The sequence below is a fragment of the Pseudomonas sp. IPO3774 genome, assembly GCF_013386835.1.
Taxonomy (GTDB): Bacteria; Pseudomonadota; Gammaproteobacteria; order Pseudomonadales; family Pseudomonadaceae; genus Aquipseudomonas.
Genome location: NZ_JACAQY010000017.1, coordinates 56,531 through 286,420, shown reverse-complemented (window position 1 = coordinate 286,420; position 229,890 = coordinate 56,531). Strand labels below are relative to the sequence as shown.

Here is a 229,890-nt window from a genome sequence, read left to right as displayed (position 1 = left end):
CGAAGCGCGCGATTTCGCTGCTGATCTGGGGGAACAGGGCGGCCTTGCGCAACTGTTCATCCAGGTAGCGCTCGTGAAATGCGCGGCTGGGGCCAGCCCAGCCTATATAGAAGGAGTTGTCGCTGACTTCGAATTTGGCGGCTTGTTCGCGCAGGTCGTCCATGTTTTCCACCAGGTAGCAGAAGGAGGCGTCCTGTTCGCAGCTTTGTTGGGCGAAGGTGTAGTTTTCCAGTAGCCGTTGCCAGAGTTGACGGCGCAGGTCGTCGATCGAGGCCTGATTGATGATCTTCAGGCCCAGGCGCTGCTTGAGGGCGGGCTCGTCGAGGGATTCGCTGGCGAGCAGGGTGTGGGCGAACATCAGGATTTCTGCGCGTGAGGCGACGTCGAACAGGGCGGGGCTGCTGAGGCGTTCGGGCCAGGTGCCGCGGTCCAGGGTTGCGACATCCACGGGGGCGGCTTGGGCGCCCAGGCAGATGAGCCAGGCTGACAGTAAAAGCGCAATTCGCACGAAGGGTCTCCCTTTCCAGAGTCGTCGGGCACTATAGCCGATCGTGTGGGGGCGCTATTGGGTTGGTGTGTATATGCGTTATTTGAGTGATGGCTTGTATTGGTTCCGCTCTTACAGCGGCTCACNNAGCGAAACCATAAGCCGCCGTAACCGCAGAAACGGATATGCCCCCCAACGACCGCACAGCTATCTATCACCATCATAGGTGGAGTCAAACCGCCCTACCCCCTAGAATCCCCCCACGATTAAAGGAGACGACTTCATGCTGACGGTGATTTCCCCCGCCAAAACCCTCGATTTCGAGTCAAAGCCGGTCACCCCGCGCTTCACCCAGCCGCAATACCTCGACCACTCCCAGGAGCTGATCGAACAACTGCGCGAACTCAGCCCGGCGCAAATCAGCGAACTGATGCACGTCTCCGACAAAATCGGCGGCCTCAACGCCGCACGCTTCGGCAGCTGGACCCCCGCCTTCACCCCCGCCAACGCCAAACAAGCCCTGCTGGCATTCAAGGGCGACGTCTACACCGGCCTCAACGCCGAAACCCTCAAGGACGCCGACTTCACCTACGCCCAGGACCACCTGCGCATGCTCTCCGGCCTGTACGGCCTGCTGCGGCCGCTGGACCTGATGATGCCGTACCGCCTCGAAATGGGCACCAAACTGCCCAACGCCCGTGGCAAGGACCTGTACGCTTTCTGGGGCACCCGCATCAGCGAGTGGCTCAACGAAGCCCTGGCCGAACAAGGCGATGACGTGCTGCTCAACCTCGCGTCCAACGAGTACTTCTCGGCAGTCAAACGCCCGGCATTGAAAGCGCGGATCATCAACACCGAGTTCAAGGATCTGAAAAACGGCCAGTACAAGATCATCAGCTTCTACGCCAAGAAGGCCCGGGGCATGATGAGCCGCTTTGTGATTGAAGAACGCATCAACGACCCGGCCCGACTCAAGGAGTTTGACGTGCAGGGTTATCGCTTCAATGCGGAGCAGTCGAAGCCGGATAACCTGGTGTTCCTGCGGGATCACGCCCCGGAATAACCTGACAACGAAGATCCAAATGTGGGAGCGGGCTTGCTCGCGAAAGCGGTGGTTCAGTCGATGCCTTTATTGCCTGACACGCCGCTTTCGCGAGCAAGCCCGCTCCCACATTTTGTTTGCATTCCAATTCCGAATTCGTCATTTATTTGGCGTCAAAAATAATTCTTCAGATTCCCTAACATTTATTTCACTCGACATTCGTCAATTTTTTTCGTAGTGGCACCACTTTTTTAAAACAGTAGTGGCACAAAACTATTTACCCCTCGAAACTCCCCGCAACTACTGGCCTAAATAGCAAGTGCTATCAGAATAGTACTAGTGCCATCTTTCCTAATATTTCAAGAAATTTCCGGAAACAGGATGAGTGGACAGGAACTATGTCCTAAAGCACCGCTCATACCACCGGTAACGATTATCTCTGAAGATGTAAGAGATGACTTACGTGGCGACCAAGGGAAGTAGCAAAGTTGTCATATGACTTTGACTCAATGGTCAAATCATCAACTGATTAGTTGAAGGCGGACGCAAAGGTTTCACTACTTTCTCCGAAAAGGCCAAGGCTGAGCTCACCTGTATGGGTCAGTGAGACAACCCAAGCCGTTGATATATAAGGGCTCAAAGCCCCTGTCAACGCCTTGCGGCACTGGCGCCAGGCCCTTCCCCAGGAAGGCTGGCTGCATTTCAGGGCAAGCCCCAACAATAAGGCCAAGTTGCGCACAACTTGAGTGCATTAGTTAGTCACTCGACTTTTAGTATGCCTGCACTGGATATACCGACGTTTATTCGTCGCACTTCCCAGTGCCTGGGTGACGCTTCAAAACATGAACTCCGGCCATCTAGTGGCACGATTAACAATGAGGTAAATGCGATGCGCATCAGCATATTTGGTTTGGGTTACGTCGGCGCGGTATGTGCCGGTTGCCTGTCTGCACGGGGCCATGAGGTCGTTGGCGTAGACATCTCCAAGGAAAAGATCGACCTGATCAACGCGGGTAAATCCCCCATCGTTGAACCGGGTCTGGGCGAGCTGTTAAGCCAGGGCGTTCAAACCGGCCGACTGCGCGGCACCACCAATTTCGCCGAGGCAATCCGTGATACCGACCTGTCGATGATTTGCGTCGGCACGCCGAGCAAGAAGAACGGCGACCTGGAACTCAACTACATCGAATCGGTGTGCCGCGAGATCGGTTTTGTCCTGCGTGACAAGACCTCCCGTCACACCATCGTGGTCCGCAGCACCGTGCTGCCAGGTACCGTGGCCAATGTGGTGATTCCGATTCTCGAAGACTGCTCGGGCAAGAAAGCCGGCGTCGACTTCGGCGTCGCCGTAAACCCTGAGTTCCTGCGTGAAAGCACCGCCATCGCCGACTACGACCTGCCGCCGATGACCGTCATCGGTGAATTCGACACCGCTTCCGGCGATGTCCTGCAGTCGCTGTACGAAGAACTCGACGCGCCGATCATCCGCAAGGACATCGCCGTCGCCGAGATGATCAAGTACACCTGCAACGTCTGGCATGCGACCAAAGTGACCTTCGCCAACGAGATCGGCAACATCGCCAAGGCGGTAGGTGTCGACGGTCGCGAAGTGATGGAAGTGGTCTGCCAGGACAAGACCCTCAACCTGTCCCAGTACTACATGCGCCCGGGCTTTGCCTTCGGCGGTTCCTGCCTGCCCAAGGACGTGCGCGCCCTGACGTACCGCGCCGGCTCCCTCGACGTGGATGCGCCGCTGCTCAACTCGCTGATGCGCAGCAACGAGTCCCAGGTGCAAAACGCTTTCGACATCGTTTCCAGCCACGACAAACGCAAAGTCGCCCTGCTGGGCCTGAGCTTCAAGGCCGGCACCGATGACCTGCGCGAAAGCCCGCTGGTGGAACTGGCAGAGATGCTGATCGGCAAGGGTTTCGACCTGAGCATCTACGACAGCAACGTCGAATACGCTCGCGTGCACGGCGCCAACAAGGACTACATCGAAGGCAAGATCCCTCACGTGTCGTCCCTGCTCAACTCGGACTTCGACGAAGTGATCAACAACTCCGACGTGATCATCCTGGGCAACCGCGATGAGAAGTTCCGTGCCCTGGCGCACAACGCACCCCACGGCAAGCAAGTGGTCGACCTGGTGGGCTTCATGTCCAAGGCCACCAGCGTGAGCGGCCGTACCGAAGGCATTTGCTGGTAACAGCAACGGCAAGTTTCAAGCGGCAAGCGTCCTGATCCCCGGCGCTTGCTGCTTGAAGCCTCCTTCACCTGCGGAATGACGCCTATGTCCAAGTTAAAACACGTACTCCTCCAATCTGCCGGCTGGCTGTTTTTCCTGAGCCTGCTGATGGGACTCGCCCTGCTGTTGCCGGCGAGTACGTTCGACTCAGAGTCGAAGAATTTTATTTTCCTGATTGGCGCCGTCGGTATCTGGCGCTACTCGATGGGTGCTACGCATTTCTTTCGCGGCATGCTGTTCCTGTACGTGGTCTACCCGCACCTGCGGCGCAAAGTGCGCAAGCTGGGCAAGGCAGCAGACCCGTCCCACGTATTCCTGATGGTTACCAGCTTTCGGATCGACGCGCTGACCACGGCCCAGGTCTACAGCTCGGTGATCCGCGAGGCCATCGAATGTGGCTTCCCTACCACCGTGGTCTGCTCCCTGGTGGAAATGTCCGATGAGCTGCTGGTCAAGAGCCTGTGGGCCAGGATGAACCCGCCCGACCACGTCAAGCTGGACTTCGTGCGCATCGCCGGTACCGGCAAGCGTGACGGCCTGGCCTTCGGTTTTCGCGCCATCTCCCGCCACCTGCCGGACAACCGCGCCGTAGTGGCCGTGATCGATGGCGACACCGTGCTCGCCGAGGGCGTAGTGCGCAAGACCGTGCCGTGGTTCCAGCTGTTCGGCAATGTCGGCGGCCTGACCACCAACGAGTTCTGCGAAGTGCGCGGCGGCTACATCATGAGCGAGTGGCACAAGCTGCGCTTCGCCCAGCGCCACATCAACATGTGCTCCATGGCCCTGTCCAAACGCGTGCTGACCATGACCGGCCGCATGTCGGTATTCCGCGCCAACGTGGTCACCGACCCGGGCTTCATTGCCGATGTGGAAAGCGACTCGCTGCAACACTGGCGCCTGGGCCGCTTCAAGTTTTTGACCGGTGACGACAAGTCCAGCTGGTTCAGCCTGATGCGCCTGGGCTACGACACTTTCTACGTACCGGACGCCGCGATCCACACCGTGGAACACCCGCCGGAAAAGAGCTTTATCAAGGCCAGCCGCAAACTGATGTTCCGCTGGTACGGCAACAACCTGCGCCAGAACTCACGTGCCCTGGGCCTGGGTATGCGTCGCCTGGGCCTGTTCACCAGCATCGTGCTGTTTGATCAACGCGTGTCGATGTGGACCTCCCTGCTGGGGCTGACCGTGGCGATCATCGCCACCTTCAAATACGGCGGCGCGTTCATCCTCGCCTACCTGCTGTGGATCGGCATCACCCGCCTGATTCTGACCCTGCTGCTGTCGTGCTCCGGCCACAAGATCGGCCCGGCTTACCCGGTGATTCTCTATTACAACCAGATCATGGGCGCGCTGGTGAAGATCTACGTGTTCTTCCGCCTTGATCAACAGTCCTGGACCCGCCAGGACACCAAACTGACCCGCGATTTGGCCAGCTTTCAACGTTGGTTCAACACCTGGTCGTCTCGGACCATGACCTTCTCCGCCGGCAGCATTTTCGTCGCCGTGTTGCTGATGATGGTTTGACCCTGCCAAGCCTGAATTAACTAGGAACTAAACACCATGAATAGCCCAGTAAACGCCAACGTTGTCCACGAATCCGAAGCCCAGCGCCAACACGCCCGGGTCAAAATCCCGGCCAAGCTGCGCTTCTTCGGCGCCGATCAAACACCGATGGAAGTGCGGGTGATCGACCTGTCAGCCGGCGGCCTGGCCTTCAACGCCCCGCAGCAGCCGCTGAAAGTCGGCGATGTGCACAAGGGTCGCTTGCAGTTCGTGATCGACAACCTGGGCCTGGCGATGGACGTCGAGCTGCAGATTCGCTCCTACGACCGCCAGACCGGCCGCACCGGTTGCCAGTTCCAGAACCTCGATGCACAAGACATCTCCACCCTGCGCCACCTGATCACCTCGCACCTGGCCGGTGACATCGTGACCATGGGTGACGTGCTGGCAACCCTGCAACGCGACAACTTCACCAAGGCGCGCAAGGTCAAGGACGGCGGCAGCAACATGAGCGTCGGTGGCCGCCTGCGGGCGGTGACTTTCAGCCTCGGGATCTTCGTGGTGGGCCTGGCGGCATTCGGCTTCGTGGTCAAATCGGTGTACGGCATGTACTTCGTCAGCCACGCCACCTCCGGCCTGGTGAGCGTGCCCGGGATGAACGTGACCATGCCCCGCGATGGCACCGTGCAAAGCCTGATCAAAGGCGATGCGGTCGCCGCCAAAGGCGCGCCATTGGCAACCTTCAGCACAAGCATGCTCGACGTACTCAAGGGCCATCTGGACGAAGACCAGCTGCAACCGGCCAAGGTCGAAGAGCTGTTCGGCAAGCAAATGACCGGCACCCTCACCTCCCCGTGCGACTGCGTCGTGGCCCAGCAACTGGTCGCCGACGGTCAGTACGCCAGCAAGGGCGACGTGATCTTCCAACTGGTGCCACGCGGCAGCCAGGCCAACGTTGATGCACGTTTCTCCTATCGCCAGTTTGCCGACGTTCGCCCGGGCACCCGCGTGAACTTCCAGGTAGCGGATGAAGAGCAGGTACGCACCGGCACCATCGTCAGCAGCACCAGCCTGAACAGCAGCGAAATGTCCTCCGACATCCGCGTGCAGATCAAACCCGACGCCCCGCTGGACAGCACCTACGCCGGTCGCCCGGTTGAAGTGACCAGCGATCGCGGCCCGTCCCTGAACTGGCTGATCGACAAAGCCATGGCCAACGGTCTGTAAGCAGAGGACATGCCTGTGATGACTCTCTCAAAAACACCGCAATCCCTGTGGGAGCGGGCTTGCTCGCGAAAGCAGTGTGTCAGCCAACACATGCATCAACTGACAGGGCCCCTTCGCGAGCAAGCCCGCTCCCACATGGGAACTGCGGCGTTGCTGGCTGTTGCGGTCAGCCTCGCCGGTTGCGCCGGCCTGCCCGACCAACGCCTGGCCAATGAAGCGCTGAAACGTGGCGACACCGTCACTGCCCAGCAGAACTACCAGCAGCTCGCGGATTTGGGCTACAGCGAGGCCCAAGTGGGCCTGGCGGATATCCAGGTCGGCACCCGCGACCCCGAGCAAATCAAGCAGGCCGAAGCGACGTACCGCGCGGCTGCCGATACCTCGCCCCGTGCCCAGGCACGCCTGGGCCGCCTGCTGGTGGCCAAGCCCGGCGCGACCGAAGCCGAACACCATGAAGCCGAAGGCCTGCTGAAAAAAGCCTTTGCCAATGGCGAAGGCAACACCCTGATCCCGCTGGCAATGCTCTACCTGCAATACCCGCACAGTTTCCCGAACATCAACGCCCAGCAGCAGATCAGCAAATGGCGCGCCTCGGGTTACCCGGAAGCCGGTCTCGCCCAGGTGCTGCTGTATCGCACCCAGGACACCTACGACCAGCACCTGGATGAAGTGGAAAGCATCTGCAAGGCGGCGCTGAACACCACCGATATCTGCTACGTCGAGCTGGCCACGGTCTACCAGAAAAAAGCCGAGCCGGAAAAACAGGCCGAACTGCTCAAGCAGATGGAAGCCGGCTACAGCCGCGGCACCGTCACCGCCCAACGGGTCGACAGCGTGGCTCGTGTACTGGGTGATGCAAGCCTGGGCAAGACCGACGAAAAAACCGCCCAGGCCCTGCTGGAAAAAATCGCCCCCGGCTACCCGGCCTCCTGGGTCAGCCTGGCGCAACTGCTCTACGACTTCCCGGAACTGGGCGACGTCGACCAGATGATGAAGTACCTCGACAACGGCCGCGCCGCCGACCAGCCCCGCGCCGAACTGTTGCTGGGCAAGCTCTACTACGAAGGCAAGTGGGTCCCGGCTGACGCCAAGGCCGCCGAAGAACACTTCCAGAAAGCCGTCGGCCGCGAAGTCGCCGCCGACTACTACCTCGGCCAGATCTACCGCCGTGGCTACCTGGGCAAGGTCTATTCGCAAAAGGCCCTGGACCATCTGTTGACCGCTGCGCGCAACGGCCAGAACAGCGCCGACTTCGCGATTGCCCAGCTGTTTTCCCAAGGCAAGGGCACCAAGCCCGACCCGCTTAACGCCTATGTCTTCAGCCAGTTGGCCAAGGCCCAGGACACGCCGGAAGCCAACGACCTGGCGACCCAGCTCGAAGCGCCGCTGACCCCGGAACAACGCGCCGAAGGCCAACGCCTGGTGCAACAGGAGCTGGCCGTGCGCGGCACCCTGGCCCAAAGCACGCTGCAATTGCACGCCCTGCAAGAAGAAGACGGCGAGGAATCCCTATGAAGCTCAACCCATTCGTCAAGGCCGGTATCGGCCTGACCTTCGCCCTACTGTGGTCGTGCCCGACCCTGGCGGCGCTGACCGAAGCCAAGAACTTCGGCCTGGAAGTCAAAGTCACCGGCCAGTCCGAAGATGACCGCGACCTGGGCACCCAGAAAGGCGGCGACGTCAACGGCATCGGCCTTGACCTGCGCCCGTGGATCTACGGAGAAAGCGGCAACTGGAGCGCCTACGCCATGGGCCAGGCCGTGACCTCCAGCGACATCATCGAGACCGACACCCTGCAACAGTCCTCGGATGACGCCACTCAACAGACCAGCAATGACGACCGCAAGAGCAAGAAGAACTACCTGGCGATGCGCGAGTTCTGGGTCGCCTATGGCGGCTTCACGCCCTACCCCGGCGAGATCCTCAAGCTCGGTCGCCAACGCCTGCGCAATGACGACGGCCAATGGCGCGACACCAATATCGAAGCGCTGAACTGGACCTTCGACACCACCTTGCTCAAGGCCAATGTCGGCGTCGCCGAGCGCTTCAGCGAATACCGCACCGACCTCAAGGAACTGTCGCCCAAGGACAAGGACCGTCAGCACCTGTACGCCGACGCCGCCTACCAGTGGACGCCAGGCCAGTGGATCGGCCTGCGCGCTCACCACACCCATGATGACGGCAAGCTCGACTACCCGGAACCGGGCGTGGCCACCGACTCGCTGGACAAGCGCGAGAACGGCGACCTGACCTGGCTCGGCATCGAAGCCAACAGCGACGCCTACAACTGGCGCAACACCAACACCGTCAACTACTGGGCGAGCGTCACCGGCATGCAGGGCGACCGCGACACGGTCAACGCCTTGAACGCCGACGGCACCCGCCCGGCCAACGCCAAGCGCAGCGATGACGTGAATGGCTGGGCCACCGATTTGGGTGTACGCCTGCGCCTCGACCCGCAGTGGCAAGTGGGCGCCGCCTACTCCCGCGCCAGTGCCGAATACGAGCAGAACGGCCTGCAAAGCAACCGTTCGAACTGGACCGGTACCCAATCCCGCGTCCACCGCTTCGGTGAAGCGTTTCGCGGCGAGATGAACAACATGCAGTCCATGAGCCTGTTCGGGTCCTGGCAGCTGCGCGAGGACTATGACGCAAGCCTTGTGTACCACAAGTTCTGGCGCGTAGACGGCAACAAGCCGGTGGGCAGCAACGGCATCGATGCCGTGCAGAACAACACCGATGACGTGACCGGCGCGATCCTGTCCAGCACGTCCCTGCCGCTTGAAGACGGCAAGAAAGATCTCGGCCAGGAGATGGACCTGGTGGTCACCAAGTACTTCAAGAAAGGCCTGCTGCCGGCCGGGCTCAGCCAGTCGATCGACGAGCCGTCGGCCCTGGTGCGCTTCCGTGCAGGCGTGTTCAAGCCGGGCGACGCCTATGGCAGCCAGGTCGACTCGTACATGCATCGCGCCTTTGTCGACGTGATCTGGAAGTTCTGATGGGAGCCTGCGCAATGAAGTCTCAAAGACTGCTCGTCGCGGCCATGCTGCTGGCCAGCGCCTCGGCCTTCGCCGACAAAGCGCCGACCATCGCCAAAGAGCTGCAACAGGCCAAGACCTACACCATCTCCAGCCCGCCGACCGAGCCGCTGGAGATGGCCAAGCCTGCGCTGCCGGACGTGTCCGGCTACACCGCGGCCAATATCGCGAAAAAGATTGTGCGTACCAAGCCAGGCAAAATCAGCATCCGCCGGATGATGCAGGAAGACGCCCTGAAGGACTTCATCGGCGGCGACAACAAGATGGCCGAATGGGTAGTGCGCCAGCACGGCATTCCCCAGGCGATCTTTGTCGACGACGGCTACATGAACCTCAAGGACCTGCTGAAGAAAGTGCCCAAGCAGTACTTCAGCGAAACCTCGCCGGGGGTGTTCCTGGCCAAGTTGCCGATCGTGGTGGGCCGTAAAGGCATCCTCGAAATCGACAAGCAGACTCAAGAGCTGCGCCTGTCCCAGGAAGCCGGTTCGTTCCTGATCAACGACGGCCAGTTGTTCGTACGTGACACCAGAATCACCGGCTGGCGCGAGAAGACCAACGGCCCGGCGACCTTCCAGTCGCCCAAGGAATTCCGCCCGTTCCTGCTGGCCTGGGGCGGCACCGAGACCTACATAGCCAACAGCAAGATGGCCAGTTTCGGCTACGCCAACAGTAAGTCGTATGGCGTGAGTATTTCCCAATACACGCCGAACATGGCCAAGGTGCTCAAGCGCCCCGAGCCGACGGGCTGGATCGTCGACTCCGAGTTCTCGGACATGTGGTACGGCTTCTACTGCTACGAAACCACCGGCTTTGTGCTCAAGGGCAATACCTACAAAGACAACATCGTCTACGGCATTGACCCCCACGACCGTTCACACGGCCTGATCATCACCGACAACACCGTCTACGGCACGAAGAAGAAGCACGGCATCATCATTTCCCGGGAAGTGAACGACAGCTTCATCTTCAACAACCGCAGCTTCGACAACAAGCTCTCGGGCCTGGTGATCGACCGTAACAGCGTCAACAACCTGATCGCCGACAACGAGATCTACCGCAACCACACCGACGGCATCACCCTCTATGAGAGCGGCGATAACCTGCTGTGGGGCAACAAGGTGATCAGCAACCGTCGCCACGGCATCCGCGTGCGTAACAGCGTGAACATTCGCCTGTACGAGAACATTGCCATGGCCAACGGGCTGACCGGCGTGTACGGCCACATCAAGGATTTGACCGACACCGACCGCGACATCGCCCTCGACCCGTTCGACACCAAGGTCTCGCTGATCGTGGTCGGCGGTGAACTGGCCGCCAACGGCAGCGGGCCGCTGTCCATCGACTCGCCGCTGAGCGTCGAGCTGTACCGCGTATCGATGCTTGCGCCGACCAAATCCAGTGGCATCAGCTTCTCGGGCGTTCTTGGCGATCGCCAGGAAGAGATCCTCGACTTGCTGGTACGCCAGAAGAAAGCCGTGCTGATCGACCCTGTCGAACGCCAGACCGAAATGCAGGACTGAGGATGACCTTTATGCACCCACACATGATCAAACTGCTCAGCCTTTCGGGTTTGACCCTCGGCCTGCTCGCGGCCAGCCAGGGCGTGCGCGCCGACGAAATCAAGGCGCCAACCTTCACCGCCGAACCGTGCTGCAGCCTGTGCCCAGCCGCCCACGACGCGAAGAACTACACCACGCGCTACCAGCAGAACTTCACCACCCTGGTGCAAGCCCAGGGCGATTGGCTGTTCCGGACCCAGGAAGACCTGCGCACCGAATTCGACACCAGCCCCGCCGGCTACAAACGCATGCAGCAGCTGCACGATGCGTTCAAGAGCAAGGGCGTGGAACTGGTGGTGGTCTACCAGCCGACCCGTGGTTTGGTGAACCGCAACAAGCTCAACCCTGAAGAGAAAGCCAGGTTCGATTTCGACAAGGCCCTGGGCAATTACAAGACCATGCTCGGGCGCTTCGCCAAGATGGGCTACGTCGTGCCGGACCTGTCGCCGCTGACCAACGAGCAACTGCCGGACGAGTTGCCGGCCCACGATTTCTACTTCCGCGGCGACCAACACTGGACGCCATACGGCGCCCAGCGCACCGCCAAAATCGTCGGCGCGAAAGTGCGGGCGATGCCTGAATTTGCCGGCATCCCGCAGCGCGAATTCGAGACCAAACGGTCCGGGCGCATGGGCAAGACGGGCACCCTGCACAACATGGCCGGGCAACTGTGCGGCACCAGCTACGCGATCCAGTACATGGACCAGTTCACCACCGAGCCCAAGGGCGAAGCGGCAGACGGCGACCTGTTCGGTGATTCCGGCAACCCGCAGATCACCCTCGTGGGTACCAGCCACAGTGGCAAGAACTACAATTTCGCCGGCTTCCTGGAACAGGAAATCGGTGCCGACATCCTTAACGTCGCCTTCCCCGGTGGTGGCCTGGAAGGCTCGATGATCCAGTACCTGGGCAGCGAAGAATTCCAGAAGACCCCGCCGAAGATCCTGATCTGGGAATTCTCGCCGCTGTATCGCCTGGACCAGGAGACCATCTACCGCCAGATGATGTCGCTGCTGGACAACGGCTGTGAAGGCAAGACCGCCCAGATGAGCGCCAGCACCACGCTGAAACCCGGCAAGAACGAATTGCTGGTGAACAGTTCGAACAAAGACCTGCGCAACAGCAGTCACCAGGTCGACATCCGCTTCGCCGACCCATCGGTGAAAACCCTGCAAGCCACCCTCTGGTACATGAACGGGCGCCACGAGGACATCAAGATCGAGAAACCCGAAACATCCGATACAGACGGGCGTTTCGCCTTTGAACTGCGCACCGATGAAGACTGGGCCACGCAAAACCTGCTGGCCGTGGAAGTGCAGGGCCCTGAAGCGGGCCAGGCCGCGCAGAAAGTCGAAGCGAAAATTTGCACACGCAACGTATTCCCCGCCGGTGGTCAACAGACTGCTTCAACGGGGCAATGAGGTTACTTATGCAGAAGTTATTGATTCCAACGCTGCTGGGCCTGGCGATGTTTGCCGGCCAAGTCAACGCCGCCGCACCACTGCGTCCGCCCCAGGGTTATTTCGCCCCGGTGGAAGCATTCAAGACCGGCGACTTCAAGAATGACTGCGACGCCATGCCCGCGCCGTACACCGGCTCGCTGCAGTTTCGCAGCAAGTACGAAGGTTCGGACAAGGCTCGTTCCACCCTGAATGTGCAGTCCGAAAAAGCCTTTCGCGACAGCACCGCCGACATCACCAAGCTGGAAAAAGACACCAGCAAGCGTGTGATGCAATTCATGCGCGACGGCCGTCCGGAGCAGTTGGAATGCACGCTGAACTGGCTCACGAGCTGGGCCAAGGCCGATGCATTGATGTCCAAGGACTTCAACCACACCGGCAAGTCCATGCGCAAATGGGCACTGGGCAGCATGGCGTCGGCCTATGTGCGCCTGAAGTTCTCCGACTCTCATCCGCTGGCCAACCACCAGCAGGAGTCGCAGTTGATCGAAGCCTGGTTCAGCAAAATGGCCGACCAGGTGGTGAGCGACTGGGACAACCTGCCGCTGGATAAAACCAACAACCACTCCTACTGGGCTGCCTGGTCGGTGATGGCGACCTCCGTCGCCGTGAACCGCCGCGACCTGTTTGACTGGGCCGTGAAGGAATACAAGGTCGGCGCCAACCAGGTGGATGCCCAAGGCTTCCTGCCCAACGAATTGAAGCGTCAGCAACGGGCCCTGTCGTACCACAACTACGCCCTGCCGCCGCTGGCGATGATCGCCAGTTTTGCCCTGGTGAACGGTGTGGACCTGCGCCAGGAGAACAACGGCGCGTTGAAACGCCTGGGTGACAAGGTGCTGGCCGGGGTGAAAGACCCGGAGATCTTCGAGCAGAAGAACGGCAAGGAACAGGACATGAAGGACCTCAAGGAAGACATGAAATTTGCCTGGCTTGAGCCCTTCTGCACCCTCTACACCTGCGCCCCGGATGTGATCGAGCGCAAGCACGGGATGCAGCCGTTCAAGACGTTCCGCCTGGGGGGTGACCTGACCAAGGTCTACGACCCGGCGCACGAGAAAGGCAACAAAGGCAGCTGACGAAACGCACTTCAAATGTGGGAGCGGGCTTGCTCGCGAAGGCGGTGTATCAGTCGCCCTCTGTGTTGAATGACACACCGCATTCGCGAGCAAGCCCGCTCCCACATTTTGAGCCGGTTTCGTCAGTGGGAATGTAATACCGCCCCTCTCCGTTTTCGGTGGGGGGTTTGGGGGGGCCGTTGGCCCTTGACTGTTGGTTAAACATGGAGAGATCGGGATGGTTTTCTCGTCCAATGTGTTCCTGTTCCTGTTCTTGCCGATCTTCCTCGGCTTGTACTACCTGAGCGGGCAACGCTATCGCAATCTGCTGCTGCTGGTTGCCAGTTATGTGTTCTACGCCTGGTGGCGAGTGGACTTCCTGGCGCTGTTCGCCGCCGTGACGCTGTGGAACTACTGGATCGGCCTCAAGGTCGGCGCGGCAGGCGTGCGCACCAAGCCGGCCCAGCGCTGGCTGCTGTTGGGCGTGGCGGTCGACCTGTGCATCCTCGGCTACTTCAAGTACGCCAACTTCGGCGTCGACAGCATCAACCTGATGATGAAGTCGGCCGGCCTTGAGCCTTTCATCCTGACTCACGTGCTGTTGCCGATCGGGATCTCGTTCTACATCTTCGAGTCCATCAGCTACATCATCGACGTGTACCGCGGCGACACCCCGGCCACCCGCAACCTGATCGACTTTGCGGCGTTCGTGGCGATCTTCCCGCACCTGATTGCCGGCCCGGTGTTGCGCTTTCGCGACCTGGCCGACCAGTTCAACAACCGCACCCACACCCTCGATAAATTCTCCGAGGGCTGCACGCGGTTCATGCAGGGTTTCATCAAGAAGGTGTTTATCGCCGACACCCTGGCGGTGGTCGCCGATCATTGCTTCGCCCTGCAAAACCCTACGACGGGTGACGCCTGGCTCGGCGCACTGGCGTACACCGCGCAGCTGTACTTCGACTTCTCCGGCTACAGCGACATGGCCATCGGCCTGGGCTTGATGATGGGTTTTCGCTTCATGGAAAACTTCAAGCAGCCGTACATCAGCCAGTCGATCACCGAGTTCTGGCGGCGCTGGCACATCAGCCTGTCCACCTGGCTGCGTGACTACCTGTACATCACCCTGGGCGGCAACCGTAAAGGCACGCTGACCACCTACCGCAACCTGTTCCTGACCATGCTCCTCGGTGGCCTGTGGCACGGTGCGAACATCACCTACATCGTGTGGGGCGCCTGGCACGGCATGTGGCTGGCGATTGAAAAAGCCATCGGCCTCAACACCGCACCGCGCAGTTTCAACGTTGTGCGCTGGGCCTTCACCTTCCTGCTGGTGGTGATGGGCTGGGTGATCTTCCGCTCGGAAAACCTGCACGTCGCCGGCCGTATGTACGGCGCGATGTTCAGCTTCGGCGAGTGGTCGCTGTCGGAACTCAACCGCGCCAGCCTCACCGGCCTGCAAGTGGCAACCCTGGTGGTGGCGTACGCAACCCTGGCGTTCTTCGGCCTGCGGGACTTCTACAGCAACCGCCCACCGGAAAAAACCAAGCCTGCGGTGAACACCCAGGCCGATGGCCCGGCGACTGCGCAACCGGGCTTGATCAAGGCCGTACCGGGCGACAACCCGGGCAGCATCCATGAGCCCGGCTACACCGTGGGCACCGAGGCCACCGTGCAACCGGCCTACTGGAGCGCCACCTGGCCACGCTACGCCATGCGCGCCGCAGTACTGCTGCTGTTCGTGGCGTCGATTCTCAAACTTTCGGCGCAGAGCTTCTCGCCGTTCCTTTACTTCCAGTTCTGAGGGAGCCGACCATGACCCGTTCATTACGCGTCCTCTACATCGCCTTGTTCCTCGCCGTGCTGCTGGCGTTGGGCGCCTGGTCGATGCGCAGTTTCCTGGGCTTCAGCACCAACGCCGACGCCACCGTGCTCAACGGCCGCTGGACCAAGGCTGTCGAGACCCACTACGACGACCAGTTCCCGATCAAGCGCCTGGGCACCAACCTCTGGGCAGCGCTGGACTACAAGCTGTTCAACGAAGGCCGCCCTGGCGTGGTGATTGGCCGCGACCACTGGTTGTACAGCGACGAGGAATTCAACCCGATCGTCAACGAAGACCAGAACCTGCAAGGCAACTACGCCTTGGTGGAAGGCGTGCGCCAGAAGCTCAAGGCCCAGGGTATCCAACTGGTGATGGCGATCGTGCCAGCCAAGGTGCGGCTGTACCCGGAACACCTGGGTGAAGTGCAGCCGGCGAGCATCCGCGCCGGTCTGTACCAGGACTTCCATGCCCGCATGGCCGCCGACAAGATCGTCGCCCCTGACCTGATGGGCCCGCTGCAACAGGCCAAGCTGCACGGCCAGCAAGTGTTCCTGCGCACCGACACCCACTGGACCCCGGACGGCGCTGAAGTGGCGGCCAAAGAATTGGCCAAGACAATTGCCAACAAAACGCCCCTGAGCGGCGAGCCTCAACGCTTTGTCACCGAAGCCGAGAAGACCGAGCCACACAAGGGCGACCTGCGCCTGTTCCTGCCGCTGGACCCGCTGTTCGAAAACCTGATGCCGCCCAAGGAGCCACTGCAAAAACGCGTGACGCACCTGGCTGAAACCAAAGGCGACGATGCGCTGTTCACCGACAGTGAAACCCCGGTGGCCCTGGTGGGCACCAGCTACAGCGCCAACCCGAACTGGAACTTTGTCGGCGCGCTGAAGCAAGCCCTGGGCAGCGACGTCATCAACTACTCCGAAGACGGCCACGGCCCGATCCTGCCGATGCTCAGCTACCTGAAAAGCGACGACTTCAAGAACAGCCCGCCACAGGTGCTGATCTGGGAGTTTCCCGAGCGTTATCTGCCTGTGAACAACGAAATCGGTGATGCCGACCCGCAGTGGGTTGCGCAGCTCAAACAAGCCGGTATGCGCCAACAGAACATGGCTATCAACACCCCCACCGTTAAAAACATGAACTCCGAGACGCCCGACCGGGCGCAAAACTGAAAGAGAGGTAACTCACATGACTTTCACTACTAACCTCGCAAAGACTTTTGCCCTCGTCGCCGGCATGAGCGTTGTTTCGATGTCCGCCTTCGCCGGTGGCGACGCCGCCCTCTACGGTCCCGTCGCGCCAAAAGGCTCGAGCTTTGTGCGGGTGTACAACGCCAGCAACCAGGAAGTCAGCGCCACCGTCGGCAGCACCAACCTCAACGAGGTTGCACCGCTGGCCAGCAGTGACTTCAGCTTCATGCCGGGCGGTGACTACAGCGCCAAGGTCGGCAGCCAGACCCTGCCGGTCAAGCTCGCCGCCGACCACTACTACACCCTGGTCAGCAGCGGCAGCGGCCAACCGCAACTGATCGAAGAACCGCCGTTCAAGAACAAGCAGAAATCCCTGGTGCGCGTGCAGAACCTCAGTGACAAGTCGCTGACCCTGAAAACCGCCGATGGCAAGACCGACGTGGTCCAGGCCGTGGCCGCCAAGGGCCGTGGCGAGCGCGAGATCAACCCGGTGAAGGTCAGCCTGGCGCTGTATGAAGGCGATAAAAAAGTCGGCGACGTGAAGCCGGTAGCTCTGGAACGCGGTGAGGCCGCAGTGCTGTACGTCACCGGCACCGGCGCCAACCTGTCGCCAGTGTGGGTGAAACGCCCTGTGTCGACCCGCTGATTAGATTTTCAGATTGACGCTGCCCCTTGTGGGAGCTGGCTTGCCTGCGATGCGGACAACTCGGTGTATCAGGTACACCGAGGTGATGCCATCGCGGGCAAGCCCGGCTCCCACAGGCTCTAACCAAATTTGATTCAAGGAGAAACACCATGATCCCAGTAATCCTTTCCGGTGGTAGCGGCTCACGTCTTTGGCCGCTTTCGCGTAAACAGTTTCCCAAGCAGTTCCTGGCCCTGACCGGCGAGCACACCTTGTTCCAGCAAACCCTGGAGCGCCTGGTGTTCGACGGCATGGACGCGCCCATCGTGGTGTGCAACAAGGACCACCGCTTTATCGTCAACGAGCAACTGGCTGCCCGCAAACTGGAAACCCAGCGCATCCTGATGGAGCCGTTCGGCCGCAATACCGCGCCGGCCGTGGCCCTGACGGCGATGATGCTGGTCAACGAAGGCCGCGACGAACTGATGCTGGTGCTGCCCGCCGACCACGTGCTGGATGACCAGAAAGCCCTGCAACGCGCCCTGGCCCTGGCCACTGTGGCGGCTGAGCGTGGCGAAATGGTGCTGTTCGGTGTGCCGGCCACCCGTCCGGAGACCGGCTACGGCTATATCAAGTCGACCAACGATTCGCTGCTGCCCGAAGGCGTCAGCCGCGTGCAACAGTTCGTGGAAAAACCCGATGAAAAACGCGCCGCCGAATTCGTCAAGAGCGGTGGTTATTTCTGGAACAGCGGCATGTTCCTGTTCCGTGCCAGCCGCTTCCTCGAAGAGCTGAAAAAACACGACCCGGACATCTACGACACCTGCCTGCTGACCCTGGAACGCAGCAACCAAACCGCCGACACCATCGACATCGACGAATCCACCTTCGCCTGCTGCCCGGACAATTCCATCGACTACGCCGTGATGGAAAAAACCCAACTGGCCTGCGTGGTGCCGTTGACTGCCGGCTGGAGCGACGTGGGTTGCTGGGCATCGCTGTGGGACGTGAATGAAAAAGACGCCAACGGTAACGTCAGCAAGGGCGACGTGGTGATCCAGGACAGCAAGAACTGCATGATCCACGGCAACGGCAAGCTGGTGTCGGTGATTGGCCTGGAAAACATCGTGGTGGTGGAAACCAAGGACGCGATGATGATTGCCCACAAGGACAAGGTCCAGGGCGTCAAGCAGATGGTCAACACCCTCAACGAGCAGGGCCGCAGCGAAACCCAGAACCACTGCGAGGTCTACCGTCCATGGGGCTCGTACGACTCGGTGGATATGGGCGGGCGCTTCCAGGTCAAGCACATCTCGGTGAAACCGGGCGCGTGCCTGTCGTTGCAGATGCACCACCACCGCGCCGAACACTGGATCGTGGTCAGCGGCACCGCCGAAGTCACCTGTGACGAGAACGTGTTCCTGCTCACCGAAAACCAGTCCACCTACATCCCGATTGCCTCGGTGCACCGTTTGCGTAACCCGGGCAAGATTCCATTGGAGATTATCGAGGTGCAGTCCGGCAGCTACCTGGGTGAAGACGATATCGAACGCTTTGAAGATATCTACGGTCGATCCACGCCAATCGAGCGTGGCGTGTCGGTAAAAACCATCGCGCAGTAAACAGAGCAGCACAACAAGCCCCCGCCCCACCGACTGCGTCCCCTATCCGCAGCCGGTGGGCCGGGGGCTTTTTCTTTGGGGCCGGGGAACCCGAAGATGGTCAACTCCACCTACGCTTGGTTAGGATGCCCGTTCCGTTTTCGAGGTTGTTGCCATGTTCTTTGGTGTCTTGCTGATTATCACCTGGCTGATCCTCTTGCTGCGCTACCCCGCCAGGGCGTTGCCGGTTTCCCTCGCGGCCGCCGTCGGCCTGGGCCTGGTGGCGGTATGGGTGGTGTGGCTGGACAACCGCGAGGCCCAGCAATTGGCACGCCTGGAACTGCGTACCGTCTACGCGCCGAAAGAATGCCCGGCAGACCGCCCGCTCAAGCTCACCTTGAACAACGGCAACAACGTACCGCTGACCGAACTGCGTTGGCGCATCGCCGCGTATGCGCCGGGCGATACGGTCAACCTGGCAGACAACGTGTACGCTGCCCCGCGCTATCGCGGCCCCGGCGAACTGCAGGCCGGCGCCACCTGGGAAGACTGCCTGCCAGTGCCGCCGCTGCGCCCCGGCTACCGCCCGCAAACCCTGGAATTTCGTGCCGAGCATTTGCAAGGCAGCTTCTCTGACTGATAACGACAAAGGACTGATCCATGCCCAACGTACTGATCACCGGGTGCTCCAGTGGCATTGGCCGTGCCCTGGCGGACGCCTTCAAGCAAGCCGGCTTTGACGTGTGGGCCAGCGCCCGGCGCAGCGAGGATGTGGCGGCACTTGCCAGCGCCGGCTTTAACGCGGTGCAACTGGACGTCAACGACAGCGCTGCACTGGCGCAGTTGGCCGGGCAGGTCGGCGAGCTGGATGTGCTGATCAACAACGCCGGCTATGGCGCCATGGGCCCGTTGCTCGACGGCGGCACCCAGGCGATGCAGCAGCAATTCGAGACCAACGTATTCTCAGTGGTCGGCGTGACTCAGGCGCTGTTCCCGGCCCTGCGTCGCCGTAAAGGGTTGGTGGTGAATATCGGCAGCGTGTCCGGCGTGTTGGTCACACCGTTCGCCGGTGCGTACTGTGCCTCGAAAGCCGCAGTGCATGCCTTGAGTGATGCGTTGCGCATGGAGCTCGCACCGTTTGACGTGCGGGTGATGGAAGTGCAGCCAGGCGCCATCGATACAAGTTTTGCAAAAAACGCCGGCACCCAGGCCGAACTGTTGATCAATGAAAAGTCGCCCTGGTGGCCACTGCGCGAAAGCATCCGCGCCCGGGCCAAGGCCTCCCAGGATCGGCCTACGCCCGCCAGCCAGTTTGCGGCAGACGTGCTCAAGGCCGTGCAACAGGGCACGCCGCCGCGCCTGTTGCGCTCGGGTAATGGTTGCCGGGCACTGCCGTGGATGGCGGCGCTGTTGCCCAAGGGCTTGCTGGAGACTGTCTTGAAAAAACGCTTTGGCCTGAGCGGCCAGCTCTAAGAGCCCCCGCCTCCCCGTGGCGAGGGAGCTTGCTCCCGCTGGGCTGCGCAGCAGCCCCAAAACCATCCGCCCAAGTTTCCTGAAAGAATGCGCTGACCTTTTCAGGGGTGCTTCGCCCCCCAGCGGGAGCAAGCTCCCTCGCCACACGGTTTCTCGGCTGATCAGCCTTTCATGAAATCAATGAAGGCCCGCACTTTCAGGGGCAAATGCCGGGTATCCGGGTACAACGCGTACACCCCCTGCGGCGCAAATCGATACCCCGGCAGCAACCGCACCAAACGCCCCGCATCCAGGTCTTCCTGCACCAGCCACTGGGGCAGGATCGCCACGCCATGCCCGCGCACGGCAAACGCCTGGAGAATGGCGGCACTGTCGGCAACCAGTGAAGCCTTGCCGGGGCCTGGACGGTACAGGTGCTCATGGCCGGCCGGGTCGAGCACCGTCAACTCCGTCAGCCGCCCGTGCCCCAGCTTGGGCAGTTGCTCCAGTTCTTCCAGCGTGGCGACCCCGGCAAACCCCGGTGCAGCCACAGCGAGGATTTCGTAGCTCGACAGCTGCACCGCCCGATGATTGGAGTCGAGCATCCGCCCCAATCGAATAGCCACATCGAAGCGCTCGGAGATCAGGTCGGCGTGGCTGGAGGAGGTGGATAACTGGATGTTCAATTCCGGGTGCAGGCCGCGAAAGGTTTCCACTGCCGGCACCACCACCGCCAATCCGTATTCGACGGTGGTGGTGATCCGCAATGTGCCTTTGAGCTGGCTGTGTTCCGAACGGGCTTCCTCGACCGCCAGCCGTGCCTCTTCCAGCATGCGCGTGCAGCGCAGGTAAAAGCGTTCGCCCGCATCGGTCATTGCCAGTTGCCGAGTACTGCGGGTCAGCAGGGTCACGCCCAGCTCGGCTTCCAGGCGCTTGAGGTTGAAGCTCACCACCGCTCGCGTCTGCCCGAGGACATCAGCGGCTGCCGTCAACGAACCGGCCTCGACCACGGCCTTGAAGGTGTCGAAACGATCCAGACTGACCATTGGTCACGCACTCCTTTGTCAAAATATTTTTGACAAACTAACAGTCAAACCGCTGTTTCCCAAGTGCCCGCACCCGCCTACCCTGCCGCCATCCACAGCAGGAACTGCGCAATGACCTACCGCTCGAAAGTCACCTGGATCTTTCTACTGGGCTTCGCCCTCGACCTGGTGAACATGTTTGTCGCCACCATCGCTTACCCGGACATCGCCCGCGAGTTGCACGCCTCGGTCACGCAACTGGCATGGATCGGCAACGCCTACATGCTCGGCCTGACCGTCGTCATTCCCCTGAGTGTTTGGCTGGCGGCGCTGTTGGGTGAGCGCCGGTTGATTGCCGTCAGCCTGTTGCTGTTCGGCGTAGCCTCGGTGCTGGTGGGCCAGGCCGCCTCGATTGAAGCGCTGATCGGCTGGCGCCTGTTGCAGGGCTTGGGTGGCGGCTTGTTGATTCCGGTGGGGCAAGCCTTGGCCTATCGGCATTTTCCGCCGGCAGAACGCAGCCAACTGACAGCCAGGGTCATGCTGGTGGCGCTGCTGATTCCGGCGTTGTCGCCAGCATTGGGCGGCCTGGTGGTGGACAGCGTGTCGTGGCGCTGGATCTTTTTCGCCAACCTGCCGCTGGCGCTGATCACCGTGATGCTGACCTTGCGCTGGCTGGTGGCAGACACGCCCGCGTCCACACGCCCGGCGCTGGAGCTCGGTCACGTATTGGGCCAGGCTCGCCGCCCGATGCTGCGGGTCGCGATGCTGGTTTACCTGTTCATCCCGGGGGTGTTTATCGGCACCAGCCTGGTGGCGATTCTTTATCTGCACGGCCTCGGCTTTACCGCCAGCCACATCGGCGCGCTGATGCTGCCGTGGGCGCTGGCCTCGGGGCTGGCGATTGCCTTGAGCAAAAAACTGTTCAATTGCTGCGGGCCGAGGCCGCTGCTGCTGGCGGGCATGCTGCTGCAAGCCCTCGGCATCCTGTTGCTGATCGAGCCGCACCCGGTTGTCGTGGTGCTCGCCTACCTCCTGATGGGCCTGGGTGGCAGCCTGTGCAGCAGCACCGCGCAAACCCTGGCCTTTCTCGACATTCCGGCCGAGCGCATGGGGCATGCCAGCGCCTTGTGGAACATCAATCGGCAATTGAGTTTTTGCCTCGGTGCCGCCGTGCTCAGTGGGGTGCTGGCTGCGCTGGACTCGTTCACCGTCACCTTCGCGATTGCCGCGGCGTTGACCCTGTTTCCATTATTTGCCGTACTGTGCCTGGATGCGTCCAAGGTACGGACACTGCTTCACCCTGCCAGCGAGCCCACACGATGATTGACTACCGCGATTTTTTTGATGAAGTGATCCAGGCCCATGTCGAGATCGAGCAATGGTTTGCCGGCACAGCCCCCGAGGGAACACTGGAGATTTTGCTGAGGCGTTTTTCGCCGGACTTTTCCATGATCACCCCGGCGGGCAAACAACTGGATTTTGCACTGCTCAACCAGCTGTTCAGCCAGGCTGGCGGCAAGCGGCCCGGGTTCAGGATCAGCCTCAGCGAGTTTGCCGGGATTGACCGACATGCCCGTGGCGCGACGGTGAGTTATCGCGAGCAGCAGGTGGATGGCAGCGGTGCCCAAACCGATCGGCGATCGACCGTGGTGTTTGAAAAGCAGGCCAGTGGCGCCCTGCTGTGGCGCCATTTGCACGAGACGTTTCTACAGGCCTGACACGGTAAAAATGTAGGAGCGGGCTTGCTCGCGAATGCGGTGGATCAGTCGATATTTTCGTTGACTGACACACTGCCTTCGCGAGCAAGCCCGCTCCCACATTCAGTTCTGTGTTTGGTTGACGATCACGGTGCAGGTGATCCCCGCCGCCAACAGCACACCTTCCGGCACTTCATCGATATGAATCCGCACCGGCACCCGCTGGGCCAGGCGCACCCAGTTGAACGTCGGGTTCACATCGGCGATCAACTCGCGGCTCTCCGGGTTGTCCCGGTCGTAGATGCCGCGCGAAATGCTTTCCACGTGGCCCTTGAGGGTTTCGCCGCTCATCAACTGCATGTCGGCCTTGTCCCCGACTTTGACGTGGGGCAGCTTGGTTTCTTCGAAGAAGCCGTACACCCAGAACGAGTTCATATCCACCACCGCCATCTTCGCCTCGCCAATACGCGCGTAGTCGCCACGGTGCACGTTGAGGTTGGTGACGTAGCCGTCGACCGCCGCCACCACCTGGGTGCGCTTGAGGTTCAGTTGCGCCGCTTCAAGCTGGGCCAGGGCATGTTGGTAGTCGGCCAGGGCCGAGTCGGCGATGTTACTGGCGTCGTCGCGGTTTTCCTTGGAGATCACCAGGGCGTCGAGGTCGGCGCGGCGGTGGGCGTTGACCTTGCGCATCTCCCAGGTGGCCTTGCGGGAAGCCACCAGGGATTGCGCCTGCTTGACCGCAATCTGGTAATGCTCGGGGTCGATCTGCATCAGCAGGTCGCCCTTTTTCACCAACTGGTTGTCACGCACCGGAACGTTGACCACTTCGCCGGTGACGTCGGCGGCGACGTTGATGATGTCGGCGCGCACCCGGCCATCGCGGGTCCAGGGAGTTTCCATGTAGTGCACCCACAACGTGCGGCCAATCCAGATCGCCAGGGCCAGTACCAGCAAGGTCGCGAGCAGGCTGAAAAACTTTTTCATCGGGGCATTCTCAACGGTAGACGGTCAGCGCCAGGGCGCCGAACAAGCAAGCGAACAGGCTCAGGCGCAGCAGCGCCGGGTGCCAGAAAAAACGGTACAGGTCAAAGCCGGCCAGGAACCGGTCAAGGGCCCAGGCCAGGCCCGCCGCGATCAGAAACATCAGGGTCATGGTGGGCATGTAGACGCCGTGGAAGGCGATTTCACGAGGCATGGGCGGGTCCTTCGGGCTTGAGGGCAGCCAGGGGTGATTGCGGGTCCAGCAATGAGGTGCGGATAAAGTGCAGGTAGCTTTTCACCCGGCGCAGGGCCGAGGTGTCGAAGTGCGGGGCGAAGGGTTCGTCGGTGGCCTGCACCCGGCTGATGGCGTGGTCCACGGCGACCAGGCTGCGCTCCAGGTTGCTGGCGCTGGGTTGCAGGAACAGCCGCACCAACGAGCGGCCCATCACCCGGATCGCCTGGCGCCACGGCTGGGATTCGGCATACGCCGGGTGCACCGGCAGGATCGCCTGTTCCTTGCGCAATTCGATGATTGCGTGGCCGACTTCCAGCACCACGAACATCCAGCGCAGCAGGTTGCGTTGCACCTGGGGTTGCCCGGCGGCAAAGCCGTAGGCCTGGTGCAGCAGGTCGCGGGTGCGGCTTTCGAAACCCGACGCCAGGCCCTTGAGTTTGCCGCTGATGGCGAACACCACTTGCTCGCGCAAGTCCTGCTCCAGCCGACGCCACAACCAGCGGCTGTTGGGCGGCAGGATGATCGCGCCCGCCGCCGCACACACCAGCATGCCGATGACCATGGCGATGTAGTCGTTGATGAAGGTATAGGGGTTGTAGATCGTGAGGTTGTCCGGCACCGAGCCGGTGCTGAAGAAGATCAGCAACCCGACGCCGACTCCCGCGTACTGCGGGCGCGAAGCCAGGAACGAACCGAAGATGATCACCGGCGCGAGCATCACGCACAGCAGCGGGAAACCGTCGATCCAGGGGAACACGAAGAACATTTCGACAAAGCCCACCAGCGCCCCGATCAAGGTGCCGCAAGCCATTTGAAAGGCCATGCGCTTGGGGTTGGGGGTGGCGGCCGACAAACCCACCGTCGCCGCGGCGATCAGGGTCATGGTCGCGCCACTGGGCCAGGCCGTGGCCACCCAGTAACTGCCGAGCACGATCAGGATAAACGAGGCGCGAATCCCCGAGGCGGCGCAGGCCAGCCAGTTGGTTTTTGGGGTGTAGGGTTCGTCCCAGTGTTCGCGCTCGTGGCTGTGATCCGCCAGGGAGGCGTGGGTCTGGGCGTAGTTGTGCAAGTCGTCGACGAAGCGGTACAGCAGCTCATAGGCGGTGTGAAAGTCCAACAGTTCGGCGTCGCTGGGGGCGCTTTCCTGGAAGCGGGTGCGCAGACTGCGCACCTTGGCGGGCAGGCCTTCCTTGTAGGCGTTCAACTGATTGGCCAGGCGCGCCGCATCGGGGCTGGTGAGCGCACGGCCGGAAAAACCGTCGAGCAGTTCCGCCAGGTCTTGCAGGCCCGGCTTGATCGCAGCCACCACGTGATCGGCCTCCTGGCTGCGCAGGCGCTCGAGCAATTGGTGCAAGGCGTTGAAGCGCGTGGTGATGCCCATGAACTCGCTGTTCAAGCGCGTCAGCCGGCCATTGCGCCGACGCATGTGCGGGTCTTCGAACACGGTGATGCTGCGCAGCCCTTCCAGGCCCACGGCTTCGGCGATAAAGCGCACGTTGCTGCGTTCAAAGCCTTCGCGCTCGCTGCGACCGCGCAGGCCGTCGGTGACGAACAGCGCGAACACACCGAAGCGCTGGTACAGGGCGTTGCGCATCGCAGCGCTGGAGGTTTGCGGCAGGATCGCGGCGCTGACCAGCGTGGAGCAGACAATCCCCAACGAGATTTCCAGGACTCGCCACACCGCCGCCATAAACGCGCCGTCGGGATGGGCCAGGGCCGGCAAGCCAACCATCGCCGCGGTGTAGCCGGCCAGCACAAAACCGTAGGCGCGAAAGTTGCGATTGCGGGTCGCGCCAGCAGTGCAGATGCCGACCCAGATCGCCAGCGAACCGAGGAACAGTTCAGTGTTCTGCGCAAACAACGCGATCAGGAACACCATCACCGCCGAGCCCGCCAGGGTGCCCAGGAAGCGGTAGAAACTCTTGGCGAACACCTGGCCGCTTTGCGGCTGCATCACGATAAACACCGTGATCATCGCGGTACGCGGTTGCGGCAATTCCAGGCGCATGGCCAGCCACAACGTCAGGAAGGCCGCGATCAGCACCTTGAAGATATAGACCCAGGTCACGCCATCACTGCGTGCCCAATCGAAGAAACCGCGGCGCCACTCAAGCGAGTGCAACCAGCGCAGCGGTGCAGGCAAGGGAGTCATCGCATCCTACTCAGTGATCAAACACGGCGAGGGCCGCCGGGGTCTTGCTCGGTAAGGTCTGGCTGTCCTGAGGCACGTCGCTGCCGGCACCGAGGCCACCGCCCAACGCGGTCACCAGTTCGGCGTGGGCACTCAGACGTGCAGCCTGGACCTGCTGCTGCACCTGCTGCTGGCGGAACAACAGGCTCTGGGCATTCAGCACGTTGAGGTAGTCGGTGAGGCCGCGCTGGTAGGCGATCATCGCGATGTCATAGGTTTTCTGCGCCGAGGCCACCGATTCGGCGGCGAAGGCTTGCTGCTTGTCCATCGACTCGCGGCGGATCAACTGGTCGCTGATGCCCTTGAGCGCGTTGACCAGGGTCTGGTTGTAGTGCGCGACGGCGATGTCGTAGCCGGCGCTGGCTTCACCCAGTTGCGAGCGCAGGCGGCCACCGTCGAAGATCGGCAGGCTGATGGCAGGGCCGGCGGTGTAGTTGAGTTTCTTGCCGGTCAGGAAACTCAGCATTCCGCCGCCGGTGGCGACGTAGCCGAGGCTGCCCACCAGGTCGACGTTGGGGTAGAAACCGGCGTGGGCCACATCAATGCCACGGGCCTGGGCCGCCACTTGCCAGCGGCTGGCGACCACGTCCGGGCGCTGGCCGAGCAGTTCGGCCGGCAAGCTCGACGGCAGTTTCAGCGGCGCGGCCAGGGACAAGGTGGGCCGCTGCAACTGCGCGCCCGCCCCCGGCCCTTTGCCCGCCAGCGCGGCCAACTGGTTGCGACTCAGGGCGATCTGTTCATCCAGGGCGTCCAGCTGGCGATGGGTTTCCGGAAGCGGCGTCTCAGCCTGGCTGACTTCGAAGTGGGTGCCGATCCCACCATTCAAACGCTTTTGCGCAAGGTCGAGAATCTGTTGTTGCTGGGCCAGGGTGGCGGCCACGATATCGCGCTGGGCGAAGTGCAACGACAGCTGGATATAGGCGCGCACCACGTTGTTCTGCAATTCGAGCTGCGCCTGGCGCGCTTCGGCGGCGCTCATGTGGGCCATGTCCACGGCGCGCTCGGTGGCGTTTCTTTCACGGCCCCAGAGGTCGAGGGCATAGCTCAAGCCCAGGGACGCGTTGTTGTCCCAGGTGGTGGAATTGTCCAGCGCGCCCGGGCCGTAGAATTGGTCGCTGGGCCAGTTATGGCGCTTGAGCGTGGCATCACCATTGATCTGCAACGACTCGGCCGACTCGGCGATCCCGGCCATGGCCCGGGCTTCACGCACACGTGCAGCGGCCATGGCCATGCTCGGGCTGCCTTGCACGGCGAGGTCGATCCAGTGGTTGAGTTGCGGGTCGCCGTAGGCTTGCCACCATTGCGCGGTGGGCCAGTGGGCGTCCTGAGCGGCGCTTTTGATCGCCTCGTCGGTGGCCAATGAATTGGCGACGAGTGACTGGCCTTGAGGGGCAATTCCTCCGGTTCCGATGCAGCCGCTGATTGCTAACGATAAGGCCCAAACACTGAGAGTCTTCAGCTCTCTGCTGATGCGACGCGGCACTGCTGCGAATTCCTGAGAGGGTGTTGCGGGGAAGGTGGCGCAATTCTAAGGGGCGGGCCGGATGGCGATAAGGTGGGATTCTTGTGAATCTTTGTTACCGTTCAGGCGATAATCCGTTCGTAGGGATCACTGGATCCTGCAACTTCGTGTCACAATTTGCCATCTCCCCTGAGAGCACCTTAATGGACACCTTGCAAAACATGCGCGCCTTCAGTTGTGTGGCCGAAGCCGGCAGCTTCACCGCCGCCGCCGTGCAGCTGGATACCACCACGGCCAACGTCTCGCGCGCGGTCTCCAACCTTGAGGCCCATCTGCAAACCCGTTTGCTCAACCGCACCACCCGCCGCATCGCCCTGACCGAGGCCGGCAAGCGCTATTTGCTGCGTTGCGAGCAGATCCTGGCGTACGTCGAGGAAGCCGAGGCCGAAGCCAGCGACGCCCACGCCCGCCCCGCCGGGCAGCTGAAAGTGCACACCATGACCGGCATCGGCCAGCACTTCGTGATCGATGCGATTGCCCGCTACCGCCGCACCCACCCGGACGTGACCTTTGACCTGACCATGGCCAACCGCGTGCCGGACCTGCTGGATGAGGGTTACGACGTGTCCATCGTGCTCGCCAGCGAGCTGCCGGATTCGGGGTTTGTCTCGCAGCGCCTGGGGATAACTTACAGCATCGCCTGTGCCTCGCCGGCCTACGTCAAGGCCAACGGCTGCGCGCAACGGCCCAGCGACCTGCTCAACCACGCGTGCCTGCGCCTGGTCAGCCCGGTGATTCAGCTGGATAAATGGTCGTTCAATGGCCCGGAAGGCCAGGAAAGTGTGGCGATCAACAGCTCACCGTTCCTGGTGAACTCGGCCGATGCGATGAAGACCGCGATCACCAGCGGCATGGGCGTTGGCCTGTTGCCGGTGTATGCGGCGATTGAAGGGCTGCGCAACGGCACCCTGGTGCGGGTGATGCCCAACTACCGCTCCCAGGAGCTCAACCTGTACGCCATCTACCCGTCGCGCCAATACCTGGATGCGAAGATCAAGACGTGGGTGGAATACCTGCGCAGTTCCCTGCCGGAAATCATGGCCGCGCATCAGGCGGAACTGGCGGCCTATGAGCTAAGTGGCAGTTTGGGCGGGGTACGACTGAGTAACTGAGGGGGGGCGGCCGCTACACCGGCAGCGTAATGCCAAAGGTGTTGCCGCCGCCCTCGCTGCGCACAAACACATCTCCGCCGTGCATCAACGCGATCGCCTTGACGATCGCCAGTCCCAACCCGTGATTCGCCCCACTATTGCTGCGGGACGCGTCCACCCGATAGAACCGCTCGAACAACCGGGGCAGATGCTCGCTGGCAATCTCATCGCCCGGGTTGGTCACCCCGATCGCCACGTGGTCCTCCAGCACTTCGATCTTCACCTCGATCACCTGGCCAGGCGCCGTATGCTGCACCGCATTGCTCAACAGGTTGATCAACGCCCGGCGCAAGTGCGCCTTCTCGATCTGCACCTGGGCATCGCCGGTCACACGCACCTGCACCTGGGCGTCCTCGAGGATAAAGTCCAGGTAATCCAGGGTGGTCGCCACTTCATCCGCCAGCGAACTGGTGATCAGCTTGGTGGCCTTGCTGCCCTGGTCTGCACTGGCCAGGAACAGCATGTCATTGATGATCGAGCGCAGCCGTTCCAGCTCTTCGAGGTTCGATTGCAGCACCTCGAAATAATGCTCGGCCGAACGCCCACGGGTCAGCGCCACCTGGGTCTGGCCGATCAGGTTGGTCAGCGGCGAGCGCAGCTCATGGGCCACATCGGCGTTGAATGACTCCAGGCGCGAATAGGCCTGTTCCACCCGGTCGAGGGTCGAGTTGAAGGAGTTGACGAACTGCTTCAGCTCCGGCGGCAATGGCGACAATTGCAGGCGCCCGGAGAGTTTCGGCGGTGCAAGTTTCTGCGCCTCGTCCGACAGTTTGATCAGCGGCTTGAGACCGATGCGCGCCACCCAGAACCCCAGCAGCGAGGCCAGCAGCACGCCGACAAACGCCAGGCCGATCAGCGCCACCAGCAGTTGATGCTGGGTGGCGCGGAAGTTCTCGGTGTCGACCGCGATCAGGAAACGCAGCGGCGGGCGCTGCTCCTTGGCTGGAAACTGGCTGACCAATACTTTGAACGGATAGGCATGGCCCGGCAGGCGCAAGTCGCGCTTGCCGGTCGGGCCGGCGGCAAAGGCGCGAATCTGCGCGTCCGGGTTGCCGTATTCGTAGGTCGGGTCGCTGCTCACCACCCAGAAGCGAATGCGCTTGTCTTCCTCTCCCAACAACTTGAGCTTGGCGGTGATCTTCGCCCAATGGTCCGGCGTACCGAAGCGATTGACCGAAGACTCCAGCACGCTGTAGCGCGCATCCAGCTCGGCCCCCGGCAGCAGGCCCAGGCCTTTGTCCACCTGCTGGTACAGCGCGCCGCCGATCAACAGGAAGATCAGCAGCGCCACCAGGGTGAACATGCCGCTCAGGCGCAGGGCGATGGAGTTAGCCGACACTGCGGTTCTCCAGCACGTAACCCATGCCACGGATGGTGTGCAGCAGTTTCTGTTCGAACGGCCCGTCGAGCTTGGCCCGCAGGCGTTTGATCGCTACTTCCACCACATTGGCGTCACTGTCGAAATTGATGTCCCAGACCATTTCCGCAATCGAGGTCTTGGACAGGATTTCACCCTGGCGCCGGGCCAATACGCTGAGCAGCGAGAACTCCTTGGCGGTCAGGTCCAGGCGAACGCCATTGCGACTGGCCTTGCGGCTGATCAGGTCGATCCACAGGTCGGCGATGGTCACCTGCACCGGCTCATGCCCGCCACTGCGACGGGTCAGGGCTTGCAGGCGCGCCACCAGTTCGAGGAACGAGAACGGCTTGCCGAGGTAATCATCCGCGCCTTCGCGCAGGCCGCGAATACGGTCTTCCACGCGCTCGCGGGCGGTGAGCATGATCACCGGCGTCTGCTTGCGCGCCCGCAGCGCGCGCAAAACACCAAAGCCATCCAGGCCGGGCAGCATCACGTCGAGCACGATGACCGCGTAATCGTTCTCCAGGGCCAGGTGCAACCCTTCGACGCCTTCACGGGCGACGTCGACGGTATAGCCTTGCTCCGTCAGGCCGCGGTGCAGGTAGTCGGCGGTTTTTTCTTCGTCTTCAATAATCAGTACACGCATGAGCCTTTTGTTCCAGGACGGGGCCTCAGCCTCAGTGTGTGATTGCCAGCTGGGGAGCTGGTTTGGGTCTGTGGAAAAACTTCTCGAGGTACAAGTATATGACCGGTGTGGTGAACAGCGTCAGCGCCTGGCTCACCAGTAACCCGCCCACCACCGCGATACCCAGCGGCTGGCGCATTTCCGCGCCGGGGCCGGAGCCCAGCATCAGCGGCACCGCACCCAGCAGGGCGGCCAGGGTGGTCATGATGATCGGCCGGAACCGCGTGACACACGCCTCATAAATCGCTTCCTCGGGCGGCAGGCCGCGTACGCGCTGGGCGTCCAGGGCGAAGTCGATCATCAGGATACCGTTCTTCTTCACGATCCCGATCAGCAGCACCAGGCCGATCAACGCCATGATCGAAAAGTCCTGGCCCATCAGTGACAGCATGATCAGCGCCCCCAACCCCGCCGATGGCAAGGTGGAGATGATCGTCAGCGGGTGCACGAAGCTCTCGTACAGCACACCCAGGATAATGTAGACCGCCACCAGTGCCGCGAGGATCAGCCAGGGCTGGCTGGCCAATGAACTCTGGAACGCCTGGGCCGCGCCCTGGAAGTTGCCGATGATGGTGGTCGGCATGCCGATTTCATTCTTCGCCTGGTTGAGCAGGATCACCGCATCGCCCAACGCGACGCCCGGTGCCAGGTTGAACGACAGGTTGGCCGCCGGGAACATGCCGTCATGGCTGATGGACAAGGGCCCGACGGTGGGCGGGTCGACCTTGGCCACCGCCGACAGCGGCACCATCTCGTTGGTCAGCGGCGAGCGCAGGTAGAAGTAGTTCAGGCTTTCGGCCTTGCCGCGTTGCTGGGTGTCCAGTTCCAGCACCACCTGGTACTGGTTGATCTCGGTCTGGAATTCGTTGATCTGGCGCTGGCCGAAGGCGTCGTACAGTGCCTGGTCCACATCGGTGGCGGTGAGGCCAAACCGCGCGGCGGCCTGACGGTCGATGCTGATGTGGGTGATGCTGCCGCCCAGCTGCAAGTCGTTGGACAGGTCGCGGAACGCCGGGTTGGCCCGCAGTTTTTCGGTGAGGCGCTGGGTCCAGGTATTCAGGGTCGGGCCGTCATTGCTCTTGAGCACGTACTGGTACTGGGCGCGGCTGGGGCCGGAGCTCAAGTTGATGTCCTGGCCGGCCCGCAGGTACAGGACGATGCCCGGCACTTTCGCCAGTTTCGGGCGGATCCGGTCGATAAACTGGCTGGCCGACACGTCGCGATCCCCGCGATCTTTCAAGGCAATCCAGAACCGGCCGTTGGCGATGGTCTGGTTGCTGCCGGTAACACCCACCGAATGGGAGAACGCTTCCACCGCCGGGTCATCCTTGACGATCTCGGCGATTGCCTTGTGCTTGGCGACCATGTCCGGGAACGACACGTCGGCCGCCGCTTCGCTGGTGCCGAGGACGAAGCCGGTGTCTTGTACCGGAAAGAAACCCTTGGGGATAAACACGTAGCCGACCACGGCCAGGGCCAGGGTCACCATGAAGATCGCGGCCATGGTGCGTTGATGGGCCAGGGCGCGGCGCAGATTGCGCGCATAGCCGGCCAGCAGGCGTTCGCTGAAACCGGGTTTGTCGTGGGCATGATGGGTTGGTGCGCGCATGAACAACGCGGCCAGGGTCGGCGCCAGGGTCAGCGAGACCACCACCGAAATCAGGATGGTGGAGGTGGCTGTCAGTGCAAACTCCTTGAACAACCGCCCCACGACACCGCCCATGAACAGCAGCGGGATAAACGCCGCCACCAGCGAGAAGCTGATGGAGACCACGGTAAAACCGATTTCACCCGCGCCCTTGATCGCGGCTTCGCGCTTGTCGAGGCCCGCTTCCAGGTGGCGGTGAATGTTCTCCACCACCACGATCGCATCGTCCACCACAAACCCCACGGCGATCACGATCGCCACCAGGGTCAGGTTGTTCAGGCTGAAGCCCATCAGGTACATCAGGGCAAAACTGGCTACCAGCGACACGCCGAGCACGCTGGACACGATCAACGTGGCAGACAGCTGGCGCAGGAACAGCGCCATCACCGCCACCACCAGCAGGATGGCGATCAGCAGGGTCACTTCCACTTCATGCAGGGACGCGCGGATGGTCTTGGTGCGGTCGGTCAACACGCTGACCTGCACCGAGGCCGGCAGCATGGCTTGCAGGCGCGGCAGTTCGGCTTGAATGCGGTCCACGGTCTCGACGATATTCGCGCCGGGCTGGCGGGAGATCACCAGGTTGACCCCTGGGGTGTCGCCGGACCAGGCCTGCACGTAGGCGTTTTCCGAGCCGTTGATGACTTTGGCGATATCCCGCAGCTGTACAGGTGCCCCGTCCTTGTAGGACACGATCAGTTGGGCGTAATCCTCGGGGTGGAACAACTGGTCGTTGGTCGAGAGGGTCGACACGCTGTTTTCGCCGTAGATCGCGCCCTTGGCCAGGTTCAGGCTCGATTGCTGGATCGCCAGGCGCACGTCCGCCAGGGTCAGGCCGATGGCCGCGAGTTTATCGGCCGACGCCTGCACCCGGATGGCCGGGCGTTGCTGGCCGGTAATGTTGATCTGGCCGACCCCGTCGATCTGGCTGATCTGCCGGGCCAGCAGGGTTTCCACGTAGTCGCTCAGCTCGGTGCTGGGCATGCTGTCGGAGCTGACGCTGAGGATCAGCACCGGGCTGTCCGCCGGGTTGACCTTCTTCCAGGTCGGCAGGCTCGGCATGTCGCTGGGCAGTTTGCCGGACGCGGTGTTGATCGCCGCCTGCACTTCCTGGGCGGCGGTGTCGATGCTCTTGGTGAGGGTGAATTGCAGGGTCAGCAGGCTGGAGCCCAAGGCACTGCTGGAAGTCATCTGGGTCATGCCGGGGATGGCGCTGAATTGCACCTCCAGCGGCGTTGCCACGGATGAGGCCATGGTGTCCGGGCTGGCGCCGGGCAGCGTGGCGCTGACCTGGATCGTCGGAAATTCCGCTTCCGGCAGTGGGGCGATGGCCAGGCGTGGAAAGGCAATCATCCCGAGCAATACCAGCGCGAAGGTCAGCAGCAAGGTGGCGACCGGGTGGTCGACGCACCAGGCCGACGGCGAACGACTGCCACTCATGGCTGCACCTTGGCATCAACGGTCTGGATCACCTGCGGCGGCTCCTTGAGCACATCGACCTGGGCGCCCGCCTTGAGCCGGGACTGGCCGTCGCTGACCAGCACATCGCCGGCCTGCACACCCTGGAGGATGTTCATGTCGCTGTTCTGGTACAGCACCTGCACCGGCACCACCTCAACCTTGTCACCCTTGAGCCGGTACACGAAGTGCGAATCCAGGCCGCGTTGCACCACGGTAGGCGGCACCACCAGGGCATTTTTGTGCAGGGCGGTCTGGATGCGGATCGTCACCAACTGCCCCGGCCAGAGTTTCTGTGCGCCGTTGCTGAACTCGGCCTTGGCGCGGATGGTGCCGGTGGTGCCGCTGATCTGGTTGTCGATCAGGCTCAGGCGGCCCTCACCCAGCAGGTCGCCGGTCTGGCCGTCGGTGTCGGCGCCCATGTAGGCGTTGACGTCGGCGGGCAGTTGCGCGGCAATCAGGCCTTGCAGGGTCGGCAGCATCTGTTGCGGCAGGGAGAACTCGACGGCAATCGGGTCGATCTGGGTCACGGAGAACAGGCCCTGGGTGTCGCTCATGCGCAGGAAGTTGCCTTCATCCACTGTGCGAATCCCGACGCGACCGGTAACCGGCGAGCGAATCTGGGTGTACGAAAGCTGCACCTGGGCCGAATCAATCGCGGCCTGGTTGCCTTGGGCCGTGGCCTTGAGCTGGTTGACCAGGGCTTGTTGCTGGTCATAGGTCTGCTTGGACACGCCGTCGTCGATGCTCAGTTCCTTGTAGCGCTTGAGGTTGACCAGCGCGACTTGCAGTTGCGCCTGGCTTTCCCCGAGTTGCGCCTTGGCCTGGTCCAGGCTGGCGCGGATCGAGCGGTCATCAATGGTCGCCAGCAGGTCGCCGGCCTTCACCAGTTGACCTTCCTTGACCAGCAATTTGGTAAGGATGCCGTCGATCTGCGGGCGAATCACCACACTGTGCAACGACAGCACCGAGCCGATGCCGCTGACAAACCGCGGGATGTCCTGCTGTTTGACGCTGATCACCCGCACCGGGATCGCCGACGATGCGGTCAGTTTGGTCTTGGCCGGGCGGGTCACTACCCAGGCAACCACGGCCAGTACCACAAGGACGCCCACGATCAAGGCAGGTTTTCGTTGAATGTGCATGGGGTGAGGCGCCAGGGCAAAGGATCGGAAGAATGAAGGCTCTTTATAGCCCGCCAACCGGGTCAGCAAAGTGACTGCTAACTGACAGCGCCGTCAGTAAAGTCCGACCATTCGTACGAGCAGTGGTTAAAGATCCGAGGCGCGCAGGTATACTGCGCGGCGGTGTGGCCTGCAAGTCGGGCCCGCGTCATTTTCAGTACTCCCCGGAGCTTCCATGAATTCCCCGACACAACCCGCTGTTGAAGCGGTCGACATCGACCAACAGGCCAACCCTGACAGCGTCGAAGGCGAAACCAAGGCCGAGATCCCGGCGTTCAAGTTTCCGTTCAAGCCGGGCGAACTGGCCGGGGCGAAAAACGCCAGCCAGCCGTGGTACAAAAACGGCGCCAAGAACGGCCACACCAAGAGCCCGGGCATGGCGCCTCCCGGCACCCGTCGCTCGATGGGCAAGCGCTGACCGGTAATAAATCCTCCGTAATGGAGATTTATGCCTACAACAGTTACTGACGTTTCGCCTTGTAGGCCTGCGGCCAATTCTTGAAAGCTTGCATGACACCCGCTTGCCCCGACTCTTTCGCTCGGGGCTGGACGTGGTAAAGCTGGTTTTCTGGAAAAGGACGTCCCCTGTGGTTCTGATACGCACCTGTGTCGTGCTGTTGTTGTCGCTGATGGCCAGCGTTTTCTCCACCACCGCGGCCAGCGGTCAACCACGGCATGAAATTCGTTTCGCCGTTGCTGCGCAATTTCCACCCTTCCAAAGCCGCAATCAACATGGCCAGCTTGCAGGGCTGAACATCGAGCTGGGCAATGCCCTGTGCATACAGCTCAATGTGCGGTGTACCTGGGTCGACCAGGTCCTTGTGGAAAACTTCCCCGCCCTTGAAGCCAGGCAATTCGACGCGATCATGGGCATGGCCCCTACACTGAAACGGCGCCAGCGGGTGAATTTCACCGATAACCTTTATCCGATCACCACGCGCCTGGTGGCCCGCAAGACATCGGGGTTGAAGCCGACCCCACGGTCACTGAAGGGCAAGCGCGTGGGCGTTCTGGTGGGCAGCAACCGCGAAGCCTTCGCCCTGTCGAAGTGGGCGCCCAAGGGGGTCATCGTCAAGGCATTCTGGCGTAATGACGAGTTGATCCGCAGCCTGCTGGCAGGCGACATCGATGCAACATTGCAAGGCACCGTGGAAATCCGTGAGGCGCTGCTCGACACCGCTGATGGTCAGGTTTTCGACTTCCTCGGCCCTCACGTCTCCACCGAACTGCTGGGTAACGGCGTGGCGATCGCACTGCGCAAGCCCGACACCGCTTTGCGCAGCGCCCTCAATCACGCCCTCGAGCAACTGAAGCAGAGCGGCGAATACCAACGCATCATCGAGCCCTACCGGCTGGACGCGCCGCTCTCCAGACCGTAATGGCCAATTAATTGCGCGGAACATGAGCTGGATCAGTATTTGCCCAACCGGTGCGCTTAGAGTCGACGCCCTGCCGACTCCTCCAACAATCACGAGCGCGCTTTTCCATGAAGATCAATCTGCCGGTCACCGGTCGAAATGTGGATTTTGCCCCCGACGCCAATATCCTCTCGACCACCGACCTGACCAGCGCAATTACCTACGCCAACCAGGACTTCATCGATATCAGCGGCTACACCCGCGAGGAGCTGCTGGGCACGCCGCACAACCTGCTGCGTCACCCGGACATGCCGGCCGCGGCGTTTGCGCACATGTGGCAGGTATTGAAAAGCGGTCGCTCGTGGATGGGTATGGTGAAAAATCGCTGCAAGAACGGCGATCACTATTGGGTCAGTGCCTATGCCACGCCGGTCACCCGGGACGGCGTGACGGTGGAGTATCAATCGGTGCGCACCAAGCCCGATGCACGGCGGGTGCATCGGGCCGAACGGGCCTATGCCCGCCTGCGTGCCGGCACTCGGCGAGCACGGCCCGTGGTGGGCATGACCTTCAAGCTGTCGGCATGGGTCCTGGGGGCTTGCGCCGCAACCTGGGCATTGGGCCTTGGGCTGGCGCCTTATCCGCTGACCTGGCAACTGCTGGCGGGAACGGCGGCCTGCGCCGTGGGGGTAGCGGGTGTGCATGGCTTGTTACGGCCCCTGGCACAGTTGAACCAGCGGGCACGGCTGATTGCCGATAACCCGCTGAGCCAGGCGATCTACACCGGGCGCAAGGACGAGTTCGGGCGTATCGAGTTTGCCATGCAGATGCTGGAGGCCCAGGTGGGCGCAGTGGTCGGCCGGATTGGCGATGCGTCGCAACGTCTGTCCGGCCATGCCGCGGCGTTGGTGCAACAACTGGACAGCAGCCACACCAGCAGCCTCGGCCAACAGACCCAGACGGATCAGGTCGCCGCCGCGATCAATCAAATGGCCGCCAGCGTGGCGCAAGTCGCCGAGCACGCGCTGCAGGCGTCCAGGGCCGCTGACCAGGCCGGCAGCGAAACCCGCGAGGGCCATCAACGGGTGGATGAAAGCCGCGACGCGGTGCTGCGTTTGTCCGAGGAACTGGCGCGGGCCACCGCAGTGATCCATCAACTGGAAAGCCACAGCGGCGATATTTCCGGGGTACTGGAAGTGATCCGGGCGATTGCCGAACAGACCAACCTGCTGGCGCTGAATGCCGCCATCGAAGCGGCGCGGGCCGGGGAGCAAGGACGCGGGTTTGCCGTGGTGGCCGATGAGGTACGAGGCCTGGCCCAGCGTACGCAGGATTCGACCAATGAGATCCAGCGCATGATCAGCACCCTGCAAGGCGGCGCCCGGGATGCGGTGCAGGCGATGGCGCAAAGCAGCCAGCATGTCGAGGCCAGCGTCGATCAGGCCCAGCGCGCCGCTGCCGCACTGGATGGGATCAGCCAGCGAGTGACCCGAATTACCGCCATGAGCCAGCAGATCGCGGCGGCGGTGGAAGAACAGAGTGCGGTGAGCGAGGACATCAATCGCAACATCATCGGCATTCGCAATGCCGGGGAAGTGACGGTCAGCGCTGGCCAGCAGAGCCAGCTCAGCTCAGGGGACGTGGCGGGGCTGGCGGATGACTTGCGGCGGTTGGCGGAGGAATTCTGGGGCAAGCGGCGCTAGCGCTTAAGCCGCCCGCAATGAAATGAAGGCGTAGTTCGCCGGCACCTCGGTGGCAATCCGGGCGCCGGCATCCAGCAGTTGCTCGGCAATGTCCATCCCGGACACATGAAACACCCACTCATTGGCCTGCACGACTTCTTGCGTCGCCAACTCGATCGCCTGGGCAAACAGGCCCATGTCGGGCAAGTACGCGGTAAACCCATCGCCCTTGAGCGCCGTGGTATGGATGCCCAGCAACCCGCACACGGCTTCCTTGGCCTGGATATCATCGCGGTCAGCCTGGCGTGAGCGGCGGATCAACTCGGCCAGCTCCTTGTCCATCAACTCGCCCCCCACGATCAGCGCCGGCCCCTGCTCCCAGGATTCCGGCGGGCAGTCCTTGGCTGCCGGGTTCAACGGGATGTGCGGATTGATCTCCATGGGGTAGATGCGGCACACCAACGGCCGCCGCTCGTAAATGCGGCAACGGTCGTCTTCGTCAAGATTCCGGCAGCGCCCGGCGTTATAGGCGGCAAAGGTGATTGCCACATACGCCTCGGTATTGCCGCTGGGCACGATGGCGGAACGGCGTTGTGCGTGGTCACGTTGCAACTCGGGCAGCCCCAGGCCACTGCCCAGGAAACCTTCCACCAGCACGATGACATTACCGCCGTCAGCCGCCCAACTGCGGGCTTCTTCGAGGGTCAAGGGCACATGGTGGTCGGTGCAGCATTTACCGCAACCGACGCAGGAAAAATGGGTATTCATGGAGGATCTGTCACCAGGCAAGGTCAGAAGGCACTCATGAACGGTGGCGGGTTTTTGCCTCTGTTCACCGTTCTGCCTCTGTGCAAAGCAAGTTATGCGCCAGCGCCGTCAGTCCTCGGGGACAAGGTCGCGAAGCACAAACACCATGCCCGCACGTTCATACAGCTGCCGTGCCCGCAAGTTGGACTCCAGCACCTTGAGGTCGACAAACGCTTCGCCGCGTTGCTTGAACACCTGGAAGGTGTGCAGCAATAACGCACGGCCCAACCCCATACCCTGGGCACAGGGGTGAATGGCCAGGTTCTTGATGTAGGCGCTGGTCCAGCATTGGGACACACCCAGGATGCCGCTGGCGTTACTTGCCACCAGGCACAGTTTTGGGTCGAACTCGGCATCGGTAACGAACTGCTGGCGCCAGTGCTCAAGGGAGCCGACCCGTCCGCCGCCTTGTTCCTGGGCCAGGCTCAATACCGCGTGGATCGCCGGGGCCATGGCTTCGCGGTAATGATCCAGCTGGATATCCGCCGGCCATTGCGGGGCGGGCAGGCTGCCGGTGAGGTCGCGGCGCAGCAGCTGGAAATATTCACCCATCGGTCACAGGCCCTGTTGCGCCACGGTCTGGGCGGCTACCACCAGGCACTTGGTCAGTTCCGGCGAAGAAAACTTGGTGAGTACCGCATTGGCACCGGCCAGGCGGGCTTTTTCGCTGTTCATCGCACTGTCCAGGGAGGTGTGCAGCAGCACATAGAGGTCCTGGAAGTCCGGGGTTTCCCGCAGGGTGCGGGTAAAGGCGTAGCCGTCCATTTCGGACATTTCGATGTCCGAGACCACCACGTTGATTTGCTCGACGGTGCCTTGCAGCTCCAGCAAACGGTCAATGGCTTCCTTGGCGCTGCGGGCGGTGTGGCACGTGAGGCCGAGGTTGCGCAGGGTGTGCACCGATTGCTGCAGGGCCACCTGGCTGTCGTCCACCACCAGGATTCGGGCGTTGCCCAGCACTTCGGCCTCTTCCATGGTCAGGTCGGTGGGCGCCGCTTCGATCTGCGCCGGGGCGATGCCGTGGATGACTTTCTCGATGTCCAGCACTTGCACCAGGGCGCCTTCGACCTGGGTCACGCCGGTGATAAACGAACGCGTACCGCCGGAACCAAACGGCGGCGGGCGAATGTCGGTGGTCAGGCAGTGCACGATCTTGCTCACCGCCTGCACATGCAGGCCCTGCTTGGAACGGCTCACGTCGGTGACGATCAGGCAGCCGCCGTCCGGGTCTTGCAGGGGCATCTCCCCCAGGGCGCGGCTCAGGTCGATCACCGACAACGCTGTGCCGCGCAAGGTGGCGATGCCTTTGACGTGGGGGTGCGACTCCGGCAGCTTGGTCAGCGGCGGGCAGGGAATGATTTCACTGACTTTCAGCAGGTTGATCGCCATCAGCTTGCCGCTGCGCAAGGTAAAGAGCAGAAGCGAGAGTGAATCTGCGCGGGCTTTGGTGGTGGACATAAAAACCTTCTGTGGATCAGGGATGACGATCTATAGACCGTTATCGACTTGCACGCGAAAAACTGTAGGAGCGAGCTTGCTCGCGAAGAACCTGAGGGCGCTGTGTTTATCCAGGCTGCCCGCGTTATCGTTGACGCTTTTCGCGAGCAAGCTCGCTCCTACCTACAACAAGCAGTCGTCAGCCCTTCCACACCTGCGGGTTTACCAGATCCTGCGGACGCTCGCCCAGCAAGGCGCTGCGCAGGTTTTCCAGGGCGCGGTTGGCCATGGCTTCGCGGGTCTCGTTGGTGGCCGAGCCGATGTGCGGCAGGGTCACGGCATTGCTCAGCTGGAACAGCGGCGACTCGGACAGCGGCTCCTGCTCGTACACATCCAGGCCGGCACCACGGATGGTCTGGTTTTGCAGAGCTTCGATCAGCGCCGGCTCATCCACCACCGGGCCACGGGAGATGTTCACCAGGATCGCACTGGACTTCATCAGGCCTAGTTCACGATGGCTGATCAGGTGGCGGGTTTTCTCGCTCAACGGCACCACCAGGCAGACGAAATCGGCTTCGGCCAGCAACTGGTCGAGGCTGCGAAACTGCGCGCCGAGTTCCTGTTCCAGTTCGGTCTTGCGGCTGTTGCCGCTGTACAGAATCGGCATATTGAAACCCAGGCGACCCCGACGGGCGACGGCCGCGCCGATGTTGCCCATGCCGACGATACCCAGGGTCTTGCCGTGTACATCACAGCCAAACAACGGCGCGCCGACGCTGGCTTTCCACTGGCCGGCCTTGGTCCAGGCGTCCAGCTCGGCGACGCGGCGGGCGCTGCTCATCAGCAGGGCGAAGGCCAGGTCGGCGGTGCTTTCGGTGAGCACATCCGGGGTGTTGGTGAGCATGATCCCGCGCTCATTGAAGTACGCCAAGTCGTAGTTGTCGTAGCCCACCGACACGCTGGAAACCACTTCCAGTTTGCTCGCACCTTCCAGTTGCGCGCGGCCCAGTTTGCGGCCTACGCCGATCAGGCCGTGGGCATGGGGCAAGGCTTCGTTGAACTGGGCGTTGATGTCGCCCTGCTTGGGGTTGGGGGCGATGACATCGAAATCCTGTTGCAGGCGTTCGATCATTTCCGGGGTGACGCGGCTGAAGGCGAGGACGGTCTTTTTCATGGAAGGCGGGCTCATCGACTACGTGGGAATGGCAAGCACGCTAACATTCTTGGGTAGGGCTTGTCAGGCCGCCCCTCACACCCCACTGCCAGACTGTTGCGATTTGGGCAACAGTCATTATCTTGTTACACTCTGTATCGCACCGCTCACCTGCGCTAATTTGTCGCATCGATGAGCGCAGCGGTTAAGACCGACCCGCTCTCCCCCGATTTCCCTCGACTTATTTCCAGGGCTCTACACTGGGAATCTGTCTTAAAGCCGCTGAGTTCAGCGGCTTTTTTTTGCGCTGAAAAAAGGCCAGGAACCCCAACAACACTGGCCGGTTTCGATTGACCCAAAGGAGCTCCACCGGTGAAAACCTCGCTGACGTTCACCCCGTTATTCCTCGCGATTGCTGCAACGATCGTTCCCCTTGCCCACGCGGCAGACACCCCGGCCACCGACGGCTTCGTCGAAGGTTCCAGCTTCAAGATCAACACCCGCAACTACTACATGAACCGCGACCGTCGCGACATTCACACCGATGACAGCAAGGAATGGGGCCAGGGCTTCATCGGCATCTTCGAATCCGGCTACACCCCCGGCATCGTCGGCTTCGGCCTGGACGCCAACGCCATGCTCGGCCTCAAGCTCGACGGCGGTGGCGGCACCGACGGCTCGAGCATCCTGCCGGTAAGCTCCGGCAACGGCAAAGCGCCCGGCTCATTCTCCACCGCCGGCGCCACCCTGAAAATGCGCGCCTTCGACACCGAACTGAAAGCCGGCGACCTGTTCCTCAACAATCCGGTGATTGCCGGCGGCATGACCCGCATGCTGCCCCAGACCTTCCGCGGCGTGAGCCTGACCAACCACAGCCTGGACGGCTGGATGTTCGAGGGCGGCCAGGCCAGCTTCACCAAGCTCTACAACCAGAGCGGCCATCGCCGCATCGGCACCAGCTACGGCGCATTGCCCAATGGCGAAGACAGCCGCCACCTGGACTGGGCCGGCGTGTCCTTCAGCGGCGTGCCGGGGCTGACCAGCAACCTGTACGCGTCCGAACTCAAGGACATCTGGAACCAGTACTACTACGACCTGGACTACACCTGGCAGTTGAACGAGCTGGTCAGCCTGAACCCGGGCCTGCACTACTACCACACCCAGGAGACCGGCAAAGCCTTGCTGGGCAACATCGACAACAACACCTACAGCCTGCATTTCACCGTGGGCGTGGGCAATCACAGCGTTACCGCCGCCTACCAGCGGGTCAACGGCAACACGCCGTTCGACTACATCAGCCAGGGCGACAGCATCTACCTGGACAACTCCCAGCAATACTCCGACTTCAACGGCCCCAACGAGCGCTCGTGGAAGCTCAAGTACGCCTATGACTTCGTCGGGCTGGGCCTGCCGGGCCTGACCTCGGCGGTGTCGTACATCAGCGGCAAGACCGACCTGACCACGGTCGATCCGGACAGCCGTGGTTACTCATCCTGGTACAGTGCCGACGGCAAGAACGCCAAGCACTGGGAACGGGACATCGACCTCAAGTACGTGGTGCAAGGCGGCAAGGCCAAGGACCTGGCCGTGCGCCTGCAATGGGCGACCAATCGCGGCGGCAATGGCTACGCGGCAGTGGACCGGGACGTGGATGAGTACCGCGTGATCGTCGACTATCCGATTGACGTTTTTTAACCTTCAGGCTTTCTTTTAGCGGCGACGACTTATTTTTCACAGCATGGAACTAAACTGCCAGCATCTTGAGTGCCGAAGCCAGTCCCATGAGTCAACGCCGCGCCTTCACCCTGCCTGCACGCCCGGAGCTTTTGCTGATTCTGGGCAGTGGCCTTACTGTCGTGCTGATCGTGGTCATCGTTGCCGTACTGCTGATCCGCGAACACGCCAGCGCCTTGCAGGCAGCCAAGCGTTCCACCAGCAATATCACCCAACTGATCAATGCCGATGTGCTGCGCAACGTCGAGCTCTACGACCTGGCGCTGAACGGCCTGATCACCGCAACCACTCGCGATGACCTGCCCCAGGTTTCCGCCGAAGTCCTGCATATGGTGCAGTTCGACCAATCCACGGCCGCCCCTTTCAAAGGCGAAGTCCTGCTGCTGGACAAAACCGGCGCGGTCACCGCCGACTCCTCCACGCTGACCCCCACGCCACGTAATTTCGCCAATCGCGACTATTTCCAGATCCACCAGCAGAACCCCGATGCCGGGCTGTTCATCAGTCGGCCCTTCAAGATTCGTTGCGACTGCGATCAAGTCTGGCGCATCGCCTTCAGCCGCCGGGTGCCCGGACCCAATGGCGAGTTTGCCGGTGTGGCGGTGGCAACCATGCGCCTGGCGTATTTCGACCAGTTGTTCAATAGCCTGACCATCGGCAGCGGCAGCAGCATCAACCTGCTGAATAACGACGGCATCCTGTTGGCCCAGCAGCCGCTGCTCGAAAGAGACATGATCAACAAGGACCTGAGCGCGCGGCCCAACTTCAAGCGAATGCTGCGCGAAGGCAGCGGCAGTTTCAGCGCCATCTCCGCCATCAGTGGCGCGCAACGGCTGTACACCTTCACCAGCGTCGGCGCGCTGCCGCTGATTGTGGTGGTGGCGTTGTCGAGCGATGACGTGTTTGCCGCCTGGAAGCGCGCCGCCCTGCTGATCAGTGGCGCCACCGGCGTACTGTGTGTGGGGCTGTTGTGGCTGGCCTGGATGCTGCGCCTGGAACTGCGCCGCCGCTATCGCGCCGAGAAGGTGTTGTCGGAACTGGCGGCCACCGACGGCCTCACCGGCCTGGCCAACCGCCGCACCCTCGACCAGCGCCTGCGCCTGGAATGGGAGCGCGCGCAACGCTCAGGCGAGCCACTGGCCTTGCTGATGATTGATGTCGACCACTTCAAGGCCTTCAACGACCGCCATGGTCACCAGGGTGGCGATGAGGCCTTGCGCAACGTGGCCCGGGTCATCGGCAGCAATATTCGTCGCCCCGCCGACCTGGCTGCGCGCTACGGCGGCGAAGAGTTCGCGGTGATCCTGCCGGATACCGACGGCGAGGGTGCGAGCACCATCGCCGAACATATCCGCAGTGCGGTGGAGCACTTGCCACCGGCGGACGGCGACGCGCTGTCGGTCACCGTCAGCGTCGGGCTCAGTACCTGGGACAAACGCAGCCGTGGCTCGCTGGAAGAGCTGCTGCTGAGTGCCGATCGGGCGCTGTATGACGCCAAGCATTCCGGGCGCAACCGCATCGTTCACAGCCAGGCCACATAAGCCGTTATCAGCAACTACGCTAAGGGCATCCTCGAAGCAGAAGTACGCCCGATGAGCCCAGGCACTACCCGCCCGCCCCGCCCCACCCACCGTCCGGAGCTGCTGCTGATCATCGGCAGTTGCGTCACGGTGCTGCTGATCATGCTGGTGGTCGCGGTGCTGCTGATTCGCGAACACGCCAACACGTTGCAGGCGGCCCAGCGCACAGCCAATAACATCACCCAACTGATCGACGCCGACGTGCTGCGCAACGTCGAGCTGTACGACTTGTCGATCAAAGGCCTGATCGCCGCCACCGAACGCACTGATTTGGCTGGGGTATCAGCCGGCATCCGTCACCTGGTGCTGTTCGACCGTTCGGAAGCGGCGCCCTACAAAGGCGACATCCTGTTGTTGGACAAGGATGGCAACGTGATCGCCGACTCAGCCCTGCAGACGCCCAAATCCGCCAACTTCGCCGACCGCGATTACTTCCAGGCCCATCGGCAGAATCCCGACCTGGGCCTGTTCATCAGCCGGCCCTTCACGGCGCGCTGCGTGTGTGACGACCAATGGCGTATCGCATTCAGCCGCCGGGTTTCCGGGCCGGATGGGCGATTCCTCGGCGTGGCCGTGGCCACCATGCGCCTGTCGTACTTTCAGCAACTGTTCCGCAGCCTGAATATCGGCAGCGACAGCACCATCAACCTGATCAACCGGCAAGGCATCCTGCTGGCCCAGCAGCCGTTGCTGGAACGGGACATGATCGACAAGGACCTCAGCCAGCGGCCCAACGTCGCGCGCATATTGCACGAGCGCGACGGCAACTTTCGCGGCACCTCCAGTGTGGATGAGGAGCACCGCCTGTATACCTTCTCAACGGTGGGCGATTTACCGCTGATCGTCGTCGTGGGGCTGTCCACGAATGACATATTCGCCCCCTGGAAGCGCGCAGCACTGGTGATCAGCGGCGCCACCGGGATTTTGTGCATCGGCCTTTTGTGGCTGACCTGGATGCTCTGCATGGAATTGCGCAGGCGCCACCGTGCCGAACAGGTGCTGTCAGAACTGGCAGCCACCGACGCGCTCACCGGCCTGGCCAACCGCCGTACCCTGGACCAGCGACTGCGCCTGGAATGGGACCGCGCCCAGCGTTCGGCCGAGCCGTTGACGGTGCTGATGATTGACGTGGACCACTTCAAGGCGTTCAACGACCGACATGGCCATCAAGGTGGCGACGAGGCACTGCGCACGGTGGCGCAGGTGATCGAGGGCAATATCCGCCGCCCGGCCGACCTCGCTGCTCGCTATGGCGGGGAAGAATTTGCAGTGGTGCTGCCGCATACCGACAGCCAGGGTGCACGCGTGATTGCTGAACATATCCGCAGCAGTGTCGAACACCTGCCGCGAGTGAGCGGGGATACGGTGCCGATTACCGTCAGCATCGGCCTCAGTACCTGGACCAAAAACAGCCGCACCACGCTGGAGGAATTACTGCTCAACGCCGACCAGGCGCTGTATGAGGCCAAGCATACCGGGCGTAATCGCGTTGTTGATGCCGGCGCTTTAAAGCCGTGACGCGAAGCGTCACAGGAGGCGTTACCACGCAGAGCGTGGGAACGATCAAAAAAAAGGCCACCCGAAGGCGGCCTTTAAAAACAAAAGGAAAGAGAGTTGTTACTTACACCGCCGCGACGGGACGCATGTAAGAGATCGGTGCGGTGCTGGCATCTTCGAAGGTCACGACTTCCCAGGCATCTGTCTGTGCAATCAGCTTGCGCAGCAGTTGGTTGTTCAGGGCGTGGCCAGACTTGAAGCCTTTGAACTCGCCTATCAGGCTATTGCCCAGCAGGTAGAGGTCACCGATTGCATCGAGGATCTTGTGCTTCACGAATTCGTCTTCATAGCGAAGGCCGTCTTCGTTCAGTACACCATCCGCGTCGACCACAATGGCGTTTTCAACGCTGCCGCCGAGTGCGAGGTTGTGCTTGCGCAGGTACTCGATGTCACTCATGAAACCAAAGGTACGGGCGCGGCTGACTTCTTTTACGAACGAAGTGCTGGAAAAATCCACGCTTGCACTTTGGGTGCGGTCACGGAATACCGGGTGATCGAAATCGATCTCAAAGCTCACTTTAAAGCCTTCGAACGGGACGAAGGTGGCGCGCTTGTCGCCGTCTTCTACTGTCACTTCCCGCAGAATGCGAATGAACTTCTTGGCTGCGTCCTGTTCTTCCAGGCCGGCAGATTGAATCAAGAATACGAAGGGTCCGGCGCTGCCATCCATGATCGGGACTTCGGACGCGGAGAGCTCGACGTAGGCGTTATCGATGCCCAGACCGGCCATGGCCGAGAGCAAGTGCTCCACCGTGTCCACTTTGACGTCACCGTTGACCAACGTGGTCGACATCGTGGTTTCGCCAACATTTTCCGCGCGAGCAGGTATCTGCACCACAGGGTCCAGGTCGGCACGAACAAACACGATGCCGGTGTCGACAGGTGCGGGCTTGAGGGTCAGGTATACCTTCTCCCCGGAGTGCAGACCTACACCTGTGGCACGGATAATATTCTTCAGGGTGCGTTGTTTAATCATGGCTTGGACCGCTTCAGCGCAAATTGCGAACTGGTATCAACAAAGGCTGGCGATAATAGCAGACCAGACCTTTGCTGAACACCAATCACCTTCATAGCCCTGATACATTCCATTAATCGGCCTGACGACGCAGGAAAGCCGGGATGTCCAGGTAGTCCAGGTCATCTTGCGGATTCGGGCTGCGGGATGCAGCAGCACCGGCCTGAGCCTGGTTGCGCATCACGGTCGGACGATCCAGGTCACGATAGTTCACAGACGGCAGTTCCTGGCGCGAAGGCGCTGGAGCGGCAGCTTGCTGGCTGGCGTGGCTGGTATGGACGGTGTTGTCGATGACCTTTACAGGCTTCTCGATTTTCGCACCCAGGCCGGTCGCAACAACGGTCACGTGCAGTTCGTCGCGCATGTCCGGATCGATAACGGTACCGACCTTGACCATGGCGTGCTCGGAAGCGAAGGCTTCGATGATGCTACCCACGTCGGAGTACTCACCCAGGGACAGGTCAGGACCGGCGGTGATGTTCACCAGGATGCCGCGTGCGCCTTGCAGGTTCACGTCTTCCAGCAACGGGTTGCGGATGGCCGCTTCGGTAGCTTCACGTGCACGGTTCGGACCGCTGGCGCAGCCAGTGCCCATCATCGCCATGCCCATTTCGCTCATCACGGTACGTACGTCGGCAAAGTCGACGTTGATCATGCCCGGACGCTTGATGATGTCGGAGATACCGCGAACGGCACCGGCCAGTACATCGTCAGCCTTGGCAAACGCGGACAGCAGGCTTGCGTCCTTGCCGAGGATGGTCAGCAGCTTCTCGTTGGGAATGGTGATCAACGAGTCGACGCTTTCGGACAGCAGACGGATGCCTTCATCGGCGATCTGCATGCGCTTGCGACCTTCGAACGGGAATGGACGGGTCACGACGGCAACCGTCAGGATCCCCATTTCCTTGGCCACTTCGGCAATGATCGGCGCAGCACCGGTACCGGTACCACCGCCCATGCCCGTGGTGATGAACACCATGTTGGTGCCTTGCAGCACTTCAGCGATGCGCTCGCGGTCTTCCAGGGCGGCTTGACGGCCGACTTCCGGATTCGCGCCGGCACCCAGGCCCTTGGTCACGGCTGTGCCCAATTGCAGGATGGTGCGTGCACCGATGCTTTTGAGGGCCTGGGCGTCAGTGTTGGCGCAGATGAATTCAACGCCTTCAATGTTGCTCTTGACCATGTGGTTGACAGCGTTGCCGCCGCCACCGCCGACGCCGATCACTTTGATGACCGGGCTTGCGGGGATGTTGTCTACGAGTTCGAACATTTTCCCTCTCCTTTCATTTCTCTAGTTTTTTCGCCTACTACTTGAAACGGTGTTGCGGTAAATCTTTAGAAATTGCCTTTCACCCAAGCCTGCAACCGCTCGAACAACGGCGCTTTCGCTTCGTCGTCGCTTCTGTAGCTGTCGCGGTTGCTCGGGCCCGACAGGGAAATGCCGTCGGTCTGCTTTTGCAGCCCGTACAACAGCAAGCCCACACCGGTGGAATAAATCGGGTTGCGCACTACGTCGCCCAGGCCTTTCACGCCATGGGGCACGCCCAGGCGGACCGGCATGTGGAAGATTTCCTCGGCCAGTTCGACCGCGCCTTCCATCTTCGAGGTGCCACCGGTCAGCACGATGCCGGCCGGGATCAAATCTTCGTAGCCGCTGCGACGCAGTTCAGCCTGGATCAGGGTGAACAGTTCGTCGTAGCGCGGCTCGACCACTTCGGCCAATGCCTGGCGCGACAGTTCGCGCGGTGGACGGTCGCCCACGCTTGGCACCTTGATGGTTTCACCGGCACCGGCCAGCTTGGCCAGGGCGCAGGCGTAACGGATCTTGATTTCTTCGGCGTACTGGGTCGGTGTGCGCAACGCCATGGCGATGTCGTTGGTCACCTGGTCACCGGCAATCGGGATCACCGCGGTGTGACGAATCGCACCCTCGGTGAAGATCGCGATGTCCGTGGTGCCGCCGCCGATGTCCACCAGGCACACGCCCAGTTCTTTTTCGTCGTCGGTCAGTACCGAGTAAGCCGAAGCCAACTGCTCGAGAATGATGTCGTCGATTTCCAGGCCGCAGCGGCGCACGCATTTTTCAATGTTCTGTGCCGCGTTGACGGCGCAGGTCACTACGTGAACCTTGGCTTCCAGACGTACGCCCGACATGCCCAGGGGCTCGCGAACGCCTTCCTGGTTATCGATCACGTAGTCCTGCGGCAGGGTGTGCAGCACGCGCTGGTCAGCCGGGATCGCCACGGCTTGTGCTGCGTCGAGTACCCGCTCCAGGTCGGCCGAGCTGACTTCGCGGTCGCGAATCGCCACGATGCCGTGGGAATTCAGGCTGCGGATGTGGTTGCCGGCAACGCCGACAAATGCCGAGTGAATCCGGCAACCGGCCATCAGCTGCGCTTCTTCGATGGCGCGCTGGATCGATTGCACGGTGGATTCAATATTCACCACCACGCCCTTCTTCAGGCCCCGGGACGGATGCGTGCCGATTCCGACGATTTCCAGCGTGCCGTCGTCCGCGACCTCGCCTACCAGCGCCACCACCTTAGAGGTGCCGATATCCAGACCGACGATCATTTTGCCGCTTTGCACGTTTGCCATGGGTCCTGCCTCTTCTTAATTCTTCGCGACAGCAGGTTGCGCTGCCGTGGGCGCCGCAGGGGCCCGCCAGCCGACGGCAAGGCCGTTGGCGTAACGCAGGTCGATGCTCGCAATGTTCGTAATCTGTTCTTTCAAGGTCTTTTCATAGATGGCGATAAAACGGCGCATCTTTTCCACCAGGTTGCCGCGTCCCAGCAACAACTCGATGCCCGGGCCGGAACTGCCTGCACCCGTGGTCAAAAACCAGCTGCCCCGCTCGCGCAATTCCAGTCGCGCAATCGAGAAGCCCAACGGCCGCAGCATCTGGCTCAACGCCTGGTACTGCTGCATCACTTGCTGCTGCGCCCGCTGCGGCCCGAACAACTGCGGCAGGTGCTCGTAATTCGCCACTTCGCGAGGTGCAAACGCCTGGCCCTGGTTGTTCAACAGCGCACCATCACCCCAACGGGCCACGGGCAGTTGTTCTTCCAGGCGGATCGTCACTTGATCCGGCCACACGCGACGTACTTCGGCGTGGGCAATCCATGGCATCTGTTCCAGCTCGGAGCGCATGCCTGCCAGGTCGATGGTGAAGAAGCTCGACGCCACAAACGGGGCGATTCGCTGCTGCACGGCTTGCTGGCTGATGTAGCTCAAGTCACCCTGCACGCTGATCTTGGTGATCGGCCGGTCGGCATACGGCAGCAGGCGCTGGGCGCCTTCATACGTACCGAACCCCAGGGCCACCAGGATCACCGGCCAGAACAGCGCCTTGAGAAAACCAAAGTTGGCTTTCGGCATGCGCGCCGACATCGGCTCTTTAGCCACCATTCGGCTGGCACCACGCGGCACCGGCTTGCGGCCGGGAGCGGGTTGCTGATGACGAAGCGATGCGCCGTTCATGGTCTTAGCCTCGTGGCTCTATGCTTGCTGCCAGGATCGCCAGCACCAACTGCTGGAAATCCAGGCCGGCGGCACGAGCGGCCATGGGTACCAGGCTGTGGTCGGTCATCCCGGGTGCAGTGTTGACTTCCAGGAACCAGAAGTTCCCCTGGTCATCCTGCATCACGTCTGCCCGCGCCCAACCGGCGATACCCAGCGCCTCACAGGCTTTCGCCGTGAGGTCCATCAATTCCTGTTCCTTGGCTGCGTCGAGGCCGCACGGGATCCGGTACTGGGTATCGGAGGCCACATACTTGGCGTCGTAGTCGTAAAAGGTGTGGGGCGTGCCCAATGCGATGGGCGGCAATACCTGGCCACGCAGAGTAGCGATGGTGAACTCGGGACCTTGAATCCACTGTTCCACCAACACTTGCGAATCGTAGGTACTGGCCGCTTTCCATGCGTCAATCAATTCGGCGGCTGAGTTCACTTTAGCCATGCCGATACTGGAGCCTTCATGGGCTGGTTTGACGATCAAAGGCAGGCCCAGTTCCTTGGCTGCAGAAATACAATCGTCTTCGCTGCACAGCACGCTGTGACGCGGGGTGGGAATACCCAGGCTGTGCCACACCTGCTTGGTGCGCAACTTGTCCATGGCCAGGGCCGAAGCGAGGATGCCGCTGCCGGTATACGGAATGCCCAGGCACTCCAGCAGGCCCTGCATGCTGCCGTCTTCACCGCCACGGCCGTGAAGAATGATGAAGGCGCGGTCGATCTTCTCGGCCTGCAGGCGCGACAGGAAGTCATCACCCACGTCGATGCCGAACGCATTCACACCGGCACTTTGCAGCGCTTCCAGCACGGCATTGCCGGACTTCAGCGACACTTCACGCTCAGCGCTCTTGCCACCGAACAGCACCGCAACCCGGCCGAAGTCGGCAGGTTGAATGGTCGAGAACAGGGAGCCGTAGTCAGTGGTCATTTCGACTTCCCCTGTGCGGCGGCAAACAGCGGGCTTGCCAGCAATTTAGGGGCGAGGCCACCGATGTCACCGGCACCCTGGCACAGCAGGATGTCGCCGGCACGCAGCAGCGGCTTGACGATCGGCGCCAGGTCCACACCACGCTCGATGTAGATCGGGTCCAACTGGCCGCGTTGACGGATGCTGTTGCACAGCTTGCGGCTGTCGGCACCCGGGATCGGTTCTTCACCGGCCGGGTAGACTTCCATCAGCAGCAACACGTTGGCATCCGCCAGCACATTGACGAAATCGTCGTACAGGTCGCGGGTACGGCTGTAGCGGTGCGGCTGGTACACCATCACCAGGCGGCGTTCCGGCCAGCCACCGCGTACGGCCTTGATCACCGCTGCGACTTCGGTCGGGTGGTGACCGTAGTCGTCCACCAGCATCACGTTGCCGCCGTCCACCGGCAGTTCGCCGTAGACCTGGAAGCGACGGCCCACGCCGGCAAAACCCGACAGGCCTTCGACGATGGCTTCATCGCTGACGCCTTCGTCGGAGGCGATGCAGATGGTCGCCAGGGAGTTGAGTACGTTGTGGTTGCCCGGCATGTTTACCGAGACATCCAGCGGCTCGCGGTCAGGACGCAGCACGGTGAAGAAAGTCTGCATGCCTTGCTGGCGCACATTGATCGCGCGCACGTCACAGTCTTCGCTGAAGCCGTAGGTCACGGTCGGACGCTTCACCAGCGGCAGGATTTCGCGCACCACCGGATCGTCCAGGCACACCACGGCCAGACCGTAGAACGGCAGGTTGTGCAGGAACTCGACGAAGGTTTTCTTCAGTTTGTTGAAGTCACCGTCGTAGGTCGCCATGTGGTCGGCGTCGATGTTGGTCACCACGGCCACCAGCGGTTGCAGGTGCAGGAAGCTGGCGTCGCTTTCATCGGCTTCGGCGATCAGGTAACGGCTGGTCCCCAGTTGTGCATTGGTGCCGGCTGCATTCAGGCGGCCACCGATGACGAACGTCGGGTCCAGGCCACCGGCGGCGAACACCGAGGCGATCAGGCTGGTGGTGGTGGTCTTGCCGTGGGTACCGGCGACGGCGATGCCGTGGCGGTAGCGCATCAGCTCAGCCAGCATTTCGGCACGCGGCACTACGGGAATGCGGCGTTCAAGGGCGGTGGCCACTTCCGGGTTGGAGGTGTTCACAGCGCTGGAGACCACCAGCACGTCGGCTTCGGCAGCGTTCTCGGCGCGGTGGCCGATAAAGATTTTTGCGCCAAACGATTCCAGGCGCTCGGTGACCGGCGACATTTTCAGGTCGGAGCCGGACACCTGGTAACCCAGGTTCAGCAACACTTCGGCGATCCCGCACATGCCCACGCCGCCGATACCGACGAAATGGATGCGACGGATGCGGCGCATTTCCGGTTGCGGCATGGCTTTCTGATTCTCAACCATGGGCCACCTCCAGGCAGATATCGACCACGGTGCGGGTTGCGTCAGGTTTGGCCAGGCGGCTTGCGGTGCTCGCCATGCTGTTCAGTCGTTCCGGTTGCATCAAAACCTCGGTCAGGCGTGCGGCCAAATCGGCGGCGCCAGTCGTTCTTTGCGGCAGCAGGAAGGCAGCGCCCTCCCCGGCCAAATATTCGGCGTTGCGGGTCTGGTGATCGTCGATCGCGTGGGGCAAAGGCACCAGCAAGGACGGCAGACCGGCGGCGGCCAGTTCACTGACGGTCAACGCACCTGCGCGACAGACCACCAGGTCGGCCCAGCCATAGGCTTGGGCCATGTCTTTGATGAAGGGCTGCACATTCGCCTCCACACCCGCATCGCGGTAGCGCGTGGCGGTCACTTCATCGTGGTTCTTGCCGGCCTGATGGAAGATCTCGGGGCGCAGCTCCACGGGGAGTTGCGACACCGCTTCAGGCAGCAATTTGTTCAACGGTTCGGCGCCCAGGCTTCCGCCCAGGATCAACAGGTGCGCCTTGCGACCGGCCAATGGCTGGCGGGCGATGTCCATGAACAGTTCGGTACGCACCGGGTTGCCGGTGGTACGCAACTTGTCCGCGGCACCAAAGGTCTTCGGAAACGCCTCGCATACCCGTGCAGCCAAGGGCACCAGCAGGCGGTTGGCAGTGCCGGCCACGGCATTCTGCTCGTGGACGATCACTGGCACGCCGGCGAGTCTTGCCGCAACACCACCCGGGCCGGTCACGTAGCCACCAAAGCCCAGCACGCATACCGGCTTCACTTCGCGGATCACCTTGCGCGCCTGCCACACGGCCTTGAGCAACACGAACGGCGCCTTCAGCAGGGACAATTTGCCCTTGCCACGCAAGCCGGTGACGTTGATCAAATGCAGCGGCAAGCCGGCATTCGGTACCAGATCATTTTCGATGCCGCGCGGCGTACCGAGCCAATGCACGGTGTAGCCACGGTTCTGGAACTCACGGGCACAGGCCAGCGCCGGGAACACGTGGCCACCGGTGCCGCCTGCCATGATCAGCACGTTAGCGCCCATGGTTCGGCTCCTCGGCGAAGTCGCTTTCGCTGAACTCCATCTCTTCGCTGCCCAGGTGGGTCCGACTCTCCCACTCGATACGCAGCAACAACCCGAGACAGGCGCAGCAAATCACCAACGAGCTGCCGCCGTAGCTGAGGAACGGCAAGGTCAGGCCCTTGGTCGGCAGCAGGCCGACGTTCACCCCGATGTTGATCAGGAACTGGCCGATCCACAGGAACGACAAGCCGTACGCCACGTAGGCGGCGAAATATTGCTTGGCCTTTTCGGCCCACAAGCCGATGTACATGCCGCGAACACACACGAACACGAACAGCGCGACGGTGCACAGCGAACCGACCACGCCCAGCTCTTCGGCGAGTACCGAGAACACGAAGTCGGTGTGGGCTTCCGGCAGGTAGAACTGCTTCTGCACGCTATTGCCCAGGCCCACGCCCAGCCACTCACCGCGACCGAAGGCGATCAACGCCTGGGTCAACTGGTAGCCGGAACCGAACTGATCGGACCACGGGTCGGTAAAGGTAATCAGACGGGCCATCCGGTAGGGTTGCGCCTGCACCAGAATGGTCACGGCGGCCACCGCCAGCACCACCATCAAGGTGAAGCGGAACAGGCCAACGCCGCCGAGGAACAGCATCGCCGCCGCCGCCCCCATCATTACGACGGTGGCACCGAAGTCCGGCTCCATCAGCAACAGGCCGGCCATGGGCAGCAGCACGATGAACGGCTTGAAGAAGCCCATCCAGCTTTCGCGTACTTCTTTCTGGCGCCGCACCAGGTAACCGGCGAGGTAGATCACCACGAACACCTTGGCGATTTCCGAGGGCTGCACGTTGAACGCACCGAAGCCGATCCAGCGCATCGAGCCGTTCACCTCACGCCCGATGCCGGGCAGGATCACCATCACCAACAGGCCGAAGGCGCCCACCAGCATCAGCCAACCCAGGCGCTGCCAGGTGGCGATCGGGATCATCATGGTGACGATGCATGCGCCAAGGCCAATCACCAGGTACACCAGGTGACGGATCATCATGTACAGGGTGTTGCCCGATTGCACCGCAGCCACTTCCGAGGAGGCCGAGGTGATCATCACCAGGCCCAGGCCCAGCAGCGCGAGGCAACCGGCGAGCATCGGGAAGTCCAGGTCGATACCGCGCCCGGTAATGATCGGCGACGGGTACGGCTTGATGATGTTACGGAAATTGATACTCATGCCAAGGCCTCCACGGCGCGGGCGAACAGCTGGCCGCGCTCTTCGTAGTTCTTGAACATGTCGAAACTGGCGCAGGCAGGCGACAGCAGCACCACGTCGCCCGGCTGAGCCAAGGCTTTGGATTGGGCGATGGCATCGTCCAGGGACTGCGCGCGCACCTGCGGTACGGCGTCGCCCAGGGCATCGGCGATCAGGCCGGAATCACGGCCCATCAACACCACGGCGCGGCAGTTGGCGGCGACCGGGCCTTTAAGGTCCTTGAAGTCGGCACCCTTGCCGTCGCCACCGGCGATCAGCACGACCTTGCCCTGAATGTCGGCACCCAAGCCTTCGATGGCAGCGAGTGCCGCACCGACGTTGGTGGCCTTGGAATCGTTGTAATAGCCAACACCATCCAGCTCGCGAACCCACTGGCAGCGATGCTCAAGGCCGGCAAAGCTGCGCAGGGCCGAGAGCATGGCGTCGAACGGCAAGCCAACTGCGTGACCGAGCGCCAGCGCCGCCAGGGCGTTGGCCTGGTTGTGGGCACCACGGATTTTCAGTTCGCGCACCGGCATCAGGTTCTGGAATTCGAAGGCCAGGTATTTCTCGCCGTTCTCTTCCCGAAGGCCGAAGGCCTTGAAGTCAGGCTTGTTCAGGCCGAAGGTCCAGCACGGCAGACCTTCGCCGATCAGCGGACGGCTCAGGGCATCCTGACGGTTCACCACCACTTGCCGCGCGCCACGGAAGATCCGGTGCTTGGCCAGGTGATAGGCCGGCAGGCCGCTGTAGCGGTCCATGTGGTCTTCGCTGACGTTGAGCACGGTGGCCACTGCGGCGTTGAGCTGGTCAGTGGTTTCCAGCTGGAAGCTCGACAGCTCCATCACGTACAGCTCGACGTCGTCGTTGAGCAGGTCCAGCGCCGGCGTGCCGAGGTTGCCGCCCACGGCCGCGCGCTTGCCGGCCGCAGCCGCCATCTCGCCCACCAGGGTGGTCACGGTGCTTTTGGCATTGGAACCGCTGATGGCCACGATCGGCGCCTTCGCGTTACGCGCGAACAGCTCGATATCGCCGGACAACTTCACGCCACGGGCCGCCGCCGCTTGCAGGGCCGGGGTCGCCAGGGCCAGGCCGGGGCTCACGTAGAGCTCATCGGCACGGCACAGAAACTCGACATCCAGCTCGCCACAACGCACTTCCACGTGCGGGTAGTCACGGCGCAGCGTGACCAGCTCCGGTGGATTTTCCCGCGTATCGGCCACGGCAAACGACGTGCCCCGGTTCGCCAGGAAGCGAACCAGGGACATGCCGCTCTTGCCGAGGCCGACAACGATGCGGAAGTGGTCTGAAGCGATCAGGGACACTCGTTTCTACCTCAGTTTCAGGGTGGCAAGGCCGAACAGAACCAGAATCACGGTGATAATCCAGAAACGGACAATCACCCGCGGCTCAGGCCAGCCCTTGAGTTCAAAGTGGTGGTGAATCGGCGCCATGCGGAATACGCGGCGCCCGGTCAATTTGAAGGAGGCAACCTGGATCACCACCGACAGGGTTTCCATCACGAACACACCGCCCATGATGAACAGGACGATTTCCTGACGGACGATCACCGCGATGGTGCCCAGGGCCGCGCCCAGCGCCAGTGCGCCGACGTCGCCCATGAAGACTTGTGCGGGGTAGGTGTTGAACCACAGGAAGCCCAGGCCCGCACCGATCAACGCGCCGCAGAACACAATCAGTTCGCCTGCGCCCGGTACATACGGGATCAGCAGGTATTCAGCGAATTTCACGTTACCCGACAGATAGCAGAAGATGCCGAGGGCGCCGCCCACCATCACCGTCGGCATGATCGCCAGGCCGTCGAGGCCGTCCGTCAGGTTGACCGCGTTGCTGGAGCCGACGATCACGAAGTAGGTCAGCACCACGAAGCCGACGCCCAGTGGAATGCTGGCGTCCTTGAGCATCGGGATGATCAGGGTGGTTTCCACCGCGCTTGGCGCAGTCATGAACAGGAAGATCGCCGCGCCGAGGCCGAACACCGACTGCCAGAAATACTTCCAGCGGCTTGGCAGCCCCTTGGAGTTCTTCTCGATCACCTTGCGGTAGTCATCTACCCAACCGATGGCGCCGAACAGCAGGGTCACCAGCAGCACGGTCCAGACATAACGGTTATGCAGGTCAGCCCACAGCAGCGTACTGATGCCGATGGACGACAGGATCAACGCACCGCCCATGGTCGGGGTGCCGGACTTGGACAGGTGCGACTGCGGGCCGTCGTTGCGCACGGACTGGCCAATCTGCAGGTTTTGCAGGGTACGGATCATCCATGGCCCGAGGAACAGCGACAACGACAGCGCGGTCAGCACACCCAGAATCCCGCGCAGGGTCAGGTACTGAAAGACCGCGAAGCCTTTGTGGAACTGTTGCAGATACTCAGCCAGCAGCAGCAGCATTAATGTTTCTCCGTACTTGAGCCACACAAGGCCGCGACGACGTTTTCCATCACCGCGCTGCGCGATCCCTTGATCAAAATAGTGGTGTGTTTGTCTTGTTCAGCCGCACTCAGTGCCTGGATCAGTTCGGCCTGGCTGGCGAAATGCCTGGCGCCCGGCCCGAAGGTGTCCACGGCGTGCAGCATGTTCGGGCCAACGGCGTACAGGGCATCGACCTTGCCGGCGGCGTACGCGCCGACTTCACGGTGAGACTGTTCGGCCCACTCGCCCAGCTCGGCGATATCCCCCAGCACCAGCACCTTGCGACCGTCGAAGCTGGTCAGCAGGTCGATGGCGGCACAGATCGAGGACTGGTTGGCGTTGTAGGTGTCATCAATCACGCGCATGCCGTTGCTGGCCAATTGCGCGACGGTACGGCCCTTGACCGGTTGCACGGCACCAAGGCCGGTGGCGATGCCAAACAACGACACGCCCAGCACGTGGGCGGCGGCGGCGGCAGCCAGGGCATTGGCGACGTTGTGGTTGCCCAGCAGGTTCAGTTGTACGTGCTCGTCACCTTGCGGGGTATGCAGGGTGAAGGACGGGCAGCCACGGGCGTCGGCCTTGATATTCGAGGCATGGAAATCGGCAGCGGCGTTGTGCACCGCGAAGCTCAACACCTTGCGACCGGCGGCACGTACACGCCAGGTTTCGAAGGCCTTGTCATCGAGGTTCAGCACGGCAGTGCCGGATGCGTCGAGGCCTTCGATGATTTCGCCCTTGGCTTCGACGATCTTTTCAGGGCCGCCAAACTCGCCGACGTGGGCAGTACCGGCGTTGCTGATCACCGCGACATGAGGCTTGGTCATGGCCACGGTGTAGGCGATTTCGCCGATGCGCGAAGCACCCAGCTCAATGACGGCCGCCGTGTGTTCCGGGGCCAGTTCGAGCAGGGTCAGCGGAGCGCCGAAGTCATTGTTCAGGTTGCCACGGGTCGCCAGGACCGGGCCGCGCGTGCGCAGGATGCCGGCCAGCAGTTCCTTGACCGTGGTCTTGCCGCTGGAACCGGTGATCGCCGCAACAGGCTTGGTGAAGGCGGCACGGTTCAGCGCCCCCAGTTGGCCGAGGGCCAGGCGGGTGTCGGCGACCAGCAATTGTGGCAGCGTCGAGTCAGCGACTTCGCGCTGCACCAGAGCGCCGACAGCGCCTTTGGCAGCGACGTCATTCAGGTAGTCATGGCCATCGAAGCTCGGGCCGGCCAAGGCGACAAACAGTTGCCCGGGCTTGATCGTCCGGCTGTCGATGCTGACGCCATCAAAGCTGCAATCAGCCGACAGCACGCGGGCCGACAAGGCCTGGGTCAGTTCGCTGAATTTAAGCGGCTTAAGCATGGGCCACCTCCCACGCGGTCAGGGCGTGATCAGCCTCGACCAGATCGGAGAAGGCGTGGCGTTCGCCGTTGATTTCCTGATAGTCCTCGTGACCTTTACCGGCCAGCACCACCACGTCGTCAGCACTTGCGCCGGCGATCAATTGGGCGATGGCTGCACCGCGACCGGCGACGAACGTCGCCTTGGACGCATCTTTAAAGCCGACACGAATGTCATCGAAAATCTGGCTTGGGTCTTCGCTGCGCGGGTTGTCGTCAGTGACGAGCACACCGTCGGCCAGTCGCTCGACGATTTCCGCCATCAGCGGGCGCTTGCCGCGATCGCGGTCACCGCCACAGCCGAACAGGCACAGCAATTTACCCTTGGCGTGGGGGCGCAGGGCCTGCAGGATTTTTTCCAGGGCGTCCGGCGTGTGGGCGTAATCGACCACCACCAGCGGCTGGGTGCCGCCGCCGAGGCGCTGCATGCGACCGGCCGGGCCTTCGAGCTTCGGCAGCACCCGCAGGATTTCGTCGAGGGCGTAATCCAGGCCGAGCAAGGCACCCACAGCGGCCAACACGTTGCTCAGGTTGAAACGCCCGAGCAAGGTGCTGCGCAAATGGTGCTCGCCCTGTGGCGTAACCAGCGTGGCGCGCACGCCTTCGTCATCAAAGGTGGCTTCACGGCAATACAGGTAGGCGCTGGAGTCTTCCAGGCTGTAGCTGATCAGGCGGCCGTCGCCTTGGGCGGCGGCCAGTTGGCGACCGAATTCGTCGTCCAGGTTGACCACCCGGCATTTCAGGTCATTCCAGGCAAACAGCCGAGCCTTGGTGGCGGCGTAGGCCTCCATGGTCCCGTGGTAATCCAGGTGATCGCGGGACAGGTTGGTCATCACCGCCACGTCGAACGCCAGGGCAGTCACGCGCCCCTGGTCCAGACCGTGGGACGAGACTTCCATGGCAACCGCCTTGGCACCGGCCTTTTTCAGGTCGGCCAGGGTCGCTTGCACGGCAATCGGGTTAGGCGTGGTGTGCAGCCCGCTTTGCAGCGCGCCGTAGAAACCGGTGCCCAGGGTGCCCACGATGCCGCAATGCTGACCCAGCAGGTCAAGCGCCTGGGCGACCAGTTGGGTCACGCTGGTCTTGCCGTTGGTACCGGTCACGCCCACCAGGTTCAGGGTGCGGCTCGGGTCGCCATAAAAGCGCCCGGCGATGTCCGACAATTGCGCAGCCAGGCCCTTGACCGGAATCAAAGGCACGTCGGTGATCGGCAGCACGGTGGCGCCTTCCACTTCATAGGCTACTGCCGCAGCACCGCGTTGCAGCGCGTCGGCGATATGGTCACGCCCGTCGAACTTGCCACCCGGCACTGCCAGGAACAGGTCGCCGGCACGCACATTACGGCTGTCCAGGGTCAACTCGCGAATCAGCAGATCGCGGCCGGCGTGGGCAAAAATCTTGTTCAGGCTCAGAGACATCAGCCGCGCCCTCCATTGGCTTTTACAGCAGCGGCCGGCGGGCCGGCGTTCGCTTGTTGGGTAGCCGGCAGGTTGTCCGGCGTGATGTTCATCAGGCGCAACGTCCCGGACATCACCTTGCTGAACACCGGCGCCGATACCAGGCCACCGAAGTAACCGGCTTTGCTCGGCTCATCGATCACCACGACGATGGCGTAGCGCGGATCGCTCATCGGGCCGAAGCCTGCGAACAGCGAGCGGTAGGAGTTTTCGGCGTAGCCCTTGGTACCCACGGCGGTTTTACGCGCGGTACCGGACTTGCCTGCCACGTGATACGCCGGCACCTGGGCACGGAACACGCCACGCGGTGCTTCGATCACTTGTTGCAGCATGCCTTGCATGGTCTTGGCGACGTTTTCCGGGATCACCTGGGTCGCAGGCGGCGCCTCGTCCAGGTGGATCAGGCTCAGCGGCACCATGCGGCCGTTGTTGGCCAGCACCGAGAAGGCGTGGGCCAGTTGGATGGCTGTCACCGACAGGCCATAACCATAGGAAAGCGTGGCGGTTTCGGCCTTTTTCCAGTCACGGTAGTTCGGCAGGTTGCCCACACGTTCGCCCGGGAAGTCCAGGCCGGTGGGTTGCCCCAGGCCGACTTTCTGCGCGAGGTGGTAGATGGCTTCGCCGCCGATATCGAAGGCGACTTTACTCATGCCCACGTTACTGGAGTTGATCAGGATACCTGTCAAATCCAGCACCGGACCTTCGGTGCGCGACACGTCACGAATGGTGTATTTGCCCAGCTGCAATGTGCCCGGGTAAACCTCGACCTTGTCGGCCGGTTTCCAGCGCCCGGTTTCCAGGGCGGCACTCATGGAAATGGCTTTCATGGTCGAACCCGGCTCGAACACGTCGATCATGGCGCGGTTGCGCATCATCGCCGGTTGCAGGTTGCGACGGTTGTTGGGGTTGTAGGTCGGCTGGTTGACCATGGCGAGAATCTCGCCGGTCTTCACGTCCATGATCACCAGGCTGCCGGCTTTCGCACCGTTCTCGATGATCGCGTTACGCAGCTCACGGTTGGCCAGGTATTGCAGGCGCAGGTCAATCGACAACGCCAAGGGCTTACCGGCCTTGGCGTTTTTGGTGACCTGGACATCCTTGATCAGTCTGCCGCGCCGATCCTTGATGACCTGTCGCTTGCCGGGAACCCCGGCCAGCCATTCGTCGTAGGCGAGTTCCACGCCTTCGCGACCGTGATCATCAATGTCGGTGAAACCCACCATATGGGCAGTGGTTTCGCCGGCCGGGTAGAAACGCCGAAATTCCTCGATGCCGTAGACACCGGGGACTTTAAGGTCGAGTACTTGCTGGCCTTGTTCGGGGGTGAGCCCGCGAACCAGGTAGATGAATTCTTTATTGGCCTGGGCTTCGAGGCGTTCGCTCAGGGCTTTTGGGTCCTGGCCCAGGGCGGCAGCCAGTTCCGGCCATTTGTCCTTGGCGGTCTGCATTTCCTTGGCGTTGGCCCACAGGGTGGTCACCGGGGTACTGACGGCCAGGGGCTCGCCGTTACGGTCGGTGATCAGGCCGCGGTGTGCAGGAATCGGGATATGCCGCAGGCTACGGGCATCGCCCTGGCCGATCAGGAAGTCACGGTCCACCACTTGCAGGTCGATAATCCGCCAGGCAATCGCGCCCACCATCAGTGCCAGCAACCCCAGCACTACGCGGAAACGCCACGGGTAGAGTGCGCCCTCGAGTTTCATCATGGCGCCACCATGCGAACTTCTGCAGCGCCCGGGATGTGCATCTTCAGTTGTTCAGTGGCCAGCACTTCGATGCGGCTGTGGGCCGTCCAGGTACTTTGCTCGAGGATCAACCGGCCCCACTCCGCCTGCGCCTTGTCGCGCACGCTCAATTCCCCGTACAGGGTATTGAGTAGTTGGCGGTTGTAGTGGGCGCTGTAGGACACCGCAATCGCGGACACCAGCACGCCAACAAATAGCAGCAACATAAAGAAGCTGCCGCCCGGGAGGGGCTTGGCGAAAAGCTTGCTCACCGCAACTTCTCCGCAACGCGCATGACAGCGCTACGGGCACGTGGGTTGGCCTTGAGTTCGGCTTCGGAAGCGAACTGCGCTTTGCCATGGATTTTGATTTTCGGCACAAAGGCTTCGTAACGCACCGGCAGGTTGCGCGGCAGGTTGTCGGACTCGCCCTTGACCAGGCGACGCATGAACAATTTGACGATGCGGTCTTCCAGGGAGTGGAAGCTGATCACCACCAGGCGACCGCCCACTTCCAGAGCTTCCAGGGCGGCTTCGAGGCCGGCTTCCAGGTCGCCCAATTCGTTGTTGACGTGAATACGCAGGCCCTGGAACGCACGGGTTGCCGGGTTCTTGCCCTTTTCCCATGCAGGGTTGGCGACTTTCAGCACCTCAGCCAGGTCGGCCGTGCGCTCGAACGGCTGGATTTCCCGGCGTTCGACCACGGCACGCGCCATGCGGCCGGCGAAGCGCTCTTCGCCGTATTCCTTGAACACACGGGTGATTTCTTCGTGGGGAGCGGTAGCGATGAACTGCGCGGCGCTGATGCCACGGCTTGGGTCCATGCGCATGTCCAGCGGGCCGTCGTTCATGAAACTGAAGCCACGCTCAGGGTCGTCCAGCTGTGGGGAAGACACGCCCAGGTCCAGCAGAACCCCGGCCAACTTGCCCGCCATGCCACGTTCGGCGACTTCTGCACCGAGCTCGGCAAAGCTGCGCTGCACAACGACAAAGCGGCCGTCTTCGGCCGCTAGCGCTTGCCCGGTGGCAATCGCTTGAGGGTCTTTGTCGAACCCGAGGAGCTTACCGTCCGGACCCAGCTGGCTGAGGATCAGCCGACTGTGCCCGCCCCTGCCGAAGGTGCCATCCAAATAGCAGCCATCCGCGCGTACGGCGAGAGCCTCAACGGCTTCGTCAAGCAGTACGGTGATGTGGTTAAAGCCGCTATCAATAGTCACAGGATCAAATCACGCAGTTCATCAGGCATGGCGCCCGGTTGTTGAATAGCAGCCAGGTCAGCTGCAGAAACAGCATCCCAGGCATCTTCGTCCCACAATTGGAACTTGTTCAGTTGGCCTACCAGCATCGCGCGCTTGTCCAATTTGGCGTATTCGCGCAGACGCGGTGGAACCAGGAAACGACCACTGCCATCGAGTTCGAGGTCGACGGCATTACCAATCAGCAAGCGTTGCAGGCGGCGGTTCTCTTCACGCAGTGAAGGCAGTGCACGCAACTTGGTTTCAATCAGCTCCCACTCATCGAGCGGGTACACACATAAACAGGGATCAACGGCATCGATGGTGATGATTAATTGCCCGGAACTTCGCGAAATGAGCTCGTCACGATACCGGCTCGGCATGGCGAGACGGCCTTTTGCATCGAGACTGATAGCGTTAGCTCCGCGAAACACAGATGCGTTTCTCCAAATTTTAGCGTTTTACGTTCAAAAAACCCACTTTGTGCCACTTTCCGCCACTTGCGCACACTATAGGAATGCGCCCACCACACCGTCAAGGCGCGGATTCAAGGAAAAGCCTTACAGAACGGAGATTTAGGAAGGTAAAAGGAGGAGAAACGAGAGTTTGACGGCGATTTTGACTCAACAACACCAAATAGCTCAAAGAGCTAAGGCTTAAAGTTAAAGTAATTTATTAAGAGTAAGATTTTTTCGGTATTACGAAGACGCATCTGCTGACGATTCAGCAGGGAGGGATTCTCGCGTTACTACCAGGTTCCTGCCCGAGATTCGGACAGAAGGAAAAAAGGTGGAGAGTCGATCTGTAAGCCGGGTTCTGTCTTGAACAGTCATTCGTCTACGATGGCCATCACTGGACATCTTTAGCAACCTACCCGGTCCCAGCGCGGGCCACGCCTTGGGACCCTATTTGGTCTTGCTCCAAGTGGGGTTTACCTAGCCACGAACTGTTGCCAGTCGTGCGGTGCGCTCTTACCGCACCTTTTCACCCTTACCGGTACCGAAGTACTTAGGCGGTTATTTTCTGTGGCACTTTCCGTAGGCTCACGCCTCCCAGGCATTACCTGGCACTTCGCCCTATGGAGCCCGGACTTTCCTCCCCCCTCTAATTTTCATAGAAGGCAGCGACTGTCCAATCGACTCTCCGCCGCGCAGGTTAACGGCACGGCGGCGTTAGAACAAGTATTAAAAGACACTAATGCCATCATGTTCAGACGGAGTGCAGGTTAGAACCCGGAACTATTCGCCCTTTTGTTTATCCAGCGCCACTTGATACAGGACGTTCTTGCGTACGCCGGTTATTTCCGCGGCCAATGCAGCGGCGCGCTTCAATGGCATCTCCTTGAGCAGCAGGTCAAGAATGCGCATTGCCTCGCTGCCCACGGCATCTTCGCTTTCCGGCGCCGACCAGCCGGCTACCAGCACCACGCACTCGCCGCGCTGCTGATTGCTGTCGCCCTCGACAAATTCGCGCAGTTCCTGCAGCGGCAAGCCCTTGAGGGTTTCGAAGGTCTTGGTGATTTCTCGCGCCAGCAGTGCCAGGCGATCGCCGCCGAACACCAGCTCCATATCTTGCAGGCACTCAAGGATGCGGTGCGGGGCTTCGTAGAAGATCAGCGTGCGTGGCTCTTCCTTTACCAGTTCCAGGCGCGCCCGGCGCCCGACGGCCTTGGCGGGCAGGAAGCCTTCGAAGATAAACCGGTCCGACGGCAAGCCAGCAGCAGACAATGCAGCAATCAGCGCGCACGCTCCTGGAACAGGCACTACATTGATACCAGCCGCCCGCGCCTGGCGAACCAGATGATAGCCAGGGTCGGAAATCAGCGGCGTACCCGCATCCGAGATCAACGCCACGTCATCACCCGCCAGCAAACGAGTGATAAAACGACTGCCTTCTTCACGCTCGTTGTGTTCGTGACAGGCGGCCAAGGGGGTCGGAATACCGAAATGCTGCATCAACCGCTGGGAGTGCCGAGTGTCTTCAGCCGCGATCAGTTTTACGTCGCGCAACACTTTCAGCGCACGCGCACTGATGTCGTCCAGGTTGCCAATGGGCGTCGCCACGACAAAAAGCGAGCCTGCAGTGGAATTCAAAGGACCTGGAGCAGTCAAAACGCACACCTCGATGGTTGGCAAAAGCCACATTGTAGCGCGTAGACGCCTTGAATATATGCCCTCGGGGCGGGTTCGATTTCAGCCGCCTATTGGGTCCTGCAACATTTACACGACCTAAATAGACGGTTTCACGCCAGTAACATCGCGCCCCGGCCAGTGCTTGGGTACAATTCCACGCTAATTTGATCGGTATCAGGAACACTTACATGATCGCTTGCCTGCGGCTGTTCTCTGCCCTCTGCCTCGCTGCCCTGTTGGCGGCTTGCGCCAGCTCGCCCTCGTCCAGCCTTGGCGACCTCCCCCGGACTCCGGATGCCAGCATCGAGCAACTGCTCGAACAGGCGACTTCGGCCAAGACTCCGGAAAAAGCCGCGCTGTTGCGCTTGAGTGCGGCTGACCTGGCGTTCCACCAAAACAATCCGGGACGCTCGGCGCAGATTCTTGCCCAGGTGCCACTGGACGTCCTGAAACCGGCGGCGCAGGTATTTGCTAGCACCCTGTCGGCTGAACTGGCGATGGCCCGCAACCAGCCCAAGGCAGCGTTGACGGCCTTGAATCACCCGAGCCTGCAAAGCCTCAAGGAACTGCCGCCTGAACAGCAGATCCGCACGGGCACCGTGCATGCCCGCGCCTATGAGGCCGACGGCCAGACCCTGGCCGCCGCCCGCGAGCGCGTCGCCATGGCCCCGCTGCTGACGGGCGATGCCTACAACAGCAATCACGAAGCCATCTGGGCACTGATTGCCGCCTTGCCTGCCGATCAGCTGCAAGCCAGCGGCAACCCGACGCTGGACGGCTGGATCAGCCTGGCCCAGGCAGTCAAGGGCGCCGGCACTCTGGAGCAACAGCAGGCGGCCATCGACACCTGGCGCGCCCAGAACCCTGGCCACCCGGCAGCCTCGCAATTGCCGCAGCCGCTGACCAAGCTCAAGGAGCTGGCCAGCCAGCCGCTGAACAAGATCGCCCTGCTGCTGCCGCAGGAAGGTCCGCTGGCCGGCGTTGCCAAGGCGCTGCGCGAAGGCTTCATGGCCGCGCACTACCAGGCTGAACAAGCCGGGCAGAAGCCGCCGGTGATCGAGTTCTACGACAGCTCGCGCCTGACCTCCATCGACGACTTCTACGCCAAGGCCCAGGCCTCCGGCGTGCAACTGGTGGTCGGCCCGTTGGAGAAACCGCTGGTCAAGCAACTCAGCGCACGCCCGCAATTGCCGATCACCACCCTGGCCCTGAACTACAGCGAAGCCGACCAGAACCCGGCGCAACTGTTCCAGTTTGGCCTGGCCGCTGAAGACGAAGCCCGTGAGGTGTCCCGTCGTGCTCGCGCCGATGGCCTGCACCGCGCCGCCGCCATGGTGCCGAAAGGCGAATGGGGCGAGCGCGTCTACAAGGCATTCCGTCAGGATTGGGAAGCCAATGGCGGCACCGTGGTGGGCGTCGAGTACGTTGACCAGCCGGTAGCCCTGGCCCAGCAGATTGCCGACCTGTTCCAGCTGCGCAAGAGCGAAGGCCGCGCCAAGAGCCTGCAAAGCACGGTAGGTTCGGATGTTTCCGCCCAGCCATCGCGCCGCCAGGACATCGAGTTCATCTTCCTGGCCGTGACTCCGCAACTGGCCCAGCAGATCAAGCCGACCCTGAACTTCCAATACGCTGGCGACGTGCCGGTGTATGCGACGTCCCACGTGTTCAGCGCCAGTGGCGACAAGAACCAGTACCTGGACATGACCAACGTGATGTTCTGCGAAACCCCTTGGCTGCTGAACACCACCGACCCGCTGCGCAACCAGGTCGCCGCCCAATGGCCGCAAGCCAACGGCAGCCTTGGCCGCCTGTACGCGATGGGTGTGGATGCCTACCGCCTGGCGCCGCGCCTGGGGCAGCTCAAGGCACTGCCGGACACTCGTGTCGACGGCCTGTCGGGCAACCTGGGCGTCAGCGCCAGCCAGCGTGTCGACCGCCAGATGCCATGGGCGAAGTTCGTCGGTGGCGAGATCCAGCGCCTGCCTGATACCCCGCGCTGATGCCCGAGCGGTCAAGCGCACAAAGCGGCAAGGACGCCGAACTTCAAGCTCTCGAGTACCTGCAACAACAAGGTCTGCGCCTCCTGGCGCAGAACTGGTTATGCAAACGCGGCGAGCTTGATCTGGTCATGCTTGACGGCGATACAGTAGTATTTGTCGAAGTCCGCTACAGAAAACACGCACAATGGGGTGGCGCGCTCGCCAGTATCGACGGGCGCAAGCGCCAGAAGTTGATACTCGCCGCGCAGTTTTTCCTGCTCAAGGAGCGTCGCTGGGCCGATCATCCCTGCCGTTTCGATGTGGTTGCCATAGAAAGCACTCCCCGGGGAACAGCCGATCTGAACTGGCTGCAAGATGCCTTTGACAGCTGATTCGCCGGACATCTACACCGCACACTTTTGCTCTTTGCTTTGCGGGCTGCACATTCCTGTGCCAAACAGCCGCGCTACTTAAGGTCACACAGATGGACATGCAATCCCGAATTCGCCAGCTTTTCCAGGCCAGTATCGATACCAAGCAACAGGCGATGGACGTACTTGCACCGCACATCGAGCAAGCCAGTCAGGTCATGGTCAACGCCTTGCTCAACGAAGGCAAAATGCTTTCGTGCGGCAACGGCGGTTCGGCCGGCGATGCCCAGCATTTCTCCTCCGAGCTGCTCAACCGCTTCGAGCGTGAGCGCCCGAGCCTGCCGGCCATCGCCCTGACCACCGACACCTCGACGATCACCTCGATCGCCAACGACTACAGCTACAACGAAATCTTCTCCAAACAGATCCGCGCCCTTGGCCAGCCGGGGGACGTCCTGCTGGCGATCTCCACCAGCGGTAACTCGGCGAATATTATTCAAGCGATCCAGGCCGCACATGATCGTGAAATGATTGTCGTAGCATTGACCGGACGCGACGGCGGCGGCATGGCCTCGCTGCTGTTACCCGAAGACGTGGAAATCCGCGTCCCGGCCAATGTCACCGCACGTATCCAGGAAGTCCACCTGCTGGCGATCCACTGCCTGTGCGATCTGATCGACAGCCAACTGTTCGGGAGTGAAGAATGACCGTTAAACGCCTTAGCCTATTGGCAATCACGCTGTGCCTAGGCATCAGCGGCTGCAGCTCGGTAATCGAAGCGAGCCGCGACACGCCCATCCAGGACGATAAAGGCACCCGCACTTTCGGCAGCAAAATCGATGACTCACTGATCGAGACCAAGGTTTCCGTCAACGTGTCCAAGGCCGCTCCAGACCTGGGCAACGGCGCGTCGCGCATCGTGGTCGTCAGCTTCAACGGCGTGGTGCTGCTCACCGGCCAAACCCCGCGCGCCGACTTGAAGGCCCAGGCTGAACAAGCTGCCGCCACTGTGCAGCGGGTCAAGAAGGTTCACAACGAACTGCAGGTGATGGACCCGATCACCCTGCTGGCAATCAGCAACGACGCCCTGCTGACCACCAAGATCAAGACCCAGATGCTGACCGACAGCGCCATTCCCGGCTCTCGGATCAAGATCGTCACCGACAACGGCATCGTCTACATGATGGGCCTGCTGACCCAGGCAGAAGCCACCCGCGCCGCCAACCTGGTACAAAGTGTGTCCGGCGTACAGAAGATCGTGAAGCTGTTCGAATACATCGACTGATTTATCGTCAGCCACAAAAAAGGGCGCCATGCATGGATTGCACGGCGCCCTTTTTATTGACTACAGGTTACTGGTACTGCTGGTACGGGTTGCCCTGGAACTGGTTGTTCTGCTGCGGCGCCTGTTGCTGCTGGGCGGCAGGCTGACCGTACTGCTGGCCCGGGATCGGGCCCAGGTTGACCTCCACACGACGGTTCTGGGCACGGCCATTGACATCGGCGTTGCTGGCGATCGGGTTATCCGGGCCGGCACCGCGGGCACTCAGGTTGGTCGGGCTGACACCTTGGGAGGTCAGGTAATTGGCCACGCTCTGCGCACGACGCTGGGACAGGTCCATGTTGAGCTGACGGCTGCCGGTGCTGTCGGTGTAGCCAACGATCTGGATGGTGTTCTGGTTGAACTGCTTCAGCGAGTTCGCCAGGTTGTTCAGCGGCGTGTAGAAGCTGCTGGAGATCGCATCCGAGTTGGTGGCGAAGGTGATGTTACCCGGCATGATCAGCTTGATCTGGTCGCCCTGGCGCTGCACTTCGACACCGGTGTTGGCCATGCTGGCGCGCAGTTTCTTTTCCTGCTGGTCGGCGTAGTAGCCGTAGCCCGCACCACCGATACCGGCGACGGCAGCGCCGATCAGCGCACCCTTGCCGCGGTTGTTGTGGTCGATGGCTGCACCCGCCAACGCACCAGCCAGGGCGCCCAGGCCACCATACTTGGCGGTATTGCTCACACCGGAAGAGCCACCACCCTGTGCCTGGCTGCCGTCATAAGGATTAGGTGAAGCGCAGCCCGACAACAGGGCTACGGCAGTAGCAACAACAAGCAGACGACGAGAAGTGAACATGAAGGAAGCTCCTACTTTTGCATTCGGTGATGCAGAGGACATTGGCATTGGACCTGTGCCGAGCTTGGAACACGACAAACGGTAAAAATTCCATCTCCACACAAGCCCGGCCACACTCAAACCCTAGCAGAGACTTCCTGAACGGTAATTGTCATTTTCTCTATATGTTTCGTCTGATAGTTGCCACTTGGTATCCGAAAAACTACCCACATTTTCCTTCACGCGCGGACAAACGGATTCTCACGCATTTCATCTCCCAGGCGCGTATCCGGACCGTGCCCTGTCACCACCACCGCCGCTTCATCCAGAGTGTAGAGCCGTTGCTTGATCGAGCGCACGATGGTCGCCTGGTCACCGCCCCACAAATCCGTACGGCCCACGCCCCGCCGAAACAGGGTGTCGCCGGCAATCAGCAACTTCGCATCGGCGAACCAGAAACTCATCGAGCCGGGTGTGTGTCCAGGTGTATGCAAGGCAACCCCGCAACCACAGGCCAGCTCTTCTTCATCCTCCAGCCAACGATCCGGCGACGGCACTGGCGTGTAAGGCACGCGGAACATCTGGCACTGCATTTCCAGGTTGTCCCACAGAAACTGGTCTTCCTTGTGCAGGTGCAGGGTAGCGCCGGTTTTTTCCTTCAACTGCCCGGAGGCCAGGAAGTGATCGAGATGGGCGTGGGTGTGAATAATGCTGACCACTTTCAGGCCCAGCGCATCGAGGCGCGCCAGGATCAGCTCATGGTTGCCGCCCGGGTCGACGACGATGGCTTTTTTGGTGACGGGGTCGCCGATGATCGTGCAGTTGCACTGCAACGGGCCTACCGGGAACGTTTCGCGGATCAGCGCGGGAGACTGAATATTCATGGGTATTCCTGCAAATTCAAAGGCACACTCTTTTGTACTGCATTCTGGCGCACAGTATGTTCGACCCTGCACCCGATCCGAAAGCGCTCGCGAGCGCACGGCTGTCAAACCCGGCAACTGCTAAGCTACTCTGGCGCCAGTCATACAACGCGCAACGTATAGCGCATGGAGTGGGACTTATGGCGACCCTCAGCCCATTGATCATCTGCGAACACTGCGATTGCGTGTACAAAAAAGTCACGCTCGCCAAACATCAGAAGACCCTTTGCACCCGCTGCGCAGGCGTACTCCAGCGTTATAACGGGCTGTCGGTGGAACAACGCCTGGCCCTGACCCTGACCGCCACCGTGCTGTGGATTTTCGCCAACTTCTACCCGGTGATGAGCATCAGCCTGCAAGGCCTGAAAAGCAGCGCCACGTTATGGGATTCGGTGGTCGCACTGGCCCAGGGCCCGATCACCTTCATCGCGCTGGTGGCGGCGATTTCCATCATCATCGCGCCGGTGTTCCAGTTGCTGCTGTTGATCTGGGTGCTGGGCTTTGCGATGAAGGGCAAACGCTCGCCGGCGTTCAAGCTGTGCATGCGCTGGCTCGAAGCGCTTCGGCCCTGGAGCATGCTCGAAGTCTGCCTGCTGGGCGCCATGGTGGCGGTGTTCAAACTCGCCGGCATGCTGGATGTATTGCCCGGCACCGGCCTGTTTGCCCTGGCCGCCCTCAGCCTGTTGCTGATCCGCATTGCGGGGCGTGATATTCGCGACCTGTGGGACATTTTATGAGCCGTCCACCGACCGCCAGCGAGCTGAACCTGTGCCTGTGCCACAGCTGCGGCCAGGCTTGCGACGTCAGCACCGCGCCCGACGAATGCGAGCGTTGCGGCGCGCCGCTGCACCGGCGCAAGGTCCATTCGCTGACCCGTACCTGGGCCTATATGCTGACGGCGCTGGCGTTTTACGTGCCCGCCAACTTACTGCCGGTGATGAACACCTCGATGCTCGGCTCGGGCGCCGACAGCACCATCATGAGCGGCGTGCTGGAGTTCTGGCAGCACGGCGCCTGGGACATCGCCCTGATCATTTTCATCGCCAGCATCGCGGTGCCGGGTATCAAGTTCGTCGCATTGACGTTGCTGCTGGTCACCGTGCAGCGCAATAACCAGTGGGCGCGCAAGGAGCGCTCGAAGCTGTTTCGCTTCGTCGAAGTGATTGGCTACTGGTCGATGCTGGATGTGATCGTGGTGGCCTTGGTGGCCGCCCTGGTGCGGTTCCAGGCCCTGGGCACCATCGAGCCGCGCCTGGGCATTCTGTTCTTTGGCCTGGTGGTGGTCTTCACCATGCTCTCGGCAATGAGTTTCGACCCGCGCCTGATCTGGGAAAACCCACACAACGAGGAGATGCCGGATGGCGTCGCAAACCACTGACAAACCGCAGCCTGCGGGCTCGCCTGCGATCAAGACGCGGCGCTTCAGCGTCTCGCTGGTGTGGATCGTGCCGATTGTCGCGGTGCTGGTGGGCATTTCGCTGGTGGTGCACAGCATCCTTCAGCAGGGGCCGAGCATTACCATTACCTTCAAGACCGGCAGCGGCCTGACCGCCAACAAGACCGACGTGAAATACCGCAACGTGGTGATCGGCCAGGTGACTGATGTGGAGTTGAGCGACGATCAGAAAAGCGTCAACGCCACGATCAAACTGTCCAAGCAGGCTGAAAGTTTCACCCGTGAAGACTCGCAGTTCTGGGTGGTGCGCCCACGTATCGGCGCCGGTGGCGTTTCCGGTATCGACACGCTGCTCTCCGGGGATTACATCGGCGCCGATATCGGCCAGTCCGATACCCGCGCCAACCGGTTCACCGGCCTGGAAAACCCGCCGCCCATTACCTATGGCGAACCGGGCAAGCGCTTCACGCTGCACACCCAGGATCTGGGTTCGCTGGATATCGGCTCCCCCGTGTACTACCGCAAGATTCCCGTTGGCCAGGTGGTGGCCTACGCCCTGGACGCTGACGGCAAGGGCGTGAACATCGACGTGTTCGTGCATGCACCCAATGACGCCTACGTCACCGAGAACACCCGGTTCTGGAACGCCAGCGGGATTGATGTGAGTGTCGGCGCCAACGGGTTTGCGCTGAAAACCGAATCCTTGTCGTCCATGCTGGTGGGCGGCATCGCCTTCCTCGCCCCGCCCTACAGCCCAAACGACAAGCCGGCCGACGAAGAACACTCCTACGAACTGTTCGCCGACCAGCAAACCGCGCTGGCCCCGCCCAATGGCAAGGCGCAATACCTGAACCTGCGGTTCGACCAGGCCTTGCGCGGGCTTACGGTGGGTGCGCCAGTGGAGTTCCTGGGTATCGAATTCGGCAAAGTGGTGTCGATCAACCTGGATTTCGACGAGAAAAAACGCAGCTTCCCGGTCAACGTCGGCATCGTGATCTACCCGCAGCGCCTCGGCGAAGCCAACACCAAAATGCTCACGGTCTTGAAGCATGACCCCAACGACGAAGCCGGCGGTGTGCGCCTGATAGGCAGCTTCATCGAACACGGCCTGCGCGCCCAGGCCCGCAGCGGCAACCTGCTCACTGGCCAGCTGTATATCGCCCTGGACTTCTTCCCCAAGGCCGACAAAGTCGTGTTTGACCCGAACCTGCGCCCCGTCAGTATTCCGACCATCCCCGGCAACCTGGAACAACTGCAGGAAAAACTCGAAGGCATCGTCAACAAGATCAACCAGCTGCCGATCGAGCGAATTGCCGGCAACCTCGACGGCAGCCTGGTGGAACTGCGCAAGGGTCTCGGCCAGTTCAACGCCAAGACACTGCCGGGGGTGCAAAACACGCTGGCCGACGTGAGTAAAACCCTGCAATCCGCCAGTTCGACCCTGGCCGAGGATTCGCCGCAACGGGAACAGTTGACCCAGACCCTGGACGAACTGAGCCGCATGTCGCGCTCCCTGCGAGAGCTGTCGGACTACCTGGCACGCCATCCCGAATCGCTGATTCGCGGTCGCCCCGACAACGCCGCGCCCTCCGACCTGCAAGGGCCACCGCGCAAATGACCACAGGAGCAACCACCATGGCTTTGCCGCTGAAGATCACGCTGCTCACCGGGTTGCTGCTGCTGACGGCGTGCCGCAGTGAGCCCATTCAATTTCATACCCTGACGCCGGTGCAGCGCAGCAATGCGTCATTGGCCGCGGGGGGCGAGATCCGGATTGAAAGCATCACGGTCCCGCCACAGGTCGACCGGCCACAGATTGTCATCCGCCAGGGTGACAGCGGCGTGGCCATTCTCGAGACGCAATGGTGGGCTGCCAGCCTGGTGGATGAGTTGCGCAGCGCGCTGGTGGATCAACTCGCCAGCAGCCGGAAAAACCTGGCGGTGCGCATTGAGGTCCAGCGCTTTGACTCGATCCCCGGGCAGTACGCCCTGCTCGACGTCAAATGGCGGCTTCGCCAGACGGGCACGGACGAACGCACGCCGCTGACGTGTCGCACGGTGGTGCAGTCGCCATCCGGCCCGACCATTGACGACCTGGTGATCGCGCAGCAAAACAACGTCAAGCGGTTTGCCGCGCTGCTCAGCCAGGCCGCCGACAAGTCATCGAGTGAGTGCCCCGCCGTGCGGTAAACATTGATCCAGGGGATCGAGCCATGCGCACATTCTGGAAGTGGTATCAGCAACTGCTGGAGAATGACTTCAGCACCCAGGTCTTCGACAATGTGAAGAACCTGCTGGTATGCGCGCTGTTGTTTGCTGCGGGCACCAACGCACTGGCCGGGAAACATGAGCTGTTCCTCGGCATCCTGGCGTCAAGCGTGGCCGGGTGGGGCTTGATCGTGGTCTCAAGCTTGCTGATGGTGCTGAATGTGAGCGATGGCATCCGCCGGCTCGCCAAGCTGCGTTATCACCTGGTCCTTCAGCTGCTGCTTATCCTGATCTATGTGCTGGTGGCAGCCCGCGTGGTGGAAATCGTCTGGGGCTTTCGATCCCATTGATCCAGGTTTCTACCCCAGCAATCCCATCTCCTGCGCCCGCGCCACCGCCTGTGTGCGCCGCTCCACCCCGAGCTTGCTGTTGATATGGCTGGCGTGGGTTTTCACGGTGTGCAGGGAGATAAACAGCTGATTGCTGATCTCCTGGTTTGAACAACCCTGTGCGATCAGGTGCAGCACCGCCAGTTCACGGGCGCTCAGGGTCTCCAGTGTGTGTGGGGTTTCAACTACTGCAACATCCGGCAAGAGTGCCAGCAGGCCCTGGTTCATCAGTCCATGGGGATCCCGAGACAGCTGCTCCCGCGTCCACTCGGGATAGCGTTCCAACAGGCGCTGGAAAGGTTGCATCGCGCCACCGGCAGCCGCTTCAAGCGCGCGGGCAAACACCGGGCGGGCCTGGGCTTCCTGGCCACCGTCCAGCAGTAACAGTGCCTGCTGGGTCAGCGCCATCAGGCTGATCATCTGCCGGCCGCTGTTATGGGCCTGGCGTGCCAGTTCATCGAGCCGTTGCAGTGAAGCCGCCGGCTGATGACGGATGGCGTCGAGTGCCGCCTGTTGCAACTCGATATGTTGCGGCAGGTGCGGGTGGAACTCCGGTGCGGCAGCGGCCTGTTCACCGTTGTAGGTTTGCCCCAGCCGCGTCAGCCAGGCATCGGCCAGGTCGGTGCGCCCCTGAGCCAGCCAAAGCTCGCATTTGACCAGGGTGATCATCGCCAGATAGAAAATCGGCGGCACGTCCCAGATATGCATCAAGCGCTCGGCCTCGGCCAATTCGGCAAAGGCCACGGAGAAGTCGCCACGGCGACCTTCGAAGCTGGCGATCACACAGTGGCCGATCAACACGCTGATATCCCGACAGGCTCGCGCCTCCGTCAATCCGGCACGCAGCCGAGCGAGCCCGGCTTCAGGCTGGCAGCGCATCAGCAGCAAATAGCCTTCGTACAACGCCAGGCGCGCGCGCACTGCGTACAGCCGTTGCGGCGCCAGGCCTTGCAAACGTTGCAGGCCCTGGCGCACTTCATCCAGTGACCGCAGGATCTCGCCACGGGCCTGCAGTACACGCGCTCGGTCGTAATGGGCCAGCGCTTCAAACAATGGATTGCCGACCCGCTGCGCCAACTCCAGGGATTCGCGGTTCAGGCCGCGGGCGCGCCACAGGTCGGCGTCGACAATGGCCAGGTTGGACAGGGTCGACAGGCACATCAACCGCTGGCCATAGCGTTTGTGCGGCAGGCTTTCCAGAGCCTCGCTGCAATACGACTGGGTCAGCTCACGATCACCACGGCCCCGGGCAATAATCCCGCTGAGGGCCAGCCATTGCGCCAGCATCGACTTTTGCGCGGTGGCCGACGGGGCCGGTAAAAAACGGCTGAGGTGGCTGGCCAGTTCCTGCGCCGCATCCAGCTGGCAGGCCAGGCCCAACGCCCAGCTGTAGAGCACGATCAGGCGTGGCGTACTCATCAGCAAACTGTCGGGCAAGTCCATTTTCCAGCGCAGCAGCATGCCGACATTCTGCTCCGCCAGCAGTTGCTCTTCGGACAGGTTCTGCACCAGGTTTGCCGCCACATCCAGGTGACCCGCACGCAGCGCCTGCTCCACTGCCTCGTCGATCAAGCCCTGGGCATTGAACCAGCGGCAGGCCCGCAGGTGCAGGCTGGCTGCCGGCAACACGGCATTGCTCGCGCGCCGGGTGCGCAGCAGGTCGGAAAACAGATGGTGATAACGGTACCAATGGCCCTGCTCGTCCAGCGGCACCAGGAATACCTGGTGGGCTTGCAGGTAGCGCAGGATTTCCGTGCTGTCGTGGGCCTCGCGCACGGCGTCGCACAGCTCGCTGCAAAAGCGCTCCTGGGACGCGGTGTCGTAGAGGAACGCCTGGACTTCCGAGGGCAGGCAGTCGATGACTTCTTCGAGCAGGTAATCGCGGATCAGCCCTTCCCCGCCGTGCAAACCCTGGGGCAGCGTACCTTCGCTGCCGGCCTCGGAAGCCGCCAGCAGCCAGAAACGCAGGCCGGCCACCCAGCCTTCGCTGCGCCGGATCAGGTTATCCAGGGCTTCACCACGCAATGAACTGCTGTGGCGATCCAGCAGCGCCAGGGATTCGCCGTGAGTCAGGCGCAGGTCCTGCTCGTGCAGTTCCAGCAAATGCCGGGACAGGCGCAGGCGGGCCAGGTGCCAGTCGGGACGCTGGCGGCTGGTGACCAGCACCAGCAGGCCGTCGGGCAGATGATTGAGGAAAAATTGCAGGCAGCGGTCGAGTACCGGGCCCTGGGCCAGATGGTAGTCATCCAGCACCAGCAACAGCGGCGCCTGGGTCGACAGGTGCACCGTCAGCTCATCCAGCAGGCCGTCGAGCCATTCTTCAAAGGCGAAGGGTTGGTGACGCTGGCGCATTTTCAGCAGGCCCAGGGATTGGGCGCCCAACTGCGGGAAGTATTGCTGCAAGCCGTCGAGCAGGCGTTCAAGGAAACGTCCCGGGTCATTATCGCGAGGACTGAGCCCCAGCCACAGGCTTTGCCAGTGGGCCGGCAGGCTCTGGCAGAACTCCACCGCCAGCGAACTCTTGCCGAACCCGGCCGGGGCGCTGACCAGCAACAGACGCCCGGCCAACCCTTCACTCAGCCGTTCGCACAGGCGCGGTCGCAACACATAGCCGTCAGGCAGTGGGGGTCGATAGAAGCGCCCTTCCAGGGTCGGAATCACCGCGCTGGCAGGCCCTTGAATTCGGGACAGATCAGTCATCGCCGGGCTCTTGTAGAAGGCTGTTGTCGGCATTGCAGATGTCCGCAGACTAGCGGTAAAAGCGGCAGCTTTGTAGATCTTTGCAACATTTGTCTGAAAAAGACTACAACAAAAAATATCCGGACTTCTTCTGGAACGACCCACACTCTGTGGCGAGGGAGCTTGCTCCCGCTAGAGTGCGCAGCGCTCCCGTTTTTGGGGCTGCTACGCATCCCTGCGGGAGCAAGCTCCCTCGCCACCGTGGTCGCGCAAAAAAAAGCCCCGAACCAGTCGGGGCTTCTTCGAGGATGCGGCCTCGTTTACAGCAAGTTAGCGAACACCATCCTGGCGCAGAGCCGCCGGGGTGAAGTCGCTGGTGGTGGCGGTGAAACCGAAGTCATAGGCCTGTTTCTCTTCGTTCTTCATGCCCAGTGCCAGGTAGCGGCCGGACTGCAGGTCGTAGAGGGTTTCGAGGGCGTACCACGGCACTTGCTTGTCGTAGTAGTTCTCGGCATGGGCTTCCGCCACGCGCCACAGCTGGCCACGACCGTCGTAGTGGTCGATGACCGCGGCTTGCCAAGTGTCTTCGTCGATGAAGAAGTCACGCTTGGCGTAGATATGGCGCTGGCCTTCCTTCAGGGTTGCAACCACATGCCACACGCGGCGCAGCTCGTAGCGCGCCAGGTCCTGGTTGATGTGGCCGGCCTTGATGATGTCGACATACTTGAGCTTCGGATCGTCGAGTTTGTAGCTGTTTTCGGCGATGTACAGTTCCTTCTTGCCTTCCAGTTTCCAGTCGTAGCGGTCCGGTGCACCGTTGAACATGTCGAGGTTGTCGGAGGTACGCAGGCCGTCGGCGGCGGTACCCGGGCCGTCATACGACACTTGCGGTGCCCGGCGCACACGACGCTGGCCGGCGTTGTAGACCCACGCCGAACGCGGCTCTTTCACCTGGTCGAGGGTTTCGTGCACCAGCAGCACACCACCGGCCAGACGTGCCGGCGCAGTCACTTGCTGCTTGAAGTAGAACAGGATGTTGCCCGGGTTTTTCGGGTCGTAGTCCTTCATCTTGTCGCGGAACACGAACTGATCACGGAAATACACCAGGCTGAACGAGCCGTTGGTTTGCGGCGTGGCCTGGGTCACCAGGCGGGTCACGCTGCCGCCGCGATAGCGGGTGATGTGGTTCCAGATCACTTCAACGCCGCTTTTCGGAATCGGGAACGGTACGGCGGTTTCAAAGTTTTCCAGGCCGTTGCCGCCGGACACCAGGTTGGTGCTGGTGGCGTTTTTCTTGATGGCGGCGAACACATCAGCTGGCACCGTGGCGCCGCGATGGGTCGGGTAGACCGGCATCTTGAAGGTGTCGGGGTAGCGCTTGAACATCGCGTACTGCCCCGGCGCCAGCTTGTCCTTGTACTGCTCGACGTTCTGCGCGGTGATGGTGAATTGCGGTTGTTCGTTGGCGTATGGGTTGGCGAGGAAGCCACGGGCATCCACGGCACCGGCGTTGGTTGGCAGCGGCGACCATTTAGGGATGGTGCCGGCCGCGTTACCGGCCATTTCAGCGCCCATCGGGGTCAGGGTCGTGCCGAGCTTGGCGGCTTCATCCGCCGAGACCGCCGCCATGACGCTACCCGCCATGATCGACAGCCCCAGCACACCCACCTGCAACAGATTTTTAGTTATTTTCATGTTCTGGTTCTTCCTTAAAACATACTGCTTAAAGAGAGTGTGCTTAGAAGTTCACGCCAGCGCTCAAGGCGATAAAGTCACGGTCATCCACCGTGGTGAATTTGCCGCCAAAGAAGTTGGTGTAGTTGAGGCTGACGGTGTAGGTGTTCTGGTACTCGGCATCGACACCCAGGCTGACGGCCTTGCGCCCCTCTTCAAAGTTGCCGCCAGGACCTGGCGAGTAGCCTTTGACGTCATGAGACCACGCCACGTTGGGCTTGAGGTTTACACCGGCGAAGACGTCCGGGTACTCCCAGATGGCACGAGCGCGATAGCCCCAGGAGGTGGCCGTGGTGTAGCCGTCGTTGTTGCAGTTGGTGTTCAGGCCAGCGGCGTTCGGCAGACCGGCGCCGTTGGCCGTCGAGTTGTTAAGGGCGTTACAGAACCCGCCTGGCAGCGTGCCAGGACCGAAGACCGGATCTCGGCCATAACGTGCGTCGGATTTGCTTTCCAGGCCACCGACGTGGGTCACGCCAATTTCACCGACCGTGGTCAAACGACTGGCGCCCATGACCTGATCAAAGAAGTGCGTAAAGGTGGTCTGGAACTGCGTCACTTCTTTGCGATTGTAGCCATGCAGATCCTGCCCTGGCGTGCCCTTCAGCACCGAGGCATTCCCGTAGCCCGGAATCGGCGTGACACCCGCATAAAGAATGTCGGTGGTGCTGAGCTGTACTGGGGCATTTGGCCGATAGCTCAACTCACCGCTCCAGGCAGTACCGGTAGGCAGCGTGGTGGAGAAGCTCAAGCCGTACAGGCGGATGTCTTCAGGGTACTCAATGAAGTAGTTGGAACTGCCCGCAACAATCAGCGGCCGCAGCGCACCCAGCGGCCCCAAAGGCCGGGTATAGGCCGATGCTGGCGCACCTTGGGCGCTGAAGATCGGCGCACGGCTGTGGTAGTTCATGAAGTAGGCGCCGAATTCGGTATCCAGCGGCTCGAAGTTGTAGTGCATCGCCACGCCGAACTGGCCGCTGTCGCGGGCGTCACGGTCCGGCCCACGGCGCACCAGCACACCTTCGTTGTTCACATCCACGCCCAGGGCGTTGAGGGTAGGCAGTGCAGCGCCTGGAATGGTCGAGCGCTTGTTCAGCACCCGCAGGTTGTTGTTACAACCATCGGAAACCACATCCGGCTGCGAGAAGAACGTCCCGCAGTTGTCGGTCACCGTCTGGTCCCACTCCAACTGATAGAACGCTTCTGCCGACAAGTTATCGGTCAGCGTCTGCGACACATAGAACATGTTGACCGGGATCAGGCCTTCCTTGATCTCGGCCCCGGGACGACGGAATGCGGACACGTCGATCGGGTTGATGGAGTTGATACCGCCACCAATAAAGGTACTTTCACCCCAACTCACCACCTGCTTGCCGAACCGCACGTTACCTGGCAGATCAGCAATGGTGTAGTTGTGATAGATGAATGCATCGAGAATCTGCCCGCCAGAAGACTTGGCGCCCTCTTTGCGGTTGTTGTTGCTGACATTCTTGAAGTCCAGGTCTTCGTTTTGCAGCGCGAAGTCATACCAGTACTTGCCCCGGACAAACACGCCGGTGTCGCCGTATTTCAACTCAAGGTCATGAATGCCTTTGAAGATCTTCGAGAAGGAATCACCTTTGTCGAAGTTCAGGTGACCGTCATCCGAGGTTTGCGACAACCCCCTGCCACCGTTGTTGGCACCGATCAGGTCTTTATTGCGACCCGCCGTCGACCAACTGGCCCCGACCGACAGGGACGAGTCAAAGCTGCCTTCGATTTCACCGATGTTGAAACTGACGCCGAATGCAGGCCCGGCGAGCGTAGAGGCGAGGCTGACGGCCAAAGGCAGTTTTGCCCGGCGCCAGAACTGGTGTGCTGAGATCATCGACGCTACTCCATGTGCATTATTGTTATGGCAGTGAGTCGTTTCTAAGGGCTTGTAACGGCCGGAATACAACGATTCCAATGCCGGGCGAACAGATGAACCCGCCAGGTTCACAGCACCGCACCTTGAAAAACTCTGGGATGAACTATAGCCAGCAGGGGGTACCGCTTGATCCCTCTAAAGTGTGATTTGCATCACCAACCCGTCTGCCACAGTCCTTTTCGCCATGCTGACGAAGGTCAGCGACGGAAGGATGGCTGAAAATTGGCAAATCACAAGTGAAGGCTTGGACTAGAGCGCTGCCGTGCCCGCGAGGGCACGGCAAGCAGCGTCAGAGGGTGGAGAGGAAGGTGCTGTTGTTGGCCTGCCATTCGATGATGTCGATACGGATACGTTTTTTGTCGAGCTTGCCGACACTGGTCTTGGGAATTTCCGTAACAACGGCGATTTGGCTTGGAATCGCCCACTTGCTCAGGTGGCCCAATTCCACAAACGGCTTGAGATGTTCCTTCAGCTCTTTGGCCCCTATCACATGGCCATCACGCACCACCAGCAACGCAAACGGGCGCTCGCCCCACTGCGGGTCGGCAATCCCCACCACCGCTACTTCGCGTACCGCCGGGTGACGGCTGACCAGGTCCTCAAGGGCCAGCGAGGAGATCCACTCGCCGCCGGTCTTGATCACGTCCTTGATGCGGTCGCGAATATCGATCACGCCGAAGGCATCGAGGGTGGCCACATCGCCGGTGTGCATCCAGCCGCCGGCCCACAACTCGGCGCCCTTCTGCGGCTCGTTGAAATAGCCTTCGCTGAGCCATGGCGCGCGCAGCACCAGCTCGCCCTGGGATTCACCGTCGGCGGGCAGGAAGTTGCCCTCGCCATCGATGATCGCCGCTTCCACCAATGGGCCGGGCACGCCGGCCTTGATGCGGTAGGTGGTGCGTTCGTCTTCGGTGCCGGCCATCAGTTCTTCATTGAGATGGGCGCAGGACACCAGCGGCCCGGTCTCGGACATGCCGTACGCCGCCGTCAGCTGAATCCCGCGGGCCTTGGAGGCTTCATACAGCGAACGATTGAGGGCGCTGCCGCCGATGACGATTTTCCATCCGCCGAAATCCACGCCCTGGCCGGCCTTGGCGTTGAGCACCATCTGCAGGATGGTCGGCACACAATGGGAGAAGGTGACCTTCTCCTTGCGCCACAGCTCCACCAGGTATTCGGGGTCGTAGCGGCCTGGATAAACCTGCTTCAGGCCGAGCATGGTCGCCACATACGGCAGGCCCCAGGCGTGCACGTGGAACATCGGAGTGATCGGCATGTAGACGTCGTTGGTGCCCAACAGACGCACGCTGTCGACGCTGCCCATGATGGTCGCCACGCCCATGGTGTGCAGCACCAGTTGGCGGTGGGTGAAGTACACGCCCTTGGGATTGCCCGTGGTGCCGGTGGTGTAGAAGGTGGTGGCGACGGAGTTTTCGTCGAAATCCTCGAAGTCGTAGCGGGGGCTCGCCGCCGCCAGCAACGTTTCGTACTCACCCACCAGGTTGGGCAGCTCGGCGGTTTTGTCCGCGCCGTCGGTGAGCAGCAGGGTTTTGTCGACGGTGGTGAGGTGGCCGGCGATGGCCTGGTAGAGCCCGACGAACTCGCTGTTGACCAGCACAAAGCGGTCCTCGGCGTGGTTCATGGTGTACAGAATCTGTTCCGGGGACAGGCGCACGTTGATGGTGTGGATTACCGCACCAATCATCGGAATGGCAAACATGCATTCCAGGTAGCGGTGGCTGTCCCAGTCCATCACGGCCACGGTATCACCGGCCTTGACCCCGGCCTCGGTCAGCACATTGGCCAGGCGGGCGACGCGCTCGATCAGGGTCGGATAGGTGTAGCGCAACTGGTCGCGGTAGACGATTTCCCGGGTCTTCTCGTAGCGTGTCCCGGACATCAACAGGCGTTTGATCAACAGCGGGTATTGGTAGGCGCCTTCGGCGGGCGGGATAACACGAGTCTGCAACATACGAATCCCTTATCTGACTGCACGGTCTTGGCTGAAACATCTGCACTTTAGAGCGCTTATGTTTCAGCCAAATCAGCCAAAGGAATGATTTGCAGAACCCAATGAATGCTAGCTTTGAGCCAGCATCCGGCTTATTTCATGCTGGTAAAGGCCAGCTTCACACCGATGGCAATCAGCACCGCGCCCATGGTGCGGTCGAACCAGTGGCCCATGCGTGCAAAACCGGCGCGTACGCGTTGCTGGCTGAACAGCATGGCCACCAGGCAAAACCAGATCGCGGTCGCCACGGCCAGGTACACGCCGTAACCGGCCTGGACCGCCAACGGCGTGTGGGGATTGATCACCACGGTGAACAGCGACAGGAAGAACAGCGTGGCCTTGGGGTTCAAGCCGTTGGTGACAAACCCTGAGGTAAACGCACCACGGGCAGTGCGCTCGCCCGCTTCCAGGTGCAGGTCTTCTTCACTGGCAGGCTTGGCCGGCTGGGCGCGCAGGGCCTTGAAGCCGATGTACAGCAGGTAGGCCGCCGCCGCCCATTTCAGCGCATTGAACAGCACGATGGACTGGGACACGATCAAGCCGATGCCCAGCAGCGAATACCCCACGTGCAGGAAAATCGCCGAACCGACGCCCAACGCCGTCCAGGTGCCGGCCCGTCGGCCATGGGTCACGCTTTCACGTACCACCACGGCGAAATCCGGGCCAGGGCTGGCCACCGCCAACAGGTGAATCAGTGCCACGGTCAAGAACTCGGTGAGGTACATGCACACTCCAGGAAGTAACTGATTATTTCATCTGATAGGCTCGGCAGATTACGCCTTCGAATCCCGCCGCAAAAGGTACAGTTGATGACGAACAATCGCCGCGCCGTCTTCCTTGATCACCCTTCCCTGGACCTCGGGGACCTGGACCTCAGCGGGTTGCAGGCACTCTTCAGCGAACTGAGCCTGCACCAGCAGACCACACCCGAAAACATTATCGAACGCCTGCAAGGCGCGCAGGTGGCGATCAGCAACAAGATCGCGCTGAATGCCGAGACCCTGGCGGCCTGTCCCGAGCTGAAGCTGATCCTGGTGACCGCCACCGGCACCAACAACGTCGACCTCGCTGCCGCCCGCGCCCACGGCGTTACCGTGAGCAATTGCCAGGGTTACGGCACGCCATCGGTGGCGCAGCATACGATCATGCTGCTGCTGAACCTGGCGACGCGCCTGAACGACTATCAACGGGATGTGCAGGCGGGGCACTGGCAACAAGCCAAGCAGTTCTGCCTGCTGGACTACCCGATCGTCGAACTGGAAGGCAAAACCCTCGGGCTGCTGGGCCATGGTGAATTGGGCGGTGCCGTTGCGCGCCTGGCTGAAGCCTTTGGCATGCGCGTGATCCTGGGTGCGATTCCAGGCCGCCCGGCCCGCGCCGATCGCGTGCCGCTGGATGAGTTGCTGGCGCAGGTCGACGCGCTGACCCTGCACTGCCCGCTCAACGAACACACCCGCGACTTTATCGGTGCCCGCGAACTCGCCTTGCTCAAGCCCGGCGCGTTTATCGTCAACACCGCCCGTGGTGGCTTGATCAACGAACAGGCCCTGGCCGATGCCTTGCGCAGTGGGCACCTGGGCGGCGCGGCGACCGATGTATTGAGCGTGGAACCGCCGGTGAACGGCAACCCGTTGCTGGCCGGCGACATCCCGCGCTTGATCGTCACCCCGCACAACGCCTGGGGCAGCCGCGAAGCCCGGCAGCGGATCGTCGGCCAATTGATCGAAAACGCTCAGGGCTTTTTCAGCGGCGCCCCGCTGCGTGTCGTCAGTTGATAAACTGCGCCCCTTTTCAAGGAGCAGACCATGGATCCGCGCAGTGAAGTACTGCTTCGCCAGGCCGAACTTTTTCAAGGCGACGTGCTGCTGGTGGGCTTGCCCGCCGACGACCTGCTGGGCCGCCTGCCCAATGCCCATGGCTGGAGCTGGCACGCCGGCGACCAGGCCGCACTGGACGCACGTTTTGCCGAGCGCAGCCAGTTCGGTGTGAAGGTGCCCGAGCGTTCGTTCGAGACCGCGGTGGTGTTCCTGCCCAAGTCCAAGGACCTCACCGACTACCTGCTCAATGCCGTGGCGGCGCGTTTGCCCGGCAAGGAGTTGTACCTGGTGGGGGAGAAGAAAGGCGGCATCGAAAGCGCGGCCAAGCAACTGAATCCGTTCGGCAAGCCGCGCAAGCTCGACAACGCGCGGCACTGCCAGTTGTGGCTGGTGACGGTGGCCAACGCCCCCGAGCCGGTAGAACTGGAGAGCCTGGCGCAGGTGTTCGAGGTGCCGCTGGCTGAGGGCCCGCTCAAGGTGTTGAGCCTGCCGGGCGTGTTCAGCCACGGTCGGCTGGATCGCGGTACCGCATTGCTGCTGGAGCATCTGGACAAGTTGCCGAGCGGTCACTTGCTGGATTTCGGTTGTGGCGCGGGTGTGCTCGGGGCAGCGGTCAAGCGTCGCTACCCGCATAACACGGTGACAATGCTCGACGTGGATGCCTTTGCCGCTGCCAGCAGTCGCCTGACATTGGCGGCCAATGGCCTGGAAGCCGAGGTGTTGACCGGTGATGGCATCGACGCTGCTCCGATGAATCTGAACGCGATTCTGAGCAACCCGCCGTTCCACGTCGGGGTGCACACCGATTATTTCGCCACCGAGAACCTGCTGCGAAAAGCGGCCAAACATCTGGCAAAAGGCGGCGAACTTCGCTTGGTCGCGAACAGCTTCCTGAAGTATCAGCCGCTGATCGAAGAGCATCTTGGGGTGTGCGCAATCAAGGCAGAAGGCCAGGGTTTTCGCATTTACCGTGCCAAGCGCGGCTGAGATCTTTTTCCAAAAGAAGGCTTGCCGAATGGATTTTGCCTAGGCAGAATCCGCTCCGTCCTAGGGGAGTAGTCTCCCACGAGCGCCACGCTCGTCCGGCATACGTCAACATACTTGGTCAACAGGCCATGGCGTATGCGACCCAGGAGTCCGCACAGACGGACCGGGGTTTGACAAGACCTATGACACGAACACCTTACCCGGGGCGGGAAGGCTGTACGTGTCATAGCCGTGTCGACCCGCCCCTGGAACTTACCTGATGCTGGATTCTCTGCTCGTCCCTACTGCAATCGTTGCCTTGGCCGAAATTGGCGACAAGACGCAACTGCTCGCACTCATTCTCGCTGCACGCTTTCGCAAACCCTGGCCGATCATCGCCGGCATCGTTGCCGCGACCCTGGCCAACCATGCGGCCGCCGGTGCCGTGGGGGCCTGGTTCGGGAGTTTCTTCTCGGATGCGGTGCTGCACTGGATCCTCGCGGCGAGCTTCTGCGCCACGGCGCTGTGGACCCTGGTGCCCGACAAGCTCGACGATGACGAAGCCAGCACTTCCCGCAAGTTCGGGCCCTTCCTGACCACGCTGATCGCGTTCTTCCTCGCGGAAATCGGCGACAAGACCCAGATCGCTACCGTGATGCTCGCGGCGCAATACCCGGAACTGTGGCTGGTAATTATCGGCACGACCCTGGGCATGTTGATTGCCAACGTGCCGGTGGTGCTGGCGGGTAATTTTGCCGCGGACAAATTGCCGCTGACGCTGATTCGTCGACTGGCGGCTACGGCATTCTTCATCCTGGCCATTGTTGCGGTGTACAAGGCCATGCAGAGCAGCGGCTGGATCTAAACGCAACCCGATATGGGGGCTGGGCTTTTGAAGGAGCTAGCTTGCCTGCGACAGCATCACCTCGGTGCAACTGACACACCGAGGTGCCTGCATCGCGGGCAAGCCCGACGCCCACACAAGCCGGGCCCCCACATTCAGATTTGCATTTCAGCCTTATAAATCAGGATTTTTTCGCCTGCTGATACAACGGCATCACCTTCGGAATCGCCGCCTGCAACGAGGCGATCCGGCTGTCGGAGGCAGGGTGGGTGCTCATGAATTCAGGTGGCGAGCCTTCCGAAGCCTTGGCCATTTTGTTCCACAGGGTAATCGCCGCGTTCGGGTTGTAACCGGCACGCGCCGACAACTCCAGGCCGATCAGGTCCGCTTCGTTTTCATTGCTGCGGCTGTTGGGCAAGGTCATGCCGTAGTTGGCCACGGTATCGGCCAGCGCCAGGCTGTCCTGACCGAGGCCGAACAACGCACCGGCCCCCTGCTTCGCCATTTCGATACCGTAGGCCTTGGACATGGCTTCGCGGCCGTGTTCACGCAAGGCGTGGGCAATTTCATGGCCCATCACGGCGGCGAGTTCGTCGTCGGTCAACTTGAGATTGTCGATCAGCGCGCTGTAGACAAAGATCTTGCCGCCAGGCCCGCAGTTGGCGTTCATCTCGTCACTTTTGATCAGGTTCACTTCCCACTTCCACTGCGCCGCATCCGGGCGGAAGGTGGGCGCCTGGGCGATCAGGCGGTTGGCAATCGCCTGCACGCGCTTGGCGTTGGCGCTGGTCTTGTCCACCAGGCCCTTGCCGCTGGCTTCACCCAGGGTCTGCTGGTAGGACTGCGCATACATCTGGTCGACTTCCTGGCTCGACAACATGCTGAACATGTACTGCTTGCGCTCAACGCCCACGGCGCCGCCGCTGGTGGTGTTGACCGACTGACAACCGGCGAGCAACAAAGCCGCGCCCAACGCACATACCGCCACTGTCTTTTTCATCAACCTGCTCCCTGAAAACATGGCGCGTATCGTAGTCGGCCAATTGTATCGACGCCAGATACAACAGACGTATAGCCACCTGATTTCAGATACATCCCACACTGCCGCAAAAAATTCACAAACGCTGGCAACCATTCCATTTACGACATTCGCCCATCCGGCACAGCCATTTTGAGGTAATGGCCCTCATGTCTCCCCCGCCCGCGGCCGATATACACAAGCAGCCAATCTCCCCCTGCGTTCGGAGCCGTCATGAAGTTCAAGTCGATTCAATTTTCTGTCGCGGCACTGGCCGGGGCCATTGTCCTGAGCGTGGTGGTGGTGTTGGTGCTGTATGCCTTGTTCGCCGGGGCGCGCACCCAGGAGATGGTGCAGGAACGCACCCAGGGTCAATTCGAACAAATCATCGAGCAGCGCCTGACCGCCCTGGCGCAAACCCAGGCGACGCTGATCCAGCGCGAACTCGAAGCACCGCTGGTGACGGCCAAGGGCCTGGCCACCGCCAACGCCCTGATGGGCATGAAAGACGCCAACGGCAACCCGCAACTGGCGGTCTCCCGTGAACAACTGATCAACCTGATCCACGAAACCGTGGTGCGTAACCCGAAGATTCTTGGCGCCTATATAGGCTGGGAAGCCAACGCCATCGACCACAACGATGCTGCCTACGTCAACAGCCCGGTGGTCGGCATCGAAACCAACGGCCGCTTCCTGCCGTGGTGGTTCCGCAATGCCGACGGCAGCCTGGGCCTGGACAAACTGGCTGACGTGGCCGACCAGACCATCCTGTCCACCGGCGTGCGCGCCAGTGAGTACTACCTGTGTTCCAAGGAAAGCAAAAAGCCCTGCGCCATCGATCCGGCCCCTTATAAAGTCGGGAATGCGATGGTGATGCTCGCCTCGTTTATCGAACCAATCATGATCGACGGCACCTTCCAGGGCATCGTCGGCGCCGACCTGTCGGTGAACTTCATCCAGGAAATGCTCACCAAGGCCGATCAGAATTTGTACAACGGTGCTGGCGAGTTGGCGCTGATTTCCAGCAACGGTCGGCTGGTGGCCTACACCAAGGACGCCAGCAAGCTCGGGGAAAAGGCCAGCGACCTGCTGGACAGCAACGAACTGGCCAACCTCGGCCAACTGAAGATCGGCGAGGTGCGCTATGACGTGGACAAGCAACACGGGCATATCGAGCTGTTCCTGCCGTTCAACATCGGCCAGACCGACGCCCGCTGGACCCTGCTCCTGCAACTGCCCCTGAGTGCGGTAATGGCCGACCTGCAGGCGATGCAGCACGACCTCGACGCCCAGCGCAAAACCGATATTTTCGGCATGGCCGTGGCCGGGCTGCTGATCGCCGGCATCGGCTTGCTGGTGATCTGGCTGGTGGGCCACGGCATTGCCCGGCCGCTCAAGCAAATGGTGGCGATGCTCAATGACATCGCCCAGGGCGAAGGCGACCTGACCCGGCGCCTGACCAGTGATCGCGCCGACGAACTGGGGGCGATTGCCAGCGGCTTCAATACATTCCTGGCCAAGTTGCAGGGGATGATTACCCAGGTGGTGAGTTCGGTGCAGAAGGTCAGCGACTCGTCGGAGCACACCGCCGACATCGCGATTCGTACCAACCAGGGCGTGCACAAGCAAATGGTCGAGATCGACCAGGTGGCTACCGCCGTGCACGAGATGACCGCGACCGCACAGGACGTGGCGCGCAACGCCACCCAGGCCGCACAGGCCGCCAGCCACGCTGATCAAGCGGCGAGCCAGGGCATGCAGATTGTGCGCGACACCTCCACCTCCATCGGCGCCCTCGCCGAGGAAATCGGCAAGGCGGTCGGTGTGGTGCAGGCGCTGGCCAAGGACAGCGAGAACATCAATGCCATCCTCACGGCGATTCGCGGGATTGCCGAGCAGACCAACCTGCTGGCGCTCAACGCGGCAATCGAAGCCGCACGGGCCGGTGAGCAAGGGCGCGGGTTTGCGGTGGTGGCCGACGAGGTGCGCAACCTGGCGCAGAAGACCCAGAAGGCTACCGAAGAAATCCAGGCCATGATCCAGCAACTGCAACAAGGCACCCGCGACGTGGTGCGGGTGATGGAAGACAGCCAGAATCGCACCGATGAAAGCGTGCAACACGCGGCCAAGGCGGCTCAGGCGCTGGAGACCATTACCCAGGCGGTGTCGGTGATCAACGACATGAACACCCAGATCGCCAGCGCCGCCGAGGAACAGAGCGCGGTGGCCGAGGACATTAACCGTAACGTGATCAATATCGGACAGGTGGCCAATGAAGTGGCCGGCGGAGCGGATGAGTCGAGCGCGGCCAGCGCAGACCTGACCAAGCTGGCGGAGCAGCAGCGACGGTTGATCAATCAGTTCAAGGTTTGAGTCAAGCGGCGCCCTTTCGGGCGCCTTCGCGAGCAAGCCCGCTCCCACATTCGATCGCATTCCTTCAGTTGAAATGCAATCAAATGTGGGAGCGGGCTTGCTCGCGAAGAGGCCGGCCGATTCAACACAACGCTCAACCCGGCGTCAGGCACTCCGGTCCATTCAGCTTCGGATCGTTGACCATATTGGCCAGCACCCGCTCGCGCAACGCGGTGGGTTCACTGGCCAACAAGGCCTGCAAGGTGTGCAGCGGCGTCTCGGGGTTCAGCCAGGCTGCCTGCCCCGCCGCATCCAGAATCAACGGTCGGCGCTGACTCTGCGCCGCCTGGGTCACCACCGCCGTACTCAACCAAACCTGCTCCTGCACCGGATACGCCTCCCAGATCGCCGCAAAGAACAGCGTGCTGCCCTCCCCCGGCGTCAGCCAGTACGGGCGCTTGCGCTGGGTGCCGCGCCATTCGTAGAAACCATTGGCCGGCAGCAGGCAGCGGCGCTGACGAAACGCTTCGCGAAACATCGGCTGTTCGGCAAGGGTTTCCGCCCGGGCATGGGCTGGTGTACGAGAGAGATCGGTCAGCCAGGGCGGCGTCAGGCCCCAGCGCGCCCGCGCCAGGGTGTGCTGGCCGTCGCTCAGGCGCTGGATCAGCACCGAGTCATTGGGAGAGATGTTCCACTGGGCCTGCTGGTCGGCCGGGAAGCCCGGCAAGGCAGCAAACGCGGGGTTCCAGCGAAACAGGGCATAACGTCCACACATGGGGCAACACGACTCTTGGAGAAACTGGCCGACAGCCTAACAGACCAGCACGTCGGGAAAGCTGTCGGGTTCATCACCGGGCAGTGGTTGCGCACCGTTGTAGGCGGTGATCAGCTCGCGGGCGTAGGCGGCCTGGTCGTTCTCCACCGCCAGCGCCAGCAGGCCATAGATCGGCAGTTCGCCGGTACCCCCGAGCAAATCGCGCCCCACCAGGTGCGCGGTGATGCCCTCGCTTTCGAGCATGCCTTGCAGCAGCTCGCCTTCCATCAGGTTTTCCGGCTCGTAGATTCGCTGCATGGGCGTACCTTTATTCGTTCTCGCTGCGCACGTTGAGCATCCATTCGTCGTCATGAACCTGCAGCTCGAAAACAATGGGCCGGCAGCACACCGGGCAGTCCTCAATATATTCCTGATCGCCCGCCGACAGGTCCAGTAGCGCCGTGACTACCTCTCCACAATAAGGACATTCGTACGACTCCTCTTCCATCGCGGTCTCCAAGGTGACTTGTGCGTATAATCGCCGGTCTATTTACAGGGCTATTTTTCGTCCCGGCCAATTGCCCGGACCACGCCCTGATATTTATTGTTCCAAACCTTTACTTACCCTAGCCGTTTCTAACAAGAGAGCATGATGGGCGAATTCGATACCATCCGACCTTACAACGACAGCGAAGTCCCGGCAGTGCTGGCCCGACTGTTCAGTGACAAGGCCTTTCTGGACATCCTGACCCACTTTCGCTTCCCGCGCTTTGCCGGCGCCTTCGGCTGGCTGCTCAAGCCGATGATCGCTCATAAACTGCGCCGTGAGTTCGCCGGCGTCACTACCGTGGCCACGCTGCAGGACAAAGTCGAGTTTTACGTCGACCACACCATCGAGCGGGCAACCGACGGCGTGACCTATACCGGCGTGGAGCAGTTCAAGTCCGGCAGCGCCTACCTGTTCCTGGCCAACCACCGCGACATCGTGATGGACCCGGCCTTCGTCAACTACGCCGTGTATCACGCCGGCCTGCCGACGCCACGCATCGCCATCGGCGACAACCTGCTGCAAAAGCCGTTTGTCAGCGACCTGATGCGCCTGAACAAGAGTTTCATCGTGCACCGCTCGATCACCGGGCGCAAAGAGAAGATGGCGGCCTACCAGTTGCTGTCGGCCTACATCAACCATTCGATTCGCAACGACTGCCAGTCGATCTGGATCGCCCAGGCCGAAGGCCGCGCCAAGGACGGGGATGATCGCACCGAGTCGGCGATCCTCAAGATGTTCCACATGAGCCGCAAGGACGAGCCGTTCGCCGAGGTCATCCAGTCACTGAACCTGACGCCCGTGTCCATCAGCTACGAATACGACCCGTGCGACGCAGCCAAGGCCCGCGAGCTGTACATCCGCGCCACCACCGGCACCTACAGCAAGGCGCCGGGGGAAGATGACGTGAGCATCGCCCTGGGCATCACCGGCTACAAGGGCCGGGTACACGTCAACTTCGCGCCGCCGATCACTGAGGCGTTCGAAGACACCAAGCTGTTGGCGATCGAAATGGACCGGCAGATCCTGGGCGGTTATCGGTTGTTCCCGGTGCATTACCTGGCGTACGCCCAATGGAGCGATGCCGATCCGCAATTGCAGGTACCGACCGCAGCCGAGGTATTCCCGGCGGACGAGTTGGCCAAGGCGAAGGCAGAGTGGGAGCGGCGCTTGAATGCGTGCCCGGCCGAGCATCGGCCGTATCTGGTGTTGCAATACGCGACGCCGGTGAGGAATCAGTACCGGGTCAAGGCCGGGATTGCCCTGTAACCCGGTACCAGCAACAGCGCAAACCCAATGTGGGAGCGGGCTTGCTCGCGAAGGCGGTGGATCAGCCAATCATGTATTGACTGACACCGCGCTTTCGCGAGCAAGCCCGCTCCCACAGTTGTTTTTAGGGTGTTCTTACAATCGGGTACTAAGAAAGGACACCAGCAACGCCAGCCCCAGACAGGCAAACCCCAACCGGTAGAACAGGCGATAGGTACGCTGCGTCAACACGTCCAGATACAGCATCGGCTGATCAATGGCACGCAGTTCGCTTTGCGCGGCAAGGCGGGCCATCGCGCGCTGTTCATGCAGGCGCGTGACAAACAGCAGCCATGCCGCCGGGCAGGCCAGTAACAGGGCAAGGGAATTGAGCAGTAGTGCGGTCAGCGACATCGCAAACCTCGATGTATCAGTGTCTTGGTATCAATCCAGATACAAACCTGAATGATATGCGCCGCCTGCGCGTCATTACTCCTTCCCCATTGACGGCTAATGTATCCAGTAATTTACAGCGTCACCTGAACGTCACCTTAACAAGCCACTCTGTTGCCCTTCGAAAGCCCGGGAGCTTGTCATGTTGCACGCGCAGAACCAGGATCAGCTGTATCTGATTGCCCCAAGCGATGAGCAAGAGGCCCTGGTGGGCGGCCTCGCGTTCAATGTGCAGGACCGCCACTGGCTGGTGTATTGCGCCCTCGGCGGGCATCAACATGCCGACCTGCCGGAGCTGGACTTGCTCACTGGCGTGAGTGTGCTGGACTTTTATGTCGAAACGGCTGCATGAAAACGGCAGGCGTAATAAAACCGGGCTCATCGCTGAGCCCGGTCATCGTTCCCACGCGCCGCAAAGGAATGCCGGCTGGGGCGCTCCGCGCCCGCCTGACGGTTACTGCGAGCTGAGCAGCGAACCGATGCTCGGGTCCTTGAACAGGCGCGTCAGGGCATCGCTCAACACGTCGCTGACCAGCTTGGTGTTGGTTTCCTGGTTCGGCGCCATGCCGAAGCGCTGGTCCAGGGATGCGCCGTAACGGCCGCTGTAGCGACGGGTACCGGCAGTCACGTCGGACTTGAAGGTCGCGCCGATGGTGGCTTCAGTCACGTACAGGCCTTCCTTGGGCGACTGATACTTCAGCTCGGCCAGGGTGATGGTCAGTTGTGGCGCACCTGGCGAGTTGGACGGGGTGAAGCCCAACAGGCGCACGGCCGCTTCGGCCTGGGCTTGCAGCTTGGGCAGCACGTCCGCACCGGTCACCGTAATGGCGCTGGTTTCCGGGTACAGGCCGCCACGGGTGCCGAGGGTCGGCGACGGACGACCGTCAACCACACGCACCGACACCGGCTGGCCATGGCCGACAGGCGCCAGCTGGGTGGTGATTTTCGGTTGCGGGCTGAGTTGTTGCGGGCTGTGGGCGCAGCCAACCAGGGTCAAACTGGTCACAGTGATCAAACCGAACAACAGGCGTTGCAACATACTCATTTCTCCAGGACTAGATGCAAACAGGGCGCCAGTATAACGGTGAGCGCTCGCCACTCACCAGAATTCCTGAACGGCGCCTGAACTGTCGGCGAAATTACAATTTTCACACAGAACCGTCACCTCAATGTCATGCCAGACTGCCAACCTTCGCAGCATGTAACGAACCGGGTACACAGCCATGCGCCTTCTCAAATCTTTGTTCTTTTCCCACGCCAGCCATCGCCACTTCGCCCTGCTCGACGCCCAAGGCTGCTGCCAGGCTTTCAAGCAGTGCAGCCTGCCGCCCGTCGGTGAAGGCTGGGTCGAAGTCGAAGAGACCCGCCTGAGCTGGATGCACCGTCCGCTGCCCGCCAGCGCGCGCGTCAGCCCCCGGGTTTCGCAGCCACAGGCACGGCACGCGTTGGCCTCCTGACCAGACTGCTAATAAAAGTCATTAAACACGTCCATTTGCGCGCATTTCTTCGCTACAATCTCCCCCCGATTATAAGGACGTCTCCTGATCGGGCCTCGCAGCATCGCTAATGCACTTGTATTAGCTCCCCCGCACCGCCCACAGAGAGCCGCCCACACAGATCGTGTGAAGCTGGCGAGCTTGCTGTTTTCTCTGCAAACCATCGTCTTTACCCGAATCTGCCAGAGCTGCCATGCGCTCGGCCACTTGAGTTGTTTGCCCGTTTTGCCGCTTGCCGGCAGTGATTTCGGGCCAGGTGCCAGGCTGGGGCAGCCCTTTTTTGAGGTTCACGTCTTCAAAAGAGCGTGAAAAAAACGGGTTTTCACAACTTCACAAGAGTGTGGCGAGCAAATGAATAGTTTTGCGTTTGTACAAGCACCATCAGCGTCTGGAACAGCCCCACCACACAGGACCGAGCACTCCTCAAGAACCGGAGCTTGAAGCCTGTCCGCTACGGATTTGGTTGCACGATCGGACGAGCTTGACCATAAGTCGAATTGCCACAGGCGCCCTTAAATGCGTTCATACGCAGATCAGGCCCGGTCGGCAGCGTCCGCTTGCGATAAATTGCGAAGAATCGGACATGGCGATCCTGGCCATGGGTAACCTGGGGCATCACGTGAACCGCCCCGTCACTCCTGGCAGCCATGCCGTCAATTTGGTGCTGCAGATTTTGGAGACGCGTTAAATGGCGCATAACGAAGCAGTCGACGTAGTACTGGTAGGTGCGGGCATCATGAGTGCCACCCTCGCCGTACTGCTCAAAGAGCTCGACCCCGGCCTCAAGCTGGAAGTCGTTGAGCTGATGGATTCGGGTGCCGCGGAAAGTTCCAACCCGTGGAACAACGCCGGTACCGGCCACGCCGGGCTGTGTGAGCTGAACTACACACCGCAGGCCGCCGACGGCTCCATCGACATCAAGAAAGCCGTGCACATCAACACCCAATTCGAGGTGTCGAAGCAGTTCTGGGCCTACCTGACCAAGAAAGGCACCTTTGGCTCGTCCAAATCCTTTATCAGCCCCGTGCCGCACCTGAGCTTCGTACAGGGCGAGAAAGGCGTGTCGTTCCTCAAGAAGCGTTTTGAAACCCTCAGCCAGCACCACGCGTTCTCGGACATGCACTACACCGAAGACCGCAGCGAGATGGCCGAGTGGATGCCGCTGATGATGCCCGGCCGCCCGCTGGACGAAAAAATCGCCGCCACCCGCGTGATGAACGGCACCGACGTCAACTTCGGCGCCCTGACCAACCAGTTGCTCTCGCACCTGACCAGCGCCCCGGATGCCCAGGTCAAGTACAGCAAGCGCGTCACCGGCCTCAAGCGCAACGGCGCCGGCTGGACCGTGAGCATCAAGGACGTCAACAGCGGCAATTCCCGTGATGTGGACGCCAAGTTCGTGTTCCTCGGCGCCGGTGGCGCGGCCCTGCCGCTGTTGCAAGCCTCGGGCATCGAGGAAAGCAAGGGCTTCGGCGGCTTCCCGGTCAGCGGCCAGTGGCTGCGTTGCGACAACCCGGAAGTGGTCAAGCACCACCAGGCCAAGGTCTACAGCCAGGCGGCCGTGGGTTCGCCACCGATGTCGGTGCCGCACCTCGACACCCGTGTGGTCGACGGCAAGAAATCCCTGCTGTTCGGGCCATACGCCGGTTTCACCACCAAGTTCCTCAAGCACGGCTCGTTCCTTGACCTGCCCATGTCGATTCGTGCCGGCAACATCGGCCCGATGCTGGCCGTGGCCCGGGACAACATGGACCTGACCAAGTACCTGGTCAGCGAGGTGCGCCAGTCCATGGAGCAGCGCCTGGAATCCCTGCGTCGCTTCTACCCTGAGGCAAAAGCCGAAGACTGGCGCCTGGAAGTGGCCGGCCAACGGGTGCAGATCATCAAGAAAGACCCGAAGAAAGGCGGCGTGCTGCAATTCGGTACCGAACTGGTTGCGGCCAAGGACGGTTCGCTGGCCGCCCTGCTGGGCGCGTCCCCAGGTGCTTCGGTGACCGTGTCGATCATGCTGGAACTGATCGAACGCTGCTTCCCGACGAAAGCGGCCGGTGAGTGGGCCGCCAAGCTGCACGAGATCTTCCCGGCTCGGGAAAAGGTCCTGGAGACCGATGCCGAGCTGTATCGCAAGATCAACACGCAGAACAACATCAGCCTGGAACTGGTTGAGCAGAGCAGCGAGACCGAAAGCTACGCTTGAGCGTCGTGACGCAGAGCGTCAGTTGATGCATTCCCACGCAGAGCGTGGGAACGAAAAACGCCCCTAACGGGGCGTTTTTTTTCGTCCGCAACAATCAGCCGCGAGCTTGTTCGATCAGCTCGATGTACTCGGCGGCGTTGCGCTGGTCCTTGATCACTTCAACGAAGGTCAGGCCATGCTCGTCCTTGCCATCGAGGTCCAGGCCGGCTTCCTTGAAGAAAACCAGGAAGCGTTCGAAGTCGTCGATACGCAGGCCGCGGTAGGCCTTGATCAGTTTGTGCAGGGACGGCGAAGTGGCGTCTACCGGCTCGAAATCCAGGAACAGCTTGATTTGCTCGTCGCCGATTTCATCACCAATCACCTGTTTCTTATCTTTACGCATTACCGACTCCAGCCTGCAGACATTTACACGGGAAAAGCAGTTTACCTGCGGCACAGCGGCTTCGAAAGCTACGCGAACCAATGTGGGAGCTGGCTTGCCTGCGATAGCGGTGCATCAGTAACAGATGGGCCAACGGACCCACCGCTATCGCAGGCAAGCCAGCTCCCACATTGACTGTATTTACACCGCCGAATGCGCGTTGGCTGGATTATTTGGCGCGCACCGCCCCGGTGTGCAAATCGGCCCAGATATGACCGTTGGCGTAAGTGAGGAATTGCACATAGACCGTGTCATTGCGCAACAAGTCGACGATCACCCGATACTGGGTCACCGGATACGACAAGGTCAGGGTTTTGCTTTTGTCGTCGAACACCGGCTTTTTCAGGCTTTTGCTTTCAGCATCGAAATTGAGAATCACCTGGACGATGGTCGCGCCTTTGTTCAGGGACTTGCCCTTGAGGCGGATCATCAACGGCGAGGTCACCGGGATCGGCTGCTGGGTGGATTGGCGCTGGTTACCCACCACCACCGAATACTCGGTGACTTGCAGCAATTGCTGCTGGTCCGGGGTTTCGGCGCGCAGGGTCAGGTCGTCGGGCGGCAGGAATTGGCTGTGCAGCGGCGCCGGAGCAGCCGCCAGGGGCAAACTGAGGGTCAGCGCCAGGGCGGCGCAGGTGCGAATCAACAGGCTCATGAACAGCTCCAGACGCAGGGGCCAAGCACGATAGCATGACAACCCTGCGCCTGAATCCCGCTTACATCCCTTTGACGGCGTAGATCCCATTGGCGTTGCGCCAGTAGCCTTTGTAGTCCATGCCGTAACCGAAGATGTAACGGTCAATGCACGGCAGGCCCACGTAATCGGCTTTCAGGTCCGGACGGGCCTTGCGGTCGTGGTCCTTGTCGATCAGCACGGCAGTGTGCACCTTGCGCGCGCCGGCGTGTTTGCAGAAGTCGATGATCGCGCCCAGGGTGTGACCTTCGTCGAGGATGTCGTCGATGATCAGCACGTCGCGGTCGATGAACGAGACTTCCGGCTTGGCTTTCCAGAACAGGTCGCCGCCACTGGTTTCATTGCGATAGCGAGTGGCGTGCAGGTAGGACGCTTCCAGCGGGAATTGCAGGTGGGTGAGCAATTTACCGGCGAAAATCAGGCCACCGTTCATCACGCAAAAGACCACCGGGTTGGTGTCGGCCATTTCACGGGAGATGTGCGCGCCGACCTTGGCGATGGCCTCTTCGACTTGCGCTTCGGTGTACAGGCAGTCAGCCTCGCGCATGATTTGACGGATATGCTCGAGATCAGCGGACATGGCGCTCTCCAAGGGGGTGCTGTGGCAAGAAAAGCGGGCAAAGGTACGCATGTGAGGCGCAACGTTCAAGCCTTAATGGACTAACGTACTAGATGTCTATAGGACAACACCCTCGGATAGATTAATCTAGGCCGGTTTTTTTGCCCGCCGCCGGAGCCTTTCCCCATGCCCATCCGTGAGATCCGCCATCCGCTGATCCGACATAAACTCGGCCTTATGCGCCGCGCCGACATTAGCACGAAGAACTTCCGTGAGCTTGCTCAGGAAGTCGGAGCGCTGCTCACCTACGAGGCGACCAAAGACCTGCCCCTGGAAAACTACGAGATCGCCGGTTGGTGTGGTCCCGTCCAGGTCGAGAAAATCGCCGGCAAGAAGATTACCGTGGTGCCGATCCTGCGTGCCGGTATCGGCATGCTCGAAGGCGTGCTCAGCCTGATCCCGGGTGCCAAGGTCAGCGCCGTAGGCGTGGCCCGCAACGAAGAGACGCTGCAGGCCCACACCTACCTGGAAAAACTGGTACCGGAAATCGACGAGCGCCTGGCGATGATCATCGACCCGATGCTCGCCACCGGCAGCTCCATGGTTGCCACCATCGACCTGCTGAAAAAAGCCGGTTGCAAGGACATCCGCGCCATGGTGCTGGTGGCCGCTCCCGAAGGCATCGCCGCCGTCGAGAAAGCCCACCCGGACGTGTTGATCTACACCGCATCCATCGATGAACGCCTGAATGAACATGGCTACATCATCCCGGGCCTGGGCGATGCCGGCGACAAGATCTTCGGTACCAAGCAGAAGGACGCGTGACCATGCAGGATGAGTTCAACGACCCGCTTTGGCGCCAGATCCTGTCTGGCGCACAGATGCTCTTCGTAGCATTTGGCGCGCTGGTGTTGATGCCGCTGATCACCGGTCTCGATCCAAACGTCGCCCTGTTCACCGCAGGCTTGGGCACCTTGTTGTTCCAGGTGGTTACCGGGCGCCAGGTACCGGTGTTCCTGGCGTCGAGCTTTGCGTTTATCACCCCGATCATTCTCGCCAAAGGCCAGTTCGGCCTCGCGGCGACCATGGGCGGCGTGATGGCGGCCGGCTTCGTTTACACCTTCCTGGGCCTGGCCGTGAAGATCAAGGGCACCGGTTTCATCGACCGGCTGCTGCCGCCGGTGGTGATCGGGCCGGTGATCATTTCCATTGGCCTGGCCATGGCGCCGATTGCGGCCAATATGGCGATGGGCAAGGCCGGTGACGGCAGCGAGTTGATCCACTACCAGACCGCCATGCTGATCTCGATGCCGGCGCTGCTGACCACGTTGATCGTGGCGGTGTTCGGCAAAGGCATTTTCCGCCTGGTGCCGATCATCTCCGGCGTGCTGGTGGGTTTCGCCATGTCGTTCTACTTCGGCGTAGTCGACACCGCGAAGATCGCCGCCGCACCGTGGTTCGCCCTGCCCCACTTCACCGCGCCGGAATTCAACTGGCAGGCGATCCTGTTTATCGTCCCGGTGGCCCTGGCCCCGGCGATCGAACACATCGGTGGTGTGATTGCGGTGGGCAGCGTGACCGGTCGCGACTACCTGAAGAAGCCTGGCCTGCACCGCACCCTGCTGGGTGACGGGATCGCCACCACCGCTGCCGGCCTGTTCGGCGGCCCGCCCAACACGACCTACGCGGAAGTGACGGGCGCGGTGATGCTGACCAAGAACTACAACCCGAAGATCATGACCTGGGCGGCGGTGTTTGCCATCAGCCTGGCGTTTATCGGCAAGTTCGGCGCGCTGCTGCAAAGCATTCCAGTCCCGGTGATGGGCGGTATTCTGTGCCTGCTGTTCGGCTCGATTGCCGCAGTGGGGATGAACACCCTGATCCGCCACAAGATCGACCTTGGCGAAGCGCGCAACCTGGTAATTGTGTCGGTGACCCTGGTGTTCGGGATTGGCGGTGTGCTGGTAGGCACCGGCACTGGCCCGGATGACTTTGGCCTGAAGGGTATCGCCCTGTGTGCGGTGGTAGCGATTGCGTTGAATCTGCTGCTGCCGGGCAATGACGGCTGGAAGAACAGGAAGCCGGATGAGCCGCTGATCTAACTGCCAACGCAAAACCAGTGTGGGAGCGGGCTTGCTCGCGAATGCAGTGTGTCATTCAGCACATCAGTGACTGAACCACCGCATTCGCGAGCAAGCCCGCTCCCACATTTTTTTGAGTTTCAGTGTGGCTTACAGCTCGCCCAACGCATCGATCAGCGCCTGGTTCTGCTCCGGCGTGCCAATACTGATCCGCAGGAACTGGGCAATCCGCTCCTGCTTGAAGTGCCGCACAATCACCCCCTGCTCCCGCACCTTGGCCGCCAGCCCGGCAGCGTCGTGCCCTGGATGCCGGGCAAAGATGAAGTTGGCCGCCGACGGCAGTACTTCAAACCCCTTGGCCTGCAGTTGCGCCACCAGCTTTTCACGGCTATCGATCACCAACTTGCAGGTGTTCCGGAAGTATTCGCGGTCTTCAAAAGCGGCGGCCGCGCCGACAATCGCCAGACGGTCCAGCGGGTAGGAGTTGAAGCTGTTCTTGACCCGCTCCAGCGCCTCGATCAGGTCCGGGTGGCCCACGGCCAGGCCCACCCGCAAACCGGCCAGGGAGCGCGACTTGGAGAGGGTCTGGGTCACCAGCAGGTTCGGGTAACGGTCCACCAGGCTGATGGCGGTCTCGCCGCCGAAGTCGATATAGGCTTCATCGACCACCACCACCGAGTCCGGGCTGGCCTTGAGGATTTGCTCCACGGCGTCCAGCGCCATCACGCAACCGGTCGGCGCGTTCGGGTTCGGGAAGATGATCCCGCCGTTGGGCCTGGCGTAGTCCGACACGCGGATCTGGAACTGTTCATCCAGCGGCACTGCGTCGAAGGCAATGCGGTACAGGCCGCAGTACACCGGGTAGAAGCTGTAGCTGATGTCCGGGAACAGCAGCGGCAGGTCGTGCTGGAACAAACCGTGGAAGATGTGCGCCAGGACTTCATCGGAGCCGTTGCCCAGGAACACCTTGCCCGCGTCGATCCCGTAGTACTTGGCCACCGCCTGCTTGAGCAGGTCGCTGTTGGGGTCCGGGTACAAACGCAGATTGTCGTTCAGCTCGGCCTGCATGGCAGCCAGCGCCTTGGGCGATGGGCCGTAGGGGTTTTCATTGGTGTTGAGTTTTACCAGCTTGGTCAGCTTCGGTTGCTCACCGGGCACGTAAGGCACGAGATCCTTGACGAGCGGGCTCCAGAATTTGCTCATGTTTCAGTTCCCCTGCTTATCGTCAACGATGCGGTATTCGGCGCTGCGGGCGTGGGCGGTCAGCGACTCGCCACGGGCCAGCACGGAAGCGGTCTTGCCCAACTCCGACGCGCCCTCTGGCGAGCAGAAGATGATCGACGAGCGCTTCTGGAAGTCATATACGCCCAGCGGCGAGGAGAACCGCGCAGTGCCCGACGTGGGCAGCACGTGATTGGGACCTGCGCAGTAGTCGCCCAGGGCTTCGCTGGTGTGGCGGCCCATGAAGATCGCGCCGGCGTGGCGAATCAGCGGCAGCCAGGCTTGTGGGTCGGCGACGGACAACTCCAGGTGTTCCGGGGCGATGCGGTTGGCCACTTCGATGGCTTGCTCCATGTCGCGCACCTGGATCAGGGCGCCACGGCCATTGATCGACTTCTCGATGATCTCGGCGCGCTCCATGGTCGGCAGCAGCTTGGCGATGCTGGCGGCGACCTTGTCCAGGAATTCGGCGTCCGGGCTGACGAGGATCGCCTGGGCGTCTTCGTCGTGCTCGGCCTGGGAGAACAGGTCCATGGCGATCCAGTCCGGGTCGGTCTGGCCGTCACACACCACGAGGATTTCCGAAGGGCCGGCGATCATGTCGATGCCGACCTGGCCAAATACATGGCGCTTGGCCGTGGCCACGTAGATGTTGCCCGGGCCAACCACCTTGTCGACCTTCGGCACGCTTTCGGTGCCGTAGGCCAGGGCCGCTACCGCTTGGGCGCCACCGATGGTGAACACGCGATCAACGCCCGCGATGCAGGCCGCTGCCAGCACCAGTTCGTTGATTTCGCCACGCGGGGTAGGCACCACCATGACCACTTCGGTCACGCCGGCCACCTTGGCCGGAATCGCGTTCATCAGTACCGAGGACGGGTACGACGCTTTGCCGCCCGGCACGTACAGGCCGGCACGGTCCAGCGGCGTGACCTTCTGGCCCAGTACGGTGCCGTCGGCCTCGGTGTAGCTCCAGGAATCCTGTTTCTGTTTCTCGTGGTAGCTGCGCACCCGCGCGGCCGCCACTTCCAGGGCTTCGCGCTGGGGCGCGGTGATGCGGGTCAAGGCCAGTTCCAGGCGTTCGCGGGGCAGGATCAGGTCGGCCATGGAGGCGACATCCAGGCCATCGAACTGCCGGGTAAAATCAACCAGCGCCGCGTCACCGCGCTCGCGCACGGCCTTTATGATGTCGAGCACCCGCTGGTTGACCGAATCGTCGGACACGCTTTCCCAGCTCAGCAGATGATCCAGATGATGGGCGAAATCCGGGTCGGCAGCGTTGAGTCGGGCAATTGCAGTGGACGTGGTCATAGCGAGGGCCTCATAGGAATGGCAAAAATGCTCAGGCGCCGAAAGTTAGCAGTCGATCCGCTTGGGCACCTGAGAATTCTGGCTATGAGGCGGATAGACGGGCGCGGCTTGGGGCCGCGCGGGTGAGTCAACCGCGGTGTCGAGACTCCACTGCCTTGCGCAGGGTGTCGATCAACGCCTGGATACGGGCGTGCTGCATTTTCATCGAAGCTTTGTTGACGATCAGCCGGGAGCTGATATCGGCGATAAAGTCCTGGGGCTCCAGGCCGTTGGCGCGCAGGGTGTTGCCGGTGTCGACCACGTCGATGATCTTGTCGGCCAGGCCGATCAGCGGTGCCAGCTCCATCGAGCCGTAAAGCTTGATGATGTCGACCTGGCGGCCTTGCTCGGCGTAGTAACGCTTGGCAACGTTGACGAACTTGGTCGCCACCCGCAGGCGGCCTTTAGGCTCGACGTCACCGACGCGGCCGGCGGTCATCAGCTTGCACAGGGCGATACGCAGGTCCAGCGGCTCGTACAGGCCCTGGCCGCCGTATTCCATCAACACGTCTTTGCCCGCGACGCCGAGGTCGGCCGCGCCATGTTCAACGTAAGTTGGCACATCGGTGGCACGCACGATCAGCAGGCGAACGTCGTCCTGGGTCGTGGGGATGATCAGCTTGCGGCTCTTGTCCGGATTCTCGGTCGGCACGATGCCCGCTTCAGCCAGAAGCGGCAAAGTGTCGTCAAGGATGCGGCCCTTGGACAGTGCGATGGTCAACATGGGAAACGTCAGTCCTTCATCAGGCTATTGCTGTCCGGTCGCAATCGGCGCCAGACACAGATCGAGGCCATTACAGCCTCGACTTGAAACAAATCAGCTAACAGCATACATCGTCATGTGGCGAGGGAGCTTGCTCCCGCTGGGGCGCGAAGCGGCCCTGATCTTTGTTTAAAAAGACTGGGACTGCTGCGCAGTCCAGCGGGAGCAAGCTCCCTCGCCACAATGACGGTGTCAACAGCCCCGGGAATTAGCCCGGTACGCGGCAGATTTTCGCGCCGAGCATCTGCAGCTTCTCTTCGATGCACTCGTAACCACGGTCTATGTGGTAGATGCGGTCGATGAGGGTGTCGCCGTCAGCGCACAACGCCGAGATCACCAGGCTGGCGGAGGCACGCAGGTCGGTAGCCATCACTGGCGCGCCCTTGAGCTTCTCGATACCGGTCACGATGGCGGTGTTGCCTTCGACCTGGATCTTGGCGCCCATGCGGTGCAGCTCGTACACGTGCATGAAGCGGTTTTCGAAGATGGTCTCGATCACGGCACCGGTGCCTTCGGCAATCGCGTTCAGGGAAATGAACTGCGCCTGCATGTCGGTCGGGAACGCCGGGTACGGAGCGGTACGCACGTTAACGGCTTTTGGCCGCTTGCCATGCATGTTCAGCTCGATCCAGTCTTCACCGGTGGTGATCTCGGCGCCGGCTTCCTTGAGTTTTTCCAGGACGGCTTCGAGGATGGTCGGATCAGTGTCCTTGACCTTGACACGGCCACCGGTGACGGCAGCCGCGACCAGGTAGGTACCGGTCTCGATGCGGTCCGGCATCACCTTGTAGGTAGCCGAATGCAGGCGTTTCACGCCATCAATGGTGATGGTGTCGGTGCCGGCGCCGGTGATGTTGGCACCCATGGCGATCAGGAAGTTGGCCAGGTCGACCACTTCCGGCTCGCGCGCGGCGTTTTGCAGCACGCTGCGGCCATTGGCCAGGGCAGCGGCCATCATGATGTTCTCGGTACCGGTCACACTGACGGTATCAAAGAAGAAGTTTGCGCCACGCAGGCCGCCTTCCGGCGCCTTGGCCTTGATGTAGCCGCCTTCGACGTCAATGGTTGCACCCATGGCTTCGAGGCCACGGATGTGCAGGTCCACCGGACGCGAACCGATGGCGCAACCGCCAGGCAGTGCGACTTCGGCTTCGCCGAACCGGGCAACCATCGGGCCCAGTACCAGGATCGAGGCGCGCATGGTTTTCACCAGCTCGTACGGTGCGATCAGGGTCTTGATGGTGCGCGGGTCGATTTCGACGCTGAGTTTCTCGTCGATCACCGGCTCGATGCCCATGCGACCGAACAACTCGATCATGGTGGTGATGTCATGCAGGTGCGGCAGGTTGGCCACGGTAACCGGGCCATCGCACAGCAAGGTCGCTGCCAGGATCGGCAGGGCGGAGTTCTTCGCCCCGGAAATACGGATCTCGCCATCAAGACGAGCACCGCCGGTAATAATCAATTTATCCATAAGAATCTCGACGCCTTGGGGGCTCAGGTGCGCTCGGCCCAGGCCGCGCGGCTGAAAAATTTCATAGTGACCGCATGGATGCTGCCATCGGTGATCCACGGGTTCAAATGGGCATAGATCTGCTGCTGACGCTTGACCGGGCTCAATGCCGCCAGTTCATCGCTAATCACGTTCAGCTGGAAATTGCAGCCTTCGCCCTCAACTTCAACATTAGTTTCGGGCAGCTTTCCTTCAAGGAAGCTTTTAACTTCTAGGGCCTGCATGATCAACCTCTATGGGCGCCCAGTGCGCGCGGGTCGCACATCATACAAAAAAGCCCCGCGCCTGCGAACCCCGCATAGCAGGACTCTGACGGGGGGCTTCTTTAATAATGTGTATTAAGGATGCGCCAACAGCTCGGTCAGACCGGAAACCTCAGCGATTTCACGCATGTCTTCGGGCAATGCACGAATGCTCACCGGCTTTTTGACGGCCTGCGCATCGCGCATGAAACACAGCAGCAACGACAAGCCGACGCTGCTGGACTTCACCACCGCCGAGCAATCCAGCACCAGCGCAGGAGCGGTACTGGCATTGATCAGCGCCTGGCCCTGCTTGCGCAGGGCGGGCCCAGTGCTGTAATCCAGCACGCCGCTGAGCAACAGCTCACCGGACTCGCCAAGGCGAATGGCCGACTCGGTCATTGGGCAGGCTTCCCGGCAGCTTTGTCGGTTTCTTCCTTGGCCTTGGCCACTTCACCGGCCCAACCGTTGATGGTTTTGTCCAGGTCGTTGCCATTGCGCTGCATGGCATCCGCGAACTGGTCACGGAACAGCTTGCCAATGTTGATGCCGTTGATGATCACGTTACGCAGTTTCCACTCGCCGTTGACCTTCTCGAGCGTGTACTGCACAGGGTAGACCGCGCCGTTGTTGCCCTTGACGCTCATGTTGACGCTGGTGCGGTCACCCGACTCATCCCCGGCAGGGGCGACGGTAATCCCCTGGTTGTTGTACTCCAGCAGGGCGTTACCGTAGAACTGGAACAAGCCCTTCTTGAAGTTTTCCTGGAATGTCTGCATCTGCGCAGGCGTAGCCTTGCGCGAGTACTTGACGGTCATGATGCTTTTGGAAATACCTTCAGCATCAACAACAGGCCCGACAATCGTGTTCAGCGCGTTATAGAACTGACTCGGGTCCTGCTTGTACTTTTCCTTGTTGGCACTCAGGTCAGCCAACATCTTGTTGGTGGTGTCCTGCACCAGGTCATGCGCAGAACCGCCGGCAGCGGCGTTAGCCATCAACGGCAGTGCCGCGAGCAGTACCAACAGGCCACGTCGCAAAGTAGAGATCATGAACACATTCCTCATTTGGCGTCTTTATTGACGGTATTGAGCAGGAATTTACCGATCAAGTCCTCCAGCACCAACGACGACTGTGTGTCATGAATGGTCGAACCATCCTTGAGCAGGGCAGATTCCCCGCCGACGCTGATGCCGATGTACTTCTCGCCCAGCAGGCCAGCGGTGAGGATAGACGCAGTGGAGTCAGTCGGCAGGTTATCTACCTTCTTGTCCACCTGCATGGTCACACGGCCGGTGAAGCTGTCGCGGTCCAGATCGATTGCCGTGACCTTGCCGATGGTTACACCCGCCATGGTCACTTTAGCTCTGACAGTCAAACCGGCGATATTGTCGAAGTAGGCGTAAAGTTTATAAGTATCGGCGGTGGGGCTGGCCGATAGGCCGCTGACTCGCAGGGCGAGCAACAGTAAAGCCAGGATGCCAGCCAGCAAGAAAAGGCCGACACCGATTTCCACAGTGCGGTTTTGCATCAGAAATCTCCAAACATCAAGGCGGTCAAAATGAAGTCAAGGCCCAGTACCGCCAGCGAGGCGTACACAACGGTCTTGGTGGTGGCGCGACTGATCCCTTCTGAGGTGGGCTCACAGTCATAGCCTTGGAATACGGCGATCCAGGTCACTACAAAGGCGAAGACGATGCTTTTAATGATGCCGTTGAGCACGTCGCCGCTGAAGGTCACGCTGTTTTGCATGTTGCCCCAGTAGGAGCCGTCGTAGACCCCCAGCCAGTCAACCGCGACCCAGGAACCGCCCCAGATTCCCACCACGCTGAACACCATCGCCAGCAGTGGCAGGGAAATGAAGCCGGCCCACAGACGCGGGGCAACAATGTACTTGAGCGGATCGACACCGATCATTTCCAGGCTGGACAGCTGTTCGGTGGCCTTCATGTTGCCGATTTCGGCCGTCAGTGCCGAACCGGCACGCCCGGCAAACAGGAGAGCGGTCACCACCGGGCCCAACTCACGCAACAGCGTCAGGGCAACCATCTGCCCAACAGCCTGCTCGGACCCGTAGCTGGAGAGGATATTGAAGCCTTGCAGCGCCAGCACCATGCCGATGAACACCCCGGAGACCACGATGATCACCAGAGACATCACGCCCACGGAGTGCAGTTGCTTGATCAGCAGGCCGAAACCGCCGCCAATACCGCCGCGGCCGAGCAAGGCATGAAACAGGAAAATCGTCGAACGCCCCAGCACACCGATGATATCGATGCCGGAGCGACCGAAAAGGCGAACCTTTTCGAGTAATGATGTCTTGCGCATCAGCGCTTCCCCAGAAGATCTGAGCGGTAGTCCGCTGCCGGAAAGTGAAAAGGCACCGGGCCATCGGGATCGCCGGTCATGAATTGGCGAATGCGCGGGTTGTCTGCGTTCATCAGTTCTTCAGGCGTGCCCTGCCCCAGCACCTGGCCATCGCCCACTACATATAGGTAGTCGGCAATGCTCGCGGTCTCGGCCAGGTCGTGGGAAACCACGATACTGGTGATACCCAACGCATCATTGAGCAGGCGGATCAGGCGTACCAGCACCCCCATGGCAATCGGGTCCTGGCCAACGAAAGGCTCGTCGTACATGAGAATCTGCGGGTCGAGGGCGATGGCACGCGCCAGGGCGACACGACGCTTCATGCCTCCGGACAACTCGTCGGGCATCAAATCGATAGCACCGCGCAGCCCGACGGCCTGCAATTTCAGCAACACAATGTCACGAATCATTTCATCGGACAGCTGTGTATGCACCCGCAGCGGGAACGCCACGTTTTCGAAAACATCGAGATCGGTAAACAACGCGCCGCTCTGGAACAGGACGCCCATGTGTTTGCGGGCATCGAACAGGTCACTGCGCGAAAGGGTCGGCAGGTTCTGGCCATTGACCCAGACTTCACCGGCGGAGGGGCGCAATTGCATGCCCATCAGGCGCAGCAGCGTAGTCTTGCCGCAGCCGGAAGGCCCCATGATGCCCGTGACTTTGCCGCGGGGAATGCGAATATCCACATTATTGAAGATGCTGCGCGTACCGCGCTTGAAGGAAAGGCCCTTCAGCTCGACCGCGTAGGCGTTATCGGCACTCATCTAAACTCCTTGGGATGCAGCCTTTCACTCAGACACTTTGTTTTCGACAAATGCTTGCGCCGAATAGACAAAAAGGCCGTGCGGACCGAACTGGCCGCGAACTATATCACTGCTGGTACAGCGCCCCCAAGGCCGGAACAGAGCTTGTTCAGAAACAGGACAGCTAAAAAATCCTGGCTGAGGTTCAATCTCAACCACAGGTGGATTGAATAAAGCCTGACGAACTTGTGTGAGGGAATTGATCATTACCGTTATAATCGCCGACTTTTCGTCAGGCTATACGATTTCAGACATGAGCCAATCCAGCGACCTTATTCAATCCGCACAACGCACCATCCGCCTCGAGCTTGAAGCCGTAGAAGGCTTGCTGGCCCATATCGACGCGGATTTCGTACGCGCCTGCGAGATGATTCTGGCCAGCAAGGGCCGCGTAGTGGTGGTCGGCATGGGCAAATCCGGGCATGTCGGCAACAAGATCGCCGCCACCCTGGCGAGCACCGGGACCACCGCGTTCTTCGTGCATCCGGCCGAAGCCAGCCACGGCGACATGGGCATGATCACCCGGGACGACATCATCCTGGCACTGTCCAACTCCGGCACCACCAACGAAATCGTGACCCTGCTGCCGCTGATCAAGCGCCTGGGTATCCAGCTGATCAGCGTGACCGGCAACCCGGACTCGACGCTGGCAAAAGCCGCCGAAGTGAATTTGAACGTGCACGTTGCCCACGAGGCCTGCCCGCTGAACCTGGCACCGACCTCCTCCACCACCGCTGCCCTGGTCATGGGCGATGCGCTGGCCGTGGCATTGCTGGAAGCCCGCGGGTTTACCGCCGAAGACTTCGCGTTTTCCCACCCGGGCGGCGCCCTTGGCCGTCGCCTGCTGCTGAAAGTGGAAAACGTCATGCACGCCGGCGACGAGCTGCCACAAGTGCCACGCGGCACCTTGCTGAAAGATGCCTTGATGGAAATGACCCTCAAGCGCCTGGGCATGACCGTAATCCTGGAGTCCGACGGGCGGCTGGCCGGGGTCTTCACCGACGGCGACCTGCGCCGCACCCTGGACCGCAACCTCGACATCCAGACCGCCACCATCGACGAAGTCATGACGCCTCACGGCAAGACCGCACGCCCTGACATGCTCGCGGCCGAAGCACTGAAGATCATGGAAGACCACAAGATCCTGGCGCTGGTGGTGGTCGACAGCGACGACCGTCCGGTTGGCGCCCTGAACATGCACGACTTGCTGCGTGCGGGAGTGATGTAGATGACCACCGACCTGATGCAACGGGGCAAGCACATCAAGCTGGCGATTTTCGACGTCGACGGTGTGCTGACGGATGGCCGCCTGTACTTCCTGGAAGACGGCAGCGAATTCAAGACGTTCAACACCCTCGACGGCCAGGGCATCAAGATGCTGATGGCGGCGGGCGTGCAAACCGGCATCATCAGCGGTCGCAAGACCCCGGTTGTGGAACGCCGCGCACAAAACCTGGGTATTCCTCACCTGTATCAGGGCCGCGAGGATAAACTGGTGGTTCTGGACGAGCTTCTTGGCCAACTCAACCTAAGCTATGAGCAGGTTGCGTACCTGGGTGACGATTTACCCGACCTGCCGGTGATTCGCCGGGTCGGCCTGGGCATGGCGGTGGCCAATGCGGCGGCGTTCGTTCGCGAACACGCCCATGGTGTAACCACCGCCCGCGGCGGCGAAGGCGCCGCCCGCGAGTTCTGCGAGTTGATTCTGCGCGCCCAAGGCAGCCTTGAAGCGGCCCACGCCGCCTACCTATAGAGCGTTTTATGCTGAGTAAAAAGATTCGCAATTTCCTGATACTTGCAGTCATCGCCGCGGTTTTCCTCGCGGTCGGCTACTGGAATATCAGCCCGGAGCGCTTCCTCGACAAGCCGGTTGCACAGGTTGACGAGAGTGCTATCGACTATTACGCCATCAACGCCCACAGCATCCAGTACCTGCCCGATGGCAAGGTCCAGTATGAAATGACCTCCGACAAGGTCGAACACTTGAAGGCATCCGAGGTCACTTTGCTGACCAAGCCGGACATGAACCTGTACCGCGGCGCCGAATTTCCGTGGCACGTCACCAGCGAGCGTGGCGAGGTCAACCCGGACGGCACCCAAGTGGAACTGATTGACTCGGTGCGGGTAGCCCGCACTGACGCCAAGAACCGCGACACCATTATTACCAGCAGTCGCATGACCGTATTCCCACAGAAGCAATATGCGCAGACCGAGCAAGACGTTAGAATTGACGGCGCTGGCGGTGTATCGACTGGCAAGGGAATGAAAGCGTATTTGAAAGAAAGCAGGATACACCTGCTATCGAACGTAAGAGGACAGTATGAGGCTCGTTAAAACCCTCCCTATTTTGCTCGGCCTGGGCGCAGCACTGGGAAGCGTGAGCGCCTGGGCTCTGCCGAACGATAGCCAGCAACCGATCCACATTCAGGCTGACGATGCGCAGCTGGATGACAAGCAAGGTATCGCGACCTACACGGGCAGCGTGATCATCACCCAGGGCTCGATGAAAGTGACGGGTAACACCGTGACACTGACTCGTACCCCGGCGGGCGATATCGACGTGGTCACTTCGGTGGGCAACCTGGCGTATTTCGAACAACTGCAGAAAGTGGGCGACCCTACGCCGGTCAAAGGCTATGGCAAGACGATCCAGTACCACGCCCAGCAAAACCGCATCGTGCTGATCGACCAGGCCCGGGTCATCAATGACGGCAACACCACCGACGGCGAAAAAATCGTCTACGACACGGTGAAGCAGATCGCCCAGGCCGGCCGTGCTACCGGCTCGAAAATCAGCACGCCGAAGCCGCGTATCGACATGGTTATCCAGCCGAAGCAGAAACCGGGCGCAGCCCAGCCGGCGCCGAAACCCGACGCGAAGAAGGCGAATTAATGGCAACCCTGAAAGCCCAGCATCTGGCCAAGGCTTATAAAAGCCGTCAGGTCGTGCGTGACGTCAGCCTGTCGATCGACAGCGGCCAGATCGTCGGTTTGCTCGGCCCCAACGGTGCCGGCAAGACCACCTGCTTCTACATGATCGTCGGCCTGGTGCAGGCCGATCAAGGCCGCGTCCTGATCGACGACCTGGACGTGAGCCACCAGCCTATGCACGGCCGTGCGCAAGCGGGTATCGGCTATCTTCCCCAGGAAGCATCGATCTTCCGCAAACTGTCGGTTTCCGACAACATCATGGCCATCCTCGAGACCCGCAAGGAACTCGACCGCGCCGGGCGCAAGAAAGAGCTGGAAAGCCTGCTGCAGGAATTCCACATCAACCACATTCGCGACAACCTCGGCATGAGCCTTTCCGGCGGCGAGCGTCGTCGTGTGGAAATCGCCCGCGCGCTGGCCACGGCGCCCAAGTTCATCCTGCTGGACGAACCTTTCGCCGGTGTCGACCCGATCTCGGTCGGCGACATCAAGCAGATCATCCATCATCTCAAGGCCAAGGGCATCGGTGTATTGATCACCGACCACAACGTCCGTGAGACACTCGATATCTGCGAAACCGCCTACATCGTCAACGATGGACAGCTGATTGCCGAAGGTGACTCTGCCACTATCCTGGCCAACGAACTGGTCAAGGAAGTGTATCTGGGCCACGAGTTCCGCCTGTAAACACGGTGGTATCAGGCCATTCGCCATGGAGCGCGGTAGTCAATAAAAACCTCAGTATTTTTATTGTTACCGCGCTCTAGGCAAAGCCCCCGATATCAGGCATATAATTTGCTTATGTTTGGCGCTCACGCGCCCTGTCGTGGATGGCGCATTGCGCCGGCGAATAAGGTGTTAAGCCCCTGCCATGAAACCATCGCTAGTCCTGAGAATGGGCCAGCAGCTGACGATGACACCGCAGCTGCAACAGGCCATCCGCCTGCTCCAATTGTCGACCCTGGACCTGCAACAGGAAATCCAGGAGGCCCTGGAGTCCAATCCGATGCTCGAACGCCAGGAAGAAGGCGACGACTTCGATAATGCAGACCCGCTGGCCGACAACATCGAGCAAAAGCCCAACCCCGACGTACAGGAACCCTCCTACCAGGAAACCGCCCCCACGGTGGATAACCTTGAGGAAGGCGAATGGAACGAACGCATTCCCAACGAACTTCCCGTGGATACCGCCTGGGAAGACGTCTACCAGACCAGCGCCAGCAGCCTGCCCAGCAACGATGACGACGAGTGGGACTTCACCACCCGCACATCAGCCGGCGAGAGCCTGCAAAGCCATTTGCTCTGGCAGCTGAACCTGGCACCGATGTCCGATACCGATCGCCTGATCGCCGTGACCCTGATCGATTGCATCAACAACCAGGGCTACCTGGACGAGACCCTTGAGGAGATCCTCGAGGCGTTCGACCCGGAACTGGACATCGAACTGGACGAAATCGAAGCCGTCCTGCACCGCATCCAGCAATTCGAGCCGGCCGGCATCGGCGCCCGCAACCTCAGCGAGTGCCTGCTGCTGCAACTGCGCCAATTGCCGGCCAAGACGCCTTGGCTGAGCGAAGCGCAGCGCCTGGTCACCGACTACATCGACCTGCTGGGCAGCCGCGACTACAGCCAGCTGATGCGCCGCATGAAGCTCAAGGAAGATGACCTGCGCCAGATCATCGAGCTGGTGCAGAGCCTCAACCCACGCCCGGGCTCGCAGATCGAGTCCAGCGAAGCCGAATATGTCGTGCCCGACGTGATTGTGCGCAAGGACAACGAACGCTGGCTGGTGGAGCTGAACCAGGAATCGGTGCCGCGCCTGCGGGTCAATCCGCAATACGCAGGTTTTGTGCGCCGCGCCGACACCAGCGCCGATAACACCTTCATGCGTAACCAACTGCAGGAAGCCCGCTGGTTCATCAAGAGCCTGCAAAGCCGCAACGAAACCCTGATGAAAGTCGCCACCCAGATCGTCGAGCACCAGCGCGGCTTCCTGGAATACGGCGATGAAGCAATGAAGCCGCTGGTACTGCACGACATCGCCGAGGCGGTGGGCATGCACGAATCAACGATTTCCCGGGTGACCACGCAAAAATTCATGCATACCCCACGGGGTATATATGAGCTGAAATACTTTTTCTCCAGCCACGTCAGCACCTCCGAAGGCGGCGAATGCTCGTCCACGGCGATCCGCGCGATCATCAAAAAACTGGTTGCCGCGGAAAATCAGAAAAAGCCGTTGAGTGACAGCAAGATCGCTGGTTTACTGGAGGCACAAGGCATTCAGGTCGCCCGTCGAACCGTCGCCAAGTACCGCGAGTCCCTTGGGATCGCGCCTTCCAGCGAGCGTAAGCGTTTGATGTGACGGGCGGGCCATAGCGTTCCAGTGGCGGGTATTCCTACCCGCCGCTTTATGCACTGGCAACGAAGGAGAAGCTGTATGCAAGTCAACATCAGTGGACACCATGTAGAAGTCACCCCTCCATTGCGCGAATACGTCGAGCTGAAGCTGAAGAAGCTTGAGGGCCATTTCGACAAGATCACCAACGTGCAGGTCATCATGAAGGTCGACAAGCTTCAGCAGAAAATCGAAGCGACACTTCAGATACCCGGTGGCGAAGTGGTCGCCAATGCCGAACATGAAGACATGTATGCATCAATCGACTTGCTCACAGACAAGCTTGACCGCCAACTTAAAAAGCATAAGGAAAAGCAGCAGAGCCTTCTTCAAGGCACTGGCCGCTAACACTCCCCACCCATGATCCGACTTGAAACCATCCTGACCCCCGGCCGTTCCCTCGTGAACGTGCCGGGCGGCAGTAAAAAGCGCGCCCTCGAACAAATTGCCAACCTGATCGGCCGCGAAGTGCCCGAACTGGATACGCAAGCTGTGTACGAGGCCCTGATCGCCCGTGAAAAGCTCGGCTCCACCGGCTTTGGCAACGGCATCGCCATTCCTCACTGCCGCCTGCAAGGTTGTGAGTCTCCAGTCAGCGCCCTGCTGCACCTGGACGCCCCTATCGATTTCGACGCCATCGACGGCGCGCCGGTCGACCTGCTGTTCGTGCTGCTGGTCCCGCAAGCTGCCACCGATGCGCACTTGGAGCTGCTTCGGCAGATCGCCAGCATGCTCGACCGCAAGGACGTACGCGACAAACTGCGTAGTGCCTCAAGCAATGAGGCGCTCTACCAGGTTGTCCTGGATGAACAAAACGGGCATTAATCATGCGTTTGATCATCGTCAGCGGCCGTTCCGGCTCAGGTAAAAGCACGGCCCTCAATGTTCTTGAGGACAACGGCTTCTATTGCATCGACAACCTGCCCGCCGGCCTGCTCCCGGAACTGGCGGAACGCGCGCTGATTCATACCGAGCTGGCGCAACCGCTGGTCGCCGTGTCGATCGACGCCCGCAACCTGCCCAGCCACCTCACACGCTTTCCTGAACTGCTCGAAGAAGTGCGGGCCAAGCATATCCATTGCGATGTGCTGTACCTGGACGCCGACGAAGAGACCCTGCTCAAGCGCTTCTCCGAAACCCGTCGCCGCCACCCGTTGAGTAGCCCTCATCGTTCCCTGGCCGAAGCCATCGAGGACGAGACCAAACTGCTGGGGCCGATCATTGACCTGGCCGACCTCAAGATCAACACCACCAGCCTGAACCTGTATCAACTGCGGGATGCGATCAAGCTGCGCCTGCTGAACCAGCCGGAGCCAGGCACGGCGTTCCTTGTCGAATCGTTCGGTTTCAAGCGCGGCATGCCGGTGGATGCCGACCTGGTGTTCGATGTGCGCTGCCTGCCCAACCCGTACTGGAAGCCGGAACTGCGCGATCAGTCGGGGCTGGACCAACCTGTGGCCGAGTACCTGGCGGCGCAACCGGATGTCGAGGAAATGTACCAGGACATCTCCAGCTACCTGCTCAAATGGCTGCCGCGTTTTGCGGCCAGCAATCGGGCTTATGTCACCATCGCCATTGGCTGCACCGGCGGCCACCACCGATCCGTCTACCTGACCGAACGCCTGGGCAAGGTGCTGCAACAAACCCTCAAGAACGTCCAGGTTCGCCACCGCGACCTCAGCTGAAAGGAACACCCCCGCGATGCCCGCTCTGGAAATTGAAATCATCAACAAGCTGGGCCTGCACGCCCGGGCCTCGGCCAAGTTCGTCGGCGTCGCCGGGCAGTTCCCTTGCCAGATCCGCGCCGGGCGCACCCCGGAATCCATGGTCGACGGCAAAAGCATCATGGCCATGATGATGCTGGCTGCGGGCAAGGGCACGAAGATTCATTTGAAGACCGAAGGCGAGCAAGAGCAGGAAGCGATGGATGCCCTGGTAGCGTTGATCAATAATTTCTTTGATGAGGGCGAGTAGGTAATCACCCCTCCCCTGCGTCAGTTGGACAGCAGTTTGCCGTTGAACAGAATCTTCAACGTCTTGACCGTCAGTACGGCCAGGGCGATCGTCAGGAAAGCCAGGATCAGATAGGCAATCACCTCCAGGATCACGCCTCCTTTGGCATCGGCATATTTCAACGCAGCGTTGCTCAATGCCGCAATCGGAAAGCTGATTGCCCACCAGGCAGGAGAAAAAGGCGCGGCCTGACGGAATACTTTGAATGCCAGCACCCCAAACAGGAACAGGCCAAAGTAGAAGAGCACGCTGGCAAAGTAGTCGACGCTGCCAAAGAAGTTGGTGTAAGCCAGAAAGCCGACTTCAAAGGGGGCGATAAGTATCATCAGCGAAGGTGTCATACCTTTGGCCATCACCGGCTCGTGAACCAGACGTGAAAAAATTCGCGTGAAGAACACCAGCGCAATCACACTCCCTACCGCCATCGCGAACAGATTGAACTCGTATGCCCACGCCATGGGCATGTGGGCACCTGTCACCGCGATGTCGAGCGCCGCCACCCCCGGGATCAGCCAGGCAGGCACCGCATATTGCGACTCCTGATTACCGGACAACAGTCGCGAGAGCACAATTGCCGCCAGGATCATGGTCAGCAGGCTACCCAACATCCAAAGCCCCTGGCTGATCAGGGTGCTAGCTGAACCTACGACTGCCGACAGCAGCAGCAACGCGATCGTCACCGTGCCAAAGAAATTTCCTGATATCGGGTGATTGAACTCGGCTTTGACCGCCGCAGGGTATTTAACCCATTTGGTGAGATACCCCGCCACCAGTGCGATAAACACCAGAATGGCAAACCCACCAATGACCGCTCCGATCATTTGCGCGTAAGCCACATATTCACTGGCGGACTGCCAGGCCAGGCTCAGGCCGGCCAACCCCATCACGGCGCCAAACAAATTGATGGGAAGATTCTTGATGGACCCCGACCGCTCGCTCGATTCGACAGCGAAGGGGGGAAGTGGCGCGTTACAGATGCTCATGCGGGTCTCCGGTTGACGATAAAGCACGTGACGGACAGTGTCGCCTACCTCCCCTCTGTCCTATAGTGTCGCTTAACGACGATTTCAGCCATTTCCACTACGGAGACCGACACCATGCGAATTGCCCTCCTGGCATTTCCCCGCGTGCAAATGCTGGATGTCGTGGGCCCTGCCGATGTGTTCGCTGAAGCGGCCAGGCAATTGGGTAATTCCCGTGCATACCGGATCTCGGTCATCGGTACCGTCGCCGGGCAGATCAAGGGAACCAATGGGCTTCGCCTGGCCACGGATGACTCCATCGAGACGTTCAAGGGGGCTATCGATACGCTGCTGATCGCTGGAAGCCCCAGCGTGAATGACGTGGCACACGACGCCCACCTGCGGGACTGGGTACGCTACCAGGCCACGCGCGTGCGGCGGATAGGCTCGGTTTGCAGTGGCGCTTTTGTGCTGGGGGCTGCTGGTTTGCTGGTCGGGCGACGCGTCACCACGCACTGGAATTCCAGTGCATTGCTGGCCAGGCAATACCCCGATGCCGTGGTCGAACCGGACAGCATTTTTATCCGCGACGGTAACCTGTACACCTCCGCCGGTGTGACGGCCGGTATGGATCTGGCGCTCGCGTTAGTCGAGGAGGACCACGGCCGTGATTTGGCGCTCAGTGTGGCCAGGGAAATGGTGATGTACTTCAAACGGCCGGGCGGCCAGTCACAGTTCAGCGCCCAACTGGCGGCACAGACCGCAGAGCGCACGAACATTCGCCAGATACAGACCTATATCGTCGACAACCTGGCCGCAGACCTGAGCGTGGCATTGCTGGCCCAGCGCGCTGACATGAGCGAACGCAACTTTGCCCGGGTATTCAAGGCCGAGGGTGGATTCACCCCTGCCGAGTTCGTGGAGCTGGCACGTATCGACCAGGCACGGCGGCTGATCGAAGGCTCGAATGTCTCGCTCAAACGCCTGGCCGATCAGGTCGGCTATGCCAATGTTGATGGGTTCCGGCGCGCCTTCGTTCGCCGCCTGGGCGTTACCCCTAGCGACTACCGCAAGCGCTTCTTGTAGAAGCGCGACAGCCTCAGCCCAACGCCGTATCCATCACCATCATCAAGCAAAACCCGATACACAGCCCCAGGCTGGCGAGCTTGTCATGGCCATTGCGCCGCGACTCGGGAATGACTTCGTGAGTCACCACCAGCAGCATTGCCCCGGCCGCCAGCGCCAGCCCCAGCGGCAACAGCACCTGAGCCAGGCTCACCAGCCAGGCACACAGCACCGCAAACACCGGCTCCACCAGCCCTGACGCCGCGCCGATCAGGAACGCCTTGACCCGCGACATCCCTGCCCCGGCCAGCACCAACGCAATCACCAGTCCCTCCGGCACATCCTGCAAGGCAATACCCATGGCGAGGCTGTCGGCATCTGGCATGCCGCCGCCTGCCGAGACACCCACGGCCATACCTTCGGGAATGTTGTGGGCAATGATGGCGAACACAAACAGCCAGATACGCGGCGGTATCACCGGATGATCCGGACTGCCCACCAGCATTTCCGGGCTCGCGCCGGAGACCTTGCGGTCCACCAGATACAGCCCGAACGCGCCCAGCATGATGCCGAAACTGATCAATCCACTGGCGCCCCATGGCGTCAGCCCCAGGCTTTGGGCAGCCGCAATACCCGGCACGATCAGCGAAAATGCCGTAGCGGCCAACATCACCCCGGCACCGAAGCCCAGCAGCGTGTCGCTCACCGCCAATGGCATCCGGCGGATCACCAGTACCGGCACGGCACCCAGGGCGGTGCCGAGCGCGCAGATGGCCCCGCCCTGCAAGGCACGCAGGATGCGCGGTTCCAGGTCAAGCCAGGCCAGCCCTTGGGCCACCAGCAATGCAGTTCCTGCCAATAGCAGCAGCGAGCCAAACGCATAACGAAACATTCGCACGCTGCTGATCGCCAGTGTTTCAGTGCCCATAGTCGGCCTTAGATCTTGTTATAGAGGAGTTTCAGCCCAGCGCAGCCTGGTAGCGGCCGGCAACTTCCGGCCAGTTGATGACGCTGTAGAACGCATTGATGTATTCCGGACGACGGTTCTGGTACAGCAGGTAATAAGCGTGTTCCCAGACGTCCAGGCCGAGGATTGGCGTATTGCCGTTCATCAACGGGCTGTCCTGGTTGCCGCTGCTTTCCACCACCAGGGTCTTTTGCGGCGTCACGCTCAACCACGCCCAGCCGCTGCCGAAACGGGTCAAGGCAGCTTTGGTGAAGGCCTCTTTGAAGGCGTCGAAACCGCCCAACTGCTCGTCGATGGCGTTACCCAGCGCGCCGTCTGGCTTGCCGCCGCCCTTGGGCGACATGACAGCCCAGAACAACGAGTGGTTGGCGTGGCCGCCGCCCTGGTTGATCACCGCCGCCCGCAGCTTTTCCGGCAGTTGCTGGACGCTGGACACCAGTTTCTCCACCGGCCAAGCGGCAAACTCGGTGCCTTCGACGGCTGCGTTGAGGTTGTTGATGTAGGTCTGGTGGTGCTTGGTGTAATGGATCTCCATGGTTTGCGCGTCGATATGCGGTTCAAGGGCATCGTAGGCGTAAGGCAAGGCCGGCAAGGTGTAGGACATATCAATGAGCTCCATAAAAAGGGCTGTTGCGGGTCGACGCATCCGATGGCGCCACGTTGCTGCCCAGCAGGCGGTGGGTACGTGGGTACTCACCGTGATCGCTGATGAAATTCAGCAGTTCGACGTAGGTCTTGCTGCTCTGGCGCAGGGCCGCTTCCCGTAATAGCGGGTTAAGACGGGTGTCTTGCATGGTCTGCAACAGGCGCTGGTGAATGGCGCAGAGGTATTCCGCGCTTTCTTCCGGCTGGTTCAGGCGCAAGTGCAGGTCGGCCAGGTTGTGATGGGAAATGACGCAAGCCGCCACCGCTTCGTCGGCATCCGCCCAGCGCTCAAACAACACTTGAGCCAGGGCCAGGGCTTGCAGGTAGGCCTCGCGGGCATCTACCAGCTCGCCCGCCATAAAGCAGCGATTGGCCCGTTCGATCGTGCGTTTCCAGTGCTCCATGGTGAGCCTCCAAAGCAGGGTCGGTGATTACACGCCGCCAGCCGTGAGCTTTTCCGGATCCAGCAGGATTTCCAGTTGGCTGCGGGGCAAGTCGGTATGTTCGAGCGCCACATCAATCACCGGACGGCCTTGTTGATAGGCCTTCTTGGCGATTTCGGCGGCCTTTTGGTAACCGATGATCGGGTTGAGTGCGGTCACCAGGATCGGATTGCGCGACAGCGCTTCCTTGAGCTTGGCTTCGTTGACCTTGAAGCTGGCGATGGCCTTGTCGGCCAGCAGTCGGCTGGAGTTGGCCAGCAACTCCAGGCTGCCGAGCAGGTTCTGGGCAATGATCGGCAGCATCACGTTGAGTTCGAAGTTGCCGGACTGGCCGGCGATGGTAATCACCGTGTCGTTGCCGATGACTTGTGCGGCAACCATGGCGGTGGCTTCCGGGATCACCGGGTTGACCTTGCCGGGCATGATCGAAGAGCCCGGCTGCAGGCCTTCCAGCTCGATTTCACCAAGGCCCGCCAATGGGCCGGAGTTCATCCAGCGCAGGTCGTTGGCGATTTTCATCAGGGACACGGCGGTGGTCTTGAGCTGCCCGGAGACCGCGACGGCCGTGTCCTGGGAGCCGATCAGCGCGAACAGGTTCTTGCCTGGGGTGAACTGGACGTGGGTCAGGCTGCTCAGTTGCTGGCTGAAGCGCACTGCAAACTCCGGATGCGCATTGATCCCGGTGCCGACTGCAGTGCCACCCTGGGCCAGCGCCTGCAAGCTCGGCAGCAGGTCTTGCAGATGGCCGATATTGGCCTTGAGCTGCTGCGCCCAGCCATTGAGCACCTGGCTCATGCGCACCGGCATGGCGTCCATCAGATGCGTCCGACCGGTCTTGACGAAACGGTGCACCTCCTCGGCCTTGTGCTCGATCACCTGGACCAGGTGCAGCAGCGCCGGCAGGGTTTGCTCATGCAGCACCAGCGCCGCACTGACGTGAATGGTGGTCGGGATGATGTCATTGCTGCTCTGGCCGCAGTTGACGTGATCGTTAGGGTTGACCGGCTCGCCCAGCAAGCGGCTGGCGAGGGTCGCAATCACTTCGTTGGCGTTCATGTTGGAGCTGGTGCCGGAACCGGTCTGGAAGATATCCACCGGGAAATGCTGCATGAAATCGCCTTCCAGCAAGCCTTGGGCGGCATCAACGATGGCCTTGCCCTGGGCTTCGCTCAGTTGTTTCAGCTCGACGTTGGCTTTAGCGGCGGCAGCCTTGGCCAGGATCAACGCACGAATGAACTGCGCCGGCATGCGCTGGTGGCTGATGGGAAAGTTGTTCACCGCACGCTGGGTTTGTGCGCCATACAGGGCCTCGGCGGGCACTTGCAGTTCGCCCATGCTGTCGCGTTCGATACGGGTGTTACTCATCGGAAGATCCTTGCACCAGGTCAGAGTGAGAAATCGATGGCAGCAATTCGCAGGTCGCCAATTGCCAGGCAAAGGTCTGCCAGCGCTTGAGGCGGCAGGCACAGTGGGAAAGTTTTTCCAGGTCGCGCAACGGGCGCCAGGCCTGGTCCAGGCACATGGACCGCCAGTGCCAGGGCAAGGCGATGTCGGAGGCGGTGTCCAGCAGCAGGCGGAATGAGGTTTCGCCGATGGTCCACGGGTGGGTCGCAGTGCAACAGGCGAGGTACCGGCCTTCGGCCAGATAATGTTCGATCAGGCGGGGCTCGTCGGGAGCAAGGCCGCAACGAATCTGACGACTCATCCAACGCCAGCTTTCCAGGTAGGGATCCTCATGCAGGACAGAACTCATGATCCACACTCATTCGGTAATGATATTTATTATTAAATGATATTGAGAATCAAAACAAGAGCCTGAGGGAATCACTCGGAATTCCAGGCACAAAAAAAGGCGCGCCACCCAATGGGTGGCGCGCCTTCTTTATGGCGTCTGTCGGCGGACTAGCTGCCGGCGACGGTCATCTTTTCGATCAACACCGAACCGGTGCGGATGTTGCTGCGCAGTTCCAGGTCATTACCCACCGCGACAATCTGCTTGAACATGTCACGCATGTTGCCCGCGATGGTCACTTCCTGCACGGCGAACTGGATTTCGCCGTTTTCCACCCAGAAACCCGCCGCACCACGGGAGTAATCACCCGTGACCATATTCAGGCCATGGCCCATCAACTCGGTGACCAGCAAGCCACGGCCCATGCGCCGCAACAGCGCCGCCTGGTCTTCATCGCCATGGGTGATGAACAGGTTGTGTACGCCACCGGAGTTGGCGGTGCTTGGCAGGCCGAGTTTGCGACCGGCGTAGGTGCCCAGCACATAGGACACCAGCTCACCGTTCTCGACGAACGGCTTGGCATAGGTGGCCAGGCCATCACCGTCAAACGACGAACTGCCCATGGCGCGCATCAGGTGCGGGCGCTCATCGATGGTCAGCCATTCCGGGAACAGCTTCTGGCCAATCGCACCTTCCAGGAACGACGACTTGCGGTACAGGTTGCCACCGGAAATCGCCCCAAGGAAACTGCCGAACAAACCACCGGCCAGTTCCGCCGAGAACAACACCGGCACTTCACAGGTCGGCACCGGGCGCGCGCCCAGGCGGCTGGCAGCACGCTGCGCGGCACGCTGGCCGATGAGTACCGGGTCCATCAGCAATTCGCCCTGGCGGTTCACGTCGTACCAGTAATCACGCTGCATCTGGCCGTTGGCTTCGGCGATCATCACGCAGCTCAGGCTGTGACGCGTCGAGGCATAACCGCCGATAAAACCGTGGCTGTTGCCGTATACGCGGCAACCCTGATGAGTACTCAAGGTGGTGCCATCGGCGTTCTTGATCCGGCTGTCGGCATCGAATGCCGCCGCTTCACAGGTCAAAGCCTGTTCAATAGCCTGTTCCGGGGTGATGTCCCAGGCATGGAACAGGTCAAAATCCTTCAAGTCCCGAGCCATCAGGGCTGCATCAGCCAGGCCGGAGCTTTCATCTTCGGAGGTGTGCTTGGCAATCGCCAGCGCTGCTGCAACGGTTTCGCGAATCGCTTCCGGGCCGCTGGCAGAAGTGCTGGCCGAGCCCTTGCGCTGGCCCACGTACAAGGTGATGCCAAACCCCTGGTCGCGGTTGAATTCGACGGTTTCCACTTCCCGCTGGCGCACCGAAGTCGACAACCCCTGCTCCAGGGACACCGCCACTTCACAGGCACTGGCCCCCTGGCGCTTGGCCTCGGCAATGATCTGCTCGACTTGTTCCTGCAGTGCCGGTAACGCTTGCGGACCGACGCTTTGGGCTGCACTCATGGTTTTCTCCACTCAAATTCTGCTTTCGGTTAAGGCCTTCTACCGACCGGGCCGGACAAGCGGCCCCCGACTGGTTATCATGGCGGCGTTTCTTTGCGGACTGCCACCATGGTTGATTCTTACGACGACTCCCTCGATGGGGAGAAAAGCAAATCTCAGGTCAAACGCGAGCTGCATGCTCTGGTTGACCTCGGCGAGCGCCTTACAACACTCAAGCCTGACTTGTGTGCAAAACTGCCATTGACCGACGCCCTGCGCCGGGCTCTGAACGATGCGCCCAAGCACACCGCGAATATCGCGCGTAAACGGCACCTCATGTTCATCGGCAAACTGATGCGCGACCAGGACACTGACGCCATTCTGACGTTGCTCGATCAACTCGATGCCTCCACTCGCCAGTACAACGAGCGCTTCCATAACCTGGAACGCTGGCGTGATCGCCTGATCGCTGGCGATGACGCGGTACTGGAGAAGTTCGTCATCGAGTACCCGGATGCCGATCGCCAACAATTGCGCTCCCTGATCCGTCAGGCCCAGCACGAACTGGCGCAAAGCAAGCCACCGGCCTCCAGCCGAAAAATCTTCAAATACATCCGTGAGCTGGACGATAGTCAACGCGGCCTGCGCTGACCCTCTTCCCCGGGTGGCGGCCTTCGCCACCCGAAGCTCCCGTTCTTACGACCCCGTGCCACCCACGGTGATCGCATCGATTTTCAAGGTTGGCTGGCCGACACCCACCGGCACCGACTGACCATCCTTGCCGCACGTCCCCACACCGCTGTCCAGCGACAGGTCGTTACCGACCATCGACACCTTGCTCATGGCTTCCGGGCCGTTGCCAATCAACGTTGCACCCTTGACCGGCGCGGTGATCTTGCCGTCTTCGATCAAATACGCCTCGCTGGTGGAGAACACGAACTTGCCGCTGGTGATGTCCACCTGCCCACCACCGAGGTTGGCGCAGTAGATGCCGCGTTTCACCGAGGCGATGATTTCGGCCGGATCGCTTTTGCCGCCGAGCATGTAGGTGTTGGTCATGCGCGGCATCGGCAGGTGCGCGTAGGACTCGCGACGACCGTTACCGGTGCGGGCCACGCCCATCAGGCGCGCGTTGAGCTTGTCTTGCATGTAGCCCTTGAGCACACCGTTTTCGATCAGTGTGGTGCACTCGGTCGGGGTGCCCTCGTCATCGACGCTCAACGAACCGCGACGCCCGGCCAGGGTACCGTCATCGACGATGGTGCAGAGCTTGGACGCAACCATCTCGCCCATGCGCCCGCTGTAGGCGGAACTGCCCTTGCGGTTGAAATCACCTTCCAGGCCGTGGCCCACCGCTTCATGCAGCAGCACGCCGGACCAGCCAGAGCCCAATACCACCGGCAACGTACCCGCCGGGGCCGGAATTGCTTCCAGATTGACCAGGGCCTGGCGCAACGCTTCACGGGCATACCCCATGGCGCGGTCTTCGGTGAGGAAATAACGGTAGTCGGTACGCCCACCGCCGCCATGGCCACCGCGCTCGCGACGGCCATTCTGTTCAACGATCACGCTGACATTGAAGCGCACCAGCGGCCGCACATCCGCCGCCAGGCCGCCATCGGTGGAGGCCACGAGGATGCGTTCCCACACCCCGGCCATGCTTACGGTGACTTGCTGGATACGCGGATCCAGGGCGCGGGTCGCCGCGTCCACACGCTTGAGCAGCTCGACCTTTTCGGCGCGGCTGATCACTTCCAATGGGTTATCCGGGGCATACAGCTGGGCCACGTCCTGGGTGCTGAACGCCTGCACCGTGCCGTTTTGCCCGGCACGGGAGATCGAACGCGCTGCGCGAGCCGCCAGCCCCAGGGCTTCCAGGGTGATGGCGTTGCTGTAGGCAAAGCCGGTTTTTTCACCGGACTGCGCACGCACACCCACGCCTTGGTCGAGGTTGAAGCTGCCTTCCTTGACGATCCCGTCTTCCAGGGCCCAGGACTCGGAAATCTGCCCCTGGAAATACAGGTCCGCAGCGTCGATGCCTGGCCCGGCCAGATCGCCGAGGACCGTTTGCAAGCTTTCGATGGTCACGCCACCAGGCGCCAGGAGGTGTTCACTGACTGAGGACAACAACTCGCTCATAGGTTTGGCCTTAAATTCATCGTTCTGAAGCAGGTCGCTGTGCGCCCTGCGAGAAAAAGCGCCGGTGGCCCGCCACCGGCATGCGCGTCCGTATCGACGCCTGTTCGCTGCTATCGCGTTCGGCCAACAACACCGCCTCGCCTTGATCCTGTTGTGCCAGCACGCGCCCCCATGGGTCGATGATCGCTGCATGCCCGAAGGTTTCCCTGGGCCCCGGATGCACGCCACCCTGGGCGGCCGCCAGCAGGTAGCACTGGGTCTCGATGGCACGCGCACGGATCAGCACATCCCAGTGCGCGGCGCCGGTTACCGCTGTAAAGGCCGAGGGCGCGGTGATCAACTCGGCACCCGCAGCGCGCAATTCGCTGTATAGCTCCGGGAAGCGCAAGTCGTAACACACCGTCAGCCCCAGGCGGCCGACCGGCGTATCCGCGACGACCACCTGGCTACCATGAGCATAGTCATCGGATTCACGATAACGACCCCGGGCATCGGCCACATCGACATCGAACAGGTGCAGCTTGTCGTAGCGGGCAACGATTTCGCCCTGATCATCGATCAGCAGCGAGCAGGCATTGGACTTGGCGTTCGGCTGATCCTTTGGGGGCAGCGGCAAAGTGCCGGCCACTATCCATAAGGTGAGGTCGCGGGCGGTCTGTTTCAACCATGGCAGGATCGGACCTTCGCCCAAGGCCTCGGCGCGACCGATATCGGCCACATCGCGACGGCCCATGGCGGCGAAGTTTTCCGGGAGTACCGCAAGCCTTGCACCGCCCGCCGCCGCTTGCTCCAGCAGGCGCCGAGCCTGAGCCAGGTTGGCCAGCACATCGCTTTGGCTGACCATTTGAATTACCGCAAAGGACATGGGCCCACACTCCAGAAAAGGCATGCGGCCATGCTACTCCACAGGTACTCAGTTTGGCTTTTCAAATGGCTTGTCGAAGGTGATTTTCGGGTCCTTCCACGGGCCTTCTACCTTGTACTGCACGCTGGCGAAACGCGAAACACGGTCGCCAATCAGCTTGTCGATCAGGAACAGCGCCCCGCCAATGGCCGGCGCGCCGACGATCAATGCAGCAATCGGCAGGTTGTTGGTGACCGGCAGCGTCACCAGCAACTTGGCATCGACGCGATCAGCCACCAGGTCCAGGGTGCCGTTGATCTCCAGATTACTCGACGGGCCGGTCATGGTGATCGGCTCACGGGTTACAAACACGCCGTTACTGGCGGCCAGCAAGCCCTTGACCCGGTCATAACTCAAGCCCTTGCCAAGCAAGTCCGAGAAGTCCAGGCGCAGCCGGCGACCGATGGAGTTGAAGTTCAGCAAGCCAAACACCCGCAGGGCCTGCGCACCGCCGTCCACTTCAACAAACTGGCCTTTGCGGAAACTGGCGTCCAGGCTGCCGGAGAAACGCTTGGGACCTACCCAGGCCGGCGAACCCGGCCAGCGGCCGTCCACGTCCACGTGAAAATCTTCGCTGGTCACGCTCGGCGCAAATCCCCAGCCCTTGAGCACGTCGCCAATGTTCTTGCCATCGAGGCGGCCCTTGTACCAACTGCTGCTGGCACCGGGTGCACCTTCCCAACCGCCGGCGCCCTGGAGCACCATGCCCTTGAGCCCCAGGTTCAGGCTGTTGAACGCCATGCCCCTGGTGGTCGGGCGAACTTTCAGAGACCAGGCACCTACCAGGTCCGGGCCCTGGAACAACTGGGCAATCGAGATATCCAGCGCGGGAATATCCTTGGGATCAACATCAGCCAATGGGTCCGGCGCATTTTCATCCGCCTGCACGGTCGGATCCACCGCAGGCAGCTTCACGTACTGCAGGTTGACTGCAATCGGCGCGCCCTTGGCGTCCGGCAACCCCACGGTACCCTTGGCCTGCTGGCTGTCGAACTGCAAGCCCCAGGCAGCGGGTTTGCGGTCCAGCTGCAAGCTGACCTGGTCGAACTGGGTGCCGAAACCGGTCAGCTTGCCGACCTTGAAATCGGCCCCGCTCAACAACTGCTTGGCACTGCCACCCGGGTCGTTGCCGGCGTAGCGGTCCACGAGCTTTTTCCAGGGGTCGATATCCAGCTCCGACAACACGCCGCGGATTCGCAAGCCCTTGCCGGCCGGCAACACCGCATCGCCATCTCCCAGGAACAGCTCACCCCGGCCGTCGGCGAAATTGTCCGCCGGGGCGGCGAAGGTGAAGCTGCCCAACTCGCCATAATCGAACCAGTAACGGCGCTCCTTACCCTGCAAGGTCATGCGGAACACACTGTCGCGGCCCTGGCTCGCCGGCATGCCGAACGGCGCCGGCAGGTCCACGGCCACGCCCTTGAGGTTGGAGCTGACCATCAACTGGCTGTCGGCGCCATCGAGGTTGAGCTGCAATTGGTAGGGGATATCGCCGGACACCGGCAACGGCTGGCTGACCTTCAGCCAGTCAGTCAGCCGCTTGACGGTCACCTGCCCTTTCGCGGTGACGCGGGTGTTGAGGTCGCCTGGCTTGCCATCGGCGAAAATCTGCGCGGTGATCGGTCGGTCGAAGGCCTGGGCGCTGATGTTCTGGCCACTCAGGCCCTTGGCGCTGTCGAAGCGGAAATCACCCTTGAGCTGGCTCAGGTCCAGCGTAGGCTCGGCCAGTTGCAGGCGGGACTTGTCGGTCTTGAAATCCACCACGATCTTGGGATCGGCGCCCTTGGCCAGGGGAATATCCAGGTCCAGCTTGCCTTGCAGGTCGCCCTCGCCTTTCCAGCCGGCGAAGGTCGAGGCGGTGCCGATCGGCGCTTCCTGAAGGATTTTCAGGCCATCGCCCAGGCCACCGGCAAAGTTGCCGGTGAGCAGCAGGTGGCTATCCTTGCCTTCGGGAGCGTGGGGAATGTTGACGTAGATATCATTGACCTTGGTGTCGAGCAGCTGGCCCTTGCTGGCCAGGATGCGCACGCCGCTTTCCTCGACAAACACTTCACCCTTGACCTTGCTCACGTGCGGCCAGCCCGGCTGGAATGCAAGCTCGGCATCATGCACCTTGAAGAACAGGCTGATATTGCGCGAGGCAGGCAGTGCGTCGTGGTTCAGCGAGCCTTGGTACTGGAAGAAGCCCTCGTCCACTGCCCCCTTGAGAATCGCAGTGCGCAGCCACTCATCGAGTGCCGGGCTCAACACCGCCGGCAGGTATTTGGGGGTGAAGCGGCCATCGCCGTCGACCATACCGACCCGCAGGTCCATGTAGTCTTCCTGGCTATGGTCGAAATGCAGGCGAATCAGGAAGTCGGCGGCGACCTTGCCCTCCTCGCCCAGCACCTTGATATACGGCGCGATCAGGGTGAAGCCTTGCTTGTCGAGCTTCCACGTCAGGCGGGCGTTGGCCTGGATGTACTGCCAGGGCTTGGCGAAGATCGGAAACAGGTGCAAGGAGAAATCCTTGCTATCCATGCGCAGCTCACCCTTGCCCAGGTCACCGCTGATGCTGCCGCTGACATTGCGGGCTGCCGGTGCGCCGAAGTAAGCGTCGAAACCAATACGGTCGAGGTTGGCCGCGAAGCTCACGCGCTGGTCGGTGGTGTCTTGAGGCCGATAATCCAGCAACACGTTCCGCAGCGTGCCGGTGGCCTTCAGATGATCCAGGGTGGTGGCCACGGCTTCCGGCAAGGGTGCCAAGGCGTGCAGCAATGGCGTGATCGGCGTCAGGTCGAGGCGATCGGCCTGCAGGTTCCAGACTTCCTGGGCCTTGTCGGTGGCCAGGGTTTGCTGCAGTTGCAGGCGCGATTCCCAGCGGGTGTCGCCGAGGTTCATTGCGAGCGAGTCAAACAGCACCTTGAGGCCGCTGTCACTGCGTTGCAGGTATGCGGTGAGGGCCAGGTTCTCGATGTGCGTCGGCTTGCGATCGGCATAGCTGCCCTTGAGCTGCGGGGCGTTGAGGCGCACGGCGGCGCTTTGCACGGTGCCCTTGGCCCAGGTCAGCCAGAATTCGCCGCCGGCCTTGAGTTCGGTAAGTTTCCATTGCTGGGTCAGTTTTGCCGGGATCCATTTTGCCCAGTCACTCTGGGGCAAGCTCAGGTAAGCCTCGGCTTCGCCGTCTTTCCACTGGCTGGCGCGGATTCGGGTGCGCAGGTTCAACGCCAGGGGCTGGCCGTCGGGCAGGGTCAGGCGCGCGTCCAGGCGCTGGCGGTTGGCGCCGGTCTGCAGGCTCACGCCGACATAGGTCAAGGTCAGCGGAGCCTGGTCGAACGGCTGCAGCGTCACCTGGCTGTCGAGCAATGAAACCTGCCCGACCATTTGCATGCGCGTCAGCAGTTGTTCGGGATCCAGCGGCTGGTCATCCTGCACCGGCAGGCCTTGCAGCGCCCAGTGGCCGTCCTGGTCTTCCTTCACGCTGACTTGCAGGCCGCTGACTTCCAGGTGGGCAATGCGCACTTCACGCGCCAGCAGGCTGGCCCAGATATCCGGCACCACTTGCACCTGGTCCAGGCGCAGGGCGCTGCTGCCCTCGCCGACCATCACGTCGTGAGCCAACAATACCGGCGCGAAGCCACTCCAGCGCCCTTCCAGGCTGCCGATGTTCACGGGCATATCCAGCGCAATACGCGCCTTGGCCTCGATTTCGCCACGGTATTCCGCCACCAACGGCGTCAATTCACGGCCCAGGCTCACGTACACCGCCGCCAATACCAGCAGCAAGGCGCACAGGCCGAGGCCCCAGCGGGTCAATGCGGCAAAAAAGCGTATCAGACGCTCCATGTCAGGCGACCCTCAAAGGCAATAGTCGGACGGCAGATCAAGGCCTGCCCGTCTCGTTGATAAGAACTAACGCGAATCAGAGCAGCACCACGTCATATTGTTCCTGGGAATACATGGTTTCGACCTGGAAGCGAATGGTGCGCCCGATAAAACCCTCCAGCTCGGCTACGTTGCCGGATTCTTCATCCAGCAAACGGTCGACCACCTTCTGGTTAGCCAGGACTCTATAGCCCTCGGCCTGGTAGGCGCGTGCCTCCCGTAAGATTTCCCGGAAAATCTCGTAGCAAACCGTTTCCGGGGTCTTCAACTTACCGCGCCCCTGGCAACTGCTGCACGGCTCGCACAGCACTTGCTCGAGGCTTTCGCGGGTGCGCTTGCGGGTCATCTGCACCAGGCCCAGCTCGGTGATGCCGATGATGTTGGTCTTGGCGTGATCGCGCTCCAGTTGCTTCTCCAGGGTACGCAGCACCTGGCGCTGGTGCTCTTCGTCTTCCATGTCGATGAAGTCGATGATGATGATCCCGCCCAGGTTGCGCAGGCGCAGCTGGCGGGCGATCGCGGTGGCCGCTTCGAGGTTGGTCTTGAAGATGGTTTCTTCGAGATTGCGATGGCCCACAAAGGCACCGGTATTCACGTCGATAGTGCTCATGGCTTCCGCCGGGTCCACTACCAGGTAACCGCCGGACTTGAGCGGCACTTTGCGCTCAAGGGCTTTCTGGATTTCGTCTTCGACGCCATACAGGTCGAAAATCGGCCGCTCGCCCGGGTAATGCTCCAGGCGATCGGCGATTTCCGGCATCAGCTCGGCAACAAATTGCGTAGTGCGCTGGAAGGTTTCCCGCGAGTCGATGCGAATTTTCTCGATCTTCGGGCTGACCAGGTCGCGCAAGGTGCGCAGGGCCAGGCCGAGGTCTTCGTAGATCACGCTGGGGGCGCCGATAGTCTTGATCTGCGCGCCGATCTGGTCCCACAGGCGACGCAGGTAGCGGATGTCCATGAGGATTTCATCGGCACCGGCACCTTCTGCGGCAGTACGCAGGATAAAGCCGCCGGCCTCCTTGATGCCTTCGAGCGCCACGCAGTCACTGACCACCTTTTTCAGGCGCTCGCGCTCGGCTTCGTCTTCGATTTTCAGGGAAATACCGACGTGGGCCGTGCGCGGCATGTACACCAGGTAGCGCGAAGGAATCGACAGTTGCGTGGTCAGGCGTGCGCCCTTTGAGCCAATCGGATCCTTGGTGACTTGCACCACCAGGCTCTGCCCTTCGTGCACCAGGGCGCTGATGCTTTCAACCGCCGGGCCTTCGCGCAGGGAGATTTCCGAAGCATGGATAAACGCAGCGCGGTCCAGGCCGATGTCGACGAACGCCGCTTGCATCCCCGGTAACACACGCACGACCTTGCCTTTATAAATATTGCCGACGATCCCGCGCTTTTGGGTGCGCTCGACGTGCACTTCTTGCAGAACACCGTTCTCTACCACCGCCACGCGCGATTCCATCGGCGTGATATTGATCAGAATCTCTTCACTCATGGCTGGGTCTCGTTCAGGCGTTTTCACAATAGTGACCGATCGCTTAAGGCTTGGCGCTGGAATACGGCGTTTAGCGCACGGTAAGGTTTTGCCAACAGGGTATGCCGAATTGGCCCAGCAGTTCTGCGGTTTCGCAGACCGGCAGGCCAACGACGGCAGAGTAGCTGCCATTGAGTCCGGCGACGAACACCGCCGCCAAGCCTTGGATAGCATAGCCGCCCGCTTTGTCCTGGGGCTCGCCGCTGTGCCAATAAGTGGTGGCTTCGTCCGCTGAAATCCTGCGAAAGCGCACACGACTGCTGACCAGCTGCGTTTCGCAACGCTGGCCGTCAATCAGCGCAATGGCCGTCAACACTTCGTGTTCACGCTCGGAAAGGGCCAGCAACATGGCCAGGGCATCGGCTTGATCCACAGGTTTACCGAGGATCCGGCCGTCGAGGATCACGGCTGTGTCCGCGCCCAGCACACAGGCGCCGGTGGCATCGGCCAAGGTCGCTCGACCGGCCGCAGCCTTGCCGCGCGCCAGGCGTTCTACGTAGGACGCGGGCGATTCATTTGTAAGGGGAGTTTCATCAATGGCGGCGCTGACGACGGTGAACGGCACGCCGATCTGTGTCAGCAGCTCACGCCGCCTCGGGGAGCCCGAGGCCAGATAAAGCGAATTCATGCAGACTCTCCCTGTAGGGTTCGATAACCAGGCAGAGCCTCGCGATCCATTCAATTGATTTTATAGCGACGACGCAATCCACGCAGGCCAAAACTGACCCAGGGCCACAACAGCGCGCTGACCAGCGCGGGCAACACCAGCGCCAGGGTCGGTTGGCGGTTGCCGGTCAAGGCGCTGAGCCACAGCTGTACCAACTGCGCCAGGCCGAAGATCACCAGGATCACCAGGCACTGTTGCCACATCGGGAACATCCGCAGGCGCTGCTGCAATGACAGCACCAGGAAGGTAATCAGGGTCAGGATCAACGCGTTCTGCCCGAGCAGGGTGCCGTAGAGCACATCCTCCATCAGCCCCAGGCACATGGCCGTGACCATCCCGACCTTGTGCGGCAGCGCCAGGGCCCAGAACGCCAGCAGCAAGGCGAGCCACAGCGGGCGCAGGATCTCCATGAATTGCGGCAGCGGCGAAACGCTGAGCAGCAAGCCGATGGCAAAGGTCAGCCAGACGATCCAGCCGTTACGCGAATGAGTACCGGCCATTATTCTTCCCTCTGCCGAGTGGTTGCCGGGGCCGCGGCCGGTGGTTTGGCGGCGGCGGGCGGTTTGGCAGCGGCAGGTGTTGCAGCCGCAGGCTTGGCCGGACGCGCGCTATGGGCCACAGGCTTGACCGGTGTCGCAACCGGCGCGGCTGGCGTTGCCGGAGCGGCTGCCGGGGCAGCAGGTGCCGCCGGTTTTGGCACGGTGGCCGGAATGATCGGCGCGGTGCCGTTTTGCTTGTCTTCCGCTTCCTGGGCCTGGGCGGCTTCGTTGGCACGCTCTTCCGGGGTGCGGTTGTCACTGAACACCAGCAACAGGTAACGGCTGCGGTTCAATGCGGCGGTCGGCACGGCACGCACAATGGCGAACGGCTGGCCGGAATCGTGGATCACTTCCTTGACCGTCGCGACCGGGTAGCCTGCCGGGAACCGCTGACCCAGGCCGGAGCTGACCAGCAGGTCGCCTTCCTTGATGTCGGCGGTGTCTGCGACGTGACGCAACTCCAGGCGTTCCGGGTTACCGGTACCGCTGGCAATCGCCCGCAGGCCGTTGCGGTTGACTTGCACCGGGATGCTGTGGGTGGTGTCGGTCAGCAACAGCACGCGGGAGGTATAAGGCATCAACTCCACCACCTGGCCCATCAAGCCACGGGCATCGAGCACCGGTTGGCCAAGGACTACGCCGTCGCGCTCACCCTTGTTGATGATGATGCGATGGGTGAAGGGGTTCGGATCCATACCGATCAACTCGGCCACTTCGACCTTCTCATTGACCAGCGCAGAGGAATTGAGCAACTCGCGCAGCCGAACGTTCTGCTCGGTGAGGGCCGCGAGCTTTTGCATGCGCCCCTGCAGCAGCAGGTTTTCGGTCTTGAGTTTTTCGTTCTCCGCCACCAGTTCGGTGCGGCTGCCAAATTGACTGGCGACACCCTGATAGAGACGCTGCGGCAGGTCAGTGATCCAGTACGTCTGCATCAGGACCAGCGACATCTGGCTACGCACTGGCTTGAGCAGTGTGAAGCGGGCATCGACCACCATCAGCGCAACCGATAGCACGACCAGCACCAACAGGCGCACGCCCAATGAGGGGCCTTTGGAAAAAAGCGGTTTAATAAGCCGCTCCTCCCAGGCAAATGTTTTCTTTATTCATACGGCATCAAACCGGCCTGGATGCAGATTGAAGAAGATAAACGCCAACAGGCAGCACTGCAAAGTGCTGCCTGTGAGCGAAACATGGGCAAACCAGCAAATTCTTATTCGCTGGAGAGCAGGTCCATGGTGTGTTTATCCATCATTTCCAGTGCACGGCCACCGCCGCGGGCGACGCAGGTCAACGGGTCCTCAGCGACGATCACTGGCAAACCGGTTTCCTGGGCCAGCAACTTGTCGAGGTCGCGCAGCAAGGCGCCACCACCGGTCAGTACCAGGCCACGCTCGGCGATATCGGAAGCCAGTTCCGGAGGCGATTGCTCCAGGGCGCTCTTCACCGCCTGAACGATGGTGGCCAGGGACTCTTGCAGAGCTTCCAGCACTTCATTGGAGTTCAGGGTGAAGGCACGTGGAACGCCTTCGGCCAGGTTGCGACCGCGAACATCGACTTCGCGAACTTCGCCGCCCGGGTAAGCGGTACCGATTTCCTGCTTGATGCGCTCAGCGGTGGATTCGCCGATCAGGCTGCCGTAGTTGCGACGCACGTAGGTGATGATCGCTTCGTCGAAGCGGTCGCCGCCAACCCGTACGGATTCGGCATACACCACACCATTGAGGGAGATCAGGGCGATTTCAGTGGTACCACCACCGATATCCACCACCATCGAACCGCGCGCTTCTTCAACCGGCAGGCCGGCACCGATCGCAGCGGCCATTGGCTCTTCAATCAGGAACACTTCACGGGCACCGGCGCCAAGGGCCGACTCACGGATGGCACGACGTTCCACCTGGGTGGACTTGCACGGAACGCAGATCAGCACACGAGGGCTGGGCTGCAGGAAACTGTTTTCGTGAACCTTGTTGATGAAGTACTGCAGCATCTTTTCGCAGACACTGAAGTCAGCAATCACGCCATCCTTCATCGGACGAATGGCAGCAATGTTGCCCGGTGTTCGGCCCAACATGCGCTTGGCCTCGGTGCCAACGGCAACGACACTTTTCTGATTACCATGGGTCCGAATGGCCACAACCGATGGCTCATTCAGGACGATACCGCGCTCGCGCACGTAAATAAGGGTGTTGGCAGTGCCCAGGTCGATGGAAAGATCGCTGGAAAACATGCCACGCAGTTTCTTGAACATGGGAAAGGGACCCTAGGCAACGCGTGGGTAAAAAAGTGCGGCAAACTCTAACAACGACAGGGATTTTGGGCAAGGCGCCAATGTGCTAAATTGGCCGACTTTCTGTGCACCAACCCCCACAATCGCGGCCATATGACCGTAGAAATGCGGTAGTGTTCCTACAATCTAACACACGGATAGCTTCCGTTCTGTTTTCCACTGGAGAATCCCATGGCGCTTGAACGCTCCGACGTGGAAAAAATCGCTCATTTGGCCTGCCTGGGCCTCAATGAAGCCGATCTTCCACAGACCACCGCAGCCCTGAACAGCATTCTCGGGCTGGTCGACCAAATGCAAGCCGTGAATACCGACGGCATCGAGCCCCTGGCTCACCCGCTGGAAGCCAGCCAGCGCCTGCGCGCCGACGTCGTGACCGAGCGCAATAATCGCGAGGCTTACCAGTCCATCGCGCCAGCGGTCGAAAACGGCCTGTACCTGGTTCCGAAAGTCATCGACTAAAGGGAAAGAGCCTGCAATGCATCAATTGACTCTGGCCGAGATCGCCCGCGGTCTCGCCGACAAAAAGTTTTCTTCCGAAGAGCTGACCACGACCCTGCTGGCGCGTATCGCCGAGCTGGACCCTAAGGTCAACAGCTTCATCAGCATCACCGAAGAGCTGGCCCTGAGCCAGGCCAAGGCCGCCGACGTACGTCGCGCCAACGGTGAGAACGGCGCCCTGTTGGGTGCGCCGATTGCCCACAAGGACCTGTTCTGCACCCAGGGCATTCGCACCAGTTGCGGCTCGAAGATGCTCGACAATTTCAAGGCGCCCTACGACGCCACTGTGGTCGCCAAGCTGGCCGCTGCCGGGGCCGTGACCCTGGGCAAGACCAACATGGACGAATTCGCCATGGGCTCGGCCAACGAGTCGAGCCACTACGGCGCGGTGAAAAACCCGTGGAACCTCGAGCACGTGCCCGGCGGTTCGTCCGGTGGTTCGGCGGCCGCGGTTGCCGCTCGTCTGTTACCTGCCGCCACGGCCACCGACACTGGCGGCTCGATCCGCCAACCGGCCGCTTTCACCAACCTCACCGGTCTGAAACCGACCTACGGTCGCGTTTCCCGCTGGGGCATGATTGCCTACGCCTCCAGTCTCGACCAGGGCGGCCCCCTGGCACGCACCGCTGAAGACTGCGCAATTTTGTTACAAGACATGGCAGGCTTCGATCCGCAGGACTCCACCAGCATTGATGAACCCGTGCCGGACTACAGCACCAGCCTGAATACCTCGATCAAAGGCCTGCGCATCGGCGTGCCGAAAGAGTATTTCAGCGCCGGCCTCGACCCGCGCATCGCCGAACTGGTGGACAACAGCGTCAAGGAGCTGGAAAAGCTCGGCGCCGTGATCAAGGAAATCAGCCTGCCGAACAACCAGCACGCGATTCCGGCCTACTACGTGATCGCGCCGGCAGAAGCGTCCTCCAACCTGTCGCGGTTCGACGGCGTGCGCTTCGGCTACCGCTGCGAAAACCCGAAAGACCTCACCGACCTGTACAAGCGCTCCCGTGGCGAAGGTTTCGGCGCGGAAGTACAACGCCGGATCATGGTCGGTGCCTACGCCCTGTCGGCCGGCTACTACGACGCGTACTACCTCAAGGCGCAAAAGATCCGTCGCCTGATCAAGAACGACTTCATGGCTGCCTTTAATGAAGTCGACGTGATCCTCGGCCCAACCACGCCGAACCCGGCCTGGAAGATCGGCGCCAAGACCGGCGACCCGATCGCCGAGTACCTGGAAGACCTGTACACCATCACCGCCAACCTCGCCGGTCTGCCGGGCTTGTCCATGCCTGCAGGTTTCGTCGATGGCTTGCCGGTGGGCGTGCAACTGCTCGCCCCGTATTTCCAGGAAGGCCGCCTGCTCAATGTGGCGCACCAGTACCAGTTGAACACTGACTGGCACACTCGCACCCCTACCGGCTTCTGAGGAGAACACTATGCAATGGGAAGTCGTGATCGGGCTGGAGATTCATACCCAGCTCGCCACCCAATCGAAGATTTTCTCCGGTAGCGCCACCACGTTCGGCGCAGAACCCAACACCCAGGCCAGCCTGGTAGACCTGGGCATGCCCGGCGTGCTGCCGGTGCTGAACCAGGAAGCGGTGCGCATGGCGGTGATGTTCGGCCTCGCCATCGATGCCGAGATCGGCCAGCACAACGTGTTCGCCCGCAAGAACTACTTCTACCCGGACCTGCCCAAGGGCTACCAGATCAGCCAGATGGAATTGCCGATCGTCGGCAAGGGCTACCTGGACATCCCGCTGGAAGACGGCACCATCAAACGTGTCGGCGTGACCCGTGCGCACCTGGAAGAAGATGCCGGCAAGAGCCTGCATGAAGAATTCAACGGCGCCACCGGTATCGACCTGAACCGCGCCGGCACCCCGCTGCTGGAGATCGTTTCCGAGCCGGACATGCGCAGCGCCAAGGAAGCCGTGGCCTACGTCAAGACGATCCACGCGCTGGTGCGTTACCTCGGGATCTGCGACGGCAACATGGCCGAAGGCTCCCTGCGTTGCGACTGCAACGTGTCGGTGCGGCCAAAGGGCCAGGCCGAATACGGCACCCGCTGCGAGATCAAGAACGTCAACTCGTTCCGTTTCATCGAGAAGGCGATCAACACCGAAGTACGTCGCCAGATCGAGCTGATCGAAGACGGCGGCAAGGTGATCCAGCAGACCCGCCTGTACGACCCGAACAAAGACGAAACCCGCGCCATGCGCAGCAAGGAGGAAGCCAACGACTACCGTTACTTCCCCGATCCGGACCTGTTGCCGGTGGTCATCGAGGACTCGTTCCTGGCTGACGTGCGCGCCACGCTGCCGGAACTGCCACCGCAGAAACGCGAGCGTTTCCAGGCGCAGTTCGGGCTTTCGGTGTATGACGCAAGCGTGCTGGCGTCGAGCCGCGAGCAAGCCAACTACTTCGAAAAAGTCGTGAGCATTGCCGGCGACGCCAAACTGGCGGCCAACTGGGTGATGGTTGAGCTGGGCAGCCTGTTGAACAAACAGGGCCTGGAAATCGACGAAGCACCGGTGTCGGCAGAACAGTTGGGCGGCATGTTGCTGCGGATCAAGGACAACACCATCTCCGGCAAAATCGCCAAGACCGTGTTTGAAGCCATGGCCGCCGGCGAAGGCAACGCTGACGAGATCATCGAAAAGCGCGGCCTGAAGCAAGTCACCGACAGCGGCGCGATTTCGGCCGTGCTCGACGAGATGCTGGCAGCCAATGCCGAACAGGTTGAACAATACCGTGCTGCGGATGAAGCCAAGCGCGGCAAGATGTTCGGCTTCTTTGTCGGCCAGGCGATGAAAGCCTCCAAAGGCAAGGCCAACCCGCAACAGGTCAACGAACTGCTGAAAAGCAAACTCGAAGGCTAAACGCGGTGAAATGGTCGGAGCAGGACCTCACGTCCAACTCTGACCCCTTGTGGGAGCGGGCTTGTGTGGGAGCGGGCTTGCTCGCGAAAGCGGTGGATCAGTCAGCCTATTCGTTGCCTGACACACTGCATTCGCGAGCAAGCCCGCTCCCACCCAAGCCCGCTCCCACATCTGTAAGGGGGGAACCTTGAAAATGAAGCGTCTACTCGGCCTGTTGGCCCTGTTCTCTCTGCTCGCCGGCTGCGCCAGCGGCCTCATCGACCCCAACGGCTATGACGAAACCGGCTCCGCGTCCTACTACGGCGCCAAACACCACGGCAACCGCACTGCCAGCGGTGAACCGTTCAACCAGAATGCCCTGACCGCCGCCCATCGTCGCCTGCCCTTCGGCACGCAGGTGAAGGTCACCAATCTCGACAACAACAAAAGCGTCGTTGTCCGCATCAATGATCGCGGCCCGCATACCCGTGGGCGCCTGATCGACCTTTCACGCAAGGCCGCCGAACAGATCGGTATGATCGGCAGCGGCACCGCGCGCGTTCGCGTGCAAGCCCTCAGCAACTGACCGACGGAGCCCAGGCCATTTCCGCATTAACCGCCCTCTCGCCCTTTAGCCTGATCGAACTGATCAGCGGCCTGCTGCTGTTGATCTTCGGCGCAGAAGTATTAGTGCGCGCCGCCGTGCGCCTGGCGGCCAGCCTCAAGGTGCGCCCGCTGATCATCGGCCTGAGCATCGTCGCCTTCGGCAGCAGCGCGCCGCAGATGGCGATCAGCTTGCAAGCGACCCTGGCGGACAACACCGACATCGCCGTGGGCAGTGTGATCGGCAGCAGCATCTTCAACACCCTCGTGACCCTTGGCCTGGCAGCCCTGATCATTCCGCTGCGGGTCTCCCGGCAACTGGTACGCCTGGATATCCCGATGATGATCATCGCCAGCCTGCTGGTGTTTGTGCTAGCCGCCAATGAAGAACTCACGCCGATCGATGGCCTGTTACTGCTGGTGGCCCTGGTGGCCTACCTCGGCGTGCTGCTCTACCAGACCCGCCACTCCCGCCGCCCGCGCACCCGGGACACTGTGGTGCAGGCGCCGTGGCTGAGCAGCGTGCTGCTGATGCTCGGTGGACTGTTGATCCTCGTACTGGCCGGGCACCTGCTGCTGGGCGCGGCGGTGGACGTGGCCTCTGACCTGGGCCTGTCGGAACGCATCATCGGCCTGACGCTGATTGGCGTCGGCACTTCCCTGCCCTGCCTGGCCACCTCGCTGATCGCCGCCCTGCGCGGCCAGCGGGAAATTGCCGTGGGCAACGTGATCGGCAGCAACCTGTTCAACCTGCTTGGGGTGCTGGGCTTTACCGCCCTGGTGGCGCCCTCGCCGTTGTCGGTGTCGCCCAATGCCCTGGATTTCGACCTGCCGGTAATGCTCGGCGTGGTCGCCCTGTGCCTGCCGGTGTTTTATTCGGGCTACCGCGTCACCCGGGCCGAAGGCCTGGTGTTCCTGGGCCTGTACCTGGTGTACGGGCTGCACGTGGTGTCGTTCACCTTCGGCATGCCGCTGGCCAACAAGCTTGAACAACTGATGCTGTATTACGTCCTGCCAGCGCTGGTGGCTTTCCTGTTGTTCACCTCGCTGCAAGCCTGGCGCCGCCAACACAAGAGGGAATCGCAATGACCGAACAGAAAAAGCCCGGCGTTGAAATGCGCCGCCAGGTGATGGGTGATGTGTTTGTCGATCGGGCGCTGGGCAATGCCACGGAGTTCAGCCAGCCGCTGCAGGATTTCGTCAACGAGCATGCCTGGGGCAGCGTGTGGAATCGCGAAGGGTTGCCGCTGAAAACCCGCAGCCTGATCACCCTCGCCGCGTTGACCGCCCTCAAGTGCCCGCAGGAACTCAAGGGCCACGTGCGCGGCGCGCTGAACAACGGTTGCACCGTGGAGGAGATTCGCGAGGCGCTGCTGCATTGTGCGGTGTATGCCGGTGTGCCGGCGGCGATTGACGCCTTTCGCGCCGCTCAGGAAGTGATCGACAGCTACCAGAAAGACGCCTAGATCCAGCCACCCGCCTGCAACACGAAAATCCCGATATTCGTGGTCACCGCCGCCATCAGGGTGGTGATCACGATAATCGCGGCCGCCAGTTCATGATTGCCCTCCGCCGCCCGCGCCATGACAAAACTGGCCGCCGCCGTGGGCGCGCCGAAGTACAGGAACAGAATCCCCAACTCCGGCCCGCGAAACCCCAGCAGCCACGCCCCCAGGGTCGCGATCACCGGCAGCCAGACCATCTTCATCAGGCTGGCACTCAGGGCCATGTCGCCGCTTTTACGCAGCGCCGCCAACGACAACGTGCCACCGATACAGATCAACGCCAATGGCAACGTCATGTCCGCCAGGTACTGCCCGGAGGATTCCAGCCAGCCAGGCAAGCCAATCTGGAAGTACGCGAAGGGCGCCGCCGCGATCACGCTGATGATCAACGGGTTGGCCAGCACGCTTTTGAAAATGCTCCACGGGTCGGACTTGATCACCGGGCTGTACACCGCCAGCACAATGGTCGACAGGGTGTTGTAGAACAGGATCACCAGCGCCGCGAGCACCGCGCCAAGGGAAATCCCGTAGTCGCCGTACATACTGGCGGCCAGGGCCAGGCCGATCACACCGTTGTTACCGCGAAACGCGCCTTGGGCATAGATGCCGCGATCTTCCCGCGGGCACCGAAAGATCGCCCAGCCCCAGGCCAGGGCGAAGCTCACCAGCGTGGCGACGGCGAAGTAGATCAGCAGGCCGGGCTTGAGGGCTGAATGCAGGTCGGCATGGAGAATCCCGAGGAACAGCAACGCCGGCATAGTGACGTTGAACACCAGGGCCGAAGCGATGTGGATAAAGTTGTCGTTGATCCAGTTGATGCGCTTGAGCAGGACGCCCAGGAACAGCATGGCAAACACCGGCGCGGTGATGTTCAGGGTTTGTAGGAAGATTGCCAGCATGCCGGGGAGAACCTTGGGTGGGCGTCGGTAGGTGGCTAATGATAAGCCAGCATGGCCAGCTTCGTCTGGACTACCGCTTTCGCGAGCAAGCCCGCTCCCACATTTGACCGAGTTCTACCTTTGGAATGCAGTCAAATGTGGGAGCGGGCTTGCTCGCGAAGCAGGCGACTCGGTCTTAAGTAATCGGCGCGGGATTGAACAACGTAATGTCGTTATGCAGCTTGTGCTGCTCCGCCCATGTCTGCTTCTTGCCGCTGGCCACATCCAGGTAGAAGTGGAACAACTCCCAACCCAACTCCTCGATCGTTGCCCGCCCAGTGGCGATCCGCCCGGCATCGATATCAATCAGGTCCGGCCAACGCTGCGCCAGCTCCGTCCGGGTCGAGACCTTCACCACCGGCGCCATCGCCAGCCCATAGGGCGTGCCACGCCCGGTGGTGAACACATGCAAATTCATCCCCGCCGCCAACTGCAACGTGCCGCACACAAAATCACTCGCCGGCGTGGCGCAAAAGATCAGGCCCTTGCGATTGAACCGCTCACCGGGGCCAAGCACGCCGTTGATCGCACTGCTGCCCGACTTGACGATGGAACCCAACGACTTCTCGACAATATTCGACAACCCACCCTTCTTGTTCCCCGGCGTAGTGTTGGCGCTGCGATCCGCCTCGCCCTTGGCCAGGTAGCGGTCGTACCAGTCCATTTCCCGCACCAGTTCCCGGGCCACGTCCTGGTTCTCGGCACGGGAAGTCAGCAGGTAGATCGCATCGCGGACTTCGGTCACTTCGGAAAACATCACCGTCGCGCCCGCCCGCAGCAGCAAATCCGAGGCATAACCCAGCGCCGGGTTCGCGGTAATCCCCGAGAACGCATCACTGCCGCCACACTGCATGCCGAGGATCAACTCCGACGCCGGTACGGTTTCCCGCCGGCGCAGGTCGAGTTTCTTCAGGCGGGTTTCGGCCAGTTCCATGATCTGTTCGATCATTTCGGTAAAGCCGTGGCTGGAGTCCTGCAACCGATACAGCCATGGCTCACTCAGGTCTACCGAGCTGTCGTTTTCATGCATCACCTGCCCGGCCTGCAACTTCTCGCAACCCAGGCTGATCACCAGGGCTTCACCGCCCAGGTTCGGATTGCGCGCCAGGTTACGCACGGTGCGGATCGGGATGTAGGCGTCGGTGGCCGTGATCGCCACGCCGCAGCCGTAGCTGTGGGTCAGCGCCACCACGTCATCGACGTTCGGGTACTTGGGCAGCAACTCGTCCTTGATGCGCTTCACCGCATGGTCCAGCACGCCCGTGACGCACTGAACCGTGGTGGTAATCCCGAGGATATTGCGCGTGCCCACGGTGCCGTCGGCATTGCGATAACCCTCGAAGGTAAAGCCTTCCAGCGGCGCCTGGGCCTCGGGCACTTCAGTGGACAGCGGCAAGCTGTCCAGCGGCGGCGCCGTGGGCATGCGCAGTTGATCTTCCTGCACCCAACTGCCGCGGGGAATCGGGCGCAGGGCATAACCGATGGTCTGGCCGTAGCGAATGATGCGGCCGCCTTCGGGGATGTCTTCCAGCGTCACCTTGTGGCTTTGGGGAATGAAATCCACCGTCACCAGGCCGTCGGGAAACTCGGTCCCCGCCGGTACGCCCTGGTCGTTGACCACAATCACCACGTTATCCAGTGCGTGCAAACGGATGGAGCGTGGCGAATCGGCATGTTCAATCAACTGCATGACGCGGGCCCCTTCAGGAATGCGCTTGGGAAAGTTTAGTCAGCTCGGGGCCTTTGGCCGGCGGCTCCTTGAGCACTACACGCTTGATCGGGCCAACGATCACCACGTAACTGAACACAGCGACCAGCGCGTTGGCGCCAACGAACACCAGGGCCCACTTGAACGAGCCGGTGGTGCTGATGATGTAGCCGATCACAATCGGGGTGGTGATCGACGCGATGTTGCCGAACATGTTGAACAGACCACCGCTCAAACCGGCGATTTGCTTTGGCGAGGTGTCGGAGACTACCGCCCAACCCAGTGCGCCAACGCCTTTACCGAAGAAGGCCAGGGCCATGAAGCCCACCACCATCCATTCGATGTCTACGTAGTTGCAGGCCACGATACTGCAGGAAATCAGCAATCCACCAATGATCGGCGCCTTGCGGGCGAACGTCAGCGAATGGCCTTTGCGCAGCAGATAGTCGGAAATGATCCCGCCCAACACGCCACCGATAAAACCACAGACCGCAGGCAGGGAAGCAATAAAGCCGGCCTTGAGGATCGTCATGCCGCGCTCCTGGACCAGGTACACCGGGAACCAGGTCAGGAAGAAGTAGGTGATGCCGTTGATGCAGTACTGGCCCAGATACACGCCGAGCATCATGCGATTGGTCAGCAATTGACGAATGTAATCCCACTTCGGCCCGTCGACTTTCTTGCCTTTGCCCTTGTCCTGATCCATATCGACCATGCCGCCGTTCTGGGCGATGTGCTGCAGTTCGGCGTCGTTGATCATCGGGTGTTGGCGCGGGCTGTGGATAAGTTTCAGCCAGATCAACGAGAACAGAATGCCGATGCCGCCCATCACGATAAACACGTGCTGCCAGCCGAAGGTGTAGACGATCCAGCCCATCAACGGCGCGAACAACACAGTCGCAAAGTACTGCGCCGAGTTGAAGATCGCCGAGGCCGTACCCCGCTCAGCCGTAGGAAACCACGCCGCCACGATGCGCGCATTTCCGGGGAAGGATGGCGCTTCAGCCAGGCCCACCAGGAAGCGCAACATGAACAGCGCAACGATGGCCGTGGAAACACCGAACTCACCGACATAGCCTTGCAGCACGGTGAACAGTGACCAGGTGAAGATGCTCAGGGCGTAGACTTTTTTCGAACCGAATCGGTCCAGCAGCCAGCCGCCGGGAATTTGCCCGGCCACGTAGGCCCAACCGAATGCGGAGAAGATATAGCCAAGGGTGACCGCGTCGATGCCGAGGTCTTTTTGCAGGCTGGAGCCGGCAATGGCGATGGTGGCCCGGTCGGCGTAGTTGATCGTGGTCACCAGGAACAGCATGAGCAGGATCAAATAGCGGACATGGGTCGGCTTGGTCGCTTGCATGAAGATGTACTCCCACTAATTATTTTTTTTGCGGGTAATCAAATTGTAAGCCTGTGGCGGGCACGGACCCGCCACAGGGTGCAGCCGTTACGAACCGATGTAGCTGGTTTTCACCACGGTGTAGAACTCTTGCGCATAGCGACCCTGCTCACGCGAACCGTAGGATGAACCCTTACGGCCGCCGAATGGAACGTGGTAATCCACACCGGCAGTCGGCAGATTGACCATCACCATCCCGGCCTGGGAATGACGCTTGAAGTGGTTGGCGTATTTCAGCGAGGTGGTGGCGATACCGGCCGAGAGGCCGAACTCGGTGTCGTTGGCCATCGCCAGCGCCGCCTCGTAATCCGCCACGCGCACCACGTTGGCCACCGGCCCGAAGATCTCTTCACGGCTGATGCGCATCGCGGCTTCGCTGTCGGCAAACAGCGTCGGCGCGAGGAAGTAGCCTTCGGTGTCGCAGGTCACCAGCTCACCGCCGCTGACCAGCCGGGCGCCTTCGCTCTGGCCGATGTCGATGTACTTCAAGTCCTGGTCCAGCTGGGCCTGGGAAACCACCGGGCCGATGTCGGTGCCGGTTTTCAGGGCGTGGCCGACCTTGATCGACTTCATCCGCTCGGCCATGGCCGCGACGAACTGGTCGTGAATCCCGGCGGTGACGATAAAGCGGCTGGACGCGGTGCAACGCTGGCCGGTGGAGTAGAACGCGCTCTGCACCGACAGCTCGACGGCTTGCTTGAGGTCGGCGTCGTCGAGAATGATCTGCGGGTTCTTGCCGCCCATTTCCAACTGCACCTTGGCCTGGCGCGACACGCAGCTGACGGCGATCTGACGACCCACGCCCACCGAGCCGGTGAAGCTGATGCCGTCAACTTTCGGGCTGTTGACCATGGCATCGCCGACCACACGGCCGCTGCCCATCACCAGGTTGAACACACCGGCAGGGAAGCCGGCGCGGGAGATGATTTCGGCCAGGGCCCAGGCGCAGCCCGGTACCAGTTCAGCCGGTTTGAGCACCACGCAGTTGCCGTAGGCCAGGGCCGGGGCGATCTTCCAGGCCGGGATGGCAATCGGGAAGTTCCACGGCGTGATCAGGCCAACCACGCCCAACGCCTCACGGGTCACTTCAACGTTGACGCCCGGACGCACCGACGGCAGGTAGTCGCCGGACAGGCGCAGGCATTCACCGGCGAAGAATTTGAAGATGTTACCGGCGCGGGTCACTTCGCCGATGGCTTCCGGCAGGGTCTTGCCCTCTTCCCGGGCCAGCAGGGTGCCGAGTTCTTCGCGACGGGCGAGGATTTCGGTGCCGACTTTATCCAGCGAATCATGACGCGCCTGGATCCCGGAAGTGGACCACGCCGGAAAAGCAGCGCGCGCAGCGTCGATGGCCGCGTGGACCTGGGCGAGGTCAGCCTTGGCGTATTCGCCAATGACATCAGACAACTCCGACGGATTGATGTTGGCCGAGTAGTCGGCGCCGGCAACCCACTGGCCACCGATGTAGTTTTCGAAACGCTTGGCTTGGGACACGAATTCTCTCCTGACGCAAAAAGCCGCTGATTACTCAGCGGCCTTGGTGATGGGTTATTGCGCGCCTTGCTTGTCGATCAACGCGGCCAGGGCTTCGTATTCTTCCGGCAGCAGATCGGTCAGCGGGGTACGCACGGGGCCAGCGTCGTAACCGACGATTTTCGCCCCGGCCTTGACGATGCTCACCGCGTAACCGGCCTTGCGGTTACGGATGTCGAGGTACGGCAGGAAGAAGTCGTCGATGATCTTGCCGACGGTGGCGTGATCTTCCCGGGCGATAGCGTGGTAGAAATCCATCGCGGTTTTTGGAATGAAGTTGAACACCGCCGAGGAGTACACCGGCACGCCCAGGGCCTTGTAGGCAGCGGCGTAAACCTCTGCAGTCGGCAAGCCGCCCAGGTAGCTGAAACGGTCACCGAGGCGACGACGGATCGACACCATCAATTCAATGTCACCCAGGCCGTCCTTGTAACCGATCAGGTTCGGGCAGCGCTCGGCCAGGCGTTCCAGCAGCGGCGCGGTCAGGCGGCAGACGTTGCGGTTGTAGACCACTACACCGATCTTGACCGACTTGCACACCGCTTCAACGTGGGCGGCAACCCCGTCCTGGCTCGCTTCGGTCAGGTAGTGCGGCAGCAGCAACAGGCCTTTGGCGCCCAGACGCTCGGCTTCCTGAGCGTACTCGATGGCCTGGCGGGTGGCACCGCCGACACCGGCAAGAATCGGCACGCTGGTGGCGCAGGTATCAACGGCGGTTTTCACCACTTGCGAATATTCGCTGGCCGCCAGGGAGAAAAACTCACCGGTGCCGCCAGCGGCGAACAAGGCGGTAGCGCCATAAGGGGCCAGCCATTCCAGACGCTTGATGTAGCCCGCCTGGTGGAAATCACCCTGGGCATTGAAATCGGTCACCGGGAAAGACAGCAGACCGTGAGAGAGGATGGACTTCAGTTCTTGTGGATTCATTATTCGAACACCCTGGGCGAAGACTTTCTGTTGTGAGATTACGGATGGTTATCTTGATGTCGTACGTCATCGTACAACTATAAAAATATTCGTCAACTGCAATTCATCGCCGCCCTTCTCGATTGCTGCTTTCTTGACGTAGGAAGTTTTTCCTCTATGCTCGGGATAACTGTATATACGTACAGTTATTACGGAAGATTCCTACGACATAGCAAGGAGCTAACATGTCAGATCTTGAACTCGCCACACCTGTGAAAACCCCGCCAACCCTGCGTTTTGAAGGCGGCGAACACACCGCCATCGGCGACGACACCCTGTTGCGTTTCGTCAAGGACGCCCCGCCGATTCCCGCCCGGCAGGTCGAATTGCACCTGCCCAATGGCCTGGCCCTGAGCTACGGCCAGATCATCGCCCTGGGCGGTGATTTCTATGGCATCCCCGGGCGCCCCATCAACGAAGGCACATCGCCCGCTGATCGTGTGCAGCGCTTTACCGATGCATTCAACTCGCTGGCGGTATTGCCAGCATCACGGGAAGAAGCGGGCAAGATCCTGGCGGTGATGCAAAAGGAGATCAATGCGGTCAACCAGGCAATCAAGGACGGCAAGCAACCCCATGAAGCCTATGACGCACTGGGTGACACCTTGTCCGAGGAATGGAACCGCATCACCGGCGGCGGCAGTGCCGTCTCGGCGCTGATTCCACTGGGGCGCTACCTGAAACTGGCGGCAGACAATGCCGACCACTTTGGCGAATGGGCTTTGGCGGCCTATCTGGCGGGGCATACGGCAGCCTTGCAACAAGCCGTCGTGGCGCATCAGACCGGCACCGACCAGGCGCTGGAACTGGCCTATGCCATGAACAGCTTTGCTGATCACTTTTTGACCGATCTATTTTCCGCCGGGCACCTGCGGGTACCGCGCAAGCAACTGGCGGCGGTGGTGACACCGGGTGAACTGGGCTCGCTGATCAGCCGCTTCATGCACGATGAAGACAGCAAGTTCGGGCTCAATGTGCGCAACGCCCTGGGCGAGCAGTGGCATGCCTACGGTGATAAACGCTATTTCGACAGCAACGATGCGGCCAACCGCGCCATGGTCAAACGCGCCGTGCAGGCCTCGGCCGATGAGATCTTCGAAACGTTTATCAGCGGCATGGCGCCCTCCCCGGCCAACTTCAAGGCACCGCTGTATGTGCCGGACCTGAACGCCGCGCAGAACCCGGCGAACAACTTCTCACCGCTGTTCAAGGCTGAAGGCGACAAGGTGCTGCGACGCAAGGACGTCAACAACCTGAACGACAAGCAGTGGACCAATGATTGGTGGGGTTGGAGCACGTATCTGCTGCTCAAGGACTACACGCCGAATCAGCCGGCCTGAAAGACGTGAGTTAAGCCTCGCGCACTAACCTGTGGCGAGGGAGCCTGCTCCCGTTGGGCTGCGAAGCAGCCCCGGCAAGAACACGGGGTTCTTTCAGACAGAACTCGGGGCAATGGATTTGGGGCCGCTGCGCGGCCCAACGGGAACAAGCTCCCTCGCCACAATGAGCTTTCAAGCCACACGCTTACGTCCAGCCTGGAATCAACCGCGCTGCGCTTCCGCCTCTTCATGGGCATGGCGCAGCCGCTCACGGCTGTTGGTCAGGTGCAACCGCATGGCCGCCCGCGCCGCATCCGAGTCCTGGCGCGCGATCGCCTCGTAGATCTCTTCGTGTTCGCGGCTCAGGCGGCTCATGTAGTGCTGCTGGTCATCATGGGCCAGGCGTGCCGAGTTCAGCCGCGTGCGCGGAATGATGCTGGTGCCCAGGTGGGTCATGATGTCGGTGAAGTAGCGGTTGCCGGTGGACAGGGCAATCTGCAGGTGGAACTGGAAGTCCGACGCCACCGCATCACCGGCGTGGGCCGCACTTTCGTTCAGCGCATCGAGGGCAGCACGCATGCCGGCCAATTGCTCGTCGCTACGACGCTGGGCGGCGAGCCCGGCAGACTCCACTTCCAGGCTGATCCGCAGTTCAAGGATGGCCAGCACATCACGCAGGGTGATGACAGTGGCCGGATCAATCCGGAAACCGCTGGGGCTTGGCGTATCCAGTACAAAAGTGCCGATGCCATGGCGGGTTTCTACCTGCCCGGCGGCCTGCAATCGCGAGATGGCTTCACGCACCACGGTGCGGCTGACCCCATGGGCGTCCATGATCGCCGACTCGGTGGGCAGTTTGTCGCCACGTTTGAGTTGGCCGTCGCGGATCTGCTCGGACAACACCGTGACCAATTCCTGGGCAAGGCTGCGGCGCTTGCGGGGAAGACGAGGGGCGGCGCTGGAGTTTTCCATGATGAATCATCTATCTCGGCGATCTGAAGCACGCATGATAGCCCATGGCGGTTGTACGATCACCGTCCTGTCATGACTTTCATCTATAACCGCCGGGGTTTTTGCCAGGCAAAAAAATGCCCCGGCATCACCGAGGCATTTTCAACGCTGGCCCGAGGGCCCGCGCCTTATTACTTCACCACTTTCAGACTCGGCCGACCGCTTGGACGCGGTGGCTCGGAATCCGGCGGCGGCACATCATCTTCGCCTTCGAGCTCGATCGCTTCGTCATCCTCAAGGGAAGACTCCAGATCAAACACCATGCCCTGGCCATTTTCCCGGGCGTAGATCCCGAGGATGGCACCGATGGGCACGAACAGCGTATGCGGCACACCGCCGAAACGCCCTTCAAAGCTGACCGCTTCATTGTCCATGTGCAGGTGTCGCACGGCACTGGGTGAAACGTTCAGGACGATTTGTCCGTCACTGGCAAAACCTTGCGGTACCTGAACCGCGGGAAACTCGGAATTGACCAGCATGTGCGGGGTGCAATCGTTGTCCACTATCCACTCATAGAGCGCGCGGACCAGGTAAGGTCGACTGGAGTTCATCAACGGCTCCTTAAGCCTTAGCGCATATCGCGTTCGACACCAGACAGACTCGCCTGGAAAGCCTCACGCGCAAACTGGCGCTCCATGTAGTCAAGCAGCGGCTTGGCAGGCCGCGGCAGTTCTATGCCCAAAATCGGCAAGCGCCAGAGTATGGGTAATAGGCAGCAATCCACCAGACTTTGTTCCTCGCTGAGGAAAAAAGGTTTGTCGGCAAACAACGGCGAAACACCGGTCAGGCTCTCGCGCAATTCCTTGCGCGCCTGAACCCGGGCCGCTTCCTTGCTGCGTGAATCCAGAATCAGGTCCACCAGGCCACACCAGTCACGCTGGATCCGATGGATCAGCAGGCGGCTGTTGGCACGCGCCACCGGATACACCGGCAGCAACGGTGGATGGGGATAACGCTCATCCAGGTATTCCATCACCACGGTTGACTCCCACAACGCCAGGTCACGATCGACCAGGGTGGGCAAGCTGCCGTAAGGGTTCACTTCGATCAGTTTCGGCGGGTGACGTCCCACCTCCACACTGATGATCTCTGCGCTGACACCCTTCTCTGCGAGCACGATGCGTACTCGGTGGGAATAGTGGTCGGCGGGGTCGGAGTAACAGGCCAACCGATTGGTCACGCCCATGGCGGTCCTCCTCGCTTGTTGAAATTATCGGAAGCTCAAAAACGAGCGCGCCCAGTGAGCATCTCCGTGACGCCTGGATAAACCAGACTTACCTTCAGAGATGCCGCTGGGCGCGCAAGATTAACAGCAATTACTTACGGTTGGATCAATGCACATCCTTCCAGTATTCGCGTTTCAGCAGATAGGCGAACACGAAGAAGAAGGCCAGGTACAGCAACACATAGGTACCAATGCGCTGATGCTGCAGCTTCACTGGGTTGGCCGAGTAGGCCAGGAAGGTCACCAGATTCTTGACCTTCTCGTCGAACTGCTCTTCGTTCAGCGTGCCGGTCTTCGGCACTATGGTCAGCTGATCGCACGCTTCATGAGTCAAAGGCGTACCGGTGAGCGGATCATACTGCTTCTTGCCGTCTTCGACGATTTGTACTTGCTTGCATCCTACCACTTGGCGACCTTGCAGGCCGACCAGAACGTTAGGCATACCGACGTTCGGGAACACTTTGTTGTTCACGCCGTAGGGACGCGTCGGGTCTTCATAGAAGGATTTCAGGTAGCCATAGAGCCAATCGGTGCCACGCACACGGGCCACCAGGGTCAGGTCGGGCGGTGCAGCCCCGAACCAGGTCTTGGCGTCGGCCGGTTGCATGCCGATGGTCATGTGGTCGCCGATCTTCGCCCCGGTGAACACCGAGTGGCTCAGCATCACGTCATGGGGAATGCCCAGGTCGTCGGCCACTCGCTCGTAACGCTGGAACTTGGCGCTGTGGCAGCCCATGCAGTAGTTGGTGAACGTACGCAGCCCGTCCTGCATTGCGGCTTTGTCCGACACGTCGATGTCGACTTTTTCCAGTTCTGGGCCGTGTTCAGCGGCGAAAGACAGCAGCGGCAGGGCCGCAAGAATGAATGCAACGAATAATTTTTTCATCAGCCAGTCACCCTTTCCGGTACCGGTTTGGTCTTCTCGAGCCGGGTATAGAACGGCATCAGAATGAAGTAGGCGAAGTACAGGAAGGTGCAGACCTGCGACAGCAACGTACGCTCCGGGGTCGGCGCCAATACGCCCAGTACACCCAGGATCACGAACGCAATGCAGAACACCCACAGCCAGATCTTGCTCAGCCAGCCCTTGTAGCGCATGGACTTGACCGGGCTACGGTCGAGCCACGGCAGCACGAACAGCACCGCAATCGCTGCGCCCATGGCGATAACGCCCATGAGTTTGTCGGGAATCGCCCGCAAGATCGCGTAGAACGGAGTGAAGTACCAGACCGGGGCAATGTGTTCCGGGGTCTTGAAGGCGTTCGCCTGTTCGAAGTTCGGTTTCTCGAGGAAATAACCGCCCATCTCCGGGAAAAAGAACACGATCGAGCAGAAGATGAACAGGAACACCACCACACCGACGATATCTTTCACGGTGTAGTACGGGTGGAACGGAATGCCGTCCAGCGGTACGCCGTTTTCGTCCTTGTGCTTCTTGATATCCACGCCGTCGGGGTTGTTCGAACCCACTTCGTGCAACGCCAGGATGTGCAGCACTACCAGGCCCAGGATCACGATCGGCAAGGCCACCACGTGCAAGGCGAAGAAGCGGTTCAGGGTGATCCCGGAGATCAGGTAGTCACCGCGAATCCACTGGGTCAGGTCGTTGCCGATGACCGGGATCGCACCGAACAGCGAGATGATCACCTGGGCGCCCCAATAGGACATCTGGCCCCACGGCAGCAGGTAGCCCATGAAGGCCTCGGCCATCAGCGCCAGGTAGATCAGCATGCCGAACACCCACACCAGCTCGCGAGGCTTCTGGTACGAGCCGTAGAGCAGGCCACGGAACATGTGCATGTAGACGACGATGAAGAACGCCGAGGCGCCGGTGGAGTGCAGCAGACGCAGGATCGAGCCGTACTCGACGTCGCGCATGATGTATTCGACGGAGGCGAAGGCTTCTTCGGCCGACGGGGTGTAGCTCATCGTCAGCCAGACACCGGTAACGATCTGATTGACCAGTACCAGAAGTGCCAGGGAGCCAAAGAAATAGAAGAAGTTGAAGTTCTTCGGTGCGTAGTACTTGCTGAGGTGGTCTTCCCACATCTTGGTCGCGGGGAAGCGCGCATCCACCCAATCCATGAACTTGCTCATCAGGCTTTCTCCCCCTCGTCGACGCCAATGACAATGACACTGTCAGTCTCGTAGTGATGTGGCGGAACTGGCAGGTTCAGTGGTGCAGGTTGTGACTTGTAGACGCGGCCAGCGAGGTCGTAGTGAGAACCGTGGCACGGGCAGAAATAGCCCCCGACCCAGTCCTTGCCCAGGTCCGCGGGCGCCACTTCCGGGCGGAAGGTGGGAGAGCAACCCAAGTGGGTGCAGATACCGATCAGCAGCAGAATTTCCGGCTTGATCGAGCGAATTTCCTTATCGACGTAAGCGGGTTGGTCGGAATTCTTCGAGTCGGGGTCGGACAGCTGGCCCTCGATCTTCTTCAGATTTCCCAGGATTTCCTCGGTACGACGAACGATGAACACTGGCTGACCGCGCCATTCAGCAATCATTTGCTGGCCTGGATCGATCTTGCTGACATTCACCTTCACCGGTGCACCTGCGGCTTTCGCCTTGGCACTGGGAAACCATGACCCCACGAACGGGACCGCAGCCCCCACCGCTCCTGCAGCACCCACCACGGATGTGGCTGCTACCAAGAAGCGACGCCGGCCTGCATTCACGCCGTCATTGCTCATTCAGTCCTCTCCCATCAGCTTTGTGGCCTGTTAAATCAGGCGTCTACTAAGTGTTAAATCTGAACTTATAAAAATTTTGCCGAATGGTAATGAAAAGCCCCACGTCTGACAAGGTAATTACCCCCGGCACTGGCTCCAAGCCTTTGAGTATAGGGGCTCTACGGATGTGGCAAGTTGTCACACAGATTTTTTTACATAAATAGCAGGCAATAAAAAACGCCCAGCTCCGTGAGGAGGCTGGGCGTTTTCTGGAACGTAAAAGCGAATTAACGCTTCGAGTACTGCGGACGCTTACGCGCTTTACGCAGACCAACTTTCTTACGTTCAACTTCACGAGCATCGCGAGTCACGAAGCCAGCTTTGCGCAGAGCGCCACGCAGGGTTTCGTCGTACTGCATCAGAGCGCGAGTGATACCGTGGCGGATTGCGCCAGCTTGACCACTTACACCGCCACCGATAACGGTGACGTAGATGTCGAACTTTTCAACGGTCTCGGTCAATTCCAGCGGCTGACGAACTACCATGCGGGCAGTTTCGCGACCGAAGAAATTTTCCAGAGTGCGGTTGTTGATCGAGATGTTACCAGTACCCGGACGCAGGAAAACGCGAGCGGTAGCGGTTTTGCGACGGCCAGTGCCGTAATTTTGAGTCGCCGACATAATGAACTATTCCGTTAAAACTTCAGTTCTTGGGGCTGCTGAGCAGCATGAGGGTGAGCAGCGCCCGCATAGACTTTCAGCTTGCGATACATGTCGCGACCCAGTGGGCCCTTCGGCAGCATACCTTTGACCGCGATTTCAATCGGGGCTTCAGGCTTTTTGGAGATCAGGCCTTCGAAGTTCGAAGACTTGATACCGCCTGGGAAACCGGAGTGACGGTAGTACATTTTGTCTTGCGCTTTGTTGCCGGTAACACGTACCTGCTCGGCGTTGATGATGACAATGTAGTCACCGGTATCAACGTGAGGGGTGTACTCAGGCTTGTGCTTGCCACGCAGACGGCTGGCGACTTCAGTGGCCAGACGACCCAGGGTCTGACCAGCGGCGTCGACGACAAACCAGTCGCGCTGAACTGTTTCTGGTTTTGCAGTAAAAGTTGTCATTCTTTAATAGCCTCAGGGGCCGCCCTGTAAATTAGACGGCGGATCTTACTGAATAGTGCGTACTTTGACAAGTCAAAGGCAGCCGGATACAGACGCTATCGGGGGCTCGGGTCGGCGCGTCCGTTCAACGGCAAGATTCTTCGGCAGGCGGCGCATCACTTCCACTGCAGAAAGAGGTGGGCAATTATGCAGATTGCCAAAAAAATTTCAACCTGCTTTTATGATTGTTTTCCCCGAAGGAGTACCCGATGGACTATCGACAGCTGGGCCGAACCGATCTGAACGTGAGCGCGATAGCCTTGGGCACCATGACCTGGGGCGAGCAGAACAGCGAGGCAGAGGCCTTCGCACAGATCGAACGGGCCAAGGCCGCGGGGATCAACTTCCTCGACACCGCGGAAATGTACCCGGTGCCGCCCAAGGCCGACACCTACGCCACCACCGAGCGCTACATCGGTAATTACTTCAAAAGCCGCGGCGACCGTGCCGACTGGATCCTCGCCAGCAAGATCGCCGGCCCCGGCAACACCATCGACTACATCCGCGATGGCAGCCTCAAGCACAACCGCAAGCACATCGCCGAAGCCCTGGACGCGAGCCTCAAGCGCCTGCAAACCGACTGGATCGACCTCTACCAGCTGCACTGGCCCGAGCGCAGCACCAACTTTTTCGGCCAACTGGGCTACAAGCACAAGGCCGAAGAAGACCTCACGCCGCTGGAAGAAACCCTCGAAGCCCTGGATGAGCAGGTCAAGGCCGGCAAGATCCGCCACATCGGCCTGTCCAACGAAACCCCGTGGGGCACCATGAAGTTCCTGGCCCTGGCCGAAGCCCGTGGCTGGACCCGCGCGGTGTCGATCCAGAACCCCTACAACCTGCTCAACCGCAGCTTTGAAGTGGGCCTGGCGGAAATCGCCATCCGTGAACAGTGCGGTTTGCTGGCGTATTCACCGCTGGCGTTCGGCATGCTCAGCGGCAAGTACGAAGGTGGCGCACGCCCGGCCAAGGGCCGCCTGAGCCTCTATAGCCGCTTCAGCCGCTACTTCAACCCGCAGTCGGAAGCTGCATGCAGCCGTTACGTGGCACTGGCCCGTGAGCACGGCCTGGACCCGGCGCAGATGGCATTGGCGTTTGTGACCCAACAACCGTTCGTGACTAGCAACATCATTGGCGCCACGACCCTGGACCAGCTGGACAGCAACATCGCCAGCGCCGACCTGAAACTGTCGGATGAGGTGCTGGCAGGGATTGAGGCGATTCAGAAGGATCATCCGAATCCTGCGCCTTGATTGATCTCTAGGCCGCCTTCGCGAGCAAGCCCGCTCCCACATTCCACCGAGTTCCACCTTTGGAATGCAGTCGAATGTGGGAGCGGGCTTGCTCGCGAAGAGGCCCTCAAAAACACCAAGAATTCAAAGCGCCCGTGCGATGATCTCCTTCATGATCTCATTCGTCCCCGCATAAATCCGCTGCACCCGCGCATCTGCCCACGCCCGCGCAATCGGGTATTCCCACATAAACCCATACCCGCCGTGCAGTTGCACACACTCATCCAGCACCTTGCACTGCAGGTCCGTGGCCCAGTATTTGGCCATCGCGGCCGTGGGCACATCGAGCTTGCCTTCCAGGTGCAACTCCATGCACTTGTCGACAAACACCCGGCCGATCTGGGTTTCAGTGGCAATCTCCGCCAGTTTGAATCGGGTGTTCTGGAAGTCGATGATCGCCTTGCCGAACGCCTTGCGGTCCCGGGTGTATTCCAGCGTCCATTGCAACGCCGCCTCGGCTGACGACAGCGCACCAATCGCCACCGTCAAACGCTCCTGCGGCAACTCCTGCATCAGGTAGGCAAAGCCCATCCCCGCCTGGCCCAGCAGATTCTCCTTGGGCACCCGCACATCCTGGAAGAACAGCTCCGATGTATCCTGGGCCTTCATCCCGATCTTCTCCAGGCGCTTGCCCTTGTCGAAACCCGGCGTGTTGGCCTCCACCAGGAACAGGCTGGTGCCCTTGGCGCCGGCCTTGGGATCGGTCTTGGCCACGACGATCACCAGATCAGCCAGGAAGCCATTGGTGATGAACGTCTTGGAGCCGTTGATCACGTATTCATCGCCATCCAGCACCGCCGTGGTCTTGACCCCTTGCAGGTCGGACCCGGCCCCCGGCTCGGTCATGGCAATCGCCGTGACCATTTCCCCGGAGATCAGCTTGGGCAGGTACTTGTGCTTCAGCGCCTCACTGCCGTAATGCAGGATGTAGGGCGCAACAATGTCCGAATGCAGGGAGAAACCAATCCCGGTCAATCCCAGCCGGCTGATCTCCTCGATTACCACCGCGCTGTAGAGAAAGTCCGCCCCGAGGCCGCCGTACTCTTCCGGCAGATGCGAGCAGAGCATCCCCGCCTCCCCCGCCTTGTTCCACAGGTTGCGGTCGATGTAGCCCTGCTTTTCCCATTGCCCGTGGAACGGCGCCGCGTCTTTTTCGAGGAAGGTGCGCACGCTCTGGCGGAAGAGTTCGTGCTCCGAGCTGAACAAGGTTCTGGGAATCATGGGTCACCTGTGTGAATTGTCGGACAAGACCGGGATCACAGAGCCTAAGCCGCGAAGGCGTCACAGGACACTGGACACATGCGACAAAAAATAAGACGATCCAGCCGTCTGGTGACCACTTTCCCCTATAAGAATAAATGAAATTATGTCTAACCAAATCTCCACGCCCTTGCGGCGCGTCAGCATTTTGGCCATTGATCGGGTATTCGCTTCAACCCTCATGCAAGCCAAGGATTTCTTCCACCTCGCGAGCCTGCGCTACGGCAAACAGCTGGGCCAGGGCCTCACTCCCGCCTTCGAAACCCGCCTGGTCAGCCCCGACGGGCAGTCGGTGCGCAGCTTCAGCGATGTGATCATGCCGGTGGACGGCGGCCTCGAAAACGCCGACATCATCGTGCTCCCGGCCTTCTGGGACGATTTCGACTCGTTGTGCCAACGCTACCCCCAAGTGCTGCCCTGGCTGCGTGAACAACACGCCCGTGGCGCGGTGCTGTGCGGCGAAGCCACCGGGGTGTTCTGGCTCGCCGAAGCCGGCCTGCTGGATGGCAAGGAAGCGACCACCTATTGGCGCTTCTTCAACGCTTTCACCGAACGCTTTCCCAAGGTGCAGCTGAACCAGGACAAGCACCTGACCGACGCCGACAACCTCTACTGCGCCGGCGGCACCACTTCAGCCTGCGACCTCTACATCTACCTGATCGAACGCTTCTGCGGCGCCAACATCGCCCAGGCCGTAGCCCGCGACATCCTCTACGAAGTGCAACGCAGCTACGCCCCCGGGCGCATCGGTTTTGGCGGGCAGAAGCTGCACCAGGACGTGATCATCCTGCAGATCCAGCATTGGCTCGAAGAGCACTTCGCCGACAAGTTCCGCTTCGAAGACGTGGCCCGGGAACACGGCATGAGCATCCGCAACTTCATGCGCCGCTTCCAGACCGCTACCGGTGACAAGCCGCTGCACTACCTGCAACGGTTGCGCATCGAGACAGCCAAGGGCCTGCTGTCCGGCAGCCGAAAAAGCATCAAGACCATCAGTTACGAGGTGGGCTACGATGACGCGAGCTTCTTTGCGCGGCTGTTCCGCCAGCATACCGAGCTGTCGCCCAACCAGTATCGCCAGCAATTCCAGCAGGCGGCGTAACCAAAGGGTATACACAGTAAAAATGTGGGAGCTGGCTTGCCTGCGATGGCGGCGTGCCAGGCACCAGAGGCATCAGCTGACAGACCGCTATCGCGGGCAAGCCCGGCTCCCACAGTTGCTTTCTGTTGACCTGGAAATTTTGCATAAAAAAAGGCCCGCATCGCTGCGGGCCTTTTTCATTTCAAGCACATCGCTTACGGCTTGTGCGCCCGCGACAGGAACTCGTGGGACTGCATTTCCAGCAAGCGGCTCAAGGTGCGCTGGAATTCGAAGTTCAAGCGGCCGCCGGTGTAGAGGTCCTTGAGCTCGACTTCCGCCGAGATGATCAGCTTGACGTTGCGGTCGTAGAATTCGTCGACCATGTTGATAAAGCGCCGCGCGATGTCGTCGGTGGTGACGCTCATCTGCTCGACACCGCTCAGGATCACCGCGTGGAAGATCTTGCCCAGTTCGATGTAGTCGTTCTGGCTGCGAGGGCCGTCGCACAGTTCGCGGAATTCGAACCAGGCCACGTCATCGCAGGTGCGCAGCGCGATGATTTCGCGGTTTTCGATGATCAGCTTGTCGTTTTCAACCGCCTGGGTGCATTCCGGCGTCAGCGCGCGGAAGCTCTTGCGCAGGCTTTCCTGGGCCACTTCGTTGAGCGGGTAGTGGAACAGTTCGGCTTGTTCAAGGTGACGCAGGCGGTAGTCGACGCCGCTGTCGACGTTGACGATGTCGGTGTTCTGCTTGATCAGGGCGATGGCCGGCAGGAAACGCGCGCGTTGCAGACCGTCCTTGTACAGGCCGTCGGGCACGATGTTCGAGGTGGCGACCAGGGTCACGCCGTTCTTGAACAACTCTTCCATCAGGGTGCCGAGGATCATCGCGTCGGTGATGTCGGACACGAAGAACTCATCGAAACAGATCACCCGGGCTTCTTCCGAGAAGCGCTTGGCGATGATGGTCAGCGGGTTCTTTTCGCCCGGCAGGGTCTTCATCTCTTCATGCACGCGCTTCATGAAGCGGTGGAAGTGGGTGCGGACCTTTTCCTTGAACGGCAGCGCTTCGAAGAAGGTGTCCACCAGGTAAGTCTTGCCCCGGCCAACACCACCCCAGAAATACAGGCCCTTGACCGGCGTATGGTCTTTCTTGCCAAACAGCTTGCTGAACATGCCCGGCTTGTTCTGCGAGGCCTGGACCAGATCGTCGTACAGGCGCTGCAAATGGCGCACCGCAGTTTCCTGGGCAGCGTCATGGAAGAATTCAGGGCGTTTCAGATCAGCTTGATATCGTTCTAGGGGCGTCATAATTCGTTAGCAAGGCAACAAAAACGGGCCGCCACTGTAACGACGGCCCTGAAGAATGGCAATCAACCCTTGGTCGGGTCAATCCTCGATTGGGGTCAACGCAACGCGCAAGGCTTCGATCGCCGCATCCCGCGAGGCGCTGTCGGCGAACGCCGGGCTATCGGCGACGACTTCACCGTCCAGCCACACGCTGAAGCTCGAGGCTTCACTGCGTACATCCAGCGCCTGACCCGATTGCAGCTGCTTGGTTACGGCGCCTGCGGTTTTACCGTCGGCAAAGTTGCGCGACAGCAGCAGTTGCTCGCCTTCGGCCGCCAGCAAACGGAAGCGGAAGCTGCCGTCGTCTTCGCGGAAGCTGACAAAGCGTGCGGCTTTCGCAGCTTTCTTCTTGGTGGTGGCAGCCACGGCGACCGGATTGACGAACGAGCGCAGGCCCACCGCTTCACGCAGTTCGGCCAGGAACGGTGCAGCCACGGCGCGGGCTTTGCGGGCGCCGACCAGCAGCAGGTCTTCCATGTCCGACGGGCGCGACATCAGTTGGTGATAACGCTCGCGCGCTTCACCCAACTGGCCGTCCAGCAGTTGGAACAGACGGTTCTTCGCCTCGCCCCAGCCCAGGCCTTGCAGCAGTTCACCGCGGAACTCTTCTTCCTGGGTCTGGGTGGCAAATGCCTGGTACAGGGTGAACAGGTGCGAGTTGTCCGGATCCTTGGCTTCGCCCGGCGCGCGGGAGTCGGTGACGATCCGCGAGATCGCGTCCTTCATGTCCTTGGCGCTGGTGAACAACGGGATGGTGTTGTCGTAGCTCTTCGACATCTTGCGGCCATCCAGGCCCGGCAAGGTGGCGACGCTTTCTTCGATCAGCGCTTCGGGCATGGTGAAGAATTCTTTACCCTTGCCGAACAGGTGGTTGAAGCGCTGGCCGATGTCGCGAGCCATTTCCACGTGCTGGATCTGGTCACGACCGACCGGCACCTTGTGGGCGTTGAACATCAGGATGTCCGCGGCCATCAGCACCGGGTAGCTGTACAGGCCCATGGTGATCCCCGCATCCGGGTCTTCGCCGTTCTCCAGGTTCTTGTCCACCGAGGCCTTGTAGGCGTGCGCACGGTTGAGCAAGCCCTTGGCCGCCACGCAGGTCAGCAGCCAGGTCAGCTCGGGGATTTCCGGGATGTCGGACTGGCGGTAGAAGGTTACCCGGTTCACATCCAGGCCACCGGCCAGCCAGGTCGCGGCGATTTCCATGCGCGAGCGCTGGATGCGCTGCGGGTCATCGCACTTGATCAGGGCGTGGTAGTCGGCCAGGAAGTAGAAGGAGTCGGCGTTGGCGTCCTGGCTGGCAAGGATCGCCGGGCGAATCGCGCCGGCGTAGTTGCCCAGGTGCGGCGTGCCGGTGGTGGTGATGCCGGTGAGGATGCGGGTACGGGTCGTCATGGGTGATCGCTTGTCATCAATTCGAAAGACGTGGCAGCACAAGATCCTTGAGATCGGTCAGCTTGCCATGAAAAAAGTGTCCGCATTCTGCCACTTTCAGCAGCTCATGGGGGCGATTCAGGGCCGCGGACCAGTCGTAGACGAGTTGCGGGTCGACCACTTCGTCGGTTTCCGGCTGGATCACGGTCAATGGGCAGCCTTGTGGCAACACGTCGTTATCCCGCAGGCGCATCACGGCCGCGGCCACCATGAACAGGTGCGCGAGTTTTTCGCCCTTGGCTTCCAGGCGGCCGCCGAGGGTGGCCGCGACAAACCCGCCGAAGGAAAAACCCAGCAGGGTGATCGGCAGGTCGGGATGCTTTTCACGCAGCCAGGTGGCTGCCGCTTCGGCGTCGTCGACTTCACCGGTGCCCATATCGTGCGTACCGGCACTGGTGCCGACACCGCGATAATTGAAACGTAACGTGATCAAGCCGGCATCGCGCGCGGTGCGTTGCAGGGTCGATACGACTTTGTTGAGCATGGTGCCGCCCTGCACCGGGTTCGGGTGACAGATCAGCGCCAGGCCACGTGGCTCGGGGTGATCCAGATACAGGGCGTCCAGTTGGCCTACCGGGCCATCGATCAAAACGGGGGTTTCACGCATCAGCAAGGAAGGAACTCCGTGACCTCTCAAGGGGTCGACTCGTCTAGCTAAAAGTCTGTGCATGGCATCATTGCGAGCTTAATCGCGGTATACAGCGCAGGTCCGAGCCGTTAACGTAAAGCAAAGCCGTTTATAGAGGAAGGACTCGTGGAACACTCGCTCTTAGTTTGGTTGTTGCCGACTCTCGCCTTGGTTGCCGGTGTCGCCATTGGATTCCTGGTTGCCCGCCTGCTGCCGAATGCCGCGCCTAACCGCACGCAGCGTCAGCTGGATGACATTCAGGAACGTTTTGACAGTTATCAGAACGAGGTTGTTACCCACTTCAACAGCACCGCGACCCTGGTGAAAAAGCTCACTCAGAGCTATCAGGAAGTACAGGATCATCTCGCCGAGGGTGCCAACCGCCTGGCCCTGGACGACATCACCCGCCAGCGCCTGCTGGCCGCGCTGCATTCCGATGCACCGCACGCTCCACGGGAACGCCTGACCCCTCCGCGGGAAAATCAGGAACCGCCACGGGATTACGCGCCAAAAACGCCAAATGCCCCGGGGATGCTGGATGAGCATTACGGCTTGAAGAAGTAATAGCTTTTCAAGCGGCATAAAAAAGCCCGGCTGATCGATGATCAGCCGGGCTTTTTTGTTGGAATCAGGTCGACCAGACGACACTGATCCAATGTGGGAGCGGGCTTGCTCGCGAATGCGGTGGGTCAGTTAATACATCGGGTGACTGACACACTGCATTCGCGAGCAAGCCCGCTCCCACATTGACCGCGCCCTGCCTCAGGACACGGGTTGTTCTTGTAGCTGCCCGTTCTCGATCCGCACATGCCGCCCATGGAAACGCTTGAGGCTGCTGCGGTGCCCGACGCTGACGATGCTCAACCCCGGCAATTCATCGATCAACGCCTGATACAGCGCCGCCTCATCTTCCTCGTCCATCGCCGAGGTGGCCTCGTCCATGTACAGCCATTGCGGTTCAAACAACAACGCCCGCGCAAACGCCAGGCGCTGTTGCTCACCCGGCGACAGCATGCGCTGCCAGTGATTGGCTTCGTCCAAGCGTGGAATCAGGTGCGCCAGGCGGCAGGTTTCCAGGACCTGTGCATAACGTTGCGCCGGGTACGCGCCCTCCTCCTGTGGATAACTCAACACACCCCGCAAGGTACCAATCGGCAGGTACGGCTTTTGCGGCAGGAACAGATAACGCTCGGCCGGCAAGCGGATGTTGCCGTGGCCGTTTGGCCAGAGATTGCCCATGGCCCGCAGCAAGGTTGACTTGCCGCTGCCGGAACGCCCGCTGAGCATCAATCGCTCACCCTCGGCAACCGTCAGGTTGGCGCCATCCAGCAGGTGACGACCATCCGCCAGATCGAGGCTGAGGTTGCTCATCTGCAAATTGCCGCCCTGGCGTTGCAACTCGATGCCCATGTTGCGGCCTTCGTTTTCTTCCATCGCCTCGCCAAAGCTCAGCAGACGATCACAGGTCGCACGCCAGCTGGCCAACACGGTGTACGCGTCGACAAACCAGCTCAGGCTGCCCTGCACGCTGCCAAACGCACTGGCCACTTGCATCAGCACGCCCAGCTCTATCTGGCCGGAAAAGTAACGCGGCGCTGCCACCACAAACGGGAAGATGATCGCAATCTGCGAGTAACCACTGGTGAAAAAGTTCAGGCGCTTCTTGAGCTGCATGATGCTCCAGAAGTTGCTCCACACCCGCCCGAAACGTGCACTCAGTTGCTGGTGTTCATTCGGCTCGCCATTGAACAGCGCGATGCTTTCCGCGTTCTCGCGCACTCGCACCAGGCTGAAACGCAAGTCGGCCTCGAAGCGTTGCTGGCGGTTGCTCAAGCCGATCAGTTTTCGACCAATCAAGTGGGTCAACCAACTGCCCAGCACGGCATATACCAGTGCCGCCCAGAACATATAGCCGGGAATCGTGATGCCCCAAACCTCGATACTGCCGGACACGCCCCACAGGATCACCGAGAACGACACCAGGCTCACCAGGTTACTGATAAACCCCAGGCCCAGGCTCAGGGTGCTGCTGGTAAAGGCGTTGAGGTCTTCGGAGATACGTTGGTCGGGGTTATCGGTGTAGCCGCCATATTCCAGGTGGTAGTAGTTCTTCTCGCTCAGCCACTTGGCGAAGTAGGTTTCAGTCAGCCAGCGCCGCCAGCGGATGGTGAGCATTTGCTGCAAATAGGAAGTGAACACCCCGGTGACGATCGCCACCACGGCGATCACGCTGAAATACATCAGCAGGTGGGTGAAGGCGTCGTAGTCCTTCTTTTCCAGGGCGTTATAGAAGTCGCGGTTCCAGCTGTTGAACCACACCGACACGGCCACACTGAACAGCGAAAGCCCCAGCACCACCAGCAACAACAGCCAGGCCTTGAACTTCTCCTCACTGCGCCAGTAGGGGGTGATCAGCGCCCAGACTTTCCTTAAAAATTGCCCACGCACCGCGTCATTGACCGCGGAATACTCAGCGTTCTGATTCATTGTTCAGGCTCGGTAGGAAAAAAATAACAGGCGTTTGAACCGATCATAGACGATCGGTTCAGGGCTCCGTGCGGCCTGAAGCAGATTGTTCAGTCGCCGTTCAACGTCGAACCGGGCGTTTCTGCAACTTGCGCTGCAACGTTCGACGATGCATGCCCAGGGCGCGGGCCGTGGCGGAGATGTTGCCTTCGTGCTCGGTCAACACCCGCTGGATGTGTTCCCACTGCAGGCGGTCCACCGACATCGGGTTTTCCGGCACCAGGGTGTCGAGGTCAGCGTGCTCGGAGAGCAAGGCGGCCAGCACGTCGTCGGCATCTGCCGGCTTGCACAGGTAGTTGCAGGCGCCACGCTTGATCGCCTCGACGGCGGTGGCAATGCTGGAATAGCCGGTGAGGATCACCACGCGCATTTCCGGGTCCAGCTCCAGCAGCTTGGGCAGCAGCACCAGGCCGGAGTCGCCGTCCATTTTCAGGTCCAGGGCCGCGTATTCCGGCAGGTCGGCCGTGGCGATGGCCAGGCCTTCCTCGGCGGAACCTGCGGTGCTGACGCGAAAGCCACGACGGCTCATGGCGCGGGCCATCACGCGGGTAAAGGTGGCGTCGTCATCTACCAGCAGCAGGTGCGGCAGTTCTTCGCCTTCGACTTGGATCTCGTCACTCATCGATGTCTCCTCGTGCGACACGGGGCAGGCGCAGCTCGGTGAGCGTGCCGCCTTCCTCATGACTATAGAGTTTCACTGAGCCGCCCGCGCGGGTCACGCTGGCCTTGCTCAAAAACAGGCCCAGGCCGAAGCCTTTGCCCTTGGTGGTAAAGAAGGGCTTGCCGATCTGCTCGGCAATCGCCAGCGGCACACCGGCGCCGTGGTCGCGAATGCTGATGGTGAAGTCTTCCGCATCCCAGTCCAGGGTCACTTCCAACCCTTCCGGGCAGGCATCGGCGGCGTTGTTCAGCAGGTTCAGCAGCGCCTGGGTCAGGTCCGGCGGCGGTGCCATGCGCGGCACCGTGCCCTGGCCCAGCAGGTGAAACCGGTAACTGGCTTCGGGACGCATCAGGTGCCAGCGGTTCAGGGCTTCGTCCAGCCACTGGGTGACGTCTTGCATCTCCACCGCCAGGCGGCGATTGGCCTCGGCGGCGCGCACCAGCTGCTGCAAGGTCAGCTTGCACTGCTTGACCTGTTCCTGCAGCACACTCAGGTCGTCTTGCAGGGCCGGGTCGTGGTGGTCCTGGGTCATTTCCTTGAGCAGTACGCTCATGGTCGCCAGCGGCGTCCCCAATTCGTGGGCCGCGCCGGCGGCCTGGGTGGCAACGGCCAGCAGCTGCTGGTCACGCAGGCCTTCTTCACGGCGAATGGCGCGCAGTTCTTCCTGGCGGCGCAGCTCTTCCGCCATTCGTGCGGCAAAAAAGGTGATGACCGCCGCCGACAGGGCAAAGCTCAGCCACATGCCGTAGATCTGCAGGTTTTCCCGGGCGATGGGGAAGGTCTGCAACGGGTAGAACTGTGCCAGCAGCAGGGTGTACAGGGTCAGGGCAATACCCGACAGCACCACCGAATAACGCCACGGCAAGGTCACCGCCGCGATGGTCAGTGGCACCAGGTAATAGGACACGAACGGGTTGGTGGAGCCGCCGGAGAAGTACAGCAACACGCTGTGGATAAACAGGTCGCAGGCCAGTTGCAGGGCGTATTCCAGCTCGGTCACAGGCCACGTGGTGCGCAGCCGGATGACGGTAAATACACACAGCACCGTGGAGAAGCCGAGGGTCACGGCCAACTGCAACCAGGGCAGCGGCAGCAGTTTGAACCAATAGGCGAGCCCCACCGAACCGGCCTGTGCGGCCAGCACCAGGGTGCGGATGAACGTCAGGCGCCAAAGGTTCTGGCGGGTGGCGGAAGTCAGTTTTACGGCGGCGAGCATGAGCTCTCCCGATGAGCGCTGCAGGCGGATCGCACGGAGTATAAACGAAGCGACAGCGCTGGCACGGCGTGTGTGGCTCTTTGACGCAGGGGTCAGGATCATGACCGTTCGTCGGCATCCGCCAACTTGTAGCGAATGTGTAAACCCGAAGAACTGAAACCTTGCGTCTACAGTCTTACCGAACACGAACATCTCAAGGAGCTTACATGTCTCGTTTCATTCGCAGTGCAGCCACCCTCACCCTCGGCGCCGCTACCCTCGCCAGCCTGCCGGCCATGGCCGCTGACGAACTGCATTACAACCAGATTTCCCTGCGTGCCGAAGTCAGCCAGGAAGTGGCGCGCGACCAGATGATCGTCACCCTGTACACCGAGTCGCAGAACACCGACCCGGCCAAGCTTGCCGCCGAAATCACCACCACCATGAACAAGGCGCTGGCCCAGGCCCGCGAAGTCAAAGGCGTGACCCTGCGCCAGGGTAGCCGCAACAGCTACCCGATCTACGACAACAAGAACCAGAAAATCACCGGATGGCGTGAACGCGCTGAGCTGCGCATGGAAAGTGCCGACTTCGCCGCCCTGTCCAAGCTCACCGGCGACATGCTGACCAACCTGAAAATGGACAGCATGGACTTCGCCATCGCCAACCCGACCCGCAAGGCCAGCGAAGATGCCCTGCTTAAAGAAGCGGTCACCGCATTCAAGGCCCGTGCCCAACTGGCCACCGATGCGCTGGGCGGCAAGGGCTACAAGATCGTCAACCTGAACTTCAACACCAACGGTTATCCACAGCCGTATGCACGTGGCGGGATGATGATGAAAGCCGCAGCGATGGATTCGGCACCGACGCCGGAAGTCGAAGCCGGCACCAGCCAGGTCAACATGACCGCAGATGGCGTGATCGAAGTCCAGATGCCTTGATCGAGCGGTACCCCAGTTGCAATGACGCTGCCCACGGGCAGCGTTTTTTTTTGCCTGCGCACTTCATTCAAGAAGTATCAGCGGTAATAACCGGATATCAGCTTAAGAAAATACTCAATGGCTGAGAGTGTTCTGGTCCACACACCTTGAAGCGCACCGGCGATAAATCTTTTCAGCTTATAACCCGCGTAATGGCGAACTACATCTTCCCCATCAAAGAACGGAACACGCCTACATGCTGAACCACCTATGGCGGACATCACATCATTCCTGCACACCATGCACATCAGGATTTGTCATATGACCACCATAGGTTCCATCGCGGCAAACAACGGCTTCTTCCTTGATACCCCCTCCTCGGCAGGTATTGCCGAAGAACAGGGAAAACCCCGCCAAGGTACGGATACTTCACGGCAGACATATTCGCCAGGGCAGCCCGTAAAGGCAGCCGATCGGGCCACCGACACTCCCGCATCACGACCCCGCCGTCACACTCACGACGTGTTGATCCCGGGATTGCCATACAACAAGACAGTCGAAAACTACATTCGCAGTGCAACGACAGGGTTCGAGACGCCCCTGGAAAGCACCGCCAACCTTATCAAGGCCGAAATCAAGAAAAAGTGGGGCGAGGACGTTGATCCGGACAACACGTTTATTACCACCTTCAACTACGACCCGACACGGGGAAGGCCTCCTCGCAATGCAAAGGTACTGAACCGGATAACCTTGACCCAGGCGGCCCTGCAAGATGTGCAGAAAAAAAACAACACCGATGAACACCAGACGCCCGAGGAAAAAACACGCACGACCCTGCATACCTGGCTGGAACGGCTACTGACGTTTTCGCCGCTGGGCCAGGCGGGGCTTGCCATTGACTCTGCCGTCAATGCCCAGCAGACCTATGAGTTTATATACCGCGCCTCCCCGCCCGGCCAGCGCCAGCAATACAACGAGTCGATGCGGATCAAAAAGACCCCGGAGCAATTCAGGGAATTGGTGTGGAACACCGAACGCGCCGCGCCGTATAAAACATTCCTGGATACGTTCTGGCCCAGCCACGAAAGCAAATACACGGCATTGACCAAGGCCTCCTTCGTTGCCGCCATCCTGCTCCAGGAAAAGACCGGCAGCCTGAGCCCAAGCGACAAGGAACTGGCGCTACGCGCAGCGAACTTGACCACCGATAAAGACTGGTCGAACCTCCGCGTCGAGGACCTGAAAGCCTCTGCCGCCCAGGACCCAGGCCTGGAAATGGGTCTGCTCAGCATCAACGGTTTTCAATCTTCGGACCTGCTGTACATCACCGACAAAAACCCCAAGGTCACCGATGACGGCAAGATCATCAGCCCCACGCTTTTGTATATTCCCGGCAACTCGTCGCCTATTCATCGCTTTGACAGCCAGGCCCAGATGAAAAACTGGCTGGCTGAGCAAGCTGCCGACCCCACCAAGCGCGAAGCCCTTTCAACCCATTTCACGCTGCGTGACCAGGCCGACCGGACGTTCTCCGACGGCGTGAACCAGACACTGACCGGGCTGGGTGGCTGGCACCGCAAAGACGCGCCGGATGCCGATGTGTTGGAGCGCCTGAATGAATTCAACCCGCAGACTTTCATCACCACCGAACCCCTCGCCCAGGACCCATTCGAGGCCATTACTGCCCGCCAGAAAGATCGCTCGTACAAGGATGCCGAGACCCAAATCGTCACCGACAGCGACGTGACCAAAGCCAACATCCTCAAAGGCCTGGAAACCGCCACCAAGGTCGCGATGCTGATGACGCCGCTGGCACTGGTGATGCCCGAAGTCGCCGTGGCCCTCGAGGTGTTCTACGTCGCCTCCGGCGTAGCGGAGGCCGGTATCGGCATCGATGACGTCAAGCACGGCAAGAAAGGCGGGGCCGACCATATCGTGTTCGGAGTGCTCAATGCGCTGCCGACGGTGGCTTCGGGCGCAACTTCACTGGTGGAGAAAGGGATAGAGAGGGCCTCGAAAGCCCTTGAGTCCTCCACCCGCATCGCCCTCACGCGCGAAGTCGAGCCGGGAGCTGCAGGGGCAAGCGTGCTGGTACCTGAGGGCCTGTCCGCAGACCAGACCTTCCTGATCAAGCGTGCAACCCATACCGATGTAGTGGTCGGGGATGACGTTTACCGCTACGACCCCGCACAACCGGACGCCTTGACCAAGATGGGGCCTACCGAGCATGCCGAGCCGCTGGAGGATTTTGAAGCCGTTTGTGCGCCGGTTGGGCGCCGCGTAAAGCGCAACATTGACAGCTTGTGCTACACAAAAATGATCGAGGACGCCGATACATCGGTCGCTCAAGACGCCCAGGCACTTGAGCATCGGCGTCTCTTGCCGGGCGCCCCAACGCAGGAAGGCGCGCGGACCGTGGTGCATGAGCACAGGCTGTATAGAGTGAGCGACACATCCAGCCAGGAGCTGATGTCGGTGCCCGGGCACACGCCGGTTACCTACCGCAACCAAACCAGCGGGGTGGTGCTCAATGAGCCGGACTTCGGCTATGAAGATATCGGTCAACCACGGGCGCTCAACCAGGAAACCGTGGTTGTAAAGCTGGACCAGATCAGTGATCTCAGTGATGACCAGCGCGTCCTGAGGGGCATAAAAATACCCTACGCAGGAATAGATTATGTGGTGGTCGAGGGCGATACCGGCATTTACTACGTGGCCGAATACGACGGTTCGAACCCTGCGCTCAACTTTCAACGCATCGCCGCAAACACCGATCCGGCCAGCCGGGACATCATCAGGCTGCATGACGAGTACAAGGACCTCTATCGTGACATTTCCGGAAAAACCCACAATAACGATCTGGTGATACTGCCCTCCCTGGACTCACTGGCAAAAAAACTGAGCCTTGAATACAACTTCACACCCGATCAAGCCACCCAACTGGACCGAGTCCTGGCCGGACTGTCCGATGAGAAGAAACGTGAAGTTCTACTGGCAGTCTATGCCTGGGACAAGAAGGTAGAGGTGGCCGCCAAGACCATACAACTTGAGCCCCTTCAAAAGCCTCACTATTTCGGGCAGCTCACGGTCAACGAGCAAAACAAGGCCTACGCCCGTTGGGGCAAGAGAACGGTGGAGGAACAGTTCCAGACAACCGGTATACGGTCGGCCAACCAGAAAACCCTGGCCGATGCCGGTAACAGTCTGCGCAGCGACGTGGCCAATGAAATAGTGACCTGGCTATACACTCGAACCGGCGCGCCCAACTACTCGGAGGTCATCCTGAAAACGGGGGCCGGCAATTGCGACCAGATGGCCAGGGTCGCCACCGATACCGTTAACGCCAGTGGCGGCTTTGCCCGCATTGCACAAGTGCAGGGACACACCTTCAGCGTGGTCGGCGGCCCCGCAAGTCAGCCTAACCTCTTGACCGCTGGATTTGCCGAGCCCGAATGGGCTGATGCGTGGATAGTGGACACATGGGCCGGTATCACTTGTCCGGCCAACGAGTACCACGGCCAATTCGCACAACGCATGCAGGAATGGAGCGACGAGGGCCGGCAAATCCTGATCGGAGATGGTGGTACGCCGCCTCGGCACGTCTGGAGCGATCCTATGGACCCGCGGTGGATACAGTCCACCGTTTATGGCGGCGCACAGGTGTTTTAAGGCGATCGCCGCGACGCAGGCGCTTATCTCAACCTGGGTAACCCGAACGGCGGCAATCGTGGTGACCGCCGTTCTCGTTCGTGTAGCGTTCACCTGCCATTTCAAGGAGCAGGACTGCAATGCCGCTGCCTTCGGGCAGCATTTTTTTGCCTGGCACTTAATTCAAGAAGTTTCAGCGGTAATAACCGGTTACCAGCTTCAGAAAATGCTTAATCGCCGGGCGTCTGCTGTTCCGGACACATTGAAGTGCGTTGGTGATAAATCTTTTCAACTTATAACCCGTGCAATGGACAACTACATCCTCACCCTCAACGAGCGGAACACGCCTGGACGCTGCACCACTCATGGCGTAGATCACCGTACTCCTCATCCACAGTTTATGGCGGCGCAGATGCGTGCAATCAACATCCAGCCAGGTAATCTGAAATGACAAGCTCAGTTCAACTTAACATTGTCCATTACCCAAAAACACCGCTACCCGGTACGACTCAAGAACAACGTACCGAGGCGCTGGAACGGATACCGCCAACGCCATTGAAGAGTACCGATATTTATGAAACGGACAACGTTGGCACTGCCGCCAGGAACGAGTCTGATATCTACAAGGCAACCATTTACGGACCCGACTTTGTTCACGCGCCAGGCGATGGGTATATCTACAATGAGCGAGAGGCTCATATCGATGCCTATGCCAATCGTGTAAAGACGCAGATCGAAAATATAGAAAGTGGCACTGAAGGCGAACGAAACGTCAAGTTCCAGAACGTGCGCCTGTTCATGGACCCCGCAGGATACTTCAGTGGGGGTTTATTGGCAGCCGGGTTCGACCCGCATGAAAAGTTCACGGTAACGTTCAATACCTATGTCGGTATGGGCACAGCACAAAATCTCTCTGATACCCAGACACACACTTATTTCGCATGGGAAATTGCAGCGGGTGCTCTAGCGCACGACAGACCCGCACGTGGTGGGGTTTTAAATTTTCCTGAAATGGAAATAGAAAAAAAAGACCGGACAAAAATCAATGATTTGGAAGCGTTCGGCCGACAACTTCAAGCTCGCTGGGAGAAAGACATAGCCGCGCCGATGCGCGAGGGCTCCGGAACAATAGCAGAGCGATCGGGAAAAGCAGACGCCTATGTAACACGGGGCACGTTGCTGAGCCTTCGTAGTGACACGGAAAATTTCGCAAGGTTAAGCCCTGCCGGCCAGGAAGCGGTGAATCGCACGCTGGACAAGAATGGGCAAGTGATTATCCCCAATATTTACGGCTACCCCATGAGCGGGTATGCCTTTATCCCCTACACGCCTTACGATGGCAATCCCGCCAATCGCCCCAATCAGGGAGTCATGATCGACTTGAAGAACGGCGCTGTCCGCGAGATAAAAGGCGATGAAGAATTTGCGAACTGGGCCAAAGACAATCGTGATGAATTGATGCGCCGTTTCAATACCGGTGATATGCAAGGGGGACACAATGCCCACTGGCCACCGGCCGGGGCGGTGCTCGACAGCCTCATCCAGGATAATCGGTCGCGATATCCGGGGTACGAACACTGGTACAAAGATAAATCCGTGCCGGTACGAGAGCTATTCAACTACACCGAATCGCGAAAAGCAGGTTATGGGCTGCAATTTGGCGATCTGAACAAAGGTATCGCCCCCCACTATCAGGAGCAGAACGCCAACAATGCGGTGTGGGCCGACCAGACGGATGTGTTTGGTGCCTCGCAGCAAGCCTGGAAGTCGGTGAAAGACACCTGGGGCAAAACCTTTGGTAATCTGCCCATTGTTGGCAATATAGGCAATATCGTGTTTGGCGTGCATGACAGCCTCTATGGCAAGACCGCAGGCGAGCGCACAGGGGGAACTGCTGCGGCCGTCATCTCAAGCCTGATGCTGGCACACGAAGTTGCACCCGGTTTGGTCGAGGCGAGCCTGGGTGAAACTCCGATTACGTTCAACTCCACCGTTACTGAAGACTACCGCTGGAACTATAATTCGCAGAAGAGCGAATTTGAGCTGACACGCGTTTCGAAAGTATCCGGCGATAGTCATCCGGACCCGTCTTTAAATGAAATTGAGTCGAGTGGACCAGAGGCCCCCCCGGCATCTATCAACGTAGACGGCGTCGAACTGCCGCCCCTGAAAACGGTTAAAAATCTGCCGGTCGGCGAAGCCCTTTTTTCTACTGCTGAAAAAACCAGTATTCTCAGTGGAGAAATAGATAGCCTGAACACTATCAACGATAAACTTTACACGTTCGTGGATGTGAACAAACAAGGTTCGGCCCAGCGATTGAACATACTGGTACACGGTAAAGTCGATGAGACTACCGGGGTCGCAAAAGTTTCTTATGATGGAAAGCTCAATAGTCCGGATGAATTGCTGGATACGCTTCACAGCAAAGGGATCCATCCGGAAGAGTTCGACAACGTGCGCCTGCTGTCATGTGACTCCGCAACCGGTGGGGATGCTTCGTTTGCCGCTCAATTCCAAAAGTTGATTGGCCGCCCTGTCAAAGGTTATAGCGGTACCTTGACCGCCAACCTGTCCCCGGAACAAGTAAAAGCAGCCATTGATAAAGTAGAACACCTCTACCTGGAGAACTTATCCGCACAAAAAATCCCGATCACCGACAACGTCCGTACCGCAGTAAGAGCTCAGGCTGAACAGTATGTCAGCGAAGAAATGGCGCGGATCAAGAAATTCAAGCCGTCAAAGAACAACCCGTACTGGAATCCGTTCAAGTGGTGGGCGTTCACTTATAAACCCGAACACTTTCCGGCCAAATCGTAGCGACCTGGAATAGCCGAATCCCGGAGACACTGGGGCCTCGCATGCTTATCTCTACCTGAGTGACAAGAACGGCGGTAACCTCGGTGACTGCCGTTTTCGTTCGGGCACTATTTGCCTGCCACTTCAGGGGTCTCCATGGAAAGAATCACCTTAAAACCGCTGCTCCTTGCTGCCGGCCTGCTGGCATTCATGCCCATGGCCCAGGCAGCCGGCACCCTGGTCTACTGCTCCGAAGCCAGCCCCGCCGGCTTCGACCCCAGCCAGTACACCAGCGGCACCGATTTCGATGCCTCCGCCGAAACCGTGTTCAACCGCCTGACCCAGTTCAAGCGTGGCGGCACTGAAGTCGAACCCGGCCTGGCAACCAATTGGGACGTGTCCAAAGACGGCCTGATGTATACCTTCCACCTGCGCGATGGCGTCAAGTTCCACACCACCGACTATTTCACCCCGACCCGTGATTTCAACGCCGACGACGTGTTCTTCACCTTCCAGCGCCTGCTGGATCCCGAGACCCCGTTCCGCAAGGCCTATCCATCGGAGTCGCCCTACTTCACCGACATGGGCTTGAACACCACGATCAAGAGCGTCGAAAAACTCGACGAGCACACCGTGCGCTTCAACCTGAACAACGTTGACGCCTCCTTCGTGCAGAACCTGGCCATGAGCTTCGCCTCGGTGCAGTCCGCCGAATATGCCGCGCAGTTGCTCAAGGAAGGCAAGGCCGCGGACATCAATCAGAAGCCGGTGGGCACCGGGCCATTTGTGTTCAAGCGTTACCAGAAGGATTCGCAGATTCGCTACAGCGCCAATAAACAGTATTGGAAGCCCGAAGATGTGAAGCTCGACAACCTGGTGTTCTCGATCACCCCGGACGCCGCCGTGCGCCTGCAAAAGCTCAAGGCCGGCGAGTGCCAGGTCAGCGGTTACCCGCGCCCTTCCGACATCGAAGTGATGAAGCAAGACCCCAACCTGCGGGTTCTTCAGCAAGCCGGCTTCAACCTGGGCTTTCTCGCCTACAACGTGACCCACCCGCCCCTGGACCAGCTCAAGGTGCGCCAGGCGCTGGACATGGCCATCGACAAGCCGGCAATTATCAAGGCGGTGTACCAGAGCGCCGGACAATTGGCGCAGAACGCCCTGCCTCCGGCCCAGTGGTCTTATGACCCGACAATCAAGGACGCGCCCTACGATCCGGCCAAGGCGCGGGCGCTACTAAAAGAAGCAGGGGTTGCACCAGGTACCACCCTCAACCTGTGGGCGATGACCGTACAACGCGCGTCGAATCCCAATGCCCGGATGTCGGCGCAGATGATCCAGCAGGATTGGGAAAAGATTGGCATCAAGGCCAATATCGTCAGCTATGAGTGGGGCGAGTACATCAAACGCGCCAAAGCCGGCGAGCACGACGTGATGATCTACGGCTGGACCGGCGACAACGGCGACCCGGATAACTGGCTCGGCGTGCTCTACAGTTGTGCCGCGGTGAAGGGCAGCAACTATGCAAAATGGTGTAACCCGGCCTACGACAAACTGGTGCAGCAGGCCAAGGTCAGCAGCGACCGCGAGCAGCGCATCAAGTGGTATCAACAGGCACAAAAAATCCTTAAGGAACAAGTACCTATAACGCCTATCGCAAACTCGACGGTTTTCCAGCCCCTGCGAAAGGAAGTGCAGGACTTCAAGATCAGTCCTTTTGGACTCACTCCCTTCTACGGCGTCAGTCTGAATAAGTAACAGCCGCGCCCCAACCGAGTGCGCCAGACGCCTCGGTTGGGCATTCCTGGTGCAGCCCTCGCACCGAAAAAAACCCTCAAAAGTGCGTAAATGTGTCTGAACTTACACATATGCGACATTCGTGTACGTTCGTACCACTGTTTAGCCGTTGTAGGCTCTCAACATCTTGCATTGGGTATGGGCCCTGCATAAGTATCCGCAGGTCGACTCACGAGGTCGCCCTCACTACCAAAAATGACAACAAATCATGAGGCCAACATGCTTAAACACGCAGTCATTCCGTTATTAGTCAGCGCCGGTTTAATGGCTGCTGCACCTTTCGCCCAAGCGGCGAGCAACCTGGTGTTCTGCTCCGAAGGGAGCCCGGCCGGTTTTGATCCAGGCCAGTACACCACCGGAACAGACTTCGATGCTTCGGCCGAAACCATGTTCAACCGTCTGACCCAGTTCGAGCGCGGCGGCACCGCTGTTGTTCCTGGGCTCGCCACGACCTGGGACGTTTCCCCGGATGGCCTGACGTACACCTTCCACCTGCGTGAAGGCGTCAAGTTCCACACCACCCCGTACTTCAAGCCAACTCGTGAATTCACGGCTGACGACGTACTGTTCACCTTCAACCGGATGATCAATAAAGACGATCCGTTCCGTAAAGCCTACCCGACCGAGTTCCCGTACTTCACGGACATGGGTATGGACACCAACATCAAGAACATCGAGAAAGTCGATGACCACACCGTCAAGTTCACCCTTGGCACCGTGGACGCCGCCTTCATCCAGAACCTGGCAATGAGCTTCGCCTCCATCCAGTCGGCTGAATACGCCGCCCAGCTGTTGAAGGAAGGCAAGGCACAGGACATCAACCAGAAGCCAATCGGCACTGGTCCGTTCGTGTTCAAGAGCTACCAGAAAGACTCCAACATCCGTTACACCGGCAACAAGGATTACTGGAAACCTGAAGACGTGAAGATCGACAACCTGATCTTCGCCATCACTACCGACCCGTCGGTGCGTATCCAGAAGCTGAAGAAAAACGAATGCCAGGTGACCCTGTTCCCACGTCCGGCCGACCTCAAGGCGCTGGGTGAAGACAAGGACCTGAAACTGCCGCACCAGGCCGGTTTCAACCTGGGCTACATCGCCTACAACGTAATGCCGGTCCTCAAGGGCCAGACCGCGCCTAACCCGCTGTCCGACCTGCGCGTGCGTGAGGCCCTGGACATGTCGGTGAACAAGCAGCAGATCATCGACTCGGTGTACCAGGGCGCAGGCCAACTGGCTGTCAACGCCATGCCGCCAACCCAGTGGTCCTATGACACCACCATCAAGGATGCGCCGTTTGATGTGACCAAAGCCAAGGCTTTGCTCAAGGAAGCCGGCGTCAAGGAAGGCACCGAGATCACCCTGTGGGCGATGCCGGTCCAGCGTCCGTACAACCCGAACGCCAAGCTGATGGCCGAGATGCTGCAGAACGACTGGAAACAGATCGGCCTGAAAGTGAACATCGTCAGCTATGAGTGGGGCGAGTACATCAAGCGTTCCAAAGGCGGCGAGAACCAGGCCATGATCATTGGCTGGAGCGGCGACAATGGTGACCCGGACAACTGGCTGAACGTGCTGTTCGGCTGCGATTCCCTGGCCGGCAACAACTTCTCCAAGTGGTGCGACAAGAAATTCGACGGCATCGTGAAAGAAGCCAAGGCGACTTCCGACGTAGCCAAACGCACCGAGCTGTACAAGCAGGCGCAACATATCCTCAAAGATGCAGTCCCGATGACACCTATCGCGCACTCGACGGTGTATCAACCCATGCGCAACAACGTGCAGGACTTCAAGATCAGCCCATTTGGCTTGAACTCCTTCTACGGCGTGAGCGTAAGCGGCAAGTAAGGATCTCTGGCGGCGACGTTTCATAACGTCGCCGTTATTGCATCCGCCAAGACCGTAGGAAACAGACCACCTCCGCACACGCTGCCGTCCTACGGCAGCTAACTGCGAATCGCGGCTCCGTTACCTACAAGGTCTGTCAGATTCGTTGCATTTACTGCCCGGCTCCCGACCCATAACGTCGTGGTACGGCAGACGCATCGTCTCTGTAGGGCAACTGCCGTTGTGGGATCAGTGTTGTCGCAAGGTCGTGAATGACCTTGCGATTGCTCACTGACGAAAACAACAAACAAGGATCGGGATTGTTATGCGCCATACCACCGTTCTATCCGCGATATTTGGCACCAGCCTGCTGGCTGTGGCCTCGATGGGCCAGGCTGCCGATAAAAAGAGCCTGGTGTTTTGCTCCGAAGGCAGCCCGGCGGGCTTCGACACCGCGCAATACACGACGGCCACCGATAACGACGCCGCCGAGCCTATCTACAACCGCTTGGCCGAGTTTGAAAAAGGCGCGACCAATGTCGTACCGGGCCTGGCAACCCGTTGGGATATTTCCGAAGACGGCCTGACCTATACCTTCCACCTGCGTGAAGGGGTGAAATTCCACGGCAACAAGGACTTCAAGCCGACGCGCGACTTCAACGCCGACGACGTGCTGTTCACCTTCAATCGCATGCTTGACCCCGAACACCCGTTCCGCAAGGCCTACCCCACCGAGTTTCCGTACTTCAACGGGATGAGCCTGAACAAGAATATCGCCAAGGTCGAGAAAACCGACCCGCACACCGTGGTGATGACCCTGAACACGGTCGACGCCGCGTTTATCCAGAACATCGCCATGAGCTTCGCCTCGATCCTGTCGGCTGAATACGCCGACCACTTGCTCAAGGTCGGCAAGCCCAGCGACATCAACCAGAAGCCGATCGGCACCGGGCCGTTCGTGTTCCAGCGCTACCAGAAAGACTCGCAGATTCGCTACACCGGCAACAAACAGTACTGGGACCCGAGCCGCGTGAAGCTCGACCAGCTGATTTTTGCGATCAACACCGACGCCTCGGTACGGGTGCAAAAGCTCAAGGCCGGCGAATGCCAGATCACCCTGCACCCGCGCCCGGCCGACGTCGAAGCCCTGAAGGCCGACCCGAACCTGCAACTGCTGACCAAGCCAGGCTTTAACCTCGGCTACATCGCCTATAACGTGCGGCACAAGCCCTTCGACCAGCTCGAAGTGCGCCAGGCCCTGGACATGGCGGTGAACAAGCAGAGCATCCTCAACGCCGTGTACCAGGGCGCGGGGCAACTGGCGGTCAACGCCATGCCGCCGACCCAGTGGTCTTACGACGACACCATCAAGGACGCCGCCTACAACCCGGAAAAAGCCAAGGAATTGCTCAAGGCTGCCGGCGTGAAGGAAGGCACCGAGATCACCCTGTGGGCGATGCCGGTACAACGGCCGTACAACCCCAACGCCAAGCTGATGGCCGAAATGCTGCAAAGCGATTGGGCGAAGATTGGTCTCAAGGTCAAGATCGTCAGCTATGAATGGGGCGAGTACATCAAGCGCACCAAGAATGGCGAGCACGATGTCAGCCTGATCGGCTGGACCGGCGACAACGGTGACCCGGACAACTGGCTGGGCACCCTCTACAGCTGCGACGCCATCGGCGGGAACAACTACTCAATGTGGTGTGACCCGGCGTACGACAAGCTGATCAAGCAAGCCAAGGTCGTCACCGACCGCGAACAAAGGACTGTTCTATACAAACAGGCGCAGCAACTGCTCAAGCAGCAGGTGCCGATCACGCCAGTCGCCCACTCGACGGTCAACCAGCCGTTAAGCGCCAAAGTCGAAGGTTTCAAAGTGAGCCCCTTCGGCCGCAACGTGTTCTCGGGCGTCAGCATCAACCCATAAAAAGATAACCGGATTGCGCAGGGCGAGCATTCGCCTTGCTGCAAACGTGCAGCCTTATTTCGGGTTTTACCCATGGGCAAACGTTTGCAAAGGCTTGAACGAGTTACACACCCAATAGCCGGTTCACCTAAAAAGACCGGCATTAAAAAGAGAACCAAAGGAGCTTCACCCATGAAACTGAGCAGCACCGCGCTACTGGCCCTGGCCATCAGCAGCATCACGGCTAACGCCTACGCTGATCCTGCAAGCCAGGACTTCGTTCCAACCACACTGGCCGGCACCAGCGCCCAAAGCGAGGCCAAAGGCTTTATCGATGGCGCAAGCCTGGGCGGTACAACCCGTAACTGGTTCTCCAACGAACAGCGCTTCCGTGGCAGCAAGTTCACTTACCAGAAGCACGGCGAAGCCCGTACTGACAACTACCGTACCAACTGGGTGCAAGGCACCATCCTCAACGCCACCTCGGGTTTCACCCAAGGCACCGTTGGCGTGAGCACTGAAGTGGCGGTCTACAACGCTCTGGTCCTGGACCGCAGCAAGCGCGACATCAAGGGCGGCTCCAACCGTACCCTGGCCGACTCCGACGGCGACGCTGTAGACCAGTGGAGCAAACTGGGCCTGGCCAACGTCAAGTTCCGTGTCTCGAACACCACCTTGACCGCCGGTCGCCAGAACTTCAGCAGCGGCATCATCGACACCATCGGTAACCGTGCGCTGCCTTCGAGCTTCGAAGGTGTGAGCTTCAACAGCGAAGAGTTCAGCAACCTGTCCTTCCAGGGCGGCGTGTTCGACCGCGTTTCGCCACGGACCGAGCAGAGCCTGTCGAAATTCCGTACTGAATACGGCAATGGTCGCCAGGAAACCGACAAGGTCAACACCCTGGGCGTCAACTACCAGCCGTTCAAGAGCCTGAAGACCAGCCTGTTCGCCGCTAACGTGGAAGACTTCTGGAACCAGTACTACTTCGGTGCTACCCACGAACTGGGTGACAGCCAGACCCTGTCCCTGACCACGGGCCTGAACTACTACAAGACCGTCGACGAAGGCAAAAAGTTGATGGGCAAGATCGACAACGACACCTACTCGCTGTCGTTCGGCCTGACCCACCAGGCTCACAGCCTGACCTTCTCCTACCAGGCCGTGAACGGCGACGAGTACTTCGACTACCTGCACGAAACCAACGGCATCTACCTGGCCAACTCCCTGACGTCCGACTTCAACGGTCCGAACGAGAAGTCCTTCCAGATCGCCTACGGCATCAACATGGCCGAATACGGCGTGCCGGGCCTGAAGTTCAACGTCTACTCGGCACGTGGCTGGGGTATCGACGGTACTCACTACACCGGTGACGGCGGCCGCGCTGGCTTTGCCTACAACGGCATTCAGGCCCAGGACGGCGAGAAGCACCAGGAATACGGTGTAGGCGCGGCTTACGCGATCCAGAGCGGCGCACTCAAGGCCACCACCATTCGTGGTACCTACGTGACTCACCGTGCCAGCGCCAACCAGGCTGACGGCAACCTGCGTGAGTTCCGCCTGGTGACCACCATCCCGTTCAACATTCTTTAATCAGCGCCAGGTCGGCGGCGGGCTCAGGACGGGCCCGCCGCCTACGCTTGTCTGGTCCAATCGATTGCAGAGGGCTCTTAGATGAAAATGCTCCCGTTACAAGCTGCCATTGCCGCTGCGCTGTTGAGCGTCGCTGTCGGCATCTCGGCCAAACCGTTGGTCGTCTGCACCGAAGCCAGCCCGGAAGGCTTCGATCCGGTCCTGTACACCACGGCTGTCACCGCCGACGCCGCGGCCGAAACCATCTTCAACCGCCTGGTGGACTTCAAGCCCGGCACCACCGAGGTGATCCCGGCGCTGGCCAAAGACCTGCCCGAGATCAGCGCCGACGGCCTGACCTACACCTTTCACCTGCGTGACGACATCAAGTTCCACACCACCGACTACTTCAAACCCACGCGCAACATGAACGCCGACGACGTGCTTTGGAGCTTCCAGCGCCAGCTGGACCCGAATCACCCGTGGCACAAAAAGTCCAACGTGGGCTACCCATACTTTGAAAGCATGGGCTTCAAGGAACTGCTCAAGAGCGTAGAGAAGACCGATGACCACACCGTGGTCTTCACCCTGACCCGCCCTGAAGCACCGTTCCTGGCCGACCTGGCCATGGCGTTTTCCTCGATTCACTCCGCCGAATACGCCGACCAATTGCTCAAGTCCGGCAAGACCGACGACCTGAACGCCAAGCCCATCGGCACCGGCCCGTTCATCTTCACCCGCTACGCCAAAGACGCCCAAGTGCGCTTCAAGGCCAACCCGGACTACTTCCGTGGCAAGCCGCCGGCTGACCCGCTGATCCTGGCCATCACCACCGACAACAACGTGCGCCTGCAAAAGCTCAAGGCCAACGAATGCCAGATCGCGCTGTATCCGAAACCGGATGACGTGCCGAGCATGAAGGCCGACCCGAACCTGAAGGTGGCGGAACTGGCGGCGATGACCACCGCCTACACCGCCATGAACACCACCCACAAGTACATGAGCGACGCGCGGGTGCGTCACGCGATCAACATCGCGTTCGACAAGAAAGGCTACAACGAATCCCTGTACGGCAAAGGCAACGCGGTCGACGCCACCGGCCCGTACCCGCCGACCCTGCTGGGTTTCAGCGACAAGCTGAAAAACCCGCCCCGCGACCTCGACAAGGCCCGCGCCCTGCTCAAGGAAGCCGGCGTACCGGAAGGCACCGAGTTCACCCTGTTCACCCGCAACGGCGGCGGCCCGACCAACCCCAACCCAATGCTCGGCGCCCAGCGCATGCAGGCGGATCTGGCGCAGATCGGCCTGAAAGTGAACATCAAGGTCATGGAATGGGGCGAAATGCTCAAGCGCGCCAAGAATGGCGAACATGACATGGTCTCCGCCGGCTGGGCGGGGGATAACGGGGACCCGGATAACTTCCTCACCCCGAACTTGAGTTGCGATGCAGCGAAAAACGGCGAAAACTACGCCCGCTGGTGTAACAAGGAGTTTCAAGACTTGATCGACAAGGCGCGCGCCATCGCTGAACCCACCCAGCGCGCTGCACTCTATGAACAAGCAATGGACGTTTTCGACAAGGACCAACCATGGATTCCCATGGCTTACCCGAAAATGTTCACCGCCATGCGTAAAAACGTCGAGGGTTATACCCAAAGCCCTCTGACCACAAATAACTTCGCCACCACCCAGGTGAAGTAGATAAGAGACGCTCGGCACCGTCGACATTGACGGTGCCGAACCTGCCTAACCGGCTGATTGAGGTACACAACAAGATGTTTAGTTTTATTGCCCGCCGATTGGGGTTATTGATCCCCACGTTTTTCGGCATCACCTTGCTGACCTTCGCGTTGATTCGCATGATCCCTGGCGACCCCGTCGAAGTCATGATGGGCGAACGACGAGTCGACCCCGAGATGCACGCTCAGGCAATGGAACGCCTTGGTCTGAATAAACCGCTCTACGCGCAATACCTGGATTATGTCGGCAAGCTCGCCCACGGCGACCTCGGCGAATCCCTGCGCACCCGTACCAGCGTGTGGACTGAATTCACCGCCCTTTTCCCTGCGACCCTGGAACTGTCCATGGCCGCCCTGTTGTTCGCCGGTATCCTGGGGCTGTTAGCCGGGGTGATCGCGGCCTTGAAGCGAGGATCCCTGTTCGACCATGGGGTGATGGGCATCTCCCTGGCGGGATATTCGATGCCGATCTTCTGGTGGGGCCTGATCCTGATCATGTTCTTCTCCGTCAGCCTGGGCTGGACGCCAGTCTCCGGACGGATCGACCTGCTCTACGACATCGAGCCGCGCACCGGCTTCATGCTGATCGACACCCTGCTGGCCGACGAGCCGGACGCATTCTGGGACGCGCTGCACCACCTGATCCTGCCAGCCATCGTGCTCGGCACCATCCCGCTGGCCGTTATCGCGCGGATGACCCGTTCGTCGATGCTTGAAGTATTGCGTGAAGATTACATCCGCACCGCCAAGGCCAAAGGCCTGTCGCCGGCGCGCGTGGTGTTCGTCCACGGCCTGCGTAACGCCTTGATCCCGGTACTCACTGTCGTTGGCCTGCAAGTCGGCACGCTGCTGGCCGGTGCGGTCCTGACCGAAACCATCTTCTCGTGGCCCGGCATCGGTAAATGGCTGATCGAAGCCATTGGCGCACGGGATTATCCCGTGGTGCAAAACGGCATCCTGTTAATCGCCTGCCTGGTGATTCTGGTGAACTTCGTGGTGGATATCCTCTACGGCTTCGCCAACCCACGCATCCGTCACCAGCGCTGAGATCATGACCATGACCACACCTACTCCCGCGGTAGCAGTCGATCAAAGCCTGCTGTACCCGTCCCCGTACAAAGAATTCTGGCAAGCCTTTTCCAAGAACAAGGGCGCCGTTGCCGGCCTGCTGTTCATGTTGCTGGTGGTGTTTTGCGCGCTCTTCGCCCCTTGGGTGGCCCCGCATAACCCGAGCGAGCAATACCGTGACTTCCTGCTGACCCCTCCGGCCTGGCTGGAAGGTGGGCAGATCCAGTTCCTGCTGGGCACCGATGAACTCGGTCGTGACCTGCTGTCGCGCCTGATCCAGGGTTCGCGCCTGTCGTTGCTGATCGGCTTATCGTCGGTGGTGATGTCGCTGATCCCGGGGATCCTGCTGGGCCTGTTCGCCGGTTTCTTCCCGCGCCTGCTCGGCCCGACCATCATGCGCCTGATGGACATCATGCTGGCCCTGCCGTCGCTGCTGCTGGCTGTGGCGATTGTCGCGATCCTCGGCCCTGGCCTGATCAACACCGTGATTGCGATCGCGATCGTGTCGCTGCCGTCCTATGTCCGTCTGACCCGCGCTGCGGTGATGGGCGAACTGAACCGTGACTACGTGACTGCCGCCCGCCTCGCCGGCGCCGGCCTGCCGCGCCTGATGTTCGTCACCGTGCTGCCGAACTGCATGGCGCCGCTGATCGTTCAGGCCACCCTGAGTTTCTCCTCGGCGATTCTCGATGCTGCAGCCCTGGGCTTCCTGGGCCTTGGCGTACAACCGCCAACCCCTGAGTGGGGCACCATGCTGGCCTCGGCCCGCGACTACATCGAACGCGCCTGGTGGGTCGTGAGCCTGCCTGGCTTGACCATTTTGCTCAGCGTGCTGGCAATCAACCTGATGGGCGACGGGCTGCGCGATGCGCTGGACCCGAAACTCAAGAATGCCGCCTGAGGAGATTCCCATGTCACTGCTAGAAATCAAGAATCTCAATGTCCGCTTCGGCGACAAGACCGCCGTGCCAGTGGTCGATGGCCTCGACATCTCCGTCGACAAAGGCGAAGTACTGGCGATCGTTGGCGAGTCCGGTTCGGGTAAATCCGTGACCATGATGGCGCTGATGGGCCTGATCGAGCACCCCGGCATCGTCACCGCCGACGCCCTGAACTTCGACGGCAAGGACATGCTCAAGCTGAGCAACCGTCAGCGCCGGCAGATCGTCGGCAAAGACCTGGCGATGGTCTTCCAGGACCCGATGACCGCCCTGAACCCCAGCTACACCGTGGGTTTCCAGATCGAAGAAGTGCTGCGCCTGCATTTGAAAATGTCCGGCAAGCAAGCGCGCAAGCGTGCCATCGAACTGCTCGAAAAGGTGGAAATCCCGGGCGCAGCCAGCCGTATGGATGCCTACCCGCACCAGCTGTCCGGTGGTATGAGCCAACGTGTGGCCATCGCCATGGCGATTGCCGGCGAGCCGAAATTGCTGATCGCCGATGAACCGACTACTGCGCTCGACGTGACCATCCAGGCCCAGATCATGGACCTGCTGCTGGCCTTGCAGAAAGAGCAGAACATGGGCCTGGTGCTGATCACCCACGACCTCGCGGTAGTGGCCGAAACCGCCCAGCGCGTGTGCGTGATGTACGCAGGCCAAGCCGTGGAAGTTGGCCAGGTGCCGCAGTTGTTCGACATCCCGGCGCACCCGTACAGCGAAGCGTTGCTCAAGGCGATCCCCGAGCACAGCCTCGGCGCCACGCGCCTGGCCACGCTGCCGGGTATCGTTCCCGGCCGTTATGACCGCCCGCAGGGTTGCCTGCTGTCGCCGCGGTGCCCGTATGTGCAGGAGTCCTGCCGCGCCCAACGCCCGGGCCTTGACCCGAAAAGCCACAGCCTTGCCCGCTGCTTCTACCCGCTGAACCAGGAGGTGGCGTAATGGCCGTCGTACTTACCGCCCGCGACCTGACCCGTCACTACGAAGTGTCCCGTGGCCTGTTCAAGGGCCATGCCCTGGTGCGCGCACTCAACGGTGTGTCGTTCGAGCTCGAAGCCGGCAAGACCCTCGCGGTCGTGGGCGAGTCCGGTTGCGGCAAATCCACCCTGGCCCGCGCCCTGACCTTGATTGAAGAGCCGTCTTCCGGCTCGCTGAAAATCGCCGGGCAAGAAGTCGCCGGTGCCGACAAGGCCCAGCGCAAGCAACTGCGCAAAGACGTGCAGATGGTGTTCCAGAGCCCTTACGCCTCGCTGAACCCGCGCCAGAAGGTCGGCGACCAACTGGGCGAGCCGCTGCTGATCAACACCAACCTGTCTGCCGCCGAGCGCCGGGAAAAGGTCCAGGCGATGATGAAGCAAGTGGGCCTGCGCCCTGAGCATTATCAGCGCTACCCGCACATGTTCTCCGGCGGCCAGCGCCAGCGAATCGCACTGGCGCGGGCGATGATGCTGCAACCCAAGGTGCTGGTGGCGGATGAACCGACCTCGGCGCTGGACGTATCGATCCAGGCCCAGGTGCTGAACCTGTTCATGGATTTGCAGCAGGAATTCAACACCGCCTACGTGTTCATCTCCCACAACCTCGCGGTGGTGCAGCACGTCGCCGACGACGTAATGGTGATGTACCTCGGCCGCCCGGTGGAAGTGGGCCCGAAGGAAGACATCTACGCACGCCCGCTGCACCCGTACACCCAGGCGTTGCTGTCGGCGACCCCGACCATTCATCCGGACCCGAACAAACCGAAGATCAAAATCGTCGGCGAGTTGCCCAACCCGTTGAACCCGCCATCCGGCTGCGCCTTCCACAAGCGCTGCCCGTACGCGACCCAGCTGTGCAGTACCGATGAACCGGTGCTGCGACCACTCGACAACCGCCAGGTGGCTTGCCACTACGCGGAGCAATTTGTGGTCTGACGTGCAAAAAAATGCTCTGGAGGGTGAGTCCAGAGCATTCCAGTGTTCTACAGCCCTGCTTGTCGGATAGCGCATCTGTTCGGCAAGCGGGGCTTTCTTTTGCCTGCGTTACTTATGTATCGCTGTCGCCATCGTTGTAGGTGTCGCTGTCTTCGCCATCATTGTCCGGGTTCTCGGCATCGTCATCGTCCTTGGAACCGCCCTGGTTTTCGTCACCGGGCTCGGATTCACTCTTGGCCAACTGCAAGCCACCCGCCTGCACCGTCTTCGCCGCCACAAACCCCGTGCCATGGCTTTGCACAGCCGTATTGGCCCACGCGGCAGACATGCCCAATGACATCATCACCAGCACTTTGAGCAACAGCACCACACGTTGAAAGATACTCATGGTCGAATTCCGCCCAGTCAGGAGTTGAACTGCGTACGACAGCTGTCCGCCGTCGCCTTGCTTCAAACTAGTCCCGAACTGAAGTTTTCGCCAATGAAACAACCTGAATAGCAGCCAAAGAAAAAGGCGAAGCCATCACAGCTTCGCCCTCTCTTATATCGCTAACCCTTAGTGATGCTCACGGGTCGCGCGGAATTTCACATCCGGCCAGCGCTCTTCCATCAGCGCCAGGTTGACCCGGGTCGGGGCCAGGTAGGTCAGGTGACCACCGCCGTCGATCGCCAGGTTTTCCACGGCCTTGATCTTGAACTCTTCCAGCTTCTTCTTATCGCTGCAGTCGATCCAGCGCGCGGAGTACACGGTGATCGGCTCATAAGAGCATTCCACCTTGTATTCCTCTTTCAGGCGACTGGCCACTACATCGAACTGCAGCACACCGACGGCGCCGAGGATGATGTCGTTGCTGCGTTCCGGGAAGAACACCTGGGTGGCACCCTCTTCCGCCAACTGCTGCAAACCCTGGCGCAGTTGCTTGGATTTCAGCGGGTCACGCAGGCGTACGCGGCGGAACAGTTCCGGGGCGAAGTGCGGGATACCGGTGAAGCCCAGCACTTCGCCTTCGGTGAAGGTGTCACCGATCTGGATGGTGCCGTGGTTGTGCAAGCCGATGATATCGCCGGCATACGCTTCTTCCAGCTGCTCACGCTCGGAGGAGAAGAAGGTCAGGGCGTCGCCGATGCGCACGTCCTTGCCGGTACGCACGTGGCGCATCTTCATGCCTTTTTCGTATTTGCCGGAGCAGATGCGCATGAAGGCGATACGGTCGCGGTGCTTGGGGTCCATGTTCGCCTGGATCTTGAACACGAAGCCGGCGAATTTCTCTTCCACAGGCTCCACGGTACGCTCGTTGGCAACCCGGGCCAGCGGCTTGGGGGCCCAATTGACCACGGCATCCAGCACGTGATCGACACCGAAGTTGCCCAGGGCGGTACCGAAGAACACCGGCGTCAGCTGGCCGTCGAGGAATTCCTGCTGGTTGAACTCGTGGCAGGCGCCCTGCACCAGTTCCAGCTGGTCGACAAACCGGTCGTACTCGTCACCCAGGTGGGCGCGGGCTTCGTCGGAGTCGAGCTTCTCGATGATTTTCACATCGGTACGTTCGTGGCCGTGGCCGGCGGTGTACACAATGATGTAGTCGTCGGCCAGGTGGTACACGCCCTTGAAGTCGCGGTAGCAACCAATCGGCCAGGTGATCGGCGCAGCCTTGATCTTCAAGACGGCTTCGATTTCGTCCAGCAGTTCGATCGGGTCGCGGATGTCACGGTCGAGTTTGTTGATAAAGCTGACAATCGGCGTATCCCGCAGGCGGCACACGTCCATCAGCGCGATGGTGCGGGGCTCGACGCCTTTACCGCCGTCGAGGACCATCAGCGCCGAGTCCACCGCCGTCAGGGTGCGGTAGGTGTCTTCGGAGAAGTCTTCGTGGCCCGGGGTGTCGAGCAGGTTGATCATGTGGTCGCGATACGGGAACTGCATGACCGACGTGGTAATGGAAATACCACGCTGCTTTTCCATTTCCATCCAGTCGGAGGTGGCATGGCGGTCGGATTTACGGGATTTCACCGTGCCGGCCACCGCGATCGCCTTGCCCATCAGCAACAGCTTTTCGGTGATGGTGGTTTTACCGGCATCGGGGTGGGAAATAATGGCGAAAGTGCGGCGTTTCGCGACTTCGGCGGCCTGGTGGGTCATGGGAAATCGCCTGGCAGGTGAGTCAAAAAAGGGCGGCGAGTATAGCGCAAACCCGGGGTGACGGACCACCGTTCACCCCATTGGGGGTGGCTAATTGCTGCCAAGTATGGAACCTTTTAAAAGGTAGAGACGTCCACTCCCCTGCTATCGCACTCGTAACAGGGGCTGAAAAATCAGCAAGTTAGCCTGACGAGGCTGCGCTCATGGCTCGACCGCATACCGCGTTGCCGGTAGGGGCGAGCTGCTATTCGCGACCACATTCGCCGACAGCCAGGAATGGCATTGCCGCTCGGAAATGTGTTCGCCGACAAAAGAAAAAAGGAGTCCGCCTGTGGCTATTCGCTATGGCAAAGGGCTGATAGGAGGAGCGGTTGTCGTCGCTCTCCTGGCCCTGCTGGTCCACTGGATCGGCATCAACACGATCGAACTGTACCGCGACGATTTGTTGTTTTACCTGCAAGCTCACTTGATCCTCGTCCTTGTTTCGATGCTGGCCGCCCTGATCGTAGGGATTCCCGCCGGTATCCTGCTGAGCCGACCCAACATGGTCGGGCGCGCAGAACGCTTCATGCAGATCTTCAACATCGGCAATACCGTCCCTCCCCTGGCCGTACTGGCCATCGCCCTCGGTGTCCTTGGCATCGGCAGCGGCCCCGCGATCTTCGCGCTGTTCCTCGCCTCGTTGCTGCCCATCGTGCGCAACACCTATGAAGGCCTGAAAAACGTTCAAGGTTCCCTGAAAGAAGCCGCCGTCGGCATCGGCATGACGCCGCGCCAGGTGCTGTTTCGCGTGGAATTGCCCAACGCCGTGCCGATCATCATCGGCGGTGTGCGCGTGGCCCTGGCGATCAACGTCGGTACCGCGCCCCTGGCGTTCCTGATTGGCGCCAACAGCCTGGGCAGCCTGATCTTCCCCGGCATCGCCCTGAACAATCAGCCGCAACTGCTGCTCGGCGCCGCATGCACCGCGCTGCTGGCCTTGCTGCTCGACGGTCTGGTGACCATGGCCAGCCGCCTTTGGCTGGAACGCGGGTTGCGTCCGTCTTAAGGCTTTGGCCCCGTCTTGGGCCTGAAACAGGAATTCACATGAAAAAACTGACATTGATATTGAGCTGCGTCCTGCTGTTCGCAGGGTTTGCGCAAGCCGCTGAAAAACCGGTCATCCGCATCGGCGCCCGGGTGTTCACTGAACAGACCCTGCTCGCCGAAATCACCTCCCAGTACCTGCGCACCAAGGGCTACGACACCCGTGTGACCGGCGGCCTGGGCAGCAACCTGGCGCGTAGTGCCCAGGAAAGCGGGCAACTGGACCTGATCTGGGAATACACCGGCGTGTCGCTGGTGGCCTACAACCATGTCGACGAGAAGCTCGACAGCGAACAGTCCTACGCCCGAGTGAAAGAACTCGACGCGAAAAAAGGCCTGGTCTGGCTCTCTCCGTCGAAATTCAGCAACACCTACGCCCTGGCCCTGCCAGAGAACGTGGCCAAGGAATTCCCGCAGATCAACAGCATCAGCGACCTGACCGCGGCACTGGCCGAGAAAACCAAGGAAAACCGCCTGGTGGCCCTGGACACCGAGTTCGCCAACCGTTCCGACGGCATGGCCGGCATGGTCAAGCTGTACGACATGAACCTGACCCGCAAGAACACCCGGCAGATGGACGCCGGCCTGGTGTACACCGCGCTGCGTAATGGCCAGGTGTTTGCCGGCTTGGTCTACACCACCGACGGTCGCCTGAACGCCTTCAAATTGAAGCTGCTGGAAGACGACAAGCACTACTTCCCGGACTACACCGCCGCGCCGGTGGTGCGTCAGGTTTACCTCGATGCCCATCCGCAACTGGCCGCTGATCTCAAGCCACTGGCTGCGCTGTTCGACGACGAAACCATGCGCCAGCTGAATGCGCGGGTCGACGTCGACCACGAAAGCCCGTCCGCCGTGGCCGCAGATTTCCTGCGCCAGCATCCGATCAACTAAGAGGAGAAGACATGGAATTCCTGAACGCCTTTTCCCATCTTGATTGGGCCCAAGTCCTGCACCTGACCTGGCAGCACATCACCCTGGTCGGCATTGCAGTGATCCTCGCAATCGTCGTCGGCGTGCCCCTGGGCGTGCTGATGACCCGCTTCCCGACGCTCGCCGGCCCATTGCAAGCCAGTGCCACGGTGTTGCTGACCGTGCCGTCGATTGCGCTGTTCGGCCTGCTGCTGCCGTTCTACTCCAAGTTCGGCCAGGGCCTGGGGCCGATGCCGGCGATCACCGCCGTGTTCCTCTATTCCCTGTTGCCCATCATGCGTAACACCTACCTCGCCCTCACCGGCGTTGAGCCAGGCATTCGCGAGGCCGCCAAAGGCATCGGCATGACCTTCGGCCAGCGCTTGCGCATGGTCGAGCTGCCGATTGCCGTACCGGTGATCCTCGCCGGTGTGCGCACCGCCGTCGTCATGAACATTGGTGTGATGACCATCGCCGCCACCATCGGCGCCGGTGGCCTGGGTGTACTTATTCTGGCTTCCATCAGCCGCAGCGACATGTCGATGCTGATCGTTGGCGCCGTGCTGGTCAGTCTCCTGGCCATCTTCGCCGACCTGCTTCTGCAATGGCTGCAACGCACGCTGACTCCAAAAGGACTGCTCAAATGATCGAACTTCAAAACCTGACCAAGACCTTCCAAAGCAACGGCAAGACCATCACCGCCGTTGATTCCGTAAGCCTGACCGTCAACGAAGGCGAAATTTGCGTATTCCTCGGCCCCTCGGGCTGCGGCAAGAGCACCACGCTGAAGATGATCAACCGCCTGATCAAGCCAACCTCCGGCAAGATCCTGATCAACGGCGAAGACACCACCGACCTCGACGAAGTGACCCTGCGTCGCAACATCGGCTACGTGATCCAGCAGATCGGTCTGTTCCCGAACATGACCATCGAAGAGAACATCGTGGTGGTGCCCAAGCTGCTGGGCTGGGACAAGCAGAAATGCCACGACCGCGCCCGCGAGTTGATGAGCATGATCAAGCTCGAACCCAAGCAGTACCTGCATCGCTACCCGCGTGAGCTGTCCGGCGGCCAGCAACAGCGGATCGGCGTGATCCGCGCCCTGGCGGCGGATGCACCGTTGCTGCTGATGGATGAGCCGTTCGGCGCGGTCGACCCGATCAACCGCGAGATGATCCAGAACGAGTTTTTCGAGATGCAGCGCGCGCTGAACAAGACCGTGATCATGGTCAGCCACGACATCGACGAAGCCATCAAGCTGGGTGACAAGATCGCGATCTTCCGCGCCGGCAAGCTGCTGCAGATCGACCACCCGGACACCCTGCTGGCCCACCCTGCCGACGAATTCGTCAGCAACTTCGTTGGCCAGGACAGCACCCTCAAGCGCCTGCTGCTGGTGAAGGCTGAAGATGCGGCGGACAACGCGCCGTCGGTCAGCCCGGAAACCCCGGTGGCGGATGCCCTGGAGCAGATGGATGAGCTGGACCGTCGCTACGTGGTGGTCACCGATGCCGAGAACAAGGCCCTGGGTTATGTGCGACGTCGCGACCTGCATCGTCAGGCCGGTACCTGCGGCCAGTACCTGCGGGAATTCAACGCCACGGCGGCGTATGACGAGCATTTGCGCATCCTGCTGTCGCGGATGTACGAGTTCAACCGCTCGTGGTTGCCGGTGATGGATGCGGAGCGGGTGTTCCTCGGGGAGGTGACCCAGGAGTCGATTGCCGAGTACCTGAGTTCCGGTAAGTCCCGTGGGGGCAAGACCAGCATTGTGTCGCCTGCCGAGACAGCACTGGCCTGACCTGACACACAGCGGTCAAAATGTGGGAGCGGGCTTGCTCGCGAAGGCGGAGTGTCAGTCACCGGATGCATTGGCTGATACACCGCCTTCGCGAGCAAGCCCGCTCCCACATTGGATCTTCACTGTGCCTGCAACACGTCAAATTGCCCCTCCCGGGGAACATCAATCCGTCATACCGGTCGGTTACATAAGTAGCTGCACGCGGCCTCACGACGAACGCGTGCAAAAACGCGACATTTTTAGTTGATCTATAGCCCCTCACGTCCTAAAGTTCGCGCCGAACGTCCATGCTGGAAACGATCCATCCGGCTCAAGTACTGACGACGAGACAGCAAGGCCAAGGGAAGCGGTTGATCCCATGGCCTTTTTGCTTTCGGCGACATGCCTTGGGAAGTAGGCGAACCAAAGTGGGGATACGGAGGACGTTCATTTGCACCCATTGATCAATTTAGTTTGCCAGTAGGAGTTCCCAGCATGTCGATCCAGGTCGAAGACTATTTCGCGCGCGCCACTTTTGACAAAATGAAGGCGTTCGCCGACACCCAGGAAACCCCGTTCGTGGTGATCGACACCGCGATGATCAGCCAGGCCTACGATGACCTGCGCGCCGGTTTCGAATTCGCAAAGGTGTATTACGCCGTCAAGGCCAACCCGGCCGTCGAGATCATCGACCTGCTCAAGGACAAGGGTTCGAGCTTCGACATCGCGTCGATCTACGAGCTGGACAAGGTCATGGACCGCGGCGTCAGCCCCGACCGTATCAGCTACGGCAACACCATCAAGAAATCCAAGGACATCCGTTACTTCTACGAGAAGGGCGTGCGCCTGTTCTCCACCGACTCCGAAGCCGACCTGCGCAACATCGCCAAGGCCGCCCCGGGTTCGAAAGTGTATGTGCGTATCCTCACCGAAGGCTCGACCACGGCCGACTGGCCGCTGTCGCGCAAATTCGGCTGCCAGACCGACATGGCCATGGACCTGCTGATTCTCGCCCGCGACCTGGGCCTGGTGCCTTACGGCATCTCCTTCCACGTCGGCTCGCAGCAGCGTGACATCAGCGTGTGGGACGCGGCGATTGCCAAGGTCAAAGTGATCTTCGAGCGCCTGAAGGAAGAAGACGGCATCCACCTGAAGCTGATCAACATGGGCGGTGGCTTCCCGGCCAACTACATCACCCGCACCAACAGCCTGGAAACCTACGCCGAGGAAATCATCCGCTTCCTCAAGGAAGACTTCGGTGACGATCTGCCGGAAATCATCCTGGAGCCGGGCCGTTCGTTGATCGCCAACGCCGGGATCCTGGTCAGCGAAGTGGTACTGGTTGCGCGTAAATCCCGCACCGCCGTCGAGCGTTGGGTATACACCGACGTGGGCAAATTCTCCGGCCTGATCGAAACCATGGACGAAGCCATCAAGTTCCCGATCTGGACCGAGAAGAAAGGCGAGATGGAAGAAGTGGTCATCGCCGGCCCGACCTGCGACAGCGCCGACATCATGTACGAGAACTACAAGTACGGCCTGCCGCTGAACCTGGCGATTGGTGACCGGATGTACTGGTTGTCCACCGGCGCGTACACCACCAGCTACAGCGCAGTTGAATTCAATGGCTTCCCGCCATTGAAATCGTTCTACCTGTAAACGCACGCCCTGATCGTTCCCACGCTCTGCGTGGGAACGCATCCGGTGACGCTCTGCGTCACGCCGTTAGAGCGGACGCAGGGCGTCCAGGGCGGCATTTCCACGCAGCGCGTGGGAACGATCAAGTTCAATCGCATGCTCTTGATAGATCTCGGCCATTGCCCGTATCTGCGGATCATTGGCGGCACACAACGCCTTGTGCGCCACCCGCAAGAACTTCAAATTCCCGCCCGCCAGTGCCTTGCGCAACCATTCCAGTGCCGTTTCTATCTCGCCCCGGTCCGCCAACACCGCCGCATAACTGAACTGCCCGCGAAAATCCCCGCCTTCTGCTGACTGGCGATACCACGCCACCGCCGCCTCCAGATCCCTCGGGCAGTACTGCCCTTCTTCCAGATAACGCCCCAGCAGGTTCATCGACTTGGCATGGCCCAGTTCCGCCGCCTGTCGATAACACGCCAGCGCCTGGGCTTGATCCTCGGCAACCCCGCGCCCGGTCGCCAGCAGGTTGGCGTAGTTGTACAAGCCCCAATCCAGCCCGGCCTCGGCCGCCCGACGATATTCCCGGGCCGCCGCCACGGCATCCGCCTCGCAACCCCAGCCATGCTCCAGGCAACGCCCGAGCATATTGCGCGCCATCAAATGCCCGCCCTGGGCGGCAATGCGGAACCAGCGCATCGCCAGTGCTTCATCGCGCTCGATGCCGCGCCCTTCCAGCAGGATTTGCCCGAGCAGCGCCTGGGCATCCACCACGCCCTCTTTCGCGGCGATCAAAATCGCCTGGGCGGCGCGCACCGGGGAGTCGTCGAGCATGCTCTGCAATTGCTCAACGTTGAGGACTTCTTCACGGCGCAATAAAAAGCCCACGGTCAGACCTCAACCCAGCGGCGCAGCAGGTTGTGATAGGTGCCGGTGAGCTGGATCAGCGCGAGGTGGTCGGGCACGTCGCGGCTCAGTTGCTGGATCGCCCCGTCCATCTCGAACAGCAAGGTGCGCTGGCTGTCCTCGCGCACCAGGCTTTGGGTCCAGAAAAACGAGGCGTAGCGCGCGCCGCGGGTCACGGCGTTGACCTTGTGCAGGCTGGAGCCGGGGTACAGCACCATGTCGCCCGCCGGCAACTTGACCCGCTGCAGGCCGAAGGTGTCCTGGATTTCCAGCTCGCCGCCGTCGTAGTCGTCGGGGTCGCTGAAAAATACCGTGGAGGAAAGGTCGGTGCGCACCCGCTCGTGGCTGCCCTTGGACTGGCGCACGGCGTTGTCGATATGGAAGTCGAAACTGCCACCGGCGGTGTAACAGTTGAGCAATGGCGGGAAGACCTTGTGCGGTAACGCCGCTGACATGAACAGCGGATTTTTCCACAGGCGATCAAGGATCGCCGCGCCGATTTCCTTTGCCAACGGGTGGCCTTCCGGCAGTTGCAGGTTGTGTTTGGCCTTGGCCGATTGGTGCCCGGCAGTGATTTTGCCGTCGGCCCACTCGGTGTGCGCCAGGGCTTCGCGGATGCGCAGCACTTCCTCGCGAGAGAACAGGCCGGGAATGTGCAGCAACATGGAGGCATTACCTGAAAACAGTGAGACACCAATGGTAGTGATTCTTATTGACTGTGTACAACCCTACTCCCGCCCAAAGGACGAACGAGATCGTCAAAACCGTAAGCAAAAAGTGTAAAGAACGTAAATTCAGTGCGAATAGTAATGTATCGCAATTGATATGAAGTCTTGTTCTCCCTATATTCCGCGGCCTCACCTCCTTGGGGAAAGGACACACTCATGCCGCGCACTTCGATAAAAACACCTGCCAGTTCACCACGTTTGCTGGCCTCGGCCATCGGCGTTGCCATCAGCGCCAGCGCTGCCGCCCAACTGGCGCAAGCTGCTGAAGACACCGAGCAGAAAGGCGAGCGCAACAGCATTTCCCTGGGAGCCACCAGCATCACCGGCCAGGAACAGGACAGCACGTCCTACCAGGTCGAAAAAGCCTCCTCGCAGAAGTACACCGCGCCGCTGGTAGATACTCCGCGCTCGGTCACCGTGGTGCCGCAGCAAGTGCTCAAGGACACCGCCGCCACTTCGTTGCAGGACGCCTTGCGCACCGTGCCGGGGATTACCTTCGGCGCCGGTGAAGGCGGCAACCCGCAGGGCGACCGTCCGTTCATTCGCGGCTTCGACGCCCAGGGCGATACCTACCTCGACGGCGTGCGCGACACGGGCGGCCAGAGCCGCGAGATCTTCGACATCGAATCCATCGAAGTCAGCAAAGGCCCCAACTCGTCATTCGGCGGCCGCGGCTCGGCCGGCGGCAGTCTCAACCTGGTGAGCAAGACGCCACAGGCGCGGGACTTCACCAACGGTGGCTTCACCTACGGCTCCGACCAGACCCGCCGCTATGTGCTCGACGTCAACCGTCAGTTCCTCGACAGCGCGGCCTTCCGCCTGAACCTGATGAGCCACGAACAGAACGTCGCCGGGCGTGATGCCGTCAACTACGACCGCTGGGGCGTGGCGCCGTCGCTGACCTTCGGCCTGGGCACCCCGACTCGCGTCAACCTCAGCTACTACCACATGGAAAGCAACGACCTGCCGGATTCGGGCATTCCGTATGGCTACAGCAACAGCGGCGCAAGAGCCGCCCACGTGCATGACAAGCCAACCGACGGCGGCGACAGCAACAACTTCTACGGCCTCAAGGATCGCGACTTCCGCAAGACCCGCGCCGACATCAGCACGTTCTCCATCGAGCACGACCTGAACGACAACATGACGCTGAAAAACACCCTGCGCCACGGCAACACCGGCCAGGACTATATCGTCACCCAACCCGACGACAGCCAGCACAACGTCAACCAGTTCGGCACCGTGTGGCGCCGCGCGAACACCCGCGTGTCCACCACCGAGACCACCACCAACCAGACCGATCTGTTTGGCAGCTTCCAGGCGCTGGGCTTCAAGAACACCTACTCCACCGGGCTGGAATTCACCGGCGAAGAAACCCGCTACAGCGGCTACACCGTCAGCCCGAACAGCAACCCCGGTTGCCCGGCGCCCGGCAAAGGCGGCCAGTGCACCTCGCTGGGCAACCCGAACCCGGACGATGCCTGGACCGGCAGCATTGCGCGCAACTACAACGGCACCAACACCAAGGCCACCAGCCGTGCCGCCTATGTGTTCGACACCATCGAGCTGGACCCGAAATGGCTGCTGAACGTCGGCCTGCGCTACGACACCTTCGACACCGTGGCCAACACCAATGCGGTGCCGACCGCCACCGTCAAGGCCCGCAGCAAGATCAAGAACGACAGCCAGTTCTTCAACTGGCAGGCGGGCCTGGTCTGGAAGCCGGTTGAAAACGGCAGCATATATGCCTCCTACGCCACCTCAGCCTCACCGGCCGGCGGCCTGGTAGGTGAAGGCGCCGACGGCAACCCGCTGTCTGCCGGTGCCGCCACCAGCGACCTGAAACCGGAAGAGACCGTCAACTACGAGCTGGGCACCAAGTGGGACATGTTCCACGACCGCCTGTCCCTGACCGCCGCGGTGTTCCGCACCGAGAAGAAAAACACGCGAATCCTGGTGGACGCGCTGACCTATGAAAACGGTGGCGAATCACGCGTCGACGGCCTGGAGCTTTCCGCCAGCGGCAAGCTGACCGATCAATGGCAAGTGTTCGCCGGCTACAGCTACCTGAAAAGCGAACTGGTGGACCCGGGCCTGAACGGTCGTAACGGTGTCGTCAGTGCCGGCTCGAACAAAGGCAACCAGATGCCCAACACGCCGAAGAACACCTTCAGCCTGTGGACGACGTATGACGTGACACCGAAGCTCACCATCGGCGGCGGCGCGTTCTATGTCGACGAGGTCTACGGCGATGCGGGCAACACCGTCTACGTGCCGTCCTACACCCGCTACGACGCCATGGCCAGCTACAAGCTGACCAAGAACGTCGACCTGCAGTTGAACGTGCAGAACCTCACCGACAAGACCTACTACGACAAGGCCTATGCCTCGCATTTTGCCAACCAGGCGGCCGGTCGTACGGCCCTGCTGACCACCAGTTTCCATTTCTAAACCGATACAAATGACTGCACGAAACCCCACGCATCGGATGCGTGGGGTTTTTGCGTGTAAAAAAGAATCTTTCTCGACAACTCGCGGCATAATGCGCGCCGTGAACACCTAACCTGATGACGAGGCCGTACGACGTGTTGAAGAAAACCCTGTTCCAGTTGCATTGGTTCTTCGGCATTACCGCCGGGCTGGTGTTGGCCTTGATGGGGATCACCGGCGCAACGGTGTCGTTCCAGGATGAAATCATCGAGTTGCTGAACCCGACGGTGTTGACGGTGGAAAAGCGTCCGGCCGGGGTACTGCCGCCCGCTGAACTGGTGCACCTGCTGGAAGCCCGTGAAGGCAAAGTCGTGTCGATGCTCACGGTGCAGCCCGACAGCACCAACGCAGCCAAGGTCTGGTTCACCCCACCGCCCGGTGAACGCCGCGGGCAGATGCGCTACTTCGACCCGTACACCGGCGATTACCTGGGCGATGCCGTCGGCCAGGACTTCTTCGGCTTCGTGCTGCAACTGCACCGTTTCCTCGCCATCGGCGACACCGGCCGGCAAATCACCGGCGCCTGCACGCTGATCCTGGTGTTCTTCTGCCTTTCGGGCCTGTACCTGCGCTGGCCGCGCCAGGTGGCAAGCTGGCGTGCATGGCTGGCGGTGGACTGGCGCAAGAAAGGCCGCAGTTTCAACTGGGACCTGCACTCGGTATTCGGCACCTGGTGCCTGCTGTTCTATCTTCTGGCGGCACTCACCGGACTGTTCTGGTCCTACGAGTGGTACAGCAACGGCATGACCAGACTGCTGTCCGACGCGCCGCAGAACGAACGCGTACGCAAGCGCGGCCCGGCCCCCGAAGGGCCTGCGCCGGTGGCCAATTACGCCGCGATCTGGAGCAGCATCTACAGCAACGCCGGCCCCGGCTTGAGCGGCTACAACATCCGCATGCCCGCGGTCGCCGGCCAACCCGCCACCGTCTACTACCTGCTGAAGACCTCGCCCCACGATCGCGCGCTGAACCAGATCAACCTCGACCCGGCCACCGGCGAAGTCAAATCCCATGACACCTACGCCGGCAAAAGCTTCAAGGCGCAGATCCTGACCAGTATCTATGCGCTGCACACCGGCAGCTACTTCGGCCTGCCCGGCCGGATCATCCTGACGTTCAGCGCGCTGCTGATGCCGCTGTTCTTCATCACCGGCTGGCTGTTGTACCTGGACCGCCGCCGCAAGAAACGCCAGGTGCGCGATGCCCGCAAAGGCCTGACCGGCAACCACAGCGACGCGCCGGCCTGGCTGATCGGCTTTGCCAGCCAGAGCGGCTTTGCCGAGCAACTGGCCTGGCAGACCGCCGGGCAGTTGCAGGCCGCCGGCGTGCCAGTGAACGTGCAGTCGCTGGGCAGCGTCAGCGAAGAGGATTTGCGCCAATCGAGCCATGCGCTGTTCGTGGTCAGCACCTTCGGCGACGGCGAGGCACCGGACAGCGCCCGCGGTTTCGAGCGCAGCGTGCTCGGCCAGGACCTGTCCCTCAAGGGCCTGAACTACTCGGTGTTGGCCCTGGGTGATCGCCAGTACCAACACTTCTGCGGCTTCGCCCGGCGCCTGCATTTCTGGCTGACCAACCAGGGCGGCAACCCGCTGTTCGCCCCGGTGGAAGTCGACAGCGGCGACACCGATGCGTTGCTGCACTGGCAACAACAACTGGGCCAACTGACCGGCCATGCACCCGCTGCGGCATGGGCCAGCGCGACCTATGAAAACTGGACCCTGAAGCAACGCACCCTGCTCAACCCGCACAGCAGTGGCTCCGGCGTCTATTTGCTCGGGCTCACCCCGCCAGCCCCCCGGGACTGGCTGGCCGGCGACCTGGTGGAAGTGCTGCCACGCAATTGCCCATGGGCCATCGAACACTTCCTGGAAGGCCTGGGACTGGCCGGCAGCGAAGGTGTGGTAGTCGACGGCCTTGCACACACCCTCGACCAGGCCCTGGCCGGCCGCCAACTGCCGGACAATCGCGCACACCTGGTGGGCCTGCATGCCCAGGCGCTGGTCAATGCACTGGTGCCGCTGGGCATGCGCGAATACTCCATCGCCTCGATTGCCAGCGACGGTGTGCTGGAGCTGATCGTGCGCCAGGAGCGTCACCCCGATGGCAGCGTGGGCGTGGGTTCCGGCTGGTTGACCGAACATGCACCGCTGGGTTCGACCATCAGCCTGCGAGTGCGGCGCAACAGTGGTTTCCATCTGCCGACCGAGCCGCTCCCGATGATCCTGCTGGGCAACGGCACCGGCCTTGCCGGGTTGCGCAGCCTGCTCAAGGCGCGGGTTGCCGACGGCCAGCAGCGCAACTGGCTGCTGTTTGGCGAACGCAATATCGCCCACGACTACCACTGCCAGGATGAGTTGCAAGGCTGGCTGGCCAGCGGTGACCTGGCGATGCTTGACCTGGCCTTTTCCCGGGATCAGGCAGAGAAAATCTACGTGCAGGATCGCCTGCGCGAATCAGCGGATGTGCTGCGTAAATGGGTGGCGGATGGCGCCGCGATTTACGTCTGCGGCAGTTTGCAGGGGATGGCGGCGGGTGTGGATCAGGTGCTGCACGATGTGCTGGGCAGCGAAGCCGTCGAACGCTTGATCGAGCAGGGCCGCTACCGCCGGGATGTCTACTGACCCCCTGAAGATACACCGATCAAAATGTGGGAGCGGGCTTGCTCGCGAAGGCAGTGGATCAGTCCATACATCTGTTGACTGACACACCGCCTTCGCGAGCAAGCCCGCTCCCACATTGGCTCTTCTTCAGTAGGTAGATTGCATTGCAATCACACTGGCGCCAGCTTCTGTTCAAACACCGAAACCCCATCCAGGTCCCGCAAAATCACCGTCAGCTCCGCCGTCTGCCCGTCAATCTGCACCTCGCCAAAAAACTGGAACCCGGCAAACGGCGAGCTGTTCTGCACCGTCGGCGCCTTCTCGAACACCACTTCCGGGCCAAAGGTTTTATCCAGCGGATTAGGCCCGAAACTCCCGGCATTCAACGGCCCGGCGACAAACTCCCAGAACGGCTCAAAATCCTGAAACGCCGCCCGATCCGGATGGTAATGATGGGCCGCGCAGTAATGCACATCCGCCGTCAGCCACACGTGATTACGCACCTGCTGCGCCCGCAGAAACGCGAGCAATTCGGCAATTTCCAACTCGCGCCCCTGGGCCGGGCCCGGGTCGCCGTTGGCGATCGCTTCCCAACGCGGCACGCCGGGGCTGACCTCACCGTCGGGCACGCCCAGGCCAATGGGCATGTCGGCGGCGATGACTTTCCACTGCGCCTGGGAGGCCTTCAATTCGCGCTTCAGCCAGTCCAGTTGCTCACGCCCAAGGAACGGTTTTTCACCGCCAAGGTTGTCATCGTTCGGCCCGCGATAGCTGCGCATGTCCAGCACAAACACATCCAGCAACGGGCCGTAGCTGAGCTTGCGATAAATCCGCCCGCCCTGGTCGGCGCTTTGCCGGCGCATCGGTGAATATTCCAGCCAGGCCTGGCGCGCACGGCCTACCAGGGTATTGATGTCGCGAGTCTTGTAGCGTTCATCCAGTTGCTTGCTCGGCGACCAGTTGTTGATCACCTCGTGGTCGTCCCACTGCCAGATCTGCGGCACTTCGGCGTTGAAGCGACGTACGTTCTCGTCCATCAGGTTGTAGCGGTAGTTGCCCCGGTATTCATTCAAGGTTTCAGCGACTTTGCTTTTAGCTTCGGTGGTGATGTTGCGCCAGATGCGTCCGTCCTCGGTGGTCAGTTGCGCGGGCACCGGGCCGTCGGCGTAGATGGTGTCGCCGCTGTGAATGAAGAAGTCCGGCAGACGCAGGCGCATGGCTTCGTAGATGCGCATGCCGCCGATGTCCGGGTTGATGCCGAAGCCCTGGCCGACGGTGTCGCCGCTCCACACAAAGCGGATATCCCGGCGCTGCTGCGGCACGCTGCGCAGGTGACCGAACCAGGGCTCGCTGGCCACGCCGGTCTGGGCATCTTCAAAGTGCACACGGTAGAAAATCGCCTGGTCGACGGGCAGGCCGGTGAGTTCGACACGGGCGGTGAAATCGGTGCGGCTGTCGGCCAGGGGCGAGACGAATTTGCGCGGGTTGCTGAATACGCTGCGGGTGTCCCACTCCACCACCATCCGGGCCGGGCGGTCGCTGCGGCTCCAGATCATCGCGCGGTCGCCCAGCAGGTCGCCGGACTGCACGCCGTCGGTGAGTTGCGGGCGATCCTTGACCGAGGCGATCACCGCAGGCGCGAGGCCCGGCAGCAACAGGCCGGCGCCAACGGCTTGCATCACGCGGCGGCGGCCGAGATTGAAGTGGCTCATGCGGGTTCCCTCTCGAGCAGCAAAAGGGAAACTTAAGCATGACGGGATGAACGAGTTATGACACCGGCCTTATTGCTCACGGAGGTCAAATGTGGGAGCTGGCTTGCCTGCGATAGCCTCAACTCGGTTGCGTTGATACACCGAGGTGCCTGCATCGCAGGCAAGCCAGCTCCTACATGAACCGCGTCATGCCTGGGCGGGTGCGACAGAAAGCTCTACGGTCTCAGGGCGCTTGAGGAATGCATACACCACGGCCGTCAACAAACTGCCCGCCACGATCGCCAGCAGGTACAGCAGCGCATGGTTGATCGCATTCGGGATCAGCATCACAAACAATCCACCATGGGGCGCCATCAGCTTGCAGCCGAAATACATCGACAGCGCACCGGTCAGCGCACCGCCGGCGATGCTGGCCGGGATTACCCGCAACGGGTCCTTGGCAGCAAACGGAATCGCGCCTTCAGAGATAAAGCACATGCCGAGGATCAGCGCGGCCTTGCCGGCTTCACGCTCGGTCTGGGCGAACTTGCGCCGCGCCAGGAAGGTGGCGATGCCCATGCCAATCGGCGGCACCATGCCGGCAGCCATGGTCGCGGCCATGGGGGCACCGCTTTGCGCCGCCAGCAGGCCGACGGAAAACGCGTAGGCCGCCTTGTTGATCGGGCCACCGAGGTCGACGCACATCATGCCGCCCAGCAAGATGCCCAGCAGCACGGCGTTGGTGGTGCCCATGGTGCTGAGAAAATCCGTGAGGCCGGTGAGCATCTTCGCCACCGGCGGCCCTACCAGGTAAATCATCGCCAGGCCGGTGAACAGACTCGCCAGCAACGGGATGATCAGGATCGGCTTGAGGGCTTCCAGGCTCTGGGGCAAACGGATCGCGCGGCTGATGAATTTGACGCAGTAGCCGGCGAGAAAGCCGGCGAAGATCCCGCCGATAAACCCCGCGCCCAAAGTGCTGGCCAGCAGGCCACCGATCATGCCGGGGGCCAATCCAGGACGGTCGGCAATCGAGTAGGCGATGTAACCCGCCAGCAGCGGCACCATCAGCATGAACGCCTGGTCGCCGACGGTTTTCAGCGCGGCGGCCAGGGTGCCTTTTTCTTCAAAGGCATGAATGCCGAACACGAATGACAGGGCGATCAGCAGACCGCCCGCCACCACCATCGGCAGCATGAACGACACGCCGGTGAGCAAGTGTTTGTAGACACCGGTCTTCTCCGGTTTGGCAGCGGCACCACTGGCAGCGGATTCCTGCTTGCCTTCGGCCAGCGCCTTGTTGAGGGTCGCCTCGGATTGCTTGAGCGCGATCCCGGTGCCGCAGCGATAGATTTTCTTGCCGGCAAAGCGCTCGGTGGCGACTTCGATGTCGGCGGCGAGCAGCACCACGTCGGCGTCACGAATCGCCTCGGGACTCAGCGGCGTGCGGGCGCCCACGGAGCCCTGGGTTTCCACCTGCAAGTCATACCCGAGGCGCTTGGCGGTTTGCTGCAACGCTTCGGCAGCCATGAAGGTGTGGGCGACGCCGGTCGGGCACGCGGTGATCGCGACGATACGCGGCGTGCTTTTCGCCGGTGCCGCGTCAGCTACCTGCACCTGGGCCTCCTCGGCTCCGCGACGCAACACCGCGTCCACATCCTGCAATGCCTGGGCCGGCGTGCTGCGGAATACGCGTTTGCCGACAAAACGCTGCATGTCCACCGGCGTGCTGCTGACCAGCAATACCCACTCGGCGGCTTCAATGGTGGCCGCCGACAATTGGCGTTCCGGATGCTGCACGTCGACCACTTCGACGCTGGTGCTCCAGCCCTGGCGTTGCGCGGCGGCATCCAGCAAGCGGGCGCACAGCACACTGGTGACCATGCCGTTCGGGCAGGCAGTAACAATGGCTAACTTCATGACCAACCCTCTTATTGTTCTGTCAGCGGGCGCACGTGGACGCCGCTCTGCAAAGTCTCAAGCTGCGCTTCGTCGGTGATGCCAAAGCCGATCTGCGTGACCGCCATCGCGGCAATGGCGGTGGCGCGGCCCAGGGTCTGCTCCGGCGTATCGCCACTGAGCAGACCGTGAAGCATCCCGGCCAGCAGCGAGTCGCCGGCGCCTACGGTACTGGCCACGGTTACCTTGGGCGGCGTGGCGTGCAGCGCGGTATCCGGGCTGTACCAGCTCACACCCGCGGCACCGTCGGAGACCACCACATGCTCCACACCTTGCCGATGCAGTTGGCGGATGGCATCTGTGGAATGACCGAGGGCATCGGCCAGTTCTTCGGTATTGGGTTTGACCAGCCAAGGGCCGGCGTTCAATCCAGCGCGCAGCGCTTCGCCGCTGGTGTCCAGGGCGACTTTCAAGCCGAGGTTTTTCAGTTGCTGCAGCAGGCCCTGGAACCACTGAGGGGTGATGCCGCGTGGCAGGCTGCCGGCCACGACGACGGCGTCGTAGCCCGGAGCAATCCGCGCCAGTTGCTCAAGCAGTGCGTGTTGCGCCTGCTCGCTGACCAACGGGCCCGGCGCATTGACATCCGTGACCCGCCCATCCTGCTCGGCGATCTTGATATTGCTGCGGGTTTCTCCCGGCACCCGAATAAACGCATCGGTAAAACCACGACGGGCAATCAGCATCTCGAATGCCTGGGGATTGTCCTCTCCAAGAAAGCCGCCCACGGTCACCTGATGACCAAGGTCCGCCAGCACCTGCGCGACGTTCACGCCCTTGCCGGCAGCGTGGGTGATCATCGCTTCGCTGCGATTGACCTCGCCCGGTTCCAGGCGCGCCAGGCGCACCGTCAGGTCCAACGCCGGGTTCAGCGTCAGGCTTAAAATCCTTGCCATTTACACGGCCTCCACAAGCGCACGCACTTCGGCGGGAGAACCCACCGCCAGGGCTTTTTGTGCCAGGCCCTGGGCCTCGCTCAGACTGAATTCACGCACCCGTGCCTTGACCTCGGGGATGCTGCGCGCAGACACACTCAGCTCATCCACTCCCAGGCCGATCAGCACCGGAACTGCCAAAGGGTCGGCTGCCAGCTCGCCGCACACGCCGACCCATTTGCCATGGGCATGGGCGGCGCGCACGGTGATGTCGATCAGTTGCAACACCGCCGGATGCAGGCCGTCAGCCTGGGCCGACAGCGTCGGATGGCCACGGTCGATGGCCAAGGTGTATTGGGTCAGGTCGTTGGTGCCGACGCTGAAGAAGTCCACTTCCTTGGCCAGTACCGGCGCCAGCAACGCGGCCGACGGCACTTCGATCATGATCCCCAGTTGCAGGTCGGCCACCGGGATTTCCAGGCGCAGGCGCTCGGTCATGGCCCGAGCCTGTCGCCACTCGTCAACACTGCCAACCATGGGGAACATGATGCGCAGTGGACGGTTGTCTGCCGAACGCAACAGCGCGCGCAATTGCGCTTCCATGATCTGCGGGCGTTGCAGGGTCAGGCGAATGCCGCGCACGCCGAGGAAGGGGTTTTCTTCCTTGGCGATCGGCCAGTACGGCAGCGGTTTGTCGCCGCCCACATCAAGGGTGCGCACCACCAGCGGCCGGCCGCCGAGGCCGTCGAGCACGCGGCGGTATTCGGCTTCCTGGGTGGCTTCGTCGGGCGCTTGTTTGTGGGCCATGAAAATCAGTTCGGTGCGCAGCAGGCCGATGCCTTCGGCGCCCTGCTCCACCGCGCCGGCAACCCCGGCGCTTTCGCCGATATTGGCGAATACTTCGACGGCATGGCCATCGCGGGTCAGGGCCGGTTCATGGCGTTGCGCGGCGGCGGCTTTCAAGCGTTGTTCGCGGGTGTCGCGTTCGACGGTGGCGCGCTGCAAGGTGGCGGCGTCGGCGTCCACATGCAGGCGACCGCGCTGGCCATCCAGCAACAACGGCGTGCCCGAAGCCAACAGCAATACAGCAGGGCCTGCACCCACCAGCGCGGGAATGCCCAAAGCACGGGCGACGATGGCGCTGTGGGCGGTGGCGCCGCCACGGGCAGTGAGGATGCCGGCAACACGCACCGGGTCCAGGCGCGCCACGTCCGAAGGACCCACTTCGTCCATCACCAGGATGTAGGGTTCGTCCGGCTCCTGGGCGGTTTCGACGCCGCACAGTTGTGCCAGCACGCGGCGGCCAATGTCACGCAGATCGGCAGCGCGCTCGGCGAGCAAGGCGTCCTGCAACGATTCCTGCTGTTTGGCGGCGGCTTCGATCACGCTCATCCACGCGGCCTCGGCGCTTTCGCCCTGCTTGAGGCGCGTCTCGACTTCGTCGGTCAGTTCCGGGTCGTCGAGCATCTCCTGGTGGGTGATGAAGATCTCGCGGATGGCCTTGGATTTGCTGCGCTCGATCAGGCCCTGGATGTCCCGGCGCACGTCGGTCAATGCCGCGTGCAGGCGCTGGCGCTCGATCACCGGCGACTCGCCGCGCAGCGGGTATTCGAAAGGTTGCAGCACCTGGATATGCGCCGGGCCAATCGCAATGCCGGGTGCGGCGGCAATGGCCTGGATCAGGCTGCCGGACACTGGCGCGCTGATGACCGGTTCGATCTCGGCCACGGCTTGTTGGGCGCTGACTGCCGGCAACGGCTCGACTTCTTCGCCGAGGCCGTCTTCCACTGCCGCCAGCAAGGCGGGCAAGGCGTCACCGGCAATGGTTGGCTCAGCGACAAACTCCAATACCTGGCCGCGACGCGCACCGAGGCTGAGCAACTTGCTCAGGCTTTTTACCGATACCGCGCCGACGTCTCCATCGACGATGCGCACACGGATTTCACCGGCAAAACTTTTCGCCAATTGCGCGAGGATCTTCGCCGGGCGCGCATGCAGCCCGTGGGCGTTGGCCAGGGCAATGCGCACGCTTGGCCAGTCGGCTGGCAGTTCACCGCCGAGCACTTCCAGTACGGCCCGGCTGCTGGTGGCGCGGCCGAGTTCCTGGCCACGGCCTTCGATCAGCAAGGCACACAGGCGTTCGAGCAAGGTCTGGTGGGCCTCGCCGAGGCTGGCCAGGCAGAACAGGCCGCTCAAGGGCTGGCCCAGGTAACGCATCGGTTTATCCGGGGTGACAAAAGCCAGGCCCGGACGCTTCACCGTCTGCTCGCTGTGCAACCACCACAGGCCATCGCCCAGGGGCAGCGCGTCGACTTGTTGCAGCACGGCGGCAAAGCCATTGCTCACGCAATCGGCCTGGCGCAGCAGGCGTGCGCCTCTCCACACCAGTTCTTCGAAATCATCAGCCGACACGCCCAGGCCAATCATCTGTGCGTCCAGCGCCAGCTCCTGCGGCGCACCTTGCAGCAGTTTCAGCAAGGCCTCGGCAGAACTGGCGCGACGCAGGGCCTGGCCCAGGTCGGTCTCGCCGAGGGCACGGGTCAGTAGTTGCAGCAGGCGCAGGTGTTCGTCGGATTTGGCGGCAATGCCGATCGCCAGGTAGACGATCTGGCCATCGCCCCAATCCACGCCGTCGGGAAATTGCAGCAGGCGCACGCCGGTGGCGAACACCTGGTCGCGTGTTTCGGGGGTGCCGTGGGGGATGGCGATACCCTGGCCGAGAAAGGTCGAACCTTGGGCTTCACGCGCTTGCAAGCCACTGAGGTAACCCTCGGCGACCAGGCCATCGGCCACCAGTTTTTCAGCGAGCAGTTGCAAGGCAGCAGACTTATCCACAGCCGTCTGGCCCATGGATATCTGCTCGTGGGTGAGCTCAAGCATGCCGTTCTCCTAGTTAGTGCGGCGGGCGCACTAGGTATTATTTTGAATAAATCAGTGCAAAAGCGTTCGAATAAAATTGACTGAGTGGTCAGTTGGCAGGACCACACTCGTCGCGATAATCGTAAAAATACGCTTGCTGAAACGTTTAATCTAGAATTTATGGCAGATTACGCGTTAATTTCCCATGATTGAAGAGCCACTCGGCTGTTGAGTTGCGACAATGGTCGCCTGCAGTAATCGGTTACGATTGGACAAAATGTCGGGGCAAGCTCTAAAAAACAAGGAAATCCCGGTTTGAAACTCAGTGATATCGCGCGCATTGCCGGTGTGTCTGTGACCACCGCCAGCTACGTCATCAATGGCAAGGCCGAACAGCAACGGATCAGCACCGCAACCGTCGAACGGGTGCGCGCCGTGGTTGAAGAACATGGCTTTACGCCCAACCCCCAGGCCGCCGGGCTGCGCAGCCGGCACACCCGTACCCTGGGTTTTATCCTGCCGGACCTGGAAAACCCCAGTTACGCACGCATCGCCAAGCTGCTTGAACAAGGCGCCCGTGCCCGCGGCTATCAATTGCTGATCGCCAGCTCCGACGACGACGCCGACAGTGAGCGGCAACTGCTGCAATTGTTCCGCGCCCGCCGTTGCGATGCGCTGTTTGTCGCCAGCTGCCTGCCGGCCACCGACGACAGCTACCGCGAACTGCAAGCCAAGGGTTTGCCGGTGATCGCCATCGACCGGGTGATGGAGTCTACGCAGTTTTGCTCGGTGGTCAGCGATGATCGCCAGGCCTGCCAGCAATTGACCAGCAGCCTGCTGCACCCGCTGCCCAAGCAGATCGTGTTGATCGGCGCGCGGCCAGAGCTGAGCATCAGCCAGGAACGTACCGCCGGTTTCAAGCAAGCGCTGAAAGACTTCAGCGGCGAAGTGCTGATCGAACAAGGCGAGTCGTTCAGCCGCGACTGTGGCCGACAGCTGATGGAGCAGTTGCTGCAAAGCCTGGGGCATTTGCCTGACGCATTGGTGACTACGTCCTACGTCCTGCTGCAAGGGGTATTTGACGCGCTGCATGACTTCCCGCTCAAATCCCGGCCACTGCGACTGGGGACGTTTGGCGACACCCAACTGCTGGATTTCCTGCCGCTGCCGGTGAATGCCATGGCCCAGCAGCATCAGTTGATTGCCGACACCGCGCTGCGCCTGGCGCTGGCGGCCATTGAAGAACAGCACTACGAACCCGGCGTGCATGCCATCGGCCGTACGTTCAAGCAGCGGATTCACTCGGAGTAAGCGGTGTGGAGCTGATCGACAGCCACACCCATCTGGATTTTCCGGACTTCGATACCGACCGCCGCGAAGTCCTGAGCCGCAGTCGCCGCCTGGGCGTGCGCAGGATGGTGGTGCTCGGGGTCTATCAGCAGAATTGGCAACGGTTGTGGGACCTGGTGCAAACCGACGCGGATTTATTCGCCGCCTTCGGCCTGCACCCGGTGTATCTCGACGACCATCGCCCCGCCGACCTGACGGAACTGGGCGACTGGCTGACCCGCCTGAACGGCCACCGGCAACTGTGCGCGGTGGGCGAAATCGGCCTGGATTATTTCCTCGAACAGCTGGACCGCGAACGCCAGCAAAGCCTGTTTGAAGCGCAACTGAAGCTGGCGGTGGACTTCCAACTGCCGGCGCTGCTGCATGTGCGCCGCAGCCACGCTGCCGTGATCGCCACCCTCAAGCGCATTCGGCTGCCACGGGGCGGAATCATCCACGCGTTTGCCGGCAGCCAGGAAGAGGCCCGCGAGTACATCAAGCTCGGCTTCAAACTGGGCCTGGGCGGCGCGGCCACGTGGCCGCAAGCCCTGCGCATGCACAAGGTGATCGCCCGGCTGCCGCTGGGAAGCGTGGTGCTGGAAACCGACTCACCGGACATGGCCCCCGTGATGTACCCCGGCCAGCGCAACAGCCCCGAACACCTGCCAGACATCTGTGCCGCCCTGGCGGAGCGCATGGGCATCAGTTCCTCAGCGCTGGCCGAGGCGAGCACCCGCAATGCCTGCGAGCTGTTCAACTGGTAGGCGCCCATCCCCGATGCATGCCTGGCCATGCCTCACACTCGAAAGGCCCCGATCAACTGCTTCAGCTCGATCACTTGCAAGGACAACTGCCGGCTGGCCTCTTCAGTCTGGTGCGCGCCCTGCGCTGCATGTTCACCGGCGCGATTGATCTCGACGATGTTCTGATCGATGTCATGGGCCACGGCAGTCTGCTGTTCGACGGCGGCGGCAATCTGCTGGTTCTGGTCGACGATCATGCCTACCGCGCCGAGGATGTTTTCGAGGGCCTGCTGGACTTTTTCCGACTGCCCCACCGTGCCATTGGCCATCTCGTGGCTGGTGCCCATGGCCTTCACCGCAGCGCCGACACCGCTGTGGAGCTTGGCAATCATCTGCTCGATCTCTTCGGTGGAGTGCTGGGTGCGCCGGGCCAAAGTGCGCACTTCATCGGCCACCACGGCGAAACCGCGTCCTTGCTCACCGGCGCGCGCGGCCTCGATGGCGGCATTCAACGCCAGCAGATTGGTCTGTTCGGCAATGCTCTTGATCACTTCCAGCACGCGACTGATGGATTGGCTGTCGATGGCCAATTGGTTGATGACCCGTACCGATTGATCGATCTCCGAAGCCAACGCCGCGATACTGCCTTGCTGGGACTGCACCAGGCCGCGTCCGCTGACGGTTTCATCGTTGACGCTGTGAGCGCTGCTGACCGCCGCCGCCGCGCTGCGCGCCACTTCCTGGGCAGTGGAGGACATCTGGTTCATGGCGGTCGCCACCTGCTCGATCTGGCTGCGTTGGCCGGACACGGCCTGGTTGCTGCTGGCCGAGACTGACTCCACTTGTCCGGCCTGGTGTTCGACCTGGTTGACGGTGTGCCCTACCCGCTCGATCAGGTCATGGATCTTGGCCACGGTGGCGTTGAACACCTGGCCCAAATCCCCCAGTTCGTCGCGGCTGTGGGCGATGAAGGTGACGGTCATGTCACCGGCCGCCACCTTGTCCATCGTCGCCCCCAGGCGGCGCAAGGTGGTGCGGGTGGAGGCGTAGAAACCGGCATACAAATAGAAGATCAGCAAAAACACCGACGCCAGTGCCGCCACCAATCCGATCATGTGCGTGCGGTTTTCCGACAGGCGTTGCTCCAGTTGCTGCTCGAGAAAGGTCAGGGTGGCTTCGTCGAGCTGATAGGTCTTGGCCATCAACGTGCTGACGTCGTCGTAGAAGTCTTGCCATGGGGCGTCGAGGGTTTCGGCCATGACGACCTGCTCTTCGAACAACTCACTGCCTTGCTTGAGGCTGGCCTTGCTCGCGTCCGCCAGGCTCGCCAATGCTGCGTGGGCGGGCTTGCTGGAGCCGAGGGCATCCTGCAGTTTCAGGCCGTATTCCGCCTGGAGCTTTTCCAGTTGCTGCAGCAGCTCGTCAAAACGAGTGCTGGACGACGAATTGAGAAAACCCTGGCCCAACGAATAAGCCCCCATGGCCCGGCCTTCCCCCAGGGTCTGGGTGACTTGTGGGGTAACGCTGGTGATCAGTTCACTGAGTTGGCGCAGGTCGCCCTGAGGGTCACGGCTCAAACCCGACTGGCTGGCGATGATCTGGCTGAGCATCTGCGCCTTGTTGAGGAGTTTGCCGATCAGCGCGCTTTTGCTGAGCAGTGAAGTTTCCTGTTGCTGGGCCTTGAAGGCGGCGATCATTTCATCGCGCTTGGCCTCGAAGGCGGCGGCCTGCTCAGGGTCGGCGGACAGGGCGTGGAAGCTTTGCAGGCGCTGCAGCAGGCTGTCTTCGAGGGCGGTGATTTTGTTTTCGATATCACCGGCCTTGCCTGATTGGCCGAGGGTTGCGTTGATCTGTACCTGGTTGTTCAGGGTTTCCAGGTCGCGGCGCAGGGCCAGGCTGCTGCCCAGCAGGTCGAGGCTTTGCAGCTCGATGCGAGTGCCCTGGAATTCTCGCCAGGAATCGCGCACCAGGTAGTAGTTGGTGGCCAGCATCGGCAACAGGAACAGCACGCTGATAAGGCTGAACTTCATGCCGAAGGTCAGGCGGTTCATGAACGCGACGGCGGGATAGAGCAAGCTCTTCACAGGTGAACTCCCTTTTCTTTTATTTTTATTGAGGGCGCAGGGCGGCGGCAGATAGCCACTATTTGGCGCTCTGTCTGTATAGCTCAATTCGAAAAGGAGGTTTGTAACTTAAGGTTAACGAGGTAGGAGCGAGCTTGCCCGCTCCTACAGGGAGGCAAATCAGGGCAGCACGGTCCAGATGGCAAAGCCGGCGTACCACAGCACGGCGGCACGCAGCAGCAACTCCCAGATACGATCAAGGCTGTTGATGCCCTCGGCGCCTACCACCGGTGGCGGGATCTCCGCGGCCACCACGCCCACCTTCTCCACCAGTTGCGCAGCACTGATGTCCCAGCTCAGCAGCTCATGCAGCATCACCCGGCCGACCGCCACAAAGTTGCCGACCAGGGCGAAACTCGCCGCCAGCAAACGTACCGGCAACCAGTCGAAGGCATGGCGCAATTGCCCGGCACGCTCGGCCACCAGCGGGTTCTTGCTGTTCTCGGTCGCCAGCGCCAGTAGACGGTAGGCCAGGGCGGCCACCGGCCCGAGGAGGAAGTACCAGAAAATCACCGCGAAAAAGCTTTGGTAGGCCTGCCACAACAGATGGCCCTGGACCCGCTCCAGCAACTGTTCACCACTGTCGGCACTGATGCTCAAGTCACGTTCGGCCACATGTTCGGCCGCCTGCAGGTCACCCCGACGCCAGGCATCACGGAACGGGCCCAATCCGGCCAGGAGATCGCCACGGCCCAGGCTGTAGATCACCACCAGCAGGTGCACCGGCAGCGCCAACAGGCCATAGGCCACTGGCTCCAGCACCAGCAACAACAACGCAAGCAAGGCCACCGGCAGCAGCACCAGCAATGTGAGGATCAGCCACGGCTGCTTGCCCAGGCTGGCGCTCGACTCCAGCTTGGCCAGTTCCCGCAACCAACCGCCATCACGTTGTATTCGGTGACGCAGGGCCGAGAACTTCTCGATCCATACCGCCAGCACCAACACCAGAAAACTCATTGTGCGTGTCCTCCATCCTGCAAGGCGCTGCGAAAGCGCGCCCAATCAAATTCGGGTCCGGGGTCGGTCTTGCGTCCCGGGGCGATATCGCTATGGCCACAAATGCGCTGGCGGGTAATGCCCGTGTACGTCGCCAGCAACTGGCGCGTCAGGGCGATCAGGGATTGATACTGGGCATCGGTGAAGGGCAGGTCATCAGTGCCCTCCAACTCGATCCCCAGGGAAAAGTCGTTACACGTCTCACGCCCCTCGAAGCTCGATACCCCGGCATGCCAGGCCCGGTCCCGACACGAGACAAACTGCGTCACCGCGCCATCACGCTCAATCAGAAAATGCGCAGAAACCCGTAGGTCGGCAATACCTTCAAAGTAGGGGTGTTCCGTGACATCCAGGCGATTCTGGAAAAACTCGTGCACCTTGCCGGTGGCGAATTGCGCCGGTGGCAGGCTGATGTTGTGCACCACCAACAGGGAAATCTCGCCACCGGGGCGCTCGTTGAAGTTGGGCGAGGGGCAATGGCGAATGCCCTGGCACCAACCGCTGGCGGGGTCCAACTGCATACTGGTTCCTTGAACGAGGCTGGGGTGACTCAGTATGCCGCGTTCCGCTGTCTGGTTGCGATCACTTGGCGCGATGAAGTTGGCGCAGGTTGCCAATCACCGAAGCCAGGGCGCGGTCGAACAACAGCGCATCATCCAGGGTTCGCACCGCGCCGCGCTTGAACTCCAGGGCCAGTTCAAGCGGATTTTTTTCCAATACCTTGAGGCCGGTTCGATTGACGAAAATACAGGTATTGCCCGGCGCAATAATCGCCGTCAGCTTGCAACGCAGGGTGTTTTCGGCGTCTTCCTGAAATTCCACCCAGCAACCGATCCGCAGTTGGCGAACCTTGAGCAGGTCGGGATCATCTTCCGGCAGGCTCGCCTCGATGGCCGGTGCCGCGGGACTGAGGACGAATGCCTCGCGCACCTCGACTTGCGACAGCGACGGTTGTTCCTCGGCACTGCCCCGGAACGATTGGACATGCAGGGTTTGCAAGCGGGTGAAAAATTCCCGGGTAATGAAGGGATCGAATGCCGCGCCGCTCAACCCATCGCGCAAGGCTTTCAGCAAGCCTGGCAACTGCTCCAGCAGGTGCCGGCCGGCTTCGGTGTCTTCGCTGAGGCCGACACTCCAGATCAACTCGTCCATGGTGCGCAACCCGGCCAGCCATTGTGGCGAGTGCTCGCCATGCTTCAGGCACGCCAGCAACAGCACCTGGCTCCAGGCCTGTTGCAGGAACTGCACCACGACCTCGGGCAGTACTTTGCCCAGCAACCGCAGATTGAGGGCTTCGGCTACACGCTGACGAGCGATTTCGGTACGGGCGCGCCCTTCTTCCGCATCGCGGGTACGTTGCTCCAGCAATTCGCTGCGGCGTCGCTCGTCATGGGTAAACGCGGTGAACTCGGTCAGTAACTGGGAAAAGATTGCCGGATCATCCACAAAATCGTTCAGCAACCGCTGCACCACCTGCTCGATGTGCAGGTACAGGCTGTCGCGCTGATAATCGTCGCGCTGGCTCCAGCCCATGGCCGCCGAAGCGATTTCATTGAGCAAGCGTCGCGCCGGGTGATTGGTGCGGCTGAAAAAACTCTTGTCCAGCACCGCCACTTTCAGCATCGGGATCTGCAGGCGGGCGATCAGCGCCTTGAGGGACTCGGGCACCGTACCGTCATTGAGGATGAACTCGAACAGCATGGCGATCAGGTTGATCACATCCTCGTCCGCATCCTCCACCACCCGAGACTTGCCGCTCTTGACGCTGACCCGGGTCAGCAATTGTTCAAGCTGGTTGCGCAGGTCGAAATCGTCCTCGACCTCAGGCTCAGGCACATATTGCTGCAAATGGGAGAGCAGGCGCAGCAGGTCACGGGTGGAGATGGGCTGGGTCTCGGCGCTGGCTTCCAGCGTGGGTGCCACGCTGCCGCGCACTGCCGACAGCAATTCCTGCAACGCCGCGAAAACTTCCTGGCCGCTGTCGTCTGCCGGGTGGCCGGCAATCGGCGGGGTGTCTTCAGGCAACTCGGCCGTGGCGACGGCGCGCCGCGATGGCACGGCCTTGAGTTCGGGCAATACGCCGGTGGCGATCAGCAACTGATTGGCTTCGCCGTACAACAGATCAGCGTCACTGAGCACGTATTTCTCAAACAGCTTGAGAATGATCAGCTTGACCCGGATTTCCACGCCAAGGCTGCGTCCTGCTTGCAGAAAAAACGCGCACAGCATTGCCGGGCCCAGGGGGTTGTCCCGATCATCCAGGCGTTTGTCGAGCAAGGCATTGAGCCGGGCTGTCAATTGCCCAAGGGCGAGCCCGTCACGGCGCAGCACCTTGCCCAGCATGGCCTCGAGCGCGACGGCTTTTTCCAGCTCATCGCCCGAGACCCCGGGCGCCGCGGTGTAGGACACCACCGGAATCAGTTGCAGCTCACCGCGCTCCACGTTGCCAAGATTGGCAAACGCTTCGTAGAGTTGCTCCATGAAGCCACGCTCGAAATTCTTGCGCTTGAGGCGCAGGTCGCGCATGGCTTCAAAGAAAATACCGTGGTCGACGTTACTGCGGGTCTTGTCGGCCATTTCGAACAGGGTGTCGTCGGCGTTATCAAACAGCTCCTGCAGTCCCTGCCTGAGTTGCTGCGCCGCCTTGTCACGGACCTGGAGCAACACCACCGGCAGGCGGGCGAGCGGCGATGGCGTCGCCCGTGCCTTATTGATCGGCACCACCTTCCCGTCATTGTGCATCCTGGCCTCCTGAAACGGCGGTATTCGATTGTGTGAAGGATCGGTGCAGCAACGGCGCGAAGCACGCCGGGGCACTGCGAAAATCGGGCTATCACCGTGACGTCAAAGCTATGACGCCAATTGCAAGGCGCGAGATTATCTTGCAAATGAGGGTTGTTGCGCCAGCGAACTCTGTGATTGCCGTGTAAATGAACATCGCGCACCGCACCCGAGGTGCCAGTTGCCTTGGGTTCAGGCCCGCCCTGCCCCTATAATCCAGGCACTTTGTTTGTGGAGCCTGTTATGCCCAATCTTCGTCTAGCCGACCTGACCGCCGAAATCGAAGCCAACGTGCGTCGCGCACTGCTGGAAGACATCGGCAGCGGGGATATCACCGCACAACTGATCCCCGCCGAACGCCTGGCCAAGGCCACGATCATCACGCGCGACGCCGCCGTCATCAGCGGCACGGCCTGGGTGGAAGCGGTGTTTCGCCAATTGGACCCACGCGTCGCGGTGCATTGGCAGGTGCGCGACGGCGAACGTGTCAGCCCCAACCAGGCGCTGTTTCACCTTGAAGGCCCGGCCCGCTCGCTGCTCAGTGGCGAGCGTTGCGCGCTGAATTTCCTGCAACTGTTGTCAGGCGTTGCCACCCGCGCCCAATACCTGGCGGACTTTGTCGCGTCCACCCAGGTCAAGCTGCTGGATACCCGCAAGACACTGCCCGGCCTGCGCCTGGCGCAAAAATATGCAGTGACCTGCGGTGGTTGCCACAACCACCGCATCGGCCTGTATGACGCGTTCCTGATCAAGGAAAACCATATCGCAGCCTGCGGCGGCATTGCCCAGGCCATCAGCGCCGCCCACAAGATCGCCCCGGGCAAGCCGGTGGAAATCGAAGTGGAAAGCCTGGAGGAACTGCGTGAGGCACTGGCGGCGGGCGCCGACATCATCATGCTGGATGAGCTGAGCCTGGATGACATGCGCGAAGCGGTGCGCCTGAACAACGGCAAAGCCAAGCTGGAGGCCAGTGGCGGGATCAACGAAAGCACCCTGCTGCCCATCGCTGAAACCGGCGTGGACTACATCTCCATCGGGGCGATGACCAAGGATGTGAAGGCGGTGGATTTGTCGATGCGGCTTAGTCTCTGAAACGCCCTTGAATGTAAGCGCCTGCTTTTGTGGCGAGGGAGCTTGCTCCCGCTGGAGTGCGCAGCGCTCCAAAGGTTTTTGGGGTCGCTTGGCAACCCAGCGGGAGCAAGCCCCCTCGCCACATTAAACTTGTGTCAGATCGCGAGATTGTTCATCCCGCAATACTCGTTCCAGTCGACACCCAGCACCTCGGCCGCTTCCTTGTGCAAAGCCAGGCGCGCCGCCTCGAACGCTTCGGGGGTGGAGGTGTACTTCAGGGTCAGTTCCCATGGCTGCAGGCCCTGGGCCTCGGCCTCATCCTCAAACGCCCATTGGATCTGGTCCCTTTGATCATCGGCGCTCAGGTCCTTGATCTCATCCAGCAGTTCCGGCGATTCCGCGACGTACTTTTTGAGGGCTGCTTCGTGCCGCGCTTCCTGGGTCATTTCTTGTGTGGTCATGTCGTTCTCTTAGATCGAGGAATGGGGATGCATCTGGGTCATCAAGGTCGCGCAGATACAAAAGAACAGGCATGAATACCGGTTCGTCTGGCCTTCAGAACCATTCTGGGATCATCTGAAAACTGTGTTGCCTTTGTGCCCGAGACAGGAATCGAACCTGCGACCTTCGCGTTACGAGTGCGCTGCTCTACCGGCTGAGCTACACGGGCGGTGGGCTAAAGCTAGCACTGCCTTGGACGTCCGGCAACTCACTGCATTTCGAGGGCAATCACACCTTGCACCCAAAAGCGTGGCTGCAGGTGACCGTTACTCAGGCCCATGTAGTGCTCGCTGCGCTCCGTGAGTCGGGGCACGTCACGAATCGCGACGAACACCAGCAAGCCGACGGCCACGACACTCGCTGCCATCCACACCCTGTACAACGCCGGTACCGGGGCGACCGATGGAACGCGCCACACATGCAATCCCATCAGCCAGCCAACCACCAGCGCCAGCCAGAGTTGCGACACCGGCATCACGATTACCCCATCCACCTGTGCCTGGGTCAGTGCACCGATCAGAGAGGCAAACAGGCACAGGCGCAGCAGGTCCACGGGCGCCAATGACAACGCACGCTTACGCAACACGTCCAAGGTTGACCAACCCGCCCACGCGACCAACGCGATCACGCACAGCGTCGACGGTACGCCCCATTCGCTGGCCCACTGCAGAATCGCCTGGTGGGGATGCGCGGCAATGTCATTGGCGATGTCGGCAAAATGCATCGGCCCGAAACCCAGCCAGGGCCGCTCGATAATCATGCTCCAGGCCTGCCACCATATCGGCCCACGCCCCGAGAGGCTGGTGGTCAGTCGATCTACGGCACCATTGGAAATTACAATCCCCAAGTACCCTGCCAGCACCGTGAAGACCAACCAATACAACACTAACCCACAGGCCAGTGCCGCCAACTGCCAGCCCAGCCAACGGCGCCCCTGCGGCCCCAGGAACATCAGCACGCAGCCGGCAGCGCCCATACCGAGCCAGGTGCCGCGGGTACCGCCACCGATCGCGATCAGCCACCAGACACACAGCAGGGCGAACACTGCGCCCCGCGCTGGACGAGCGACGTTTGAAACCAGCAAGGGAAGCGCCAGCAGCGGCAGGGTGAAGGTCTGGAACTGACCGTAGAAACGTTTATTGGAGAACCCGGACAACAGCAAATCGGTATTCACGATTGCTTCGCCGCTGGTGAAGGCGAGGACCCCGGCGTGCAGATATTGAATGCTTTTAACCATGCACAGCAGCAATACGAACAGGACCAATACACGATCCAGGGACTCATCCCCATTGCGCCTGGCCCGGCTGAAAGCCACAGCAGTGGCGCAACAACTGATGAGCAGCGCCAGCTCGGTCAACGCCCAGAGTGGCTGGTGGGCCAACAGGGCCGAAACCAGCCCCGCGCCCCCGATCAGCGACACCCCGAGCGCTGTCGACCTGTCTACGCATCGCTCTGCCTGCGGCAAGCACAGCCCATACACCACCGCACACAGCGCCACCGATATCTGCACCGCACGTTGCCAGTCATGGCTACTGAACGGCGCGCAGATAGCCAGCATCAGCAGACACATAACCACGACGAGGAATATGTTCCCCCGCTGCTGGACAGACGACGTCATCGGCAACCTCTACTTCCTTGTGATGGGCGTAGAGCGGTTTACACACACGCTCTTCCTTGCTGCGTAAACAGTAGACGACCTGATGATCACGCGCCGCCGGAAGCACAACCTTTAGCGGCGTATTGGTCTTCTGCCGTGGTGGTGCACTTCCAGCCGGTTGTGGCGCTACGGGTCAAGGTGATGATCTTGCCCAGGACCGGCGCGGGTGCATCGAGGATTTCACAGGCAATCGTGCCAGTACCGGTGGCGATGTCGCCGGTCACGTCAATCTTGCAGTTGGCCGTTGGGCTGGTCCCGCCAATCAACGCCAGGGTCGGTGGCGTCCCCTGGTTCAGCGTGTCTTCAAAGCCCGCCTTCAACGCGGAGACTTCGGCCAGCCCTGCGGTGAACTTGGCCTTGGCCTGGTGCTTGGTATACATGGGCAGGCCGATGGTGGCCAAAATGCCGATGATTGCCACGACGATCAACAATTCGATCAAGGTAAAACCTTTCTGACGCATCACATTCACTCTCCAGAATAAAACCTTTCGCGAGGCGCATCCTGCACCCCGTCTCGGCAACCGCGCCAGTGTACTCACCCCCGCGCAACCAATGCTGAACAAGACGCACAAACTGACATTTTTTCGCTCACGGCGAGCCTGCCCGAATCCGTCACCTGACTAAGCTATAAATCTTCCACTGTCTGTGTGCGGAACCGTGAAATGAATGATGTTTCAGCGATCTATGCCTGGGAAGGCGTCAACCGCAAAGGGCGCAAGGTATCCGGAGAAACCCGTGGTCACAATCCCGCCCTGATCAAGGCACTGCTGCGCCAGCAAGGTATCAATCCTGGGCGCGTACGCAAGAAATTCGCCGGTTGGCCGAGCCTCGCCCTGCCGGTCAAACCGGCAGAGATCGCCCTCTTCACCCGCCAATTGGCGACGCTGCTGAAGGCTGGTATCGCACTTTTACAGGCGCTGGATATCATCGCCGAGGGCTTCGACAACCGGCATATGGGGGCGCTGGTACAAGGCTTGAAGCAGGAGATCGCCGCCGGCAGCAGCCTGGCTGTCGCCTTGCAGAAATACCCACGCTACTTCGATGATCTGTACTGCAACCTGGTTGCGGCGGGTGAACAGGCGGGCGCACTCGAAGCGCTGCTGGAAAGGGTGGCCATTCACCTGGAAAAAAGCGAACAGCTGAAAGCCAGAATCAAGAAGGCCATGACCTATCCCGTGACGGTACTGGCAGTCGCCACCGCTGTCAGCGCAATCCTGCTGATTCACGTGGTGCCGCAGTTTCAGGGGTTGTTTGCCGGCGTCGATGCACAACTGCCGGGCTTTACCCTGGGCGTCATCAGCCTGTCGGAGTTCATGCAGCAAAGCTGGTGGATGCTGATCCTGGCCGCGGGTGCCGGTTTCGCAGGACTGCGCAAAGCCTATCGCTCGTCCACAGGCTTTCGCCACTGGCTCGATGCCAGTTTGTTGAAAGCTCCCGTGGCAGGCACACTGCTGAAAAAATCGGCGGTCGCCCGCTACGCTCGCACGCTCTCGACCACCTTTGCGGCGGGCGTTCCATTGGTGCAGGCATTGGATTCCGTGGCCGGCGCCACGGGTAACGGGCAGTTCAGACAGGCAATCAATCGTATGCGGCACGACGTTGCAACCGGAATCCAGCTGAATGAATCCATGGCCATAAGCGGCCTGTTTCCAGGCATGGCGATCCAGATGACGGCTATCGGCGAGGAGTCGGGCACCCTCGATAACATGCTGGAAAAAGTCGCCTGCCACTACGAGGCTGACGTCGATAACCTGGTGGACAACCTTACCAGCCTCATGGAGCCGCTGATCATGGTGGTACTCGGCGGCATCGTCGGGGCATTGGTGCTGGCCATGTACCTGCCGATCTTTCAACTCGGTACAGCCTTTTGAGCACGCCACTGACTGAGATCCTCGCTTATCAGCCGTGGGTGTTTGTGTCAGGCGCGTTGCTGCTGGGCTTGATTGTCGGCAGTTTTATCAACGTGCTGGTATGGCGCCTGCCGAAGATGCTGGAACGTGAATGGCGAGCCCAGGCCCATGAAGTACTGGGCCTTCCCGCCGAGCCTGTCGCCGCGCCCTATAACCTGATGCACCCAAACTCCTGCTGCCCGCGTTGCAACCACCCGATTCGCCCCTGGGAGAATATTCCGCTGCTCAGTTATGTACTGCTCAAGGGACGTTGCTCAAGTTGCCATCAACCTATTGGCGCGCGTTATCTCATCACCGAACTGGCGTGCGGGTTGATCTCGGCGGTTGCCGCCTGGCATTTCGGTTTTGGCTGGGCAGCCGGAGCGGCGTTGTTGTTGAGTTGGGGCTTGCTGGCGATGAGCCTGATCGATGCAGACCACCAACTGCTGCCGGATGCGTTGGTGCTACCGTTGCTCTGGCTGGGGTTGATCCTCAACAGCTTTGGCGTTTTTGTTTCATTGCCCGATGCGCTGTGGGGCGCGGTAGCCGGTTACATGAGCCTGTGGTCGGTGTTCTGGGTGTTCAAGCTGATTACCGGCAAGGACGGGATGGGGCACGGGGATTTCAAGCTGCTGGCCATGCTCGGTGCCTGGGGCGGCTGGCAGATCCTGCCGATGACGCTGTTGCTGTCTTCCCTGGTGGGTGTGATGGGAGGCCTGATTCTATTGCGCCTGCGCAAAGCCCAGGCATCCACTCCAATGCCTTTTGGTCCGTATCTGGCAATTGCCGGCTGGATTGCATTGCTCTGGGGTGGTCAAATAACCGACTTCTATTTGCAGTCTGTCGGTTTCAGATGACCACTTCTGTCGCAACACCCTGGATTCTTGGCCTCACTGGCGGCATCGGCAGTGGCAAAAGCGCCGCCGCCGAACACTTCGTCCGGCTTGGCGTGGACTTGATTGACGCCGACCACGCCGCGCGCTGGGTAGTCGAACCCGGGCGCCCTGCCCTGGCGCAGATTGCCGGGCATTTCGGTGCGGGTGTGCTGCAGCCTGACGGGCAACTGGACCGCGGCGCGTTGCGCAAGCTGATCTTCGAAGTGCCCGACGAGCGCCGCTGGCTGGAGGCGTTGCTGCACCCGCTGATAGCCGAGGAGATTCGCAGCCACCTGGCGCGTGCACAATCGCCTTACGCGATCCTGGTGTCACCGCTGCTGATCGAGTCCGGCCAGTACACCATGACCCAGCGGGTGCTGGTGATCGACGTGCCGCAATCGTTGCAGATACAGCGTACCCTGCAACGCGATGGCATCAGCGAAGCGCAGGTGCAGGCGATTCTCAAGGCCCAGGCCACCCGTGAAGACCGCCTGCGCCATGCCGATGACGTGCTGGTCAATGACCAGGACCTGGCCCGGCTGCACGCCGAGGTCGAGCGACTGCACCACTTTTACCTTACTTTGCGTGGAGGCCGATCATGAGCCAACCCTTGAACGTCGAATGCCCAACCTGCGGCGCACCTGTGGAATGGAAAGCAGAAAACGTCAACCGTCCCTTCTGTTCGGACCGTTGCAAACTGATCGACCTGGGCGCCTGGGCGTCCGAGGAACACAAGATCCCGGTCAGCCCGGACGCCGAGGACGACCTGTTCTCCGAAGACTTTCAGCCCAAACACTAAGGCCGCATAAAGCCATAGTCCTGCTGGTCGTCGAGATTCTCTGCAAGGTACTGCAGCTCGTCGGCCAGGTCTTCAAAACTGCGCACGCCCTTGCTCTGCTGCACCACCGCACTGAGCATGGCGCGCAGGGTCAAGCCCGGGTCAAAGCCGATTTCCTGCGCCGCGTCCTGGCTTCTGCGTAACTCCTGCCGTGCCCACTCGTACACACTCATGATTCCGTGCTCCTGGAAATTTTGCAGAGCATGCGACCACTTGCGCGTGCGGCATTTGACCTGGATCAAGGCCGCGGATCGTCATCCTTCCAGGGCGCCGAGAGGTAGCGAGTGCGGTTGAATGTCTCCAGCCACTCGGGGCAGAACACCACCAGGGCGCTGATCACCATGCCGTTGATAAAGGCCTCGGGGAAAATGATCAGCCACAAGTAGCCGACAAAATCCTCGATCCATTCCGGCATCGCAAAACGGCCATCGAACCACAGCAGCCCCAGGCCTGCCAGCAGGCACAACAAGGCCGACAGTGCGGCGGCGAAAAAGCCCGAACAGAAGATATACACAAAGGGATTGCGTGGCCTCGCCCGCTCCACCAACAGCGCACAGCCTTCGGTGACCAGCACCGGCAACAGGATCAGCAGCATGCCGTTGATCCCCACGGCGGCCAGGTCCTGGCGGCCGAGCAACACCAGGCCGATTTGCGCGGCAAAGCCTCCGACAATCGCCAGGGGCCAATCGAGCAACAAGGTCACGGCGGTCATGCCGATGAAGTGATAGGACACCCCGGTGTCGAAATCCCGGCGCACCAACCACAACATGAACAGTGCGAATACGGTGCCGAACAGCAAGTGCTGGCGTCGGCGGTCGGCAAACAGCTCGACCCACGGCGAACGCAGGAGCGCCCACATCACCACCGGCGCATACAGCAGCCAGCCGATGCTGAGGGTTTCCGGCGCCAACACCGCTGCGCTGATCACGGCTGCACCTGCTCCAGGGCCTGGCGCAGTTCAGCGGCGGAGTCGTATTCGTGCTGCGCCACCAGCGTCCCGTGATCCAGTTGCAGCCACAGCACTTTATCCACAGGTGCGGGATAGCGCGGGCTTACGCGGGCATCGCGGTCGAGCATGACGCGATAGTTGTAGGCCTGCATCGCCGGCACCGCGAACATCTTCGCGATCAGCCGGGGCATGCGCTGGATATCGGCGAGAAACACCGCATGCCGAGCCTCCAGGTAACCCTTGGGCTGGCCCTGCAGCGCCGCATCGACGATCTTGGCGGCGTCCATGCTGCGCGCTACGAGCAAGGTTTGCGCCTGGTCATCCAGGGTGTAGGCCTGGTCGAACTGATCAAGCAACGTCCAGGGTGCAACACGCTCACCCACTTCGACGGCGTGGGCCCACACGGGCAAAAGACTCAAGAACAGCACCACAAAACCCTTCACTGCATACTCCTCATGCCACGGGAAACTGTCGAGTGGCCAGTCTACACCGACCTTTTGACGCAGGACTTCCTGCGGTCATCATTTGGACGCTAAGCTGGTGACATGGATGACTCAGATTATTTGCGCCTGCTCACCGTAGCGGCCGAACAAGCCAACGCGTTCCTGTCCAATGCCCGCAAATGGGAGCGTGAGCGTTGGGTCTGCCAGCGCCTGTTGCAAGGCTTGAACGTGCCCTACCGCGCCGAAGAATTCCACGCCGCCGGGCAAGAGCCGCCGGACGTGCTGTTTCGCGACGCCAGTTTCGAAGTGTTTTTCGTACTCGATGAAGGCCGGCGCCTGAACGATGAATGGCGTGACGAACTGCTGCGGCGGCGCAGCGCGTTTTCCCTGAGCCAACTGGTTCGGCGAGAAGCCAAGCCCCGGCGCATTCCCGCCCACGAATTCCTGTTGCGCCTGGCGCCCACCCTGCGCAAGAAGGCCCACAACTATAAAGAGCGCGGGATGGACCTGGGGGAGCTGGACCTCATCGCCTTCGCCAGCCTCAAGCGCGAAGTACTGGACCTCAACAGTCACTTCCCTCCTCCCACCGAGTACCTGCGCCAGGGCTGGCGCTCGCTGTCCCTCGTGGGGCCGACCTTCGCCCGCGTACTGTTCGCGCACCCGGACGCGCCGGACTTCTTGCGCAACAATCTGGGGCGCAGCATAGTGTTTGATGTGGGCATCAGCCTGTGATCGGGTTGGCGACTATGCTTCAGGCAATGCCGCCAATCACCCGACTGTAACGTGGCGCCCTTCAGCAACGTCTACCTGACGAGGCCTTTATGACCAGCCGCCTGAACCCCGACGACCAACAGCATGTCGAAGAGTACCTGCAACTGTCCCAGAACCAAGTCGAGCGCAAGCCTTTCCGGCCCTGGCTGCTCCTTGCCGTGGTGCTGGTTGCAGTGATCGGCCTGGGTTTGCTGAGCCGCCTTTTGAGTTACCTGACGCTATGAGCTGCCTGGCGCTCGCTCGGGTAACTGCACCGATTTCCTTTAGCCTTGCGAGATATCCCCATGACCCATCGTATTATTATCGTCGGCGGCGGCGCCGGCGGCCTGGAGTTGGCTACCCGCCTGGGTAAGACTCTGGGCAAGCGCGGCATCGCCAGCGTCACCCTGGTGGATGCCAACCTCACCCACATCTGGAAACCCTTGCTCCACGAGGTGGCGGCCGGCTCGCTGAACTCTTCGGAAGACGAACTCAATTATGTTGCCCAAGCAAAATGGAACCACTTCGAGTTCCAGCTGGGGCGCATGAGCGGGCTTGATCGCGAGCAGAAAAAAATCCAGCTGGCCGCCACCCTCGACGAGGAAGGCCGGGAACTGGTGCCCGCGCGCGTACTGGGCTACGACAGCCTGGTGATCGCCGTCGGCAGCACTACCAATGACTTCGGCACCGAAGGCGCGGCGCAACACTGCCTGTTCCTCGACACCCGCAAGCAGGCTGAGCGTTTCCACCAGCAATTGCTCAATCACTATCTGCGCGCCCATGCCGGGCAGACGGACGTGGTAGAGCAGATCAGCGTCGCCATTGTCGGCGCCGGTGCCACCGGCGTCGAGCTGGCCGCCGAGCTGCATAACGCCGCACATGAACTGGCCGCCTATGGCCTGGACAAGATCAAGCCGGAAAACATGCACATCACCCTGATCGAAGCCGGCCCACGGGTGCTGCCTGCCCTGCCGGAGCGGATCGGCGGGCCTGTGCACAAAACCCTGGAGAAACTCGGGGTGACCGTCCTGACCAACTCCGCCGTGAGTGAGGTGACGGCCGACGCCCTGATCACCAGCAGCGGCCAGGTAATCCCGGCCAGTCTCAAGGTCTGGGCCGCCGGGATTCGTGCGCCAGGCTTCCTCAAGGACATCGACGGCCTGGAAACCAACCGTATCAACCAACTGCAAGTGCTGCCGACCCTGCAAACCACCCGCGACGAGAACATCTTCGCCTTTGGTGACTGCGCGGCCTGCCCGCAACCCGGCACCGATCGCAATGTGCCGCCACGGGCCCAGGCAGCTCACCAGCAGGCATCGTTGCTGGCCAAGTCGCTGAAACTGCGGATCGAGGGCAAGGACCTGCCGTCGTACAAGTACACCGACTACGGCTCGCTGATCTCGCTGTCGCGCTTCTCGGCGGTGGGTAACTTGATGGGCAACCTGACGGGCAGCGTGATGCTGGAAGGCTGGCTGGCGCGGATGTTCTATGTGTCGCTGTATCGCATGCACCAGATGGCACTGTATGGCTTCTTCCGCACGGCGATGCTGATGCTGGGGAGCAAGATCGGGCGAGGGACCGAGCCGCGCCTGAAACTGCACTGACAGCACGTTCCGGGATAGGACTCGGTGAGTGTGGGAGCGGGCTTGCTCGCGAAAGCGGTGGTTCAGTGCCAGATGCACTGACTGACACACCGCTTTCGCGAGCAAGCCCGCTCCCACATTTGTTTTGTGGTGCGGACAGGATTCCGCGCACAAAAAAAATCCCCGTATCTTTCGATACGAGGATTTTTAATATGGTCGGGGTAAGGGGATTCGAACTCCTGACATCCTGCTCCCAAAGCAGGCGCGCTACCGGACTGCGCTATACCCCGGTAAAAAAAAGGCGACCTCTCAGTCGCCTTCTTCGATCAGCGCTTTTGGCCTCTGATCTTAAGATTCGATTCCAGCGTTAACTGGTCTCAAAAATGGTGGGTCGTGTGGGATTCGAACCTACGACCAATTGGTTAAAAGCCAACTGCTCTACCAACTGAGCTAACGACCCAAATATGGTCGGGGTAAGGGGATTCGAACTCCTGACATCCTGCTCCCAAAGCAGGCGCGCTACCGGACTGCGCTATACCCCGGTTTTGAAATTGGCTCCGTGACCAGGACTCGAACCTGGGACCCAATGATTAACAGTCATTTGCTCTACCGACTGAGCTATCACGGAACTACATATTTCAAAGTGTTACGTTGTTGCATGTTACCTTCTCTTCGACGCTTCCGTATCGCTACGTTAGTGTCTCTGAGGCGCGCTATTCTACAATCTTAAAAACCCCTGTCAACCCTTTAAATTGCTTTTAAGACAATGATTTGCGCTTCTTTCTGATTTCTCCTTGGGGAGAAGAAACCGTTGGGCTGACGTTGCTGCGGGGCGCACTTTACAAGCCTTTGCCTTACAGTTCAACGCCCTATCGAAAAAAAAGGCCCCGCAATGCGGGGCCTCTTCTTATAGCAGTACCGCTTGGGCTTAGTGGAAGACGATTTCGTCGTTCTCCACCGTCGCCTCGACGCTGGTGCCCGGCATAAAGCTGCCCGACAGGATCAGCTGCGCCAACGGATTCTCGATCCAGCGCTGGATCGCACGTTTCAACGGCCGTGCGCCATAAACCGGGTCGTAACCAACCGCGATCAGCTTGTCCAACGCCTCGCGGCTCAGCACCAGGGACAACTCGCGCTCCGCCAGACGGCTGCGCAGGCGGCCCAACTGGATCTCGGTAATGCCCGCGATCTGATCCCGTGCCAGAGGCTCGAAGATCACCACTTCATCGACCCGGTTGATGAACTCCGGCCGGAAGTGGCTGGTCAGCGCGTCCATTACCGCTGCACGCTGGGCTTCACGGTCACCCACCAGCTCCTGAATCTGTACCGAGCCCAGGTTGGAGGTCATCACGATCACCGTATTGCGGAAGTCCACGGTACGCCCGTGACTGTCCGTCAGGCGGCCATCTTCCAGCACTTGCAGCAACACGTTGAACACATCCGGGTGGGCCTTCTCGACCTCGTCCAGGAGGATCACCGAGTAAGGCTTGCGCCGTACCGCTTCGGTCAGGTAACCGCCTTCCTCGTACCCTACATAGCCTGGTGGCGCCCCGATCAGGCGAGCCACGGAATGTTTCTCCATGAACTCGGACATATCGATCCGCACCATCGCCTCTTCGGTATCGAAGAGGAATTCGGCCAGGGCCTTGCACAACTCGGTCTTGCCCACGCCGGTCGGGCCGAGGAACATGAACGAGCCGCTCGGACGGTTCGGGTCGGACAACCCGGCCCGCGAACGCCGCACCGCGTTGGACACCGCGACCACCGCCTCTTCCTGGCCGATGACGCGCTGGTGCAACAGGCTTTCCATCTTCAGCAGCTTGTCGCGCTCGCCTTCGAGCATTTTCGACACCGGGATACCGGTCCACTTCGAGACGACTTCGGCGATTTCTTCCTCGGTCACCTTACTGCGCAGCAGCTGGTTCTCGGGCTTGCCGTGCTGGTCGACCATCTGCAGGCTACGCTCCAGGTCCGGGATCACCCCGTACTGCAACTCGGCCATGCGGTTCAGGTCGCCTTTACGGCGGGCTGCTTCCAGTTCCTGACGGGACTGCTCGATCTTTTGCTGGATCTGCGCAGAACCCTGCACTTCGGCTTTTTCCGAGGTCCAGATTTCTTCGAGGTCCGAATACTCGCGTTCCAGGCGAACAATTTCTTCCTGGAGTTTTTCCAGGCGTTTCTTCGCCGGCTCGTCTTCTTCTTTCTTCAGGGCCTGGGATTCAACTTTCAGCTGAATCAGGCGCCGATCCAGACGGTCCAGCACTTCGGGCTTCGAATCGATCTCCATCCGAATGCGGCTGGCCGCTTCGTCGATCAAGTCGATGGCCTTGTCCGGCAACTGCCGATCAGTGATGTAGCGATGGCTCAGTTTCGCCGCCGCGATGATCGCACCGTCGGTGATCGCGACTTTATGGTGGACCTCATA

General features: G+C 61.0%; 206 protein-coding genes, 5 tRNA genes, 1 other RNA gene, 3 pseudogenes and 1 riboswitch (2 of these 216 only partly in view). Of the genes and pseudogenes, 97 read left to right on the top strand and 118 right to left on the bottom strand.

The features are described 5' to 3' along the window. Positions 1-508, bottom strand: the 5' portion of a protein-coding gene (locus HYE77_RS11710; protein ID WP_003216300.1) for a polysaccharide deacetylase family protein. Its footprint begins 617 nt before the window's first position; 508 of the gene's 1,125 nt are visible here — the first part of the coding sequence; its start codon is at positions 506-508; its stop codon lies beyond the left edge, outside the window. 262 nt (positions 509-770) lie between these two features. Here HYE77_RS11710 and yaaA point away from each other — a divergent pair, with 262 nt between their 5' ends. The 15 genes from yaaA to HYE77_RS11635 all read left to right on the top strand — a co-directional run bounded on the left by yaaA (position 771) and on the right by HYE77_RS11635 (position 20,342). Continuing rightward, positions 771-1,550, top strand: coding sequence for a peroxide stress protein YaaA (yaaA, locus tag HYE77_RS11705; RefSeq protein WP_102606060.1), 780 nt, complete (start codon positions 771-773; stop codon positions 1,548-1,550). 868 nt (positions 1,551-2,418) lie between these two features. After that, complete coding sequence (locus HYE77_RS11700; protein WP_003216295.1) at positions 2,419-3,735, top strand: nucleotide sugar dehydrogenase; 1,317 nt, start codon at positions 2,419-2,421, stop codon at positions 3,733-3,735. Positions 3,736-3,819: 84 nt separating this feature from the next. Continuing rightward, positions 3,820-5,301, top strand: coding sequence for a mannuronan synthase (gene alg8, locus HYE77_RS11695; protein ID WP_003216294.1), 1,482 nt, complete (start codon positions 3,820-3,822; stop codon positions 5,299-5,301). A 36-nt stretch (positions 5,302-5,337) separates the two neighbouring features. After that, positions 5,338-6,507, top strand: coding sequence for an alginate biosynthesis protein Alg44 (locus HYE77_RS11690; protein WP_003216292.1), 1,170 nt, complete (start codon positions 5,338-5,340; stop codon positions 6,505-6,507). A gap of 90 nt (positions 6,508-6,597) precedes the next feature. Next, positions 6,598-8,022 (top strand): alginate biosynthesis TPR repeat lipoprotein AlgK, encoded by a 1,425-nt coding sequence (gene algK, locus HYE77_RS11685; protein WP_371135978.1) that lies wholly within the window; start codon positions 6,598-6,600, stop codon positions 8,020-8,022. Continuing rightward, entirely contained in the window at positions 8,019-9,506 is a 1,488-nt protein-coding gene (locus HYE77_RS11680; RefSeq protein ID WP_003216288.1) for an alginate export family protein, read from the top strand. Before algK ends, HYE77_RS11680 begins: the two co-directional genes overlap by 4 nt. Next, positions 9,506-11,065, top strand: coding sequence for a mannuronan 5-epimerase AlgG (gene algG / locus HYE77_RS11675; protein WP_177068805.1), 1,560 nt, complete (start codon positions 9,506-9,508; stop codon positions 11,063-11,065). Before HYE77_RS11680 ends, algG begins: the two co-directional genes overlap by 1 nt. A gap of 11 nt (positions 11,066-11,076) precedes the next feature. After that, entirely contained in the window at positions 11,077-12,525 is a 1,449-nt protein-coding gene (locus HYE77_RS11670) for an alginate O-acetyltransferase (RefSeq protein WP_076014451.1), read from the top strand. A gap of 8 nt (positions 12,526-12,533) precedes the next feature. Further along, the gene (locus HYE77_RS11665) at positions 12,534-13,643 is read left to right on the top strand and encodes a mannuronate-specific alginate lyase (RefSeq protein ID WP_008434173.1); all 1,110 of its coding nucleotides are present in this window, start codon (positions 12,534-12,536) and stop codon (positions 13,641-13,643) included. A gap of 217 nt (positions 13,644-13,860) precedes the next feature. Next, positions 13,861-15,426 carry an MBOAT family protein gene (locus tag HYE77_RS11660; protein ID WP_008434176.1) on the top strand — a complete coding sequence of 522 codons (1,566 nt, stop codon included), beginning with the start codon at positions 13,861-13,863 and terminating at the stop codon, positions 15,424-15,426. Positions 15,427-15,437: 11 nt separating this feature from the next. After that, a complete protein-coding gene (locus HYE77_RS11655) occupies positions 15,438-16,625 on the top strand; it encodes an alginate O-acetyltransferase (protein WP_102369877.1) in 1,188 nt (395 codons plus the stop codon). Between the two features lie 16 nt (positions 16,626-16,641). Further along, on the top strand, positions 16,642-17,289 hold the full coding sequence (locus tag HYE77_RS11650) for an alginate O-acetyltransferase AlgF (protein WP_008434181.1): 648 nt from the start codon (positions 16,642-16,644) through the stop codon (positions 17,287-17,289). A 149-nt stretch (positions 17,290-17,438) separates the two neighbouring features. After that, a complete protein-coding gene (locus HYE77_RS11645) occupies positions 17,439-18,890 on the top strand; it encodes a mannose-1-phosphate guanylyltransferase/mannose-6-phosphate isomerase (protein ID WP_003216275.1) in 1,452 nt (483 codons plus the stop codon). A gap of 154 nt (positions 18,891-19,044) precedes the next feature. Further along, positions 19,045-19,509, top strand: a complete 465-nt coding sequence (locus HYE77_RS11640; protein ID WP_003216273.1) for a hypothetical protein — start codon at positions 19,045-19,047, stop codon at positions 19,507-19,509. Between the two features lie 20 nt (positions 19,510-19,529). Continuing rightward, on the top strand, positions 19,530-20,342 hold the full coding sequence (locus tag HYE77_RS11635; protein ID WP_177027778.1) for an SDR family oxidoreductase: 813 nt from the start codon (positions 19,530-19,532) through the stop codon (positions 20,340-20,342). A 161-nt stretch (positions 20,343-20,503) separates the two neighbouring features. Here HYE77_RS11635 and HYE77_RS11630 read toward each other — a convergent pair whose 3' ends face one another. After that, on the bottom strand, positions 20,504-21,367 hold the full coding sequence (locus HYE77_RS11630; protein ID WP_177068804.1) for a LysR family transcriptional regulator: 864 nt from the start codon (positions 21,365-21,367) through the stop codon (positions 20,504-20,506). A 111-nt stretch (positions 21,368-21,478) separates the two neighbouring features. On the opposite strand from HYE77_RS11630, the gene HYE77_RS11625 reads away from it, so the two are divergent. Together HYE77_RS11625 and HYE77_RS11620 are read left to right on the top strand one after the other, a co-directional pair. Continuing rightward, positions 21,479-22,669 (top strand): MFS transporter, encoded by a 1,191-nt coding sequence (locus HYE77_RS11625; RefSeq protein WP_177068803.1) that lies wholly within the window; start codon positions 21,479-21,481, stop codon positions 22,667-22,669. Continuing rightward, positions 22,666-23,064 (top strand): DUF4440 domain-containing protein, encoded by a 399-nt coding sequence (locus HYE77_RS11620; protein WP_177068802.1) that lies wholly within the window; start codon positions 22,666-22,668, stop codon positions 23,062-23,064. The genes HYE77_RS11625 and HYE77_RS11620 overlap by 4 nt, the downstream gene beginning before the upstream one ends. A gap of 102 nt (positions 23,065-23,166) precedes the next feature. On the opposite strand, the gene HYE77_RS11615 is transcribed toward HYE77_RS11620, so the two are convergent. Genes HYE77_RS11615 through HYE77_RS11600 form a run of 4 tightly spaced genes read right to left on the bottom strand, consistent with a single transcriptional unit; the run spans position 23,167 to position 27,933 of the window. Then, complete coding sequence (locus HYE77_RS11615; protein ID WP_087692839.1) at positions 23,167-24,027, bottom strand: HlyD family secretion protein; 861 nt, start codon at positions 24,025-24,027, stop codon at positions 23,167-23,169. Positions 24,028-24,037: 10 nt separating this feature from the next. Further along, positions 24,038-24,238, bottom strand: coding sequence for a DUF1656 domain-containing protein (locus HYE77_RS11610; RefSeq protein ID WP_003216262.1), 201 nt, complete (start codon positions 24,236-24,238; stop codon positions 24,038-24,040). Beyond that, complete coding sequence (locus HYE77_RS11605) at positions 24,228-26,411, bottom strand: FUSC family protein (RefSeq protein WP_003216260.1); 2,184 nt, start codon at positions 26,409-26,411, stop codon at positions 24,228-24,230. Before HYE77_RS11605 ends, HYE77_RS11610 begins: the two co-directional genes overlap by 11 nt. Before the next feature lie 10 nt (positions 26,412-26,421). Then, complete coding sequence (locus tag HYE77_RS11600) at positions 26,422-27,933, bottom strand: efflux transporter outer membrane subunit (protein ID WP_177068801.1); 1,512 nt, start codon at positions 27,931-27,933, stop codon at positions 26,422-26,424. A gap of 182 nt (positions 27,934-28,115) precedes the next feature. Between HYE77_RS11600 and HYE77_RS11595 the strand changes: the two genes are divergently transcribed. Beyond that, positions 28,116-29,084: a LysR family transcriptional regulator gene (locus tag HYE77_RS11595; RefSeq protein ID WP_003216257.1), complete on the top strand. Its 969-nt coding sequence runs from the start codon at positions 28,116-28,118 to the stop codon at positions 29,082-29,084. A 13-nt stretch (positions 29,085-29,097) separates the two neighbouring features. Here the strand turns inward: HYE77_RS11595 and HYE77_RS11590 are convergent, their stop codons facing one another. Genes HYE77_RS11590 through HYE77_RS11575 form a run of 4 tightly spaced genes read right to left on the bottom strand, consistent with a single transcriptional unit; the run spans position 29,098 to position 35,419 of the window. Continuing rightward, positions 29,098-30,462 (bottom strand): heavy metal sensor histidine kinase, encoded by a 1,365-nt coding sequence (locus HYE77_RS11590; RefSeq protein ID WP_003216256.1) that lies wholly within the window; start codon positions 30,460-30,462, stop codon positions 29,098-29,100. Continuing rightward, complete coding sequence (locus HYE77_RS11585; RefSeq protein WP_003216255.1) at positions 30,452-31,129, bottom strand: heavy metal response regulator transcription factor; 678 nt, start codon at positions 31,127-31,129, stop codon at positions 30,452-30,454. Before HYE77_RS11585 ends, HYE77_RS11590 begins: the two co-directional genes overlap by 11 nt. A 31-nt stretch (positions 31,130-31,160) precedes the next feature. Beyond that, on the bottom strand, positions 31,161-34,256 hold the full coding sequence (locus HYE77_RS11580; protein ID WP_008434191.1) for a multidrug efflux RND transporter permease subunit: 3,096 nt from the start codon (positions 34,254-34,256) through the stop codon (positions 31,161-31,163). Beyond that, positions 34,253-35,419, bottom strand: coding sequence for an efflux RND transporter periplasmic adaptor subunit (locus HYE77_RS11575; protein ID WP_003216249.1), 1,167 nt, complete (start codon positions 35,417-35,419; stop codon positions 34,253-34,255). The genes HYE77_RS11580 and HYE77_RS11575 overlap by 4 nt, the downstream gene beginning before the upstream one ends. A gap of 214 nt (positions 35,420-35,633) precedes the next feature. On the opposite strand from HYE77_RS11575, the gene HYE77_RS11570 reads away from it, so the two are divergent. From HYE77_RS11570 to HYE77_RS11560, 4 genes and pseudogenes are all read left to right on the top strand, one after another. After that, on the top strand, positions 35,634-35,876 hold the full coding sequence (locus HYE77_RS11570) for a hypothetical protein (protein WP_003216247.1): 243 nt from the start codon (positions 35,634-35,636) through the stop codon (positions 35,874-35,876). A 169-nt stretch (positions 35,877-36,045) separates the two neighbouring features. Then, a complete protein-coding gene (locus HYE77_RS11565; protein ID WP_008434195.1) occupies positions 36,046-36,837 on the top strand; it encodes a transporter substrate-binding domain-containing protein in 792 nt (263 codons plus the stop codon). A 107-nt stretch (positions 36,838-36,944) separates the two neighbouring features. Further along, positions 36,945-37,226 (top strand): annotated as a pseudogene (locus tag HYE77_RS32955) (PAS domain-containing protein); the annotation flags it as partial. A 246-nt stretch (positions 37,227-37,472) separates the two neighbouring features. Then, a complete protein-coding gene (locus HYE77_RS11560) occupies positions 37,473-38,519 on the top strand; it encodes a methyl-accepting chemotaxis protein (protein ID WP_371132889.1) in 1,047 nt (348 codons plus the stop codon). A gap of 3 nt (positions 38,520-38,522) precedes the next feature. Here HYE77_RS11560 and HYE77_RS11555 read toward each other — a convergent pair whose 3' ends face one another. The 5 genes and pseudogenes from HYE77_RS11555 to HYE77_RS11540 all read right to left on the bottom strand — a co-directional run bounded on the left by HYE77_RS11555 (position 38,523) and on the right by HYE77_RS11540 (position 41,916). Continuing rightward, positions 38,523-39,266 carry a YkgJ family cysteine cluster protein gene (locus HYE77_RS11555; protein ID WP_003216242.1) on the bottom strand — a complete coding sequence of 248 codons (744 nt, stop codon included), beginning with the start codon at positions 39,264-39,266 and terminating at the stop codon, positions 38,523-38,525. A gap of 108 nt (positions 39,267-39,374) precedes the next feature. Further along, entirely contained in the window at positions 39,375-39,857 is a 483-nt protein-coding gene (locus HYE77_RS11550; protein WP_008434201.1) for an N-acetyltransferase, read from the bottom strand. Positions 39,858-39,860: 3 nt separating this feature from the next. Next, positions 39,861-40,763 (bottom strand): chemotaxis protein CheV, encoded by a 903-nt coding sequence (locus HYE77_RS11545; protein WP_102369883.1) that lies wholly within the window; start codon positions 40,761-40,763, stop codon positions 39,861-39,863. Positions 40,764-40,814: 51 nt separating this feature from the next. Continuing rightward, a pseudogene (locus HYE77_RS32580) lies at positions 40,815-40,913 on the bottom strand (outer membrane lipoprotein carrier protein LolA); the annotation flags it as partial. 28 nt (positions 40,914-40,941) lie between these two features. Beyond that, positions 40,942-41,916: a D-glycerate dehydrogenase gene (locus HYE77_RS11540; RefSeq protein ID WP_134327304.1), complete on the bottom strand. Its 975-nt coding sequence runs from the start codon at positions 41,914-41,916 to the stop codon at positions 40,942-40,944. A 351-nt stretch (positions 41,917-42,267) separates the two neighbouring features. On the opposite strand from HYE77_RS11540, the gene HYE77_RS11535 reads away from it, so the two are divergent. The 3 genes from HYE77_RS11535 to HYE77_RS11525 all read left to right on the top strand — a co-directional run bounded on the left by HYE77_RS11535 (position 42,268) and on the right by HYE77_RS11525 (position 46,727). After that, positions 42,268-43,590, top strand: a complete 1,323-nt coding sequence (locus tag HYE77_RS11535) for an OprD family porin (RefSeq protein ID WP_177036211.1) — start codon at positions 42,268-42,270, stop codon at positions 43,588-43,590. Between the two features lie 86 nt (positions 43,591-43,676). Then, positions 43,677-45,170: a sensor domain-containing diguanylate cyclase gene (locus HYE77_RS11530; RefSeq protein ID WP_177068799.1), complete on the top strand. Its 1,494-nt coding sequence runs from the start codon at positions 43,677-43,679 to the stop codon at positions 45,168-45,170. 51 nt (positions 45,171-45,221) lie between these two features. Next, positions 45,222-46,727 (top strand): diguanylate cyclase, encoded by a 1,506-nt coding sequence (locus HYE77_RS11525; RefSeq protein WP_177068798.1) that lies wholly within the window; start codon positions 45,222-45,224, stop codon positions 46,725-46,727. 103 nt (positions 46,728-46,830) lie between these two features. On the opposite strand, the gene lpxC is transcribed toward HYE77_RS11525, so the two are convergent. The 18 genes from lpxC to rsmI form a co-directional block, all read right to left on the bottom strand. Further along, a complete protein-coding gene (gene lpxC / locus HYE77_RS11520) occupies positions 46,831-47,742 on the bottom strand; it encodes a UDP-3-O-acyl-N-acetylglucosamine deacetylase (RefSeq protein ID WP_003216227.1) in 912 nt (303 codons plus the stop codon). Positions 47,743-47,854: 112 nt separating this feature from the next. Continuing rightward, the gene (gene ftsZ / locus HYE77_RS11515; RefSeq protein ID WP_003216225.1) at positions 47,855-49,051 is read right to left on the bottom strand and encodes a cell division protein FtsZ; all 1,197 of its coding nucleotides are present in this window, start codon (positions 49,049-49,051) and stop codon (positions 47,855-47,857) included. Positions 49,052-49,116: 65 nt separating this feature from the next. Continuing rightward, positions 49,117-50,379, bottom strand: coding sequence for a cell division protein FtsA (gene ftsA / locus HYE77_RS11510; RefSeq protein ID WP_003216224.1), 1,263 nt, complete (start codon positions 50,377-50,379; stop codon positions 49,117-49,119). A 15-nt stretch (positions 50,380-50,394) separates the two neighbouring features. Further along, positions 50,395-51,261 carry a cell division protein FtsQ/DivIB gene (locus HYE77_RS11505; protein WP_023659197.1) on the bottom strand — a complete coding sequence of 289 codons (867 nt, stop codon included), beginning with the start codon at positions 51,259-51,261 and terminating at the stop codon, positions 50,395-50,397. A 4-nt stretch (positions 51,262-51,265) separates the two neighbouring features. Further along, a complete protein-coding gene (locus tag HYE77_RS11500; protein ID WP_003216220.1) occupies positions 51,266-52,222 on the bottom strand; it encodes a D-alanine--D-alanine ligase in 957 nt (318 codons plus the stop codon). Next, positions 52,219-53,664, bottom strand: a complete 1,446-nt coding sequence (gene murC, locus HYE77_RS11495) for a UDP-N-acetylmuramate--L-alanine ligase (RefSeq protein ID WP_003216219.1) — start codon at positions 53,662-53,664, stop codon at positions 52,219-52,221. The genes HYE77_RS11500 and murC overlap by 4 nt, the downstream gene beginning before the upstream one ends. After that, a complete protein-coding gene (gene murG / locus HYE77_RS11490; protein ID WP_003216217.1) occupies positions 53,657-54,727 on the bottom strand; it encodes an undecaprenyldiphospho-muramoylpentapeptide beta-N-acetylglucosaminyltransferase in 1,071 nt (356 codons plus the stop codon). Before murG ends, murC begins: the two co-directional genes overlap by 8 nt. Then, on the bottom strand, positions 54,717-55,940 hold the full coding sequence (gene ftsW / locus HYE77_RS11485; protein ID WP_003216215.1) for a putative lipid II flippase FtsW: 1,224 nt from the start codon (positions 55,938-55,940) through the stop codon (positions 54,717-54,719). Before ftsW ends, murG begins: the two co-directional genes overlap by 11 nt. Next, positions 55,937-57,283, bottom strand: a complete 1,347-nt coding sequence (gene murD, locus HYE77_RS11480; RefSeq protein ID WP_177068797.1) for a UDP-N-acetylmuramoyl-L-alanine--D-glutamate ligase — start codon at positions 57,281-57,283, stop codon at positions 55,937-55,939. Before murD ends, ftsW begins: the two co-directional genes overlap by 4 nt. Before the next feature lie 6 nt (positions 57,284-57,289). Then, positions 57,290-58,372 carry a phospho-N-acetylmuramoyl-pentapeptide-transferase gene (gene mraY / locus HYE77_RS11475; protein ID WP_008434230.1) on the bottom strand — a complete coding sequence of 361 codons (1,083 nt, stop codon included), beginning with the start codon at positions 58,370-58,372 and terminating at the stop codon, positions 57,290-57,292. After that, on the bottom strand, positions 58,372-59,742 hold the full coding sequence (murF, locus tag HYE77_RS11470; protein WP_177008739.1) for a UDP-N-acetylmuramoyl-tripeptide--D-alanyl-D-alanine ligase: 1,371 nt from the start codon (positions 59,740-59,742) through the stop codon (positions 58,372-58,374). Before murF ends, mraY begins: the two co-directional genes overlap by 1 nt. Further along, a complete protein-coding gene (locus HYE77_RS11465; protein ID WP_003216207.1) occupies positions 59,735-61,198 on the bottom strand; it encodes a UDP-N-acetylmuramoyl-L-alanyl-D-glutamate--2,6-diaminopimelate ligase in 1,464 nt (487 codons plus the stop codon). The genes murF and HYE77_RS11465 overlap by 8 nt, the downstream gene beginning before the upstream one ends. Further along, positions 61,198-62,940, bottom strand: a complete 1,743-nt coding sequence (locus tag HYE77_RS11460; RefSeq protein WP_166742205.1) for a penicillin-binding protein 2 — start codon at positions 62,938-62,940, stop codon at positions 61,198-61,200. Before HYE77_RS11460 ends, HYE77_RS11465 begins: the two co-directional genes overlap by 1 nt. Next, positions 62,940-63,233, bottom strand: coding sequence for a cell division protein FtsL (gene ftsL, locus HYE77_RS11455; RefSeq protein ID WP_003216203.1), 294 nt, complete (start codon positions 63,231-63,233; stop codon positions 62,940-62,942). Before ftsL ends, HYE77_RS11460 begins: the two co-directional genes overlap by 1 nt. Further along, positions 63,230-64,177: a 16S rRNA (cytosine(1402)-N(4))-methyltransferase RsmH gene (rsmH, locus tag HYE77_RS11450; RefSeq protein ID WP_371321559.1), complete on the bottom strand. Its 948-nt coding sequence runs from the start codon at positions 64,175-64,177 to the stop codon at positions 63,230-63,232. Before rsmH ends, ftsL begins: the two co-directional genes overlap by 4 nt. Then, positions 64,174-64,629, bottom strand: a complete 456-nt coding sequence (mraZ, locus tag HYE77_RS11445) for a division/cell wall cluster transcriptional repressor MraZ (protein WP_003171868.1) — start codon at positions 64,627-64,629, stop codon at positions 64,174-64,176. Before mraZ ends, rsmH begins: the two co-directional genes overlap by 4 nt. A 355-nt stretch (positions 64,630-64,984) precedes the next feature. Continuing rightward, positions 64,985-65,338: RNase P RNA component class A (rnpB, locus tag HYE77_RS11440), an RNA gene on the bottom strand. A gap of 95 nt (positions 65,339-65,433) precedes the next feature. Beyond that, entirely contained in the window at positions 65,434-66,339 is a 906-nt protein-coding gene (rsmI, locus tag HYE77_RS11435; RefSeq protein WP_161635740.1) for a 16S rRNA (cytidine(1402)-2'-O)-methyltransferase, read from the bottom strand. A 176-nt stretch (positions 66,340-66,515) separates the two neighbouring features. Between rsmI and HYE77_RS11430 the strand changes: the two genes are divergently transcribed. From HYE77_RS11430 to HYE77_RS11415, 4 genes are all read left to right on the top strand, one after another. Further along, entirely contained in the window at positions 66,516-68,327 is a 1,812-nt protein-coding gene (locus tag HYE77_RS11430) for a penicillin-binding protein activator (protein ID WP_177068796.1), read from the top strand. Next, complete coding sequence (locus tag HYE77_RS11425) at positions 68,327-68,698, top strand: YraN family protein (RefSeq protein WP_076014393.1); 372 nt, start codon at positions 68,327-68,329, stop codon at positions 68,696-68,698. The genes HYE77_RS11430 and HYE77_RS11425 overlap by 1 nt, the downstream gene beginning before the upstream one ends. 92 nt (positions 68,699-68,790) lie before the next feature. Beyond that, positions 68,791-69,384 (top strand): phosphoheptose isomerase, encoded by a 594-nt coding sequence (locus HYE77_RS11420; RefSeq protein WP_003216190.1) that lies wholly within the window; start codon positions 68,791-68,793, stop codon positions 69,382-69,384. Next, positions 69,381-69,962: a BON domain-containing protein gene (locus HYE77_RS11415; protein ID WP_003216188.1), complete on the top strand. Its 582-nt coding sequence runs from the start codon at positions 69,381-69,383 to the stop codon at positions 69,960-69,962. Before HYE77_RS11420 ends, HYE77_RS11415 begins: the two co-directional genes overlap by 4 nt. Positions 69,963-70,029: 67 nt before the next feature. Here HYE77_RS11415 and HYE77_RS11410 read toward each other — a convergent pair whose 3' ends face one another. Further along, entirely contained in the window at positions 70,030-70,800 is a 771-nt protein-coding gene (locus HYE77_RS11410; protein WP_032899265.1) for an OmpA family protein, read from the bottom strand. Between the two features lie 218 nt (positions 70,801-71,018). Further along, positions 71,019-71,663: an MBL fold metallo-hydrolase gene (locus tag HYE77_RS11405; protein WP_003216184.1), complete on the bottom strand. Its 645-nt coding sequence runs from the start codon at positions 71,661-71,663 to the stop codon at positions 71,019-71,021. 179 nt (positions 71,664-71,842) lie between these two features. Here HYE77_RS11405 and HYE77_RS11400 point away from each other — a divergent pair, with 179 nt between their 5' ends. The 5 genes from HYE77_RS11400 to HYE77_RS11380 are packed head-to-tail and all read left to right on the top strand — an operon-like array spanning position 71,843 to position 75,656. After that, on the top strand, positions 71,843-72,439 hold the full coding sequence (locus HYE77_RS11400; RefSeq protein WP_177068795.1) for a paraquat-inducible protein A: 597 nt from the start codon (positions 71,843-71,845) through the stop codon (positions 72,437-72,439). Then, complete coding sequence (locus HYE77_RS11395; protein ID WP_003216181.1) at positions 72,436-73,080, top strand: paraquat-inducible protein A; 645 nt, start codon at positions 72,436-72,438, stop codon at positions 73,078-73,080. The genes HYE77_RS11400 and HYE77_RS11395 overlap by 4 nt, the downstream gene beginning before the upstream one ends. After that, complete coding sequence (locus HYE77_RS11390; RefSeq protein WP_003216179.1) at positions 73,061-74,716, top strand: intermembrane transport protein PqiB; 1,656 nt, start codon at positions 73,061-73,063, stop codon at positions 74,714-74,716. Before HYE77_RS11395 ends, HYE77_RS11390 begins: the two co-directional genes overlap by 20 nt. Positions 74,717-74,733: 17 nt before the next feature. Then, a complete protein-coding gene (locus tag HYE77_RS11385; RefSeq protein WP_008434246.1) occupies positions 74,734-75,288 on the top strand; it encodes a membrane integrity-associated transporter subunit PqiC in 555 nt (184 codons plus the stop codon). Positions 75,289-75,311: 23 nt separating this feature from the next. Continuing rightward, positions 75,312-75,656, top strand: a complete 345-nt coding sequence (locus HYE77_RS11380) for a hypothetical protein (RefSeq protein ID WP_003216175.1) — start codon at positions 75,312-75,314, stop codon at positions 75,654-75,656. A gap of 9 nt (positions 75,657-75,665) precedes the next feature. Here HYE77_RS11380 and HYE77_RS11375 read toward each other — a convergent pair whose 3' ends face one another. From HYE77_RS11375 to HYE77_RS11355, 5 genes are all read right to left on the bottom strand, one after another. Continuing rightward, positions 75,666-78,395, bottom strand: a complete 2,730-nt coding sequence (locus HYE77_RS11375) for a LuxR C-terminal-related transcriptional regulator (RefSeq protein WP_177068794.1) — start codon at positions 78,393-78,395, stop codon at positions 75,666-75,668. 309 nt (positions 78,396-78,704) lie between these two features. After that, positions 78,705-80,069 carry a DUF1329 domain-containing protein gene (locus tag HYE77_RS11370; RefSeq protein ID WP_003216172.1) on the bottom strand — a complete coding sequence of 455 codons (1,365 nt, stop codon included), beginning with the start codon at positions 80,067-80,069 and terminating at the stop codon, positions 78,705-78,707. Between the two features lie 43 nt (positions 80,070-80,112). Continuing rightward, a complete protein-coding gene (locus tag HYE77_RS11365; protein WP_008434252.1) occupies positions 80,113-81,972 on the bottom strand; it encodes a DUF1302 domain-containing protein in 1,860 nt (619 codons plus the stop codon). A gap of 331 nt (positions 81,973-82,303) precedes the next feature. Beyond that, a complete protein-coding gene (locus HYE77_RS11360; protein WP_134327311.1) occupies positions 82,304-83,986 on the bottom strand; it encodes a fatty acid--CoA ligase in 1,683 nt (560 codons plus the stop codon). Between the two features lie 131 nt (positions 83,987-84,117). Further along, positions 84,118-84,750, bottom strand: a complete 633-nt coding sequence (locus HYE77_RS11355) for a LysE family translocator (RefSeq protein ID WP_003216169.1) — start codon at positions 84,748-84,750, stop codon at positions 84,118-84,120. Between the two features lie 84 nt (positions 84,751-84,834). Between HYE77_RS11355 and HYE77_RS11350 the strand changes: the two genes are divergently transcribed. The 3 genes from HYE77_RS11350 to HYE77_RS11340 all read left to right on the top strand — a co-directional run bounded on the left by HYE77_RS11350 (position 84,835) and on the right by HYE77_RS11340 (position 87,673). After that, entirely contained in the window at positions 84,835-85,800 is a 966-nt protein-coding gene (locus tag HYE77_RS11350) for a 2-hydroxyacid dehydrogenase (RefSeq protein WP_003216168.1), read from the top strand. Positions 85,801-85,830: 30 nt separating this feature from the next. After that, positions 85,831-86,829: a class I SAM-dependent methyltransferase gene (locus HYE77_RS11345; protein ID WP_177068793.1), complete on the top strand. Its 999-nt coding sequence runs from the start codon at positions 85,831-85,833 to the stop codon at positions 86,827-86,829. 51 nt (positions 86,830-86,880) lie between these two features. Continuing rightward, positions 86,881-87,000, top strand: a riboswitch (yybP-ykoY riboswitch). Between the two features lie 88 nt (positions 87,001-87,088). Next, positions 87,089-87,673 carry a TMEM165/GDT1 family protein gene (locus tag HYE77_RS11340; protein WP_003216166.1) on the top strand — a complete coding sequence of 195 codons (585 nt, stop codon included), beginning with the start codon at positions 87,089-87,091 and terminating at the stop codon, positions 87,671-87,673. Between the two features lie 160 nt (positions 87,674-87,833). On the opposite strand, the gene HYE77_RS11335 is transcribed toward HYE77_RS11340, so the two are convergent. Further along, positions 87,834-88,652 (bottom strand): M48 family metallopeptidase, encoded by an 819-nt coding sequence (locus HYE77_RS11335; RefSeq protein ID WP_003216165.1) that lies wholly within the window; start codon positions 88,650-88,652, stop codon positions 87,834-87,836. Positions 88,653-88,904: 252 nt separating this feature from the next. On the opposite strand from HYE77_RS11335, the pseudogene HYE77_RS32950 reads away from it, so the two are divergent. Both HYE77_RS32950 and HYE77_RS32945 read left to right on the top strand, forming a co-directional pair. Next, positions 88,905-90,185: pseudogene (locus HYE77_RS32950) on the top strand (HAMP domain-containing protein); the annotation flags it as partial. 15 nt (positions 90,186-90,200) lie between these two features. Next, positions 90,201-91,043 carry a methyl-accepting chemotaxis protein gene (locus tag HYE77_RS32945; RefSeq protein ID WP_371319411.1) on the top strand — a complete coding sequence of 281 codons (843 nt, stop codon included), beginning with the start codon at positions 90,201-90,203 and terminating at the stop codon, positions 91,041-91,043. A 133-nt stretch (positions 91,044-91,176) separates the two neighbouring features. Here the strand turns inward: HYE77_RS32945 and HYE77_RS11325 are convergent, their stop codons facing one another. From HYE77_RS11325 to HYE77_RS11315, 3 genes are read right to left on the bottom strand one after another with little or no spacing between them, the layout of a single operon-like run. Continuing rightward, the gene (locus tag HYE77_RS11325; protein WP_003216163.1) at positions 91,177-91,797 is read right to left on the bottom strand and encodes an SOS response-associated peptidase; all 621 of its coding nucleotides are present in this window, start codon (positions 91,795-91,797) and stop codon (positions 91,177-91,179) included. A gap of 36 nt (positions 91,798-91,833) precedes the next feature. After that, entirely contained in the window at positions 91,834-92,094 is a 261-nt protein-coding gene (locus tag HYE77_RS11320; protein ID WP_017477710.1) for a putative signal transducing protein, read from the bottom strand. A gap of 10 nt (positions 92,095-92,104) precedes the next feature. Beyond that, entirely contained in the window at positions 92,105-92,284 is a 180-nt protein-coding gene (locus HYE77_RS11315; protein WP_102369897.1) for a CPXCG motif-containing cysteine-rich protein, read from the bottom strand. Positions 92,285-92,428: 144 nt separating this feature from the next. Here HYE77_RS11315 and HYE77_RS11310 point away from each other — a divergent pair, with 144 nt between their 5' ends. Further along, positions 92,429-93,592, top strand: a complete 1,164-nt coding sequence (locus tag HYE77_RS11310) for a 1-acyl-sn-glycerol-3-phosphate acyltransferase (protein WP_029615884.1) — start codon at positions 92,429-92,431, stop codon at positions 93,590-93,592. A 135-nt stretch (positions 93,593-93,727) separates the two neighbouring features. Here the strand turns inward: HYE77_RS11310 and HYE77_RS11305 are convergent, their stop codons facing one another. After that, positions 93,728-93,985 (bottom strand): hypothetical protein, encoded by a 258-nt coding sequence (locus HYE77_RS11305; RefSeq protein ID WP_003216159.1) that lies wholly within the window; start codon positions 93,983-93,985, stop codon positions 93,728-93,730. Positions 93,986-94,166: 181 nt separating this feature from the next. On the opposite strand from HYE77_RS11305, the gene HYE77_RS11300 reads away from it, so the two are divergent. Then, the gene (locus tag HYE77_RS11300; RefSeq protein ID WP_177068791.1) at positions 94,167-94,376 is read left to right on the top strand and encodes a hypothetical protein; all 210 of its coding nucleotides are present in this window, start codon (positions 94,167-94,169) and stop codon (positions 94,374-94,376) included. 102 nt (positions 94,377-94,478) lie between these two features. On the opposite strand, the gene HYE77_RS11295 is transcribed toward HYE77_RS11300, so the two are convergent. Continuing rightward, positions 94,479-95,063, bottom strand: a complete 585-nt coding sequence (locus HYE77_RS11295) for a YajG family lipoprotein (protein WP_003216157.1) — start codon at positions 95,061-95,063, stop codon at positions 94,479-94,481. Positions 95,064-95,247: 184 nt separating this feature from the next. Here HYE77_RS11295 and HYE77_RS11290 point away from each other — a divergent pair, with 184 nt between their 5' ends. After that, positions 95,248-95,481 carry a hypothetical protein gene (locus HYE77_RS11290; RefSeq protein WP_003216156.1) on the top strand — a complete coding sequence of 78 codons (234 nt, stop codon included), beginning with the start codon at positions 95,248-95,250 and terminating at the stop codon, positions 95,479-95,481. Positions 95,482-96,208: 727 nt separating this feature from the next. Beyond that, positions 96,209-97,717 (top strand): malate dehydrogenase (quinone), encoded by a 1,509-nt coding sequence (gene mqo, locus HYE77_RS11285; protein ID WP_003216154.1) that lies wholly within the window; start codon positions 96,209-96,211, stop codon positions 97,715-97,717. A 94-nt stretch (positions 97,718-97,811) separates the two neighbouring features. On the opposite strand, the gene HYE77_RS11280 is transcribed toward mqo, so the two are convergent. The 3 genes from HYE77_RS11280 to HYE77_RS11270 all read right to left on the bottom strand — a co-directional run bounded on the left by HYE77_RS11280 (position 97,812) and on the right by HYE77_RS11270 (position 99,412). Continuing rightward, positions 97,812-98,099 (bottom strand): PA4642 family protein, encoded by a 288-nt coding sequence (locus HYE77_RS11280; protein ID WP_003216153.1) that lies wholly within the window; start codon positions 98,097-98,099, stop codon positions 97,812-97,814. Between the two features lie 208 nt (positions 98,100-98,307). Beyond that, on the bottom strand, positions 98,308-98,793 hold the full coding sequence (locus tag HYE77_RS11275) for a hypothetical protein (protein ID WP_177068790.1): 486 nt from the start codon (positions 98,791-98,793) through the stop codon (positions 98,308-98,310). Between the two features lie 61 nt (positions 98,794-98,854). Further along, positions 98,855-99,412: a hypoxanthine-guanine phosphoribosyltransferase gene (locus HYE77_RS11270; RefSeq protein ID WP_003216150.1), complete on the bottom strand. Its 558-nt coding sequence runs from the start codon at positions 99,410-99,412 to the stop codon at positions 98,855-98,857. Between the two features lie 165 nt (positions 99,413-99,577). Here HYE77_RS11270 and upp point away from each other — a divergent pair, with 165 nt between their 5' ends. Continuing rightward, positions 99,578-100,216, top strand: coding sequence for a uracil phosphoribosyltransferase (upp, locus tag HYE77_RS11265; protein WP_003216149.1), 639 nt, complete (start codon positions 99,578-99,580; stop codon positions 100,214-100,216). A 2-nt stretch (positions 100,217-100,218) separates the two neighbouring features. Beyond that, the gene (locus HYE77_RS11260; protein WP_087692860.1) at positions 100,219-101,493 is read left to right on the top strand and encodes a uracil-xanthine permease family protein; all 1,275 of its coding nucleotides are present in this window, start codon (positions 100,219-100,221) and stop codon (positions 101,491-101,493) included. A gap of 129 nt (positions 101,494-101,622) precedes the next feature. Here HYE77_RS11260 and hisC read toward each other — a convergent pair whose 3' ends face one another. From hisC to HYE77_RS11210, 10 genes are all read right to left on the bottom strand, one after another. Continuing rightward, the gene (gene hisC, locus HYE77_RS11255) at positions 101,623-102,675 is read right to left on the bottom strand and encodes a histidinol-phosphate transaminase (protein ID WP_003216145.1); all 1,053 of its coding nucleotides are present in this window, start codon (positions 102,673-102,675) and stop codon (positions 101,623-101,625) included. A gap of 3 nt (positions 102,676-102,678) precedes the next feature. Then, the gene (gene hisD / locus HYE77_RS11250; protein ID WP_177068789.1) at positions 102,679-104,004 is read right to left on the bottom strand and encodes a histidinol dehydrogenase; all 1,326 of its coding nucleotides are present in this window, start codon (positions 104,002-104,004) and stop codon (positions 102,679-102,681) included. A 127-nt stretch (positions 104,005-104,131) separates the two neighbouring features. Then, the gene (gene hisG, locus HYE77_RS11245; protein ID WP_003188599.1) at positions 104,132-104,767 is read right to left on the bottom strand and encodes an ATP phosphoribosyltransferase; all 636 of its coding nucleotides are present in this window, start codon (positions 104,765-104,767) and stop codon (positions 104,132-104,134) included. A 247-nt stretch (positions 104,768-105,014) separates the two neighbouring features. Continuing rightward, positions 105,015-106,280, bottom strand: a complete 1,266-nt coding sequence (gene murA / locus HYE77_RS11240; protein WP_177068788.1) for a UDP-N-acetylglucosamine 1-carboxyvinyltransferase — start codon at positions 106,278-106,280, stop codon at positions 105,015-105,017. Between the two features lie 23 nt (positions 106,281-106,303). Continuing rightward, on the bottom strand, positions 106,304-106,543 hold the full coding sequence (locus HYE77_RS11235) for a BolA family protein (protein WP_008434291.1): 240 nt from the start codon (positions 106,541-106,543) through the stop codon (positions 106,304-106,306). 114 nt (positions 106,544-106,657) lie between these two features. Further along, complete coding sequence (locus HYE77_RS11230) at positions 106,658-106,963, bottom strand: lipid asymmetry maintenance protein MlaB (RefSeq protein WP_003216137.1); 306 nt, start codon at positions 106,961-106,963, stop codon at positions 106,658-106,660. Then, positions 106,960-107,613 (bottom strand): phospholipid-binding protein MlaC, encoded by a 654-nt coding sequence (locus HYE77_RS11225; protein ID WP_003216135.1) that lies wholly within the window; start codon positions 107,611-107,613, stop codon positions 106,960-106,962. Before HYE77_RS11225 ends, HYE77_RS11230 begins: the two co-directional genes overlap by 4 nt. Positions 107,614-107,624: 11 nt before the next feature. After that, entirely contained in the window at positions 107,625-108,092 is a 468-nt protein-coding gene (mlaD, locus tag HYE77_RS11220) for an outer membrane lipid asymmetry maintenance protein MlaD (RefSeq protein WP_003216133.1), read from the bottom strand. After that, positions 108,092-108,889, bottom strand: coding sequence for a lipid asymmetry maintenance ABC transporter permease subunit MlaE (gene mlaE, locus HYE77_RS11215; RefSeq protein WP_003216131.1), 798 nt, complete (start codon positions 108,887-108,889; stop codon positions 108,092-108,094). The genes mlaD and mlaE overlap by 1 nt, the downstream gene beginning before the upstream one ends. Continuing rightward, positions 108,889-109,698, bottom strand: a complete 810-nt coding sequence (locus HYE77_RS11210; protein WP_003216128.1) for an ATP-binding cassette domain-containing protein — start codon at positions 109,696-109,698, stop codon at positions 108,889-108,891. Before HYE77_RS11210 ends, mlaE begins: the two co-directional genes overlap by 1 nt. A gap of 292 nt (positions 109,699-109,990) precedes the next feature. On the opposite strand from HYE77_RS11210, the gene HYE77_RS11205 reads away from it, so the two are divergent. The 10 genes from HYE77_RS11205 to HYE77_RS11160 all read left to right on the top strand — a co-directional run bounded on the left by HYE77_RS11205 (position 109,991) and on the right by HYE77_RS11160 (position 117,040). Beyond that, entirely contained in the window at positions 109,991-110,965 is a 975-nt protein-coding gene (locus HYE77_RS11205) for a KpsF/GutQ family sugar-phosphate isomerase (RefSeq protein WP_003216126.1), read from the top strand. Further along, the gene (locus HYE77_RS11200; protein ID WP_003216124.1) at positions 110,966-111,490 is read left to right on the top strand and encodes an HAD family hydrolase; all 525 of its coding nucleotides are present in this window, start codon (positions 110,966-110,968) and stop codon (positions 111,488-111,490) included. A gap of 8 nt (positions 111,491-111,498) precedes the next feature. Further along, positions 111,499-112,071, top strand: a complete 573-nt coding sequence (gene lptC, locus HYE77_RS11195; RefSeq protein ID WP_003216122.1) for an LPS export ABC transporter periplasmic protein LptC — start codon at positions 111,499-111,501, stop codon at positions 112,069-112,071. Next, a complete protein-coding gene (gene lptA, locus HYE77_RS11190; protein ID WP_023659193.1) occupies positions 112,058-112,630 on the top strand; it encodes a lipopolysaccharide transport periplasmic protein LptA in 573 nt (190 codons plus the stop codon). Before lptC ends, lptA begins: the two co-directional genes overlap by 14 nt. After that, complete coding sequence (gene lptB, locus HYE77_RS11185; protein WP_003216119.1) at positions 112,630-113,355, top strand: LPS export ABC transporter ATP-binding protein; 726 nt, start codon at positions 112,630-112,632, stop codon at positions 113,353-113,355. Before lptA ends, lptB begins: the two co-directional genes overlap by 1 nt. Before the next feature lie 184 nt (positions 113,356-113,539). Next, positions 113,540-115,033: an RNA polymerase factor sigma-54 gene (locus tag HYE77_RS11180; protein ID WP_003216117.1), complete on the top strand. Its 1,494-nt coding sequence runs from the start codon at positions 113,540-113,542 to the stop codon at positions 115,031-115,033. Positions 115,034-115,108: 75 nt separating this feature from the next. Continuing rightward, entirely contained in the window at positions 115,109-115,414 is a 306-nt protein-coding gene (gene hpf, locus HYE77_RS11175; protein WP_003216115.1) for a ribosome hibernation-promoting factor, HPF/YfiA family, read from the top strand. Between the two features lie 12 nt (positions 115,415-115,426). Further along, positions 115,427-115,891 carry a PTS IIA-like nitrogen regulatory protein PtsN gene (gene ptsN, locus HYE77_RS11170; RefSeq protein ID WP_003216114.1) on the top strand — a complete coding sequence of 155 codons (465 nt, stop codon included), beginning with the start codon at positions 115,427-115,429 and terminating at the stop codon, positions 115,889-115,891. 2 nt (positions 115,892-115,893) lie between these two features. Further along, the gene (gene rapZ, locus HYE77_RS11165) at positions 115,894-116,751 is read left to right on the top strand and encodes an RNase adapter RapZ (RefSeq protein ID WP_003216111.1); all 858 of its coding nucleotides are present in this window, start codon (positions 115,894-115,896) and stop codon (positions 116,749-116,751) included. Positions 116,752-116,767: 16 nt separating this feature from the next. Beyond that, positions 116,768-117,040, top strand: coding sequence for an HPr family phosphocarrier protein (locus tag HYE77_RS11160; protein WP_003216108.1), 273 nt, complete (start codon positions 116,768-116,770; stop codon positions 117,038-117,040). A gap of 20 nt (positions 117,041-117,060) precedes the next feature. On the opposite strand, the gene HYE77_RS11155 is transcribed toward HYE77_RS11160, so the two are convergent. After that, positions 117,061-118,062, bottom strand: coding sequence for an SLAC1 anion channel family protein (locus HYE77_RS11155; protein ID WP_087692864.1), 1,002 nt, complete (start codon positions 118,060-118,062; stop codon positions 117,061-117,063). A 114-nt stretch (positions 118,063-118,176) separates the two neighbouring features. Here HYE77_RS11155 and HYE77_RS11150 point away from each other — a divergent pair, with 114 nt between their 5' ends. Then, positions 118,177-119,127: a GlxA family transcriptional regulator gene (locus HYE77_RS11150; RefSeq protein WP_087692865.1), complete on the top strand. Its 951-nt coding sequence runs from the start codon at positions 118,177-118,179 to the stop codon at positions 119,125-119,127. A gap of 13 nt (positions 119,128-119,140) precedes the next feature. On the opposite strand, the gene HYE77_RS11145 is transcribed toward HYE77_RS11150, so the two are convergent. The 6 genes from HYE77_RS11145 to pmbA form a co-directional block, all read right to left on the bottom strand. Beyond that, positions 119,141-120,034, bottom strand: a complete 894-nt coding sequence (locus tag HYE77_RS11145; RefSeq protein WP_087692866.1) for a ZIP family metal transporter — start codon at positions 120,032-120,034, stop codon at positions 119,141-119,143. Positions 120,035-120,065: 31 nt separating this feature from the next. After that, on the bottom strand, positions 120,066-120,677 hold the full coding sequence (locus tag HYE77_RS11140; protein ID WP_003216101.1) for a superoxide dismutase: 612 nt from the start codon (positions 120,675-120,677) through the stop codon (positions 120,066-120,068). Position 120,678: 1 nt separating this feature from the next. Then, on the bottom strand, positions 120,679-121,122 hold the full coding sequence (locus HYE77_RS11135; RefSeq protein WP_003216099.1) for a hypothetical protein: 444 nt from the start codon (positions 121,120-121,122) through the stop codon (positions 120,679-120,681). 27 nt (positions 121,123-121,149) lie between these two features. Then, positions 121,150-122,526, bottom strand: a complete 1,377-nt coding sequence (locus HYE77_RS11130) for an aspartate ammonia-lyase (protein WP_087692867.1) — start codon at positions 122,524-122,526, stop codon at positions 121,150-121,152. After that, positions 122,519-122,914: a hypothetical protein gene (locus tag HYE77_RS11125; protein WP_008434319.1), complete on the bottom strand. Its 396-nt coding sequence runs from the start codon at positions 122,912-122,914 to the stop codon at positions 122,519-122,521. Before HYE77_RS11125 ends, HYE77_RS11130 begins: the two co-directional genes overlap by 8 nt. 149 nt (positions 122,915-123,063) lie before the next feature. Beyond that, complete coding sequence (gene pmbA / locus HYE77_RS11120; RefSeq protein ID WP_003216094.1) at positions 123,064-124,410, bottom strand: metalloprotease PmbA; 1,347 nt, start codon at positions 124,408-124,410, stop codon at positions 123,064-123,066. A 108-nt stretch (positions 124,411-124,518) separates the two neighbouring features. Here pmbA and yjgA point away from each other — a divergent pair, with 108 nt between their 5' ends. Continuing rightward, positions 124,519-125,040, top strand: coding sequence for a ribosome biogenesis factor YjgA (gene yjgA, locus HYE77_RS11115; protein WP_003216092.1), 522 nt, complete (start codon positions 124,519-124,521; stop codon positions 125,038-125,040). Positions 125,041-125,085: 45 nt separating this feature from the next. Here yjgA and tldD read toward each other — a convergent pair whose 3' ends face one another. The 8 genes from tldD to mreB form a co-directional block, all read right to left on the bottom strand. After that, on the bottom strand, positions 125,086-126,528 hold the full coding sequence (gene tldD / locus HYE77_RS11110) for a metalloprotease TldD (protein ID WP_177068787.1): 1,443 nt from the start codon (positions 126,526-126,528) through the stop codon (positions 125,086-125,088). Between the two features lie 16 nt (positions 126,529-126,544). After that, positions 126,545-127,393: a carbon-nitrogen hydrolase family protein gene (locus HYE77_RS11105; RefSeq protein WP_008437218.1), complete on the bottom strand. Its 849-nt coding sequence runs from the start codon at positions 127,391-127,393 to the stop codon at positions 126,545-126,547. Between the two features lie 48 nt (positions 127,394-127,441). Next, positions 127,442-131,257 (bottom strand): YhdP family protein, encoded by a 3,816-nt coding sequence (locus tag HYE77_RS11100; RefSeq protein ID WP_177021836.1) that lies wholly within the window; start codon positions 131,255-131,257, stop codon positions 127,442-127,444. A 76-nt stretch (positions 131,258-131,333) separates the two neighbouring features. Next, entirely contained in the window at positions 131,334-132,791 is a 1,458-nt protein-coding gene (gene rng / locus HYE77_RS11095; RefSeq protein WP_003216085.1) for a ribonuclease G, read from the bottom strand. A 70-nt stretch (positions 132,792-132,861) separates the two neighbouring features. Next, the gene (locus HYE77_RS11090; RefSeq protein WP_003216083.1) at positions 132,862-133,458 is read right to left on the bottom strand and encodes a nucleoside triphosphate pyrophosphatase; all 597 of its coding nucleotides are present in this window, start codon (positions 133,456-133,458) and stop codon (positions 132,862-132,864) included. Positions 133,459-133,508: 50 nt separating this feature from the next. After that, complete coding sequence (gene mreD / locus HYE77_RS11085) at positions 133,509-133,997, bottom strand: rod shape-determining protein MreD (RefSeq protein WP_003216081.1); 489 nt, start codon at positions 133,995-133,997, stop codon at positions 133,509-133,511. Next, complete coding sequence (gene mreC / locus HYE77_RS11080; protein ID WP_080673268.1) at positions 133,997-135,106, bottom strand: rod shape-determining protein MreC; 1,110 nt, start codon at positions 135,104-135,106, stop codon at positions 133,997-133,999. The genes mreD and mreC overlap by 1 nt, the downstream gene beginning before the upstream one ends. Before the next feature lie 140 nt (positions 135,107-135,246). Beyond that, entirely contained in the window at positions 135,247-136,284 is a 1,038-nt protein-coding gene (gene mreB / locus HYE77_RS11075; RefSeq protein WP_002555108.1) for a rod shape-determining protein MreB, read from the bottom strand. Positions 136,285-136,494: 210 nt separating this feature from the next. Here mreB and gatC point away from each other — a divergent pair, with 210 nt between their 5' ends. From gatC to HYE77_RS11045, 6 genes are all read left to right on the top strand, one after another. After that, complete coding sequence (gene gatC, locus HYE77_RS11070) at positions 136,495-136,782, top strand: Asp-tRNA(Asn)/Glu-tRNA(Gln) amidotransferase subunit GatC (RefSeq protein ID WP_003216077.1); 288 nt, start codon at positions 136,495-136,497, stop codon at positions 136,780-136,782. Between the two features lie 16 nt (positions 136,783-136,798). After that, positions 136,799-138,250 carry an Asp-tRNA(Asn)/Glu-tRNA(Gln) amidotransferase subunit GatA gene (gene gatA / locus HYE77_RS11065; RefSeq protein ID WP_177068786.1) on the top strand — a complete coding sequence of 484 codons (1,452 nt, stop codon included), beginning with the start codon at positions 136,799-136,801 and terminating at the stop codon, positions 138,248-138,250. Positions 138,251-138,260: 10 nt separating this feature from the next. Next, positions 138,261-139,706, top strand: coding sequence for an Asp-tRNA(Asn)/Glu-tRNA(Gln) amidotransferase subunit GatB (gene gatB, locus HYE77_RS11060; RefSeq protein ID WP_003216073.1), 1,446 nt, complete (start codon positions 138,261-138,263; stop codon positions 139,704-139,706). Positions 139,707-139,899: 193 nt separating this feature from the next. Continuing rightward, positions 139,900-140,271 carry a septal ring lytic transglycosylase RlpA family protein gene (locus tag HYE77_RS11055; protein WP_003216071.1) on the top strand — a complete coding sequence of 124 codons (372 nt, stop codon included), beginning with the start codon at positions 139,900-139,902 and terminating at the stop codon, positions 140,269-140,271. Positions 140,272-140,330: 59 nt separating this feature from the next. Then, positions 140,331-141,377, top strand: coding sequence for a calcium/sodium antiporter (locus HYE77_RS11050; protein ID WP_032899620.1), 1,047 nt, complete (start codon positions 140,331-140,333; stop codon positions 141,375-141,377). Continuing rightward, on the top strand, positions 141,374-141,754 hold the full coding sequence (locus HYE77_RS11045) for a carboxymuconolactone decarboxylase family protein (protein WP_003216068.1): 381 nt from the start codon (positions 141,374-141,376) through the stop codon (positions 141,752-141,754). The genes HYE77_RS11050 and HYE77_RS11045 overlap by 4 nt, the downstream gene beginning before the upstream one ends. Here HYE77_RS11045 and HYE77_RS11040 read toward each other — a convergent pair. From HYE77_RS11040 to kdgD, 5 genes are all read right to left on the bottom strand, one after another. Beyond that, positions 141,751-142,692, bottom strand: a complete 942-nt coding sequence (locus tag HYE77_RS11040) for an AEC family transporter (RefSeq protein WP_102604562.1) — start codon at positions 142,690-142,692, stop codon at positions 141,751-141,753. The genes HYE77_RS11045 and HYE77_RS11040 overlap by 4 nt on opposite strands. A 175-nt stretch (positions 142,693-142,867) precedes the next feature. After that, positions 142,868-144,421, bottom strand: a complete 1,554-nt coding sequence (gene garD, locus HYE77_RS11035; RefSeq protein WP_088422717.1) for a galactarate dehydratase — start codon at positions 144,419-144,421, stop codon at positions 142,868-142,870. Between the two features lie 13 nt (positions 144,422-144,434). Further along, entirely contained in the window at positions 144,435-145,799 is a 1,365-nt protein-coding gene (locus HYE77_RS11030; RefSeq protein WP_003216062.1) for an MFS transporter, read from the bottom strand. Between the two features lie 87 nt (positions 145,800-145,886). Next, the gene (locus HYE77_RS11025; protein WP_003216060.1) at positions 145,887-147,332 is read right to left on the bottom strand and encodes an aldehyde dehydrogenase family protein; all 1,446 of its coding nucleotides are present in this window, start codon (positions 147,330-147,332) and stop codon (positions 145,887-145,889) included. Between the two features lie 54 nt (positions 147,333-147,386). Continuing rightward, on the bottom strand, positions 147,387-148,298 hold the full coding sequence (kdgD, locus tag HYE77_RS11020) for a 5-dehydro-4-deoxyglucarate dehydratase (RefSeq protein ID WP_003216058.1): 912 nt from the start codon (positions 148,296-148,298) through the stop codon (positions 147,387-147,389). Positions 148,299-148,522: 224 nt separating this feature from the next. Here kdgD and HYE77_RS11015 point away from each other — a divergent pair, with 224 nt between their 5' ends. After that, the gene (locus HYE77_RS11015; RefSeq protein WP_102369912.1) at positions 148,523-149,677 is read left to right on the top strand and encodes a phospholipase; all 1,155 of its coding nucleotides are present in this window, start codon (positions 148,523-148,525) and stop codon (positions 149,675-149,677) included. Positions 149,678-149,878: 201 nt separating this feature from the next. Here the strand turns inward: HYE77_RS11015 and HYE77_RS11010 are convergent, their stop codons facing one another. The 8 genes from HYE77_RS11010 to rplM form a co-directional block, all read right to left on the bottom strand. Further along, a complete protein-coding gene (locus tag HYE77_RS11010) occupies positions 149,879-150,628 on the bottom strand; it encodes a FadR/GntR family transcriptional regulator (protein ID WP_177068785.1) in 750 nt (249 codons plus the stop codon). Between the two features lie 170 nt (positions 150,629-150,798). Next, positions 150,799-151,218 carry a ClpXP protease specificity-enhancing factor gene (locus tag HYE77_RS11005; RefSeq protein ID WP_003216051.1) on the bottom strand — a complete coding sequence of 140 codons (420 nt, stop codon included), beginning with the start codon at positions 151,216-151,218 and terminating at the stop codon, positions 150,799-150,801. Between the two features lie 17 nt (positions 151,219-151,235). Beyond that, on the bottom strand, positions 151,236-151,853 hold the full coding sequence (locus tag HYE77_RS11000; RefSeq protein WP_003216049.1) for a glutathione S-transferase N-terminal domain-containing protein: 618 nt from the start codon (positions 151,851-151,853) through the stop codon (positions 151,236-151,238). A 145-nt stretch (positions 151,854-151,998) separates the two neighbouring features. Next, on the bottom strand, positions 151,999-152,778 hold the full coding sequence (locus HYE77_RS10995) for a cytochrome c1 (RefSeq protein WP_003216044.1): 780 nt from the start codon (positions 152,776-152,778) through the stop codon (positions 151,999-152,001). Then, positions 152,778-153,989 (bottom strand): cytochrome bc complex cytochrome b subunit, encoded by a 1,212-nt coding sequence (locus HYE77_RS10990; RefSeq protein WP_003216042.1) that lies wholly within the window; start codon positions 153,987-153,989, stop codon positions 152,778-152,780. The genes HYE77_RS10995 and HYE77_RS10990 overlap by 1 nt, the downstream gene beginning before the upstream one ends. Next, entirely contained in the window at positions 153,989-154,585 is a 597-nt protein-coding gene (gene petA / locus HYE77_RS10985) for a ubiquinol-cytochrome c reductase iron-sulfur subunit (RefSeq protein WP_003216040.1), read from the bottom strand. The genes HYE77_RS10990 and petA overlap by 1 nt, the downstream gene beginning before the upstream one ends. Positions 154,586-154,851: 266 nt before the next feature. Continuing rightward, complete coding sequence (gene rpsI / locus HYE77_RS10980; protein WP_003216038.1) at positions 154,852-155,244, bottom strand: 30S ribosomal protein S9; 393 nt, start codon at positions 155,242-155,244, stop codon at positions 154,852-154,854. Between the two features lie 14 nt (positions 155,245-155,258). Next, the gene (gene rplM / locus HYE77_RS10975) at positions 155,259-155,687 is read right to left on the bottom strand and encodes a 50S ribosomal protein L13 (protein WP_003216032.1); all 429 of its coding nucleotides are present in this window, start codon (positions 155,685-155,687) and stop codon (positions 155,259-155,261) included. A 248-nt stretch (positions 155,688-155,935) separates the two neighbouring features. Between rplM and HYE77_RS10970 the strand changes: the two genes are divergently transcribed. Then, entirely contained in the window at positions 155,936-156,976 is a 1,041-nt protein-coding gene (locus HYE77_RS10970; protein WP_003216030.1) for an NADP(H)-dependent aldo-keto reductase, read from the top strand. A gap of 123 nt (positions 156,977-157,099) precedes the next feature. Here the strand turns inward: HYE77_RS10970 and HYE77_RS10965 are convergent, their stop codons facing one another. Further along, complete coding sequence (locus tag HYE77_RS10965) at positions 157,100-158,236, bottom strand: acyl-CoA dehydrogenase family protein (protein ID WP_177068784.1); 1,137 nt, start codon at positions 158,234-158,236, stop codon at positions 157,100-157,102. A 220-nt stretch (positions 158,237-158,456) separates the two neighbouring features. Between HYE77_RS10965 and HYE77_RS10960 the strand changes: the two genes are divergently transcribed. Next, positions 158,457-159,377 carry a GlxA family transcriptional regulator gene (locus tag HYE77_RS10960; protein WP_173406101.1) on the top strand — a complete coding sequence of 307 codons (921 nt, stop codon included), beginning with the start codon at positions 158,457-158,459 and terminating at the stop codon, positions 159,375-159,377. Positions 159,378-159,571: 194 nt separating this feature from the next. Here HYE77_RS10960 and zapE read toward each other — a convergent pair whose 3' ends face one another. The 3 genes from zapE to HYE77_RS10945 form a co-directional block, all read right to left on the bottom strand. Beyond that, complete coding sequence (gene zapE / locus HYE77_RS10955; RefSeq protein ID WP_177068783.1) at positions 159,572-160,666, bottom strand: cell division protein ZapE; 1,095 nt, start codon at positions 160,664-160,666, stop codon at positions 159,572-159,574. Positions 160,667-160,744: 78 nt separating this feature from the next. Continuing rightward, the gene (locus HYE77_RS10950; protein ID WP_102604564.1) at positions 160,745-162,100 is read right to left on the bottom strand and encodes a tryptophan--tRNA ligase; all 1,356 of its coding nucleotides are present in this window, start codon (positions 162,098-162,100) and stop codon (positions 160,745-160,747) included. Positions 162,101-162,116: 16 nt separating this feature from the next. Next, positions 162,117-162,746: an alpha/beta hydrolase gene (locus HYE77_RS10945; RefSeq protein ID WP_102604577.1), complete on the bottom strand. Its 630-nt coding sequence runs from the start codon at positions 162,744-162,746 to the stop codon at positions 162,117-162,119. Between the two features lie 147 nt (positions 162,747-162,893). On the opposite strand from HYE77_RS10945, the gene HYE77_RS10940 reads away from it, so the two are divergent. Next, positions 162,894-163,331 (top strand): YhcB family protein, encoded by a 438-nt coding sequence (locus HYE77_RS10940; protein WP_003216019.1) that lies wholly within the window; start codon positions 162,894-162,896, stop codon positions 163,329-163,331. 198 nt (positions 163,332-163,529) lie between these two features. Here the strand turns inward: HYE77_RS10940 and HYE77_RS10935 are convergent, their stop codons facing one another. From HYE77_RS10935 to HYE77_RS10925, 3 genes are all read right to left on the bottom strand, one after another. Then, positions 163,530-165,254, bottom strand: a complete 1,725-nt coding sequence (locus tag HYE77_RS10935) for an ABC transporter ATP-binding protein/permease (RefSeq protein ID WP_003216018.1) — start codon at positions 165,252-165,254, stop codon at positions 163,530-163,532. A 100-nt stretch (positions 165,255-165,354) separates the two neighbouring features. Further along, positions 165,355-165,915 (bottom strand): response regulator transcription factor, encoded by a 561-nt coding sequence (locus HYE77_RS10930; RefSeq protein WP_003216016.1) that lies wholly within the window; start codon positions 165,913-165,915, stop codon positions 165,355-165,357. After that, the gene (locus HYE77_RS10925) at positions 165,908-167,170 is read right to left on the bottom strand and encodes an ATP-binding protein (protein WP_003216013.1); all 1,263 of its coding nucleotides are present in this window, start codon (positions 167,168-167,170) and stop codon (positions 165,908-165,910) included. Before HYE77_RS10925 ends, HYE77_RS10930 begins: the two co-directional genes overlap by 8 nt. 206 nt (positions 167,171-167,376) lie before the next feature. On the opposite strand from HYE77_RS10925, the gene HYE77_RS10920 reads away from it, so the two are divergent. The 13 genes from HYE77_RS10920 (at position 167,377) to HYE77_RS10860 (ending at position 187,276) form a co-directional block, all read left to right on the top strand. Then, entirely contained in the window at positions 167,377-168,090 is a 714-nt protein-coding gene (locus HYE77_RS10920) for an SIMPL domain-containing protein (RefSeq protein WP_003216012.1), read from the top strand. 300 nt (positions 168,091-168,390) lie between these two features. Next, the gene (locus HYE77_RS10915; protein ID WP_177068782.1) at positions 168,391-171,738 is read left to right on the top strand and encodes a dermonecrotic toxin domain-containing protein; all 3,348 of its coding nucleotides are present in this window, start codon (positions 168,391-168,393) and stop codon (positions 171,736-171,738) included. A gap of 61 nt (positions 171,739-171,799) precedes the next feature. Then, complete coding sequence (locus HYE77_RS10910; RefSeq protein ID WP_177068781.1) at positions 171,800-172,168, top strand: hypothetical protein; 369 nt, start codon at positions 171,800-171,802, stop codon at positions 172,166-172,168. After that, entirely contained in the window at positions 172,165-174,537 is a 2,373-nt protein-coding gene (locus HYE77_RS10905; RefSeq protein ID WP_218174546.1) for a hypothetical protein, read from the top strand. The genes HYE77_RS10910 and HYE77_RS10905 overlap by 4 nt, the downstream gene beginning before the upstream one ends. Before the next feature lie 135 nt (positions 174,538-174,672). Further along, positions 174,673-176,274 carry an ABC transporter substrate-binding protein gene (locus HYE77_RS10900; RefSeq protein WP_177068780.1) on the top strand — a complete coding sequence of 534 codons (1,602 nt, stop codon included), beginning with the start codon at positions 174,673-174,675 and terminating at the stop codon, positions 176,272-176,274. Positions 176,275-176,532: 258 nt separating this feature from the next. Continuing rightward, complete coding sequence (locus HYE77_RS10895) at positions 176,533-178,161, top strand: ABC transporter substrate-binding protein (protein ID WP_003216000.1); 1,629 nt, start codon at positions 176,533-176,535, stop codon at positions 178,159-178,161. A gap of 364 nt (positions 178,162-178,525) precedes the next feature. Continuing rightward, positions 178,526-180,070, top strand: a complete 1,545-nt coding sequence (locus HYE77_RS10890; RefSeq protein WP_371132888.1) for an ABC transporter substrate-binding protein — start codon at positions 178,526-178,528, stop codon at positions 180,068-180,070. A 171-nt stretch (positions 180,071-180,241) separates the two neighbouring features. Then, complete coding sequence (locus HYE77_RS10885; RefSeq protein WP_003215995.1) at positions 180,242-181,639, top strand: OprD family porin; 1,398 nt, start codon at positions 180,242-180,244, stop codon at positions 181,637-181,639. 81 nt (positions 181,640-181,720) lie between these two features. Further along, positions 181,721-183,319, top strand: a complete 1,599-nt coding sequence (locus HYE77_RS10880; protein WP_003215993.1) for an ABC transporter substrate-binding protein — start codon at positions 181,721-181,723, stop codon at positions 183,317-183,319. A gap of 74 nt (positions 183,320-183,393) precedes the next feature. After that, on the top strand, positions 183,394-184,404 hold the full coding sequence (locus HYE77_RS10875) for an ABC transporter permease subunit (RefSeq protein WP_003215992.1): 1,011 nt from the start codon (positions 183,394-183,396) through the stop codon (positions 184,402-184,404). 10 nt (positions 184,405-184,414) lie between these two features. After that, complete coding sequence (locus tag HYE77_RS10870) at positions 184,415-185,326, top strand: ABC transporter permease subunit (RefSeq protein WP_003215991.1); 912 nt, start codon at positions 184,415-184,417, stop codon at positions 185,324-185,326. A 10-nt stretch (positions 185,327-185,336) separates the two neighbouring features. Continuing rightward, positions 185,337-186,305, top strand: a complete 969-nt coding sequence (locus HYE77_RS10865) for an ABC transporter ATP-binding protein (RefSeq protein WP_003215989.1) — start codon at positions 185,337-185,339, stop codon at positions 186,303-186,305. After that, positions 186,305-187,276, top strand: a complete 972-nt coding sequence (locus HYE77_RS10860; RefSeq protein ID WP_003215987.1) for a peptide ABC transporter ATP-binding protein — start codon at positions 186,305-186,307, stop codon at positions 187,274-187,276. Before HYE77_RS10865 ends, HYE77_RS10860 begins: the two co-directional genes overlap by 1 nt. 112 nt (positions 187,277-187,388) lie before the next feature. On the opposite strand, the gene HYE77_RS10855 is transcribed toward HYE77_RS10860, so the two are convergent. Further along, the gene (locus HYE77_RS10855) at positions 187,389-187,664 is read right to left on the bottom strand and encodes a hypothetical protein (RefSeq protein WP_003215984.1); all 276 of its coding nucleotides are present in this window, start codon (positions 187,662-187,664) and stop codon (positions 187,389-187,391) included. 168 nt (positions 187,665-187,832) lie between these two features. Next, on the bottom strand, positions 187,833-189,416 hold the full coding sequence (locus HYE77_RS10850) for a peptide chain release factor 3 (protein WP_003215978.1): 1,584 nt from the start codon (positions 189,414-189,416) through the stop codon (positions 187,833-187,835). 331 nt (positions 189,417-189,747) lie between these two features. On the opposite strand from HYE77_RS10850, the gene HYE77_RS10845 reads away from it, so the two are divergent. The 5 genes from HYE77_RS10845 (at position 189,748) to HYE77_RS10825 (ending at position 194,853) form a co-directional block, all read left to right on the top strand. Beyond that, entirely contained in the window at positions 189,748-190,464 is a 717-nt protein-coding gene (locus HYE77_RS10845) for an ABC transporter permease (protein WP_003215977.1), read from the top strand. 38 nt (positions 190,465-190,502) lie between these two features. Further along, positions 190,503-191,396, top strand: a complete 894-nt coding sequence (locus HYE77_RS10840; RefSeq protein ID WP_003215975.1) for a glycine betaine ABC transporter substrate-binding protein — start codon at positions 190,503-190,505, stop codon at positions 191,394-191,396. Positions 191,397-191,407: 11 nt separating this feature from the next. Beyond that, the gene (locus tag HYE77_RS10835) at positions 191,408-192,061 is read left to right on the top strand and encodes an ABC transporter permease (RefSeq protein ID WP_003215973.1); all 654 of its coding nucleotides are present in this window, start codon (positions 191,408-191,410) and stop codon (positions 192,059-192,061) included. Beyond that, positions 192,058-193,215: a betaine/proline/choline family ABC transporter ATP-binding protein gene (locus tag HYE77_RS10830; RefSeq protein WP_177068778.1), complete on the top strand. Its 1,158-nt coding sequence runs from the start codon at positions 192,058-192,060 to the stop codon at positions 193,213-193,215. The genes HYE77_RS10835 and HYE77_RS10830 overlap by 4 nt, the downstream gene beginning before the upstream one ends. 474 nt (positions 193,216-193,689) lie before the next feature. Continuing rightward, positions 193,690-194,853, top strand: coding sequence for a type III PLP-dependent enzyme (locus tag HYE77_RS10825; RefSeq protein WP_003215969.1), 1,164 nt, complete (start codon positions 193,690-193,692; stop codon positions 194,851-194,853). 66 nt (positions 194,854-194,919) lie between these two features. On the opposite strand, the gene HYE77_RS10820 is transcribed toward HYE77_RS10825, so the two are convergent. Continuing rightward, positions 194,920-195,720 carry a tetratricopeptide repeat protein gene (locus tag HYE77_RS10820; RefSeq protein WP_177068777.1) on the bottom strand — a complete coding sequence of 267 codons (801 nt, stop codon included), beginning with the start codon at positions 195,718-195,720 and terminating at the stop codon, positions 194,920-194,922. 2 nt (positions 195,721-195,722) lie between these two features. Beyond that, a complete protein-coding gene (locus HYE77_RS10815; protein ID WP_177068776.1) occupies positions 195,723-196,403 on the bottom strand; it encodes a Fe2+-dependent dioxygenase in 681 nt (226 codons plus the stop codon). A gap of 219 nt (positions 196,404-196,622) precedes the next feature. Between HYE77_RS10815 and HYE77_RS10810 the strand changes: the two genes are divergently transcribed. Both HYE77_RS10810 and HYE77_RS10805 read left to right on the top strand, forming a co-directional pair. Further along, positions 196,623-198,917 (top strand): TonB-dependent siderophore receptor, encoded by a 2,295-nt coding sequence (locus tag HYE77_RS10810; protein WP_177068775.1) that lies wholly within the window; start codon positions 196,623-196,625, stop codon positions 198,915-198,917. Positions 198,918-199,051: 134 nt separating this feature from the next. After that, positions 199,052-201,577, top strand: coding sequence for a sulfite reductase flavoprotein subunit alpha (locus HYE77_RS10805; RefSeq protein ID WP_177068807.1), 2,526 nt, complete (start codon positions 199,052-199,054; stop codon positions 201,575-201,577). 149 nt (positions 201,578-201,726) lie between these two features. On the opposite strand, the gene HYE77_RS10800 is transcribed toward HYE77_RS10805, so the two are convergent. From HYE77_RS10800 to ptsP, 4 genes are all read right to left on the bottom strand, one after another. Continuing rightward, entirely contained in the window at positions 201,727-203,268 is a 1,542-nt protein-coding gene (locus HYE77_RS10800; protein ID WP_087694616.1) for an alkaline phosphatase, read from the bottom strand. Positions 203,269-203,454: 186 nt separating this feature from the next. After that, positions 203,455-205,167, bottom strand: coding sequence for a PTS fructose-like transporter subunit IIB (locus HYE77_RS10795; protein WP_008437280.1), 1,713 nt, complete (start codon positions 205,165-205,167; stop codon positions 203,455-203,457). 11 nt (positions 205,168-205,178) lie between these two features. After that, a complete protein-coding gene (gene pfkB, locus HYE77_RS10790; protein WP_087694617.1) occupies positions 205,179-206,099 on the bottom strand; it encodes a 1-phosphofructokinase in 921 nt (306 codons plus the stop codon). Next, entirely contained in the window at positions 206,100-208,958 is a 2,859-nt protein-coding gene (ptsP, locus tag HYE77_RS10785; protein WP_177068774.1) for a phosphoenolpyruvate--protein phosphotransferase, read from the bottom strand. Positions 208,959-209,252: 294 nt separating this feature from the next. Here ptsP and cra point away from each other — a divergent pair, with 294 nt between their 5' ends. Both cra and HYE77_RS10775 read left to right on the top strand, forming a co-directional pair. Next, positions 209,253-210,248, top strand: coding sequence for a catabolite repressor/activator (cra, locus tag HYE77_RS10780; protein WP_008437283.1), 996 nt, complete (start codon positions 209,253-209,255; stop codon positions 210,246-210,248). Positions 210,249-210,253: 5 nt separating this feature from the next. Continuing rightward, positions 210,254-211,030, top strand: coding sequence for a TatD family hydrolase (locus HYE77_RS10775; RefSeq protein ID WP_177068773.1), 777 nt, complete (start codon positions 210,254-210,256; stop codon positions 211,028-211,030). A 32-nt stretch (positions 211,031-211,062) separates the two neighbouring features. Here the strand turns inward: HYE77_RS10775 and HYE77_RS32940 are convergent, their stop codons facing one another. The 4 genes from HYE77_RS32940 to HYE77_RS10755 all read right to left on the bottom strand — a co-directional run bounded on the left by HYE77_RS32940 (position 211,063) and on the right by HYE77_RS10755 (position 216,870). Beyond that, positions 211,063-211,767, bottom strand: coding sequence for a methyl-accepting chemotaxis protein (locus HYE77_RS32940; protein WP_371132334.1), 705 nt, complete (start codon positions 211,765-211,767; stop codon positions 211,063-211,065). Between the two features lie 1,485 nt (positions 211,768-213,252). Then, positions 213,253-214,089, bottom strand: a complete 837-nt coding sequence (gene ampE / locus HYE77_RS10765; RefSeq protein ID WP_177068772.1) for a regulatory signaling modulator protein AmpE — start codon at positions 214,087-214,089, stop codon at positions 213,253-213,255. After that, positions 214,086-214,649 (bottom strand): 1,6-anhydro-N-acetylmuramyl-L-alanine amidase AmpD, encoded by a 564-nt coding sequence (gene ampD / locus HYE77_RS10760; protein WP_177068771.1) that lies wholly within the window; start codon positions 214,647-214,649, stop codon positions 214,086-214,088. The genes ampE and ampD overlap by 4 nt, the downstream gene beginning before the upstream one ends. 61 nt (positions 214,650-214,710) lie before the next feature. Continuing rightward, entirely contained in the window at positions 214,711-216,870 is a 2,160-nt protein-coding gene (locus tag HYE77_RS10755; RefSeq protein ID WP_087694621.1) for a DUF1631 domain-containing protein, read from the bottom strand. A 282-nt stretch (positions 216,871-217,152) separates the two neighbouring features. Between HYE77_RS10755 and nadC the strand changes: the two genes are divergently transcribed. Beyond that, a complete protein-coding gene (nadC, locus tag HYE77_RS10750) occupies positions 217,153-218,001 on the top strand; it encodes a carboxylating nicotinate-nucleotide diphosphorylase (protein WP_008437288.1) in 849 nt (282 codons plus the stop codon). A 134-nt stretch (positions 218,002-218,135) separates the two neighbouring features. Here nadC and HYE77_RS10745 read toward each other — a convergent pair whose 3' ends face one another. The 4 genes from HYE77_RS10745 to HYE77_RS10730 form a co-directional block, all read right to left on the bottom strand. Beyond that, positions 218,136-218,441 (bottom strand): DUF6388 family protein, encoded by a 306-nt coding sequence (locus HYE77_RS10745; protein ID WP_008437299.1) that lies wholly within the window; start codon positions 218,439-218,441, stop codon positions 218,136-218,138. Between the two features lie 136 nt (positions 218,442-218,577). Further along, positions 218,578-218,650 (bottom strand) — tRNA-Thr (locus tag HYE77_RS10740). A gap of 39 nt (positions 218,651-218,689) precedes the next feature. Continuing rightward, a complete protein-coding gene (locus HYE77_RS10735; RefSeq protein WP_177067060.1) occupies positions 218,690-220,099 on the bottom strand; it encodes an O-antigen ligase in 1,410 nt (469 codons plus the stop codon). A gap of 86 nt (positions 220,100-220,185) precedes the next feature. Further along, positions 220,186-220,599 (bottom strand): pilin, encoded by a 414-nt coding sequence (locus HYE77_RS10730; RefSeq protein WP_177068770.1) that lies wholly within the window; start codon positions 220,597-220,599, stop codon positions 220,186-220,188. A 201-nt stretch (positions 220,600-220,800) separates the two neighbouring features. Between HYE77_RS10730 and HYE77_RS10725 the strand changes: the two genes are divergently transcribed. From HYE77_RS10725 to yacG, 4 genes are read left to right on the top strand one after another with little or no spacing between them, the layout of a single operon-like run. Beyond that, positions 220,801-222,009, top strand: coding sequence for a type II secretion system F family protein (locus HYE77_RS10725; RefSeq protein WP_177068769.1), 1,209 nt, complete (start codon positions 220,801-220,803; stop codon positions 222,007-222,009). Further along, positions 222,006-222,884: an A24 family peptidase gene (locus HYE77_RS10720; RefSeq protein ID WP_371321558.1), complete on the top strand. Its 879-nt coding sequence runs from the start codon at positions 222,006-222,008 to the stop codon at positions 222,882-222,884. Before HYE77_RS10725 ends, HYE77_RS10720 begins: the two co-directional genes overlap by 4 nt. Then, complete coding sequence (gene coaE / locus HYE77_RS10715; protein ID WP_008437307.1) at positions 222,881-223,504, top strand: dephospho-CoA kinase; 624 nt, start codon at positions 222,881-222,883, stop codon at positions 223,502-223,504. The genes HYE77_RS10720 and coaE overlap by 4 nt, the downstream gene beginning before the upstream one ends. After that, entirely contained in the window at positions 223,501-223,701 is a 201-nt protein-coding gene (gene yacG / locus HYE77_RS10710) for a DNA gyrase inhibitor YacG (RefSeq protein ID WP_003215918.1), read from the top strand. Before coaE ends, yacG begins: the two co-directional genes overlap by 4 nt. Here yacG and HYE77_RS10705 read toward each other — a convergent pair. The 3 genes from HYE77_RS10705 to HYE77_RS10695 form a co-directional block, all read right to left on the bottom strand. After that, complete coding sequence (locus HYE77_RS10705) at positions 223,698-223,913, bottom strand: hypothetical protein (RefSeq protein WP_003215917.1); 216 nt, start codon at positions 223,911-223,913, stop codon at positions 223,698-223,700. The two genes, yacG and HYE77_RS10705, sit on opposite strands and share 4 nt — an antisense overlap. A 65-nt stretch (positions 223,914-223,978) precedes the next feature. Then, entirely contained in the window at positions 223,979-224,668 is a 690-nt protein-coding gene (locus HYE77_RS10700; protein ID WP_102604574.1) for an energy-coupling factor ABC transporter permease, read from the bottom strand. After that, entirely contained in the window at positions 224,665-225,132 is a 468-nt protein-coding gene (locus HYE77_RS10695; protein WP_177068768.1) for an FAD/FMN-containing dehydrogenase, read from the bottom strand. Before HYE77_RS10695 ends, HYE77_RS10700 begins: the two co-directional genes overlap by 4 nt. A 102-nt stretch (positions 225,133-225,234) precedes the next feature. On the opposite strand from HYE77_RS10695, the gene HYE77_RS10690 reads away from it, so the two are divergent. The 3 genes from HYE77_RS10690 to HYE77_RS10680 all read left to right on the top strand — a co-directional run bounded on the left by HYE77_RS10690 (position 225,235) and on the right by HYE77_RS10680 (position 227,486). Continuing rightward, positions 225,235-225,864: a DUF1780 domain-containing protein gene (locus HYE77_RS10690; protein WP_008437312.1), complete on the top strand. Its 630-nt coding sequence runs from the start codon at positions 225,235-225,237 to the stop codon at positions 225,862-225,864. Positions 225,865-225,953: 89 nt separating this feature from the next. Further along, the gene (locus tag HYE77_RS10685) at positions 225,954-226,127 is read left to right on the top strand and encodes a DUF3094 family protein (RefSeq protein WP_010174986.1); all 174 of its coding nucleotides are present in this window, start codon (positions 225,954-225,956) and stop codon (positions 226,125-226,127) included. A gap of 60 nt (positions 226,128-226,187) precedes the next feature. Beyond that, on the top strand, positions 226,188-227,486 hold the full coding sequence (locus HYE77_RS10680; RefSeq protein ID WP_003215906.1) for an NAD(P)/FAD-dependent oxidoreductase: 1,299 nt from the start codon (positions 226,188-226,190) through the stop codon (positions 227,484-227,486). Between the two features lie 192 nt (positions 227,487-227,678). Here HYE77_RS10680 and HYE77_RS10675 read toward each other — a convergent pair. The 5 genes from HYE77_RS10675 to clpB all read right to left on the bottom strand — a co-directional run. Then, a tRNA-Pro gene (locus HYE77_RS10675) sits at positions 227,679-227,755 on the bottom strand. Positions 227,756-227,849: 94 nt separating this feature from the next. Next, positions 227,850-227,925: transfer RNA gene (locus HYE77_RS10670), tRNA-Lys, on the bottom strand. Between the two features lie 5 nt (positions 227,926-227,930). Next, a tRNA-Pro gene (locus HYE77_RS10665) sits at positions 227,931-228,007 on the bottom strand. A gap of 10 nt (positions 228,008-228,017) precedes the next feature. Next, positions 228,018-228,093 (bottom strand) — tRNA-Asn (locus HYE77_RS10660). Between the two features lie 300 nt (positions 228,094-228,393). Then, positions 228,394-229,890, bottom strand: partial view of an ATP-dependent chaperone ClpB gene (gene clpB, locus HYE77_RS10655; protein ID WP_003215904.1) — the 3' portion only. The gene runs 1,068 nt beyond the window's last position; the window shows 1,497 of its 2,565 coding nt (coding positions 1,069-2,565); the start codon falls outside the window, past its right edge; it ends in the stop codon at positions 228,394-228,396.

Bases quoted from the DNA above. Each gene is read 5' to 3' on its own strand.
- HYE77_RS10905 (WP_218174546.1), top strand. From the start codon at position 172,165: ATGACAAGCTCAGTTCAACTTAACATTGTCCATTACCCAAAAACACCG.
- hisG (WP_003188599.1), bottom strand. From the start codon at position 104,767: ATGTTGACCATCGCACTGTCCAAGGGCCGCATCCTTGACGACACTTTG.
- HYE77_RS11650 (WP_008434181.1), top strand. From the start codon at position 16,642: ATGACTTTCACTACTAACCTCGCAAAGACTTTTGCCCTCGTCGCCGGC.
- HYE77_RS11225 (WP_003216135.1), bottom strand. From the start codon at position 107,613: ATGATCTCTACTTTGCGACGTGGCCTGTTGGTACTGCTCGCGGCACTG.
- HYE77_RS10965 (WP_177068784.1), bottom strand. From the start codon at position 158,236: ATGATTCCCAGAACCTTGTTCAGCTCGGAGCACGAACTCTTCCGCCAG.
- HYE77_RS10925 (WP_003216013.1), bottom strand. From the start codon at position 167,170: ATGCTCGCCGCCGTAAAACTGACTTCCGCCACCCGCCAGAACCTTTGG.
- HYE77_RS10960 (WP_173406101.1), top strand. From the start codon at position 158,457: ATGCAAGCCAAGGATTTCTTCCACCTCGCGAGCCTGCGCTACGGCAAA.
- HYE77_RS11270 (WP_003216150.1), bottom strand. From the start codon at position 99,412: ATGTCCGCTGATCTCGAGCATATCCGTCAAATCATGCGCGAGGCTGAC.
- kdgD (WP_003216058.1), bottom strand. From the start codon at position 148,298: ATGAATCCACAAGAACTGAAGTCCATCCTCTCTCACGGTCTGCTGTCT.
- HYE77_RS11310 (WP_029615884.1), top strand. From the start codon at position 92,429: ATGGGCGAATTCGATACCATCCGACCTTACAACGACAGCGAAGTCCCG.
- HYE77_RS11670 (WP_076014451.1), top strand. From the start codon at position 11,077: ATGCACCCACACATGATCAAACTGCTCAGCCTTTCGGGTTTGACCCTC.
- HYE77_RS10745 (WP_008437299.1), bottom strand. From the start codon at position 218,441: ATGACCACACAAGAAATGACCCAGGAAGCGCGGCACGAAGCAGCCCTC.
- HYE77_RS10880 (WP_003215993.1), top strand. From the start codon at position 181,721: ATGAAAATGCTCCCGTTACAAGCTGCCATTGCCGCTGCGCTGTTGAGC.
- HYE77_RS11130 (WP_087692867.1), bottom strand. From the start codon at position 122,526: ATGAGTAACACCCGTATCGAACGCGACAGCATGGGCGAACTGCAAGTG.
- HYE77_RS10755 (WP_087694621.1), bottom strand. From the start codon at position 216,870: ATGCACAATGACGGGAAGGTGGTGCCGATCAATAAGGCACGGGCGACG.
- HYE77_RS10870 (WP_003215991.1), top strand. From the start codon at position 184,415: ATGACCACACCTACTCCCGCGGTAGCAGTCGATCAAAGCCTGCTGTAC.
- HYE77_RS11570 (WP_003216247.1), top strand. From the start codon at position 35,634: ATGAATTCCCCGACACAACCCGCTGTTGAAGCGGTCGACATCGACCAA.
- HYE77_RS10825 (WP_003215969.1), top strand. From the start codon at position 193,690: ATGTCGATCCAGGTCGAAGACTATTTCGCGCGCGCCACTTTTGACAAA.
- HYE77_RS11315 (WP_102369897.1), bottom strand. From the start codon at position 92,284: ATGGAAGAGGAGTCGTACGAATGTCCTTATTGTGGAGAGGTAGTCACG.
- tldD (WP_177068787.1), bottom strand. From the start codon at position 126,528: ATGAGCGAGTTGTTGTCCTCAGTCAGTGAACACCTCCTGGCGCCTGGT.
- HYE77_RS11550 (WP_008434201.1), bottom strand. From the start codon at position 39,857: ATGGGTGAATATTTCCAGCTGCTGCGCCGCGACCTCACCGGCAGCCTG.
- HYE77_RS11135 (WP_003216099.1), bottom strand. From the start codon at position 121,122: ATGGAGCACTGGAAACGCACGATCGAACGGGCCAATCGCTGCTTTATG.
- HYE77_RS10850 (WP_003215978.1), bottom strand. From the start codon at position 189,416: ATGACCCACCAGGCCGCCGAAGTCGCGAAACGCCGCACTTTCGCCATT.
- HYE77_RS11390 (WP_003216179.1), top strand. From the start codon at position 73,061: ATGGCGTCGCAAACCACTGACAAACCGCAGCCTGCGGGCTCGCCTGCG.
- HYE77_RS11030 (WP_003216062.1), bottom strand. From the start codon at position 145,799: ATGCAAGCGACCAAGCCGACCCATGTCCGCTATTTGATCCTGCTCATG.
- HYE77_RS11605 (WP_003216260.1), bottom strand. From the start codon at position 26,411: ATGACTCCCTTGCCTGCACCGCTGCGCTGGTTGCACTCGCTTGAGTGG.
- HYE77_RS11005 (WP_003216051.1), bottom strand. From the start codon at position 151,218: ATGAACTCCAGTCGACCTTACCTGGTCCGCGCGCTCTATGAGTGGATA.
- ptsP (WP_177068774.1), bottom strand. From the start codon at position 208,958: ATGCTTGAGCTCACCCACGAGCAGATATCCATGGGCCAGACGGCTGTG.
- mraY (WP_008434230.1), bottom strand. From the start codon at position 58,372: ATGCTGCTGCTGCTGGCTGAGTATCTGCAACAGTTCCACAAAGGCTTC.
- HYE77_RS10895 (WP_003216000.1), top strand. From the start codon at position 176,533: ATGCTTAAACACGCAGTCATTCCGTTATTAGTCAGCGCCGGTTTAATG.
- ptsN (WP_003216114.1), top strand. From the start codon at position 115,427: ATGATCCGACTTGAAACCATCCTGACCCCCGGCCGTTCCCTCGTGAAC.
- HYE77_RS11210 (WP_003216128.1), bottom strand. From the start codon at position 109,698: ATGAGTGCCGATAACGCCTACGCGGTCGAGCTGAAGGGCCTTTCCTTC.
- HYE77_RS11105 (WP_008437218.1), bottom strand. From the start codon at position 127,393: ATGTCCTTTGCGGTAATTCAAATGGTCAGCCAAAGCGATGTGCTGGCC.
- lptB (WP_003216119.1), top strand. From the start codon at position 112,630: ATGGCAACCCTGAAAGCCCAGCATCTGGCCAAGGCTTATAAAAGCCGT.
- HYE77_RS10945 (WP_102604577.1), bottom strand. From the start codon at position 162,746: ATGCGTGAAACCCCCGTTTTGATCGATGGCCCGGTAGGCCAACTGGAC.
- coaE (WP_008437307.1), top strand. From the start codon at position 222,881: ATGACCACTTCTGTCGCAACACCCTGGATTCTTGGCCTCACTGGCGGC.
- HYE77_RS11000 (WP_003216049.1), bottom strand. From the start codon at position 151,853: ATGGGCGTGACCAATCGGTTGGCCTGTTACTCCGACCCCGCCGACCAC.
- HYE77_RS11635 (WP_177027778.1), top strand. From the start codon at position 19,530: ATGCCCAACGTACTGATCACCGGGTGCTCCAGTGGCATTGGCCGTGCC.
- HYE77_RS11125 (WP_008434319.1), bottom strand. From the start codon at position 122,914: ATGAGTTCTGTCCTGCATGAGGATCCCTACCTGGAAAGCTGGCGTTGG.
- HYE77_RS10795 (WP_008437280.1), bottom strand. From the start codon at position 205,167: ATGAAGTTAGCCATTGTTACTGCCTGCCCGAACGGCATGGTCACCAGT.
- HYE77_RS32945 (WP_371319411.1), top strand. From the start codon at position 90,201: ATGATTACCCAGGTGGTGAGTTCGGTGCAGAAGGTCAGCGACTCGTCG.
- HYE77_RS11230 (WP_003216137.1), bottom strand. From the start codon at position 106,963: ATGACCGAGTCGGCCATTCGCCTTGGCGAGTCCGGTGAGCTGTTGCTC.
- HYE77_RS11430 (WP_177068796.1), top strand. From the start codon at position 66,516: ATGATCGCTTGCCTGCGGCTGTTCTCTGCCCTCTGCCTCGCTGCCCTG.
- murA (WP_177068788.1), bottom strand. From the start codon at position 106,280: ATGGATAAATTGATTATTACCGGCGGTGCTCGTCTTGATGGCGAGATC.
- HYE77_RS32940 (WP_371132334.1), bottom strand. From the start codon at position 211,767: ATGTCCTCCACTGCCCAGGAAGTGGCGCGCAGCGCGGCGGCGGCGGTC.
- rplM (WP_003216032.1), bottom strand. From the start codon at position 155,687: ATGACAACTTTTACTGCAAAACCAGAAACAGTTCAGCGCGACTGGTTT.
- HYE77_RS11150 (WP_087692865.1), top strand. From the start codon at position 118,177: ATGCGAATTGCCCTCCTGGCATTTCCCCGCGTGCAAATGCTGGATGTC.
- HYE77_RS11665 (WP_008434173.1), top strand. From the start codon at position 12,534: ATGCAGAAGTTATTGATTCCAACGCTGCTGGGCCTGGCGATGTTTGCC.
- HYE77_RS11505 (WP_023659197.1), bottom strand. From the start codon at position 51,261: ATGAACGGCGCATCGCTTCGTCATCAGCAACCCGCTCCCGGCCGCAAG.
- gatB (WP_003216073.1), top strand. From the start codon at position 138,261: ATGCAATGGGAAGTCGTGATCGGGCTGGAGATTCATACCCAGCTCGCC.
- zapE (WP_177068783.1), bottom strand. From the start codon at position 160,666: ATGACGCCCCTAGAACGATATCAAGCTGATCTGAAACGCCCTGAATTC.
- HYE77_RS11380 (WP_003216175.1), top strand. From the start codon at position 75,312: ATGCGCACATTCTGGAAGTGGTATCAGCAACTGCTGGAGAATGACTTC.
- HYE77_RS11615 (WP_087692839.1), bottom strand. From the start codon at position 24,027: ATGAAAAAGTTTTTCAGCCTGCTCGCGACCTTGCTGGTACTGGCCCTG.
- HYE77_RS11625 (WP_177068803.1), top strand. From the start codon at position 21,479: ATGACCTACCGCTCGAAAGTCACCTGGATCTTTCTACTGGGCTTCGCC.
- HYE77_RS11100 (WP_177021836.1), bottom strand. From the start codon at position 131,257: ATGGAGCGTCTGATACGCTTTTTTGCCGCATTGACCCGCTGGGGCCTC.
- HYE77_RS10875 (WP_003215992.1), top strand. From the start codon at position 183,394: ATGTTTAGTTTTATTGCCCGCCGATTGGGGTTATTGATCCCCACGTTT.
- HYE77_RS11235 (WP_008434291.1), bottom strand. From the start codon at position 106,543: ATGCAGGCCCTAGAAGTTAAAAGCTTCCTTGAAGGAAAGCTGCCCGAA.
- HYE77_RS11015 (WP_102369912.1), top strand. From the start codon at position 148,523: ATGTCAGATCTTGAACTCGCCACACCTGTGAAAACCCCGCCAACCCTG.
- HYE77_RS11645 (WP_003216275.1), top strand. From the start codon at position 17,439: ATGATCCCAGTAATCCTTTCCGGTGGTAGCGGCTCACGTCTTTGGCCG.
- lpxC (WP_003216227.1), bottom strand. From the start codon at position 47,742: ATGATTAAACAACGCACCCTGAAGAATATTATCCGTGCCACAGGTGTA.
- yacG (WP_003215918.1), top strand. From the start codon at position 223,501: ATGAGCCAACCCTTGAACGTCGAATGCCCAACCTGCGGCGCACCTGTG.
- HYE77_RS11295 (WP_003216157.1), bottom strand. From the start codon at position 95,063: ATGTTGCAACGCCTGTTGTTCGGTTTGATCACTGTGACCAGTTTGACC.
- HYE77_RS11010 (WP_177068785.1), bottom strand. From the start codon at position 150,628: ATGGAAAACTCCAGCGCCGCCCCTCGTCTTCCCCGCAAGCGCCGCAGC.
- HYE77_RS11160 (WP_003216108.1), top strand. From the start codon at position 116,768: ATGCCCGCTCTGGAAATTGAAATCATCAACAAGCTGGGCCTGCACGCC.
- mreB (WP_002555108.1), bottom strand. From the start codon at position 136,284: ATGTTCAAGAAACTGCGTGGCATGTTTTCCAGCGATCTTTCCATCGAC.
- HYE77_RS11335 (WP_003216165.1), bottom strand. From the start codon at position 88,652: ATGAAAAAGACAGTGGCGGTATGTGCGTTGGGCGCGGCTTTGTTGCTC.
- HYE77_RS11275 (WP_177068790.1), bottom strand. From the start codon at position 98,793: ATGAGCCTGTTGATTCGCACCTGCGCCGCCCTGGCGCTGACCCTCAGT.
- HYE77_RS11370 (WP_003216172.1), bottom strand. From the start codon at position 80,069: ATGAAAATAACTAAAAATCTGTTGCAGGTGGGTGTGCTGGGGCTGTCG.
- mreD (WP_003216081.1), bottom strand. From the start codon at position 133,997: ATGGCCGGTACTCATTCGCGTAACGGCTGGATCGTCTGGCTGACCTTT.
- HYE77_RS11690 (WP_003216292.1), top strand. From the start codon at position 5,338: ATGAATAGCCCAGTAAACGCCAACGTTGTCCACGAATCCGAAGCCCAG.
- HYE77_RS10995 (WP_003216044.1), bottom strand. From the start codon at position 152,778: ATGAAAAAATTATTCGTTGCATTCATTCTTGCGGCCCTGCCGCTGCTG.
- HYE77_RS11620 (WP_177068802.1), top strand. From the start codon at position 22,666: ATGATTGACTACCGCGATTTTTTTGATGAAGTGATCCAGGCCCATGTC.
- HYE77_RS11700 (WP_003216295.1), top strand. From the start codon at position 2,419: ATGCGCATCAGCATATTTGGTTTGGGTTACGTCGGCGCGGTATGTGCC.
- HYE77_RS10680 (WP_003215906.1), top strand. From the start codon at position 226,188: ATGACCCATCGTATTATTATCGTCGGCGGCGGCGCCGGCGGCCTGGAG.
- hisD (WP_177068789.1), bottom strand. From the start codon at position 104,004: ATGACCACGTCCACTGCAATTGCCCGACTCAACGCTGCCGACCCGGAT.
- HYE77_RS11660 (WP_008434176.1), top strand. From the start codon at position 13,861: ATGGTTTTCTCGTCCAATGTGTTCCTGTTCCTGTTCTTGCCGATCTTC.
- HYE77_RS11525 (WP_177068798.1), top strand. From the start codon at position 45,222: ATGAGCCCAGGCACTACCCGCCCGCCCCGCCCCACCCACCGTCCGGAG.
- mlaD (WP_003216133.1), bottom strand. From the start codon at position 108,092: ATGCAAAACCGCACTGTGGAAATCGGTGTCGGCCTTTTCTTGCTGGCT.
- rpsI (WP_003216038.1), bottom strand. From the start codon at position 155,244: ATGTCGGCGACTCAAAATTACGGCACTGGCCGTCGCAAAACCGCTACC.
- ampD (WP_177068771.1), bottom strand. From the start codon at position 214,649: ATGCAGTTGGACCCCGCCAGCGGTTGGTGCCAGGGCATTCGCCATTGC.
- HYE77_RS11325 (WP_003216163.1), bottom strand. From the start codon at position 91,797: ATGTGTGGACGTTATGCCCTGTTTCGCTGGAACCCCGCGTTTGCTGCC.
- ftsZ (WP_003216225.1), bottom strand. From the start codon at position 49,051: ATGTTCGAACTCGTAGACAACATCCCCGCAAGCCCGGTCATCAAAGTG.
- HYE77_RS11155 (WP_087692864.1), bottom strand. From the start codon at position 118,062: ATGAGCATCTGTAACGCGCCACTTCCCCCCTTCGCTGTCGAATCGAGC.
- HYE77_RS11655 (WP_102369877.1), top strand. From the start codon at position 15,438: ATGACCCGTTCATTACGCGTCCTCTACATCGCCTTGTTCCTCGCCGTG.
- murC (WP_003216219.1), bottom strand. From the start codon at position 53,664: ATGGTTGAGAATCAGAAAGCCATGCCGCAACCGGAAATGCGCCGCATC.
- HYE77_RS10950 (WP_102604564.1), bottom strand. From the start codon at position 162,100: ATGACGACCCGTACCCGCATCCTCACCGGCATCACCACCACCGGCACG.
- algG (WP_177068805.1), top strand. From the start codon at position 9,506: ATGGGAGCCTGCGCAATGAAGTCTCAAAGACTGCTCGTCGCGGCCATG.
- HYE77_RS11640 (WP_003216273.1), top strand. From the start codon at position 19,045: ATGTTCTTTGGTGTCTTGCTGATTATCACCTGGCTGATCCTCTTGCTG.
- HYE77_RS11610 (WP_003216262.1), bottom strand. From the start codon at position 24,238: ATGCCTCGTGAAATCGCCTTCCACGGCGTCTACATGCCCACCATGACC.
- HYE77_RS11040 (WP_102604562.1), bottom strand. From the start codon at position 142,692: ATGCTGGCAATCTTCCTACAAACCCTGAACATCACCGCGCCGGTGTTT.
- HYE77_RS11425 (WP_076014393.1), top strand. From the start codon at position 68,327: ATGCCCGAGCGGTCAAGCGCACAAAGCGGCAAGGACGCCGAACTTCAA.
- yjgA (WP_003216092.1), top strand. From the start codon at position 124,519: ATGGTTGATTCTTACGACGACTCCCTCGATGGGGAGAAAAGCAAATCT.
- HYE77_RS11630 (WP_177068804.1), bottom strand. From the start codon at position 21,367: ATGGTCAGTCTGGATCGTTTCGACACCTTCAAGGCCGTGGTCGAGGCC.
- HYE77_RS10730 (WP_177068770.1), bottom strand. From the start codon at position 220,599: ATGCGTCAGAAAGGTTTTACCTTGATCGAATTGTTGATCGTCGTGGCA.
- HYE77_RS11090 (WP_003216083.1), bottom strand. From the start codon at position 133,458: ATGAATTCGCTTTATCTGGCCTCGGGCTCCCCGAGGCGGCGTGAGCTG.
- HYE77_RS11500 (WP_003216220.1), bottom strand. From the start codon at position 52,222: ATGACCACTGACTACGGCTCCCTGTTCTCGACCATTCAACCTGCCGAC.
- lptC (WP_003216122.1), top strand. From the start codon at position 111,499: ATGCTGAGTAAAAAGATTCGCAATTTCCTGATACTTGCAGTCATCGCC.
- HYE77_RS11410 (WP_032899265.1), bottom strand. From the start codon at position 70,800: ATGTTCACTTCTCGTCGTCTGCTTGTTGTTGCTACTGCCGTAGCCCTG.
- HYE77_RS10810 (WP_177068775.1), top strand. From the start codon at position 196,623: ATGCCGCGCACTTCGATAAAAACACCTGCCAGTTCACCACGTTTGCTG.
- HYE77_RS11365 (WP_008434252.1), bottom strand. From the start codon at position 81,972: ATGATCTCAGCACACCAGTTCTGGCGCCGGGCAAAACTGCCTTTGGCC.
- HYE77_RS10890 (WP_371132888.1), top strand. From the start codon at position 178,526: ATGGGCCAGGCTGCCGATAAAAAGAGCCTGGTGTTTTGCTCCGAAGGC.
- HYE77_RS11385 (WP_008434246.1), top strand. From the start codon at position 74,734: ATGGCTTTGCCGCTGAAGATCACGCTGCTCACCGGGTTGCTGCTGCTG.
- pmbA (WP_003216094.1), bottom strand. From the start codon at position 124,410: ATGAGTGCAGCCCAAAGCGTCGGTCCGCAAGCGTTACCGGCACTGCAG.
- HYE77_RS11355 (WP_003216169.1), bottom strand. From the start codon at position 84,750: ATGTACCTCACCGAGTTCTTGACCGTGGCACTGATTCACCTGTTGGCG.
- HYE77_RS10865 (WP_003215989.1), top strand. From the start codon at position 185,337: ATGTCACTGCTAGAAATCAAGAATCTCAATGTCCGCTTCGGCGACAAG.
- hisC (WP_003216145.1), bottom strand. From the start codon at position 102,675: ATGAGCAAATTCTGGAGCCCGCTCGTCAAGGATCTCGTGCCTTACGTG.
- mlaE (WP_003216131.1), bottom strand. From the start codon at position 108,889: ATGCGCAAGACATCATTACTCGAAAAGGTTCGCCTTTTCGGTCGCTCC.
- HYE77_RS11540 (WP_134327304.1), bottom strand. From the start codon at position 41,916: ATGAAAAAGACCGTCCTCGCCTTCAGCCGCGTCACCCCGGAAATGATC.
- HYE77_RS11205 (WP_003216126.1), top strand. From the start codon at position 109,991: ATGAGCCAATCCAGCGACCTTATTCAATCCGCACAACGCACCATCCGC.
- HYE77_RS11260 (WP_087692860.1), top strand. From the start codon at position 100,219: ATGCAGGATGAGTTCAACGACCCGCTTTGGCGCCAGATCCTGTCTGGC.
- mqo (WP_003216154.1), top strand. From the start codon at position 96,209: ATGGCGCATAACGAAGCAGTCGACGTAGTACTGGTAGGTGCGGGCATC.
- HYE77_RS11280 (WP_003216153.1), bottom strand. From the start codon at position 98,099: ATGCGTAAAGATAAGAAACAGGTGATTGGTGATGAAATCGGCGACGAG.
- yaaA (WP_102606060.1), top strand. From the start codon at position 771: ATGCTGACGGTGATTTCCCCCGCCAAAACCCTCGATTTCGAGTCAAAG.
- HYE77_RS11360 (WP_134327311.1), bottom strand. From the start codon at position 83,986: ATGTTGCAGACTCGTGTTATCCCGCCCGCCGAAGGCGCCTACCAATAC.
- HYE77_RS10685 (WP_010174986.1), top strand. From the start codon at position 225,954: ATGACCAGCCGCCTGAACCCCGACGACCAACAGCATGTCGAAGAGTAC.
- HYE77_RS11055 (WP_003216071.1), top strand. From the start codon at position 139,900: ATGAAGCGTCTACTCGGCCTGTTGGCCCTGTTCTCTCTGCTCGCCGGC.
- HYE77_RS11180 (WP_003216117.1), top strand. From the start codon at position 113,540: ATGAAACCATCGCTAGTCCTGAGAATGGGCCAGCAGCTGACGATGACA.
- HYE77_RS11415 (WP_003216188.1), top strand. From the start codon at position 69,381: ATGACCGTTAAACGCCTTAGCCTATTGGCAATCACGCTGTGCCTAGGC.
- pfkB (WP_087694617.1), bottom strand. From the start codon at position 206,099: ATGGCAAGGATTTTAAGCCTGACGCTGAACCCGGCGTTGGACCTGACG.
- HYE77_RS11595 (WP_003216257.1), top strand. From the start codon at position 28,116: ATGGACACCTTGCAAAACATGCGCGCCTTCAGTTGTGTGGCCGAAGCC.
- HYE77_RS11345 (WP_177068793.1), top strand. From the start codon at position 85,831: ATGGATCCGCGCAGTGAAGTACTGCTTCGCCAGGCCGAACTTTTTCAA.
- HYE77_RS11465 (WP_003216207.1), bottom strand. From the start codon at position 61,198: ATGTCTCTGAGCCTGAACAAGATTTTTGCCCACGCCGGCCGCGATCTG.
- HYE77_RS10725 (WP_177068769.1), top strand. From the start codon at position 220,801: ATGAATGATGTTTCAGCGATCTATGCCTGGGAAGGCGTCAACCGCAAA.
- HYE77_RS10690 (WP_008437312.1), top strand. From the start codon at position 225,235: ATGGATGACTCAGATTATTTGCGCCTGCTCACCGTAGCGGCCGAACAA.
- HYE77_RS10935 (WP_003216018.1), bottom strand. From the start codon at position 165,254: ATGAATCAGAACGCTGAGTATTCCGCGGTCAATGACGCGGTGCGTGGG.
- HYE77_RS10855 (WP_003215984.1), bottom strand. From the start codon at position 187,664: ATGAGTATCTTTCAACGTGTGGTGCTGTTGCTCAAAGTGCTGGTGATG.
- gatA (WP_177068786.1), top strand. From the start codon at position 136,799: ATGCATCAATTGACTCTGGCCGAGATCGCCCGCGGTCTCGCCGACAAA.
- upp (WP_003216149.1), top strand. From the start codon at position 99,578: ATGCCCATCCGTGAGATCCGCCATCCGCTGATCCGACATAAACTCGGC.
- HYE77_RS11350 (WP_003216168.1), top strand. From the start codon at position 84,835: ATGACGAACAATCGCCGCGCCGTCTTCCTTGATCACCCTTCCCTGGAC.
- hpf (WP_003216115.1), top strand. From the start codon at position 115,109: ATGCAAGTCAACATCAGTGGACACCATGTAGAAGTCACCCCTCCATTG.
- HYE77_RS11580 (WP_008434191.1), bottom strand. From the start codon at position 34,256: ATGAGTGGCAGTCGTTCGCCGTCGGCCTGGTGCGTCGACCACCCGGTC.
- HYE77_RS10885 (WP_003215995.1), top strand. From the start codon at position 180,242: ATGAAACTGAGCAGCACCGCGCTACTGGCCCTGGCCATCAGCAGCATC.
- ftsA (WP_003216224.1), bottom strand. From the start codon at position 50,379: ATGGCAAACGTGCAAAGCGGCAAAATGATCGTCGGTCTGGATATCGGC.
- HYE77_RS10840 (WP_003215975.1), top strand. From the start codon at position 190,503: ATGAAAAAACTGACATTGATATTGAGCTGCGTCCTGCTGTTCGCAGGG.
- gatC (WP_003216077.1), top strand. From the start codon at position 136,495: ATGGCGCTTGAACGCTCCGACGTGGAAAAAATCGCTCATTTGGCCTGC.
- HYE77_RS11305 (WP_003216159.1), bottom strand. From the start codon at position 93,985: ATGTCGCTGACCGCACTACTGCTCAATTCCCTTGCCCTGTTACTGGCC.
- murF (WP_177008739.1), bottom strand. From the start codon at position 59,742: ATGCTTAAGCCGCTTAAATTCAGCGAACTGACCCAGGCCTTGTCGGCC.
- HYE77_RS11460 (WP_166742205.1), bottom strand. From the start codon at position 62,940: ATGAAACTCGAGGGCGCACTCTACCCGTGGCGTTTCCGCGTAGTGCTG.
- HYE77_RS10900 (WP_177068780.1), top strand. From the start codon at position 174,673: ATGGAAAGAATCACCTTAAAACCGCTGCTCCTTGCTGCCGGCCTGCTG.
- HYE77_RS11140 (WP_003216101.1), bottom strand. From the start codon at position 120,677: ATGTCCTACACCTTGCCGGCCTTGCCTTACGCCTACGATGCCCTTGAA.
- HYE77_RS11045 (WP_003216068.1), top strand. From the start codon at position 141,374: ATGACCGAACAGAAAAAGCCCGGCGTTGAAATGCGCCGCCAGGTGATG.
- HYE77_RS11145 (WP_087692866.1), bottom strand. From the start codon at position 120,034: ATGGGCACTGAAACACTGGCGATCAGCAGCGTGCGAATGTTTCGTTAT.
- HYE77_RS10835 (WP_003215973.1), top strand. From the start codon at position 191,408: ATGGAATTCCTGAACGCCTTTTCCCATCTTGATTGGGCCCAAGTCCTG.
- rsmI (WP_161635740.1), bottom strand. From the start codon at position 66,339: ATGTGGCTTTTGCCAACCATCGAGGTGTGCGTTTTGACTGCTCCAGGT.
- murG (WP_003216217.1), bottom strand. From the start codon at position 54,727: ATGGGCGCTAACGTGCTGATCATGGCAGGCGGCACCGGTGGCCACGTG.
- HYE77_RS10860 (WP_003215987.1), top strand. From the start codon at position 186,305: ATGGCCGTCGTACTTACCGCCCGCGACCTGACCCGTCACTACGAAGTG.
- nadC (WP_008437288.1), top strand. From the start codon at position 217,153: ATGCCCAATCTTCGTCTAGCCGACCTGACCGCCGAAATCGAAGCCAAC.
- HYE77_RS10815 (WP_177068776.1), bottom strand. From the start codon at position 196,403: ATGTTGCTGCACATTCCCGGCCTGTTCTCTCGCGAGGAAGTGCTGCGC.
- HYE77_RS11405 (WP_003216184.1), bottom strand. From the start codon at position 71,663: ATGAATATTCAGTCTCCCGCGCTGATCCGCGAAACGTTCCCGGTAGGC.
- garD (WP_088422717.1), bottom strand. From the start codon at position 144,421: ATGCAGTTGATTGAACATGCCGATTCGCCACGCTCCATCCGTTTGCAC.
- HYE77_RS11200 (WP_003216124.1), top strand. From the start codon at position 110,966: ATGACCACCGACCTGATGCAACGGGGCAAGCACATCAAGCTGGCGATT.
- HYE77_RS11680 (WP_003216288.1), top strand. From the start codon at position 8,019: ATGAAGCTCAACCCATTCGTCAAGGCCGGTATCGGCCTGACCTTCGCC.
- ampE (WP_177068772.1), bottom strand. From the start codon at position 214,089: ATGAGTTTTCTGGTGTTGGTGCTGGCGGTATGGATCGAGAAGTTCTCG.
- HYE77_RS11545 (WP_102369883.1), bottom strand. From the start codon at position 40,763: ATGTCCACCACCAAAGCCCGCGCAGATTCACTCTCGCTTCTGCTCTTT.
- rapZ (WP_003216111.1), top strand. From the start codon at position 115,894: ATGCGTTTGATCATCGTCAGCGGCCGTTCCGGCTCAGGTAAAAGCACG.
- HYE77_RS11340 (WP_003216166.1), top strand. From the start codon at position 87,089: ATGCTGGATTCTCTGCTCGTCCCTACTGCAATCGTTGCCTTGGCCGAA.
- HYE77_RS11375 (WP_177068794.1), bottom strand. From the start codon at position 78,395: ATGACTGATCTGTCCCGAATTCAAGGGCCTGCCAGCGCGGTGATTCCG.
- HYE77_RS11575 (WP_003216249.1), bottom strand. From the start codon at position 35,419: ATGCACATTCAACGAAAACCTGCCTTGATCGTGGGCGTCCTTGTGGTA.
- HYE77_RS10970 (WP_003216030.1), top strand. From the start codon at position 155,936: ATGGACTATCGACAGCTGGGCCGAACCGATCTGAACGTGAGCGCGATA.
- HYE77_RS11300 (WP_177068791.1), top strand. From the start codon at position 94,167: ATGTTGCACGCGCAGAACCAGGATCAGCTGTATCTGATTGCCCCAAGC.
- HYE77_RS11555 (WP_003216242.1), bottom strand. From the start codon at position 39,266: ATGAATACCCATTTTTCCTGCGTCGGTTGCGGTAAATGCTGCACCGAC.
- HYE77_RS11400 (WP_177068795.1), top strand. From the start codon at position 71,843: ATGGCGACCCTCAGCCCATTGATCATCTGCGAACACTGCGATTGCGTG.
- HYE77_RS11420 (WP_003216190.1), top strand. From the start codon at position 68,791: ATGGACATGCAATCCCGAATTCGCCAGCTTTTCCAGGCCAGTATCGAT.
- HYE77_RS11530 (WP_177068799.1), top strand. From the start codon at position 43,677: ATGAGTCAACGCCGCGCCTTCACCCTGCCTGCACGCCCGGAGCTTTTG.
- algK (WP_371135978.1), top strand. From the start codon at position 6,598: ATGCATCAACTGACAGGGCCCCTTCGCGAGCAAGCCCGCTCCCACATG.
- HYE77_RS10735 (WP_177067060.1), bottom strand. From the start codon at position 220,099: ATGACGTCGTCTGTCCAGCAGCGGGGGAACATATTCCTCGTCGTGGTT.
- rng (WP_003216085.1), bottom strand. From the start codon at position 132,791: ATGAGTGAAGAGATTCTGATCAATATCACGCCGATGGAATCGCGCGTG.
- HYE77_RS10920 (WP_003216012.1), top strand. From the start codon at position 167,377: ATGTCTCGTTTCATTCGCAGTGCAGCCACCCTCACCCTCGGCGCCGCT.
- HYE77_RS11320 (WP_017477710.1), bottom strand. From the start codon at position 92,094: ATGCAGCGAATCTACGAGCCGGAAAACCTGATGGAAGGCGAGCTGCTG.
- alg8 (WP_003216294.1), top strand. From the start codon at position 3,820: ATGTCCAAGTTAAAACACGTACTCCTCCAATCTGCCGGCTGGCTGTTT.
- HYE77_RS10705 (WP_003215917.1), bottom strand. From the start codon at position 223,913: ATGAGTGTGTACGAGTGGGCACGGCAGGAGTTACGCAGAAGCCAGGAC.
- HYE77_RS10915 (WP_177068782.1), top strand. From the start codon at position 168,391: ATGACCACCATAGGTTCCATCGCGGCAAACAACGGCTTCTTCCTTGAT.
- petA (WP_003216040.1), bottom strand. From the start codon at position 154,585: ATGAGCAATGACGGCGTGAATGCAGGCCGGCGTCGCTTCTTGGTAGCA.
- HYE77_RS11290 (WP_003216156.1), top strand. From the start codon at position 95,248: ATGCGCCTTCTCAAATCTTTGTTCTTTTCCCACGCCAGCCATCGCCAC.
- HYE77_RS10800 (WP_087694616.1), bottom strand. From the start codon at position 203,268: ATGAGCCACTTCAATCTCGGCCGCCGCCGCGTGATGCAAGCCGTTGGC.
- HYE77_RS10830 (WP_177068778.1), top strand. From the start codon at position 192,058: ATGATCGAACTTCAAAACCTGACCAAGACCTTCCAAAGCAACGGCAAG.
- HYE77_RS10930 (WP_003216016.1), bottom strand. From the start codon at position 165,915: ATGAGTGACGAGATCCAAGTCGAAGGCGAAGAACTGCCGCACCTGCTG.
- HYE77_RS10990 (WP_003216042.1), bottom strand. From the start codon at position 153,989: ATGAGCAAGTTCATGGATTGGGTGGATGCGCGCTTCCCCGCGACCAAG.
- ftsW (WP_003216215.1), bottom strand. From the start codon at position 55,940: ATGAGTATCAATTTCCGTAACATCATCAAGCCGTACCCGTCGCCGATC.
- lptA (WP_023659193.1), top strand. From the start codon at position 112,058: ATGAGGCTCGTTAAAACCCTCCCTATTTTGCTCGGCCTGGGCGCAGCA.
- HYE77_RS11585 (WP_003216255.1), bottom strand. From the start codon at position 31,129: ATGCGTGTACTGATTATTGAAGACGAAGAAAAAACCGCCGACTACCTG.
- HYE77_RS11395 (WP_003216181.1), top strand. From the start codon at position 72,436: ATGAGCCGTCCACCGACCGCCAGCGAGCTGAACCTGTGCCTGTGCCAC.